This window comes from Ohtaekwangia koreensis, from assembly GCF_900167975.1.
Taxonomy (GTDB): Bacteria; Bacteroidota; Bacteroidia; order Cytophagales; family Cyclobacteriaceae; genus Ohtaekwangia; species Ohtaekwangia koreensis.
Window position 1 is genome coordinate 65172 of sequence record NZ_FUZU01000002.1, and the last position, 230686, is coordinate 295857.

The following is a 230686-nucleotide window of genomic DNA, read 5'->3' on the forward strand; positions in this document are numbered from 1 at the left end:
CTTCTTCATCTTCATCGAAAGGTACAATCGGAACTACCGGCCCAAACTGTTCTTCATAGTAAAGACGCATTTCCTTATTCACCGGATATACAACTGCCGGATAGAAAAATGAATTTAATGATTCACCACCATTTTCATTTACAACATTCGCACCGTGTTTCTTTGCGTCTGCTACAAGCTCTTGTAAATATTCAACTTTTCCAGGCTCTGGCACAGGCGTTAATCCAACACCACTGTCCCATGGCATCCCAGGTTTTAACTTCTTTACTTGTGTATTGAATTTCTCAATGAATGAATCGACAACAGCTTTGTGTACAAAAATAATTTTCAATGCAGTACAACGCTGACCATTGAAAGAAAGACTTCCTGTTATACATTCGGTAACAGCATTATCAATATCTGCATCCGGCAATACTATAGCAGGATTCTTTGCATCCAGTCCCAATATAGCTTTAAGACGATGAGGTTTAGGATGAAGCCTTTTCAAATCATTCGCTCCTTTATTTGTTCCTATAAAAGCGAAGACATCGATCTTTCCAGTTTCCATCAACGCACCAACTGTCTCCCTACCTTTTCCATAAATAATATTAATTACACCCGGAGGGAAGCTATCACGAAAGGCTTCTATCAATGGGCGAATGAGCAGTACACCAAATTTCGCAGGCTTAAAAACTACCGTGTTACCCATGATCAAAGCCGGAATTAATGTGGTAAACGTTTCATTCAACGGATAATTATAGGGGCCCATACAAAGCGACACACCCAATGGCACACGTCTGATCTGTGCCATGAAACCTTGCTCCTCAATCAGCTTTGCCGAATTACGATCAAGATCTTTATATGCCTTTATAGTATCCACTATATAGTCGCATGTACGGTCGAATTCTTTTTCAGAATCTTTGAGACTCTTACCGATTTCCCACATCAATAACTTAACTACCGTAGCGCGCTGTGCACGCATAGCCACGAGAAATTTTTCAACGTGCTCGATACGTTCCGTTACACTTAAGGTTGGCCACAATCCTTGTCCAAGATCGTAAGCCTTCACAGCAGCGTCAAGAGCTTCCAGTGCTTCCTTCGAGGTGAGCAATGGAGTGCTTCCAATTACTTTTTGTTTATAGGTGCCGCCTTCTTTGGTAAAGACAGGGCTGAGTACTGGATTAAGATTACCAGTCCATGTTTTCATTTCACCATTGACCAGGTACTCACGTTGTTCAATTGCTTCTGTGATTCTAAAAGCATCTGGAATGGCGCTTTCCTCTGGGAAAACATTCGCTAAAAGTTGACTCATTATACTTAAGGGTTGGTTTGTATTATACTTACTGCTGATGAAGTGCCGATACGACTTGCTCCTGCTTCAATCATGCTCATGGCATCGTTAAAAGTTTTTATACCACCCGATGCTTTAATGCCTACAGCGGGCGGCAGATTCTCTTTCATTAACGCTATATGTTTGGCATTGGCACCCGTAGGTGCAAAACCTGTTGATGTTTTAACAAAATCGGCACCTGCATCTGCACAGATCTTAGAAGCTTTTTTTATCTCTTCATCAGAAAGATACGCAGTCTCAATGATTACTTTCAAAAGTTTCTGATGATCATGTGAAAGCTTGCTACACTTGGCTACTTCGATCTTGGTCCACGGAAGATTCGTTTTAAAAGAAGTTACATTCCATACTACATCGATTTCATCTGCACCATTATCGATTGCACGTTTGATCTCGTCAAGCTTGGTCTCTGTCATATTATACCCTAACGGGAAACCAGCTACTGTTACCAATATAATTTTAGCGGTACCTATCTCACGCTTCGCGCGCTTTACCCAGAAGGGAGGAACACAAATGCCGAGGAAATTGAACTTCTTTGCTTCTTCAACGAGTTTGTCAATATCTCCAATTGTAAGAGTAGGACTCAGGTTTGTATGCTCGATATAGTTCGCAAGATTCATTACACGCAAGTACTTGTTTAAAAATATAAATCACAAGCTCAGTTCACTATACATTTATATACAGAGCAGGGTACTGTGCATGTATAGTACTTGATCTATATAAATATTGTCTCGTGTTTCACCAGATAGTTATTCACAATACGATCTTACCTATAGATCCAAAAATAAAACAGCCCGCGAAAATCGCAGGCTGTTCGTTGCTATAACTAGGAAGGTATAGCAAAAGTTCAATGGCGCATACCGCATACCTTACAATATTTCATTTTTCCGGGTGGGCGTTTCTTGGGCGGACGCTTATGACCAAAGTACATCGGATTGGTATACTGTGGCTTCATCAACATTCGCTCATTCCTTCGGATGGTCTTAACTCCTTCACGCATTCTTGCTTCGTACTCATCTTGTGATTCATACGTAGGTCCAGAAGACTTCTTTCTATTCTTACGCGATTTCTTCGGACCATAATCTTTCTTGGGATAATAAGGCTCGCCTGGCTCCAGGGTTGTTGGCGAATTTGACTGAGCTTCGGAAGCTGCTTTTTTCTTCTTCCTGGATGATTGCGCACATGTTGTTGCACACATGATCGCGATCAAGAATAGAGTAATTAGTATACGCATAAAGGATCTTTACAAAGATATAAACTGTAATCATTACCCAATCGTATTCCGCATCCGACTGAAGGTCTTTAAAGGCGATCAAACGAAATGCCTAACCGGTAAATTTTTAAGAGACAGTCTTCTACTCGACAAAAACAACTTTTAATTAACTTTAATTTACATAAATCAAATAACCCTATCTATATGAAGTCCTTCTTTTTACTCATTATGGGTCTTTTTTCCCTCGTAGCCAGGGCGTCTGATCCAACACCTCTTGAAATCGGAGCAACCGCCCCACCCTTTTCATTGCCGGCAACGGATGGCAAAACATACTCTTTAGAAAGTTTTGCGCAGTATAAAATTTTGGCAATCATATTCACCTGTAACCATTGTCCTACAGCGCAGGCGTATGAAGACCGCATCAAACAACTTGTGCAAGACTATACCAGTAAGGGCGTTGGTATAATTGCTATCTCACCAAACGATCCTCAAGCTGTACGACTGGATGAGCTGGGCTATACTGATCTAAGTGACACATTTGAAGAAATGAAGATCCGCGCAAAAGATAAGCAGTATAACTTCCCTTACTTATATGATGGCGAGACTTCTTCTGTCTCAATGAAATATGGACCGCAGGCTACACCTCATGTTTTTATTTTCGATACGAAGCGTACACTTCGCTATACCGGCCGTATTGATGATGGAGAAAAACCAGGCACTGCAAAAACACATGATACACGCAATGCACTGGACGCACTGCTTGCAGGTAAACCTGTAACGACAGAAAAAACAAAAACTTTTGGTTGCTCAATCAAGTGGCCATGCAAACGTGATTATGCGAACAAAGCATTTGAAGAATGGGCTAAAGAAAAAGTATCGATCGATGATCTTGAGATGGCTTCATTAAAACAGTTGCTGAAGAATGAAGGCGTAAACTATAAATTAATAAATGTATGGGCTACGTGGTGTGGTCCTTGTGTTACCGAGTTTCCAGAGTTTGTGAACATGAACAGGATGTATAGAAACAGGGAGTTTGAATTGGTAACGATCAGTCTCGATGATGTAAACAGGAAACCGAATGCCCTTAACTTCCTTACCAAGAAACAAGCTTCTACCAAGAACTATATATTCAAGGGAGATAAATATGCTTTCATGGAAGCGCTTGATAAAAAGTGGGAAGGTTCTTTACCCTATACATTGTTCATTGCACCAGGCGGTAAAATTATTTATGGCAAACAAGGATTGATTGACCCGCATGAACTAAAGAAAATTATTGTGGAGAATATCGGGAGGATATATTAATACCTATGCCATCAACACTGGCTTAGTATATATGATGACCAAGAAAATGATTCACCGATACCGATAAGTATAAATTAATACGCAGCGAGTATACTGTACAAGTGTTTAAGTATACATCTGAAAGATTGTATACTCATTAAGAACATCAGGCTTTTGCAGATCGCTGGCGATCTGCAAAAGCCTGATGTTCTTAAGCGCGGCCTGCTCAAATGTAAACCGACTCTCTCTTTAAACCCGCGCTATGCACCTCTCCACTTAACACCAATGAATTTCAGCAGACTAAAAAAATTATTTCTCAAATAAATCCGCCTGATCCTCCGAACGCTTCAGAAGGTTCGCATCGATTGTCTTGCTCGCTTTAGCTCCAAGCTTCTTTAGGTCTTCAACCCTTCGTACCAAGTTTCCACTTCCTACCGATAACTTCTTCATGGATTCTTCATAGAACTTTTTAGAAGAATCAAGATGACGGCCCAAGGTGATCAGGTCTTCAGAGAATCCTACAAACTTATCATACAGATCGCCAGCCTTGTTCGCTATATCCATTACGTGACGTGTCTGATATTCCTGCTTCCACGTATTTTTAATAAGCTGAAGCGATGGAATCAACAACGTAGGACTCACAAATACAATCCTTCTTTCGAGCGCTTCTTCATATAGCGTCTTCTCACTCTGGAGCGCCAATATATAGGCAGGCTCAATCGGTATAAACATAATTACAAAGTCGAGACTGCTATCGGTAATATTCTTCTGGTAATTTTTATCTCCCAGCAATTTCATATGCTGGCGAATAGAAGTGAGGTGACTCTTGAGGTGAATTACTTTCTCTTCTTCTGATTCTGAATTTACAAAGTTGTTATAAGCTGTAAGACTCACCTTCGAATCGATAATCACATGTTTACTTTCTGGCAAACGGATAATTACATCCGGACGAAGTCTGCCTTCCACAGTGGTGAACGATTCCTGAATGAAATATTCGCGATCTCTTTCGAGTCCCGATTTCTCAAGTATACTTTCCAGAATAAATTCACCCCACGCACCTTGCGTCTTCGTATCACCACGCAATGCACGCGTCAGGTTTTCTGCTTCACGCGTCATTTGTACGTTAAGCTTCTGAAGATTTTCAAGCTGCTCGCGTAAAGCGGAGTTGCGCGATATATTGTCCTTGTGCGTTTCTTCAACCTTCTTTTCAAACTCTATAATTCGTTCTCCCAAAGGTTTTAACAGATCATACAGATTGGATTTATTCTGATCTGTAAACTTTTTACTTTTCTCTTCGAAGATATCGTTCGCCAGATTTTTGAATTGCAACGTGAGCTTTTCATTCATAGCTTCAAGTTCCTTCCGCTGGTCCTGAAGTTTCTCTTGTAAATTCCTGTAGTCTGCTTCGGAAGCAGCCAGACTGTTATTCACCTCCAGTACTTTTTTTCGTTCTATCTCAAGATCATGTTTCAGTTCGCTTATCAAACCTTGCTGCACTTTATTTTTTTCCTGTTCCAGTACTATAGATGAAGTTGCAGATTGATTTTCAGCCGTAGATTTAAATTTCAAAACGAGCCATGCCGCTACTGCACCGACACCAACCCCTACCAATAAAAAAACAATTTCCATACGCTGTAAATATATTTTAACAATTAACGGTGGACAAATAGATTTCAAGCTTTAATAACAAATCATTTAAAAGTCCGCTCACCTTGATTTCTACGCATTAAAAATTGCTGGTTAATATGCTGTTTTAAATTCTTAAAAATCTTTGCAGGAGCTTTTAAGCATTATCGGGCGGACTAATTCTGATTGCGAACAACAAATTTTGAGGAAGATCTGTTCTTCACCCCTATAAAAACGAATTACACGTAACGAAATACCCCATGCTATACTCTAAATCCTGTAGGCTTTACGACCGCTATTTGATAGATTTGCAATAATACAAATTCTACATTTTATGATCGAAACAATTAACTCCAGCCAGCAGGCAATTCTATTGGAAGACAAGTATGGTGCACATAACTACCATCCGCTTCCCGTAGTGTTATGCAAAGGCGAAGGAGTGTTTGTTTGGGATGTAGAAGGGAAACGCTACTATGATTTTCTTTCGGCATATAGTGCCGTGAACCAGGGCCACTGCCATCCCCGTATTGTCAATGCACTAATCAATCAGGCAAAAGAACTCACGCTTACATCACGTGCTTTTTATAATGATAAGCTCGGCATTGCCGAGAAGTATATCTGCGAAACATTTGGCTATCAAAAAGCACTGTTCATGAACAGTGGCGCTGAAGCGAATGAGTCGGCTATTAAGCTTGCACGTAAGTGGGGATATACCTATAAAGGCATTCCGGATAACGAAGCTGTAATTATAGCCGTGAAGAAAAATTTTCATGGCCGCACTACTACCATTATTTCTGCGTCTACGGATGAAGATTCTCGCAAGGGCTTCGGCCCTTTTATGCCAGGATTTGAAATTATAGACTACGATAACATTGATGCGTTAACAAAAGCACTTGCTAATCCCAATGTATGTGCGCTCTGGATTGAGCCTATGCAAGGCGAAGCAGGCGTATTTGTTCCTGCTGATGGATACCTGAAAGCGGCAGAACAACTTTGTCGTAAGCATCATGTTTTACTCATGATGGACGAGATTCAAACTGGTATAGCACGCACCGGAAAAATGCTTGCTTCCGATTATGAAAATGTTCGTCCTGATCTTTTAATTCTGGGTAAAGCTCTCTCCGGTGGCACAATGCCTGTATCATGCGTGCTGGCGGATGATGAGATCATGCTCGTGATTAAGCCCGGTGAACATGGCTCTACATTCGGAGGCAATCCATTGGCAGCAGCGGTATGTATAGCGGCACTCGAAGTAATTAAAGATGAAAAACTGGCAGACAATGCCATGAAGCTCGGTATAGTATTTCGTGAGCGCATGCAAGCGTTGATGAAGAAGACGGATATGATTACGCTCGTACGTGGTAAAGGATTATTAAACGCTATTGTTATCAATGATTCTCCCAAGAGTGAAACTGCCTGGAATCTCTGCGTTGATTTTATGAACAACGGACTTCTGGCAAAGCCGACACATGGAAATATAATTCGCCTTGCACCACCTTTGGTAATTACGGAAGAACAAATTCACGAGTGCTGTGATATTATAGAGAAATGCATTCTGAATTTTAAGAAATAAACAAAGCTCTCATAAAAGTATAAAAGCAGTCCTTACGACTGCTTTTATACTTTATATACACCGATACTATATTCGCTATTCAATATATTATTTTAACTTCTGTCGCACCACCTCATATATAGCTACACCGGCTGCAACGGATACATTTAATGAACCTATCTTCCCTCGCATGGGGATCTTTGCAAGTTCATCGGCATCACGAATAAGAGCATCTGCAATGCCATCTTCTTCGGAACCCATGATCAATGCAATCGGACCAGAAAGATTTACTTCATATAAATTCTGACTCGCTTTCTCAGTACACGCTACAACGCGTATTCCATTATCACGCAACAACTGAAGCGTCTTCTTCAAATCTTTTTCGCGGCAAATAGGTAAATGATTCAAGGCTCCGGCAGAGGTCTTCATCGCATCGCTGGTGATTGGAGCATTGCCTTTTTCTGCAATAACAATTCCATCAAGACCAGCACATTCTGCTGTCCGTGCTATAGCCCCAAAATTCCGTACGTCAGTTATGCGATCCAGCAAAAGAAAAAATGGCTCGCGGCCTTCGCTATAGGCGCGATCGATCAAATTATCAAGCGATGCAAAAGATATTGAAGCCAGCAAACAGATCACACCCTGGTGATTCTTCGATGACATCCTCTTCAACTTCTCCATGGGCACAAAGGAAACGGGCACATTATTATTTCTTGCCGTCATAATGAGTTCCTTGATCAGGTCGTTACTCAACCCCGACTGGATCATTACCTTTTCAATTTCCTTCCCTGCTACAATTGCCTCCATCACCGCGCGGGTGCCATAGATCATATCTGATTTTTCCATCGTAAGATGTTAATATTAAAGTGTTTTCAGCTTGATGTGCACGCTTGACTACACGCTCAAACAATCGGCAAATTCCACATTCTATTCCAGTTTTGAAAAAATATTCAAGCTTCTCTTTCAACATTCGCTGATTATATTTGGCGTCTAATTTCATACTATGTCGATTAAGATCAGAAAGGAGGATGCTCTCAATTATCACATGCAAGGGCAGCCCGGTAAAATTGAAGTAGTTCCAACCAAAGTATTAAGCTCACAGCGCGATCTTGCATTAGCGTATTCTCCCGGAGTGGCAGAGCCGTGCAAAGAAATTGCTGCGAATAAAGAAGATGTTTATAAGTATACATCGAAAGGAAACCTGGTCGCTGTTATCTCGAATGGTACAGCGGTATTAGGATTAGGTGACATTGGACCTGAAGCTTCCAAACCTGTGATGGAAGGTAAAGGTGTTCTCTTTAAAAAATTTGCCGGCATTGATGTATTCGATATAGAGATCGATGAGAAAGATCCGGATGAACTCATCAAAATTATAAAATCACTGGAGCCTACATTCGGTGGTGTTAACCTCGAAGACATCAAAGCTCCGGAGTGTTTCAAGATTGAAACCGAGCTGCGTGAAAAAATGAATATCCCGATCATGCACGATGATCAGCATGGAACAGCGATTATATCGTGCGCTGCATTGCTGAATGCGTTGGAGATCGTGGAGAAGAAAATGGAGGATATAAAAATCGTTGTGAACGGTGCCGGAGCTGCTGCCGTAAGTTGCACGAAGCTATATATAGCGCTGGGCGCACGAAAAGAAAATATAATCATGTGCGATAGTAAAGGTGTACTGAATACTTCGCGCACGAACCTTGATGATATCAAGAAACAATTTGTATCGGATGTAAAAATCAACACACTGCAGGAAGCGATGAAGGGTGCCGATGTTTTCATTGGTCTCTCTGTAGCAGATGCCATTACTCCGGAAGACCTGAACAACATGGCGAAGGATCCGATTGTGTTTGCACTTTCGAACCCAAACCCTGAGATCGACTATAACCTTGCGCGCAAAACGAGGGAAGATGCAATCCTGGCAACAGGCCGTTCCGATCATCCTAACCAGGTAAACAATGTGTTGGGCTTCCCCTATATATTTCGTGGTGCACTGGATGTTCGTGCTACAGAAATTAATGAAGCTATGAAGCTGGCTGCTGTACATGCACTTGCTGATCTTGCAAAAGAACCCGTACCGGATATGGTTGTAAAAGCATACGGTACTGATAAAATCCAATTCGGCCGCGAGTATCTTATACCAAAGCCACTTGATCCGCGTCTTATCACAACGGTATCGCCAGCGGTGGCGAAAGCTGCTATGGATTCAGGTATAGCAAAATATCCGATCACCGATTGGGCTGCGTATCATCATCAACTACAGCAACGCATTGGTATAGATCAAAAACTTATGTCGCGGGTTATTGACCGCGCCAAGAAAAATCCGAAACGCGTTGTATTCGCGGAAGCGAATCATCATAAAATTCTAAAGGCAGCGCAGATTCTGAAAGACGAAGGGATTGCCAAGCCGATCTTGCTGGGTAACCGTGAAGAGATTCACAAACTGATTGAAGAATATAATCTTGACCTGCACGATTGCCCTATATATTATCCGCGTGAGGATGATGATATGGTGAACCGTTATGCCGAGGTACTATACAAGAAACGCCAGCGTAAAGGATTGACGTACCTGGATAGCGTACGCATGATGCGTGAACGAAATTACTTTGGTGCCATGATGGTAGAGTTCGGTGATGCTGATGCGCTTGTCAGCGGACTTACAAAAGATTATCCGAAGACTATACTTCCGTCTCTTCAAATCATCGGTACTGCCGAAGGCGTGAATCGTGTGGCCGGTATGTATATCATCGTCAATAAAAAAGGCACATTCTTCTTTGCCGATACCACTGTAAATGTTGACCCGAATGCACAAGAGCTTGCCGGTATCATTGAGCTTACCGCGCGTGGTGTAAAGTTCTTTGATATGGATCCACGCATCGCCGTATTGTCCTATTCAAACTTTGGTTCTTCACAGGGAGAAGTCCCGGAGAAGAGTCGTGAAGCCGTGCGTATAGCCAAAGCAAAAAATCCTTCCCTGGTAGTTGAGGGCGATATACAGGCGAACGTTGCATTGAACACGCAACTGCAACAAGAGACATTCCCATTCAGCGCTCTTGCGCAAGAAGGTGCGAATACATTGATCTTCCCGAACCTAGCTTCGGGAAATATAGCCTATAAATTACTGATGGAGCTCGGAGGCGCAGAAGCCATCGGCCCTATATTACTCGGCATGAAAAAACCAGTGCATGTACTTCAGCTCGGAAGTTCTATTCGCGAAATTGTGAATATGGCTGCTATAGCAGTGGTGGACGCACAACTACATGAACAAAATGATCACCTTTAAGGTGATCATTTTTGTTTCTACTCTTTAGGTTTTGAAGAACCAAAGAGGCCACCAAATTTTGTAAGCAAACCAATTACCGATCCGAGTACTGCTAACAATACATTGATGTTATCCAGTAAATGTTGTTGTGCCAGCACTATAAATGTAATCAGGCCAAACAGCAGGATCATTAACACGGTATGCATAATGCTCCACGAGCCTTTGTTGTTTAGCTCACGTTCCATGCGAAGCTCTTCTGCTTCATTCACAGTGGAGAGTATAAAACTGTTAAAGCTTCTGTTCATGATCTGAAGAGAATCTTCTGCTATAATTACTCCTTTCTGCAATAGCATACGAATAACTTTTGCGTTCCGCAGATTAACAAAGCGATCTTTGGCGAGATCAAACAATAAAAATTTCTCTGGATTAGAAAATGAATTCCACAGCGAATGATAATATGCCGTGGATACTTCTTCTACCTGCAGTACAAAATTCTCTTCCTTCTCATAGGTATCCGGTGACTCGTGTCTAAACAGAGGCGCAAGCCCGGGTAAGTATCGGCCATATTGCAATTCGCTTTGCACAATAGGATTTGTATGATCAACACCTTGTGTTTTAGCCAAAGGTTGATGCAGCACGACAAACCCACTGAGTACATTTTTCCATTTGCGCAAAGCATATCTATGCTCCGAACATTGCTTTTTAGCATCTTCGGAATCTTTAGTCACCAGTCGCTTTATAGCATCTTCATAAAAATCAATGATGGCTGCCGGTGATACCGCAGAAGAAATAATGATCTGTATGGGACAATCGATAATGGATGAAAGCAATTTTAACTTCTCGTCATTTATACCGGGTTGATTTATACCATGCTCAAAATGCTTTATAAGAATAACATTAAAAGATCTCTTCTCCGGCAAGCTGATGCTATTACGGAAATTGATTTCTTTAAAACCATCGCGGTTGGTTATGCTCACAGCATCTTTAAAGCTTTGAAGGATATCGTTCTTACCCGAATAAGGAAGTCCTACCAAAAAAATGCGTTGTGTATTCTCACGGATCGTCTTGTGAATAAGATCATCTTTCGAGATCTGGCGTTGTGCCTGGTATATCAGGTTATTGTCCAATACAATGCCTAACCCGAAAATAGTACGTATCGCAAAAAAAGAAACCTGTGCCACCAAAAATGCAGCGATCAGCAATACAATTACAAACAAAATGAAATATTCGCTGTGAACGCTGCTATAAGCAGCAGCTTGTGATATATAGCTTCGTTCTTCGCCATTACTTGTTTTAAATACCAGGTGTACACTGGATGAATCAGAATGATACCTCCAACTCCACTGATTGTCGTGTGAAGCCTCTGATACTATAGCACGCGATTTTTTTATAAGTCCTTCGAGTGGGGGCCATGCTATAAATTCAAGATCGCGAAGTTCTGTACTCTCTTTTATTATCTCACCAACACCAATTTTATCGTTTCGTTCTACCTCGCCAGTACTGGCCAGATAGTTCCCCCTCATTGCGAGCGTATCGATATCTTTCGGAAATACGCCCAGTCGTTCCAGTTCCTTTTCACGATGCAGTTCGTTTTGCGCGGCCTCCCATTGTATATACCGTTGCCATAGTGTACTCTCCTCCCGTAAAGCGATATTATAAAAAGATATAACCGGTAACACTGACGCGAGGATCAGCCATAAAAACACCATGCAATAATACAGATTATGATAATTTCTGATGACGAAAACATTTGCGTTCAACCTGTTAATAAATTTCGCCTGATAACCCACCGCAAGCAGGCTGATCAATACCGCCTGTATAATGATGGCTATATAAAATTGATCAATGACACGACAAAGTGACCAGTTTATCAATACAATGAATATAAAGCTTACCCATACAAAAGGATGAAGCAATACACCGCGTGTGCGCCAATGTGACTGATATTTAAAGATCGTCTCGCGTTCAAAAAGTATATACTGAAATACCAAAACATATAGGGGAACAACCATAAAACAAAATGCTATAACGGTAAGGCTTTTTATAAACAGGCTCCCGATCATTATCAGAATTAAAAACGCAAGAACCACAATGGATCGAATATACTTTTCGAGAGGCATGATCAATGGCCATGGTCCCATGAATTCAGGTTGCACTTCATTTTTCCGTGGGCGGAGCCAATTCAGAAAAAACCGAATGGTCTTGAGTTTTGAAGGTTGATAAACACACGCCAGGTGTATCAGCAATAAAATTCCATGCAGAATAAAATAGAAGAACAATATACCCACTGCGAAGGTCATCACCACAATCATCGGAGCAGTATAATATTCAAGATCCAAAGTTGTCACCAGGTATAGCGGCAAGTTATCGATAGGTTGTATATACAGGCGGTGTCGGCTGTTATTATAAAGAGCCTCTATGCATTGGGCAGCTCTTCCTGTAATCGCAGCCTGGACTTTGGCATTGTAATCAACCTCACTTAAAAAATTTTCCTGTGTATTTCTTTCCGTATCCGAATGAAACCATACTTCACCGGGCTCATCGATAATACTAAATGTATATCCCGGTGGCAACAAAGGATTCATGACGGAATGCAGACGCGTTGCCATGGCAAGGACTACAGCACCTGAAGCATCTCCCTCCAATGCTATACCTATACCTGCCTCTGGCGAGCCTGTGCTCCACGACCGAATAGATTGAAATGCAAATTCTTTTGGTGATCTTTTCCCTGCATCTGTACTATCCGGAAGAGTCCACAAATTCCTGGACAGTACATTCGAAAAGTATTTTCGATCCTGGAGGTTTAACAATCTCTCTTGCCTGTGAATCAAATGTGTGGCGACAATCATCTTCAAGTCGCCTTTGCTATCAAGCCACATTGTTTCATTGAAAAATCTATGCTCTTTAAAGCGTGCTGCAATCTTCAATGCATCAGCCTGTGCACTGTTTTCTTGTTCTACGGGATTAACCTGATAAATATTATCATAAATCAAAACGCCATTACCAGGAGGGCGTATTGTATTGCGACAGCTGTCCAATTGTGTATATATCGCATTCAACTCGGCTGTAAATCTGTTCTTAATATCCCCTGAGAGTTCTTCCAGATTTTTATCTACTGTATATTTAAAACCTATATATTGATTACCGGAGAGCAGTATCAACAATATAACTGCTGTACCTATAACGATGGAGAATCCGGTAAACCACACGTTGATAATGCGGAGTCTTTCTATCTCGTTCATCACTTTAAGTTTCAACAACGGCATGGCTAATGCAAGCACGAGCGCGATGAGAATCGAGAACGCCAACGTCCACGTATCCACACCGCGCGCTTCTTGTTCAAAATTTGATGTCTTCAGTACTCCGCATAATATCCAGTCTTCATTTTCCCGGAAGGTGATCCGATGAGAAAGCAGCTGATAGTCAACGCCTGAAAGCTTAATCTCCTTTAAAGGTATAGTACGAATTCCGCTGCTGTCCACAAATAGCTTGTTAAGGTCTTGCAGCTCAATCCTGCTTGCAAAAGTCTGATACGCTATATTTGAAAAACTACACGTATCACTGGCGCCCTTTTTGGAAAGACGAACGAGGAAGAAATCATCAAAGCGATGTTTAACAAGCGAACGCCGTATCAATTCAGAAGCTTCGACTCTGAATTTAACAGCATGCACTCCTTCGCTGACACCTTCTATATATTGCGCAGTGCAAAAGAATTTATCTCCGGATTTGAGAATTTTAATTTTCAGATTCGTGAGGCCGGGGTACCATATATATACACTATCATTCGCTTGATCAACAACCGTCTGTGTTACCTGGGAAATATTTTTGTCGTATACCTGTTTAACTTCGTGAATATTGTTACCAATGCGCTGTAGCGAGCGATAGTTCTTTGCCAGAATTTCTTCCTCTCGATGTTTTACATATACCAGCAGGTAATACGCAAGCAGTACACCAACCAACAGGAGTGTTACTAACGACACCCAAAATTTTTTATTGACTTCAGGCAGTCTCATCTGTACTCTATTTAAAAAATTACAACAACTTCAAAAGCCGGAAACATTATCCGGTTAGATCGGCAATCACCTTCCTGCAGGTGCAATTATAGTATAGCATCACCACTTCAAAAGTTACGTTTCAAAAATTCCATGGCATTGATATTCATTACCCGGCTTACAATCTCCTCCGGATCTGTTGTGTTGCCTACGCGAAGATTCTTACCGTTGCCTTGCATGAAATTATAGGCATGCTTCAGCAGGTAATCATCCATAAACTGAAGGTCTTCGTGTGTCCAATAACCATTCAGCGGATCAATTATGCCGTCATAGTCCGAACCGATGGCAGCAAGTCCCCAGGGAAATATACCAGCACCCGAAAGAACTTGTGCTATATGTTCCAGTTGGTTCCAAACCAGTTTAGATCGGTGAAACAGAATCTTTCTACGATCCGTATGTCCTTTCGCTTGTGCGAGCGCTTCCTTGTTGCCTACCCTGCGCTCATCCATTTGCAGTCCTAAAATGCCACCACTGCGCGCAATGCGAATGAGCTCGTCATCAAAGAAATTTATAGAACCAGGATTCATGCACGCACCTGTTGGGCGAACGGCTATAAAGTTATTATCGTATGATTTCAATCCATTGGCAGCACCATGACTTACCACTATAGGAATAGAATCGTTAGGAAATTCCTTCTCAATCCAATCATAATATTGCCTGCGCGATACCGGGCTCATGTGCTTAACGTCTAGCAGGATGCGCGCACCATTTGTTTTTGATAAAAGTGCTTTTGCTATATCAAAGCCAAGCGGTGTGAAGCCGGTGTCCAATTTATATCCCTGATCCAGTACACGCGCCATAATACCCGTAAGACTCCGCGCATGACCACAAAGTTCATTATAGAAATGATGTGCAAACGTGATGAAGAACGGAGGGAATTCCCAGTTGCTCTTCATAAAGTTAACGTTCTTTAAAACCTCGTTTTTATCGGCCGGTTTTTGTTCCGGAGTGAGACCACAATTAAATACATGGGCTCCTTCTATACTCATGATAACCGCGATGGTAGGTATAGCAGCATCCGCGGTTTGCAACACTTCCTCTAATTGTACATAGTTTCGTACTAATTTATAGCGAACCTTTTTTCCGTCAATCATTACGGTAGTATCGTGAAGCTGACGGTAAAATTTATACTCGTTCTGAAGATCCGTAAAGTAGTCGGGCATCTTCTGCAAAAAATCAATGCGCTCATCGCCCAAACCTGTCGCTATATTTAATATAGCATCGGAAACCTGTCCGCTGCCAAGTCTGTTTTTTACAAAACCTTTTTCGAGCGGATATAGCGATGCCGTAACAACCTTTACACTTCCGTAATGGGATGAAGAAAAATCTGCTTGTCTGAATTTGGTGAGACCCGTTACGTAATTCAGAAGTTTATCTTTTAAAGAAGGCTGATCATAATGCCAGATGCTGGTGGTGTCCGATGAGTCGGGGCTGTTCGCTCCTGTTCCACTGGGATTCTTAAAGCTTTGGCCGTATGGTTTCATAGCCGGGTGGCAGTGCAGATCAACAATAAAATTATTCATACAAAGGATGTTTGAGGTATAGGTAATTCTAAAAACGAAAGTATACTTTCACGATTCTTGCTGTAGTGATTTCGTGCATAGGTCTCCATGGCTTTTAACAGCTTTGCTTCTTTCACATCCAGACCGAGCACTTTGCCTGCATGGATCGCTTTCTTGATTTCATCGGGAGCATCGTCATGATTAAACTCCAGTTGAATGCGCAGATAGTTGTCGGGGTGAAGCACCTGCCGCACGTAATAATCGGAAGCCTGCACATTTGACTCAGTAAGCATATCCGGCAGATACTTGATCCACTTTAAGTTTCCCCAATCACCACTGCCAATATCCTGCGGATCTATATAGTTATTGTTCGAAGTGCCACAACCCAGCGACAATACTTTAATTTCATTGGGTCGTTTATTTAAACCACGAAAGCCATCGGCACGATATTCCAATTGAGGTCCGTGGTAGCAATTGAGAACAAACGCGACCGCAGCCATAGCGGGATGATTCAGCGCTACACCGCCATCAACATATTTCTTCTGATATATAGGGAAGTATGTAGGCCCGGCAGAGGTGCGCATGGCGAGATCAACGAGGCGTTCATTTTTATCGCGCTGAAAGCTTGAATTAAAAACCGCCGGCTTGAAATTTACACTTCTTCCATCGTCCTGCGGATTCAAATCGAATGATGTAACCATCAGAATTTTCTCGCGACTATATTTTTGTTGCAGCGCGTCATGTACCTGGCGCATGTCCACTGTACCGAATTCATGATCGAGAATTTTCTTCAGCCGGTCTTGCGTATAGTCTGCACCCAGATTCTTTCCAAAGCCATCACGAAAGTCATCCCATCCTGTATCGTAAAATATATCATCGGCTTCATCGCGGTATAATTCTACAACACGCTGTGTTGTTTTCTGGGCCGCGAGTGCAATGCAAATAATACCGCCGGTAGATGTACCCGCCATCATATCAAATATAGCGGCAGGATGCGTGCGTGTATCTTCAAAAATACACTGGAGGATTGTAGCCGGAATTATACCACGGGTACCACCACCATCTATACTCAGGATGAGGTATTGATCCATGTTATGTGTTTTCAGGTTTCGTTACCGACTCAGGTTTCTTTCCAACACTCCGAAGGTTTACCAGTTTGTTCAACATATCAAACCAGAATGGCGCACCCAACGATACGGCTAGTGCTGTAAATAAAATTCCAAGAATTTTTACTACCCATCCCCCAAAATTATGAACCGGCTTTGCTGATTGCCAGCCGAGTGGTAAAGCACTCGCGTCCAACTCGGATTTCAATGCCTTCAGTTGCTGCACATTTGTCTTTACCTGTTGTATAGCTTCGTCAGCGTTTTTCCAGGGATGCAAGGAATCTTGTTTAGCCTCCCGTGCTTTGTTTACCAATTCTATATAGGTGGAATCGTGCGTGATTGCTTCGGCACGGTCTGCCAGGCTCTGCCGGGCAGCTGGATTTTCATATAAGTACTTTGACAGATCTATAGAATCTACATTCAGTGCAAATGAAAGTATAATAGAAATTCGTAAGATCATGGCCTGTGCCTTTTTCTTATATGTGCCCGAAACACGTTCCATGGCCTGATCGAACCATGCTTCTATTTCTCTCCTCACTTTCGTTATTTCACCGGATGCTTCCGCTATAGATTGCAACAGCGTTCGTTTAAAATCTTCATCGAGTAAATCGGTTGCAGCAATCGCCTGACGCAGTGTATCTATAGTATACGGCTTATCCCCAAACTGTCGGTGGTGAATGATATCGAGTAATGCGCGCGAAAATTTATCTGAAGGTATATAGGCGGCCATACGTCCTTTTGCTGTTAAACCGTCAATGAGTTTATGCTTCAGGATGGCTTCCCCTATACCGCCTTTTTGAAAGGTATCTAAAAGCCATTGGTTTAATACCTTGGGGCGAAGTCGTACAAAACTGGAAATGATCTCCTGTATAGCGGAGCACGCCAGGCTTAGTAGAAAGTAAATGAATATTAATCCGATCACCAGATCGAGAATAGCAAAAGCAGACATACGTTTATTGGTTTAAAATTTCAAGCAGGTATATACGTGTAGCTTCGTCAAATATACCATCAACCCGCAAACCAAAGCGAGTACTTTGCAATGCTTTTACGGCAGCTTCGGTTTTTGTTCCGTAGTCTCCATCGGAAGTACCACAATCAAAGCCTGCAATTTTTAATGCATCTTGTAATATTTTTACAGCATTGCCCGTACTACTCATGCGAAGTATAGTGTCCGGCAAAATCATTGTTGATGAGGGAGCTAATCGCCTGAATCCCAATACATGATCTGTCGGGAAGGCTGTGATGGAAACCTGGTTGCCTTGATTTCCACCAAGAGAATATACTCTCTTCCCATCTTTCGAAAATCCAAAAAAGAAACCAACATGGCCTTTCCAAGAATCCGGTTTCTCACGCCAGAAAACAACTACATCACCAGGCTCAGGGCTATCAACCCGTTGTCCAGCAAACAGCCAGGAGCGGGCATCGGCCTTTCCGGTGCCGCGCAGGTTTACTTTTTTCGCGCACCAGTTTATAAAGATGCTACACCAGGGTGTTTCATCATCGTTGATCCAGTTAAAACCAGATTCGTGTGCATAGCGCACTATAGCAGCATTATCTTCAGCGCCCGGAATTTCTTTTTGACCGAGTTCTGCTATAGCTACTTTAATAAGATTATCCATTTGGAAAGACAGGAGTAGTATATATAGACAACGAATTCTAAAAACAGAATGCATCAGCGGTGGGCTGCAAAAGAAAGCAAGGTAACGATTGGTATTGCGATAGCAGAAAATGATATCACGTTCGTAAATGTGCAGGGGGATAATGCTGATAATGTTTCATGAGGCAGAGGGTTTATCAAAACAAACTAACAATTCAACGAGTATGGCTGGCTTCACTTACTCCACTGTATCGTAACACAAATCTTGAAGGAGTCAACAGAATGTATATCAATACTACGCAACATTTCGGTAGATATCAACAGCTTATGGAAAATTTAAAACCAAATAGACATATATCTGTTAACTTGCCAGGCAACCTTTTTTATATTTTAAAGATGATTAGAACATTTTTCTTTACTATACTCCTCACGTTTTCTTTCGCGGCTATGCATGCCCAATCTTTAAAAGTGATGTCGTACAATATTCGTCTCGACCATCCGGTGGATGGTGTTAATCAATGGCCTAAACGAAGTGATAAAGTATATGCACTCATCAAAAAGTATAGTCCTGATATTCTGGGAGTTCAAGAGGCATTACATCATCAACTGCAGGATCTTCTGAGCAATCTTCCGGAATATACCTTTGTAGGTGTTGGTCGTGACGATGGGAAAACGAAGGGAGAATATTCAGCGATCCTTTTTAAGAAAGAACGATTCGCTATAAAACAACAGAGTACATTTTGGCTTTCTGAAACCCCTGAAATTGCCGGGAGTAAAAGCTGGGATGCCGCCATTACGCGCGTTGCAAGCTGGGCTATACTTCACGACCTCTCTACCAAAAAAGATTTAGTAATTGTTAATACACATTTCGATCACATTGGTAAAGTGGCTCGTGAAAAAAGTGCTCTTCTCATAAAAGAAAAAATCAGTTCACTCCGAAAAAATCTTCCTGTTATTTTAACCGGTGATTTTAACAGCGAGCCTACGGATGCTTCTTACCAGGCTATGGCCGATGGCCAGGTTCTGAAATTACTGAACTCGCGACCACCCTCTGACACACAGGGTACATTCTGCAACTTTGCAGTAACGACCGAGCCTTGTAAAGTGATCGATTATATATTCTATACCGAAGGATTTATTCCGCAAAACTACCAGGTAATAACCGATCATGACGGCCACCATTATCCTTCTGATCACTTACCAGTGTGGTGCGAATTTTGGTGGAAGAAATAATGAGGTAATGCTTATTGCAAAAATCTCATTCCAAAAAAATGAGTCAACAACTGGAATGATTTTTTATATTACACGGATGCAGGAATAAAACCGTCCTGGTAAGTCAATACAACATTACTTCTACCGTTTTAATCCTTTTTTCTATCTTCCATTTCTCAATGTCTGCCATAAGGTTGTCCGTGCTGTTTGTAATGATCCTGGCCCTTCACGTGAAGGTGCTGGCGCAAACAGATTCAACCAAAAAAAGAATTCTCGACAACCGGCTCTCGAAGGAAGTGATGAAAACCATTTCACGGAAACCGAGTTCCGATTCTTCCATCAACGTAAAAAGTGAAGCTCCTTTTTTGCCCTATGAAGGGAAAATTATACGCCACATCGTTATAAATCATATTGGTTTCGAACGAACGATGTATGACTCTTCGCACAGGTTTAAAAGCGAGGTAACGCGAATTGCCAATACACTTCACTCTACTACACGCGAAAGTGTAATCCGTGATAACCTTTTCGTACGAGAGAACCGTCCGTTGAATCCCTATCGGGTTGCGGATAACGAACGCTATCTTCGTGATCTTGACTTTATACTGGACTCCAAAATTATAGTGCATCGTATAAAGGGATCGCCAGATTCTGTTGATCTTGAAATTGTGACGCGAGACGTATTCAGTTTAGGCGCCCGCGTATCTTCGGGAGGCATCAGCGATTACCGGATCGGCTTGTATGATGCTAATCTTTTTGGAATGGGCCAACGCGTGCAAGCCGGTGTTGGTTTTGAAACCGGACGTTCGCCGGTTGTCGGATTAGATCTTTTCTATAGGAAAACAAGTATAGGAGGTACGTTGATCAACGTCTCCGGTGGCTATACCCAACTTGACAATGCGCGAAGTCTGGGTGAAGAAAATGAATATGCATACTTCATTCGTCTTGAGCGTCCATTGGTATCTCCTTACTCGCGTCTTGCGGGCGGACTCGAAGTAAGTCGTAACTGGTCGCGAAATGTTTTTCAATATCCCGACAGTACCTTTAGAAAGTATCGCTATAATATAGAAGATGTGTGGGGCGGATATAACTTCAGCATTGGCAACATGGCAAAGAATCGCGACAGACACTTTGCAGCGATCCGGTATTACCGACAACATTATTCTCAGCAACCCTCGCAGCCCGGAGAAGAGTTTAACCCTATATATAATGACCAGAAATTTGTATTGGGTGAAATGACTTTCTATAATCGGAATTTCTATAAGACCCGGTATATATATGGCTTTGGGCGAACGGAAGACGTGCCCTATGGAAAAACGATAACGCTTACTACGGGCTGGTCTAAAGAACTGGGTGCAAAAAGGATGTACGCTGGTACTTCTTTCACACGAGGTTTTGTTAACAAGAACGGGGCCTTTACAACTATTGAAGGTGGCTTTGGTACATTCTTTACAAGCAAGAAAACTTCGGATACTTTTTATTATATAGGGGGGACACACTATAGCAAGCTATATGAATCGGGAAGGGTAAAAATCCGTCACCTTGTACAGGGCGGATATGCACAGGCCTATAATACAATTACGAGGGAACTGCTTACACTGAATGATGAACTCACTGGCTTTTCTCCAGACAGTTTATATGGAAAACAGCGTATATCACTCCGTGTAGAGACAACCGTATTTACAAAATGGAAACTTGCCGGTTTTCGCTTCGCTCCTTTTTTGTCTCTTGAAAATGCTTTTCTAAAAGATATCATTTCAAGTAAGTCACTGGGTGAGTTTTATTGGGGAACTACCAGTGGCGTTCGCATCCGGAATGAAAATCTTATTTTCGGCACGATCGAGCTACGTGCCTTTTATTTTCCCACAGCGGTGGATGGTGTAAGTCATCTCAGTTTTAAAATCACTACAAACGTCCGGTTAAAGTATAGCGGAAGGTTCGTCAATCCCCCTTCGTTTGTCAGGTATAACTGACACAGGGATCACTATATATACTTGATGTCCCTGGAAAAATTTACATCAGTAGAACAAATGCCAGACCCGCGAAATCACCTTTCTTAAAAGTAATATCATCGGTATAGTTATTATCACCATGGCCTTGCTGTGTTATATAGTGCAGGCTGAGTTTACAGTTTTTCTTATTCAGATACCAGTTCACGCCAACATCCAACATCCGATCTTCACCTGAAAACTGAGCACCTTGATCGCCTTCAAAATTTGTCACCATTACACACGGCTCCAGAAATATTTTGTCTTTGATAATCAGATTGTAGCCTGCACGTATATGGCCAGCCTTCATATTATAGGTCTGCGCTTCCGTGTGTCGCTCCATATACATCCATTCTCCATCTATATTCCATCTCCCATAGTTAAACAACACATCGAATCCACCAGCATAGTTTGAGGTAAATATATCTGTTTTGCCCTGTACCGAACTGTTCAGACCAACCGTAATACCTTTGCGTTTGCTATAGTAATTATTGGCATCGTAGTTAATAGCGTAATTTTTCTTCTCGGTGTCACCCACTGTAAAGGTTACTCTATCTACTACAAGTGGACTCCAGTATTTACCGGATGTCTCTGTAAATTCTTCAGAGGTTGTATTGTTGCTAAAAATACCAACGTTATAATCGATGGTAACGAGATGCTTGCTGGTAAGGCCTCCCAGATTTATACCTGTGGCCCGACCGTATCCTTTCCCGGTAATATGCTGGCGGATATAGGCCTGTGTTGGAGATTTATCAAAAGAGTTTACAAGCAAATCGCCAGTAACACATTCTCTGCTGATCTGCGGATGAAAATATCCTACGGTTAACGAAGCCATTTCATTCTTGCTGATGCGCCATGTTGCATACGCATCCAATATACCCAGCGTGCCGGTGTTGGTTGATCCGCGCACAGCGCTAAATCTGTCCTTTCCCATATTGTCATACTGAATCATCACTGCATAGCTAAGTTTTTTGTAAGGCTTCCCCTTGAAGCCTATACGTGCTCTGCGGATTAAAAAATTCAGGCGATCCTGCACAGACTCCATAGGTCCGTTATCCGTTAACTGATCTTTCTCACCCATGGTATAGGTGCTCCAGAATTGGAGGCTGGCAACAGGCTGTACATATTTAAAAAGACTATCGGTTTTGATCCAATAATTCTCCTGAGCCTGAAGACACATTGGAGCCAGTATAAAAAGCAGTATATATATTTTCTTCATTTCGGTCGCCGATTAAAATGCTTTACGCACGGATGCTGCTACATATGCATGCCGATTTTTTGCTTCTGGCACTAATGCCATTTCGTGTTTCAGCAATTCATTCTCACGTTCCAGTTCGATCTGGCGTCTGCGCATCTGCTCCTGCGTTGCCTGAAGTTCTTCCTGGTTCTGACGAAGTTCTTCTTCCTGTGCTTTAAGTTCTTCGGACATCTGCTGGCTTTGTGTCAGTAAACGTTTCGTGCGTTCATTAACCTGTACCGTTGAAATTGTGCTCGCTATACTTTCTGCTACTTTTTCTACAAACTGTATTTCGTGCTTCTGTAGTTTATTGAACGATGCCATTTCAATAACACCAAATACTTCATCATTGTGAATCAGCGGAACGATCAGGATTGTTTCCGGTAGTGCTTCACCCAAACCAGATGTAATGGTGATATAATTTTTAGGAATTGATGACAGATGTATAGTTGCTTTCTCCAATACAGATTGTCCTACAAGGCCATCGCCCAAACCAATTTTCCGGTTTATCATTTTCTTCCGGTCGTATGCGTATGTTGCCATTTGTTCCAAACACGTATCTTCCGGTTTGTCACCTTCCACCATTAGGAACAGCGCACCCTGATTTGCTTTTATATACTTAATAAGCATCTTTACTATATCATGACAAAGCTCAGTTGTGTCTGATGTATTTCTGCGCAATACATCACCGATATGTGCCATCCCTTCATTTGCCCAGTCACGGATATTTTTTTCATCCGTTGCCTTCTTGAGGTTGTTACGCATATCAAGCAACTCATTACCGAGTATATCGGATTCACTTAAAGGCTGGAAAGATTGTGTGAGATTGCCCTGTCCTATTTCCTTCGCGAAAGAGGTATAGGACCGTAAGCCATTTACAAGGAGGTTAAGTGACTCGGTCATCGCGCCTACTTCATCTCTACGTGTTGTGGTGGCCTCTTCAGTTTGCTCACCTCGTGCAAGCTGTTTCAGTTTTTCCTTGATGGTTATAATGGCTTGTGTAAGCCGGTTGCTGAAATAAAACGAAATAGACAGCCCGGTGATCAATACGAAAATTGTTATACCGACTATCACTAATACTACCTGTCCAATTTGTTTAGTAACTTCTTCCTGCTTTAACGCTACTAACTGATCAATCTGGTCTGTGTAAAATCCGGTAGAAATGATCCAACCTAATGGTGCAAATAACCTTGAGTATGATAACTTGTTTTCAACTTCTTCTGTACCAGGTTTCTTCATAGTATACTCTACATATCCTTCGCCTTTTGCATTACACAACTCCGCACGAAGCTGGTATATATTTTTACCGGTATATTTTTCTACGTTATACTTTGCGTCACTCAATGAAACACCGGCCAGGTTTTTCTTCTCAGCATGCATTAACATGGTAGGATATGGTACCTTATTGTCAGTCACCCAAAAGTATCCCTCACCTTTGTCGAACCTGATCTGCGAAAGCATTACCAGAGTTTTATTAAGTGTATTTTTTCTCAGAGCTTCTGATGACACAGTGGTGTCTTTTGATATGGCTGTAACGGAATCAGAAAGTTGTTTATAGTTTACTTCAACTATACCATATCCTATGTCGGTGATATGCTTTACGTATAGTTTCAGTTTATTCATCTCCTCCAAACGGTAAGATTCAATGTCCGCTGTAGCTTTCGACTTGATCTTATAAATCGCCACAGAGCTTATCAACACCGAGGGTATTAATAAGGAAAGGCTGATCAGTAGCGTGATTTGTTGTTTGAGTTTCATGATCAATGGGGTATAACGATACAAGGTTACTATTCGCAACGAAGTAATCTGATCATGAATGAGCAAGTGGCGACTGTTTTGAGTAAGTGGATCAGTATTTACTGTCCTAAAACAAAAAAAGCCTTTATAAAAAGGCTTTTCATACATGGCGGTACGTACACTTATTCGGAGCGCAATGAATTTACGGGATTAACGGTTGCAGCCCGTAATGATTTATATCCTACAGTAAGAATGGCTATAAGCAGTGTAATGCCAAATGTGAGCACGAAAACCTGGGGACCCACTTCGATTTTATAGGCAAACTCATCTAAAAACTTACCCATCAGGAACCAGCCGGCCGGGGCCGCTAGCATAAACCCGAGTAGAATGAGCTTCGCATATTCTTTGGAGAACATCATGACGATGCTTTCTACGGAAGCTCCCAACACTTTACGAACACCGATTTCTTTCGTCTTTTGATTGGCCATAAACGTTGCCAGTCCAAACAAGCCAAGGCATCCTATAAATATAGCCATGGAAGTAAATATACTCAGCAGTATAGACATGCGTTGTTCGCCTTCATAGAAATTGCGAATGTTCTCATCAAGGAATTCATATTCAAATAAATGTTCCGGATACGCTGCCTCCCATTTTGTTTTGAGCTGACTAATCACGCCTTGCGCCTGCTTCACGTTTACCTTTAGCGCCAGGTGTTCATATCCGCGAATGCGATTGAACAGTACCGTTGCTTCTATTGGAGAATGCAGTGACACGGTATGAAAATCTTTAACAACTCCTACCACGGGATATTCTTTACTCCACACACGAATAACTTTACCTACTATATCAGCTGCATTATCAAAGCCTGCAATATGTGCCAGCTTTTCATTTACTATAAACCCGGTTGCTGTATCAAGGTCTTGTACGTTCTGCCCGGTTAATAATTCGAGCTCAAATAATTTCAGGTAGTTACCATCAATTTGTTTTACCTGTGTTCCATGTGATTCATCACTTCCCTGTAACTTGAAGTTAGTACCCGATACATGACCCGAGGATGGAGGATCATTGGCAAGACTGGCCATTTCTACTCCCGGTATATTTTCCATCTCATCGCGTAACGTTCTCATCTTACTCCCGCCTTCCTCTATACCGGCTGGCTGTTCTTGCTCCGGTATAGGTACAATGAGTATACCGTCTTTTGCAAAGCCAAGATCTTTATCCTGGTAATAATTCATCTGGCTTACAATTACGATCGTACCAATGATGAGCAATTGCGATATAAAAAATTGCATCACTACCAGGCCTCTTCGTAACATATAGCCTGAAGAATTTTTATTGCTGATGAGATTCTTTAAAGCTTGTGCCGGTTTAAATCCTGACACAACAAATGCAGGATATAGGCCCGACATTAATGATACTATAACGGTAACGCAAATGATGAATAGCCAGAGGCTGGTGTCACTCGTAAAATTAAGTGCAAGCTCCATTTCCATAAACGGATTGATGAATGCCAACGCAAGTTGTGTTAACCCAAGCGAAAGCAGCATCGCGAGTGTTGTAACCAGCGTAGTCTCTCCTAAAAACTGGCCAACCAATTGCATCCTCGTACTTCCTAATGATTTACGAACACCTACTTCTTTCGAGCGCTTTATAGCTTCTGCTGTGGAAAGGTTTACGAAATTTATACATGCCGTAAGTATAAGTATCAATCCTATAATACTGAAAGCCGTTAATGAGGTACGCGAAACTGTGCTATAAGAATATGTATCGAATCGTTCATCGAAATGCATTTCTGTAAGTGGCTGCACCATGAATTCTGTTTTGTCAGGATCATCGGCTCCTAAATACTTCTTAGAAAAGGCAGGTAGTCTTTGCTCAATTTTGGCAATCTGTTCACGCTCCTTCAACAAGATATAGCATTGCTCACCACTCCATATACTTTTCCATCCGGCTTCTTCACGTTCTTTCTTTATGGTGCTATAGGACAGGAATAAATTAAAAGGGAAGTCGGTGTTAGGCGGAGCATTTTCCATCATGGCAGTAACGCGATACTCCTGATCATTGAATTTCAATACTTCACCTATAGCATCTTCCTTACCAAAATATTTTTTTGCCAGCTGCGTTGATATGATCGCTTCGTTTGGTTCATCTATACCCTTGATTGCATCTCCGGAAAGAATTGCACGATCGAAGATCTTAAAATAGCCAGGTTCTGTAAAAGCAATCTTATTTTCCTCCTGGAATTTTTTCAACTCTCCGTTTTTCTGTGGTATCGTTACGAGACTACTTGAACCCTCCGATATAAATACAACTTCTTCGGCTTCCGGAAAATCGGTGCGAAACGCCTCGGGCAAAACCGTTGGAACCCCGGCTTGATACTCGGTGCCATTATTTCCAACAGATTTGTTAACCACACGATAAATGCGATCACGCTTCGATTGAAATATATCATAACTGCTCATGTATGCTACCATGAGAAACAGCACGAGGCTACATGCAATGCCAAGGGTTAAACCCGACAGATTAATAATCGAAATACCTTTTGAACGGAGCAGGTTACGAAAGGCGGTTTTGAAATAATTTTTTAGCATAAGTGAAAAGATTCGGTCACCTCTATCGCAACATCATGCCACACTCGCGATCATTGAAAACACCTGTAATATTACGGTTTACGCAATTTTGCTTTGTTCAAATGTGTTCGGCTGCGTCCGGCTACGGACAAAAAAAGGGCAGCAGGAACCTTCCCAGCTTACCGGTAGTTTGAAAAGTATATTAACTTTGCTGCATGATCCAGAGCCTGATCGTTGGTTTTATTTTTCTCCTCGCGGTAGTTTACGTGGGCAGGCTGATCTATAAAAATTTTCAATCTAAATCAGTGTGTGAATCCGGATGTGGAAAATGTGGCGCAGTGGATTTCAATAAGATTGAAAAGCAACTTCGCGAAAAAGGACTTTAATCTAAGCCCACACTTTAGTTCCTTCCGTACAATTCTTACAGATTTCAATTTCACTTCTTGACCGAAGCAACGAAGCCCTGAACTGATTATACTCTTCTCCATTCCAGACTTCGCTGAATGATTTTTTGGTGAGATCTCCCAGCACGTAATGCGCGTCTTTGTCGAAGCAACATGGCACTACTTTGCCATCCCATGTGATCACACAACTGTGCCACATCTTCCAGCAATGATTGTCTAAACTATTCTTTATAGTATAGGAGCCGTCCTTCGTTTTGCGATAGCGCGAATATTGATCCTGCGTAGGAATAAGATCAGAACCATTTTCATAATCATAGATCTGTGCTGTCTTTAATACAACCTGATCAACGCCAATTTGCTCTGCCAGAGAATATACTTCAGGGATCTGATGTTCATTTGGTTTTACTACGAGAAATTGAAAGATAACGTGTGGCGTTTTCGATTTAAGTTTTTTCTTCCATGCCACTATATTTCGTGCGCCTTCCATTACTTTATCAAGACTGCCGCCTACGCGATACGATTGATAGGTGTCTTGTGTCGTGCCGTCAATAGAAATTATCAGGCGATCCAAACCTGACTCAACAGTAAGTCTGGCATTTTCATCTTTCAGGTAATGTGCGTTAGTAGAAGTGGCGGTATATATATTCTTGTTGGAAGCATACTGCACCATATCTAAAAATTGAGGATGCAGATAAGGTTCGCCTTGAAAATAAAACGTCAGGTAACTCAGGGTTGGCGCCAGCTGATCGATGACACGTTGAAATAAAGGTTGCTCCAGCATGCCCGTTGCACGTGTAAAAGATCGTAAACCACTGGGGCATTCCGGACATCGGAGGTTACACGATGTTGTCGGCTCAAACGAAATGCTGATGGGCAATCCTTTCATCGCAGGCATACCCGCGATGCGCGAGCGATGATAACTTGAAAAGATCTGTGCTGCATTCCAGGCGCGTTGTGCCGTTAACCCGGAAGCAAAATTCAACTGATCTTTCCACGCGCGCATCATGCTGCAAGATACTCGCGAAAAGTATCGGTTGGATTATCGTAATGTGGTTATCTTTCGAAATTCATTCGTACTTATGAAAAAACTTCTGTTTTTACTCTTTTGTATTTCCTTCGCGGGATATTCACAGCCCGTTAAGCTTTCGGAGGAGGCCACTATTTCGGTGATCACCTGTGGGCCGTGGCAGGGCGAATTGTACTCCGCGTTCGGGCACAGTGCTTTTCGCGTATACGATCCTGCACAGGATATAGATGATGCGTATAACTACGGTGTATTCAACTTCGACCAGCCTAATTTTTATTTGAATTTTACGCGAGGTTTTATGTACTACCAGTTGGGTGTATATGATTACAAGCGTTTCCGCGATGTATATATTTACCATAATCGCTATATCCACGAACAAGTACTAAATCTTACACAGACACAAAAACAAAAGATGTATGAGTTTCTGCAGTGGAACGCGCTTCCGGAAAACGAAAATTATCGCTACAATTATTTCTACGACAACTGTGCCACCAAAATGCCCGGAGTGCTACGCCTTACGTTTGGTGACAGCGTAGTATTTGACGGGTCGTATATCAAAACCGATTACAGCATTCGCGAGCTTACAGATTTATACCTGGAGAACCAACCTTGGGGCGACCTCGGTATAGATATAGGATTAGGATCGGAGATCGATAAGAAAGCAACTCCGTATGAGTATATGTTTTTGCCTGATTATGTTGAGTCGGGACTTGACCATGCCACTATAAAACAAAATGGAGTTTTTGTTCCGCTGGTAAAGGAAAAACGAATTGTGTATGAAGAACGCGCGGAGGATGCTCCAAAAGGATTACCGCATCCGCTCTATATTTTCAGTTTCATCGCACTGATAGCAGGTATACTTACTTACCGCGATTGGAAGAAGAAAAAACTATCTACCTGGTTTGATGCTATAATTTTTATTGTTACCGGCTTGGTTGGCGTGATGCTCTCATTTTTGTGGTTCGGAACAGATCACAACTCAGCCTATAACTATAATCTCTTATGGGCCTTGCCAACAAATCTTATTGTGCCGATTGCTTTTATCCGTCAGCCGGCATGGCTTAAGAAATATTTTCTGGTGGTGGCAGTCATTGCTGTGCTCACATTGCTCTTATGGCCTATGCTTCCGCAAAAACTAAATATAGCACTGGCACCAATCGTAATCACCATTGCCTTGCGTGGATTTATACAATATAAATTAAGGAAAGCTTCTTAGAATTCTGTTACACTAGTTTGCGATTCAGCGCCTGTAGTAACAAAATGAGCAGGAGGTGTCACTATAAAGCCTGAGACTTCATTAAAGCACTGCAGGTTGTTCATAGACCTGCAGTGCTCTTGATTATTCTGATACTATATATGTATCGGTCTGTTGGCGGTTGCTGCGAGGCAAGCTTCTTTCACCGCTTCCATATAGGTTGGATGGGCGTGTGACATACGTGCTACATCTTCAGCTGATGCGCGGAATTCCATAGCCGTTACTCCGGCGGCAATCATATCAGCCGCACGCGCTCCTATAATATGAATGCCTAATATTTCATCAGTCTGCTTATCGGCCAGAACTTTTACAAGTCCATCTGTATCCATGCTGGCACGTGCACGGCCTAAAGCTTTATACGGGAAGCTTCCTGTTTTATAGGCCCTCCCTGACTGCTTCAATTGTTCTTCAGTATAGCCAACGCTGGCGACCTCTGGCCATGTATATACCACACCGGGTATCAACAGATAATTAACATGTGGTTTTTGTCCGGCCATTTGCTCAGCTACATATACACCTTCTTCTTCCGCTTTGTGCGCCAGCATAGCTCCGCGTACCACATCGCCTATAGCGTAGACATTATCAACTTTAGTTTTCAGGTGATCGTCAACCGGGATCTGACCTTTAACCGTTTCAATTCCTATTTTATCAAGACCAAGCCCATCGGTATACGGTCTGCGTCCTATACTTACCAGACAATAATCACCTTTCAGTTCAAGGGCATTACCACCATTCTTAGGTTCCGCCTTTACCACAACTTCATTGCCTGTATTTTCAACAGCAGTAACTTTGTGCCCCAGAAAAATGTCCATGCCGAGCTTTTTAGCAACACGGGATAACTCTTTTCCCATAGTACCATCCATCGTTGGAATCAGGCTGTCCAAAAATTCTACCACCGTTACTTTCGCGCCAATGCGCGCGTATACCGAGCCAAGCTCCATACCAATTACACCGCCACCAATAACAATAAGATGTTTAGGAACTTCTTTCAGTTCAAGCGCTTCCGTGCTGGATATAATTCTTTTCTTGTCGAACGCAGCAAAAGGAAGTGGTGTTGGCTTAGAGCCTGTTGCTATAATTACTTTATCGGTGGTAATGGTAGTTTCCTTTCCATCCTTCCCAGTAACCTTAATTGTATTTTTATCCACGAATGATCCAACACCAGTATGAACATCGATCTTGTTCTTCTTCATTAAGAAGGCTATACCATCTACATTGGACTTCACAACATCACTTTTCCGCTTGATCATTTGCCCTATATTCACTTTAGGAGCAGGTATATCTATACCATGTTCAGCAAAGTGTTCCTTAGCATTGATGAAATGTTCAGAAGAATCCAATAGTGCTTTAGAAGGTATACATCCTACATTCAAACATGTTCCGCCTAACGTATCATATTTTTCCACGATAGCAGTTTTAAATCCAAGTTGGGCAGCGCGGATGGCTGCTACATATCCTCCAGGGCCGGAGCCGATAACAATGACGTTGTATTGCATAAATCAATATTTATAATTCTAAAAATTTATATACTAATCGAATGGAGATTCCTTCAGTTACGCGTCTGCTGTTAGGGATTCCATCTCTGTTCCCCCAGGCTTGTACATTTCCGACTCCGGGTACATAGTAAACAGGGAAATCTTTTTCGTCAGGATTGGTTACGATGTAATTAATCCTGACTTGGAAATTTACAGAAATTCTATCGGATATCGGAAGCCAGTAATTGGGCTGCAGTTCTACGATGAAAAGTTTGTTACGTTGAGTTCGTACTTCAACGAGATCGCCATAGTTATCGCCTTCAAATGTAATCGTTCCTTTCTCCGTGAAGTCAGAGTAAATAAGGCAGGCCTGCAAATTGAATTCATTAAACTTTTTCCTGCTTTTCAACAGGAACTTTCCTACACCTAAACGGTAATAGCGTCCTGTGTTAGCATAAGCAACATTCGAGTATAGTTCGTCTTTCCGGATGTCGTTGAATCCAACAGCGAGATCAATGATTGTATGATCTTTGGTTTTATAGAGCAGAGAAGGTTCAAACACAAAGCCTCTGTTGAACGTAAGCGGAAATGTTCTGAGAACATCAACCCCGAAATATAGCCTCCGCGAATCATACGTTTGAGCATGTGTGACTGATACCAGTACAAACAAGATACATGAAAACGTCAATGACCTTTTATTCATTAATATTAACATAAAGTTCTTGTGAGTAATCGAGAGTAGAAGACACAGAGGCTTGTGTAAACGTTGTTGGCTTTACGATTTCGAAATCATCAAAGTAAATTCTGAAACCGCAGCGAGCAGATTGCATTTCAACGGTACGGCTATAGTGAATCGTAAGCGTGTCATTTCTGACATCCGATTCAAAGATGACAATAGTAGAGTCATCCTTGATTGACAAAGGCACTCTGTATTGATAATCAGCAGGCTGATTTACCGGTTTCTCTTTGCCATGCAAGCCGTATACAGATCTGTAGTATTTTTCTGTGGAGAAGTATATAAATAGCGTTGGCTCGCTATCCAATTCGCACTCATCCACACATCCTGAATATGTAAAAAGACATGAAATAAAAATCACACTGAGGAGTCCTCTTGTTAATTTATACTTCATGTCTTTATAGAATGGTATATCTGTTAGTTTAAATTATATTATACTCCCAGGATCAATCTTCCCGGATCTTCGAGTAACTCTTTCACACGTACGAGGAAGCTTACGGATTCTCTTCCATCCACGATACGGTGATCGTACGAAAGTGCCAGGTACATGATCGGACGAACAACAACTTCACCATTCTTCACTACCGGGCGCTCAACGATGTTGTGCATACCTAATATAGCCGACTGCGGAGGATTGATGATTGGTGTTGAAAGCATCGAGCCAAATACACCTCCATTAGTAATAGAGAATGTACCACCAGTCATTTCTTCTATGGAAAGTTTACCATCACGTCCGCGTGTTGCCAACCGGATCACTTCGCTTTCAATTTGATTGAATGAAAGTGACTCTGCATTGCGAATAACCGGAACAACTAAACCGCGAGGTGTTGATACTGCTATAGATATATCACAATAATCGTGATATATCACTTCATCTTTATCGATCGAAGCGTTTACGGCTGGGAAATCTTTCAATGCAGTACATACTGCTTTTGTAAAGAACGACATGAAGCCGAGCCCTACACCGTATTTTTCTTTAAACTGATCTTTATACCTTGAGCGAAGCTCCATTACCGGCTTCATATCTACTTCGTTGAAGGTTGTGAGCATCGCTGTCTCATTCTTCACAGCCACGAGACGTTTCGCTATAGTCTTACGCAGCGAAGTCATTTTCTCTCTGCGCTCACCACGACCGCCACCTGTAGCAATTACCGGAGGAGTTGATGATGTCTGTGGTTTCGATTCAGTTTTCGCTGGCGCTGATTGTGCCTTCTGAGCATCATCTTTTGTTATTCTTCCACCAACACCAGAACCTTGCACCTGGTTAGAAGCAATCCCTTTTTCATCCAGGATTTTTGCAGCAGCAGGAGAAGGATGTCCGGCAGCATAGCTTTTATCAGCATCATTCGCTGAAGCCGTTGCCGCTGGTGCAGTTTCCTGTTTCGCAGGAGCTGATGCACCTTCTGCTATTTCTATTTTACAGATAAGTCCGCCAATCGGAAGTGTTTCTTTTTCTTTTGCTACGATGCGTAATATACCAGACGCTTCGGCGGGTAGCTCGAACGTTGCTTTATCAGATTCAACTTCTGCAATCACCTCATCAAGGTTAACGAAGTCGCCATCTTTTTTCAACCAAGTTGAAATTGTTACTTCGGTGATGGATTCACCTACAGCAGGAACTTTCATTTCCTTTACTCCACCCGTTGCTTTCGGTGCCGCTGGCGGAGCCGATGCAGCAGGTGCAGGTGTTGCTGCAGGCGCAGGAGTAGCAGCAGGTTTTGCAGCTGGAGCTGATACTTGTCCATTGGAGTCAATCTCTGCGATTACATCTCCGATAGGCACGGTATCACCTTGTTGTTTTACGATTTTTAGAACACCAGCACTTTGAGCAGTAAGCTCGAAAGTTGCTTTATCTGATTCAAGCTCTGCGATTACTTCATCGAGTTGAACCGTGTCTCCATCTTTCTTTAACCAGTTTGCAATAGTCACTTCCGAAATTGATTCGCCTACTGCGGGTACTTTTATCTGTAATGCCATTCGATTTTTAATGTTTTAGATTATAGGATTGATGATTTCAGATTTACATTTTTCAGATTGAGTAACAACCCTCATCTCAAAATCTCAACTCACTCTATCTGTTTATACTTCAAAAGCTTTATTCACAAGTTTCTCCTGCTCTACTTTATGAACCTTCAGGTATCCGGTTGCCGGTGAAGCACTGGCTTTACGTGATACGAACTCAAGATTATATTTCGGCATCATGCGGGCAATGTATGATTGCGCGCCCATGTTCGCCGGCTCTTCCTGCGCCCACACAAGTTTAGCATCTTTATACTTCTTGAGCACGGCTTTCAGTTGTTTTTCCGGGAACGGGTGAAGTTGCTCTAACCGAACTATAGCAGTGTCTTTCGTCTTTCTCTTTTGTTGTACCTCTACAAGGTCATAATAAATTTTACCACTGCAGAGTATAACACGATTAACATCTTTCGCTGATACATTCGAATCGTCAAGTACCTCCGAGAAGGATCCGCTTGTAAAATCTTTGATCGGAGATATCACAGCAGGATGACGTAACAATGATTTAGGTGAGAACACAATACAAGGCTTACGGAACTGCCATGCAACTTGTCTTCTCAACAAATGGAAGAAGTTAGCAGGCGTTGTAGGATTGGAGATTACCATATTATACTCCGCTGCTAATTGTAAGAATCTTTCAGGGCGACAGCTTGAGTGCTCAGGGCCTTGTCCTTCATAACCGTGTGGCAATAACATCACCAGGCCGTTCATACGCTGCCATTTCGATTCAGCACTTGAAAGGAACTGATCTATAATTACCTGCGCACCATTTACGAAATCACCAAATTGGGCTTCCCACAAAACCAACGCACTTGGCGATGACATCGCGTAGCCATACTCAAAACCAAGCACACCAAACTCTGATAATAAAGAGTTATATATATGGAACTTAGCCTGGCTCTTATCAAGATTATCTAGTCCGCAATAAGGTTCATTTGTATTTGCATCAAAAAAGTATGCATGGCGATGTGAGAATGTACCACGCTTCACATCCTGACCAGACATACGCACCGGAGTTTTCTCAAGCAGCATAGATCCGTATGCTAACAATTCTGCTTCAGCCCATCCCAATACTTTCTCTTCAAAGAAAGCGGTTGTCCTGTCCTTCAGTAATTTCTCAATTTGTTTCAGCGGCTTGAAACCTTCCGGTATAGTAGTAAGTGCTTTTCCTACTTTTTCAATAACGCTTTCTTTAATACCGGTGTCCGGTGACTTGTCAAAGTCTTCGGGTTTCGCCCAGTTCATTTGCTCCCACTCTTCTTCTATTTTTTGTGGTTTATAGGGAAGCGGCTTTTGTTTTACTTCGTTTAGTCTGTCCTGAAGTTGATTACGGAAGTTTTTATCCATCTCATCTGCCAGGGCTGCATCTACATCTGCACGTTCAATCAGTTTCTTAACGTAAATCTCACGTGGATTCTGATGCTTCGCGATAATGTTATACAGTTTCGGTTGCGTGAATTTTGGTTCATCGCTTTCATTGTGTCCGTGTCTTCTATAGCAAAGCAGGTCAATGAATATATCTTTTCCGAATTTAATGCGATACTCAACGGCCAGTTTAGAGGCGAAGTTTACAGCTTCCGCATCATCACCATTTACGTGCAATACCGGAGCATCCACAATCTTCGCTATATCTGTGCAATATATACTGGTACGTGCATCATCATAATCCGTAGTGAAACCAACCTGGTTGTTGATCACAAAGTGAATCGTTCCGCCGGTAGTATAACCAGGCAATCCAGACATTTGTACCACTTCGTATACTATACCTTGTCCGGCAACGGCAGCGTCTCCGTGAATCAGAATCGCCATCCCTTTTGACAATTCTCCTTTATACTCATCATCGATCTGACCACGGGTATATCCGAGTACCAACGGGTCAACCGCTTCAAGATGCGAAGGGTTTGGAGTAAGCTTTACATATACCTTCTTACCCGATGGTGTATTTATATGACTTGAATATCCTAAGTGATATTTCACATCACCATCTCCCATCGTAAGGTTTTCAGGGCTCACGTTTCCTTCGAACTCGGTGAAGATCTGCTCGTATGTTTTGCCAAGTATATTTGCCAGTACATTCAAGCGGCCACGATGCGCCATACCAATCACAACTTCTTTCACATCAAGCTCGGCGGCAACATTTATAATCGTGTTCAATGCCGGGATTGTGTTCTCTCCACCTTCGAGTGAGAAGCGTTTTTGTCCAAGGAATTTTGTGTGAAGAAAATTCTCAAATACCACAGCTTCATTAAGCTTGTTCAGAATTCTTTTCTTTTCTTCCTGAGCAGGATTATAAGTGTAGTATTCTTTTTCAATCTTCTGATATAGCCATGCACGAATATCATCGTTACGAATGAAGTTATGTTCAAAGCCGATCGGCCCTAAATAAACTGAATTCAGTTTTTCAATAATCTTGCGCAGTGTAGAGCGTTGCATTCCGATCTCTGCTGCTACATCAAATTCTATATCCAGATCGGCATCGGTCAGGCCGACACTTTTGTGATCGAGGTTCACATTGTGATTTCTTCTTTCACGAACCGGATTTGTTTTCGATTTCAAATGCCCGAAGGAGCGATATTGAAAAATAAGATTACGCACCTGCGTTTCTTTTATCGAAAGAGAATCCGTTACAGCAGGTGCTGTTGCCGAAGAACCATTTCCCTTATCGCCATAGCGCACTTGTGAAAAGTCGTAACCTTCAAAAAACTTTTGCCAGGTTGGGTCTACGGACGCTGGATCATTTTTATAATTTTGATAGAGCTGGTCGAGATAACCAACGTCTGCATTGGAGATGTATGAATATTTGTCCATGATTTTATAGAAAGTGAACAAATGTAGAGAAGCCGCTTATTATATAAAAACCGTTAAATCGCATAAACGATTATTTACCTTTGCATTCGTTAACATATAGGTAAAATAAAAAAGCACTTCACGGGAATGAAGTGCTTTTTAGTCCGCTCTGGATTAAAGCTATCAGGTGAGATGGGACTGTATCCTGTAAAGAATAAGCTTCGACTTAATGCATAGAAATGGGCTCTCTAGTTTCGCGCGGTTTATCGTCAAATTAAATGTTACGCCTTTTAATTGAGAGTCTTTATATCATACTTATGTGTAATAATAAATCAACGCGCCAAATTATCACATTTTACGAGACATAAATTCACATGAAAGCCGCGAGCGTGTATGTAATATTCACTCTAGTTTTACGCCATGGCATTGCATATTGGACGGGAAATTGAAATTAGATACAAAGAATCAGGTCTTAAGCTTTCAGAATTTGCTAAAAGGCTGAACACAAGTTCACGTAATGTTTATGATATCTTCGAACGAAGTGAGATTAAAACTGATCAGCTTGAAAGGATCAGTAAGATCTTAAATTTCAATTTCTTCTCCCTTTACCAGGCGTCAGGCGTTCAGGAAGCGCTTGTGCCGTATGTAACACGGAAAGAAAAAAATAATACAATATCTATCATGGTAGAGCTCGATGGCCAGGAAAGCACCCTTAATCAGTGGTTTCATAAATTGACACTCATTAATAAAGCCATGAATTAGTCCTTCTGACTATATTAAGAATGCGGCTGCGATTGCCAGGCCGAAAAATTCCCTTAACTTTGCGACCTTTAAAAATCGGACGAGTTCCACTATTTTAAAAACTAACAAGAAATGGTTAAAATCAGATTGGCCCGCAGAGGCCGCAAGAAACTGGCAATGTTCGATGTAGTCGTTGCTGACGCCAGAGCTCCACGTGATGGACGCTTCATTGAAAAAATCGGGACTTATAATCCCCTTACTAACCCTGCTACGATTGACTTGAAAGACGATCGTGCTTTTCATTGGGTTATGAATGGTGCACAACCTAGCGACACTGTTAAAGCCATGCTTTCTTACCGTGGTATCCTTATGAAAAAACACCTTCAAATCGGTGTTATCAAAGGTGCATTGACGCAAGAACAAGCAGATGCTAAACTGGAAGAATGGCTGAAAGGCAAAGACGCTAAGATCGAAGCTAAACGTGATAAATTATCACAAGCTAAACAAGCTGATCTTAAAGCTCGCAGAGAAGCTGAAACAAAAATTAAAGAAGCTCGCGCTGAAGCTATTCGTAAGAAAGCTGAAGTTGCTTCTGCTGTTGCATCAGCCCCGGCTGAAGCTGCTCCTGCTGAAGGTGAAGCTCCTGCTGCTGAAGAGCAAGCTTAGTCACTTTAGAAAATTGAAGAGTGTGCCGGTTCCGATCTCATCGGGACCGGCATATTTATTTTACGATTACACGAAATGAATATCGATTCCTGCTATAAAATCGGACTCGTTTTGAAACCACACGGACTGAAAGGAGAAGTAACGGTTTCCATCGATGCTGACTGTCCAAATGATTTTGCTACACTCGATGCTGTATTTCTTTCCAGCAATGAGCGACTCGTTCCTTACTTTATTCAACATGTATCCGTTCGAGGCTCCAAAGCATTTGTAAAGTTTGAAGATGTAGATTCTCCGGAAGGAGCCGAAGAAATTTCCAAGCAAGCCATTTATCTTCCGAAGACTGCGCGGCCAAAATCGACCCGCGGAGAGTTTTATGATGATGAAATTACAGGCTTCGAAGTTATTGATGAAACAGCAGGCACTTTAGGAAATGTTACCGAAGTGATGCAGGCCGGTGCTAACCGTTTACTGGTATTGATGCAAGGCGAAAAAGAAGTTCTGATACCGGTTAACAGTCCTTTTATACTGAGCATTAACAAATCAAAAAAACGAATTAGTGTAGATCTCCCGGAAGGATTTCTCGATATCTGATATTCTGAAGTATATACATATAACTCTAGCAATATGCACATCGATATCATTACCACATTGCCAAAACTTATAGAGAGTCCATTCTCTGACTCTATATTAAAGCGTGCGCAGGCAAAGGGCATTGTTACCGTGAATGTTATTGACCTTCGCCAATATGCTACGAATAAACATCGTACAACTGATGACTATGCCTTTGGTGGTGGTGCCGGTATGGTAATGATGATTGAACCCATCGATAACTGTATAGCCGATCTCAAAGCGAAGCGCGAGTATGACGATATTATATACATGAGTCCGGATGGGCAGCGTCTTACGCAATCTATAGCGAACGAACTGAGCCTGAAGAAAAATTTAATTCTGCTATGCGGTCACTACAAAGGCGTTGATGAACGCGTACGCGAACACCTGGTGACGCGTGAGATCAGCATTGGCGATTATGTTCTTTCCGGTGGTGAGCTGGCTGCAGCCGTTGTTGCAGACGCTGTAGTGCGATTAATTCCGGGAGTGTTATCAGATGAGACTTCTGCATTAAGTGATTCCTTTCAGGACGACCTGATTGCACCGCCAGTGTATACCCGTCCTGCTGAATACAAAGGATGGAAAGTCCCGGATGTTTTACTTTCGGGTCATGCAACAAAAATCGAAGAATGGAGGCATGAGCAATCTCTTGAACGAACAAAGCAGAGAAGACCTGAGCTACTCGACTGAGTATTTTTTCACAAATCGATTGAGCTTTTAAAAGTTTTTAAATCGGTAAATAACGCTGTCAAGGCATAAAAACCCGCAAAATTGTTCTCCTGAGAATTAATCGACTTAAATCTTTATGCTCCTCTCTGAATTTCTCAATTCTTTCCATACATTTGCAGTCCAATTTTCAAAACCATCGAGTTATGGCAGTAGACTTAATTAAACTAGTTGAGCAAGAATTTGCGAAAGTCCGTGAAACGCTTCCCAGCTTCAATCCTGGTGATACTATCAACGTTCACGTGAAAATAAAAGAAGGTAACAAAGAACGTGTACAGCAATTCCAGGGCACTGTAATTCAGCGCAGAGGAGCAGGTACAAACGGTGAAACCTTCACAGTGCGTAAAGTATCTAACGGTGTAGGTGTTGAGCGTATCTTCCCGATCGTGTCTCCTACTATCGATAAAATAGAAGTATTGAAGAGAGGTAAAGTTCGCAGAGCTAAACTTTACTACATGAAAGGCCGTCAAGGTAAGGCTGCCCGGATCAAAGAAAAACTTTAGGCGTTTATCGCTTCAAAAACATAGAGCCATTCTGAGTAATTCGGAATGGCTTTTTTTGTTTGTAGTTACATGTCAACTATACGGCACCAAGGTCCACACGGTGCATCCAAAGTATATACTCCATTTTCAAAATGAATGCATATAACACCATCGTGTTAAGGGTACAGACAAGAGAAAATACGGGCTAAAATTCAAAGTGTTTGTTGTGACCTATTCTCAATTCAAAATCTAATACGATTGCAAGCCGGTTAAAACAGCGAAATTCAAGTGGGTTAGCATACAATTAAATAATTAATAACTTTGTCCCCGCTCATTAAAAACCGTAACCAGACCAATAATTTAGAGATTATGGCAAAAAACATTGTAGAGCTCTTGGGCAAAGACGCAGATTACCTGCTGAAGCACCAGAGTAAAACTATTTCAAAAGATCGCCTTCACCTTCCGAATCCGAGTTTTGTTGACAACATCTTCGTTCAATCAAACCGTACACCGCAGGTTTTAAGAAGCCTTCAGCAATTATTCGGAACAGGCCGCCTGGCCAACACAGGGTTCCTGTCCATTCTTCCGATTGACCAAGGTATTGAACATAGCGCAGGTGCATCCTTTGCAAAGAATCCTGACTATTTTGATCCTGAAAATATCGTTAAGCTTGCCATCGAAGGCGGTTGCAACGCTGTGGCTACTACATATGGCGCTTTGGCCATGATGTCTAGAAAATATGCTCACCGTATTCCATTCATCGTAAAGATTAATCATAACGAATTGCTCACTTACCCGAACAAGGCTGACGAAATCATGTTCGGTTCTGTAGAGGAAGCATGGAACTTAGGTGCTGTTGCCGTTGGTGCAACTATATATTTCGGTTCTGACAATGCAACTCGCCAGATTCAGGAAGTTGCTGCTGCATTTGAAAAAGCGCATCAGCTTGGTATGGGTACTATCTTATGGTGCTATACACGTAACAACGCTTTCAAACAAGGTGGCATTGATTATCACGTATCGGCTGACTTAACAGGTCAGGCAAACCACTTGGGAGTAACAATCCAGGCGGACATCATCAAGCAAAAACTTGCTGAGAACAATGGTGGCTTCAAGGCATTGAACACTGGTGGAAGCAGCTATGGAAAACTGGATGAAAAAATATATTCAGAATTGACTTCTGAACACCCTATCGATCTTTGCCGTTACCAGGTAGCGAACTGCTATATGGGCCGCGCAGGTCTGATCAACTCCGGTGGAGAATCTAAAGGTACAAGCGACCTGGCAGATGCAGTACGCACAGCCGTTATCAATAAACGTGCTGGTGGTATGGGCTTGATCTCCGGAAGAAAAGCATTCCAACGTCCGTTGAAAGAAGGTATAGAAGTTCTGAATGTAATTCAGGATGTATACCTCGACAAGTCGATTGACGTAGCATAATTGATTTCCCAAACAAGCCGATGTATCTTTCCGATACATCGGCTTTATTTTTTACTAAAATTTTTAACACATGGCATGGTTCAAACGCAGTGATAAAGGTATAGTAACACCCACGGAGTCGAAACGTGAGGTGCCCGATGGACTTTGGTTTAAATCACCGGCTGGCAAGATTATTCACACGCGTGAATTGAAGAGCAATGCTTACGTGGTGCCTGAAGAAGATTATCATGTGCGTATTGGCTCTGAAGAATATTTTGAAGTGTTGTTCGATGAGAACAAGTTTACAGAGCTTGACGCTGATATGGAATCAGCGGATCCCCTGAAGTTCAAAGACACAAAAGCATATCCAAAGCGGATTAAAGAATCGCAGGAGAAGTCACAGCTTAAAGATGCTGTGCGTACTGCCTATGGAAAAATAAACGGACTTGATATTACCATCGCCTGCATGGATTTCACTTTCATCGGAGGCTCTATGGGTTCCGTTGTGGGTGAAAAAATTGCCCGTGCAATGGACCACAGTCTGAAAAACAAAATACCTTTCCTCATGATCTCCCGCTCGGGTGGTGCACGTATGATGGAGGCAGGATTATCGTTGATGCAGATGGCCAAGACTTCGGCCAAGATTGCATTGCTCGACAAAGCTAAAGTGCCCTATATCTCTTTGCTGACAGACCCTACAACGGGTGGTGTAACAGCATCGTATGCTATGTTGGGTGATTTCAATATTGCTGAACCAGGATCACTAATCGGTTTTGCCGGGCCACGCGTTATTCGCGAGACTATTGGTAAAGATTTACCGAAAGGATTTCAGAGTGCTGAGTTTGTACTGGAGCACGGCTTCCTCGATTTTATCATCGACCGCAGAAACCTGAAGAGCAGAATTGCTACGCTTCTGAAGATGCTTCAGAACTAAAACGCGAATCTTTCATAGAGTATATATTAAATCGTCTGGCAACAGACGATTTTTTTTGCCCCTATATATTCTTCAGGTCGTTCCCGCAGATTTTCGCAGACTAGCGCAGAGAAATACTATTGGTTTCTAATCTTGGGTATATCCGAGAAAATCCGTTGAGGTAATATTTGTGGGTCCCGTAGCATACGGTATTGCTTTTTTCAAGTTAACGGGTGAACTTAACGTATGCTGAAAAACTACCTGCGAATCGCCATACGAAGCCTCATCAAACAGAAGGTTTACACAATCATTAATGTATTGGGACTCTCCATCGGAGTTGCCAGTTGTATTCTGATTGTAATGTTCGTTACGAATGAATTTTCATACGATACATTTCATACCGATGCTGATCGCATTCACAAAGTAGTACTCGAACGGAAATACCCGAATCATCTTACCAACTATGCTATCATTCCACATTCTTATGCCGATGTAATGGTTCGCGACTTCCCCGAGATTGCCAGCACTATAAAAATGGGTGGCCCCATCAATCAGGTAATCGTGAATTATAAAGATGAACATGATGATGTAAAGCAATTTGAAGAAGACTTCATTATGGCTGCTGATTCAAACTTCTTTACGTTCTTCAGTATAAAAATTTTAAAAGGCGATCCACAGAAAGCGCTTGTTAACAAGAATGATATTGTAGTAACCGAAGAAACAGCACAGCGGTATTTTGGCAATGCAGATCCGCTTGGCAAAACGCTTCGGATGTTCAACCAGGATTTCCACGTAAGTGCTGTATCTGAAAATGTTCCTGCCAATTCACATTTCAAATTTGATTTTCTTGCCAAGTGGGACGATGAGTTTTTTGGTGGTGGTGTCCAGAATAATTTCACAACGTTTACAGCACATGTATATATAGCCTTAAAGCCAGGAGCTGATGCACAGGCATTGGAAAAGAAATTCCCAAAGATGGTGGATACATATGCTGCTGCACAGATCGAGCGTGACCTTGGCAAATCATGGGAAGACTATAAAAAAGAAGGCAATGGGTATCGCTACTTTCTACAACCGCTAACCTCTATACATCTTGATCCGCGTAATATAGAAGCAAAGATGCAGGCAGGCGGAAATATACACTATGTATACTTTCTGATTTCCGTAGCAGCGCTTATCCTCGTTATTGCCTGTATAAATTTTATGAACCTGGCAACAGCACGCTCAGCAGAACGCGCTCGTGAAGTAGGCGTACGCAAAACGATGGGGTCTTTGAAGAGTCAGTTGGTTTTTCAATTCCTGACAGAATCAATTGTATTGAGTTTGTTTGCAACCATACTGGCATTGGTTATCGCGCTCCTCGTACTTCCATCCTTCAACAATTTAGTCAATAAAGAGCTCGTACTGAACTTGACTGGTTTTCTTCCGCTTGCTTTAGTGGCTATAGCGATCGTGGTTGGTTTTTTAGCTGGAAGCTATCCTGCTTTTGCACTATCATCTTTCAACCCTGTTATTGTGATGAAAGGAAACTTTACCAGTAATGCAAAGGGTACATGGCTTCGTAACGGCTTGGTTATATTTCAATTTTTTATATCTATAGTATTGATTGTCGGCACTATAGTAGTAGGCCAGCAGATGGAGTATATGCAGAATAAATCGCTCGGCTACGACAAAGAACAGATCCTTATCATTGAGCGTGTGTTTGCACTGAATGACAAAGCAGAAACATTCGTTGAAGAAGTGAAGCGCATGGCGAATGTAGAGAAGGCCGCAGGGTCATTCGCATTGCTCGGCCGTCAAGGCGATTTCTTTGGCGCTCAATTCACCCCGGAAGGTTCATCCGAGATACTCACTACGAAAACTATGGGTATAGATGATTACTTTGCCGAGACGATCGGATTTGAGTTTGCTGAAGGACATGGTTTCTCGAAAGAAACAAACGACTCATTGTCTATCATCTTGAATGAAACGGCCGTGAAGACGCTGGATATACAAAACCCTATAGGAAAAAAATTAGCGCAGGTTCAACGCAGGCAAGATGGCAACGTTACAATACAGTATACAATCATTGGCGTGATCAAGGATTTTAATTTCCAATCACTTCGCGACCCCGTTACTCCACTCGCTATTCAAAATGCAGAAAGCTTTGGTGGTGGTGCAGCCTATGTATATGCGCGTGTAAAAGGCAAGAATGCAACGGCCGCCCTGGGCGCCATGGAAGCAACCTGGAAAACACTGGCACCGGATCAACCTTTTAAATATCAATTCTTGGATCAGAACCTGAACGCTCAATATGAATCCGAAAAAAGAGCAGGTAAAGTATTCGGTATATTTTCAGGACTGGCTATAGTTATAGCTTGTGTTGGTCTTTTTGGACTTGCAGCTTATACTGCCAATCTTCGCACAAAAGAAATCGGTATACGCAAAGTATTGGGTGCTTCCATAGGAAGTGTAATTATTCTTCTATCAAAAGACTTTACAAAGCTTATCGCTATTGCTTTCATACTAGCAACTCCTTTAGCATGGTATATAATGGATAACTGGCTACAGAACTTTGCGTATCGCATCGAGTTAGGCGTTGGTGTATTTCTGATTGCCGGTGGTATAGCATTGTTGATCTCGTGGATCACTGTGAGTTACCAATCCATCAAAGCAGCAATTGTCAATCCGGTGAAATCGCTAAAGAGTGAATGATCACGCAAGTGTAATAGTATCTACTACTTCCAATGCAGCGCGCTCCGCTGATTGAATGGCCCCACTGATCGTACCTGCCTCACCCACTATATCTGTAGCCTCACCTGCGAAAAATAATTTTTCGCTTACGGCTGCCGAAAGAGTAATACGATCTGCGTTGCTGCCACCGGGTTTAACATACGATACACCACCCTGGATATAGGGAACCTTCGACCAATCCATGATGGTATATAGTATAGTATCCTGAGCGTCTCTGCGGATGTTAGCGGTAGCTTGTCCGTTGTAAACAGCATCGAGTTCCGACAATATAACCGGCACCATATCTTTACCCAATGCAGAGAGCTCCTCTGCTTTTGGTCCCTGTATGGTTATGTCGAGTGTTTTTTGCAGAGGATCACGACCTATACCTGCATTAAAATATTCCGGTGCCTGTGTACCACCATATATATATGCACTGTTCATTCCCCAGAAATTCTTTTTGAATTCAAGGCGAAGGCGAATGCTGCCATCCATATCAAGACGGGATAGTGCTGTGGATTTATCGGATGGAAGTGCAGGTGTAAATGAAATCGCTGCCGATTTTAAGATTGAAACCGGAACGGCTATGATCAAACGATCAACTTCTGCTGTGAAAGCTTCAGCACCATTCTTCTCGCCTCCTATCGTAATTTTATCACCGGAATAATTAATAGTCTTTACAACGCTATTCATTTCTACATAGGGCAATACATTGCTATAGCGTGAAAGTAAAACATCTTCCATTGGATTAGCTTTCAGAATGAGCTGCTGTGAATTTCGTATCCGCAAGCTTATTCCCTCTGCAAGCGTTTTTATACCCAGTAATGTATTCGAAGTACCTGCTGTATTACCTATCCATGAATTGAGGATTGAAAACATACGCGCATTTATACCGGCACTTGCAATGGCCTGTTGCACCGAACCCGTAGAGGCATTCGAAGAAAGGTTCGTAACGAAATTTTTTGCTGCTATAAAATCAGCATCACCTGCTAATTCGGCTGCTGATTTTATAGTACCATCTACTATAAATATATCACTCCCCTGTGTATAGAATTCTATTACCGGAACATTCAGCTGACTAACTATTTTTCCCCATGCAGAATCAGAACCCCAAATAAACTGTGCGCCTAACTCCGCAGGAAACTCACTGATTGATTCGTTAGCCGGATCAAAAAGTAATGCATCATCCGGTTGAGTAATACGTTGTATAGTTCGCACCCTTCCACCAATTCGATCGGATGCTTCGAATACCCGAACCGGTATTCCTTTACTCCTCAAAACATCAGCGGCATGCAACCCTGCAGCGCCAGCGCCCACTATACCGATTACGCCATTGTAGGTGTTGCTCGGAGCGGGATCATCATCCTTGCATGAACTTAACCATGCCGGAAGTACCAGTCCAGCCGAAACTCCAAGTCCGATTTGCTGTAATGCTTTTCTTCTGTTCACCGGGAAATGTTATTTGTATTGGTAAAAAATTTCCGGGAAATATAAACGATTTTCGCATTATGAATGCTTTCGATCTGCCAGCCATCAAGAAAGTGGCGATAATCGGCCCGGAGTGCACGGGGAAATCCGATCTCTCTAAGTTTCTCGCCGAACATTACAACACCGTATGGAACCCTGAGTATGCGCGTGGCTATATAGATCATCTCGTGAGACCATACGAAGAATATGATCTTTTAACAATTGCACATGGCCAGCTTCGTCTCGAAGATGAATGGACGCGTGATGCAAATCGCGTTTTGATCTGCGATACAAACCTATACGTCATTAAAGTGTGGAGCGAATTTAAATACGGTAGTTGCCACAAGGAAATTCTACACCATATTGCTACACGAAAATACGATTTATACCTCCTTACTTATGTAGATTTACCCTGGCAGGAAGATCCGCAGCGTGAGCATCCGAATCAACGTGAAGAGCTCTATAATATTTATTTAAAGGAAATGAAAAATCAATCTGTGCCTTTTATTGAAATACGTGGCGACCGTGAACAGCGAAAACAACTTGCTGTAAACGCGATTGATACTATTTTAGCAACGGTATGAGCATTACTTCTCCCTATGCAGCTTTAAAGATCAGAGACTATCGATATTTTATTTCTGCTCGCTTTTGTATTACGCTCGCCATCCAGATACAAGCTGTTGTGGTGTCGTGGCAGGTATATGAAATAACTAAGGATCCATTATCCCTCGGACTTATTGGCCTGGCTGAAGCTATACCCTCCATTGGTGTATCTCTTTATGCAGGACACGTTGCAGATGTGGTACAACGCAAAAAAATCATCTTGCTATGTGTGGGCACACTGCTACTTTGTTCGCTATGCCTTCTTTTCTTTACACTGGAGCCGGGGCAATTTTTTATCAGCTATGGCGTGATTCCTATCTATACTATAATTTTCATCAGTGGTATAGCACGTGGATTTATCACACCCGCATTGTTTGCCTTCATGCCGCAGCTTGTGCCGCGCGAATTATATAGCAATGCCATTACATGGAACAGCACATTGTGGGAAACCGCTTCACTATCGGGACCGCCATTGGGTGGACTACTGTATGGATTCTTTGGGATCTCGGTTGCGTACACAACGGATGTGCTACTGGTACTTTCCGGGTTGTTGCTGGCGTTTGCCGTCTCCAACAAACCATTGCCCCCTTCAACATCAGACGAAGGAATGGTTGAGAAGATTAAAGAGGGTCTACGTTTTGTATATAATAACAAGATCGTATTAAGTGCAATCTCGCTTGATCTTTTCGCTGTACTCTTCGGTGGCGCAGTAGCACTGCTTCCTATTTTTGCTGATACTATATTACACGTAGGCAAAGTAGGACTCGGCTTTCTTCGCGCTGCACCTGGCGTGGGTGCATTGCTGATGGCGCTATATCTTGTACATCATCCAATCAAGAAAAATGCAGGGAAGTTATTATTCTATTGTGTAGGTGGCTTCGGTGTTTGTATGATTCTCTTCGGGCTCTCCACGAGTTTCTGGATTTCAATGTTTTTACTAATGATGAGTGGAGTATTCGATTGTGTGAGTGTAATTATACGCAGCACGCTATTGCAAACTTTAACACCTGAAAACATGAAGGGAAGAGTTTCCGCTGTGAATCATATCTTTATCGGCTCCTCCAATGAAATCGGCATGTTCGAATCTGGTGTCACGGCACGCTTGTTTGGTGTTGTGCGTTCGGTAATTATAGGGGGCTGTCTGACGCTGACTGTAGTAGGTGTTACCAGTTGGTTCTCAAAGTCCTTGCGCAGGTTACAACGTGTTGAATAAACCAAGTATATATGCCACAAATTTCAATCAATACTCCGGCACTTCTTTTTCCAGCCATTACGTTGTTGATGCTCGCCTATACCAATCGCTTTCTCGCCTTGGCAACATTGATTCGGAATCTCCATGCGAAATACAAAACCATTCATGAAGATCATGAAATCATTAAAGCACAAATCAGAAATCTGAGACTTCGGCTTATGCTCGTAAAGCACATGCAAGGTGCGGGCATCACCAGCTTTTTCTTTTGTGTGCTCAGCATGCTGTTCTTCTATCTGCAATATGAAGTGTGGGCGATTGCTATATTTGGAATGAGCCTGGTGTTCCTTCTCCTTTCACTTGCCCTTTCGCTGAATGAGATTTATATCAGCACCAAGGCACTGGAGATTGAATTGAAAGATATGGGTGAAGAGTAACGACAATACTATATAGCATCAGCATATATATTCCATAAAAAAGCCCGGCCATCACGTAGCCGGGCGAACCATTTAATCTAAATCAAATCGATCGTTTCGATTTGTGCTTTTTGGATGTGGTTGCCACACGATCCTGATAATCTTTCAAAAGCTGATTAAGCTTTCGCTGATACTTATGCTTGCGGACATCTATATGTATATTATCTAGCTTTATTTCATGCACAAGCAGATTAGCCTGATCATAAAAGCGCACAATAGAGTAACTCTTATCTTGTGCATTGGTTTCCACTACCCAATAGTGTGATTTTTCCGGCTGGCCAAACGCGTATACTGACACAAAGAGTATCGCGGTTAAGAGTGTTAAGATTCGTTTCATAAAGGGTCTTTTTTGTATGATGAACGGAATGAAAGTATATTATTTTCACAGACCCCACCGATGTATCCGGTTTGAAGACAAGCACAATAACATGCTCGATAAAAATGTTTCGTCTACGATTCTGTCACTTTCGTCTATAAACGGGTGTGTCGCTAAACTTTCATCGCCTGATCGAGTATGAGCATGTATATGGATAGTTTTTTCTCAAAGCTTGTACTCTCCAATGAAACGCACTACAGGTTAGGCAGGCACATACTGTTCTGGATGGTATGGTGGGTATTCCTGGGATTTATATATGGATTCTACTATTCAGAAGGAAAAACATACGAGATGTTTTCCATCTCCTATATAGAGTCATTGGTTTTCATGCCACAGCATATTTTTCTGAGCTATGCCATTATATACTACATCCTTCCCTCCTATATTTTCAAGGAAAAATACTGGATTGGCTTCCTGCTGGTACTGCTTTTAATTTTGATGACGGCTGCGCTATCACCGCTTATCAATTTCAATGTTATTCGCCCGCTGCGAGAGTCGTTGCATTATTCAGTAAAGAAGGTCACATTTTTTTATTCCTTCATGGGTGGTTTACGCGGATCGATGACCGTGGCGGGATTTGCTGTAGCCGTTAAATTGGTAAAGCATTGGTATCAGAATAAAATTGAAAATGAGCAATTGGAGAAAGAGCGACTGAGGGCAGAACTTGAAGTTTTGAAAGGACAGATTCATCCGCATTTCATGTTCAATACGCTTAACAGTATATATTCCATGGCGCTTAAGAAATCAGATGCCACACCCGAAGCTATACTGAAACTATCGCAATTGATGCGATATATACTTACTGAATGTACAAAGGTTACGGTTGCTCTCAACAAAGAAGTAGAAATTCTTCTGCATTATATTGAATTGGAGAAAAGCAGGTTTGGTGAACGTCTCGATATATCTGTAAACATCAAAGGTGATCTCGATTCAAACACGATAGCACCGCTTCTTCTGCTTCCCTTTGTCGAAAACAGTTTTAAGCATGGTGCCAATGAAATGATTGAACAAGCCTGGATCAGTCTGGATCTGCAGGTAAATGAAAGTACATTAAAATTCAAGCTTATCAATGGCAGATCGATTGACAACAACAATCCAAACTCGATTCATGTTGGATTACAAAACGCGAAAAAACGACTGCAATTATTATATCCTAATGCGTATGATCTACGTATTACAGAGGATGCGGAGACCTTTGTTGTGTCTCTGGTGATTTCACTCGACTCTATCAAATTGATTGAAGCATGACCCCGAAACTTCGCTGCCTGCTGGTGGATGATGAACCTCCGGCTCTCGACATTCTGCGAACCTATATAGATGCTACACCCATGCTTGAAATTGCAGGAGAGTGTCACCACGCCATGGCAGCATTTGAATTTATTCAGAAGAGCCAGGTCGATCTTATTTTTCTGGATATCAATATGCCGAAGCTTTCCGGAACGGATTTTCTCAGAGCTTTACCATCACCTCCGAAAGTAATCTTTACCACAGCGCATCGCGATTATGCGGTGGATGGATTTGAACTTGGTGCTGTCGATTATTTACTCAAGCCCTATTCACTCGATCGTTTTTTACGCGCTGTTCATCGTGCTATAAATCCGGAGCAAAAACAATCCACAGCTATAAAAGAAACATTAACTACCGAGAACGATCGCTTCCTATATGTACGTGCAGACCGTAAGATGGTAAAGATTATGGTAGATGAAATCCGCTACATTGAGAGCCTGAAAGATTACGTGCGCATTCTTTTACCCGACAGACAAGTAATCACCAAGCAAACTATAACGGCTATAGAAGAAATGTTACCTGAGCAGGACTTCATGCGAATCCATCGTTCATTTATAGTCTCTGTTAACAAGATCGACTCTTATAATCTAAATGCTGTCTTCATCGGCAAGACGGAACTTCCTGTCGGCCCGCTATATAAACATGAAATAGCAAAGAGATTAGGCACACATCATTAGCCCTATACATCTACTTCGCCAGCACTAACTCCTTCAAGCACTTAATCCATAGCGGATGATCATTCAAACTTTCTACAAGCTGAACTTTTTCGCCACCGTGCTCTTTGAAGATTTCCTGATACTCATCTCCGATTTCGATAATGGTTTCAAGACAGTCGGCCGTGAAGGCTGGTGAGAATACAAGAATTTTCTTCATTCCCTTTCGGCCGCACTCCCGTACTACTTCATCTGAAAACGGCTTGAGCCATTTCTGATCGAGGCGTGATTGAAAACATACTGTATATTTTTCTGTAGGAATATGAAGCTTCTCCGCCAACAGCCGTGTGGTTGCGTAGCATGTAGCCTTATAGCAATACTTGTTGTCGTCCGTTACTTCATGCTCACAATCGTGATTAGCACAAAGGTCGTTATCATATACTTTATCAACCTGACGTTCGGGCAAGCCATGATAAGAGAACAGCACATGATCATAATCATCTATACTATATTTCCTGCCACGCTCTGCAAATGCTTCTATGAATGTAGGATGATCATAGTATTGGCTGATCATTTTAATCTCCGGTATAACCCACCACTTTCTGATAACACGCATTACTTCATCTAACGCAGAGCCTGTAGAAGCCGATGCATATTGAGGAAACATGGGCAGCACAATGATGCGCTCGTAATTCTTTTTGCGCATCGCCTCCAGAACATTTGGTATCGAAGGATTCTTATAGCGCATCGCGAGGTATACATCAAACTCTTTGGTTAACTCTTGTTGTAGCAACACCTTTACCTGCTCGCTGTAGTATAGTAATGGCGAGCCCTTGTCCGTCCAGAGTTTCTGATAAATCTTGGCAGATTTAGGAGCACGGAACGGAACAATGATGAGGTTTACCAACATTTTACGCAACAGCCACGGTATGTCGATTACGCGTGGATCATTGAGGAATTGTGAAAGATATGAGCGCACATCGCTCACAGAGGGGCTATCGGGTGTGCCCAGATTAATGAGAAGAACTCCGGTTTTATTCATGTCTTAAAAACTTCGCGATGCAAGTAAGCGAATAACATTTTCCGACAAAAGAAGTTTATGCCTGCGGAGAAACTTCGCGTTTATTTTAAGATCGGAGAGCGTTTAAATGGCTTCGTTTCATCAAAAAGCTTTCGGTATGTAGCGTGACGTTTTGACATTTCACCGCCTACTTGTTCTACAACCAGAATCATCTTGGGATTGAAATCTCCAATCCAGTTCATCTCATAATGTTCGTAACGTGCGTTGGGCTGCAGCACATCGCGTGCATTGATAATCATGGCGCCATCCAAACCTTTGCCTTGATGTTCGGGTACCACTCCGAATAAAATACCAAAGGCTTTCTTGTTAGTTCGCATCAGCGTATGCCAGATGAATTTCAATTTTCCAATCCAGTCAAGTTTACCATTTACATATTTAAAGATCTGGTTGATCTCGGGTAACGATAAGAAAAATGAAACGGGCTCGCCTTTGTAAAATCCGAAGTATAAAAGCTTCTCATCCATGATAGGCTTCATTTGCTTTACCAGTAATTTGGCTTGTGCTATACTAAGTTCCGGATTCTCCGATCGGTTAGCCCATGCTCTATTATATACCGTCATTAAATATTCAGGCAACTTATCAAGTTCACTCTTTTGAAGGTGGCGGAAACTATAGTCAGGATCCTTTTTAGCAAGTATTGCTTTCTCGTGAAGACGTGGCGCCAGCGGGCCTTGTATAGAGCGCGCATAAGTAAACTGATAGAAGTATACCTGGAATCCGTACGCTTCAAAAAAATCTTTATAGTAAGGGAAATTGTAGTTGCACTGGTAGTTGGGTTCACGATCAAATCCTTCGATCAACAATCCCCACCAGCGATCGCGACTTCCAAAATTGATAGGCCCGTCCATCGCTTCCATACCGTTTGACTGAAGCCATGTCTTGCATTGATCGAAAAGTACAAATGCAGCTTCACGATCGTTGATGCATTCGAAGAAGCCCATTCCGCCTGTAGGCTGGTCGTTGCCCTTGTGAACTATCTTTTCATTTACAAAAGCGGCTACTCTCCCAATAGTTTCTCCTGAATCATTCTGAAGAATCCAGCGAATACATTTACCGTGTCTGAATGTTTTGTTTTTTTCGACATCGAAAACACTCTCTATATCTTTATCGAGTGGGCGAATCCAGTTGGGTTCGTTTTTATAAAGCTTTACAGGCAGCAGGATAAATTCCTGTATATGCCGGGGAGTCGTTACTTCAACAATTTTCATTACTGTTCGACAACTTGTGATTTGGATGCCGACACAAAGCTATTGATCCTGTTGGGAAGCACAATACTAAACCGCGTCCCCTGGTTTACTTTGCTGGCCACCGAAATCTGGCCACCTAGTTTCTCCACCGCATTTTTAACAATATATAGTCCTATGCCGGAGCCGTCAGACTGTTCCGTGGCGCGGTAAAACATTTCGAAAATTTTCGCCAGGTTATCCTCATCTATACCTATACCGTTATCCGCAAAACTCACTTCTGCACGGTAATTGTCTACCAGAATTTTTACGTTGATCTCCGGTGTAGAGACATCGAGCTGCCTATATTTTACAGCATTGGAAATAAGATTCCTGAAGATCTCTGAAATGCGCCACGGGTCGCTATAAAAAGCTTCGCCTTCTATTTTTACATGACGGACCATTTCCTTGGCACCTTCCAGGTAATTCAGGTCTTCGAATGTTCTGTCAATGATCTGTTCGAAATCCACTTTACTAGTGGTCACATCCATTTTCAGATTTTTCGAGTGGCTTAACACATCGCCAATGAAATGATCGAGGTGTTGAACTTTCTCGCCAATGATATCTATATAGTCCATTGGATTATCCGTGTTACCGGGCAGTCGCGCGAGATTCACCAAACCGAGTATAGAAGAAAGTGGTGCGCGAAGATCGTGCGAAACCTTATATACAAAGTTATCGAGTTCTGTATTTCTGATCTTTAATTCCTCCTCCACCTTTTTACGATCGGTAAAATCTACATATACACCATATATACCTATAGTCTGGTTATCCAGCATAACCGGCATACCATAGAGTATAACATTTACGAGCTTACCGTTTCTGTTCTTACGAATTGTTTCAATGCTTACAATGCGATTGGCGGTGATGAGGTTATTAAGATCTACACCTTCGTGGACAAGTTCTTCAGGAACTATAAAATCATTTATACTCTTGTCCTTGAGTTCGTCCAGCGAAAAGCCAAACATTTCTTCAAAGCCTTTATTTACCTGTTCTACTTTTCCCTGATCGTTCAGCAGCACAACGGCCATGGGTATATTTTGGAAGAGCTGCGCTAATAACGTTTCATTTTTCTTGATCCGTTCTTCCGTTTGCTTGCGTTCGGTTATATCACGGAAAATTACCTGTACGCAAGGCTCACCCTGAAATGTAAAAGGCGATGACATAGTCTCCACGTCAATTACCTTTCCATCCATGCGAACATATTTTTGTTCTACCATTGGAGCGAGCAAGCCGCCCTCTTTCATTCTGCGGGCAATGCGTTGATGATAATCCGGGTGAACAAAATTCAACACTTCGGTGCCGATGAGCTCATTCGTTTTCTTGTACGCGAGAATCTGGTAAGCCTGCGTGTTTGCAAAAACAAGTTTGCCTTGTTTATGTATAACTATTCCGATTGGCAATCTGTCAACCAGCGACAGGTAACGTTGTTCGGTTTCTTTCGCCAGCTCTTTACGTTCTGTTATATCTTGTATTACGCCACGTCTGATGATAATTCCATCAGGCCGTAGTTCATGATTCGATTTTACTTCCACCCAGATTATATTTTCCTTTACCTTCATTCGCCCTTCCCAATTCCAATCCCTTCCTTCCTGTATACTGAGCGCTGAAGTTTGCTGCTGCAACTCGCGGTCTTCCTCGAAAACAATATTATCCAATACAGACGCATCGGATAAGATCACCTCGGGTGTGATTCCTAAAATGCTTTCGCTGGATTCACTTACATACGTGAACCGTGGCTGGTCATCTGGATAGATTGTGTACTCGTAAATAACCGCTGGTAGGTGCCTGATAAGATCCTGCATATGTATTAGACTGGCAAAATCATTGATAAAGTAGTCACAGGCCTAAGGATGTTGGGTTCAAGCCTTGCAAGATAATTCTATAGACCTAACAAAACAATGCTCGTATATAGTTTGTCAAATTTTTATACCACCCTCAGCCTTTAAACCAAGCATTTTGTTTTGATTACGAAGTTTTTCCGAGAAGTATTGGGCTAAATTTACCCTGATCTATTTTTTGCTATGGCGAAACCTGTTAAGCAAGTGTTTAAAGCAATCCTTGAAAACCCGGAATTGGTCATTGATGCTGCGTTTGTTTCAATTCCTTTTGATGTGGAAAAAGTCTATGGTACCAAGGGAATGGTAAAAGTAAAAGCCTGGTTTGATGGCTTTCCGTATCGTGGTATTTTATCGAATATGGGCACAGGCTGCCATGTCATTCTTGTGCGAAAAGATGTTCGCGCTGCCATTGGGAAAAAAGTAGGGGACCACGTTCAGGTAGAAATCGAATTGGATACGGAAGAACGCGTTGTAGAAATTCCGCCTGCGCTTAAGAAAGAGCTTGCGAAAAATGCTGCCGCTAAAAAATTCTTTGATTCACTAAGCTATACCAACCGTAAAGAATATGCGCTTTGGATCAGCGATGCGAAAAAAGAAGAGACTCGTCTGAAGCGTCTTCAGGCAACTGTAGAAAAACTTCTAGCGGGCAAAAAGAATCCCAGCGAAAAATAATTATATACTGCCTTGAGGAATTCGCTATAGCGCAGTCATTTTTCTAAGCCAGTGACGAGCTTCTCGCATGGAATCGAAATATTGCACCGTCATAATTCTCGCCCCTGCCGTCATATCCCGAATGGTTAGCTGCGTAAACTTGCTGCTAGGCATAACGAGCGCCAGGTAACGAATACCGGCATTCTCCATCGCTGGCATAATGTGCATTCTGAAATGAAGTACATCTTCGTCCAACACAGGGCCAGCGGTACGGCTATCCGTCAGCATGTGCAGCTTGGGATAGTTCTTTATTTCCTGATACATCAGCTCCAGTCGTTTTTTCTGAACAAAATTATAGTGTTCACTGTAACGTGGAACTCCATTTAACGTAAGACGAATGCAGGGAATTGAATCATCCAATTCGATGGTAGCATATTCGTCTTGGTAAAAAGCTTTTACCATACATTCAGAACTACTAAGGGTCGGGGCAAATTCTACAAAGCTCATAAGCTGCTTTGGTTATGTAAGTTTAACGACAATTTACGAAGATGTAAAACTGCCGGTTACACCGATAACCATGAAGTTTACGGAGTGTAAACTAATATTTTACGTTATCTTTATTCAACTCATAAATAAATCCCGTCATGGCATTCGTTGAGATTGGCCCTAAAATCAAAGAGGTTTTTGACAACCGCCACATGAAGCTTACTGATTTTGCAGATGAGCTCGGAACTGTTCGCCAGAATGTTTATCGCATTTTCCGGAAACGCCACCTGGATACCGGATTACTTCTTAGAATCTCACAGGTACTTGATCACGATTTCTTTCAATATTATTCGAGCCAGCCGGAGGAGCACGCAGGGCAGAATAATTTGAAGCGTATGCTTGGCGAGACTGAATATCAAAAACAGCTTGAGCTATCGCGCAAAGAAATTGATTACCTCCGCAGGATTATTAAACTCATGGAAGATAAAACAGAGTTGATCCAGCAAATGGAACACAAACAATATTCCTGATTTAAATTCAGCCTAAGCGCCCCTATAGATAGACGCCTCTATATATACCATATACACTTGTGCTTACCTCATTTGAGGCGTTCAACGCGTGTAGCGAAATATTTTGTGTCACCACGCCATGGAAAGCGTGCATATCGTTTTACAAAGTATAGATTTACCCGCTCGCCACTCAAGGCAACGGTTTGTAATTCCTTCACCAAGTCTTTATCCCCTTTCTCTACCGAGAAATCAAAAGACTCCGCTATAGGGCTTGTGCCTTTCAACGCTCCGAATGTTTCAAGATTTATTTTCCCTTCGTAAGTCTTGAACATCACTCCTTTTTGGCTGATACGTAATACTTTGCCAGCTAACACACCATCTTCATATGTACCCCAGTATAAAAACGAAAAGGTAATCACACCTGCAATCAGCAGTACAATCAGAATAATACGAGTCACTTTTTTAGTTGTACGTTTAACTTTTTCACCAAATGTTTCCATAACTGCCAAGGAGTAGATTGATGGCTAAAGTTAACCCGTTCGCAGTTAATCATACCAGCATCTATATAATATTTATTTATACAATCAGCGTATCCTTTATATCGAATTGAAGCGCTGCATTATCTTTGTGGCTTATGTCTGAAAAATATCGTCTGGCTGTTTTTGCCTCTGGTAGCGGAACCAACGCGGAAGAAATCTTTAAGTATTTCAAAAATCATCCGTCCATTGAAGTTGTTCTTTTAGTCAGTAACAATCCACAAGCTTTTGTGCTGGAGCGTGCCCGGAATTATGGAATTTCTACCAAGACATTCGACAGACAACAGTTTCGTGAAAGCACCGTGGTACTTGAATGGCTGCAAGAGAAAAACGTAACGCACGTTGTACTGGCAGGTTTCCTTTGGCTGATACCAACGTACCTGGTACAGGCTTTCCCTCACAAGATCATTAATATACATCCAGCGCTCTTACCAAAGCACGGAGGCAAAGGTATGTATGGTATGAAAGTACATGAGGCTGTAAAGCTTGCGCGTGATTATGAGACCGGCATAACGATTCATGCTGTAGATGAAAAGTATGATGAAGGAGAAGTAATCTTCCAGGCATCGTGCCCCGTACATGCTGATGATACACCCGAGCAGATCGCTGATAAAGTTCACCAGCTGGAGTATAAACATTACCCTGCTGTGATTGAGCGTTGGATAACTGACTAGCTATACTTTCTTCTCTTCACGAATGATCCACTCGAAAGAAGCTGCACGAGGAAATTCATTGAAGATGGATTGAACGAATTCATCCGGAGTAACGAGTTTTCTTTTTTCAAGATCAAGCCACGCACCTTCTACCGTAACGTTTGCCGCCAGGGCGTTGTCGTGTTTCAGAAAATTATGGCGAAGGCTCCAGCGCGAAAAATCCTTCGAAGCCTTTATCAACTCTACATCCAGCGTAAGCTTATCATCGAGTGTTATCTCGCGTTTGAAAACGGCTTCTTCGCGAAATAGAATCGGACCTATCTTTAATGACTCCAGTTTTTGCGTAGTGATACCGTGTTCGGATAAGAAGATCATACGGGCCATGGCTCCGTAATCATAATATGCAGAATGACGAAGGTGACGGTTCTGATCAATATCAGCCCAACGAATCTGAATGGGAAGACTAAAAGTTGCCATATAATTTATTCTTGCTACAAGGTATATATTTATTCTTATCCAATCAGGCTCACCACGAAATACCACCCCATCACAAAGCATACGATCAGCTTGAGGAGTGTCCCGAAAAGAAAACCGACAAACGATCCGAAAGCTGCACGCAATGCCTGCGATGAGTTTGCATTGGCCATGATCTCCCCTATAAATGCACCTATAAACGGGCCTATTATTATTCCCCAGGGGCCAATAAATATACCCACGATTAATCCGAGTGTGCAGCCCCACATGCCATAGGTGCTTCCACCAAATTTCCTGGTGCCATAGAGCGGAATGATATAGTCGAGCAGCGTCACCACCACAGTAATGATGCCCCAGATGATGATGAATTTTGTAGTGAATGGTGCCGCTTCTTTAAGCTGTTGTAACAAGATGCCAATGAAGCACAACGGAGGGCCTGGCAGAAATGGCAAAACACAGCCCGCCAAACCTGCCAGCATAAAAATTATTCCAAGAACAATCCAGAGTATATCCATCGTGAACAAAAATTAATGAAATTTAAGTTGACAAATTATATCATGCTTCACATTTCGAATATTCATCACATCGCTATTATCTGCTCAGACTATGAAGTCTCTAAAAAATTCTACACCGAGGTTCTGGGCTTTCGCGTTATGGGTGAATATTATCGTGCTGAACGGAAATCCTATAAATTAGATTTAGCATTGGGCAACCGTTATGTGATCGAGCTCTTTTCTTTTCCGGATCCACCTCCACGAGTATCACAACCTGAAGCACGAGGACTCCGTCATCTTGCCTTTGAAGTAACCGATATAGAGGACTCGGTAAAAATGCTTACGTCATACGGAATTAAAACCGAGCCCATCCGTATTGACGAATTTACCGGCAAGCGATTTACTTTTTTTACTGACCCCGACAATCTCCCGCTTGAACTATACGAATCATAATTTATGATCAATCTCCATCAGTATACACATTATTTTCTACAGCTGTTTCCTTCGCTCCATGGTCTTCCTCCGTGGGATATAACAGCTTCTGCTTCTGTACATATACTCGACAAAATCAAAACACTATCGGAGGACTATATCATTCGTGACCATATTGCTATACATAAAGAGGCACGAATCGAAGAGCATGTGATTATTAAAGGTCCTGCTATTATTTCCGCCAAATGCTTTATCGGTGCTCATGCATACTTGCGTGGAGGTGTATATCTGGGAGAAGGTGTAAGTATAGGCCCCGGATGTGAGATCAAGACCAGCTTTATTATGCCGCGCGCATCTCTTGCTCATTTCAACTTTGCAGGCGATTCAATTATAGGTTCGCAGGTAAATATGGAGGCCGGCTCAGTAATCGCCAATCACTATAATGAAAGAACGGATAAAGAAATTAAGGTATTGGTGGATGGCAAAACATTTGAAACGGGTGCCACAAAATTTGGAGCCCTCGTTGGTGACGGCACAAAGATTGGAGCAAATGCGGTTTTATCACCCGGAACAATCTTGCCCCTTAATTCCATTGTGAAACGATTAGAACTTGTAGAACAAGTGAATTAACGAATTCATATTGTGTATTATAATGTTATTGACGATCTAACATCCCTTAAGCGCTAACGAAAAATGTTTTCAAACAGAAAGATCATTCTCATTATATCGTTGCTTGTAATGGTAATGATAACGGCTTATGTATTGGTAGTATATATACCTACACAGGTAGCACAACGAAGCTATGAAGGAGCCAAACAAATTGGACGCGATTTCAAAGAGGCCTTTCATTTTACTCCGGAAGTTACGGTCAACAATACCATCGTATTACAACAACAAGTGCCTATACTGGAGCTCGCCACGCTGTCACAAAAATTTCAGCATCAGTATATATGGAACAATACCTGGCTGAAAAGCACGAAGAAGATTACGATCCTGGGAACATTTGAAGCGAAGGCTGGCTTTGATCTCAATCAGAAGTTTGCAATAACGATTGGTGAAGATAATGCTACCATAACAATGCCTCATCCTAAACTACTATCTCTGGAGCCGATGGGTGATGTTAAATTCGAAGATGAAAACGGATGGTGGAACCCTATAAAGCCTCAGGATCGTTCGGATGCTATGAATGCTTTTACGAATGACGCCAAGCGCTATGCAGCGCAGGCTGAATTTGTAAAAGAAGCGCAGCAATCATTTGAGGCGAAAATAACGGAGATCATGAAGCTTCATGGAAAAACGGTTACGATACAATATACTGATCAGGAGAAGGTCTTGTTTCAATGATCCGTTGGCAACCGAAATGAGAAGTAGATCACCCGGGGCTATATATCAAAAAAAATCCCGCAGATTTCACAAATAGACACAGACCATGCATTGACGGGTTGCGCTACTGGAAAAGCTGCGGGAAAGTATATTTAAACTATACTACTTTTTTGCGGATCAGTTTTGCATAGGTTCTGCTCACGGGGAAGCTTTTACCATTTTGCATTTTTACTACCATGCCGCCATTGAAATGTTTTTCAATTTCTTTCAGGCTGTTGATATTGATGATTGTACTTCTGTGTACTCTGATAAAAATCTCAGGATTCAATATCTCTTCGAGTTTACCAATACCGGATGAGCTTACAAACTGATCATTCTTGGTTGTAAGTATAGTATAATCACCGGAAGCTTCCAGGTATACAATTTCATCTACGGGCAGGTTCAATAACTTTTCAGACTTCTGAACGAATATATGCGAGTCGTATGAAGTTTTGTTTTCTGTCTTAAGGTTACGCAGCAATTCGCCAACGTTGTTCTGCTCCATCTTCATACGCGCAATAGCACGCTCTACGGCAAGTTTGAAACGCTCCTGGTCCAGTGGTTTCAAAATATAGTCTACGGCGTTTTTCTCGAAAGCCTTTAGTGCATACTGGTCGTAGGCAGTGCAGAATATTACATAAGGATCATGTGTAATTTCATCGAGTACATCAAAGCCCGTCATACCTGGCATTTGTACATCGAGAAAAACAAGATCAGGTTTTTCCTTGTCAATTAACTCTACTGCATCTTTTCCTTTAGAGCACTCACCAATCACCTGGATGTTTGGCATTTGTTGTAGGTACTCCTGCAGAAGGTCGCGAGCTAATTTTTCATCATCGACAATAACGCAAGTTATGTTCATGTATAATTAAGTTTAATAAGTTACACTGCTTTGCTTTTCAATTCTTCAACGATCTCCTCATACGGGATGAAGAAGCTAACGGAATATCCCCACTCATTGGAGTGAATTCTTAATCCAGAGCCCGGTCCAAATATACTCTTCAGACGCTGGTCGGTATTTTTCATACCTACCCCGCTCGAACTTCCATCCATTACTTTTTTGGCTTTGGAGCCAAGTCCATCATCTTTTACCTCAAAAAAGATCATGTTGTTAAAACGCTTAACAGTAAGAATGATTGTTCCTCCGTCTTCTTTCGGGGCGATGCCATACTTCACGGAGTTCTCTACTAGCGGCTGAAGAATCATTGGAGGGATTTCAACATTCAGGCAAGAAAAATCAACTTGCTTTACAAATTTCAAACGATCACCGAAACGTACCTGCTGAATGCGAATATAGTTATCTATAAAATCAAGTTCCTGGATAAGTTTCACCATTTGATCGCCATGTGAATCCAATGCATAGCGAAATATATCGGACAGCTGCGTGATTACTTTACGTGCCTGCTCTTTGCTGGAACCGATGAGTGTGTTGATGGAATTTAATGTATTGAATAAGAAGTGAGGGTTTATCTGCGATTTCAATAACGAGATCTGCATCTCGCGATTCTTTAAAGTGAGCTCGCTTTTTTCCTGTTCCTGTTTTTGCAGTCCCTGAAAATAACCGATCACATAGTATACCCCAACAGTAATTATATACTGGTCATGGAAATGTAGTCCTTCCCATTTTAATAAGCCAACAATGTGAGCTTTCCAAAAATCCCAGCCTGCATATCCTTCTACATAATCTTCAAGATAATAGGACAGTGTGCCCATAATCAAGAAGTGAGTCATGGCACCAACAGCATGCCCAGCCACCTGAAAATATATTCTGAATCGAAATAGAAAGTTTGCGTAGAAGAAGATACCGATGATGAGGATACAAAGCACTTCGAATAGGTAAAGTGCATTCCAAAAGATATACGTGTTTGGATTTTCGAGCTTCCATTCTATAAAAGTGCCTACACCGTAATTAGCGGCAAACCAAAGGCATAGCAAGAGGTAGGCCTTCTTCCAGACACGAGGTATTTCTTCTATAGACTTCAAGACAGGCAAATTCATAATTAAAAATACATAATGAAATGCAAAACCGATCAGGATAGATTATTGGCGATAAATCTTCAATTTAAGGGAATATCCTACGCTGGGTTTGATACGAAATACATAATGTCCAATTTGAAGCCTATTTTCCAGCATAAATGCGATTTATCATTCTTTTTGTTCTGTTTATTGGCTTTTTTGAAATTCATGCGCAAAAAATAACGCTTTCAGGTAAAGTTATTGATAAAGCGACTGGAGAATCTCTGCCTTTCTCTTCCGTTGTTATTAAAGGGAAACCGATTGGGACAATCGCCAATCTTTCCGGTGAATTCGATTTCCATTTCCCCTCCGAATACAGAAACGACATCCTTGTGGTTAGCATGTTGGGCTACGAAAATTTTGAGGCCCCGGTTTGGTCTGTCATCAACAGCGGTCAGAAAACAATTGAGCTTAATAAATCGATCACCATGCTTGACGAAGTGGTGGTGACAGATTCACTTATAGCAGGTGGAGAAATACTTCGGGTAGCGCTTTCGAAAATAGAACAGAACTTTGCGATGGAGCCTTTTATGATGGATGGCTTTTATAGGGACATCAAAAAAGTGAGTGGCACTACTATAGCATTATTGGAAGCTGCTGTAAAGATCTTCGATGATAATTACGCAAAGCCAAGGAACCCTTCCAAACTGCGCGAACATGTTAAGCTTGTAGAGATACGCAAGAGCCTCGGGTATGAAAATAAATTTGCAGCATACTTCGATCAAAAAAATTTATTGGAGGATCTGCTCTTGCACAACAGTATACGGTATCATCATGATATAGCGGAAGATGTATTTGAAAATATACAGCGTGAAGATGACTCTTTCTACAACGATCATGAGATCTTTGTTCTATCGTATGAAAAAGATTTTAAGCTCAAGGTTTTCATTGACAAAGTAGACTATTCCATCATCCACGTTGATTTTGAGATCAGTTATACTGGTGACAATCTGGATACACGCAAGGATGTTGTGAATACATTCATTGGTTATAAGAAGAAGATCGACTTCCGTAGATATAATGGTAAAATGTATTTGAACTATATCACGGTTATCACACAGGAGAAATGGAATGATGTTAATACCAAAGCGCTAAAGTTTGATACCGAGCTTACGCAACACCTCCTCATCAACCAGGTATATGCGAATACTGCAGAACGCATTCGTTCCACAGAAAAGATGCGTAACTATGGGTTGCAGTATCAGGATTATCCATACAATAAAGAATTTTGGGCAAGCTATAATGTTATTAAAGAAACTGCATTGGATCGTAAGGTAATTGAAGATCTGGAACGCGAAGCGCCACTGGAAAAGCAATTCGAGGCAGAATAATAGTATATGATATAGATATACTGACCCTACTGTATAAAACAAAAAACCTTGAGGAGCACTCAAGGTTTTTTTATTAATTCTTATTTGATAGTTATTTCAATGTAGCCAATGTTTCTTTCAGACGCTTCATGGCCTCGCGCAGATCGCTTTCAGAAGCAGCATATGAAAGTCTTATACACGCCTCATCACCAAAAGCACCACCCGGCACTAATGACACGTGTGCTTTTTCTAACAGGAACAAACAAAGATCATCTCCATTTTTTATCGTTCTTGTCCCGTCCGATTTGCCATAAAATGCACTTACATCCGGGAAGAAATAAAATGCTCCTTCCGGATAGTTCGCTTTTATACCTGGTATTTCTTTCAGCAGATTATATACTATATCTCTGCGTTTACGATATTCTTCTACCATTTTCACCGTAGAGGTTACATCACCTGTAACCGCAGCCAATGCTGCGCGCTGTGCTATAGAACAGTTTGCAGAAGTGATTTGTCCTTGTACTTTATTACAGCCATCCGCAATCCACTTGGGAGCAGCTATATAGCCTACGCGCCAGCCCGTCATAGCAAAGCCCTTCGCGAAGCCATTTACAGTTATAGTGCGCTCAAACATTCCAGGGAAAGAAGCAATGCTAACCTGCTCTCCTGTAAAGTTGATATGCTCATAGATCTCATCAGCAATCACGAGAAGGTCAGGATGCTTCAACACTACATCTGCTATATCCTGAAGTTCTTTACGTGAAAACACCGAGCCTGTAGGATTACACGGTGAAGAAAAGATCACGGCTTTCGTCTTTGGAGTGATCGCTGCTTCAAGTTGTTTTGCAGTTACTTTAAAATCACTTTCAATACCACCTTTCACAATAACAGGAATTGCCTCCGTTAAACGTACGAGCGCATCGTAGCTTACCCAGTATGGAGAGAATACAATTACTTCGTCACCAGGATTAAGCAATGCCAGCATGGCGTTGGCTATAGATTGCTTCGCTCCGTTGGAGACGACTATATTTTCAGCTTTATAGGGTACGTTATTTTCTTTCTGATATTTCGCTGCCAGTGCCTCGCGCAAATCCTGATACCCTGCTACAGGAGGGTATGCAAAATACTTTCCATCATCAATCGCTTTCTTGGCTGCATCACAAATATGTTGAGGAGTTTTGAAATCAGGTTCGCCAAGGCTTAGCCCGATAACATCAATTCCTTTCATTTTAAACTCACGTGCCTTCGCGGCCATGGCGAGGGTTGCAGATTCTTCAATCGCGTTAATTCTGTTGGAAAGTGTGTTCATGGTTGTTTTATAAAAAGCGAGCAAAGAAAAGCATTCTCGCTTTAAGTTGGAAGGACTGATTCCAGATTTGAAAATTTCACATTTCAGACTCAACTATAGGAGCTGAATTTTAAAAATTGAAATCTATAGCAGGAGTTAATTGAAAAGAGTTCGGCCGGTAATGCTTCTGCCCAATGTGATTTCATCGGCATATTCAAGGTCTCCTCCAACCGGAACGCCACGCGCAATGACGCTTACTTTCACCGTGATCTCTCGGATTCGTTTATTTATATAGAAGGATGTTGTATCACCTTCCATCGTAGGGCTGAGCGCCAGGATTACTTCTTTGATTTCCGACTGACCGTCACTGACGCGATTTACCAACGATTCTATTTTCAAGTCAGCAGGACCTATACCATTCATGGGCGAGATCACTCCTCCCAATACATGATAGAGTCCGTTAAACTGTGCCGTATTCTCGATCGCCATTACATCTTTTACATCCTCTACAATGCAAACAATGCTGCGGTCACGTCTGTGACTTGAACAAATCGAGCATATCTCCGCGTCACAAATGGTATGGCATACTTTGCAAAACTTGATATTCGCGCGCAGGTTATTCAGTGCATCGGTTAATGCATATGTATTTTCATCCTTCGCTTTGATAAGATGCAGCACCAACCGCAATGCAGTTTTCTTTCCGATGCCGGGAAGTTTTGCAATTTGGTTGACAGCTTCTTCTACAAATTTCGAAGGATACTCCACAAGTTGGCGTTAGTGATTTTGAATTGATTGACGATCTTGATCGACTACAACACGACTACAGAATACGAGCATCGATGCCTGCTTCGCAGATCGCTTCGCGCAAAGGCTTCAGAAAATCGAATGTCCCATTTTTAACGGCACACTTTCCTTTATAGTGAATGAGAAGTGTGCACTGCTCAGCCTGTTCCGGAGTATGCTTGCACACCCGAATCAAAGTTTCGATCACATGATCAAATGTATTAACATCATCATTGAACACAACCAGATCCATCAGGTCGGTTGTTTCAACAGCCTCCAGCACATCTACATCTGTTAATATTTCTTCCTGATACGCGGGTTTCATAACTGCAAAAATACGTTGTGAAATTGACTCATTCAAGATGGATTTGGAATTGATCCGATTTCCTGATTTTTTGCGCTGCAAACTACACAATCATGACTCCAACACTGGTTGCTACCATAATGGTTATCTACTTCGGTGCATTGATTTTCATTTCGATAATCACCTCCCGGGGCGCTGATACCAATACTTTTTTTACCGGCAACAGACAATCGCCCTGGTATCTAGTGGCATTCGGCATGATTGGCTCATCATTATCAGGCGTCACTTTTATTTCAGTCCCGGGAAATGTAGGCAAGGTTGGGTTTGGTTATTTCCAGGTAGTGCTTGGTTATCTGGTCGGATACTGGCTGATTATCGGAATCCTGATGCCACTTTATTATCGCCTCAATCTTATTTCAATCTATACCTATCTTGAGCAACGCTTCAGTTTCTGGACCTATAAAACCGGAGCATTTTTCTTTCTTGTGTCTCGTACCATAGGTTCATCTCTTCGTTTGTTTCTGGCTGCCACGGTGCTTCAGTTATTTTTATTCGATGCATGGCACGTTCCATTCTTTGTTACGGTAGCAACTACTATAATTCTGATCTGGGTATATACTTTCAAAGGCGGTATAAAAACCATTGTATGGACGGACTCCTTCCAGACTATATTTTTGATTTCAGCAGTATGCATTGCAGTGTGGCAGATCACAAGTCAATTAGGAATGTCGTTCTCTGAAATGGTAAATGCTGTTAGCTCCAGCAAGTATTCTAAAATGTTTTACTTCGATGATGTAAACTCCACGCAATTTTTCTGGAAGCAATTTATAGGAGGAGCCTTCATTACGCTTACCATGACGGGCATGGACCAGGAGATTATGCAGAAAAATCTCACGTGTAAAAATCTTGGCGAAGCACAGAAGAACATGTTTTGGTTCAGCTTACTGCTTGTATTCGTGAACTTGCTGTTCATTACACTTGGCGCATTGCTATATATGTATAGTTCAACCAACGGCGTCGCGTTACCAGCAAGTTCGGATGAATTATTTCCACGTCTTGCTTTTAATGAACTCGGATTGGCAGTAGGGATTTTCTTTTTACTCGGCATCACCGCTTCGTCTTATGCAAGTGCCGATTCTGCTCTGGCAGGATTGACCACTTCGTTTTGCATCGACTTCTTAAATTTCAAAGACAAGAATGAAGACGTGAAGCGTAAACAAAAATTTATGGTACACCTGGGGTTCTCTCTATTGTTCCTCATTATCATTCTGGTATTTAAGGAGATCAATGAGCGGTCGGTCATTGATGCGGTGCTAAATATAGCAGGGTATACATATGGACCTCTGCTTGGCCTCTTTTCATTTGGATTATTTACCAAGCGACAAGTACGCGACAAGCTTGTTCCTATCGTATGCGTACTCTCCCCGGCAATCTCTTACCTCATCAGTCTCAATTCAGAAAAGCTATTTAATGGCTATAAATTCGGAATTGAAATTCTGGTGGCGAACGGAATTATTACTTTCATCGGGTTGTGGCTTATTTCGAGAAAAAGTACGGCAGAGGAAATAAAGGCGATCTAGTTCTATACTATATAAGAGATAGTGGAGATATAGCACTATAAAAAAAGGAAAAGGCTACCTCAATCCGAAGCAGCCTAGACCCGATTAAAACCAACCCCACTGTATCTTTACGTGATCATCTTAAAAAGATGTAATCACTTTTGTTTGCTTATATATTGAAACTCCTGCACATCGTCACCTTTTGTAAGGCGGATAACGTAAGTGCCTTGCTGCACACTTCCAAAGTCAATGATCATCTTACGCTTTTGCAGATTCTGCGAAGTCATGAGTTCACCATTAGCCTGAAAGACTTCAACTTTTGCTCCCTTAAATTTCTTTTGAGCTTTTATCACAAAGAGTTCTCTTTGTTTATAAACAGGTGCCGGTATAATGTCATCTGCTATTGCAGATGAAGTGATAAAGAGACAACCAGCAACAAGAACTTTGATAAGGGTTTTCATAAGTCGTTGTTTGAAACTCCTTATTGCTAACCCTGTGCCATCGGCATGAATACCTTAAAAACGGTTATTTAGAAGGTTTTTTATTACACCTTATCCAAGTTTGGGACGTTTTTTTCTCGGTTTGGCAACATCTAACGCTAATTCTGCCGAAGGATTCCAGAAAACATCGGCAAAGTGTACTATTTTATCGTTGACCACCGCTATCCCTTCTTTTTTTAGAAGTCGCTCCATTTTTTCAGGTGGCTTAAAATGATGTTTTCCGGAAAGCAAACCTTTACTGTTCACGACTCTGTGTGCAGGCACATCTTTCGGGCAGCCGTGCATTGCCCAGCCAACCATCCTCGCACTCGATTTCAATCCAAGATATTGGCCTATTGCACCATAACTTGTGACACGGCCGGGAGGAATGAGTCGCGCAACTTCAAATACATCGGTAAAGAAATTTTTATCAGTTTGCTTCTTTTTGGTACGTACCATACTGGAAAATTTTCATCTTATTAACTTTGCGCCTCCTTGGACAACTTGAACTAACTTAAACTTTTATCGTGAAGCACTTAAATATTTTCATTTTTTTGTTTTGTAGCTGCTTAACCACCCTAGCCCAAAACCATCATTTGGTTTTCCCTGACTCAGCTGGGTGGAATGTTTTGAATGAAAATCAAGAACTAGCTTTCCGGGTAAAGATCGCTCCTGAGATTCCTGCATTCTTTTCCATAGAAGGTGCTGAAGGACTAAATATGAATTTTGATACGCTCGGTAATTTCAGCTGGAAGCCATCGTATGATCTGGTTGACCGCGTAGCACAGACAAAAGATATTACCGTCATTTTTCAGGCGACCTTACGCGATGGTAAACGCGAACGAAAGCCAATAACTTTCACCATAAAGCATGTTAACCGCCCGCCGGTTGTAGAAGACTTGCCAGTATTTTATGTGAAGCAATCTAATCTCAATACGTACCAGATCGCCAACGACTATGTATATGATCCGGATGGCGACCCGATTGTAATTAAATCTATTCAGTCGCAGATGCCTGAAGGTTCAGGCTTATCTTCTCTTGGCCAGTTTACATGGACACCTTCACGAAGTCAGTTTTCATCTCTCAAGAATAATTCTTTGCAAGTAGAATTTATTGTTCAGGATCAACCCGACAAAGCTGAAACTAAAGGCAGGCTAAAAATTTCTCAGACACAACAGGATCTTCCTCCGGAGATATTGATCGTGCCTGGTGATTCTCTCTTCTCCATTAAAGAAGATGAGACTCTGAATCTTAAAATATATATATCCGATCCAAATGGTGATGACAACGTTCGTAGCGTTGGCTTTATTCCGAACGATAAGCGTGTGCCTTCAACAGGATTGAAAGAAAACACATTGTTGCAATCAGAATTTACCTGGACGCCCGGATATGAATTCGTTGATGATGCACAAAATTCTATTACCACAGAAATTGTATTCTTTGTTATTGATAAGTCCAACAACCGTACTCAACGCAAAGTCCGGATCAAAATAACGGATACCGAAAACCTTATTAAAAAAGACGGGCACCTGTACCAGAAGTATAGGAGCAATTTGGTCGATGCATTGATCCTCATTCAGCAATTGGATGCTAATCAGAAAAAATTAAATGCAGACTATAAGAAAGCGAAGAAGGGTAAGAAGAACCGTTCCATTGTGAATGCATCTCTCGGTGCTGTAACAGGCTTCACCCCTGCTGTTGTTGACAACTCAGATCAATCCAAAGTGGTGTCAGCGGTAGGTGGTACAACGGTGTTGACGTTGGGTACACTGGAAGCAACTGAAGTAGTAGGGCGTTCGAAGGAGAACATTCTGGAGAAGATTAAAATTGGCATTGACATCCGCAATAAGATACAATCTCTCGGTGACGAATTCGCCCGGAAGTATGCGCTGAAGTCTTCACGAAGGAACGCTGAATTCGATAAAGACATTGAAAAATTGCGGGCCAACCTGAATGATCAACGTATTGTGTTGCTGGAACTTGACGCTTATGCCAAGAATGCAGCCAAAATTGACGACAGAGAGATCAAAAAGGTATTTGTTGACTTCGCTGACGAACAGAAATAAAGAAAGTTTTCACTGGTATTTGCCGGTTTAAAGGAAAACTATACATTTGCACTCCTTAAATAAACCGGTACACAGAGGAGTGGTAGAGCGGTTTATTGCACCGGTCTTGAAAACCGGAGACTGTAACAGGTCCGGGGGTTCGAATCCCTCCTCCTCTGCTGAGTCACACTCATTGACTTAACAAAACCCCGAAATTCGTTCAATTTCGGGGTTTTTAATTTCCAGGAAACATTATTTTGAACATTATTGGTCACTATAAAGTGGCAAATTCGGTGCATCTGATGATTGCTTATGAAGTGCATCGAATCATCGAAATTCGCTTAAAACACAGTCCTCATAAATTTTAGTTCGAGTTACTTCAGAAATACCAGACTCTCTATTTCTGTCTAGCAGCTAAATCGAACGAGAAAACACGAGTACGTGGAATGTAAGCGGTTCCTATTTTACAAGTCGGAAGCACAATGCTAAGTTTGAATCTATCCTGGCCTTGTTAAGCGGTTGTATTTTTTTGCACTTCAGAAATATTCCAGGTTAAGAAAACGAATCAGATCAATAAAAATAGGAACTCGAAAGATTCTTATTACACTTGAATTGATGAATCCGTAATTCACGCAAGTGAAATCAAATGAAACCGATTGGATATGAGTGAAATTATTTTGACGACTAGAATTGAACTTGAACGTATCATTGCCAATTCGCTTCAAGGAACTGATCAATCAGGAAGGGCCCTACCAACAAGGGTGCTTCCTCAGTGGAGAAATTACTTTGCTGGTCGTCTATCAAACAAAGCTTTCCGAACTGGCTCAACAATCTGGTCTACTTTGTTTTTTCGAACGGGTATATCTAGGTACGCTCCTGCTGTATATTCGGTGGGGGTGATTCGCCTCAAATGCCTTCTAAACAACCTCTCGTCAATAGTCGCATTAGGATTTTGCTCGCGTAACTGTTTAATAAATTGCTGAAAGAACCAAATTGGAACACCATCTTCAGTCCAATCTTCGTAATAGAAATATTCTTCCGTTTCGATGAATCCCTTTACCACGCTGATACAAAAGCCGACACATGTCATATACTCCTCAACTCCGCTTTGAGAAAAATATCGTCCTTCTTTGTCGTAATAATCACCTGCAAAGAAGTATCCGTACGTTGGATTAGCATTTTGCTGGATCACTAAACAATGTGCATAAAAAGCAGAAACTTCCTCTTTGGAAACGAATTTCAATTTCTTAAAAATGAAAGCCCTGGTCACGTTGTCATTGAATTCTACATCACTACCTGTGTAATGGAATAGATTGTAGTTGCCTTGATAAGCGATCACCAATCCCGAATGGTGAGCAACGCCATCCTTGTCCACGTAGATGGCCACGCCAACGAAATCGGAATCAATTTCATGTGAGTCTGTTCGGAGAAGCTCACCATTTATTTCTTCGAGTGTAATTAACATCAAGTGTTAGACTAAAGCTCCAATTTTAGACTCAAGTTTTTCTTTTACCGATTGCCGCAACTGAGACACATCTTCCTGGTCTTTCAAGGATTTAGTAATTATCAAAATGGTCTTCAACGTACTAGCACTAAGTGAGTCATGATTGAAGAGTCGCATTAATTTTCGGAGATATCCGAAATTTTTGCTTTCTATGTACTCCCTAAATTTACCGTGTAACAATACTAAAGCATCAACCTCATCCTTTTTGTTAAAGTCCTTGATGAGTTCAGTGAAGAGATTGTAAATAGCTTCTTCAGTATAAAAATCGCAAAAGGTATACTTAATGGCACCGTTTGTTTTTTTCGTACGCCAAACAGATAGCATTACTGATTGGTAGAGAAATTTGTTGACCTTGATAGCCTCACTCTCACCACAACCCACAGTATACTTCTCTTCACTATTTCCGGCAATTATGTGGATGTTCGGAATCTTTCCACCCACTTCAATTAATTTTCCGGAAAGAAAAATCAGGTCGGTATCACTAGTAATTCTCTGTCTTGTCGCCTTTACTCTGAATTTTTTAGATGATTTAATCTTTTCAAGAACAGGAACCTTGGACGATCGGGTGTAAAAATTTGCTTCATACTCAAGACCATTTTCTTGAATCAAAGACTGAATCGATAACCAGTTTTCAACAAGATATTTGTTTGTTGATTTGTTCTGAGTTACCTCATCAAAGTCCTCATGAACTTTTTTGATTATGGCTTCCGAAGCTTCCGCAACCAAAGTAGCTGAACCTTTAAGAATTTGAATCTTTACATTCTGGTCGTTGGCCGAATCGGATAAAATATTCGTGAGAGATTGCATAAGGGTTACAAGAGATCTAGTAGCAACCATCGACATTGCTGCAAGATCAACATCCTTTCCTTTCGCGTCTTTGACTATTTTAAACTCTATCTTGTTTCCAGACATGATTCTGGGTTAAGGAAGTGAATAGGTTTTGGCATTTTTAAAATATCCGACTAGAATAAATTCCACGGATCCGCTTTGTACCGTTCCGGAATTTGATCCCTAACCGACTCCTTGAATCGATGAAGTGTCGAATACGAAACAAGTTCGTTGTGCGCAAGTAAACCCACAACTATGGATGGATGAATATCCTTCTCATCTGAGAACTCAATTACTTTTTCTTCTGTAATATAGTTTGTATCGTTTTCGAAGTGCTCTAAGATATCAGGCTGTAGCAGGACTTTTTCAGCATTCTCGTTAGCTTCCAACTCTTTCGCAGAGGTTGACTTCTTAGTAGTGTCATCTATAAAAATCGCTTCTCTCTCATCCTTAGTCAAGTGTAAAGTGATATGACTCAATTCGTGCGCAAGAGTGAACCAAAAATTGTCTACCCGATCATAACGACCTGTTAAGGCAACAACAGGGCCTTCAGCTGACAAGAAGGCAGCACCATCGAGATAGGTTTTTGAAAGATGGGAGAGAAACACAAATTTGACTCCGACTTGCACCAACTCATTCAGGAAGTTTTTTATACCTCCTTCTTTATTTGTGTATGAGTGAACATCAGTCATTAGTTCAGCTAATGCCTTTTTTTGAAATGGTTTTGCTTTAATTGTTTTTGAAAAATTTAAAGCCATTTGATGCCAGATCAGGGCGTTGTTTTGATTGAAAGTATTTTCGAATGCAGAAGAAGTTCGGTATTCAAGTCGTGTTCGATCTGTCTCCAAGAAAGATAGGTCTAGCTCTTTGCCCTTGGAAATATTCCAGAACCGTCTCAATTCTTTATCAAGGTCTTCGCCTTCCTTTATCCATCTCTTTTTAATCAGTTCATTTATTGGCATGTATTTGTATACATCAGCCTTCAATCTGACCTTATCATTATTCCCTGTATTGTTTTCGAGTTGAAATTTTGCACCCAATTCTATCCATTGAAGTGCTGTCAATTCAAAAACCTCTGCAAGTGACTTTGCAATGTCAAGTGAGATTGGCTTTTTGTCCTTAATTATTTCGTTTGTGTGCTTGAGGGAAATTGACAGAATGTAAGATAAGTCGTCTTGGGTCCAATCCTTTTCCTTCAATAAACATTTCAAAGCCTCACCAGGGCTCCGAAAATCCTTCGTGCTTACACTCATAGAGTTAGTTTACTGTCTGTAGCGATTTAAAGAACAAAATTTTAAACTTCTAATTATAAGGCAATTAGAATGACCAAAGCTAAAGCTTTACTGGAAGTACAAGACAAATATAACCTATTTGGTAACATTCTAAAATGATTTTTTGACGTGTATTTCAGAGATAACCCAATAGGTAAACAATTAAATTTATTTTATTACCTAATTGGTAATTACAGAATTTTACTTTTACTTTTGAGCACCTGATCGGTTTTGGCAGTCCAATTGACGCAAAAAAAAATCAGGCAGAGTGTCTACCTGATTTTGGTGTAGAAATCTCGGATTAATCGGTCCAAGAAGTTCTTTTGTGATTCGCACTGCAAAAGTACTTACTATTTCTAACCATTCCAAATAGACATTCTTGTTCTAGTATAGATTACAGTACTTAAAGTTAGTAAGCCCGATTAAAGTTCAAGTGCACACTTCCATGTAAAAAAGCGCAAGCTTCCCATCAGGAAGGTTGCTCTATACGATCCTGTATTGAGGATTGTGTAGAGAGAGGGTTATCATTTCTTATTACTTGAACTTTTAATTGGAAACAATAATGAATCAATTTAACAATGAGGATTTGGCCTCAAAAAAAACCAAAACTTTCAAAGCGTTAGTAGATGACGTTTTGGTAAAATTCGACCATCCTAAAGTAACTGGTAAGGAATTACTGACGGGAGCAGGGGTAAAAAACCTGGAATGTGTATCGCTGTTCCAAAAGCTCAAAGGCTGTGACTTTGAACGAATTAGTCTGGATGAAAAAGTTGATCTTTCTCATCCTAGTTTGGAGAAGTTCGTAGTCAAACCTCCTGACTCTTGGAACTACACTATTGATGAAGAGCCGGAAACCAGCACAGAGGCTAAGCTATCAGCAAATCAAATTTTAGCCAATGCCGGTATCACACCTGTTACCGACTATTACCTGGTAGAATTTGATAGCACTGGTAATGAAATAACCCATAAGGATACTCCAGATGCTCCGATTCAACTGAAATGCCCTGGATCAAAATTCGTGTCTGTATTTAAAGGCGAAACCCCTGTTTCGTAACATTAATATGGCACGGGCTGATTTTATCAATCAATTGAAAGCTCTTGGGTTTGAAACCCAAGAGCTTAGCAATAGTATCGTAGCGATCGAGTACCTTGTTCCCATCGGGAAAAACAAGGGAAAAACAGTGCGGCTTGGGTTTCAAGTACAGGACGACTTTCCCATGAATTGCCCCGCTGGTCTTCATTTCAATGCGGTAAACGCAGATAACTGGAAGGAGCCTCGTCAAAATGTAAGCGACAGCCCACTTGGATCCGGATGGAGATACTGGAGTAGGCGATTTCCAGACTGGAACCGAACGGATCGATCTGTAAGAACATTCCTTGCGCATGTGAGAAACATTCTAACCAGAATCGAATGAAGAGTTATAGTATGAATATGACTAGCGCCATCCATGATGCGCTAGTCAAACACTTAATTCGGCCGGATGGGCAAGAGGATCTATGTTTCGCTACTTATGTTCCAAGCACTGGCGCGATGCGAACTACTGGGATAATTACCGAGATAATTCTTCCTAATGAAGGTGACCGAAACGTACATTGGAATGTAGGCTTTATGCCAGAGTATTTTGAAAGGGCAATCCGTATTGCGCGAGGTAAAAAACAAGGCTTGGTGTTCTTACACTCGCACTTAACGTCTGGCTGGCAGGGAATGAGCAAAGACGATGTTGTTGCCGAAACTAGACTTGCCCCCGCTGCCTTCTCAACTACTTCATTTCCTCTCGTTGGACTAACGATGGGAACTGATGGTGCATGTAGTGCAAGATTCTGGATAAAGGATCCTCACGCAAAGAGATCATATCAAAGATTTTGGTGTGAGAATGTCAGGGTTATTGGCAAGAAGCTTTCAATAACCTTTAACGACCATCTTCTCAAACCTGCCTTCAACTCCGAACAACAGATGCGCACCATATCTGCATGGGGCCCAAAAATTCAAGAGGATCTCTCGAGGATAAAAATAGTAATAGCCGGACTCGGTAGTGTCGGGAGCATCATCGCGGAAATTTTGGCAAGAGCTGGTTTTTCAAATTTTATTTTGATTGACTTTGACTTAGTCGAACTGAAAAACCTAGATCGATGTAGCGGAATGTTCAAAGAAGATGTTGGACGATTCAAAGTTGACACCGTTCGAGATGCAATCTTGAAATGTGCTACCTCTCCAGATGTTAGAGTTAGAGTTGTGCCATTTAGTATTTGCGAGACGGAGGGATTTCACGCAGCCCTAGATGGCGATATAGTGTTCTCTTGTGTTGACCGGCCATGGCCAAGACAAGTGCTGAATTTTATTTCTTACGCGCACTTAGTCCCCATAATTGATGGTGGCATTTTAGTCAGAACTAACAGCAGCAATACTCGAATTATTGGAGCTGATTGGAAAGCACAGACGGTTGGTTACAAACGTGCCTGCCTGGAATGCTTGGGTCAATACAAAACGGAAAATGCCATCCTTGAGAGAAACGGGTTTCTGGACGATCCGAGTTATGTGTTAGGCCTTGTGGAGGATAAGGCCTATAAAGAAGCACACGAAAATGTTTTTCCATTCAGTTCAAACTTGGCTTCGCTTGAGGTGTTGCAGCTGCTAAGCTTATTCATCGCTCCCTCTGGGTTAGCAGATGTTGGTCAACAGATGTTCCACTTTACATTGGGTACGATGGATCAAGATAAAACAAAAGAGTGCTGCACTGGATGTTACTTTCAGTCAATTGTAGGCAAAGGTGATAGCACTGGAGTACAAGTATACGATCGACATTTAGTAGCAGAGAATGCGAGAGCAATTCAACTATCTACCTCTAAATGAGCCACACTTTCAACACACCAAAACAAAAAAGCTCTGAAGATCAGAGCTTTTTTCTACTTAAATAGCCGAGACGAGCAGACCCTTGAGGCAAACTCCTCTATGAAGCCTCAATAGACTCATATATACTTGCCAAATCTATTTCTTCGTAGGCACCAACAATTCCCTAATATCAACATCAAGTAATCTTGCTACTTCAACAAGAGTTTCCAACGGAGGTTGAACGTCATTTCGGCACCAACGAGATATAGTTGTAGTATTCATGCCGAGCTCTTCTGCTAACCATTTGTTTGTTCTTCTTTTTTCAACCAACACAACCTTGATGCGATTTATTTCCTTAAAAGCCATTCGTTTTTGTCCTAGCAGTGAATCGTTTCAATCAAATTTAGGATTTGATAATCAAACAGAAACGGCACTTAAAACGCATCATTAAAAGTTTTTAATGCACTTTATAATGCATACTATGCATTTTTAAATTATCATTGTGCACTTAAATACATCTGTTATGCAGGATAAAAATCTCATCATTTCTTTAATCAAAGATGATTTAACTAACAACAAACTTGTCAGCGGCCTTAGTAATCTTGGGCTCAGCGCAGGCGATTACCATTTACAACTAAGTGGAACAATCCTAACAATGATCGGCCTGGATACCGAGGATGATTCCATCCACGACCTATATTTCCAGCTAACCCAGCAAAGTGAATCGCTTGATCTTTCCAATATCAGCACCCGCGAGCAGCAGTTGGATGGCATGGCGCAGTCTATATATAGCGAGCTGTCACGAAGAAAAGCATTGAGCAACCAGGTTTAATAAGCATCAACAGTCATCATAAAAGAGCTATGCAGCTACCTTACCTATATCCCTGGCAGGCACAGAGTATGGATAAAGTATAAGTATCAAATCATTTCCAGTCGGTAAGCCGGGTATATTTGGAAGTAAACTTATATACCACATCTGCAGACATAAAGGCAACAGCAAAAGGCCCCGATAAATCGGGGCCTTTTTATTGGATAGGGTTTTTCACAATCGAGAGCGCAGCGATCTAGCGGCAACTCCCTACCTAAAGCTATTTCTTCTTCTTTTTAGAGAGTACCAGGTAGCCATCCGATGTTGTATCATCCTTATCACCTATTCTGAATTGTCCTCCCAGTGAGAGTTTTTTATCCGTGAGTTCGTCAATTATATATTCGTTAGACTCATCGCTTGTAAGGGTGAGTCTCATGGCTTGTCTGCCTTCAACCACAACGTGATCTAGCTTCCATTTAAAGTTTTGCTCAGCTTTGTTAGGACAATCTTTTGCTGTGCTGCCATACCACCACGTTCCCGTGTTATCAGCACGAAGTTCAATTTGTACATCTTTCTTGCACTTGTCGTCTGTCCATATCAGGAGATCGTATGAGGTAGCCCCGGCATTTCGGTATGCTTCAGCATCTACACGTCTCATCAAATCATAGTCATAGTAACCAACAATTCTGGCACGCTCTGCTTCTATGTCGATCTTGGCATCGCCCGGAAATAAATAACCAATCGGTGTAATAGATGTAAGGGGAGACATTACTATCCATCCATCAGTACCTCCACTGATCCACGCAATCCTGCGCTTCTTACCAAAGTATGTCTCCATGGTACGACTAATGGAAACGGTTAATTCAGTACCGTTGTTATCAACCTTATATTCTCTACTGCTCTTGTTTTTAGTAGCAACATCGGTAACACCCTTTATTTTATAGCGAATGATTTTACTGCCGAGATGAGTAATTATACTATCTTCCGATACGATTACTTCAGCCTGTTCATGAACGGGCTTGGAATAAAAATTATTACTATACTTCTTGTAATCAAACCAGCGATTGTCCTTAAAGGAAGTAGTAGACTGAGCGTTAGCTTGATTCAAAAAGAGAATGAAAAAAAGGAAGACAAGAATTGTATTGCGCATAATTGGTAAGGTTGATTTTTTTAGGAAGCTAATACTAAAATAGTGAGTCCTGCTGCTATAAAGGATAGAATGGATTATGCTACGGTATAATGATTTATAATGAGTCGAGAATACGTCATTCCATATATAGTTTAAACAATCCTTGACTCTGAATACAAATCATAAGCAGCTACTAATGATTCGCGACCGGTTGACGTTTTATAAATTTCGTACTCGCTGATTTCAGCGCGCTGCTCTGCATAAACAGGACGATAATTTGATTCGTATTCATCCCAAATTATAAGCATGTAACTATATCGTATTTTACTTGCCCTGCCATTTTCCATCCAAAGATTAAAAACCTCTTCGTCCAGTGATTTCGGAAAGCCTGATCCATCAAACATATAAAAGCTTATTATATAGTGGGAAATTTAGACAATAGCATTCATTTGGCAATGAATACACCTATGCGTTTAATCATCAAAAAAAGCTAACCTTTAAACAAACTTTGTTTGTATCCCATCACCAGGAAATCAACAAACGTGAGCCAGAAAACTACATGGCCTATCACGAACATAATATTTCCTTGCTCATCTGAAATCATGTTTAGAAAAATCAATGGGACGGGAGTATAAAACGTGAAGACGGTTAACAGCTTCAATATATCAAGATGATTCTTTGTTTTCTTTGCCAGGAAATGAGCCATATATACCAGTGGCAGAAGTAACCATGGCAGTACGAGTAGCTCATCGGCTCCCGCCAAATGCAAAATCTTGAATAGAACCCCAAGAATTAAAACAGCAATAACAGCTTTCGCCACTTTAAAGTAACGCGTATTTCGAAATGTTCCATTTAACAGCATCATAATAATACCCATCACTTCAGCTATCGTGAGAAATCTTTCAGCATAATCTCTATCAAAAACTGATACCGGCAATGATAGAAAACAACCAACCGCGAGCAGCAGCAGAATACTGATAACTGCAATCAAAAATTTATTCATAGGTAGACATTAGGAGTCGCGAAATATATCCCTTCGATGTTTAACTTAAAAGGATGATCGTATATGCGCACAAACATATCCATCTTTCACGTGTCGCAACACAAACTATATCTCAAAAGAATCAAGCGAACGCATCCAATATTGAATACAAAACGTAGTTGATTGAGAGTCTATATTAAAGCATGTCGGATGGCTTGAGAGTGTATTATTTACGCGAACACTTTATTTTGTCGCAATTCGCCCGCTTGAAAGTCGTTTTTCACCAACCTCGAGGTTGTATTCTTATACTATGTTTGCATTAACAAAACGAAACAAACTATCACTTAAACATTAATATTTATGGAAACAACAACCCGAAACGCGATCACTGTAGAAGCAACCGTTAAAGCCCCGGTAGAAAAAGTTTGGGAAATATGGTCCGAGCCGAAACATATCACGCAATGGTGTCAGGCATCTGACGACTGGCATGCTCCACACGCTGAAAATGATTTACAAACAAATGGAAAGTTCAAGACTACCATGGCTGCTAAAGATGGCAGCATGAGTTTCGACTTTGGTGGAGTATATACCAACGTTGAGCCCTATAAACTAATTGAATATGCCATGGAGGACGGTCGCAAAGTAAAGATCGCATTCGAGGCCAACGGTGCTGAAACAAAAGTGATAGAAACATTTGATCCTGAAGATACCAACCCAATCGAGATGCAACGGGGTGGCTGGCAGGCCATTCTTGATAACTTCAAGAAGTACGCAGAAGTAAATCTATAGTATATACCTCGGTGACTGCATTTACAAAGACACGTTATGGCAACGCTAAAAAAGAATCTTAGAGTTTGTAAAGCAGGACACACATACTATAAAAGCAGCGATTGCCCAACCTGTCCGGTTTGCGAACAAGAACGCAAACCGGCAGCAGGTTTTCTCTCTACAATCAGTGCACCCACGAGGCGAGCGCTAGAAGCTGCCGGTATTAAAACATTGCATCAACTTTCGCAATGGAGTGAGTCCGATATATTGAAGCTACATGGTGTAGGACCAAGCAGTATACCCAAATTACGCAAAGCGCTGTACGCTGAGAAACTCACCTTCTCCAAGAGCAAGTCAGACTGATTCATAAAACCATTGAGCGCTATATATAGTAGCGTCCTAAATTTCTTTTTCATACATCTTTAATCCGCTTGCGAGCCTGTTAATAGTTTTCGCGAGGCGATCAATTTTTGTTTCCTCCTTTTTGGCAGAATATATATACTCTACATAAAAATTACGCTCACTTTCTGAAAGTGTATTGAAGAACCTCCATGCAGCGGGTTCATCTTGCAGGCAGAGTATCATTTCTTCGGGTACCTCCAACGGTTCGTTGTCGGGGTATAGAATAATGTGTACATAATCGCCTACGTCTTTTTTTATTTTCTTACGGATCTCGGCTTTTACCGGCAAGAATAATTTGCCATTCCCCATCGGCATCAGGTGATACTTTCGGATTTCGTAACCATCAATGGTGCCCCTTACTTTTACCCAACCGAAGTGTGCTTTTTTATCCTGCGGTATTTCAGGTATGCGTGCAAAGGTCCAGCCGCCCTTCCCTTGAAATTTCTCCAGGATATATTTCTTATTAACAATAGGTTTCATGTAGAAGCATCTGTAGGATGAACGTATCTGTACTTCGCGAAAATACTATTTTAGGAATAAACCACCATTTCTCACCAACCGTAAAAAGTATAAGCAATCTATAGAAAGATATAAATATGCTACAGCCTTTTCATTTCAGTAGAAGTATATTTCATGAATTTTAGGCAGCAACGGTTAACATTAGTTCTTCTCAAAAAATACGCTGCCTAATCTTTAATAAGTCGCACATACGTGCCGTGTGCTTTATATAACCCACATCGCATTATAGTATTGTTGGCATGATGTATACCGCGTCCCCAAGCATCATTTGCCTGTTGATCGCGCTCGGTGGCACTGGCCATATAGGTAAATTCGTCAACACCCGAAAAGCCTCCTTCTTTACTTCGATACCCACCGAGCAGCGCACAGAATCCGCTGGTGGTATCACCACTGCATTTCAATCGCACACCAGCCTCTGCTATACCCACAAACTCCTCCAGCGCTATCCATTCATCGTTAGTCGGCACATGCCACCCTTCCGGACTAAACCCTCGCGCATCGTTGATGGCATACCAGTTATAGATACGTCCATATTTACCACCCATGCCTGCATCATTTTTATAATAGCACCACGCTGGCTTTCCTTCTCTGCCGGCTCGCTCCCATTCTTCAGCAGATTTTGCGTGCGGTATAGAGTCTCCATTGCTGAAGGTGGCGCCATCAAAATTATGAGCCATCCATACCTGGTTGCCTATTTTAACTTCTGCGATGGTATTGGCGTGAAGGGTATCATTTCCATTTGAGGAACCTCCACACGAAATGAATAACCATGAAACGAACAGTATTAAAACCGGCAGTATGATCAGCTGCCTATAATGATGCTGGTGATCGTTCTCGCTATAGCAGGACGGTTTGATGAGTTTCATAGGTTTACCCCAATAACGTAACAATCTAACCGGAGGATACAGCTTTATTTATTCAGTAAACACAATGAAGAAATTGTAATCCTTAGCATAGTATATAATACTGTTGCCTTTGATTATCAGGTTTTGATCTTTGAGCAACTGCCTGACTATATTCAATGATTTTACCTTAACAGTGAATCCAAAAATACCTTCCGTTCCGGGCGACTTGAAATTGCCGAGTATATCAGCTCCTTCACTACTACTCACCACGATTAATTCGCTTGACTCGGCTTTTAGTACCTGTGCCTGAATACCCAGATACGTGGACGCACCTTTATTGATAAAACCGAGCTTCGTAAAATTTGATATATACTTTGCAGGATCTTTTGAAATCCACCAAACCGATTTCAACGACAGCGATTGATTAGCATGCGTTGTATTTACTTCACGCTCTTTCCAATTCTTGTTCCTGTATTCAATGTAGAATAAATCGTTACCGGAAGGTTCAACACTTAGCCATATAGGGTTCGCGTTTGATTTGAATGGCACGGCACACTGTTGAAGCAATAGCATTACTGAGTCTGCGGATTTTACGGATAGCGCAAGGCTGGTTCCTCCCGCTCGGTGCTTGAGAAAGTTTGAGTAGTAGTTACCGATAGCGAATGAACTATCCAACGGTGTGATGAACTCCAGATATGTACCGTCTTGAAATTTTACGAAGAAGTTACTGATTCCTTCATGCGCTCTGCCGTTTTTCACCGTAAACTTCAGGCGGTCGGAAAATAAAGTCTTTGCTTCATTCAGATCACGCACAACTATAGGAACATGATCTATACCTATAACCAGCTTATGCAGATTCGCTTCTTCGCATAGCGGCTGCGACCAGGCTGCAAAGCCTGCGCTCAAGTATATAAATGCCATTACAATGCCCTTTATAGCCATGAGCCCAAGTACTGACAAAACTGCCGACTCACCAAAGAAACTTCTTATTTTTGAGCTGTTTTTCAAAAAGCAAGGTAAGAGCTAGGTATAGCGATCCTAAGGCCCTCCTTAACCCTTCCTATACCCCTTGCTTAATTCATGTTATAGTGGCAGGGGACGGAAGAAAATTGGTAGTATTACTATCAGCTTTCACGTAATCTAACGCCTAGCTTGGTTTTGGGAAACAAATTCAGTGCGCTCGGAAAGAATTTTAATACTCCCGGAAACAATTCATCAAATAGTGAAAGGCCTCAATTATATTTCCGCATCTCCTTGCATTAAAGATGAATGATTGAAGTAATAGCGTGTGCTAAAGTCTTAGGCGACTACAAGTTTACCGATGAAGAATTAGGAAAACATTTAATTACCATAAAAAGCTGTGCGATATCATTAAAAAATAAATATGGAGTTGTTGTCCGTTTTCAAAACTGAAAATCAACGAGAACTGTTAACCAGCCTATTGCCAGGAGCAATTGCAAGCTGGCCTTACACTTACTTGATTGTGCATTCTTTGCCGTATGATGTTCAATCAGCGCTAACTGAATGGACTATTATCCCCATAGTTCTCGGTTTCTTATTAGTCAGCTGGGGCACGGGCCTTTTCCTTACAGATGTTGCCTCTAACATTGAAGTCAGACTTGAAATGATTTTTTTAAAATTGAAGACAACACCCAAACAAGCAACGGCAGTTTCTCCTTTTTCTTTGAAGGATAATACTTTAGCAACATTCAGATTGTTATTTGGGTGGCTTTTAATATTATTCAATTGCTGGGAATTACTTCTGGGTAAATTCGTGAGGGATCGAATAAATGATAAATCAGTTGACCAGCTTAGCGAAGAGTTTTACGATCGATGGGCAAGATATTTAGCTATCTGTATTTCTACGAAAGAGCCGGTAATAGTAAAATATTACAGAGGTATATTAAACAGGTTTAGATTTGAACTAACGATAATAGCTGCGATATGTATAATGCTACTTGGACACCTCGCTATTTGTATCACCCATGAACAAACATCCAATATAGATTGGGGGAAGACAAGCCTTTATCTGGGTATACTAATTGTAATTCTCACTTTTCTTTTCATTGAAGCGTTTAAAGGAATCGAATTACTGCATGATCTGAGGCAAGAATTGATTGACACGTGTTCCGAAAAATCATGACTATATGCTCGGATCATATTTACGCTTAAAAAGGGTCAATAGAATTCTGCCATTCCCATTATGGTTTTTTTTAATTCTTCGCGTAGAAGAATTGGCCTTCGAATTTCAAGGCCATCACCATAGCTCAACAAAACTGATTTCAATTCATAATTCAAAATGAGGTTGAGATGGATTAACATGCTTCCGTCTTTAAAATATCTAACTACTTCTTGATTTAAGTGAATTGGTTTTGAAAGGACATAGGGCTTAGCATGCTTATATACTTTTATCTCAACCTTTTCAGGTATTGCATTTTCAGGTATAGAAACTCCAATCAAATTATTAAAATAATCGCTTGGATTAAAAAGAGTATTTTCGACATAGGATACACTTGATGGACGTATTCTCTTTATTCTATCGAGCGCGTAGATAGTAATTCTACTTGCATTTTCTTCCCTTCCTATCAAGAACCATCGATTCCTAAATTCTTTCAATAAATATGGATGTACATTTTTTTCGCTAGGTTGAGGGTGAGTGTAGGGCTGATAAGACAGTCTTAATACATTTTTACTCTTAATTGCTTCAAGAAGCTCATATATATACTCGCCTCCTTGTGAGGTTGTATGCCTCTCAAATTGAATATAAATCTGTTGATCATAGGTCTCAACATTTATTCGATTCTCAAGCTTTCGGGTAATATATTCTACATCCTGAGATAACGTAAAGTTATCCACTGCTTTTAAAATCTGAATTGCATTTTTTAGGCTAGCTAGATCATCCTCATCGATAGGGATATTTTTTAATGAAAATTTTCGGGTATAATAGTAAAAGTTATCACTCTTTTCGGGCCTATGTATAGGCGCATCTTTTTTGTCAATCAGATAGTTTAAGTCTCGCAACAAAGTCCTTTTACTAATGAAAGGCTGGCTATCTCCAAGCCGTTGATTAACTCTATCAAGCAACTCTTGAAACGTCCACTTTCTGGCATCTAGCAATTCATCAAGAATTTCAATTCTTAAATCTTGACTTTTTGTAACAGGCATATAGCAATAAGTTTATATGAATAGGTGACAATAGTTGTCATCAAGATGTATTAAGTTTGTATCCTATAAAAATCCTCTATAATCCTTTAAATTCTAACGAATTATACTATCTTGGCATAAAGTTTTCTTAGGGACCTATGCCATAGGGTTGATTGTCATCGACATGAAAATTCCAAGCAGTAGCCATCCGAGCATCCATAACGTGGATAAGATCGGTAATCTTATTATCTATCTCACGGATCAGATATGGAAGAATTACCATCAGCAATTATTTCTAACGAAACTCCTCAAACTTCTTTATATCATTGACGAGACGTCCGTAAAAGAGACTGGAGTTCCTATCACAGGTTTGAATTATAAAGTGTGGAAAATGGGACCGGTTGCATATAACATATATGTTGACTTAATGAAAAACAATTCTGAGCAACTTTCATTTTATGCAGAAGCTAAAAAATGCGAGAACAAAAATGATCGGGAGGTAGCACTGATTAAATCCGTCAATAAATTTGATGATTCTGAGTTCTCTGACTACGAAATTGAGTTAATAGATAAGATCATCAGGGACTATGGTAGCCTAACGAGTGAAACGCTGATTAACCATCTACATAAAGAGGGAACATTGTGGGACAAAATCGTCAAGGAAAAGAACTTAGAAGAGTTATTTGAAACTAAGCAGACATCCTCCTACATCATTGATTTATCCGACCTTATTGCTAACGATCCAATTAAACTTGAAAATTTTAAAAACGCACAGGAATCCTTAAACCTTTAGCCAATAGTGTTTTCTCCTCCTAACATCATTTTAATTAGAAATTTTGACTTTGAACGAAATGGCACGCAACCAAAAGATAAATTTATGGTTGTCATTTTACGAATAGGTACAGATGCAATCGTTGCGCCATTGACAACTTCCAAAGACTATATTCCGGACGAACATAAAGGCCAGAGGTGTGTTATTCACCACCCGAGCAAATTGCATTGCTATTGTATACCTAAATCCCTAGTGGTGGGTAAGAATGGGTTTGCATTTTCAAAAGACACCTATATTCAAGTACAAGCTAATTTAACAAAGCGCACTATATCTCACCTAAAGTTCAGATATGAAGATACAGGTGCAGCTAGCCTCCAAGACCAATTAACCGACACCGAATATAGCGATCTTCTTTACTGTATATATAAAAGTAAATTCGTTCCACGCGGTATCAGAAAAGACCTTGCACCAATCATAGAAAAATTAGAAAAGGCTCGTTCTACTAACTAATATCGATCTTCTTCCTAAATCTCTAATCAGTGACAATAGATGTCACTGACCATTTCTACATTCACATTATCAAAGCAAAACATGAGCGTTTCGAAGTCGCGAAGTTGAAGTCTTTGATCTTATTTGATTTTTCAAAACAAAAAAAACAAAAAAATGAACTACCCTAAATTTCAGCTGTTAAGGAGCAGCAACAGTCAGTACTACTTCGTGTTACGCTCAAAAGGAAATGGAGAAGTGATTCTAAAAGCCAGTGAAACCTATACCACTAAGCAAAATTGCAACAGCGCCATTGATTCTGTAAGGATAAATGCACCATACGACTCGCGTTATACTAAAAAGGATAGTCTTTCAAATTATACTTTTAACTTGAAAGCGGCCAATGGGCAGATTCTTAGCAACAGTGAAAGCTATACATCTTCATCTGCCAGAGACAACGGCATAGAGGCAGTAAAACGTGACGCTCCGGGTGCTCCTGTAGAAGATCTCACATAGAGACCTTAGTCTGCCGAAGGTCAAATGGCAGGATTTGTATCACTTAAATTTTGTATGATGAATGTTTCAGCTCGAAAAGATCAGGTAACTGTGTGTAAAGGCAATACCTGTCTTACAGTTGTCGGAGAACTTGCAAAAGCATTAGCTTTTGTTGCAGTCATTGGCGTTACCGTATGGACTGTAAATGAAATTACAAAAGTTTTCAAGTAGTCCTAGAGCCTGGTATTTCCCAGGCTTTTTTTCTTATAACACTCATGTATATATTCTCAATCTCTGGTTAATTATACCATGCAGTTAAAGTACGTTAACGTGTGACCAGAGCATCAACAAAAGTTTCTAACTCACTACGTAGTGTATTTTTAGGTATCGAAGTATAGCTTAATCTTTCTTCAACTCTTGCCGACTTTTCAGTTCGGCCACAAGTTCCAGATACACCCTTAGAGCGAGTTTCATTACAGTTTCTTCATTAGGTTGGAAGTACGTGCTATACTTTTCAAGTAAAGCGAAATAGAAATCATAGGTTGCATTCTCTTCATCATCAAAACCTATATAGGTTAGCAGAAGCGAACTGAAGTCTGAATGATAGAAAGAATCATCAAGGCCAATCTCACGCAGGCCGTTAAAAAATCTATAGCTTTTAAGCTCTTGTTTGAGGAGTTGAAGAATGAGTTCTTTTTGAGAAGGCAGTTCTGATGGGCAACATTTAGTCGTCATAAAATATTTTTAGATGCTTTGCTGTCATAAATATAACATCCATAAGCATATAAATAACAACAAATGATATTAATAATACTTTAATGACAATAATATGCGCTTAAAACACATTTAAAGCACTAATTTTCAAACACTTAGTTTTGTTCGAAACGTTTAAGAAACTATGAGCAAAACAGCAAGTCCTGAATATAACCGGCTCAAGGTCGTACTGGCAGAAAAGAAAAAGACCAATAAAGAACTTGCAGATTATTTGAATGTACAGCCGGGCACCGTTTCACGATGGTGCACAAATGATAGCCAGCCAAGTATTGCTACACTATTTGAAATTGCCAAATACCTAGATATAAAAGTATCTTCGCTGTTGGTTGAACAATAGAGAATTGAAGCGTTGGAATTTATCACACCCTTCACATATATGTATAGTATAAAAATTACTGTCATTAAACACAGATGTAATTACTACTATGCCTGATTCTCCTGATCGTTATGAGCAACATTCATACCTCCCCAGCGGGTACTGGACTGGCTTTTACGTTTATTACCATAGCCAAGAGCGACATGAAATGCTGCTGATGCTTGACTTTATAAACGGTAACATCTCAGGCAACGGACATGATGACGTTGGTGCTTTCACGTTCGAAGGTCGTTATGATCTTACATCGATGACGTGTCGTTTTATGAAACACTATAGCACACATCAAATCGATTATCATGGACAGATCGATGAAAATGGTATATGGGGAAAGTGGTATTACGTTTACTATCCTGGCATGGGCATTGATGAAGCTGCATTCAATAAACTCATGTCTGAATTCAGACAGCAGTTCGCTGGAGGCTTTCACATCTGGCCACGCAATAAAGAATTCTCTGCCCACGAAATGGCCATCAGAAAATTGAAGGAAGAAGAAGTAGTGAAACTGGTGGAGTGATTGATATTATGAGCAACGTAATAAGTCTTGAATATACTTAGCTCAAGGTCGTACTAATCAGAAAAGACAGCTTGAACAGTAAAGATTTTCCTCAAAGAACTTAAATTCGTTACGTAAACTATACAGTTCTATTAGCTCCATTTCCGCACAAAATATTTCGATTTCGGACACAATATATATTTGCTCATTTAATTCCACCCGAAAAAAAGCGTTTCGCTTTGGATCACGCTTTGCAGGTATATGCGTGATCGTATTAACTCTTCACGTATGCTCAGAAATTATTTCAAGGTCGCATTTCGGAATCTCGTAAGAAGCAAAGGCTTTACATTTATCAACGTGTCAGGACTTGCTGTAGGAATGGCTACAGCGATTATAATTTTTGTATGGATACACCACGAAGTAAGCTTCGATACTTTTCATGTGAATCAACCGAATATATACCAGGCATGGAATAGAGGCCGGATGAACGACAAGATCGAATGCTGGCCCTATACACCAAAAGTTCTTGGTCCAACACTCAAAGCAGAATATGAAGAGGTGGCCGAGGTAGCGCGAACTTTTAGTCGATGGTTTGTTACTATTGTAGACGATCGTAAAGTATCAACAAAGGCACTTATAGCAGATCCATCTTTTCTGAAAATATTTACCTTTCCCTTGCTGGAAGGTAATGCCAGCACAGCACTCAACGATAGCTATTCCATTGTGGTAACAGAGAAAATGGCGCTCAAAATGTTTGACGACATTCATGCACTGGGTAAAGAAATCAAAATCGACAATGAGCTATACCGTGTAACCGGTGTTATGAAAGACCTGCCTCCCAATACCGATTTCGATTTCGAGTATATATTATCCTCGGAGTACATGAAGCGCACAAACGATGATGACATAAACTGGGCAAACAATGGTATATTTACCTATGTTCAACTCAACGATGGACATTCTTTCGCATCGGTAAGTGAAAAGATCAAAGACGTTATCATTCGTCACAGCGAAGGGCTTGTTAAGGAGGAGATTATACTTCACCCGATCAGTCGCTGGCATTTATACTCACGGTTCGAAAACGGAAAATCTGTAGGAGGACGAATAGAAACGGTGCAACTATTCGCCATTATCGGAGGATTCGTTTTACTGGTAGCCTGCATAAACTTCATGAACTTAAGCACTGCGCGCAGTGAAAAACGCGCAAAAGAGGTTGGTGTACGCAAAGTTGCCGGTGCCGACAAAGCATTACTGGTAGGACAGTTTCTAATCGAGTCAATTTTACTGTCCGGTATATCTGCAGGTATAGCCGTTGTGTTAGTACAGTTAATGTTACCGTATTTCAGTACACTCGTTGGCCAAACCATTTCTGTACCCTTTACACACCTATATTTCTGGATAGCGCTGATTGCTTTCACGATTATCACCGGTATCATTGCAGGCAGTTACCCGGCATTCTTCCTTTCATCATTCAAACCAGTTACGGTGTTAAAGGGTACATTCAAGAAGAGTTCTTCGCGCATCAACCCAAGAAAGATACTGGTGGTTACGCAATTCACATTTGCTATCGTACTTATTATAGCTACCATGGTAGTGGTACAACAGATACGCTATACGCAAACACGCGATCGTGGCTATAATGCAAAGGCACTGGTATACCATTGGATGACGGGCGCTCTGTATGAAAATTATATACCTTTAAAAAATGAACTCATCAACTCGGGTATAGCTTCAAGTGTAACGAAAACGCTTTCACCCATGAGCATGATTATGAGTGACACCTGGGATCTGCAATGGCAAGGTAAAAATCCGGAAGACAAAACTGACTTTGGCCGAATGTCGGCAGATGAAGGACTAGTAGAAACAGCATCGCTCCGATTGATACAAGGTCGCGATATGGATCTTCAGAAATATCCTACTGATTCAACAGCGATGCTCATTAACGAAGCAGCAGCAAAAGCATTTGGATTCAAAGACCCGATTGGTCAGACTATAAAAGAAACGGATGGCACCGAATATCACATCATAGGTGTAGTGAAAGATTTTATTACCGGCTCTCCCTATCAAACTATAAAGCCCTTGGTTATTGAAGGTGTGAAAGGAAGCGGCTTCAACGTTATTCACATTAAACTGAAAGAAGGTATATATCCACAGAAAGCCATCGCGGGTATACAAGCACTCTTTCAAAAGTATAATCCGGAATATCCGTTCGAATTTCATTTTTCTGATGACGACTACGCACAAAAGTTTGAAGATACCGAACGAACAGCATCACTTACCTCTGTATTCACTATACTAACAATCTTCATTTCATGTCTTGGACTATTCGGACTCGCCAGCTATATGGCTGAAGTAAGAGTAAAAGAAATAGGCATACGAAAAGTTTTAGGTGCATCGGTAATCCGCATCACTGCGTTACTGTCTAAAGACTTTGCAACACTGGTGTTCATCGCTATACTTATTGGCACACCCATCGCGTGGTATGCTATGGATCAATGGCTGCAAGGCTATACATACCGAACAAACATAGACTGGTGGATATTTATACTCGCAGGAGCGCTATGCAGTACACTCGCACTGGTTACGGTAGGCTACCAATCTATTAAAGCAGCATTGGAGAATCCGGTGAAGAGTCTACGGAATGAATAACTAAATAGAGCAATGACTCTATTTCATTAAATGCACGTATCCTGAAATAGGTCTATCGGTGCATTCATTTCGTATAGTATAAAAATAAGTACCGAACGAGAGATCCTGGCCATTCCATGTGTTATCATAACGCTCTGAATAGTATACTCTCTCACCCCATCGATTTACAACTTTAAGACTTGAACCTTTCAACGATTTATCTACAACAAAATAATCGTTGTAGCCATCATCATTCGCAGTTAGAACATTAGGAATAAATATACTTTCCATATATACCGGGAGAGCATGAAGAATATCACTCTGTGTTTTTCCGCATACATTTTGCACCTCAACATGATAGTAACCAGAATCTCCGGAAGCTAGTTCTACAATGTGTACACCCTCGTTCATCAACGCATTGTCTTTATACCATGCTATATCATCATAATCTCCTTCGTACAACAATTGCCGGTCGCACTTACTTTTTGCTATCAGAGGCTTCTCTGGCGCGCGTAAAACTTTTATGCTTAACTGTTTTGATACAGAAGTAAAGCATCTGTTGAATACAGTAACGGATACTTCACCGGCTTCAGCGCGATCCGTTAAGTTCAATGTGAGTGTATTTGCAACTGACGATTGAACGCTAAAACCTACAGGATATGACCAAGTATAGGAAACATTGGATTGCTCAGGTTGCGCTACAAATATTACTGATTCTGTTTGTATACAGAATTCAGCATTACCAGCTATTTCTGTAGGAACAAGGGGCGGTTGCACCAGTTCAACTATAAGAGGTTGCGAGGTCGAGTTTTTACATAAACCTTTAGACACGGCCTGTATCGTTACAGCATGTATACCCTTTGGAAAATCAACGGTAATTACAGAGTTGTCTGGCTGTAGCTTTTTCACATTACCCGACGGTGAAATAATCCAATCATAACTATTGGCATTTGTAGCAGATGCCATGTATTGAACGTTGCTTTGCCCTGCACAAAGTTCAGAGGGCCCTGTAATAATGGGTGCTGACGGCTCAGGGCTTACTACTACTGTCAACGTTTCAGACAATTGGCTTTCTCCACATCCGTTTTCTGCTTTAACCTGTATAGTCGCTGTGGCATTGGGTAATAATGCTATAACATTAACTTGATTTGCAGCCTGCGCTATAGTGTTTACATTGGATGACAGAGTCCATATATATTTATCAACACCTTCGTTTTGTGACGTAGTATAGATTGATGATACCCCAGCACAGATTAATGCGGGGCCCGTGGGCCGTTCTGGTTGCTCAGGCTTACGTGCCATTTTCAGACTTGCAGAGAACTCTGTACGTGGATAACATTCAAAGTAGGGAACAACTGTAAACGAGGTATTTTCTTTGTACTCATTTATTTTCACTGCTATCGATGGCAGTGTTGTAACAAAAGAACCGGACGTTGACTCTATGCCTTCAGGAAAATACCAGGTAAAACTTGTCGCAAGGTCGGCTCCCTTCGCCTCAAACTCTACAACATTATCAACGCATATAGCCTTAAGATTGCTAATTGCAATATCAGGCAGCTTACCGCTCTTAATAAGAAACGCAGTATACCAACTACCACCTTTCATATCAAAGCAGCCGACTGTAAAATCCGCGTAAAAGTTACTAGTTATATAGAATTCGTTTTTTGAATTAAAAACAGCATGAGCTCTGTAGCTCGGATAAGACTCTGGATTGAGAAACATGTAACGTTTGAAATTTCCGGTTGCGTCTGTTGTAAGTATAAACGATTGTTTTGTAACACTTGAGGATACATAATCATCGTCATAAGCAAACCGTTTGCCTGAGGACCCACAAATATTAAGTTCATTAGTATTCGGATTTATATTGAGACTCCCCGGTAGCATGTCATCACTATACATCGTCTTTGCCCACAAAAAACTTCCTTCAGAACTAATTTTAGTAAGAAACCCGGTACGATCGTCAATATCGTTCTGGGCCTTCAATGTTATCGTGCCTAGTCTAGCAGCACCGTTAAAATACCCCAGCATAAAAATATCACCCATCTGGTCGATTTGAACTTCAACACCACGAGCATCATCCAGTGCATGTTCAGTCGGATCGACTTGATTGGACCATATATAGCTGCCATCACTCTTCAGTTTGTATATAAAAGCACTATAAAAAAAGGGTGCTTGCAGTGTTTCACCCGCAAAATTGATCCTTCCGGTAAAGTCTCCAATAATTATAATGTTATTGCTTGCGTCCGTTCTAATATGTTCTATTGAAGGTTGCACACAACAACCCATATATATCATTGGCTCCGACCACATAAGAATTCCATTGGAATCATATGCTGCTACCAAGAGGTTGTCCATATCGACAAAGCCCCCTACAATTATATTATTAAACCTATCACTTGTAATGGCATGACCAGCCGAGTTTTGATTACCGTACTGCCTTACCCAAATAAGATCACCAGCTAAATTTAGCTTAGCAATAAAAGCACTCCCATTATTCGGATCCAGAGTCGGATCTAAAAATGCCGATCCCTTCGAAAAAACTCCTGTTATTAAAACATTGTTATCACTATCTATAGCCATGTCACTACCGGAGTCCCAGCCATCGCCTCCAATTTGTTTTATCCAAAGAATATTGCCTTCAGGATTATACTTGATTAATAACAAGTCTTCTGTTCCTGCAGACTCAAATTGAACACCTTCGAATTTCACCCGACCTTGTAAAACATAAAGAACATAAAGGTTTTCATCAGCATCCAATTCCATCTCAATAGTAAAGACACCTTCATCATAAGCAACATCTTCTGACTGATGCGCCCACATTATTTCCTGGGCTAATACAGATACAACATTCACTAACAGAAACAGAAGTAATGCAGGTAAACTATAACTATACATGTGTGGCTCGGTAGGATAAGGCAAATATAATTACTCATGGTTCCTCTTCAAAAAGAACTTTTCCTCTCGATGTCACTTGTATGTTTAATCAAGACTGTGTAGCAGCCAAATCCATACCCCATTGTAAGTCATCTCCGATTACAACCGGGAAATGCATAAGCAGCGCGTTGAAAGATATAGATCCGTCAGGAAGCATGTTTGTACTTTTACACCCATAATTATGCTACAATAAAATTACACCAAAATGAAACTAGGAGTAAACATCGTAAACCAAAACACGCTTCCTAAATACGCCTCGTATTTAACGGGAAAAGCCGTTGGGTTTTATCCTGGGTATATGTATAGATAAACATCACACTGCTGATACATACAAGCCCCGGGTAAACCAATCCGGGGCTTTTTATTTTCCCCGATAGTCAAAAGTATATATCGTCCGGTGAAAACATTGGAGTGGCGCTGCCATGTCTTTTCTGAACGTATATATAATACGCTATATCTAATACAATTATTAACACTCTTATTAAATAAACTAATGAAAGAATACCACAAGATTCAGACTGTATTTTTGCGCAGTCCTGAAACCAATTTTAAACAACTGATGGAAGGCCACTGGGCATTACCGGAATTTGAAACACTGAAGGACATTCCGTGGACCTGGACCGAAAAGATTGACGGTACCAACATCCGCATTATGTGGAATCGTAGTGAGGTGCGCTTCGGCGGTAAAACTGATGATGCACATATACCAACCTTTCTGCTAAATGTACTGCAACAGAAATTACCGCAGAGACTATGAAACAAATCTTTACTGATGCAACTGAAGTATGTATGTACGGTGAAGGTTACGGTAACAAAATCCAGAAGGAGGATAATCGCTACATCGCTCACCGTACAGACTTTATTTTGTTCGATGTAAAAGTAGGTAACTTCTGGCTGTCTCGCGAAAATGTAGAAGACATTGCGAACAAATTAAAAATAGATATCGTACCAATTATCGGTACCGGTACATTACTGGAAGCAGTTGAGTTTGTAAAGAAAGGTTAAACCTCTACCATGGCACAGGATAAAAAGCACATCGCAGAAGGTCTCATCATGAAGCCTAAAGTAGATTTGTTTAATCGTCATGGCCAGCGAATTATAGCTAAAATCAAATTCCGTGATTTCAAGCGGTAGATTGTTTTACATATTTTATCACTAGCGGGGGATTAATTCCTCCGCTAAGTATTATAATAAAATCGTATTAAGGGCGATACAAAATCTAGATCTTTATCAACATCGCTATAACGATGTTTCATTTTAGTAATTCATTTAGCGATCGTTAACAAAACATACTAAAACCGTTAGCTTGTATTTAGTACATGCGCATATGAATTTATTTCATATAATCACTCAGTCTACCGGCAAAAGACGAATAAAATAAATAATTAATTAACCATTGAAATCTATATTTGTTACAGTTGCCTACAGCAACTCCATATGAACTCACCCCTGCCTGACCCTCAACAATTTATTTCCGACAAACGAAGGAAGTATGAAATCACTGCTGTATTTCTGGTGGGCATCGGCAAAATCATCTTCATGGATTTACTCCAATGGCGACTTCCATTTATAGCTATTGTCATTATTGGATGGACTATATATGTAGTCAGGCAAAGCAGAAGAGTAAAAGGAATACTTCATTATTGGGGCTTTCGCCTGGACACTTCAAAGAAGTAGCTCTCAAAATTCTACCCTTTGGTACTATTTCTGTTATCACATTCTTTGTTGTTGGCTACAAGCTTGATACTATCAACCTGAGCTGGCATATAATTCCAATCTTAATTCTCTATCCTATTTGGGGCATCATTCAACAATTTCTTGTTATAGGTTTAGTGGCAGGAAATCTGCAGCACTTAAAAGCAAAGCGGCCAAATACCTTTATAACTATTACAGTAACGGCTATACTTTTTGGCTTAATGCATTATCCTGATTACTGGTTGATGGCCGGCACATTTATCCTCGCTTTACTGTACGGCTATATATATCAACGTTCCCGAAATGTATATGTACTGGGATTGTTCCACGGATGGCTCGGTGCATTATTTTATTACACAGTGGTGGGTCGCGATCCATTTGTTGAGGTCTTTGGAAGATTATTTTTATGATCAAATTCAATTGTCTCGGGATTAATCTCAAGGCATGGTATAGGGAATGCTAGTGAAACAGCAAATTTTCAATACCAGTAGGTTATAAATCTAACGCTGCGGGCACATATGCTCTTGTAGTAGTTTTCTCAGATAAACTTTCGGAGATAAGGACGCTGTAATGAAACAATATTACCACCTACCCACAACGCTTCCCATTGATGTGTACAGATATATACTGCAATTAGCGACACATTATTACAAGCACTTGAATTTTTATTTTTATTACTGTCAAAAGCGGCCTTAAATTGTAGATTTGCGGCGTCTTGTCTATATGAAATCAGTATTTACTTTGTTGGCAGCTATATTCGTTGCCCTTTCAGGCAATTGTCAGTGTATGAACGGCTTTGAAAAGCTGTATCCAGAGCGCTCCGTAGACTATTCACTTGATTTTGGGAAGTCAGTCTCGATGTACGACAACTACCTCGCAGTGGGTGTTCCTGACAGCGACACGGTAGGTCGTCAATCAGGTATAGTTTACATCTACGAGAAATCAAATGATACGTGGGTAAAGATTGCATCAATGATTGCATCTCAGCCTGTTGTCAATCTTCGGTTGGGGATAAGTGTTAAGCTCTCGAAAAATTATCTTCTAGTTTCAGCGGAAGCAAATGGCGGTCAAGTTCTGCTTTATAAGAAGCCAGCATCAGGATGGGCGTCCGCAACAGAGTTCAGTACTCTCTCAGTACCCGGAACTGCATCTTTTGGTACCGCCTATTTTCACCCCGTTGACATTTCGGTTGATGAAAATACTATTGTAGTGGCGGATGCCTTGAAAGCCCATAATTTTAATCCTACAACTATCGCGGGTAGTCTCTTTGTTTTTCATAAAGACCCCGGTATATCCTGGAGTAATGCTATATCGCCATTGGAAATAAAAGCTACATACAATGTTTCAGACTTCGGAAGGACCGGGGTATATATTTCAGGAAACAGAATTATTACAGGTACACCCTTTACGCCTTCGGCCCACGGCAATATATTCATATATAACGACCCTTCAGGAAGTTTTTCAAACTTCACTCTGGAGGCACTGCTATCTCCATCTACAAACTATAGTGCTTGGGTGGATAATCTTGTGGTGCTGGAAGATGGAATCATGTGGTCAGCGTCCGGAGGTGGTCAGCTGCAACTGATGTATTTCGAAAAACCTGTCAGTGGAAATTGGGGAAATGCGACACCAACCTATATACTTGATCCGGACGGCCAAACATTGATTCCAAATGCAAGCTCACTCCGTCTTGCTACAAATGGTACTGATCTATACGCAGCCAGTAAGAATGTATTCGGAAGTACAACTTTGACATGGTTGAAAAAAGGAGCTACTGGCTGGGCCGCTCCAACCTGGCAAACAATCGATACGAGATCATCCACGGTTAGCCGATACGGGCTCGTAATTGCTGCAAATCAGCATACGGATGTCGTTGCCGGATATATACCTAATCCGAACAAGACTTCCGTATCGAACGCGATCGCCACGTATTCAAAAACATCATCTGATAAATGGGTATCGTCATCATTATATACCATACCAACGAGTACGCGTAATCATGCTTTTGGCAGTCGGATGACACTACAAGGTGATTTTGTATTTGTAAGCGCTATTCGCGACAATACTTTGAAAGCCGAAGCTGGCAAAGTATATATTTATAAAAAAAACGGCTTGCAATGGAACCAAGTGTCAACAATTATACCTAACCCAACCACCTACTCAAATGTAAATTTTGGAAGCGCTTTGGCTGCCAGTGAAAAATTCATTGCTATTGGCGCAAACAACTGGGGTGCGATAGGTCGGGTCTTCATTTATAAACGGGATCAAGACGATTGGAATAGTCCACAGTTTTTTCAGGAAATCGTAATTCCTAATCCACAGAATACAGTTATTGCCTCGGGGGACAATGTAGCGATGAGTGACCGGTGGTTGTTGATTCCGTATGGCGATCAATCCCCATCACTTGATACAAGAGTGGCGATCTATGAATATGATGGTAACTCCTGGATATACCGGCAATCAGTGTCAACGGGATATTTTAACTTGTTTTCAAAATTCACAACGGTTGGAGTTGCCATTGAGGGGGATACCTTCGTTGCTGGTGGACAGGTTTTTCAATTAGAAGCTAACAGCACATGGATAAACACGGCAAAGCTATCTCCTACTGATCCTGAGAACCTCCGATTTTCTTATCCAACCTTTGTGTTGGTTCAAAATGGATCAGACTTCGGACAGACCGTAGCTATTAAAAACAACACAATTTACATTGGAGCCCCACGCAAGGATTTTGAAGGGACATGGGATGTAGGCGCAGTATATGTATATAAATCAGGCGGTTCTTGGTCGAGCAGAACAGAATCCGTTAAGCTTCTTCCCGATATAAAACAACAAAGTGGATTCTTTGGTGCATCTGTATTTCCATCAGAAAGCTCTGTAATGGTAGGAGTACCTGTTGCAGAATTCTTCGCCAGCGCAGATCTTAATAACAATAAGCCCACAAATATACCAGGCAAGGCGATATTGTTTGAAGCAGCCGATGAATGGTGGTCATCCGCTTATCTTTCCAAAGTCTTTAAAGGAGAAATGAGTGTACGGGATAATTTTGGTATTCAGGTTGCAATGAATGAGCAAAATATATTTATCGCTTCGTCATTGGAAGATATATCAACCGGCCGAACCGCAGGAACGGTATATATTACCGATATACCACTTGCGATGAAGCCAGCGCCTCAACTTTGTAACGAGTCGGGTAGTACAATAACACTCACCGCGAAGCCATCAGGTGGTACATGGACAGGAAAAGGAATTATAGATGCTGCACTTGGTATATTTGATCCATCTATAGCAGGAACGGGATCACACGAGATTACCTACACACCCACGGGTTGCTTGTCGAGTGGAAAGATTAGCGTAAAGGTGAACGCTAAACCTCCAGCTATCATTACCGTTGATAAAGAATATTGGGTATGCCAGGAAGCCGACATTTCCATTCCATTAAAAGTAAAAGAAATAACAGACAGTGACTATCAATGGTTTTTCCGAGAAAACGATAGCCAATCTTTTATATACCTCGGCGAAGCCAGCCTTACAATGGATGCGTCCCAACGTGGTGAGTACATGGCAAAAGTCTACAATCAAGCATGCGAAACATTTTCAGAAATAATTACAATCCACAATGAATCGATCGATGTTCTCGCTAATCCGCTTGGAGAGGTTTGTGGTACTCCTCCTGAAGGGTTAGACCTTACGGCTTCACCAACCGGCGGTACATGGTCTGGCTCCGGCGTAGTAAACAACCGATTCGTCATGAATCATCTTGCTAATGGAGGCTATACTCTGTATTATAGTTATACATCTGCTCGTGGTTGCTATTATCAGAACCAAACGACCGTAAAAGTTGCCCGGCTCTCTACTCCCGTGATCAATCGTACCGGAAATTTATGCGAGCAGGGATCCGTAAAACTTTCAATTGACACTACTCCGCTTGCAGGCACTATCTATTCGTGGAGTAAACAAGAAGACAATGGAGGTGATTATTTAGAACAAGGAACGGGGAATTCATTAGAAACTTCATCACCAGGAAACTATATGGTTTCACTTAAGAAAGACTTTTGCGAGGTTGCCTCACTCGCTATTAGTATAAAAGATAATTTCTCGATGGCACTGGTCCCTGAAAACGTAAAGTCAGAAGTTTGCCATGAAAATGATTTTTCCTTCAGCGTTCCTTCCGATCCACGAGCGACATACGAATGGCTATATTCAGCCGACAATGAGCAGCCTGAAACACTTTCTGAATTGACTAACAGCATTCACCCAACAAAATCAGGGTACTACTCTGCAGTTATAAAGAAGGGAGCCTGTTCGTATACAACTTCTCCAAAGTACATCTATATACATTCAAAAGACTCTGTATTTGTTCCAAATGTATTTACGCCGAATGGTGACGGGAAAAACGATTCGTTTCAGATCACAGTACTAAGTAAAGATGACGACCAAACGGATAACGACAACGAGGACAAAGCCAGCTATACTATCTTTAACCGATATGGAAGGTCGGTTTTTTCAGCGCCAAATAACCAGGTTTGGAATGGCAACGAACTAAATACAGGAATTTACTATTGGTCCGGGGTGTACCATACCTGTAGCGGTGTGCCGGTCAAAATAAAGGGTTGGGTGCATTTAGTAAAGTGATGATCATACTTTATCAATTTCCCCGGAAAGATTATTCGTGTATGCTTCCGCTATATTTACAGTCTCTACGTACCGCAGAAGTGCCTTATTTATAGCCACTGTCATTTTTGAAATAGACATAGTTCAAAGCAGAAGAGTAAAAAAAATGCTTCTAAGAAGCGATCAAAATTGTGTCCGGCATTATTTCAATTATATCCTTTGCCTCGGAATTTAATCCCGAGGCAAGGGATATAATGTGGATGAAGCTCATTATGAAAGTCCTCCTATCAGAAGCACAACACATCAGGCTAAAAAAAAACACAAACATGAATTGCCTCGGGATTAATCCCGAGGCAATTTATAGTTTAGCCTTTTGGCATTTTTGCCATGTCCATGTAGAGAACATTCCAGCGATGGCCATCGAGGTCGCTAAAGCCCATGCCATACATCCATCCCTGATTGTCACCAGGACCATTATATACTATGCCTCCGGCATCTTTTACTTTCTTTGCAATTTCGTCTACTTCTTCGCGACTCTCTGCATCGAACGAGATCAGCACTTCGCTTGATTGCTTTGTATTCGTGATTTCGTGGTTCGTAAAACTTTTAAAAACAGGTTCTTCAAAAAGCATCACCACTACATTCTTGGTTCCAATTAGCAAGCATGCCGATATATCGGGGTTGGGAGCATTGGGGTTGAGCGGAAATCCAAGCTTTGTAAAAAACTCTTTTGACTTCGCTACATTTTTTACCGGAAGATTGATCCACAATTCTTTAGTCATTTCGTTAAGATTTAAGGGTTGAATAATATATACTATATTGCGAATCGTTGTTACTTTACCAGTAAGGCATCAAGTCTTTCGAAACCTTCCCTTACACCGCGCTCCATACCAGACTGCACCATACCATCGCGTGCTGCCACCGTTCTGAACACAGATTGCATCGTGACACGTGTGCGATTGCCAGGGAGCACTTCGAACAATGCTGTATCCAGACTTACATGGCCGCGCTCAGGCAATCCTTCAAATTCAAAAGTCTGTATAGCTCGCTCCGGTGCAGACACTTCATGTACTACACCATTAAACGCATACTCGTTGCCCTTCTCGTCAGCATGTATATATCTATAGGAACCACCCGTTCGCATATCGTATTTTTCGATGCGCATTTTCATGTTCTTCGGACCCAGCCACTGTACCACTAGGTCGGGTTCTATAAAAGCTTTGAACACCATCTCGCGTGGCGCATCAAATTCGCGGTACATATAAATGTCTTGTTTGCCTGGCTCGGCAACAACCTTGAGTTGGTTTTTTGTTGTCATCGTTTTTTGTGTTTTTTAGTTGATTGCATTTTTACTAATAGTGTATCCAGCTTATCGAATCGATGTTCCCATTGTTTACGAAAAGGCTCCAGCCAGTCGGCAACCTCTGCTAACTTCTTAACCTGTATTTCGCAGTACCTTTCTCTACCTTGATCTTTAATGATAATCAAACCGCACTCCGTAAGTATTTTAATGTGCTGCGAGATAGCCGGTCTGCTTACATCAAATTGCTCTGCTATTGTATTCAGGTTTAGCGACTTCTTTGAAATCAGATTCAAAATGTCCCTGCGCGTAGGATCTGCTATAGCCTGAAATACATCTCTTCTTGCCTGTAGTGCCATATATGTAAGTATTTGCTTACTAATATACGCGTAAGTAAACGCTTACGCAATAGTCACTACGTTTTTCTTAACATTCCGATGGCAGAATGTTCTGTTTCGTGATCTACAATACAAACATACAGTAAGAAATTTACCTGAAGGTGGGGCTAAAACGACATTATAAAAGGCTGATTGCGACAAAAAATGCTCACCGCTACATAATGCGTACTTTTGCAAGCTATATACCTCAATATATAGCTGACTTTAAAATCATAAACTATAGTATCATTACTCTATAACAATTTTATACTTATCGAGTAAGCCGGCAACTCCTGCCAAAGAGAACTTTGCTTTCTTCATTTTGTTTAATTCAGGTTCGAGTGAATAATTATAGGCAGTCCTGAAATCAGCACCTTCCAATATTGTATTTTCAAATGCTGCACTAAGCAAATCGCAATTATGGAAATTTACGTTGGTTAAATCTGCCTCTCTGAACTCCACTTCCTGAAGTTTACATTCTTTGAATGTAGTGCCCTTTATTTTTAGCTTATAAAAAGAGGAAAAATTCAAAACGCATCCTTCAAAGGAAAATGACAGCAGCATTTTACTGCACTCATCAAAGCGTAATCCTAAATGTTTGCAGTTCTTAAATTTTGCATCTCTAAACGAAGTATTCCTCAACTTAGCCATGCTGAAGTCACAACTCTCAAACTTACATTGTGAGAAGATTATTTCAGCGAGTTCAGACCCTCCGAAATTACAGTTTCGAAACGTGCAATTCTCATATTCTCCTTTAGTGAGTGGCGTCTCTGTATAATTTACTCCTTCAAAATGTTCGTCTTCGGTATAGGGATTAATCATGGAATATATAGTTTGGGCTGTGCCTTAAAATAAATAAAGCTCCAAATATAGATCTGTAACCGTTTGCAACGAACACCTTGAAACAAACTATTCGCAACCGCATTTTACCTTGGAACGACACCGCTACAGGAGTCTATTATAGATCTGTTTCTGAGCACACTAAATTTTTTAGATTTTAAATAAAATGCGTTTATCTTCAAACCTTTAAAGATTTCTTAACCATTTACTAATACCCGAACCCAATAGTTTAATGAATATTAAGAGCCGTCTTATCGTAATGAACTTTCTACAGTTCTTTGTCTGGGGATCATGGCTGATTTCCATGGGTGGCTACATGATTGTTACTCTGAAATTTACAGGCGGTCAAGTCGGCAGCATTTACGCCACCATGGGGCTTGCGTCTTTATTTATGCCATCCTTGATTGGTATTGTGGCCGACCGTTGGATAAACGCTGAGCGTCTCCTGGGTATTTGCCATCTTATTGGCGCGATGTCTTTGTTATATGCAGCACAGGTCAGCGATTACAGCACGATGTATTTCACAATGCTGGTGAACTCCATGTTCTATATGCCTACCATAGCATTGAATAATTCTGTGTCGTATGCCGTTTTACAAAAAGACGGAATTGATGTTGTCAAGTTTTTCCCACCCATTCGCGTGTGGGGTACGGTTGGATTTGTTTTCGCAATGTGGGTAATCGATCTCGGTCGTTGGTCGCTAAGCCCTATACAACTTTATGTAAGCGCGGCTTCCGGTATATTACTCGGATGCTATGCCTTTACACTACCGGCCTGTACACCGGCAAAAGTAAAAAGAGATGGATCGTTCTTGTCATATCTTGGACTGGATGCCTTTGTATTGTTTAAAAAACCGCGCACAGCCGTGTTTTTTATTTTCGCTATGTTTCTGGGAGCCGCACTACAAATTACGAATACATTTGGTGAAGCTTTTATTCACGACTTCACGGGTCAATATCCAGACTCCTTTGCTGTAAAACATCCGAGTATATTAATGTCTATATCTCAGATCTCCGAGACGTTGTTCATTCTTACCATACCTTTTTTCCTGCAGCGATTCGGAATTAAGAAAGTAATGCTGATGAGTATTTTTGCATGGGTATTGCGCTTTGGATTATTTGGATTCGGAAATCCTGGAGACGGATTTATTCTTTTAGTACTCTCGATGATTATCTATGGAATGGCGTTTGACTTCTTTAATATATCGGGCTCGCTGTTCGTCAAGAACGAAGCCGACAACTCAATTTTGTCTAGTGCCCAAGGATTATTCATGCTCATGACGAATGGTGTTGGCGCATTTCTGGGAGGAGTGATCAGTGGTTGGGTTGTCGATTATTTCACTGTGGATGGTATACGCGACTGGCAAAGTATCTGGCTCGCTTTTGCAGGATATACTTTGATCCTTGGAATTGTTTTTCCGTTCGTTTTTAAATACAAACACAATCCTTCATCAGAAATTACAGGCAGCCCAGGCGTTGCGTGAGATATCCGATATAAGAGAGTGACTCCTATAGGGAGAAATGCAAACTCCCGCAGAAAGCGCAGATTGACGCAGATTTTTTTAAATACAATCACGTATTTAGTCTGCGTTAACCTGTGAAATCTGCGGGAGATTTATTTTCAAGCTTTCTGCGTAAAATATTATTTTAGCGCCTTCAAACCGACTTATACCCTCGCATGTACGAAGCGCTACGAAAATATATCAACCATTATACTTCCTCTGAAATCCCGGATGCAGACTTTGATCTCGTATCAAAAGCATTTATACCAAAGCATTTTATTAAAAGGCAGTTCCTTTTACAAGAGGGCGACATCTGTAAGTATGGTGCTTTTATAGTGAAAGGTGCCATGCGCCAGTACTCGCTCGTGAACGGAGTTGAGAACATTGTATACTTTGGCATCGAGAATTGGTGGATGGTAGATCGCGAAAGCTATATCATGCTTACGCCGTCACAGTATAACATTGATGCTATAGAAGATTGTGATGTACTGCTGGTGACATATGAGAAAATGCAACCCCTGATTGAGTCCGTGCCGTTGATTGCTAAAATGATAAACCAAATGGACCAGCGTCATTCTATCGCGATGCAAAAGCGTATTCACAATGCGATTAGCTTAACAGCAGAGGATCGTTTCTTAGATCTCATGAAAAGCAATCCTGCGTTCCTCCAGCGGTTTCCGCAAAATATGATCGCCTCTTATCTCGGCATCACACCAGAGTCGCTGAGCCGGATCAGAAAGAAACTTGCCACGAAGTAAACAACTATGTTTAACTCATACCTATCTCACACGGTATAGCAATATTATACGCGGGCGTTATCGTATATATATAACCCGACATACCAGACTACCAAGCTTTCGAGTACGCTTATAGCGAACATTTCCTATCAAATGTCAAGTGTCGTTCTTATCATTTGATATTTAGCAGCCGCTTCTTTTCATAGATGTTTGCATCATGAAAACAGCACAACAACGATCCATAAAAGGAAGCTACAGTGGCATGAATTCAAAAGTTGGGGAACTTTTAGTGAACCGTTTACTTCCCGGTTTAAACGTCCATGCTATCGGTCCGTATGTATTTCTCGATCACCTTTATCCTACAGCACAAAAAGCTAAAAAGCCAGAGAGTCCCTCAGGCAAGTTCGCACATCCGCATCGTGGTATTGCTACGTTTACCTATATATTCAGTGGCTCGCTAGAGCATTATGACAGTCATGGAGGGCATGGTATAGTAGAAGCTGGTGGAGCTCAGTGGATGAAAGCGGGAAACGGTGTTGTACATGACGAACACAACAGCCCGGAGTTCCAGCGCACAGGTGGAATTTTACATGCTTTGCAATTTTGGATCAACCTGCCTGCGGTACATAAAGCTGAGGAACCAGATTACCTGGCCGTACAAGCGAATGATATTCCTGAAATAGAATTACCGGAGCATGCGGGTACCCTCCGCGTTGTAATCGGCAGCCTCGGCGATCGGCAATCGCCTGTTAAGACCTATAGCAAACAGTATCTATACCATATCATTTTACAACCGAAGTCAAAGTTCACGCTGACGATTCCTTTAAAGCAAGAGACCGCGGCTTTTATACCAGTAGGTGAAGTAAATGTTAACGGACAAGATTTTGGGAAAAGTGAATTGGTAACATTTCACCTGGAAGATGGCGAGATAGAATTAGTCAACAGAGGTATATCTCCGGCAGACATCATTCTGTTTGGAGGTGAACAATATGCCGAGCCTATAGTAGCAGAAGGACCTTTCGTAATGAATTCACGAACTGAAATAGCCCAAGCGTATAACGACTTTTTCGCTGGCAAATATGGCACGATCACATATAAGTCAATAGAATAACAGCTCAGTAAAGGGATAAAAGATCTATGGCTATAGCTATAACACTTATCAAAGGTCAATGGTCTTTCTTACCCTTTATCATTTAAAAGCAATTTCACATCCTGCACCTTTGAATCATTAAACAAACACAAACTATATCTTTTATGAAAAATACAATTTGGAACATCGATCCAGCACATTCTGAAATTCAATTTAAAGTAAAGCATCTTGTTATCAGTACTGTTACCGGAAGCTTTACTCAATTTACAGGAGCAGCAGAGGCTACAGAAGATTTTGATGATGCAAAGATCTCATTCGAAGCGGACATTAATTCCCTCTCCACAAACAATGAGCAACGTGATGGTCACCTGAAGGGCTCAGATTTTTTTGACGCAGAGAAATTCCCGAAAATCAAATTCTCCTCTGTGAACTTTAGTAAGAATGGAAATGACGACTTTGAACTGGAAGGTGATCTCACTATAAAAGGCGCTACACGCAGGTTAAAACTTTCGGTAACACATAACGGTATAGCAAAAGATCCGTGGGATAATGTGAAGGCCGGTTTTGAGTTATCAGGGAAAATCAGTCGCAAAGATTTTGGTCTTACGTGGAACACGTTAACTGAAACCGGTGGTGCTGTAGTGGGTGATGAAGTAAAACTTATCGCCAGCGTTCAACTTGTAAAACAGTAATCTTCAAACTATAAATATACTTTTGTGAAAATTGGAATTATAGGTGCCGGTAATATTGGTAAAGCCTTTGCCCGCCACGCTGCCCAGGCAGGATATACCGTTGTGATCAGTAACAGTCGTGGTCCGGAAAGCCTTGCAGATATAGTACAGGAAATCGGTCACGGCATACAGGCCGTAACAACGGATGAAGCTATACAAGCCGATGTGATCTTTCTCGCGGTTAACTGGAAGCAGGTGCCCGAGGTGGTGAGCAATGTTAATCAATGGAATGGCAAGATTGTAATCGATCCTACCAATGCCATTGCTTTTCCACAATTCAAGCCGCTAGACTTAGGGAATAAAACATCGAGTGAAATTATAGCTGAACTTATTCCGGGTGCACGTGTTGTAAAAGCGTTCAACACCTTACCTGCCGCGCTATTGGCTGCAGACCCAAATGACAGCAACGGGAAACGTGTTGTATTTATATCCGGGAACGATGCTGAAGCGAAAAATATAGTAAAGGAAATTGCTAACCGTATCGGATTCGCAGATATAGATCTTGGTGATCTTTCGCAAGGAGGAAAAATCCAGCAGTTTGGCGGGCCGCTGCCCGCACTTAATCTTATCAAGCTGGAATCTAAATACTAAAAAAAATAAGCTATACATTAATCACCAGTGTAATCGTACGATGCGAATTCCACTGGTGATTACTGATGTAATAGTATATTATTTTTTCTTTTCACGTAGCAACACAAGTTGCCCAAGGTGATAACTCAGGTGAGTTGTTCTGCTGATCAGCACATTCAATTTATTTCGGTGCGGCTCATTTACAAAGGCCTCTGCAGATACTGCTTCATGACGGGTAAGCCACGCATCCAAATCCAGTTGATTGAAATTTTGCAGGAGCAATGCATTTACATCGTTCCAATATTTCTTCAGTTCTGATACTGGTGGCATCTCAAACCCTGATTTATCAGGACTTGTAATAAAAACTTGTTCCAATTGAGGATACAGTTTTTTACCAAATCCAAGTAACGGTAGTATAGCATCGTTAACTGCCGCCAAATGACCAAGTATATATATACCAGTATTCTTTCCGGGCGCTATTTCTTTTAAAAGCGCTTCCTCCGGGATAATTTCAAGAAGATCATTAATTCTGTTGACTTGTAATGTCCATGCTTTAATAAAAGTGCTCACCAGTAAGTCCTGGCCTGATACGGTTTGATCGGTGGATGTCATAATGTTTTGGGTTTAAAAAGTGTGAGGTTCTACACTCGTCCTTCTACAAAGAATCGGAAGGCATAGTTCCTTGCCAACGCATTTTAATTTTCGGTTTGCACATCTATTACAACCTCAAGTGCAGTACGCGCACACAACGCTGGTCACAGCTATTGATTGGACGGATCCAGTTTTAAACCCATCACGAGTATATCATCAGTCTGGTCGTGGGTTCCTTTCCACTCGTCCATTGTTCTTTGCAGAATATTCATCTGCTCCTTCATTGGTAAGTGATGGATCTCCAGCAAGAGTTTGTTCAATCGCTTCGATAAAAATTTCCCATTGTCTTTGCCTCCAAACTGATCTTTATAACCATCTGAAAACAAATATACCAAGGTAGGCTTGTCAATTGTGATGGCGTGTTTTTTGAAAAGGAATTCATGTTTATTTTTCACGCCACCGATAGAATGAACATCACCCTTTACCTGGAATAATCTGTTATCCTGAATATATACCAATGGATTTTTAGCTCCGGAAAATTCAAGAATTCTTTCACGCTGCCTATAGATGCATAACGCCACATCCATACCATCGTTGTTTCCGGATATATCCTGGCGTAGCGCAGTGCGAATCTCCTGATCGAGAGAATCCAATATCCGGTTGGTTTCAGTGATACCGCGGTTCACTAAACCATTCAACGCATTGATACCGATCATAGACATAAATGCACCAGGGACTCCGTGACCTGTGCAATCCACGGCAGCAAATGCTATATCACCATGATGCTCTCCATTTTTAATATCGGATAACCAATAAAAATCTCCGCTTACAGTATCGCGTGGCTGGAAAAGTATAAATGAGTTATCAAATATACCGGGATGCTGATCAATCTTCGGAAGCATCGCCTCCTGGATTCGCTTGGCGTAATTTATACTGCTCTTGATATTTTTATTCTGCTGATCAATCTTTTCATTCGTCTTGATCTTCTTACGATAGTTAATGACCAATACCGTGATGAGTGCCAGCGACAACAAGCTCCCGCCAATGATAGAGTTACGCACAAGTGCTTCCTTCTCAATTCGAGTTTCTTGTTCTTTAATACGCACGTCAGCCAACTCCTTATCTTTTTGCAAAAGATCAATGGCCATCTGACGATTCTTACTGATCGCTTCAACTTCTTTCAGCGAATCTTCTGTGACCCGAAGCGAATTTTCAATAAGGCGTAGCGAGTCATTCGTCTGCTGAAGTATTTTGGTTTGCTCGGTCAACTTTGATTGTGTTGCCCGTTTTTCAATTCCCGCTTTCGCGATGTGTTGCTGCAACTCTTTTACTTCACGCTTCTTTAACTCTTCGCTCTGTTGTGCCTTTACCAACAAATTATACTGTGCTTTATACTCTGCAGATTTTCTTGCATTTCCATCTTTGCTATAATATTCTGCCAACAGCTGATAACACTTTTGCTGTAACTCTGTATCACCTTGCGATATTGCCAGTGACAATGCTTCGTCTGCAAACTCAATGGATTTTTTATACTTCCCGGCAAGGCTATAGCTCGATGCCAGGTTCATATACTCCTCTTTTACCAGGGTACCATCCTTCAGTTGTTGCGCTGTACCTAAAGCGTTCTGAAAGTTTTCCTGTGCTTTCGAGTATTTTTTTATTTCCACATTTAGCATCCCCAGCTGATGGGAAGCTGTATATAGCAACGACAGGTCGCCTGATTTTTTAATATATACCTGTGCTTGATTTAGCTGATCGATTGCTTTGTTAGTCTCTTTTGATTCATGATACGATTTCGCGATCGCGATAGCATATTGAGATGCTTTCTTATAGTCTTTACTCTTTACTGCCTGACTATAAAGCTTAAGGTCATCAGACAAATTTGTTTGCGATTGACTGTTTGCCTGACCGAGAATGCCAAAAAAAAGAAGGATGCTAAGTGAAACACACTTAGCATTTACAAACAGGGAATTATTTCCCCGCCCGTGAAATAGATTATAGCCTGACATATAGACAAGCAATTTTGCGAACTTCCTTTGACTATATGCTGCGCAACGGTTTAAAAAACTTACACGGGCAAGATGGAAAGCAAGCATCAGACAATTAAAACTGACAAAGAGTGCTTTACAGTTCTTTTTAAGAAGAGGATCATTCGAAAAGCGAAGATCGCGATGCATAGCGGTAGGCGGTTGTTACTTTGTTCAGACGATTGGGCCGGCCATTTTTACTATCCGATTCGATGAAAGTCCAAAGCGGAGCCAATGGTTACTATAAAAGTATATTACTTTTGTGCATCTGTAAAATTTTAAGGTGATATATAATTTACAAACCCTATGATTGCAACGCTTGTCCATGTCTATGTAAAACCAGAATTTGTAGAAGCTTTCATTGAGGCTACCCGTGTGAATCATGAAAACTCGATACAGGAGCCCGGTAACCTTCGTTTCGATATCCTCCAGGACGCACAAGACACGGGAAAATTTATACTATATGAAGCGTATGCATCGGAGCAAGATGCCATTGCACACAAAGAAACCTCTCACTATTTCACTTGGAGAGACACTGTAGGTCCATGGATGGCTCAGCCACGTGAAGGTATAAAACACGCACTGCTATTTCCAACAGCGAAAAAGTAATTCATGATCACTGCTTTTAACTTTGCGACAACACCACAGCTACATTTCGGAGTTGGTAAAATTTCCGTGTTGCCCTCCTCCATCAAAGCATTTGGTTCCAGAGTGCTCCTGGTCACAGGTGCACATTCTTTCACATCATCACCTTATAGTCGCAGTCTTTTAGATCAGGTACAATCTCTTGCCATTGCCGTTGAACAATACATAATTGAAAAAGAACCTACACCTGCCATGATCGACAGTGCTGTACAAAAATTTTCAATGTTCTCTCCGGATGTTATTGTGGCGATTGGTGGCGGTAGTGTACTGGATGCTGGCAAAGCTATAGCAGCGATGCTTCCATTGAATGAATCGGTAAAAGATTACCTGGAGGGTGTGGGCACAAAGTCTGCGCACCCGGGTATAAAGATTCCATTTATTGCAGTTCCTACCACTGCAGGGACAGGAAGTGAAGCGACTAAAAATGCGGTGCTATCGGAGACCGGTGAAAACGGTTATAAGAAATCGCTTCGGCATAACAACTTTGTCCCCAACGTTGCCATTGTTGACCCTTCTTTAACGCTGAGCTGTTCGCCCGCTATAACTGCTGCGAGTGGTATGGATGCCTTTACTCAACTTCTCGAATCCTATCTTTCTACAACGGCAAATCCTCTAACGGATGCATTAGCATATAGGGGATTACAACATATTGCAAATTCTCTTTTGGTTGCATACAACGAAGGCTCTGATATACTTGCGCGTGCAGACATGGCGTTGGCTTCCTATATCTCCGGTGTCACATTGGCGAATGCCGGGCTCGGATTAGTACATGGCTTTGCTTCTTCAATTGGAGGATATTTTGAAATACCACATGGTACGATTTGTAGTTCATTGATGTTCGCAGCAAATAAAATAACGGTGCGTAAACTACGTGTAGGGAATAATGGAAATGAAGCACTGTTGAAGTACGCAGCAATAGGAAAAGTCTTTTCGAAAGCTGAAGGCAAATCGGATGATTACTATACCGATGCACTTCTGGAGTTGATTGAAACGTGGGCACACGAAATGAGTATACCGAGTCTTTCTAAAAGTGGAGTTGATCCCGCTTATTTCGAAAAAATCGTAAAGGCTACGGATAATAAAAATAACCCGGTAGCTCTTGATCGGGGCGAAATGTTTGAAGTACTCGAAATGGCAAGCTGAGTATATATAACGGCATTATATATCTTCCTGATACAAACGGCAGATTTCAGATATTCTATTCTCTAATCTCCTGAAGCTGTGAACGAATCTATATACTTTCCTTCCTGCACTAGGAAGGCCACTATCTCAGTGTTAAAACTTTTAATCGATGTTATTGAAACTTAATTGCTGTGCGGATTGTAGTTTTTATAACTGTGAGTAATTGATTGGAGCCCTTCATAACACAATGAATTCAAGGGTTTCCGCCTTTTTAAATACAGGAATGCAGCCATAAAAACTATGAAACAGATTTCGCAATCTTTTTGCAAATAATTCGGTATATTGCTAGTCATTTCTGTTTTGAGAAAAAGATAGCCCCCGCTACTCCATTCCCGACTCACAAAGATTTTTGTTACAATCATTTAAAATTGCCTATGGCCAGACCTCAAGAAACATTCAACAAGAAAGAACTAGAAAAAAAGAGACTTCAGAAAAGGAAGGAAAAAGAGCAACGCAAAGAAGATCGGAAGGCTAACGCCAAAGAAGGGAGTAGCCTGGAAGACATGATGGCTTACGTAGATGAAAATGGTAACATCACTTCTACTCCACCGGATCCTACCAAAAAGAGAGCTACGATTAAAACAGAAGATGTTGTTATCGGCTCACGTAATAATGAAGGCGCTGCATCTGTAAGCACCCGAAAAGGGAAGGTTACATTTTTCAACAGTGCTAAAGGCTTCGGCTTTATCAGAGATTCAGAAACCAAAGAAAGTATATTCGTTCGTAGCAATGGTCTCGCCACGGCTATCAAGGAAAATGATACAGTAACATTTGAAACTGAGCGCGGACTTAAAGGTCTTAATGCTATAAAAGTAAAAGTGATCCGGTAGCAAAGGATCGCTTTTCTCTTTCAGAATATGATACAAAAAAAATAACCATCTTCATCAGGTGGTTATTTTTTTAACGTGTTGAGCAACTATAATTAGTCGATAAGTCTTACGTTCACCGCATTCAGGCCTTTCTTGCCTCTCTCAACTTCATATTCAACTTGATCTTTCTCGCGTATTTCATCGATAAGTCCTGAAGAATGTACGAAGATATCTTCGTTTGAGTCGGTTGGTTTAATGAATCCAAAACCTTTGGCTTCATTAAAGAATTTTACTGTTCCTTGCATTGTTAATTTTTTAAAAAAGATAAAATAATTGCAGTAAGCATTTAGCTCTAAATAATTACCAGTAACTATCCTATTAATTTTTGTCTCGTAGACGAGACGAAGAAATAATGAATTAATTATGAAATTAAAAGATGGGATTAATAAAAAGCTATTCGATAATTACTTGTTCCCCTAAAACTTAAATACTTGTCAAATGTAGCGCTTAATATATATATATCCTAGTGAAAGTGAAAAAGCTTTTGATTATATTAAAAACCATCAGATTCTAACTCAGAGGTTACAACTGAAGTTTTGCTTCCACCAAAAGCTGAAGTTTGAACTTGGGTAATCCGCTGCAATCTTATAGCCAAGATATGTAACAGCTTCTTCAAGGGTAGCACCCTGCAAAGGGAAACGCTTCTCTTCCTTGTTTACTATATAGTAATAACCACCTTCTGAAAATAGAGTGACCTTAATATTAAGGTCACTGCTATATATATGTTGAAGTACTTCACCAACATAGCTTCTATCAATAATGCGTTGTGTCATGTGTTGTTACCCACCGTAAAGATTCGAAATTCGTATTCGTTTTAACTGGTAACGAACTTTACCCCTGACTACTAATGCAAATGACTACGCTGCTGCCAGTTTAGTAACACAAAGCGTAAACTGCTTCGAAAGTGTAAATTCATATCTGCCTGCATCCATCAACTCATTAGCTTTTTTTGATAATGATAATACATACAACAGATCCTGAGCTGTTACTGAATCCTTAATATTATTTATTGCCCTTCCTTGATATGCCTGCAGTGTAAAGGTATAACCCTTTTTCTCCTTAGGATTCAAAGACTTGAACTCATGTCCATACAATTTATATTCCTGCGGGCCTTCTTCAGAGGCGATCATAAGCTGAAGTATAGCCGGACGGTATTTACTCCAAAGTGATACATATACCTGGCTTGAGATTGAACTGAAGAATTTAGGATCCATTTTTTATTATGTGTTAAAACTTATTGCGGTTTAAGGAGGTTTGCTTGTTAGCCGAGGTAAGACTTCAAAGACTTACTTCTGGAAGTGTGACGAAGTCTGCGTGTTGCTTTTTCTTTAATCTGGCGCACACGTTCACGTGTAAGGTTGAACTTATCACCGATCTCCTCCAAAGTCATTGGATGATTTCCATTTAATCCAAAGTAATCTGAAATCACTTCCGATTCTCTTTGAGTTAACGTTGCGAGTGCACGCGACACTTCACGCTTCAACGAGTCCATTATCAATGCAGAATCCGGAGTTTCTTCGCTGCTGCTTTCAAGCACATCGAGTAAACTGTTTTCTTCACCGTTCACAAAAGGAGCATCAACAGAAACATGTCTGCCTGATACACGCATTGTGTTCTCAACTTCTTCAACTGTTACCTGCATTACCTCCGCTAGTTCTTCTGCAGAAGGCTCGCGTTGAAACTTTTGTTCCAACTCTGAAAATGTTCTTGATATCTTATTTAAAGAACCTACACGGTTCAAAGGCAAACGAACAACACGAGATTGTTCTGCCAAAGCCTGCAGTATAGATTGACGAATCCACCACACAGCATATGAAATAAATTTAAATCCGCGGGTTTCATCAAAGCGCATTGCCGCTTTTATTAGACCTACGTTTCCTTCGTTGATCAGATCACCAAGTGTTAAACCATTATTCTGATACTGCTTCGCCACCGATACAACAAATCGAAGGTTGGCTTTCGTAAGCTTCTCTAATGCTATCTGGTCACCATTTCTGATCCTTTTAGCCAGTTCAACTTCCATCTCCGCAGTGATCAGATCTACTTTACCAATTTCTTGTAAGTATTTATCCAGGGACTGACTCTCCCGGTTTGTAATCTGCTTAACGATCTTTAATTGCCTCATTGAAATGAATTTTGATTAAGTACTATAATACGTAAACTAGCTTACGAAGCATAAGGTTCAAACTGGCTTAACGCCCAACTGTTTCAATAGTTTGGCATGCCCGTATAAGGCGCCAACAAACGTACGCGCACTTTTATAAGGCAAGCCGAATTCGAGTGCAGTTTCTTTAACGATACCTGCTATTTTTCTATAGTGAACATGGCAAATATTGGGAAATAAATGGTGTTCAATCTGATAATTCAGACCTCCAACATACCACGAGAACCAACGGCTTTTATTTCCGAAGTTAGTGGTAGTGAGTAGTTGGTGTACCGCCCAATTATTTTCAAGTGTATTTGTTTCATCCGGCAACGGGAATTCTGTTCCTTCAATTACATGTGCCGGTTGAAAAATAATTGCAAGGATGAACCCGGCAATGTAGTGCATTATCACAATACCAAGTACAATCTGCCACCACACCAACGATGTAAATACAACTGGAATAACAAATATATAGCCTATATATAGAAGTTTTGATCCGATCAGGATAACCCATTCGCGGCCTATATGCATGTTGTTCTTTTTAGCAAGGCCATTCCGGTCATATTTAACTATACGTGTGAAGTCTTTAATTGACAACCACACGAGCGTCATAAGGCCGTACAAAAACCAGGCATATATAAACTGATATTGATGTATCTTTTTCCAATTTGAATGAGGTGTTAATCGCAATACACCTCTCGGGCTTACATCTTCATCTTCTTCGTGAACATTGGTATAGGAATGATGAAGAACGTTGTGCTGCATTTTCCAGTTAAAAGCATTTGCACCGATAAGGTTCATTGAATAACCGATAAGTGTATTCAACCATTTCTTTTTTGAATAAGCACCATGATTTGCATCGTGCATAACAGATAATCCTATTCCTGCGAGACCCAAACTCATGATCACAACAAGCAGTATCAGCCAGGCTGTGCCCGTTACTCCTCCACCTACAATGATACCGTAGGGTACAAAGTACAGCGCAAACATGAAAATTGTTTTGATAACCATTTCTGAGTTTGCATGCCGGGTTATTCCTTCTACTTTGAAATAGTCATTTACCCTTTTATTTAATGTGACAGAAAAATCGCGACTTGTGGATGCAAACTGTATGGTTTTCTGATTCGTCATTGACTAAATGCTAGTGTTTAATAGCGGATTTCAGCGCCAGGTAGATTAAATAAATAATAGAACCGAGACTTGTGTCTCTTTTCAATTGATAAAATCGAGTAGGAGGGATATTCTTTCAGAGAAAATGGCCTTCAGCAGGATTCAAGGAATTGAAACGCAAAGATACAAATTTTTGCTGAATAACCGTTCGATGGTCGCTGGAAGTGGCAGGAAGATCTTTGCAAGGTTTAAGGGGAAAGAGTAAACTTCTGTAGACAAATTCACTTATAGCTCGCAAAAAATCGTCTTCATCGCAGAGTCACCCTTTTTATAATTGGGGCCTGGCTTGGTAAAAAATTCATTCAACAACTTTAAATCTTCGATTTTAGACACATCAAACAACGGCTCTGGCTGTGTGCCACCTGAAAGCTGATACGCGCGCAGTAACTCGGTGTTTTTGGTACCAAGCCCATAGCATTGTGGTTCTATATGACGCAACTTTCCATTATAAACAAATTGCATCCGTTGCTTATTCCTGATCGCGTGTATAATGTGTAAATTCATGAAATACCAAATATAGCCGATTCAGATGCGATGTTCATTATTAAAATATAGTGAATCGAAAAGATAAGCGTTGGTATAACGTATAACATATGAAAAGAAAAACCATCTAAAAACAAAAACAGGAGTTCGCGTTAACGCAAACTCCTGTGTATACATTGCCACATATATATTAGTTACGATCCCAGAATGCAGGTGGTTCAATTCCCAGAGAGCGCAAGTATACATATCCTTGGCCACGGTGGTGGATCTCATTGTCAATCCAATAAAATACGGTAAAGAATATAGTGCCTTCATACAGACCGAAAGCGCGGTCTACATCCTGAAAACGATGTGGTGGAATTTGAGGCCACAGCTCGTTGATCTTTTCTGTGGTTTCATCCCAAAGCTTGAGCACTTCCGCTTTTGTACCAGGAGCGCGCCTTGAAAAGAGTTCATTTGTTTCTTCACCACTTATCCATTTACCAGTAATCACCCCTTCCAGACCAGGTACAGCCATAACAATCATCTCCATTACCAGCTCCGAAAAAGGACGCATGCCACCAATAGAATACGTAAAAAATTTATCTTCAGGATACGCCTCAATTGCTCTGCGTGTAATCCGACGGTGGCCCTGCCAGTGTTCCAACAATTGTTCTGGAGTGATCACTAGTCCAACATTTTCCTTGGTTTCAATCAAATCGTTTTTCATATACTTTGGGTTTAATGTTTTCATTAATGATGTAAAGAAACCCATGCGAAGTGACAGCCTTATGTCAGGAAGTATTTTTAATGCAAAGTTTTTTTTGAAGACTTACGTTATTGACCTTGATGAAAGCCTAATCTATAGATATAAATAATTTCAGGCTTCATTAACCATTGAAACAACGAGAGCCCTACTTATTACTTTGCAGCACTTTGAATTAAACGAATACAAGCTTCTTGGGCTCTGCGAGTTTGTTATCGCCACCACCAACATCACTCATTCAAAAAAGCCGACATCTCCCGAACGGCTAGATCAAGCTCCTTCGCACTGTTTGTCAACTTCTCTAAGAAACGATCACTGTCATTGTCTGGATGTCCGGTCTCATCGACTTCCAACTTCATTAGATGTACAAGCCCAAGAATGCGTGCCAACGGTCCTCTTACTTTATGTGAATTAAAGAATGCATACTCCAGGAGCTTTTTATTCTGAAGTTCAATCTCTTCCTTCTGTGCAAATAACTCTTCTGATTTTTTACGAATATCTGCTTCCTTTTCAGATAATTCCTGCAGCATTTTATACAACATTTGCCGCTGCGCAATCAGCTGACCGTTTAATCGTTCAAGCTCGGTATTTCGATGTGATTCGGTCTCCAGCTTTAACCGAAATTCATCTATATCGCCCCCATCCCTGTCCTTAAGTTCCCTTGTATTCACGCTCTTATACTTTACTCTAAACTCATCTATAAAAAAATTGCAAAGCTTATCTCAGGCATGGCTACTGAGAGCAATCGAGCTTCATAAATATCACATAAAGCCGTCAGGTCTCTGTTCAGCAAACATTGCCAGAGATAGGATAGAGTAGGAACAAATATAAATCTGTGAATAAAAAAATGTTGTCGGGTTTATTGCGTATCCGGTGTATCAATAATTCCCTACTGAGACCTACGTAATTATACCGAGATTTTTCTTTGCGTTAAGAAATGTAATTATCCAGTCAACCATTTCGGCTGATGCAGTTGTAGAAAGAACGGCTTGCTCCTCTTTTATTATATACTCTGAATAAAAGTCAGGATCAGCATTGGGAGCGTTGGGAGCATATACTGGTACACATTGGAGTAAATGATATTGATCATCACGTACATCAAAGACGATAACGTGATTCAAGTCATCATCCACATGATCAGAACAGAACAGCATAATTGGAAAATCGAAAAGCTGAGCGTTCATGAGTTCGGGGAATAAGTTCGCATCAAAAAATTCATACTTCAGAATTTTACTTTCCAATTTTGATTGCGCTAAAAGTTTTTGAACTTCCTTCAATCTTAGAAGCATTACTTCGTATGGAATATCATCAGGAAAGAATTTTTCAAGTGGCATCCACTGCTGTGACTTTAGTTGCAGAAATTGAATTGCAGATTTACCGATCGACAATTTATAGTCAAAGGCTGCATAACCGGGAACAAAATAGCCAGGGTAGAAGTATTGCATCGACAATCCTTTACAATACTCCATCTTCAAATAGATAAGAAATTTGCCCAGGCTATATTTACCATAGTCATGATCGTATACTGCGGCTATACCTGCTGAGCTGTCTGCACCCACATCAAAAAAACCAATGGCAATTAATTTATTGCCATCATACACGGCAGCCTCATACGTGTTGTATATATTAACCGGTGAAAAATCTGCTAGCAGTAATTGACCGAGCGTGCCCATTGGCTCAAATGGCAAATGCTTTTTATACTGGCTATAGAGCTCTTCTTTCTCCGGAGTAATTATCGCGGGTCTTATTTCAGTTCTAAAGCCTGCATTTCTCTTGAATAGTTTATCGCGGGTTTTGTCTTGAGAGAACTCATGAAGTTTTACCCGAAGCCATATAGCGCTGTAAAACTCATTCTTGAAATGAACAAAATTCGTAGTGAATATATTCTGCCTCATTCTGAACCAACCTCGTTCGAGGTAAGCATCCAACTCATGGGGCGCTAACCGTACAGGACAGCGGACCTGCGCCAACATACCTCTCTCCTTCAAATTCATAATTAACAACTATCGGATCGTGTCACCAGTGATTTCTTCTGCGAAAGAAAAGGAATTCCTTTAAATATAAAAGTATACGGCAACCAATATAGATCGGAGCCGACTGGCAAGGATGGTGAACGCAAGTTTTTCATGAAATTCCCGTATTGTTTATTACAGATGTTATGCTTAAAAATTCCAGCCCATCGAATGAACAATACGTCACTACTTCCTTTGGTGAACCGGAAACAACTTTCACACATCTCGATATCCTGGATATATATAGAGCGCGGCATAAGGCCACCGCTTTTCAATTTTTCAGTTACTTTATCTACATCTTCCGCTTTATCTGGTTGACTGGCTAAGCAATATTTTGCCATCTTTACTTCATGCACGAATCCCTACTAGCACATTTCAGGAGGTATATCTCTATCAATGATCATGAAGAAAAAATCATCTGCAAGCATGTTACACACCGTGTTGTAAACAACAAAGAATATATTTTGAAAGAAGGGCAGATTTGCCATGCAAATTATTTCATTGTTAAAGGATGTTTCCGCATGTATTTATCTACAAACACAGGCACTGAACAAATCATCCAATTTGGTATTGACAATTGGTGGATTACAGATTATACAAGCCTGGAGATGCAAAAGCCTTCCATCTATACTATACAGGCTGTGGAGGATTCAGAGATCCTTGTAATCGATAAAAGAATTCAGGAGGAACTGTTCTCAGCCATTCCGAAATTAGAACGATACTTCAGAATTATTTTGCAGCGCATTCACTCCGCCTACCTGATGAGAATTCATTATATATATAATATGTCAGGGGAAGAACGATACAATCACTTCAATGGCATGTTCCCTGAATTCGTGCAACGTGTGCCCCAGTATATGCTTGCCTCTTACCTTGGCTTTACGCCCGAATTCTTAAGCAAGATCAGGGCTCGAAAAAGCTAACCAGATTTTTCCGTTCTTGAACAAGATTAAGTTTTTTGTTCAGTCGGCATCCCTCCTTTGCATAAACAAAAAAATATCTGTTTATGGGAAAGAGAACAAAAATGAATGTAACTGTACCCGAAGGTTACGGAGTGATGATTGCCTTTGAAAAGTACCTGGCTTCCACCGAGCTTTCAACAACGCACAAGGACCTGATTAAAATCCGCGCTTCACAGTTAAATGGTTGTTCATACTGTGTTGATTTGCACGCGAAGGATGCTCGAAAGGCGGGTGAACGCGAACAACGCATTTATGCATTGACTTGCTGGAGAGATACACCATTCTTTTCGGATGAAGAGGAGGCAATTCTGGCGCTTACTGAAGAGGTGACCTTGATACATCAACGTGTGTCTGATGCTACCTATGACCATGCTGTTAAGACGCTTGGGGAGAAATATACAGCCCAGGTAATCATGGCTATTATTGCGATCAATGGCTGGAACAGAATTGGAATTGCTACGAACATGGAACCATCACTGAACTAATATACTATAGAACAAAGTTCATATGCCAAAATCCAGGCGAGGAGTATCGTATATATATCCTCCCCTGGATATTTACATTAATTAGATGCTGTCTTTTTATCCTTGGTCACAATGGAGGCCAGGATCATTCCATCCGGCATTTCCTTCGAAGAATAGTACAGATTTACCTTAGCTTTTCCTTTGGAAAGCATGAGTATATCTTTTACACTACAATGCATGCCTGTGTCTGTACCACTCACATCGGTGTATTTCCATTCCTTCAATAGCTGGTCGTTACCATCCTTAATCGAAATGTTTCTTGCTGTTCCTATTTTTCCACAATGATTATAGTATATAGCTAATTCATCGTTGGCCACACTTTCATCAAGTGATAAAGAGGGGACGCTTGCCTGCCGGGAAACATATTGCTGCAGTATCAGTTTATCATTCAAATAAACTTTGTAGCTATCAGCACCTGTATCTCCGGAGAACGAAAACAGAATTGCACTGGCAGCAATCCACATGAGCAGTTTTACTGCACGAAGTTTACTGATCGTTGGTTTCATAAAATTAAATTTAGGTGTGTAAGAAATTTGTCTGTATGACTATTACACGGTAAAGAAAGGCAGCCGGATCAGTCCAAAATAATTTGCTTGATCATCGGAATGTTTTACTTGATGATATGCCGATCGTATGCCAACGTATGCAAAACATCCTTGTTCTGAAGATATTCAGAACGTTGCTTTTGAGAATTTAATTTTTCAATATTCGCGCATGCAACCGACATTATACGATCAAATCGGAGAAGAGAATTTACGCACGTTGGTCGATCGTTTTTATGATCTTGTTTTTGAGAATGAGCAGATCTCTCATTTGTTCAAAAATGACAAGAATGAGATCAAGGAAAAACAACGTTTATTCCTGATACAATTTCTTGGCGGCCCTGACCTATATTCTGAAAAGTATGGACATCCGAGATTACGCGCGCGCCACATGCCCCATGTTATAACACAGGACGATGCCGTAGCCTGGCTCTCGTGTATGTCCGCGGCTATAACGAGTCTCACAATTGAGGAATCCATTAAGGATGAAATATTTAAGCGACTTGTCCCTACCGCGATGTTTATGGTGAATCGCCAGGAATACTGAAACGCTCACCATTTTTCATGAAAAAATCACCATACTTTAGCTTTCGGAATTCAGGATTTTTGAGGCAATCACAGAATAATTGCAATGGAAGTCGAGATGATAGAAAACCCGATTGTAAGAGCCGCTATCGTAGCGATGAAAAATCGTAAGCGCGATGCTTGGATTGAACTATTTGCTGAGAACGTAACGTTTACCGATGACGGGCATGAGAGAAGTTTTAAAGAATGGTCGCACGGCGAGCTCTTCAATACTTCACTCCCGTATCTTTCATCTATTGACACAGTGGAAGACAATGGACTTACCATTTACGGTAAATTTCATTCTTCACGGTGGGGCGACTTCAAAACGTTTTTGTCGTTTCAGATTGACAACCATAAAATTACCAGGCTCGAGGTTGGCCCGGTAAATTTCAAGCAGGTATATTTATAGTATAGATTAAATCTCGTCCACATAAAATTTAACATTATGTATCAAGGCAGAAGCGAAGAGATCTTTGAAAATTACCTCCGTATAATCAGTGAGCATTTACAGGACGTGATACAAGGGAAACTGGACACGATGTATGAACTTCAGGAAATAGCTGAAAGATTATTCATACACCCCACACACTTGAGTAACGTTATCAAAAAACTGACCGGAAAACATCCCTGCTATTTTTACGAACAAAAGATTCTGGATATAGCAAAAACTCTCCTCAATGACAGCAAGCATTCCATTGCTGATGTCGCGCACATCCTGACGTACGATCCTTCAAATTTCACAAAGTGGTTTAAATCTTACGCAGGAATAAGCCCGTCACAATATCGGAAGCAGTTGCAGCAAAAATTCACGGAGACTTCGAGTCTCGCAGCATAGTCATAGAATTGCATCTATAGGCAAGTGATCGCCTATATATCTTCCATAATGAATGTTGGCAAGTTTCCCATCTTCACCAATTACAAATTCACTGGGAATGGTTGATGCATGGCCGTCCTGTTTCATCGGCTTCTTAAACAGTCTTTTCCCTTGTGTTACCTTCGATACTATACCATTGAACAGACTTCGTAAGGCCTTTCCTAAAGATTGTTCTATATAATAAGCTTGATAGAGCGCGTTCTCCGGGTCTGCTATAAAATGAAAAGGATAATCATTCCTGCCCAGGTATTCCTTCATTTTCTCTGTTGATGATTCATATACCATCAATACTGTAATATTATTCTTTTTGAAATGTTCTGCTTGTTTCAATAATGTGTGCATGCGCAGATTACAAACCGGACACCCGGCATTTCTTTCGAAGGCAAGATATACTTTCTTCCCGCGCAGGTTTTTCAGGTTGATACTTGCACCATACACATCGGTGGTAGAAAAATCAGGCGCTTGCTGATACAGAGATAGCTTCATGTGATTAAATGTTTTTGAATACTGGTTTTATACCTGCACCGAAGTCAGCAGCATCGTTCTATATACATAGAAGATATTGTCTGATCTTCATGTCGCTGGAGTATACTTTAATACCAGAGATTCGTATTCAATCACCCATGGTCAATGAATATTTTTCGTGCCTGTTCCAGGCATTTATACTTTTGATTATCGAAGGTGTGCGTATTGCTATAGCCCATCTCTTCCATGAGCTTTTCGCGGGTGGCCCCGCGCAAGAATGTCTTCGTAAGAAAAATTACACAGTGCCGCGAAATCCTGCTGAACACGCGCTTAATAACATTATGCTTTACCCTGTTCTCTTCTTTTTGTTCCCACTCTGCAAGCGTCAAATCTTCCAGTTCATAATCGGGTTCAAGTGATGTTACGCGTTTAGCGGCGCGTAGTCGTTTAAGCCAAAGATTTGAAGCGACTGCTATAATATAGGTCTTGATGGAGGAGGTGAGCACAAAATCTTTTTTCGGCACTTTGTCAAGAAGTACGATAATGGTCTCCTGAAAGATATCTTCTGCATCCGCAGTTGTACCACTGTTTCGTTTTATGAAGCGTTCAATCGCAGGATAATAGAATGTATATAACAGATCGTATGCTGCATTATTACGCTGCTTAAGATTGGACAGTACTTTACTTTCGTCCATAGAACTCCTTTTTTAAGAGTAATACCCGTTTGTGACTTTCAATCACCCATCAAGGTAAAATTTATTTTCGACTCGCTTAAATTAAAACGGACATGTCCGCTAGCCAATAGCTGCGCGGATAGACAGACATTTATGAATTTTTCAGTTGTTCTGCTCACAAAACTAAATCCACAAAACCTAACGCAATGAAAATTAATGGGATAGAAAATTGATCAACAAACACACGCCCGGCAGAGAAAAAAATTTTCTAAGATGATAAACGATTTCAGGGTGTCAGGCGTTTTACCACCGATAGCGATCGTTATCGGTATCGGGCCAGGCTTCATAAGGTATTTGAACAGGCGTCCGGTGCTTATGTATAACTAAAAGAAAGGAGGTACCATGTCTAGTCCCAAGCACATTTTATCAATTAATCGTACACTAAAATTTTTCACAGGTGTGAAGAATTGAGGAGTTGGTAACCTCGTGAAATTTTAGTTACAGGTAAAATTTGAATGAGGATTCTATAATATCCGGCACGCTGTGCCGGATATTTTTTTGTCTATATCTGCCGCCACGCAGCGTGTTATATTTTATTACAGCCGGCACGAGAAGTATTTCTAACTTTGCAGCCTACCTCGTGTATTGAATGATCGAAACAATCATCACGGCTATCTTAGCATTCGCTTCCACCAATGTAGATGACTTGTTCATTCTAATGATCTTGTTTACGCTCACATCCGATACATTTCGAAAGAAAAATATACTTGCCGGTCAGTACCTGGGCATTATAACGCTTGTTGTCATCAGCTTGATTGGCTCACTCATCGGTATCATTATACCAACAGTATATATTGGTTTTTTAGGATTCTTCCCCATTTATCTGGGAATCATGAAGCTGATTACTTTTTTCAAAAGAAAAGATGAAAATGAGCAGGAAGAAGTATTGGAAATCCCGCAAAGGAATAAAAGCATTTTATCATCGCTGGTTGGAGCTTCAACACTGAGCGCTGCTTCTATTACAATTGCGAATGGTGCCGATAACATTGGAATCTATATACCACTGTTCGTCAACCTATCGATTATAGACCTGGTGATAACCATCGGAATTTTCATGCTGTTGGTTTTTATTTGGGTGAAGGCTGCCGAATACCTGGCGCGCCACCCTGCATTAAAAGAAACACTGGCAAAGTATAATCACATTCTCTTTCCAATTATACTGATCGGATTGGGAATCTATATACTCGTGGAGAGCAAATCCTACAGCCTTGTTTTATAAATACAACCACAAGGTAAAGTACCCCGTAGTTGTATTGTTCTGTATGAGTGGGTATATACCGAAAATCAAATGATCAGTTTTGCAGTGCCACCATCTACGCGCAGTGCTGTTCCGTTGGTAGCAGACGAAACGGGACTCGCTACATATGCCACCAGGTTGGCCACTTCTTCTACCGAAGCGAAGCGTTGCAGTAATGAAGTAGGACGTGCTGTCTTGAAAAAATTCTTCTCAGCTTCCTCTGCAGATATATTCTGAGACGCTGCAAGTTGTTTTACAAATTCCTCAACACCTTCTGATTTTGTTGGCCCAGGCAATACAGAGTTCACGGTAACGCTAGTACCTTTTGTAAGTTCAGCTAAACCTCGACTGATCGACAACTGTGCCGTTTTTGTCATACCGTAGTGAATCATTTCTTCCGGTATATTAATAGCAGACTCACTGGAAATAAAAATGATTCTGCCCCAGTTCTTTGCTTTCATTTTCGAAAAGAAATGTCGCGACAAGCGAACGCCACTCAGCACATTTATTTCATAAAAACGAAGCCAGTCTTCATCGGTGATTTCTTCGAATGGTTTTGGCTCGAATATTCCTGCATTATTTACCAGTATATCTATATCCGGCAATTTACTCAGCAACGTCTTCACGTCTTCAGCTTTCGAAAAATCAGCCGCCACACCGGACACTTTTCCTGATGGAACAAGTTGCTTTAATTCTCTTACAGCTGCATCTATACGCGGCTGCGTACGGCCGTTAATGATGACGGTTGCACCTTCTGCCAGCAAGCGCTGCGCTATAGCAAACCCTATACCTTGTGTTGAGCCGCTTACGAAAGCAGTCTTATCTGTTAATTGTAAATCCATAGTTTTTTATTTTTTTAAAAGATTATCAACCGCCAACGTGTTGTGCTGAATGAACGAAAGCAGCACAGCAAAAAAAGCAGCGTGAAATAATTGAGATGTAAGTGCTTCCCAGTTTTCAATCAAGGTAGTACCCAGAATAAGTGCGATCATCATTACACCACCTGCAATCAACGATACGCGAGTGAACAAACCAATCAACAGTAGAAGTCCTATAGCAAACTCGGCTATAGGTAATGCATAACTGAAAGGTATCACCAGTGCAGATGGCAATATTGATTTCTCGAAGCAGCTTACCATCCACTGGCTAAAGCCGTTTAGTTTAGGAAGGCGTACAAGGCCATGCCCGAACATACTCGCAGCAATGGCTAACCGTAACAAAAGAAAAGCGGTTGGGTTCATATATAGTTCGTGTTATAGTATATAGTTGTATTCATTTTAATGAATGTGAGCCTGGGCAGTTAATATGTTAAAGTGTCACGACAACTTTTCCTTTAACCCTTCCGGTTTCCTGCAGTAAATGTGCTTTGCCCATATCGTGAAAGGGGAATGTCTGATGTATATGTGAACGGATAATTTTCCTGTCCAGAAAATCAGCTATCCTTTTCATGTCCTCTCCATTGGATTGTACTAAAAAGAAATAACCATTAATTCCGTTTTGCTTGGCTTTCTCTGCAAGCGCTTCAGGTAAACCACCGGGTATACTTATAATCGTGCCACCGCGCTTCACAACGGAGATGCTACTGTCAAAAACATCTGCACCGATGGCATCGAGCACAAAATCCACATCTTGTACGGCATCTTGTAAACGCTGCGACTGGTAATCAATATGCTGGTCTGCACCGAGTCTCGAAACAAATTCCTTGTTCGCTGCCGAAGATGTACAGATTACGTAAGCACCTAAATGTTTTGCAAGCTGCACCGCATAATGACCTACCCCACCAGACGCTGCATGGATTAATACTTTATTACCAGGCTGAATGTTTGCCTTCGTCACCAACGCCTGCCAGGCTGTAAGCGCTGCCAGTGTTGCTGCCGCAGCTTCTTCATGCGAAATACCCGAAGGCTTCAAAGCTATATGTGCCGCGGGTGCTGCTATATATTCGGCATATGCTTTACCATGCCCGGGAAAATTCACCATTCCAAAAACTTCATCTCCTTTTTTAAAGGGTGAAACATTTTTTCCGGTCTCGGTGATCACTCCGGAGATATCCCAACCTAAAATCAACGGATTGAGTTCCTTGAATCTTCCATACATTCCTTTACCGGCACGGGTTTTAACATCTACAGGATTTATACTGATAGCTTTCACTTGTATTAAAACATCGTCATCGCCTACAACGGGAATCGCCAACTCTGTTTCAATAAGGTTTTCGACTCCACCGGGTTCTTTTAAAATAATTGCTTTCATGCTTCATTGTTTTGCGATACAAAAATCGAATACCCTGATTCTTAAAACTTGTAAAATCATGGGAATGTCTTGTACATTTACGGGATATGGAAATCAAGAACTTGTTTGAACCATTCGAGATTGAATACCTTGAAATGAAGGAATGCCCGGTAACTGCGCACAAACATAATTTCTTTGAGCTGGTATATATACTGGAAGGAACCGGCATGCAATGCATCAATAAAAACAAACTCCCATATGCATCTGAGAAGCTATTCCTGCTCATGCCGCAGGATTGTCATTCCTTTGAAGTGAAAACCGTTACCAAGTTCTTCTTCATTCGTTTCAATGATATATACCTCAAAACACAAAGCAAAGAATGGATCCAAAAACTGGAATTCATTTTTCAGAATAACACACACCTTCCCGGTTGTATTGTAAAGAATAAAACCGATAAGCCTCTTGTAAAAGCGATGGTCGAGGCGTTGATCCGTGAGCACATCAACAAACAACACTATCACCTGGAAGTAGTGAAGCAGATTGTAAATACACTGATCACAATCGTTGCACGAAATATATCGATGAACATTCCCCTGAAGGAAAGTGTAAAGACCAACGCATCGCTGGAGATCATCAACTACATTCACCAGAATATATATTCCTCCGAGCACCTGAAAGCCGAAAGCATTGCGCAGCGATTTAACATTTCACCAACCTATATAAGCGAATACTTTAAAAAACTAACGGGCGAAAGTCTGCAGCAGTATATAATAGACTATAAGTTGAAACTGATTGAAACGCGCCTCCAATACAGCGATCTGCGCATGAACGAAATTGCTTACGAGTTGGGCTTTACTGATGAGAGTCACCTGACGAAGACCTTCAAGAAATATAAAGGAGTAAGTCCTTCGGAGTTCCGGAAACATTTTAACAACAAGATGAAAGTAGCCGTAGCATGAGAACCGTTTCGAAAATATACCCGGCAGAGTCAAATCCTATAGGCAACCTGATAACGTACCGCGCGCTACCGACACGGTCGATTGATTATGTGGACCCGTTTCTGTTTCTTAATCATCATGGCCCCCAGATATACCCAAAGAATAATACGGGCTTACCCTTCGGCCCCCATCCACATCGTGGCATGGAAACCGTTACATTTATTCTCGATGGCGACATCTCGCATAAAGACAGTGGCGGTCATGAAAGTATCATTCATGCGGGAGGTGTACAATGGATGACGGCCGGCAGCGGGCTTATTCATGCAGAAGTATCTTCCGATGACTTTAAGAAGAACGGTGGTAAGCTTGAGATCCTTCAACTCTGGATAAATTTACCAGCGCGGTCAAAAATGACAACGCCGTTTTACAAGGGCTTTGAGAAAAATGATATACCAAGTATCACGCTTGATGACGGTAAAGTGAACGTTAATCTTATAGCAGGAAGCTGGAACTACAAAAAAGCTGCTTTTGAATCTGGCATCGGAGTACATTTAAATACTATATATTTTCAGCCAGGCGGCCGAATAACCATTCCGGTCGCCCAGGCTCACAACATTTTCTTTTATGTTATTCGCGGTGTGTTGCACGTAACCAATACAGATATACCTGCACTAAACCTGGCAACATTCAATCATGATGGCAACGAAGTAACCATAACAGCAAAAGAGGAAAGTATCTTACTCTTTGGCCATGCGCAACCGCTCCAGGAACCCGTTGTTGCACAAGGTCCTTTTGTTATGAATACCGAACAGGAGATCAAAGAAGCCTACCGGGATTATCAGCTTGGAAAATTTGGATCGTGGGATCATTAATGGTATACAGAATGATCCAATCCCTTTCTCTATAATATATACTATGCAGTGGATTACCCGTGAACGCCCGAAGATTGACCGTATAGCCTGTCCGTGGTTGATCAAAAGATTTATTGATCCGGAAGCAACGTTCATTTATGTTCCATTCAACCTGGTGAAAATAAAGGCTGCAGAACTCAACGCTATACCTTTTGATATACCGGATGTGGAGTTCACACATTATGGCGATGAATGTACCTTTGATTACTTCATACGAAAGTATGAGCTGAAAGACGATGCTCTTAAAACGCTTGCCGTCATTGTACGCGGAGCGGATACAGATCGTCATGATCTTGCGAGCCAATCATCCGGACTTTGGGCTATCGCTGCAGGGTTGTCCTATAACATCACAGACGACCAGGCGTTGCTGCAACAAGGAATGATTATCTATGACGCGCTCTATGCCTGGGCGAAACATCTGCAACACGAAAAGCACACTCAGAATCCTATCGAGAATTTACTGTTGGATGTATATCAGCGGTTCATTAAACAAAAATCGGAATCAAAGAAGATTCCTTCGTGGGCGAAAGAGTTAAAGGAAATTATACAAGACCAGATTGACACGAATCTGAGTTTAAGCTTGAAAGAGATTTCACAAAGTCTTAACGTACACCCGACATATCTTTCAAGAGAGTTTGCAAAATATTTTGACGACCTTTCTTTTGGAGACTATATCCGGAAGTTACGAATCGAAAAAGCTATTCATCTTCTCGAAGATCCCAAGTATTCACTGGGAGAGATCGCATACCTGACGGGATTTTCCGATCAAAGTCACTTGAATCGGATTTTTAAAAAACACTTTGGGAAAAATCCATCTGATTACAGAAAAAGTCTATCGAAAAAGTAAAACGGATACAAATAGTAAATTTCGTTCTATCGGGCTTTATAAAAACTGTATAGCATTGCTATCAGATTTTTAAAGTATGTGCATTTACAACCGGTATATCTTTGCTGTTACCCTGTTCTTCCTGGTGACACTTTCGTGTTTTTCACAAACTGTAGAAAAACATGTCCATTCACGCGAACAACTATGGTTTGGTTATTTCAATCAAACGCGGCTCAGTAATAAGTTTGGAATTTGGCTGGACGTTCATTACAGGCAAACCGATAATTTTGTCGATCGCCCTTTTCAATTTATGTTCCGGCCGGCCGTAACATATTTCATTAAAGACAATCTACGGTTTAATGTCGGCTATGCGCTTGTTGAACACTTCCCTGCCAAAGGATTGGAAACAACGCGTCCTGAACACCGCGCGTGGCAACAGATCTGGTGGAATCAAAAGTATAGCGGACTTACTACATTGCAGTGGCTAAGACTCGAAGAGAGGTTCAACCGGAAAATTGCAAACGATGTTTTGCTGGATGACTATAACTTCAATTATAGGCTGCGCTATAATATGTCGTTCTTTATTCCACTCAAAGGAAAAGAGATCGTGGCGCACACACCGTTTGTTGCTGTTATGAACGAAGTGTTTCTTAATTTCGGAGGGAAGATCGTCTACAATACATTTGATCAGAATCGATTCTTTGCCGGATTTGGATATCAATTTTCAAAACATTTGAACAGCCAGTTAGGATACATGAATATATACCAGCAGGAGGCTACCGGAAATAACTATATGGTGACGCATGCCATCCGGCTTTTCTTCTTTCACACACTTGATCTGCGAAAAGCAAAAGAATAATTACGACAGAATATAGCTACACAATGTCATCAGAAAAATATACTCTAAAGAACCTTATACTTTACTTTTTAAAGCTAGGTACATGGGGCTTCGGTGGGCCGGTAGCGCTTGTAGGGTATATGCATCGCGATCTGGTCGAAAACAAAAAATGGATCACTGAAGAAGACTATAAAGAAGGGCTTGCCCTTGCGCAGCTTGCACCAGGACCTCTCGCGGCACAACTTGCAATTTATATAGGGTACGTACATCACCGCATCCTGGGTGCAACACTCGCGGGTATAGCGTTCGTTATTCCTTCATTTTTAATGGTACTCGGCATAGGCTATGCCTATACTTTATTGGGCGGTCTCCCATGGATGCAAGCTATATTTTACGGAGTAGGCGCATCGGTTATTGGCATCATTACTCTATCAAGTTACAAGCTTACGCTGAAAAGCATTGGGAAAGACTATTTGTTATGGGCCATATTCATAATGCTTGCTGTCACAACGTTCGTCACTGAAGAAGAAAATATAGTCTTGATCCTGGCAGCTGGTATATTGGTTTGGTTTGTGAAGGCGCCACCTAATTTCGCCAAGGCCCCGACATTGTTCACACTTCCAATATTAGTGCAAGCAGCGCCCGCTATATCTCAATCAACAAAATTATACCAGATCGCCTGGTTCTTTACCAAAGCCGGTGCGTTTGTATTTGGTAGCGGACTGGCTATTGTTCCATTCCTGTATGGTGGTGTGGTAAAAGAATATCAGTGGTTGAATGAACAACAATTTGTAGATGCCGTGGCAGTCGCGATGATTACACCAGGACCCGTTGTAATCACTGTAGGTTTCATTGGATATTTAGTGGCCGGAGTTCCCGGAGCATGTGTAGCAGCGCTTGCTACATTTCTGCCCTGTTACTTATTTACCATACTTCCTGCTCCCTATTTTAAAAAGTATGGAAAACATCCCGCTATAAAAGCCGCGGTTGATGGTGTTACCGCAGCTGCCATTGGAGCGATCGCTGGCGCTGTATTAGTATTGGGAAAAAGAACACTCACAGATATACCATCCGTTGTGATTATGCTATGCACGGTTGTTATTTTGTTTAAATTTAAAAAAATACAAGAGCCGCTTATCATTGCAGCGGCCGCTTGCATAGGTGTGATCTTAAAAACAATTTTGATATGAACCGAAAAGACTTTATAAAGAATTCCGTCATCCTCAGTGGTGCAACGTTACTGCCTCCGAACAACGCATTTACCGCTGGACTGCAACAAAGTGGCATGGATAAACTTACTGATGAGAATGGAAACTTTGCTTTACAACCATTGCCGTATGCAGAAAATTTTCTAGAGCCAAACATGGACCAGGAAACGGTTCATCTACATTATACTTTTCATCATGGTGATGCTGTGAAAGCTGCGAATAAAGATATGCAGATGATTCAAAAAGCACTGGATGAAAATAGTATAGAGACTGTTGATTACTGGACAAAGAAATTATCCTATCATCTTTCATCGCATATTCTTCACACCATTTTCTGGACGAACCTTTCAAATAAGAAAAGCGACCCGAAGGGAGCGTTACTCAAACAGATTGAAAAAGATTTCGGGAGCTACGATAAATTCAAAATGCTGATTGCAAAAACATCCAAAGGTGTTGATGGAAACGGCTGGGGAATTCTTGGCTACCATCCAGCCACACGAAAGTTAACCGTCATGCAATGTGAGAATCATGAAAAGCTCACACAATGGGGAGTGATACCGGTGCTGGTTATCGATGTTTGGGAGCACTCATATTATTTAAAGTATCGTAACAGACGCGCGGAGTTTGTAGATAACCTGTTCAGTGTTTTGAACTGGGAGAATGTAGCCGCTCGTTTTGAACTGGCTCAAAAAATTGGTTAGTAGTATACCCAAACCGGGTATACTTATTATAATTATATATGGACTAACATATATACCAATACCTTATAAATCCGGTATAAAAAATTCAAATTGATTACTCCCAAAATGTTTTTATACCCCGTTTATGTGATTAAAGTAAAGCTATAGCATTAGGTAATTATCATCGTTCAACTCATTTTTATTCATGTAAAAACAACTTTCATGTCGTTGGACGGAAATAAACGTAAGGTTATCTGAAACACGTTTTCAAAGTATATATACCTGTAAACTATTTGGTATATTGTTCAGTAACCAAAACCGTTTACGTTATGAAGAAAAATTTACTGCTCCTGGCAGTCATGATCATGACTGCTACACTGGGTTTTACCCAAAATCGTCCAAACTACTGGACTAAGTCTGTAGAACCTCCGATTGAAAATCAATTAGCGCAAGGTCGTTCCAAGCCTTCTGCCTATCAGATATTCGACCTGGATCTTTCCGGATTCCAAAAAGAAATAAGTAAAGCGCCTGTCCGGGGACTCCCCTCTACAAATGCCGAGCTTATTATCAGCTTTCCCGACCCTGATGGAAACATCGGCCGCTTCCGTGTAACCGAAGCTTCGGTTCTGCATCCTGATCTGGCAGCAAAGTACCCGGGTATAAAATCATATGCTGGCCAAGGCATTGATGACCCTACGGCTACTATACGCTTCAGCGTTTCTAACCAGCAGGGGTTCCATGGTATGGTATTCTCCAGCAAGAGTCACACATACTATATAGATCCATTCTCAACCGACAAGAAAAGTTATTCAATCTATAACCGTGAAAATTTATCAGCGCACGACATGGATTTCGAATGTCTTACCGATGGAGCATCGCGGCCAGCGGAAGGATCACGAAGTGCAGCGAACGCCCGCACCAACGACAAGAAGCTACGGAAATACAGGCTTGCGCTTTCGTGTACAGCAGAGTATGGAAATCTCTTTGCGGGCTCATCCGGTACGGACGCACAAAAAAAAGCCAATATTCTCGCGCAGATGAACGTAACCATGACACGCGTGAATGGTGTATATGAACATGATCTCGCCGTTACCATGGAGATCGTTCCTAACAATGATCTTATTATATACTATGGAAGTACATCTGCAGATCCATGGGCAAGTGAGTGGAATACAAAAACACAACAAGTAATAGACGCTGCTATAGGAAATGCCAATTACGACATCGGTCATAATTTCAATACTACTGGCGGAGGAAATGCCGGATGTATAGGTTGCGTATGTACTACCGGCAGCAAAGGCAGTGGCTATACAGGCCGGTCTAATCCTACCGGAGATGCTTTTGATATAGATTATGTAGCGCATGAAATGGGACACCAGTTCGGAGGCTATCATACACAAAGCAATTCTTCCTGCAGAAGCGGAAGCGGAACTACGGAAGTAGAACCTGGCAGCGGAAGTACTATCATGGGATATGCAGGTATATGTGCTGCCAATGTTCAGAGCAACAGCGATGCCTATTTTCATTACGTAAACATTCGTGATATTTCTGCTAACGTTCAGAGTGGCGCAAGCTCAGGTTGTGCGCAGGTTGTTAATCTTGTAAACAATCCTCCGACTGCCAATGCTGGTGCAGACTATATTATACCAAAGTCGACAGCGTTTGTTTTAAAAGGGCAAGGATCTGATCCGGATGGTGATGCACTGACCTATACATGGGAACAGAACGATGCGGGAAATCCAAATTCAAACTCGGCTCCTACCTCTACACGAACCGTTGGCCCAATGTTTCGGTCTCGTGTAGGTACATCTTCACCGAACCGTTACTTCCCACAAATCAGCGATGTAGTTGCTAACAATCTGACACCTACCTGGGAAGTTATACCATCCGTAGCACGTACGTTGAATTTCGCATTGACCGTACGCGATAACAAAGCAGGAGGTGGACAAACATCAGACGATCTGATGGTGGTAACGGTAAATGGCACTGCAGGTCCCTTTGTAGTTACGGCACCGAATACGGCCATTACGTGGAGCGTTGGATCGAGCCAAACGGTAACATGGAATGTAGCGAGTACAAGTGCATCGCCTATAAATTGTGCGAATGTAAATATACTCTTATCTACCGATGGCGGATTTACATACCCTATAACACTGTTGGCAAATACTCCGAATGACGGAACACAGGCTATCACGGTTCCAAATAACGCAACCACTACAGCACGCGTTAAAGTGGAAGCTGCAGGAAATATATTCTATGATATATCGAATGTAAATTTTACTATATCTACCGGTACCGCTACGTGTACAGCAACGGTGCCTACGGGATTGGCAGCATCTGCAATCACTACCACCGGGGCAACACTTGCGTGGACTAGTGTAGCGAATGCTACATACGATGTTCAATACCGCGCTACCGGAACTACCACGTGGACAACGGTTGCTGTAAGCAGTGCATCGACCTCCTTAACCGGACTAACAGCCGGCACTCAATATGAAGCGCAAGTAAGAAGTAAATGTACCAGCACTACCTCTGCATATAGTGCATCGGTAAACTTTACTACATCTACTACATCTGTAACGTATTGCGCTTCCAAAGGCAATAATATTACCGATGAATATATAGGTCGTGTACAACTGGGTACAATCAATAATAGTACAGGGGCAAATGCCGGATACGGAAACTTCACTGCGATCTCGACAAACCTTACAGTTGGTGCTTCCAATACCATTACGGTAACACCGACCTGGACCAGCACCATCTACAGTGAAGGATATGCTGCATGGATTGACTATAATAAAGATGGAGACTTTGCAGATACCGGTGAGCTTATCTGGTCACGTACAGCTACCACGACCACACCGGTGAGTGGTACATTTACAGTGCCCGCTGCTGCTTCTTTAGGAACCACACGCCTGCGTGTATCCATGAAGTACAACGGTGTACCTACTTCTTGCGAAACGTTCACATATGGTGAAGTGGAAGACTATAGTGTAAATATTACTACGGGAAGCGCATCAAAAACTGAGCGTGGTGAAGTTACGGCTTGGTCAAACACAGGAAGAGTAGTGTATCCAAATCCTGTAAAAGATTACCTTATACTAAAACTGGCAGAAGGCACTTCCGTTCAATCGCTGAAAGTATCAACGTTAAATGGTGCCACGCTTCAGGCTACCGAAAAGTATGAGGAGCAGCTTAATGTTTCCGGACTTCCATCCGGTATGTATATACTTTCTATCAAGACCGATAAAGGATTGATCCGCGAGAAATTCGTTAAGGAGTAACTATACTTTTTTAGCACAGTTATACTTTATTTAAGGCCTCCTGGTCTGCTGGCAGTTATAGTTTAAAAAGCCATAACTGTTGAAAGGCCGGGAGGCTTTTTATTTCTGGTACTTTGTTTGATATATTGAACCCATGATACGCATGATCCATATTCTTATTCTCTGTAGCCTGATGCTGGGGTGTCTGAGTGTACGCTCCCAGATTCCTGACGCCATTCGCAAAATTGAGTATACCACACTTACACGTGGTTATCAGAAACATGTTGTTATATCACCGGATAGTATTACTACAAAAGTAGAGGGTCGGGGAGAAGATCAATCACACAAACGCGCGCTTACAAAAGGAGAATGGAGCATGCTGATCGATTGTCTCAGAAATATAAAACTCGCGGAGATACCCGATTTGAAATCACCCTCTATGAAAAGAGCATACGATGGTGCACTTCACTCCACGTTAACACTTACTACCAAAGACGAAAAAGTGTTATCGCACTCTTTCGATAATGAAGACGCAAATGAAAAATTACTACCGTTGATGAAGGGCGTTAAGAAGCTTGAAGGGGACGGCGATAAAGAGTAGATTTTTTTACCAGTAAAATAGATTCGAGTTGTGCTGTGCGCCAAAGCTTGAGTGTACCAATTAAGATTCTCTATGGCGCATTAAAGACTATCACTCGTCAGCCAGTGATAGCCTTTAATGTTTTAGAGAAATTCAAAAAGCAAGAAAGATAAAGAGACGCGCTAGAGCGCATGCCTATTCAACATATATCTTTACTACTTTGTCTTTATACTTTTCATATATACCTTTTGCTGCATCTATAGAGTTACCGACAGGTTCCGATTGATATTCGTTGTTTAATGTGTTCACCCATTTCCACTCCCATTCTTTTATTCTCTCTTCAAATGCGACAAGGTCTGCTTTCTTTCCTTGCTTCATGCTTTGAGATGTATATTCGAAGAATTGTTCCCAGCGGGGTTTATAAAATCCTTTCAGCAACCCTGACCACTGACGATTTGAATACTCATGAAGCTCGCTATTCTTATCGCCCCATAGCGTTACCTGATCGCGCGCATTAAATTCATATATATTCTTTTCTTCCAGGGTAATGCCCCAACGCTGTGCATCGGTTACCCACTTACCAAAAAGGAATTCCTGGCGTGTAGCAAGTAAGGCATCCATATCATCAATAAGCTCAAGGAATTCTATACTATATTTCTGAAATGCGACTTTATCTTTTTTCTGATACGCAAGCGCTATCTTTTGCTGTAAGGGTGAAGCATAGTTTGCCAGCACTTGTCGGGTTACATCGATCAGGTCATATTGAAAGGCTCTACTATTACTAAACGAATCTGCAACATGGATAAATAACTCCCAACCCTTAACCAACTCGCGTGAATCATAATCAAGTTTAGTCAACACCCGGTGACCTTTTACATCGAACGTTGGCCGCGCTACAATAATGGATTCAGGTCCACCTTCACCGAGTCCTCCATTATATACTGTATTTTTTAAATAGTCCCATGCTTTTACAACGGATGGGTTATCGGCACCGTAACGTCTGTGAGCATAACCCTTAAGCCAGACATCTACATTAATTGGTGTATCCTGCCATACATTTTCCAACATCAACTCAAACAGCGCAGGGTTTTGTTCATTGCCTTCCGGGGTTAATCCTATACCTGTTAGTTTCCCTGACTTGGGATCATGCAATGCCGCAGACGGATCTTCCGCTACATTTGACATCCTGCCAAACATACTTACGTTGCCTCCAAAATTTTGAAGCATATTCCAGATCCATGGTTTGCCATAGTATGCATCATTGGTTTTCCACACCGGGTGACTTTCGCTATATAGATCCAAAACGATCATGTGATCATCAGGCACTGCTGCAAACAATGCCTGCATTTGCACAGGCTTCCAAAAATCTGAATTATAGTGGAACATCCACCCTTGCATTACCCAAACAGCTTTCGGATCGGTGTTCGCCATCGAGCGAAACACTTTACCACTGATCTTACTCAAAAATGTAGAATCATTTGTTGGCGGAACATTTTCATTAAAGGTATCTGCAGAGTAAAAATGATCAGTGCCATACTCTTTTGTTTGCGTTTCCAGGAAGAGTGCACCTATTTTTTCGAATAATGAATCTTCAGCGTCCAGTATATATACATCGTTGAAGCCAGCGCCCCAATTCGTCTTCTTTACTTTCGCATTTGGGAACTTCTCTATAAATGAAGGAGGCACGTGTCCTGTAAATGCGGGTAAAACAGTTGTCATGCCGAATGACCTTTCCTGCGCCAATATTTTTTTCTGTAGGTCTTTATGTGTGTCCATCCAATGTTGTGGCAACGGCCCGCCCCAGCCATCTATATTTCCCATCCACAACCAGGAAAAATACGCGGGACCGCTGAAGAAAGCATCCAACGCTTTATCCGTAAAACCGAGTGTATGGTATACATCGCGCCAAATCGCTTCTTCGCCTGTAAGCGCAAGGGGCATATTTATACCATTCAGTGCCATCCAGTCAATCTCCTGCTGCCAGCGTTCCCAGTCCCACCAAGCCATAGTATAGTTGAACGTACAGTAATTCAGATAATAGCGATATTTATAGGGAGACGTTTTACGAATCTTGCTCTCTACCACGGGTAGAGTTTCCGTGAGGTGAGCTTGCATATTATTCCAGGATATATCCTGGTGACAATAATACTTCAGGTAATAATTAAGTGCGGAAGCAACGGATATACCATTATTACCTCGGAGGACGATCTTATCATCTTTACTTTCCAGTTCAAAGACATCCTTTCCATTGTCCTGTTGGATGTACTCAATCGTGAAGGCATCCGCTTTGTCATTTACAATTCGTTTGACAAGCGCGGTCGCAGCGTCATCTTCTTTCTGTTCTTTTTTTTCAGGAGTACATCCGGCAAGCAAGGCAAGGCAAACACCGGTATACAAAATCGATTTGAAGGTATTCATGGAGCGAAAGCGGGTTAGTATTCTTCTTCAGGTGTTACTACAGGTAAGTGATGCTTTACCACTACATGAAGCTATAAATTATGCCACTATAATGACGTAAGTTAAAAAAAGAAAAGGCGAAGAGAATCTCCTCGCCTTTTACGAAATATACTTGATTACTAAATCTTGTGTTTGATCTGGGACACCAGCGTCTGGAAGACTTGATTCTCGCGAATGTTCGGATTCCAGGCGAGTCCTAATTCGATCAGATCCAAGGTCTCGGTAATAGTCGCTCCTTCCTTGTCTTTTTCACGCGCCAGAATGAACGCGGTATCAGATATAGCCAGGGAGTTTTCTACATCGTGACTAATGATCACCAAAGTATTCAATTCATGGAGAGTCGAAATGCCCAACAACAACTCCATTACGCGATCGATCATCAAGGCATCAAGTCCCGAGAAGGGTTCATCCAACAAAATAAACCGATTGCCCGTGAGCACTTGTTGTATGATACTGGCTCGTTGACGTTGTCCTCCGGAAAGCTGCATCGGGTATTTTTTAAGATGCTCCGCGAGGTCGAACTTCTCGGCGTATTCATTTATCAATGCATCCTTCTCTTTATCATTTTGCGTATTGCTTGAGTGCTTCATAGCGAGACGCAAATTATCATGCACGGTACGGTGATTGAAGAGTATATAGTTTTGTGCTACGATACCAACTTCACCTGCTACTACAGGGTGTTGATCTAACCCGACCTTTACGGTGCCTGAGCCCGGTTGTATAAGACCCGCGAGGATTTTAAACAATTGTGTTTTACCTATACCACTCCGACCGATCAGTGATATAACTTGTCCCTGATTTACATCCGGCCGAACTATATTGTGGATACGAAAATTTATATCCCGCAAAATCTGTTTATCGTACGACAGGCTTACCCCCTGCACTTCGATCAGTAATTCATTCTTCGAATACTTCATTTTCGCACGTGAATTTTGGTATAGGGGAAAAGCCAGAAGCGCATATTCTTCAATAAGAAATCGAAAAATATACCAATCGCAAAAATGATCACCAGTATAGCAAACACAGTACTAAGATCTATATACTTGTTAGACTTGATCAGCATGGTACCCAAACCTCCTTCAGACATACTGAGTCCTTCCACCATAGTAATCATCATCCAGGCAATGGCAAAATTCTGACGCATTACTTCAAATACCTGATCGAGTCGTCCGATGATAACAACTTCAAGCAAAGCCTGCCAGTTGTTCATGCGAAGTGTTTTACAAAGCTCATACTCTTGCACGTTTATCGATTCTATAATCGACAACAGTGATGTAACAAAGAATGGAACTATACCAAAGATCAGCAAGCTGAGCTTCAGTTGATGACCATCCTGAGTTATTAGTGTAAACAGAAAGATCAAGCCGGTTAAAGTAAGGTATCTGCACTTCACTATAAATCTTGCGAGTGGTGAAAATACCGGGATCAACGAAAGATAACTTACGACCAGTGCGATTACAATTGAAATGCCCATGCCTGTTAACGTAAGGCCAAGGCTGCTGAAAAAATTATCAATAAAATACTCTGTCGTAATTATTGATACCACTGACTTCATTATTCTTAGTGGCGTTGGTATTAGTCCGTTGCCACCAAAAATCTCCCAAAATAAAAGGGCGGCAATCGCTTGAGTAACGATCAACATTACCAGCGTGCGCCCTTTTATATGGGTCAATGGATTAAAGATGTTTTTTATTTCCTCCATTGACTTTTTTGAATTACTCTCCTAATACAATTTGTACACGTCTGTTTTGTGCTCGGCCCACAGCCGTAGCGTTGTTACCGATTGGTTCAGCCGGGCCAAATCCTTTTGATTCGATACGATCTATTACCAAACCTTTACTTACCAGGTAACTCTTTACAGAGTTCGCTCTGTCTTCAGAAAGCTTTTGGTTCGCCGCAGCGTTACCAGTATTGTCCGTGTGTCCATATACACCTACTTTCAAACCTTCGGCTACAACAGAGCTTTGCAGAATCTCATCCAGTAATTTATAGGACTCTGGCTTGATGATGGCGCTACCGGTTTCAAACTGAATCTGATATGATTTCGAAGAAACCTTGCTGGTGATCTCATTTGAGTATGTAACCTGTAAAGCTTTACCTTCCATCAGCTCACTGTGATTTACAATCACGGATTGCAAGAAAGATTTATCTACCACTTGTGCGTATGGAGGGTACGTTGCCATATACTCCGGATACATTTTAGACAAGATGTCTCCAAATGTATTGTACACGATTTTATAGCGGTCGATACCATCTTTACCCAAGCCGAATGTATTCGCAGCATCCTGCAGGTTAAAGGCCATTGATCCACCCAACGCTACATCAAGTCCTTGCATATCTTTCTCTGTTACACCGTTGTAGTACTTCAACCAGTACTCACCGCTTTGTTCATTATATACTTTCGCAGAGATCTTGGCAGCAAACGCTTTTGCTTCATTGAATGATCGTACCTGGTCACCCGCCTGGCTCAAAGCCATGATCAGGTTTTCGATATCTGTTCTGTGATCGTATGCAAACTTTTTAATCGTGATCGTGATGTTCGGCATCTGCGAAGCATACTGCTTTGTGTTAGCAATGGTGATCAAACCACCTTTTTGTTTCGCGATGTTTACATCACCAGGTGTCCATGTAGCAACACCGTCTACCCCTACCGTTGCTTCTTCACTTCCCTTCTTACCATCTTTCACAATCTTTCTGCTTTCCTTGTAACCGGTGATATACTTGTTACCGGCATCCAGGAAATCGTTCGCAGCAATGATGTTGATCGCATCCTTATCATATGTAGTTTCATCCGGGTTCACGCGCAGGTTATTATCACCAGCCCACTTTAACAAGATGTTCATATCACCATCACGCAACACACAGGCTACTGTTTTTCCGATAGCCGACTTCGGATCTTTCTTCCAGTCTGGAGGACCCATCAGCTGATCTTCACCATATGATTTACCCATGGCATAGAAAGCAATTGGCTGATACTCCGGCCCAAGAGGTTCAAGTTCTTTACTTAAACCAGCGAAGAATGCAGGCATACCATCTCCCATGAAGGAAGCAAATACAGCAGGCGTCTCCGGATTGTTCTTATAGTCTTGTGCAAATTTTACAATATCTGCTATAGATTTAAAGCAATCATCCTGACGCACTATATCTACCTGCAGTTTTGATTTATCAAACAGTGAACCCTTTGTAGTCAGTGCTCCACCGTTCGCATACATCAATGGGAACTGTGAATTCCACGCCATTACTTTCCAGATAATGTGCGTACCTCCGTTGACAGATTCCTGATCAGAAGGTAAAGGAAATACACTTGCATTACCCACGAGCGAAGCTTCCGGTGCATCCGGTAATGCTACGCGCCCGATCTCTTGCGATACTTTTGCTTCTTGTGGTCTTTTATCCCACCACAATACTTTTCCGGCGAAGATTGCACCCAGTACGAGTATAATCATCAATACCTTTCCGGAGGTTTTTACTTTAATAGCCATATATATTTTACAGGTTTAATAGATTAGTTTCAAAAAACATTATTTCAAAAGGTCGCCAAAATCACCAGTTAAAGGAGTTGCTACCCGGGTGTTTGAACCAGTAGTAAGCTTGAACTCATTCTCCGGATTGAAAGTCTCCAGCATGCGCAAGCCTTCCTTCTCATAGGTAGCGTTGTCAAGGTCTATAGAGCGCATAAAATCTGACGAGTAACTGATCGCCTTTTTCATGTTGGCCAATTTGCTCGCTATATCTTCCTTCAGATACTCCATAGATTGCTCTACCATTAATTTCTTCTCAGGGTCACCCTTGAATATTTTAAGGGCGGACGTAAGCGCTCTGTTGCCTGAAGTAACGGATCTATATAGATCACGCTTCAGTTCCAATTCATTCTTCGCATCTTCAATCAGGTATGCACTGTTTTTATGAATACGTGTCAGGTAGTCACCAATCCGGAATAAATTATCGCGTATCGGTGTAAGCTGTTTGATATACTCATTCAATCTTCCGATCTGACGTGTAGCGTTGCCTAACTCCGGCAGCATGTTTTTTTCTTTAGCTGTTTGCGCCTTCGTCATCAACTTGGTGATCTCACTTTCTTTTTCTTTTATTTTCAGATCGATCTTTTCTTTCTGTCCATCAACTTCGACAGATTGTTTATATAGTTTCTCACGCTCTTCCTGCATGTCGTTGATGTAGTCTTCAGCAATGATGAAAGGATCCAGCTCGATCACTATACCGACCAGTTTCTTCATGAGGATCTCATAAAAGTAAAAGAGACTCAATCTGAATTTCCGGTGTGTAACAACATATAGAAATATACCCAGGCAGGCTAGTGCTACACCGAAGTTGAATGTATTCCATACAATCTTCGTAAGGATTGGAAATACATAGTATCCGATCAATCCCGCTATACCTAAAGCAGCCAATGTACCGAACTTTCCACCGGGTCTGTTCCAGTATGATTTCAATTGCTGAGCATCTGTAGGGAAAATCTGTGTTTCCATAGTTTGTTATAAGGTTGTCTGTATTTTAGATATATCGTCTGTTATCTTCTTCATCATGGCTTCGCAGGCCATGTTATAGCCTTGCTTGTTGCTGATAAGTTTACCTTCCTCTTCGGCAATGGTAGTCTTCAGTTTACCCATGGCAACTTGTGCATCGGTGATTTCTTTCGTCAGTTTTTGAATCATTTCAGAATGCTTTACAATGGAGTCTTCCAGTAATTGCAATTCCTTTTTCTTATGACCGATTTCTTTTTCACCTTTCTCACGTGCTACTTTCTCAAATTGTATTTTATCCTGATTGATAAGCTCTTTGTATTTGTTAGCAGAGTCGATCAGTTTATCTTTTGTCAATCCTTGAATTGCCAGCGATGCATAGGTTGCTGAAAGACGGGCTTTCTCATCCTTGATATGCGCCTCAAGTGTCTCCGCCATTTTCCAGAACTCATAGTAATCTGGGCCTGGTAGATTAGCCTGGTCAAACATCTTCTCGAAGTGCTTTTCGAACTTATCAAAATCTTCGTCATTCAATGTCGTCCTTGCAGGTGCTGAAACCCGAGTTGGTTCATGAGATGACGAAGGTGATTTTGCAGGGGCAGACTTGTCCGGGTCCTCTTCAAATTCTACGAAGAGGCCCATAGCTTTTTTAAAAATACCAGCCATAGGTTATATGTGTTTTAGATTAGGTTTCGAAGGATAAAAATTTTCCACAATAGGGTCAGCTTTCAAAGATAAATAGAAAGCAACAAAGGCCGTACATCTTTAGGGTTAAGCCTACGATTAAATGTTAGTCCGAGAAGAATAAGTCCAGCCTTTATGAATTAGAAATTGGCAGGGGGATCACTGATCATGGTGCAGATATGCTTGAAATTGTGATGATAAACGAGAGAGTTTTAGAATGGATGCAGGGTTACATACAAATATTTATTTTTTCAAAATCTTGCAGATTGTTTAGAAAATAATATCAGAATCCTGTGGATTTAGTGTCTAATGCTTTTGCAGTCAACTCATTAAAATAACAAACAGGGTTGAAACGTGTGTGCGTCTCTCAACCATTATTTCGGGGAATATATAGTATCGCTAAAATAAAGGCCCTATATCTGTCAACTTCAGGATTTACTTACACTGCGCGTTATCACTGCAAATGAGTCTTTCAACATGTGAAATACTTTTGAAAGCGATTCCGTTAGTGCTTCTATTGTAATGGGCTTTTCAATGAAATCCGTGGCACCATGATGAAGTGCATCTTTCAGGTATTGAGGATGCACCGTGGTTGAATACATAACGATCGGCACCTGGCTGATCCGATCTATTTTTCGCAGTTCCTGTAAACATTGCTGTCCATTCATGCGCGGCATATTCAAATCAATGAAGATACAATGCGGAAGAAACGATGTGTCGTTTTGAATTCGTGTGATGGCTTCAACTCCGTCATTGGCAAACTCGAGCCGAGTGGATGCCTTCACGCCTTGTAATGCCAAACTAAAAATTTCCTGGTCATCCGCATCGTCATCCACCAGGAAGAAACAAATCGTATTCTCCATACTCCTTTTAATGTTTTCCGGAATCCATTTGTAAACACTACACACAAATTAAAATTCATGCATGTTTAAACAATCAAGAAAAACAGTTAACGTGTGAAAAGATAACAATTCCGTATACATCCCAAGTGGTCACTGATTTAATATTCTATTATTTTTATTCATCCGGTATATTTACAGCATAAATAGCAACATCTTATTTGCGGAATGATATAGTAGCGGGTGGAAATAAATCAAACGTTATCTGTACGCACCTCGAAAAACAGTTTGACTATATTTCAATGTCCGCATAAAAAACATGGCTTTTAATCTTCTCATAATTTTTCTCGGCTTATGTCTGCTCACATTTATAGCCATTGGTTTAGTGTTTTACCTGGGTATGGTCGCAAACCGCAAAGACTCTATAATATCACCCATTAAGTCAACAACCTTCCAACGGGCGCAAGCATCACGGCCCGCACCGAGGATCGAACAAAAAAGCGCGATCGCAGCAGGACTATATCATGTTTTACCTGTACAGGATGAAGGCACTACATATACTGTGATGGCAGAGAGAACTCGGAACCCGGAGAAAGAGACACAATTTGTCATCGCCCTGGATGCTTCCAATGTTGAGGTTTGGAAAACTCCTTTTTACTCACGAGAGTATGTGCCCCACCTTGAGACGGATGTTCAGTCGGTATATGTAGTCTATCTTTATATTAACAACGACCACCTCTGTATAAAACTTGAAAACGGAGCAATCAGTAAAATCAACAAGAGAAATGGCGAACTACTGACGTCTCTGTAATTTTCAAAAAAAGACATGCCTATATGGAAAATGACCTGCCGTTGCATCATACGGTAATAAATCTATTTCCATGAAGAAATCAATTACGCTCTCTGTCCCAAAGCCTTGCAATGAGCGGTGGGAGAATTTTACGCCTACAACCCGTGGCGGCTTTTGTAAAGGATGTCAAAAAGAAGTGATTGACTTTACCGCCTGGAGTGATGATGCTCTTCAAAAGTATATATTTAAACAGGGCCGCATTCCGTGCGGACGTTTCAATCCTTCGCAACTGAAAGTATATACTGCCGATGAACCACGTTATGCAGTTTACACCTGGCTCCCCGTTTCTATGCTCTCTGCGATGTTGTTAGTCTCACCTGCGGTTGCTGCGCAAAGCCAGGAACCTACCGCGCATGTCAACGATAGTGTTAGTAATAGTAATTCCAGGCATACCAGATCATTGCGAAAGGATAAAGCTCGCGTCACTATTAAAGGTGTTGTGCATGATCAGTATGCCAACGAACCACTGCCTGGTGTATCAATATATATTAAAGGATCTACCACTGGAACAGTCACTAACGATCATGGTGAATTTAGCCTCACATTTCCGCACTTAAGGAACGACACCTTGATAGCATCATTCATTGGTTATGAAACGCAGGAACTTCCTCTCAACAGTGTTGCCATCCGCGATAGCATTATGTTCAATCTGCAAATGGATGTTACTGTACTCGGCGGACCCGAGCTATACTTCACTAACCGATGGACACCCAGATCGATATGGTGGAAGATCAAAAATCTTTTCAGGTAACATGAATTATACAGACCAGCAATCTATACTTGATCTACCAATGGGGATAGATTGTTGATTAGTTTTGAAGCACGTACGTTTACCAGTATCAGACATTTTGTATCTAGCAGCTTAAATACTAATCTAACCTTAATATACCTGTATGGTCAAGCACTTGTGTGTTGTTTTCCTATTTGTTATTCACGCGTTGGCGGTTCATGCGCAATCAAAAGTTACCGTTGGCAAGCCGTATGCAGTTATTGATGCCGAGAGTAAATATTACTTTACGAACAACGGTGAAATTCTCACTGTAAAAATTCATAAGCGAGCGATCACGCTTCAAAAGATGAATGCCGTTAATCTTTCATTTCAAAAAATAAAGCTGTATGACGATTTCCCGAAAGATTTTCAATTGGAAAAAATAACGGAGTTTAAAGACCGGTATTATTTCTTTTACTCCTTATGGGAAAACGAGGAAGAACAACTTTTCTGCAGAGAGATTGATTTTGCTTCGTGCTCTTTTAAAGGTCCTGGTAAAAAAGTAATCACTGTAAAAGAAGAAATCTCCGGCTCACTTGTAAGGGCTGGTATGTGGCGGATGGCACTTTCTGATAAGTTTGATTTCTTCTTCTCATACGATTCTACTTCACTGGTAATTCAATATCGTTTAAAACCTGAAAAACGAAATGACAGCAAGAATTACGATGTGATCGGTATGCACGTTTTTGATAAAAACTTAAAAGAGAAGTGGAGTAATCGGATAAAAATGCCATACACTGAAAAGAAAATGGACAATCTTGATTATTCAGTGGACTCCAAAGGGAATGTATATATCGTAACACGTGTGTTCAACGATAATACCACCGATGAAAAGAAACGTGGTGACGATGATGCCAACTATCATTTGGAAATTCTGAAAGTAGCTACTTCGAGCGGAGCAATTACTACTACCAAAGTAGATGTAGCGGATAAATTCGTGCAAACCATATGGCTATACGAAAGTGCTCAAGGCCATATGATCTGCGCGGGTTTTTACAATACAGGTAAGAACATGGATAATGTTGATGGCGTGATTCTTTTTAAGTTCAGCCCTGACGGAAAATTGTTTGATTTGAATTCATACGAAATCCCGGTGGAAATATTAAACCAGTATGCCAGCGGAAAAACAAAACGCAAGAACGATCGTAAAGATGATGACGACAAGGCTGAATTCGAAAACCTGGATCTGCAACATGTGGAAGTACAAAAAGATGGAAGTATAGTATTGGTGAGTGAGCAAAAGTATATCAGAACACACACAACCTATACCAACGGAAGAAGCAACACATACTATACCTATCATTGCAATGATATATTCATCACCAAAATCAACGCTTCCGGCAAGCTTGCGTGGATGAAGAAACTGCCGAAGCGACAGGAAGGTGGTGCCGGATTTGGAGGCATGTCATATTGCTATTTCATCAGCGATAAAAATCATTATATGATATTCCTCGACAATGAGAAGAATATGGATTTACCTCTTACAGAAGTGCCGGCTCGCCATGTAGATGGTGCAGGTGGATTTTTGACAGCCTATAAAATAAACGATGCCAGTGGAGCCGTAGAGAAAGTGTCTTTACTAAATACACGTGATGTTAATGGCATTGAAGTGTTTCAGTTTGCACCCCATCGCATCATGGCTACAGATGTAAACACCCTTGTATTTGAAGCCTATAAGAAAAAGAAGGAAGATATATTGGTAAAAATCGTTCTGGAAGATTAATGAACTTATTATAGTCCTCGGGATCCTTACCGAGGACTATATACTATATCCCGATAGGCATCCTTCGCTATACGGCCTTGATCATCTTAAAGGGAAATAAAAGTATAGCACCTATAAGCTTGAATACGATCTCCAGGCTAAAGCCCAGTATTCTGAATGGAAGCAGGATGAGCCAAACGATGGGTAACACAAATATCATTACCAGCGCCAGGGGCCAGCACAATACAAACAAGATGCACCAGAGTAAGATCGCGAGTATTGTCTTCATACTTCATTTTGATTTGGAATTGCTTTATCAAATCACTCACCAATTTAATTTTAGCTGATTTTCAAGGAGTTCGGGCACTAAAGATCCGATTATTATTCGATTTTGTACAGCCGAGTGAACGATCGCGTACAGATCGATCCTAAAATCTTCTCCTTTTTTGATTGTCGGTTAAACCTTTCATTGGCTATGATGTCAAAGGAGAAAATCGATGAGATCATGAAAAAAGCAACATTTCTTTCCTTCCTTATATTAACCCTTGGTGTATTACTGGGTACTTCAGATACTGTGGAGGCACAAAGACGCGAACGTGTTCACAGGAGACATCACCGACATGCCGTGCGCGTTCATGTGCGTGTAACACGAAGAGCACATATTCGTTACGCGCATCATCCGCGTTGGGGAGCCGTTGTAGTTGCTGCACCTCGTAACGCTGTTGTTATCCGCCATGCGGCAACGCCTTATTATTTTAATGATGGTATATATTACGTACAACGCAACACAGGATTCGTAGTGGTGCGTCCTGCGCCTGGCATTCGCATCCGTGTTTTACCTGTTGGATATAGAACTGTTGTTGTCCGTAGTCATCGCCCATACTATTATTACTATGGAACCTTCTATACAAAAGTCAACAATAGCGATGAGTATGAAGTTACCGCTGCTCCAGAAGGCGCTATAGTAGATGCTCTACCGGATGGATATGAAGTGAAAACTATAAAGGATCAGGAGTACTATGTGCTGGACGATGTATACTATGCGGAAGTTGAAGCAGAAGAAATGGAAGATGGCGTAGGGTATCAAGTTGTACGTTTATAGTACTGTTAAGCGTTATCGGTTTTACGAATCGATAACGCTTATCGTTTTACGTTGCACTTATCCATTTACAAATATTAATATATAATGATCAAGCCCAGAATTTCCACCAGGGCTTTTTCTTTTGTGCTGCCTGCTCTTCTGTTTGAACAGCTGCTGCTGTCTGCGGTGGCTTTGGCTTGTGCTTTATGATATGCTTAAATCCGTGTGTCTCTAAAATTTTATTGGTTCGCTCTACAAATGGTTTACCTTTTATAGGGTCGACCATGGCTACAAAACTTGCATATCCTTTTATGGAGGCCAGCAGATTTGGTGAGTTCTTCCAATGTTTACCTTCCAGTGTGCCGTCCTTTTCAATTTGAAAGAGTAAAGCTCTGAAACGATCAAGCTCTTTGGCGTTCACTGCTGGCTTATCATTTACAATTACTCCGGTAACTTCTTTTCGTGCCCCTTTGCGCAGCACTCGAAATTTATCAGGATGAATAGTAAGGTTTTCTTCCTTGATAATTCTTTTGATGAAGCCTAGTAATGTTTTCGTGTTGTTCACGTTTTCCCCCGAAGCAGAGAAGGTAAGGTCATCTGCATAACGGGTATAGGCAAAGTTTAATTTCGAAGCTATACCTTTTAACCGGGCATCAAGCTTACGACAAATTATATTGGTTATAGCCGGGCTGGTTGGAGCTCCTTGTGGAAGAAATCTGTCAATGCCCGCTGCATAGTATATTTCACCATCAAGCTCAATCTGGTCGCATTCTGATTCTGTAGAGATCAATCCGAATATAGTAGACAGTTGTTCGGAGTAACCAAGCGATCTATAGAGACCTTTTACACGCTGGTAGCTGATTGTAGGAAAAAAATCTTTCAGATCTATATTGATAACAACTTCTGCTTTTACATGAGGCAATGCATTAGTAACGATAGACCGCTTCATCACAAAGCCGTGTGCATGGTCATCTATCGATACTTTGTTGAGTATATTCTCGAGAATCCAGTGCTGCGCTTTTTTAAGGCGCGGCATCGGTGTTGAGATCAATCTCTTCCCCCCGGTTTTTTTAGGTATATAAAAGCGTTTATAGTGATTGATTTTACTAACGGTACGGTTATACGCCAGAAAGCGAAGTTCACCAACGGTTATACCCATCGCGTTCGCAAGTTCATCCGCCATGTGCATCTCCGGCAACTGATATGTTGCCAGTTTAGTTAGGTCACTTGCTTTATTGTTTAATCCCTTCGATACATCTTCACCGAGGTATATAATATCTTTCTCCTTACGCTCTTTCCATTGTGCTGCCTTTGCTTCACGTTTTTGCTTCCGGAGTTTTTTATTCTCTTCACGCTTCAGACGTGATTGCTCCAGGCGTGCCTTGCGAATTTCTTTGAGCGCCTCTTCCTTGTTTTTGTATTTGCGTTGCTGATCCAGCAGCACGTGAAGTTCCTGTGTAAGTATAGATTCTTTGGTGATGAGAATTTCAGGCAGCGAAGGAATGCCATCATCTTTTTTCCAGAAGCCGAGGCGCTTCATCTCTTCCAATATAACAGAATCACGTGTGGAAGCTTTAATCCTGTCGTAGAGTTGCTGACGGGTAACTTGCGAGTTGTCTGCCATAGGTTAGAAAAAATGGTAGCGGAGGATACCTTCGTCATGCTGAGGACTGGATCGGTCAACTCAAGCGAGACGCTACCAGTACGTTATTTCAATTCCCGGAATTCGCACCGGAAATGACGTACTGGTAGCAGGATCGCACAGTTAAGAACGGGCCAGTGGCGCGTTAGTAAGCTGTGTACAGGGACGGTGATACACCGCCCGGATTGCAAGGTTTTTATACCCTTCCGCTACCGTGTTAAAACTAATTTTATAATTATACTTTGCAAAATTTTATTACTCCTTTTCTCGTAATGCTATTCGTAAAGCAAGCATGTGCTCGCACGGACCTTGCATCAATTTATTCTGCTGGTAAAAATTACAGGTACATTTCCCACTTATCGCCCGCTCATCTGTGTCAATCAACAACTCGGGTTGATACGTTTTGTCTTTATCTTTTACCGTTCCACTCAATGCCTTCTTTCCTTCGCGGTTGATATATATACTTGCCGTTACATTCTTCGTCAACACAAAACGAGTTGCAGCTTCTTCGCGCGGGTTGGCAAAACGCAGCTCTTCCATTGGAAGCGACTCGCGGGATAATTCACGAATTCGGTAAGAGTTATTATTAATATCATAAATCACTCTGCCAACTTGTGTAAAAGCAGAAAGAGCACCCAACACAATTTTCTTGTCAAGGTTCAGCCGGACCGCAAGACTCTCCGGTTTTTCAACCCAGTTTTCCCGTAGACCGGTATATACCTTTTGCATCGTCATGCTGTCCACCTCGATGCGCGGTGCCAGGAGATCGAAATTACCAAGTCGCGACCAGTCATTTACGGTCCAGCCAGACAACCCCAATGTAAAATTAAGATCACCCAGGTCCGCTATATAAAACGATGGAAGCCCTGAACCCAGTAGTACCACTTTAAAGTGATTCGCTACCGGGATAAGTCTTTCGAGTAATAGTAATCTTCGCCTTCCCCACACACGTACCTCTCTGGCCTCAGTACCTTCATATATAGTGCGCCCGCATTTCACTTCGTAGTTCCACGGTTCAAAAATCAGCTTTACTGGTTCACCCGGTTTCAAAACCCAACGCAAAGATCGCGGCCCTTCTTTCTCCTTATACCTTCGCAGCATAAAGCAAATATTATATACATCCATGGGATGTAGATTGAAAGATGTAGCGGGTATAGTCATCGCCGAGCTCACTTGCAGAAACCCTCGCACCCAACTTGCCGGCACATCAATCTTTACTTCTTTATAGCTTTCTTCTCGAGTCGTTTGTACCTCGAAGCCGGAAGGATCGATAGCAAAGTGCGTCTCTTTGTATTCACGGATCTTCTGAAATTCATTATATAGATCTGAAGAGTAGTCAATATTGGTTGTGCCGCACTTGAACTCATTTACTTTATTAAATACATTATAGTTACAGCCAACTTTTCCATATGAAGATTCATCCTGGCTAAAGCATTCAAAAAACAATTCATCCGGATGCACGGTGATCACCGGGTCCAACACGATCCACTGATCACGGTTAGCATGATATAGATAGTCGAAATATTTACGCTTCGCTTTATGAAACGGCCCGCTGATTTCTTCCTTCTGCCTGCGTATAGTTTCAAGTTCCGTGCGTACTGCTTTCAGCTTCTGTTCCACTTCAACCGAGCCACGCATATATTCCGCCAGCCATATATCTTCCTGCTGCTTCGCCCACTCTTTATAATCTGATTTATCCTTTGGCTTAAATCTAAAATCCGACACAACGATATCATGCAATGCAGAAATGGCTTCGCGAAAAGGTATATGTTTATTCAGGTATCCTGAAAAGTAAGTAGGATCTCGGTATACATCAGGCGCAAAGCTCATGTTGGTAGCATGTGCATTGCCTGTAACAGCTGTATCGCCTTTAAATTTATAGTTAAACTCCATACTACTTACTCTTTAACATAGTCTGAATACTGTTTCAAAACGAGTGGCGATTGAATGGCTGGATACCGGGTGCGAATATCACGAAGTGCAGCTATACATTCCGCTCTTTCGGTAATGGCAACGGAGACTGATACTCTCGTAAAAATATCAGATGCTATTTTAGCTGTCTCTTCATTCTTAAGTGACTCCTTCCTGAGAAAATCCATTACTCTGATCTTCGCGACTCTGCCTTTGTTCACCTGCGAAAGAAGCGTAATGAAATATGATTTCAGTTCCTGTATGATCTCGTAATTATCCGCTGCGTATTTCTCAAGATAAGCGGTTGTAAACAACTGCACTTTTGTATTGGGATGCTGACTTAATTTCAACAGATACTCCATTCCATTTTCTGCCTGAAAAAACTTTGTGATCATCTCGCGGCCGAAATCCTGAACATCTTCCCGTACGGTATCACACAGTGCTATCAGCAGGTCAGTTGTCCAATCGGAAGAAGAGAATGTATTCCGGAAGTAATCAAAAGCGAAAATGCGTGTATCATCCCAATACGAATCCGTTATACGCAATGCTTCCTCTTTATCAGCCTTAACGCGCTCCGGATATTTCTTGAATATATTCCAGGTATATACGCGTACTTCCTGAAGTGGATTGCTTCCAAGCTTCACCAGTTCAGATATAGTCAACTCTTCCTCCTTGATATTTTTCCTCAATAATATCAATCCCATTTGCTGCGCAGCCTTGAACTTCGACTGAAGAAGAAGTAATGATCTTTCTTTTGGAATAATGGATAAACTTTCACTCAACTCATTGGCGAGTAAATGCAAAAGATCATCGTGCAATCCTTCGTATGATTCCTTCATGAGAAAGGCCGGCACAAAAAGATCAACCAGCTCAGTGCCAAAGGAAGGGTATGCTTTTGTAAGCTTGAAGATCAAAGGCTTCACTGCATTTCTAACGTCAGGCAATGATGAGAGACAAAAGCTCACGAGTATCTCTTTCTTCGCGAGTAAAGCATTTTCGGGAAACCGGCCTAACAACGCAATGCCTATACCGCGTGAATGTATATTATTGGATTGCAATAATATTTGCAGAAAATCTTCCGGTAGGTTCTCCGCATTTACTTCATGCATCATCAGAATCTTTCCGGCCAGTGTATGAATTTCTTCCGCCTGATGACGGAACAGATCTTTGACTATATCCAGACTAATGTTTCGCAGGTTTCCTGAGAAGGAAATTACCAATGTATCGGAGAGCTGTGATACGAGACGTTTGTCTTCGTCTGTCTCTATATCCATGGTAACGAGGTGAGAAATTGTTTTCGCTATAATAATTTCGGCTTGCTCCCTGGTGAAGGTGACCGTTGTTAAAAATCCGCGCAGCCATGCATGGGCATCGGATTTTTTCATCTTCAAAAGATCCGTAACAAATTCCGTGTCCGATAATAATGTAGCCTTCTGTTCTACGATCCACTGCTCTGCCTGCGCTCGTGCTTCAGCCAGACTATTATCGAGCATCGCCTTCAATAACAACTTGTCGGGTATATTTCGATCATACTTCTTTCGTGCCAACGCCAGGCCTAGCTGTTGAGTCTGCACAAAAGCAGACTGCAAAAAATTCAGTACATGCGACATGTCAACCTGGTTTTCAAAACCAGGGTTCGCCTGAAATACCTTTATAGCAAATTCATGTACGCGAAGCGATTTACTAAACGACAACAATTGAATAATCTCGTCCGGAGCCTTGTCCCATAAGTGCGGGAAAGCTTCTTCCCGTGTTGAAGGTGCAGCATCACCCGGGATATAGGGTGCTACACATACCCATGCTGTTTCTTTCTGAATATACCTTGGACTATTCTTATACAGTATTGTACTAAACGACTGAAAGTTGCTATAGCTATCAAAATGTATAACACGTTCCTGCCGGATGTTGCGTCTGGTTTCGGTGTTATACTGATACGAGATATCGGATACGTGGTAGGGAGGTGTGAGGTCTTTTGTATCATCAAACGCCAGCAGTATAGCAGAGGCCATCTCTGTATAGGATGATTCATTTGCCTCTCCATAGTGACGAAGGAAGCGAAGAACACGCTTTGTCAGGTAACCTTTCGTTTTGTTGGAGAAGGCCATGTTCTTCTTATGGTCGGGCCCCATCCACGGATTGGATCTATAGCCTGCCGGTTTCTTCTCAACATTCTTGGCGATTACACCATAGGTTGAATAATCTTCCAGCATTTCTGCTGTCTTGAAAATATGGCGTATATACTTGAAATAATTTATCGTCAACGGTATATCTTCCAGCACCTTCATGAACACAGCATGTAGTGCGGGGTCTTGTCGCGAGAGCTGGTATATACCGATCAGATATTCGTTCGAAGCCGTCTTTAATTCGAACAGGAATTCACGCAACTGCTTCTCAATGAGTTTATAATTCCTTTCACCTATACTTTTTTGAAATGGGAGCGGTAACGTCTGAATAATGGCTTGATTCAGTACTTCCTTGTCTTTGCCTTCGGAGAATTTAAGCAGTACTTCCTGCAGCAATTGCTTTGTATGAGGTTGCAGCGGTTTCGACTGCAGGTCTTGTAAAAAAGGAAGTGCATTATCGGTTCCACATCTTCCGATAGACCAGATGACAGAGTATATATTGAAAGGATCTGAAGAATCAGTAAGTTTAATACTATAGGGAATCGCTTCTGTGATCTTTAGATCGCCCGCCCGCCAGATAACTCTCGACAACGGCCAGGCTTCCGGTTCTTCTCCGGCCACAGCCGTTTTCAGAATCTTAATGATTGCCTTTTTACGTTTATCGGTTCCGGGCTTTACCTTCGATTCTGTCGAGGTGATGACCTGCGCTTCTCCGGCAGCTACATATCCTTTTTTGCGCTTCTCTTGTTCGAGTGCATCAAACACCTTCTCAGCTTCCTGAAGCCCTACCGGGAAAATGGTTTTAGTACCATCCTTTAAGGCAGCTCCCCGTCTTCCATAACGAAAGTTTACTATATACCCTTCGCCTGCTTCACAAAGATCAATTTCATATACCTTATCAGAAGAACCTTCCTGAAAAAACAGCTTGACTTGCTTTACTAGTTTCAACGGATAAAAAGGTTTGGGTTGAGCGCTTTATTTCAATTCTACTTACGAACTGAAATATATAGTAATCGCTCAAATTTTTATAACCGCAGATCATTTTTTTATGAATTCGCACAAATCAATAGCTTTTTGCCAACCCTGAGCTTATTACTCGCCCCACAGGTGATAGACAGACATTTCTTCCCCATCAGCACCGATTACTATATAACCATTATTTTCCGTGTCGCGTGCATTGCCGGGTTCAACGGCTATCCACCCGGTTTTAAATCTATAGAGGTGAACGTCTGAAGTTATCCAACGGGGAAATGTAGATGTCTGCATATCCTCATCTGAAAAATCCGCATACGTAAAAGGAAAAGTCGGTCCATTCAAATCCCATTTTATTAAGTCGTTCACGGAAAAAAAATACTGTCTGTAATCTGCCAACCGTTTTCAGCTGCAAAATCGATTACTTCAGCTGGCCTGAAAGTATATTTAAAATCCGCACGCCAATATAACGCTCGATGTCCGCCCCAAGGACCTTGATCATTCTCGCTTTCAATAAGATATTCTTCCTTATAGTCTACCCAAAAACCAGCGGGTGTGACTTTACTACAGGAAAATAATAGTATACCCGCAACCAAGATAATCAAGCTACTATATCTCCCTGAAATCATACTACATACCTTCATTGTAATACTTTAACTTGACATCTGCTGTCGCTAAGCACTATATAAATATTATCAGTTACAAGTATACTTCGAAGTAAATAAATACTACTGTTTCAAATATCCTAAAGGCGGGCCAACTCTTTCAAAGCCATGCTTTTTCCTATACTCATTGCGTTCGGCCTCAGACATTTTCTCCAATACACCTTCACTTGTGGCTTTGAAAAATTCTTCCATTTTACCGGCAGGTTGAAAGATCATTAAGAGCTTCGCCTCGCCTTCGCTTATCTTGGCAAAAGTATGCGGCACCATGCGTGGACCGAAAACACTATCGCCAGGTTTGGCGTGATATGTTTCTTCACCAATCTTAATCTGAAACTCTCCCTGAAGGACATACCACCACTCGTCCTGATCATAATGAAAATGAAAGGATGGTCCTCCTTTTTTCACGCGTGTTGACTCGAATACATATAGGTCACCGTTAGAATCGGAAGGAGAGATCTTGGTAAAAAAAGTATCGCCTTCAAATAAACTCGTGCTTTTGTCATTTCTATCTTTACCAGCATCAACTTTAAATCCTTTATCTGTCCGAAAAGGATTCATACGTTTGGCTTGTGTAACGACAGGTGTAATCAGTACAGTAGCAAGTGCTGCTGCATGACGCAGAAAGGAGGTTCTTTTCATGGGTATTAATTTATAGTTTGAGGATCAATGTATATCGTATATAACCAAAGCGACATTACGAGACAGCACTTCATAAGAAATATATTCTGATCATCGTGAAATAGTATCGATAATCAAAGTACTATGAAACGTGTCTTGACTTTGTAATTTAGTAATACATGTGAATAAAAAACCGCTTACTACCCAAATGGGTAATGGGCATGCTTGCGCCATTGTGACGTCTGATGCAATGGTGTGGACTTGAATCACCTGGCAGAGTTTTTATAGGTCCTATGCATTACCAACTTAAAAAACAAAATGGAAAACCTTGAGTATAACATTCAGATTACAGCCGACAAGAAGAAAGTATGGAGTATCATGTTGGAACCTGATACTTATAAGGAATGGGCGGGAGTAAGCTGGCCGGGATCGGACTACGAAGGCGCTTGGGACAAAGGGGAAAGCATTAAGTTTGTTTCACCCGGCCAAGGTGGTACGCTAGCCCAAATAACAGAATATAGACCGCACGACTTTGTATTGGCAGAACACATTGGTATCATCAATGCAGATGGCTCAGAGGATAGAGACAGTGATGCAGCCAAAGGTTGGATCGGGACAACTGAAAGCTACACTTTCACAACGCAGAACGGGAAAACGGATTTGAAAGTAAACATCAAGTGTCCTCCCGAATGGGTAAGTATGTTTGACGAGGGCTGGCCGAAAGCTCTTGACAAATTGAAGGAAATGTGTGAAGGGTAAAATTTTGATTTACACATCTACACTTTATCACCTGCTTATCGCTATACTAACGCCTTTACGCAGTGTATTATGAATCTCTGCAACGTGGTCGGTATGCGCGATCAATTCATCAATCACGGCAGTGGGAGCATCTGAAGTAACATTGACTTTATACTGAAAGTTAAAGCCGGGTTCTCCTTCTGCTCCAAACTCTGCGCTACATATAACTTCGACTCCTGCTATAGCTATATTTCTCTTGTTTGCCTCACGATACAGATCGTTACAAAAGCAAGTGGCTAATGCAAGCAACAGGAGTTCGCCTCCATTTACGGACGAACCATAACCTGTTGCCTTGACGGGAATTTGAACCTGCTGAGAGATATCATTGGTTGCAACAACCGCTTCATGTTTATTAAAATTATTCTTTATTGTAGCTGAAATTTTCATAACGCTAAAGGCCTAAAAAAAGTCCAGTCGAATATATAGTTACAACCGACAGAAATACCGAACGCTTTTTGGACAATGAGATGCGGATTGTCGGCCCGGGGCTGAAAATCGAGTGGTGCTATATTTAACCGCTTTATGGAGCTCACCAGATATACCTAATCGTTACCTGATTTAGCACCGGGTAATCTTCCTTTAATCCACTTGATCTGTCCATTGTGATTAGACTCATGTTCACAGACGTGAAACCACTTGCAGTAATTATTCGTCGGTCCCCATGGCCAAGCTTCATCAACACTGAAGAGCCACTTGTCATCCCGTTTTTTAAATTCTTTTATAGTGTTCTCCCGCACTTCTTTTAAAGTATTCAAATAGTAATCAAGGTTGTTGCCTTTTATTTTTTCTCTTGCTTCATCGCCAAGTCTCATAGCAACATCAAATCGTTTCTTGTCCGGCTCACTCCAATCGCCCCACTTTCTACCTTCGAAAGTATGGATCTGGTAGAAGCGTTCGGTAGCTGCAAGGTGAAGTAACATCGACCCTATAGAATTCGATTTCTCATCATGTATATAGTCCAATTGTTCCGGAGTCATCTTATCGACCGGATATAGTATAGTACTTCTCATCCAACTCATCATGGAAAGTAATGTCCCTATATGAGGCGAGAGTCCCTGACGTGGACCAATAATGTTTTCACGCTCATCAACCATGAAAGATGTATTGGTGTCTAACGCTGATACAGAGGTTAATCCAAGGGTACTTGATGTGAAAATCGCAGATGATTTAATGAAATCTCTGCGATCAAGTTGGTTTAAGCTTTTCATGGGATAGTCGTTTGGTGGGTTTTATTGTAAGTAAATATAGCAACCACGCATGATATAGTCGACATGAGTTATAGAACTTTACAAGGCTTCTACAGAGAAGACCTATAGCCCATTGATTGCTATACATCCTTCTTCATTAAGTACTCATACCAAATACTTCCGACACATTAAATGGGTCGCTCCTATACTATAAACCCCTGATTCTTAAAAGAATGCCTCACTAATACGCGTTGGCACAACTTTTTTAAGATGCTACCGCTGGATTTATACTTATTACTATCTTTATGAAAAAAACTTTTAAAACGATTCTTGTGGTGATCATCCTGATGATGACTCCGATGATCGGTTCATATACCAAAGAGGCCGGCATCAAACATACTATACGCATTACCAAGGAATATACCGCTGTTCTTGAAACATTAACGATCTATAATCCCGTTAAACGCCAATGTGACAATACACCCCTGGTCACAGCAAGCAACGCCAGAATTGACGTTACAAAATTGAAAAAACAGGAGATCCGCTGGCTGGCGCTGTCGCGGAATTTACTGAAGCGTTGGAATGGCAATTTCCACTATGGAGATACGGTTAAGCTCTCTTCCGGTGATCCAAGCATCGATGGTGTGTGGATAATTCAGGACAATCTTAACAAACGCTACAAGAACTGTGGCGATCTTCTATTTGATAGCAATGTGCGCAAGCTCGGCAAGTGGAAGAATGTGAAAATCTCGAAAGTGATTTCAACTTCGGTGCTGCATCCTATAGGGCTACCCATTGAATAATTTGAAAAGCTTTTCAAGTTATTCTATATATCGAGCACCTATGGCTGCATGTCATTGATTACTACAGGCAGTAATAATACTTTGGTGTCTGCATCAGCGGTGTTAATTGTAACCGACTGCTACACAAGCTGGGGAAGCGCTTTCGATGCTGTGTAATACTTTCCTTCGTTTCATGATGTTCTCTTTCTGTAGCGACAGGTATAGAAATTTATTCGGAAGATGTATGATCCGCGCTGCGGAATTATACAACAACTTAACTATAAATCATCATGGAAACCACTGTTTTAAAAAGCACAGAACGTAAAGAAGGTAAAGTAGCGAAGGCTATCGAACAACAAACATCAAAGGTACCATCCGATACATTTCTTTGGGCTTCGCTTGGCGCAATGGCTGCGTCACTTACATTAAAGACCTTCAAGAAAGATCACCTTGCTTTATTTGTAGGGCAATGGGCGGCTCCTTTTCTTCTCTTGGGAATCTATAATAAAATTGTAAAGGTAGAGGGGCATGACAAAGAATCCTAAGGGCAATTAAACTCCGGTATATCAGTATATCGGAGTTTTTTTTATCTATACCCTATAGCTTCCAATAATTACAACTTATAATCCTGTCCACCATGTCGATGGCGGAGCGATAGCATCCAGTTTAACAGGTTCTCCTATCTTAGGCGTTGTCATTTTAACATGAAGCTTATCAGCATGTTTTAATGCACGCTCAATAGGTTCCCGCCACGGGTGAAGCGCTAATTTGAATTTGCTCCAATGTACGGGCATAAATACTGTAGCACGTAAATCTATACTTGCCTGCACAGATTCTTCTGGCATCATGTGAATATAGGGCCACTGTTCATCATACTGTCCACACTCCAGCATAGCGACATCAAAAGGCCCATACATTTCACCTATCTTTTTAAACGAATCATCGTAACCCGAATCGCCTCCTATAAATAAACTATAGTCGCCAGCTTTCAACACATAAGATGCCCATAGTGTTTTATTATTGACAAGACCTCTTCCTGAGAAATGCCGCGCTGGCGTTGCAATCAACTCAATGCCGGGGATGGCTATAGCCGCGTGATCCCACCAGTCCAATTCTTGAATCCGCTCTTGTGAAATCCCCCAATGAATCAAGTGCGATCCTACGCCAAGCGGTGCACAGAACACCTTCGCTTGGTCTTTCAACTTTACAATTGTACTATAGTCAAGATGATCGTAATGATCATGTGTAATAATAACCAGGTCTATTTCCGGAAAGTCATCCGGAGTATATAGCATGGTACCTATAAAACTTTTAGAGCCTACATATTGTACAGGTGAAGGCCGTTCACTGAAAACGGGATCGACTAGTATATTTTTACCGTGAATTGAAATAAAGTAAGAAGAATGTCCGAACCATATAATTACCGGTTCGCTTGGAGATAATGTTTTCAAGTTTGTTTTAACGTGCGGCAAGGCAATAAGGGGCTCGCGATCTATACCTTTACTAAAGAAGAAATCCTTCATCACGCTAATGTATGAAGCGTCTTCCGACAGCATAGGAGTTTCGTGCAGGTTTTGAAAACGCCCGTTCTTGTAGTGCGAGGATGCTTTTATTTTTTCGAGATGTTCTCCCGCTGGAGCCTTACCAAAAGATCTTTGTTGCATAAATAAAAAAATAATTGCGGCTAACAGCACTGCGACAATCGCCAGTGTCTTCAAAAGCCTCCAAATTGTTTTCATGTACACCTGTAGTCGGTGACAGTAAAAAATTATTGTAAAACCTGCGATAAAAGATTAGCATAACTGTAGCGATTACATAAGCATCGTATTCGCAATACTCAATTCAGGGCTCCTTGTATCCGCTTTAAATTCTCAATAGTAGCTATAACACGTTGCTCCTCCTTTTTGGTAGTTCGCTTGCGCACTACGAACCAACCGAAAATTACCCATGCGCCATAGCCGATAAATATACTTACCCGCTGCGCAATGGTATAGGTTTGAAGTGCTTCCAAAAAGAATAATACCATGAACAGGTTAAACGATACAAAATATACCGGACCGCTCACGGCAAGCATTCTTCTTCGTAACTCGAAATAATTTTCCCAGGCGTGAATGTGTACGGTTGGCTCCTGCAAGGGCTCGATCTTTAAAAGCTTTCTGCCTGCATATAACTCTACGATTCCCTGCAACAAGCATAGCATCCCCAATCCAGCCACAGAAATAAAAGAGAGCGTAGACGCAATACCAAATCCATCGCTAAAAAGAAAATAGAGAACGACTATGCCTGTTATCGCTAACACAGTACCGCGAAAAAACATAGCCTGCATTAATTTATCCTTCGCTGTTTTATTTTCTTCCTTCAGTGATTCTATCGCTGGAATTACCACAGCAGGTTCTTGCTTATTCCAGAGTGATTGTAATTTTTCAAAGTCTGCCATAGTTATTTATTTTCAATTGCAGAATATATAGTTGCCAGCTGTTGTTTGATGCGGTAGATCTTTACCCGCAGTGTTCCTTCGCGAATTCCTATCGCTTGTGCAATTTGATCATAGGGGAGCTCCTGTAAAACCATACTGATAATAAGACGATCTGCCTCTTCCAGTTGTTGTATAGCTTCATAGAGTAACTGTATAGCACGTTCTTCGCCCGCGCTGTTCTCATCCATTTTCTCCTCCACTGAATGATCTTCCAGTGATACCGTTTTACTTTTTTTATCCTGACGGATATACCCCAGGCATGTATTCACCGCGATGCGATAGATCCAGGTGCCGATCTGTGAGTCGCCCCGAAATTTATCTTTGTTTTTCCATACACTGATAAAAGTATCCTGAAGTAAATCCTTGGCTATATCTGCATCGTTGCAATAGCTCATACACAGATAGTATATATTTTTGGAATAGGTGCTGTACAAAGCCGCAAACTCTTTATCAGCGTTTAGCAATTCACTCACTGATGACAGATCACTTTTGTAAAAACATCGTTACTTCTTTTATGAACCACTGCGATTCATCCCAGTGCATAAAGTCTTTGGCTGTCTCCGTTAACTTCACAGTGTGATCCGGTAATGTTGTATAAAATTTTTCATGCATCTGGTAGCCCTCTTCAGTTGTCATCTTTTTCATCGTTCTGCCAAAATACCATGTTCCGAAACATAAAACCGGAATTTTTATTTCAGGCAGCAAATTTCTCAAGTCGGTAGACATCTGATCAGCAAGCACTGTTGCTATAGTCTTTCGATCGGATTGCGCATTCCAGTCTGCATAAAGTTTTGCTCGCACGGTGTCGTGTGTAATCATATTCTTTCCCATCTGGTACATCATTCCCTGAAAAGCATTGTCGGGCGAGCTCATGTATGCATTCTTCATGTTGCCTGCAAATGTATTTGCCTGCTCTTGAGTAATGTTCGCGTTCAAGACCTGTGCAAGAAAAGGATATGTATCCATAACAATCAATCGCTTGATCAATGCTGGTTGCGCAGCAAGCTGAAGTCCTATAAATCCACCATAGTTCATGCCTACTACGGTAACATTCTTTAGTTTTTTAGTGACGATATAGTTACGGATGGATTCTTTATACTGTTGGGTATAATTGCTATCCAGAGGTTGAAGTCCGGCAAAACCTGCCAGATAAAACACATGGCATTCGTTGGTCTTGGACATTTCTTTAACGGCATCATTCCACATGTCACCTGAACAACCGATGTGTGGTATAAACAGAACCGGATTTCCCTTACCGGTTACCTTCACCTGAAAAACGTTTTTCTCGGCACATGCTACACCTGCTGTTAAAAGGATACAGAGTAATAAAAAGCTTGTAAAATTCTTCATATTATTAAATTTTGCCGTTAGATACCAGTGTCCTTGAATTGTTACAGAAACCAAAAAGTTTTTTTTACTGTGAACTCGTCCGTATGAAATTCGCCACAAAAATTATTATCAGTTGCCTTCTTGCAATGGTTGTGTGCACCTCTATATACCTGAACGCAGCGCTATATTATAAGCCGGAGATCAAAACGGAGGAACAGGACACGATCAACTATGATTTGCTTCTTCAACTACGTTATTTAAAAGGAGCTATTGCCTCCGGTGAGGCGGAAGCGATGCAAAAGCTTTATCCAGAAGGATATATATTTATGCATGCCCTCACTGCATTAGCCTGGCATGACTTCGCACGGCAATGTGATCCTTCATTAGCACTATATGAAGAGGCGCATACTGAGATCTCAAAATCCTGCAGCGCGATAACTGACGATTTGGCAAAATCAACCTTCGATCCATATCTGCAACTTCCATACGGAGCGTTTTATACGGGCTGGAGTAATTTTCTATTGGGCAAGAAATTGGGTCTAGAATCCATGAGTAAAAGAAATATAGAAGAAGTCAATTTATTTAAACAGCAGTGTGAGTCTATTGCGCATGCTCTTGATTCAAGCGTCTCTCCTTACCTTGAATCGTATTACAAGGCAGCATGGCCAGCCGATATGCTTATGTGTATTGCATCACTTGGGCTTCACGATCAATTATATACTCCACGCTATACAGCTACCATAGAAACCTGGCTTAAAAAAGTAAAGACTAATCTTGATGTAAACGGGTTGATCCCGCATGCAGCAGATGCTGTTACTGGCAAACCAAATGAAGATGCACGTGGATCATCACAAAGTCTTATGCTGGTCTTTCTTTACGAAATCGATCCTGACTTTGCACGCCAACAATTCGAACTATATAAGAGATGTTTTTTGGGATCATGTCTTGGTTTGCCGGGTATACGTGAGTATTGCAACGGTACGGCTGGATCAGGAGATATTGATTCCGGCCCTGTGATCTTTGGTATGGGCGCCGCTGCCACGTTGGTTGGCATGCGCACAATGGCTACTTACCATGATCACTCCAATGCGAATGCATTGGAGTGTGGCATTGAAGCGTTTGGTATCCCCATAAAGAATGATCACGAAAAGAAGTATATCTTCGGCACCTTACCAATAGCCGATGCATTCATTGCCTGGGCACATGCAGGCTTACCACGAAAGACGAATGTCGAGAATGATGTTTCCTGGAGAAATTATTTCCACATATATAGCATCCTAATTGTAACCGTTGCCATGCTCTTATTAATCATAGTATGGAGCTATAAAAAGTCATTCAAAAAATCGAACGAGCGATCGAACCTGTCATAAAAAAATGATTCTTCCTTAAATCAAACCTGCTAACTTGCAAGCGATGTAAACATTGTAGCATAATGATTCTTACTAAACTTTTCAGCGACTTCTTTAACAGTGAACGTTCCTCCGGGGTTGTCCTGATCTGTTGCACAATATTCTCATTGGTGGTAACGAATATATTTCCTCCCTATCTGGAATTCTGGCACATAGAATTTGCAGGGCATCACATAACGCATTGGATCAATGATGGATTGATGACTATATTTTTTCTGTTGATCGGACTGGAGCTTGAGCGTGAAGTATATATAGGCGAGCTCTCGGACATCAAGAGTGCTTTGCTTCCGGCACTGGCTGCGCTGGGGGGAATGGTATTGCCTGCATCCATTTATTTTCTTGTAAATATGAATGGAGGCAATCTGCGCGGTGTTGGAATTCCGATGGCAACAGATATCGCTTTTGCTTTGGGGGTGCTTTCACTGCTAGGGAAACGAGTACCAACCTCTCTGAAAATTTTTCTAACTGCACTTGCCGTAATCGATGATCTGGGAGCCATCCTTGTTATCGCTATATTTTATACCAGTACCCTCAGTTGGTTAAACCTTGGTATAGCGTTCGGAATTTTACTTCTGTTGTTTGCCTTTAATCGATTGAAGATCCATTCACCATGGCCATACCTGATCGGTGGCGTTGTAATGTGGTACTTTATGCTACACTCCGGAGTGCACGCTACTATTACCGGAGTGCTGGTGGCTTTCGCTATACCTTTCGGAAAAGGAACAGAACATACGCTCTCGTATAGGCTGCAACACTTCCTTCACAAGCCTGTAGCATTTTTTATACTTCCGCTTTTTGCCCTGGCGAATACCAGCATTCCTATCAGTAGTGATTTTTACTATGCGTTGGGAGGAGCCGTCAGTCTTGGTATTATAGGAGGATTGTTGATTGGAAAGCCAGTGGGAATTGTACTGTTCAGCTACGCAACCGTGAAGTTAAAATTGAGCAGCCTGTCTCCAGATATTTCCTGGAAACATATTATAGGTGCCGGAATTTTAGGAGGCATCGGTTTTACAATGTCGATCTTTATAAGCTTGCTTGCCTTTGATAGTGAAGTGTTCATCGATCAGGCGAAGATCGCAATCATGTTGGTCTCTACTGTTAGTGGTGTTACTGGATTCCTGTATCTCAAATCTGTGCTGAAGGAAAGCTAATAGGCTATATTTGCTGACAAGATATATAGTTACCACAGCCTTGACACAACAATGGCATGCATGCGTATACACAAGGATATTGCTTTACACGACCACTTCCCATTTACCACGTTCGTCCTTTGAATAGGACAAGCCATTACTCATAACGTGTACTTGTTTTCCCGCATTATCCGTATAGTTCTTCTGTTCATATACACGAATTCCGCCATTCTCGTTTGTCAGAAAAGCAATTAGTGCATTCATGGTTGGCGACACATCGTGCAGCCACAGATCATCATTTTCACGAACAAAGGCCTGACTCATTGTATTGAAAGTTAAAGTATAAATTGATAAAAAATGGTGCCTGCAAAAGCACTATTCGAGTTCTTTTAACAAGCCTTGTAAATCCAGTGGGCGAGTATACATTTCGATTGTGCCATCATGTTTCAAGGGCCACTCCTCCTTTGGGCGATCCCAATATAATTCAATACCGTTGTTATCCGGATCGTTTAAATATAGCGCTTGTGAAACACCGTGATCGGAGGCTCCTGTAAAAGGATACGCGGCTTTGTGCAGCCGGTCAAAAATAACAGCAAGATCTTTCCGTGTCGGATAGAGTATAGCAACATGGAACAGTCCTACACCATGTTGTAGAGCGGGAGGAGCATCTTTACTATACCACGTGTTTAAACCTATATGGTGATGATAACCACCTGCCGAAACAAAGGCAGCCTGCGTTCCGTACCGCGTGACGAGTTCAAACCCAAGTAGTCCGCAATAAAACTCTATAGCGCGATCAAGATCAGACACCTTCAAATGAACGTGACCAATGCGTGTATTCGATGGTACTGTGTAAGGCTCCATATTTTATGAATATATAGTGTTAAGAAAACTCTGCTTTGGCAATACTCCCGGTGAATAAATAAATTAATTTATTATCAGTCATCCAGAACGAAATAAACAATGACAGCAACGATTTACCAATTTATGGAATACTCGTACATTCGAACAAATCAAACTAAATCATGAAAGCCTATATTATTGTTGAAGTAAACGTAACGGATCCGGTATTATATGAAGACTATAAGAAGTTAACACCGGCATCGCTCGTACCATTCGAAGGAAAATTTATTGTGCGTGGTGGTGTTACTGAAACACTGGAGGGAGATTGGAAACCCGGACGCTTTGTAGTACTTGAATTCCCATCAGTAGAAAAAGCAAAAGCGTGGTGGTCGTCTGACACCTACGCTCCTGCTAAAGCCTTACGGCAATCGGCCTCACATACCCAGATGATTCTGGCGGAAGGCTTGGAATGATATTGTTAGTTTACCTTGATCAGCTCTACTTCAAAAATCAATGCAGCGTATGGCGGAATTTGTCCACCGGCACCACGTTCGCCATAGCCGAGCTCTTGTGGTATAAATACTTGCCACTTGTCTCCTTCATGCATTAACTGAAGTGCTTCTGTCCAACCGGGTATAACTTCACTTACACCGAACGTTACAGGCTCGCCACGTTCTACAGAACTGTCGAATACAGTGCCGTCTACCAACTTGCCAATGTAATGTACTGTAACATTGTCTGTAGCTTTCGGTGCTTTACCTTTTCCTGCTGTAATAACTTTATACTGCAAGCCGCTTGCTGTGCTGATCACGCCTTCTTTTGTTTTATTTTCTTTCAGGAAGATCTGACTACCTTCTCTCAGCTTGGCATTTTTCTTCGCGGCAGCCTGCTGCATATACTGTTGCACGATCGTCATTGCTTCCTGCTGTTCGATCTTTAATGTTTTATTCTGGTATACATCACGAATGGCAATCGTCAGTGCTTCAACATCGAGTGAATCTCCACCTTGCGTTTTCAAATTAGATGCTACAAGTACTCCCAAACCATAACTTGCTTTCTTTACGGTATCGGTTAATACTATATCCTTGGGTTTCTTCAGTTGTTCAATTTCAGCTTTCAGCTTTGTTACTTCTGCCTGCAACTCTTTCTTCGATTGTGCAAAAAGTGGCAAGGCAATGATCATGGAAAAACAAAAAACAAATAATTTCATTATATATAGTTAAACGTTAAAAATTCAGAATTACAAAAGAGATATATACCTATATCAGTTTACCGATAAGGTCATCGACACTAATGCCTTCGGCCTCTGCCTTGAAATTGCGTACAATGCGATGACGCAATACAGGCTTGGCTATAGCTTGTACATCTTCAATATCAGGAGAGTATTTACCATTGAGCAATGCGTTGCATTTTGCTCCGAGCACCAGGTATTGTGAAGCACGCGGACCTGCACCCCACTCAAGGTAATCTTTCGATACAGAAGAACTTCCGGCAACTCCCGGACGGGTTTTATTAGCCAGGTTTACCGCGTACTCAATTACATTATCCGGCACCGGCACTCTGCGCACCAGATGCTGGAAGTATGTGATCTCCTCCGCATTTAATATTTTATTTACGGTCTTTACTTCGTCTGACGTTGTGTTCTTAACGACAGTCACTTCATCCTGTATAGATGGATATGTGAGAAGTATATTAAACATGAAACGATCGAGCTGAGCTTCCGGAAGCGGATATGTACCTTCTTGCTCAATCGGATTTTGTGTTGCCAATACGAAGAACGGCCTTGGAAGATCGTACCGTTGTCCTGCGATCGTCACAGAATATTCCTGCATAGACTCCAGCAGCGCTGCCTGTGTTTTCGGAGGCGTCCGGTTGATTTCATCTGCCAATACTATATTCGCGAACACAGGGCCCTTCACGAATTTGAAGTTACGCTCTTTATCCATCGTCTCAGCGCCCACTATATCAGAAGGCATTAAGTCTGGCGTAAACTGAATACGCTTGAATTGAAGATCGAGGGAAGTAGCGATGGTTTGCACCAACAATGTTTTAGCCAACCCAGGAACGCCTACCAGCAAGGAGTGTCCTTGACAGAAAACTCCAGTGAGTACCTGGCGGACGACCTCTTCTTGTCCAATAACGATTTTAGAGATTTCGGTTCTCAGATTCTTGTAAGCAATAGCCATTGCGTTGGCTGCTTCAACATCGGATGCAAATTTTGTCATTGGTTCTCGTCTAAAATTCCACAATTATCATAAGTCGGATCAATACTTATAAAAACATCTTTCCGGGCTTTATCGAACCACTTCTGAAGGATCTTATCTTTTTTCTCGTTTAAGGTAGCAGCTTGTATACGCGACCAATCATTTTCCAAAGAAGCCTGGTGTGGTGCGAACCTTGATTTATAGTATAGAATACGCACGGCATTCTTTCCATCATCCGTACGATAAGTGATTGGTTTAGACACATCGCCAACCTGCATCGAATCCAGTTTAAAGAACACTACAGGATCCAGCTCGTCAACCATTAATCTTGTGCCGCCATCGCCATCACTAAAAAATCCACCGTTGCCTTTTGTCTCTACATCATCCGAGTATTCTTTCGCTGCATTTTGAAACCGTATACTATCCGATACTATTCTGCTGCGAAGGCTATCAAGATAGCGTGTTGCTTTTTTAATATCGTTGGCAGACGGCTTTGGTGAAATAAGTATATGGCGTGAGTGGTATTCATTTCCTCTTCGTTCAATCAACTGCATGATGTGAAAACCAAATTGTGATTTGAACGGCATCGATATTTCATTCGGCTTTAATTTGAATGCCATCGCTTCGTACTCGGGTACCATCCGTCCGCGACCTGACCAACCCATATCGCCTGCATTGGACGTGACGCTGGGGTCATCCGAATGCTTCTTCGCGAGCGTTGCAAAATCTTCTCCCGATAAAATCCTGTTGCGTATACCTGTTAACTCTGCACGTGTTAAATTCTCCTGCTCTTCACTAACGGTAGCGATCTTTACAATCTGTGCTACCTCCACCGATGCAGAAAAATAGGGCAAACTATCTTTCGGAATTTTACTGTAAAAACGTTTTACTTCTGCCGGAGTAACACCTATACCTTTTGTTATTTCTTCCTGCATTTTACGCACTACAAGTTGTTCACGTTCCTGATCGCGAATCTCCAAGCGAATCTGCTCCAATGTTTTTCCGTAGCGTTCTTCGAGTTCGTCAGGTGATACGCCCGCTTGCGCGATAATCATATCCATCTTACGTTGTGTATACTGATCTACATCTGCATCCGCTACTACCACGGAATCTATTTCCGCTTTCGCCATCATCAGTTTATTACGGATGAGAAGCGCGAGATACTGGCAGCGCACCTGTGGGGAGGCAGAACCTCCGTTCGTCAGGTAATCCTGGTAAGCACGCTCGAGATCAGATTTCAATACGATATAGTTATCAACTTTCGAGATGATCTTATCCACTACGAAGCCTTTGTTCTCAGGTTCCGCTGTCTCTTGCGCCCATGCCGATGGAATAATTATTCCAAGCGCCAACACGAGCATTATATGTTTTACTATACTCTTCATATCATTTAAAAATCTCAAATTCTTTTTGGTCTGCACCATTGTTATATACTTCGTCTTCCAGCTTGTCTGCAAGCTCCACTTTGCGTTTGTTGAGAATAATATTCCGGATGTCATCCTTTACAAACTCCAGGGGCGATACGTTGTCCGAAATGCGGTACTGATCTACCTTTAAAAAGTAAAGATAGCCATCATCGGAAGTTTCGTAATAGGGGTTTGATTTTAAAAACTGAATTTTATTCGGGATTTCCACCAAAGGCGAATTCCTTACAAGATCATCAAAAATCATCCAGCTTGAGTCGGAGATATGATATGCTGATGAAAAGCTCAGGCAATACGATTTAAGCTCTTTCTCATCTTTTTCACGCTTTGAGAAAATGAGCTCTTTGATCCTCGCTGTTCGCGGAGCATTCTTGGGAACCTTAATAAAAGTAGCTTGTACAATGTTCTGCTTCAGCAGAAAGTTATCGATGTTCCCTTTGTAATATTTTTCAACCTCCGCATTGGATATGATCGTGTCCAAATGCTGCTTAACGTAGTAGTTCTGATACTCGTACGCAATAATGCTATAGCGATAATCCAGGATCTTGCGTTCAACATCGGCTTCATTGATATCAATTTTTCGGGTCGCTTCCTGAATGAGTAGCTGTTTACGAATCCAGCTATTTATATATGCCTCCACGCGTGTTGTGCTATCGCGTTTGGTTGTGCCCGGAGCAATGATGCCTTCGAGTTCGTCTTTATAAAGATACGTATTGTCAACCCGGGCAATAGGCTGACGGTCTTCATCACTTCCGGATGAATCCTTCTTCATTTTTATGAAATCACATCCGGCAAGCGTTAGTCCTGTCAAGACAAACAAAACGAATAAATTCCTTTTAGTATATACATGAAAAGGGTTAAACGAATTTCGCTTACTCGGTAGATTACTTTTGCTGAAGGTTTTGAAATACGTATTGCTTCCCTTTTTCATTCACTTTCACAGAATATTTCTTCTTTAATTGCTGAACCCAGTTCTTCTCCAGGTATGTTTGATAATCGGAGATAACCGCTGGTCTTGCTTCCTCAAACGACATCGGACCGGGAGGAAGTATATCCTTAAGCCACGCAAGGTAATACATTCCGTTATTTTCCGTTGAATGAACGCCTGCTGTCCACGGAACCTTCCGCAGGATTGTTTTTTCTTCTTTTTTATAAAAGCCTGTCTCAGTCTTAAGCTTGTTTTGTGCTACAAATTCCTGAATTGCCTTTTCGTCACCCGCTTCCAAAATTGGTTTAAGCTTCGCCACAAAATTATTAGAGGCTGTAAAATAAAAGGATGCCTTGGCACGCTCACCTGCCTGGTAATCATTCACATGGGCATCATAGTATTTGTGCTGTCCTACAGAATCATCTGATGCTTTATTCCAGACTTCTTTTTCCATGATCTCAAACAACAGAATACCTTCGTAGTATTCCTGAAGGAGATATGTATAATCGGGGTTCTCACGCATAATTTTTTCTTCCTGCAGCGTTAGGATGCTCGCATCAACAAAATGGTTGTAGAGTTCTTCCAAATACTTTGCAGGAAGTTGAGACGTAGGTTTTTGATTTTTTTGCGCGTAGTCGAGGAAGTCCTTTACTGAATAATTTTTTCCGGTGAGCGAGAACAGGATTTCTTTATTTGCTTTCGGATATGCAGGTGCTTTCCACTTCCCGGTTTGAATACTTGTATCGGCTAAAGCCAGCACTTTTGTTTTAGCAGCAGGTTGTTCTGTAAACTGAAAATCCTTTCGGAGTTTCAAGGTGAGTGCTTGCTTAGACACTTGTGTGCGCTCATCGCGGTTAACTCGGCTCTTCAGCGATGCATTTAATTCTTCAAATGGTGCGAGCGGAATTTTACGCTCAAGTTTCATGATGTGCCAGCCATATTGCGTTTGAAACGGATCAGATATTTCTCCGGGTTTATTCAATGAAAACGCAATACGCTCGAACTCTGGTATACTTGCCATGGCTCCTACTCCGAACTGCTTGAGTTTACCTCCGCTATCTTTTGATCCGGGGTCTTCCGAGTACTGCCTGCAAAGTTCATCCCATTTTACACCGGCTTGCAATTCATCATATATATCAAAGATGGTATTCTTTACTTTTTCGTTGTCTTTGCCATCCCCGGTCCGAAGCATGATGTGTGAGATTTCTACTTCACCTCGCGCAGGTCTGCGGTCCGTTACATATATAATGTGATAACCAAATCGTGATCGTATCGGCATGGAGACCTCACCAACCTTTGTACTATATGCTGCCGACTCAAACGGATATACCATCTGCATCGCAGTGAAATAACCGAGGTTACCCTGGTTGGTTCTTGCCGATGGATCTTCAGAAAACTCTGATGCTATCATTCCAAAGTCTTCACCTTTTTTAATTTTATTTCGAAGATCAATGATTTTATTGTAAGCCTTTAAAGTGTCTTCCGGTGAAGCATCGGGTTTAACATTGATCAAAATATGTGAAGCTCTCACCTCTTCCTTCATGCGGTTATAAGTAAGCCGCACCAGGCTGTCGGTTAGTTTCGTATCCGGGAGGTACGGCTTCCGAAGTTCATCTTTATACTGGCTATATTCTTTGATGAAGGCTTGTGTGGTATCAAGACCTCTCGCTTTTGCTTCTTCAACTTTTAGTTTGAAGTTTATAAACAGATCCAGGTATTCCTGAATTTTTTCATTGGTAAAATCTTCTGATTTATTCTGGTGATTCTTTTTATACAGGTATATAAACTCGTTAGTGGTTACAGTTTTTTTATTCACTGTAAAAAGAGTCTGCGATTTGGGGGCTTTTTGTTTTTTGCCTTGCGCAAAACTGAATGTAATCATTGCGCTGCCGAGCAGCATCAGGATTGCAAATCGTCTCATAGGTTTAGGGAGAATTTATTGATAGTGAACGGATTTTATCAGGCGACAAACATTTCGCCCGCTTCGGTTTTGATATTCGACTTTGTCCATGATGGATTTCACTAACCGAATTCCAAGGCCGCCTTTACGCTTTTGATGAACGATATTATCAATGGCCGGTTCGTGAAATTGATTGATGTCAAAGACTGTTCCATCATCTACAATTTCAAAAACAACGGGATTATTTTTATCTACCAGAATATGTAATTCAAACAAGTCATCCGGATTACAATGATGTGCATGGATCATAAGGTTTGAGCACATCTCATCGATGGCCAGCACGATCTCGCTGATCTGCAAGTCAGCCACACCATGATTCTTCAATGATGTACGGATAAAATCCCGCACACCTTTCAGATTCTCGATGCTACATCCAACTTTATACGTATAGTTCATGCGACCATTTGCTTTGCCTCTACCTTATCTTTTCCAATCTGGAGCAGCTCATTCAACCCGAGAATACTAAATGTATTCGCTACTCTTTCGCTCATGCCATAGAGTACCATACGAATGTCCCGATCTTTAAACTCTTCGATATAGGACATAAATACTCCCAATCCGGCAGATGAAATATATTCGAGCGCTCCGCAGTCCACAAGGATCTTAGTAAATCCTTCTCCCACACTTTTGGCAATTGCCAAATCAAGCTCTATGGAAGAGCTGGCGTCAATTTCACCAATGAGGGCAATGACGTCTGCACCATCTTCCTGCATTCTCTTGATGTGGATCATAGGGATTTAACGTTTTTTAGTTTTTTATGTTCTCTTCGTTTTATCTCGGCTTCCCTCAGGCAGTCCGTTGTCAATTCTTATTCTTTAATGCCTCACGTTCCCTATCACTTGAACTTGACGATCATAGTCGTATAGTCATCATTGATATTTTCAGTTCCCGTGAATTCGTACAGTTTTTTGATCAGGTGATCCTGGATTTCTTTCGGTCCAAGAGTCCTTACTTCGTTTACCACGCTTTCCAAACGTTCATACCCGAACTCGTCACCTTTCGGATCTTTCGCTTCGGTAATGCCATCGGTATATAGCACCATAACATCGCCTGATTTATATTCAAATTCATTTGCCTGGATGAAGTTCTTATAGCTTTTATTTCGAACCATTCCCAGGGCTATACCTTTATCTTTAAAATATAACGCCTGTTCTTTTCCTGCACAGAAATATAGCACGGGACAATGTCCTGCGCGGGCATATCGGATCTTCTTTGTCTGGGTGTTGATAACAAAGTATATCGCTGAGATAAAGGAACCGCGTTCCAAACAATACACCAGCGCCTGGTTAGAGCGAACCATGAATGTATCGGGTTCTATATCTTCCTGCGCAAGGCTGTGAAAAATTCCTTTCATCTGCGACATATGGAAAGCCGCAGTAGTTCCTTTTCCTGAAACGTCTGCAATGATGAGTGATACGAGATGATCGTTGATGCGAATGGTATCGTAATAATCGCCTCCTACTTCATCAGCAGATTCCGAGAAAGCTTCAATTTCGAAATCATTATCTTTTTCAAGAACATCGGGGAGCAGGCTTTTTTGCACCATCTTGGCGATCTTGAGCTCTTCCTTGTAACGTTCATTTTGCAGCGCCTCCTCCATTAACCGAAAATTCTCAATAGAAATTCCCGCCTGGTTGGCAAACGTTGAAACGATTTTGGTCATTTCCTTATTGAAGCCTTCGGGTAATTCTTTCAACAACGCGAGTGTCCCTATATTTTCACCCTTTACAAAAATCGGGAACGCCAGGATGGATCGGAATCGTGAACCTTTCAGCGAAGCCAAATGCTTCGACATGTTTTTGGTCTTGTCACTGCTTTGCTCCAGTATACCTTTTACGTTATGCGTTTTAAGATGCGAAATAATGTCATGCGCTTCTTTGTCGGTAATCTTATAGGTAAACAGTTTATAGTTGAGTTGCTTGCTATTCACTTCAAGCCACGCAGCATCCGCGAATACTGTACTGACGGATGTCTCCAGTAAAATATTGTAAACGCTCTCTTCGTTCTGCTCTGTCTGTATAGATTGACTGATCCGTTGGAAATTCACAACCTCTTCCAGCTTTTGCTCAAACACTGATGTTGTCGGCAGGTTGAACAGAATAACAAGGAAGGAAAATGTACTATAGATGGTGACGAAAACAATTAGCGAAAGCACGAAAATGTGATGCCTGTAATCGGTGAAATGCGGTACTGTATTCGCGATACTTTCCGATAGCGAGCTGTTTGTGTAAAAGAGATACAGCAGATAAAAAATCGTAAGCAGCAATAACAATAAGCTCGTCCACTTCTGGCGAAAGTTCAGATATGCTACCCACTTCATATTCCCAGACAATACGAGTCCGGCCATAACGAATACACTGAGAAGCGTAACGTATAACCACTCCGTCATCGGAATGTCAAACGTGTTGTATAGCAGAGAGAATAATAAGCCTACTTCAAAAAATGCCCACAGGCGTAAAAGCCATTTTGACTTTTGATATAGTATAAGTCGCTTCCAGGCCGTGAATGCCATCAGCAGGAAGCCGATCATCAACGCGAGGTTGATCAGGTAAATCAGATCTTTAAAAACAACATTGGTGGTAAGTCGGGTGCTGCCCATCAAAAATTCAAGCAATCGCAACGAAAGTGATATTACCGTAAACACCAACCCCGTTGCAAACACGCGCCACAGAAGATCCACAAAGTTTAATACTTCATCGCGCTCAATCTTCAGTTTGAAATAATAAAAAACGGAGAGGATATATAAGTTCAGAATAACACCAGGAAGCCACGTGGGCAGCTCTTGTTTAATATTGGCGTTGGATGAGCTGAAAACAATGGAAATATCCGTAAACAGCAAGGCCAGCCAGGTGATAACACCTACCAGAAAGAGTAATCGGGTAATGGCCTTGGTACGCATTGAGGATAAAAAAAGCCAATCAAGCGATGATTGGCTCCGCAATTATAGGAATAAATCGGTAAGATTTATTCAATTACAGTCTTCTGAATAAGTCTTCCTTGAGGCTCTGGGCTTTATTTTTTTCCGACTCGGAAAAAAGTCCGGCCATTTCCGGTTATGGAATTTAAAGAAGAGACAAGGTTTCCATATGCTCTCTTGAAAGTGCTTTAAGAACTAACTTCCGAAACCTTGTTTCCAAAAAAGTTTATTTACGGCTGTAGTTTGGAGCTTCCCGGGTGATGCTTACATCGTGCGGATGGCTTTCTGTAACTCCGGCAGACGTTATCTTAACGAACTTGGCCTGCTTAAGCTTTTCAATATTCTTTGCTCCACAATATCCCATCCCGGCTTTTAATCCTCCTACCAGTTGATATAGCACTTCCGATACCAATCCTTTGAATGGCACCCTTCCGGAGATTCCTTCCGGAACGAGTTTTTTAATATCATCTTCTACATCCTGGAAGTAACGGTCTTTCGAGCCATCTTCCATTGCTTCCAGTGAACCCATGCCGCGATAGCTCTTGAATTTTCTTCCTTCATAAATGATCACTTCTCCAGGAGCTTCTTCTGTTCCTGCGAGGAGAGAACCAATCATGATACTATCCGCTCCGGCAGCTATAGCTTTCACCAGGTCACCTGAGAAACGTATACCACCATCGGCAATAATTTTCATTCCGGAACCCTTCGCTGCTTTCGCTGCTTCATATACAGCGCTGAGCTGTGGCAAGCCTACACCGGCAACTACCCGCGTTGTACAGATACTGCCGGGGCCAACGCCAACTTTAACAGCACTGGCACCAATTTTAGCAAGTGCTTTTGCTGCTTCGCCTGTCGCTATATTTCCTACGATGAGATCGAGTTCAGGATATTTTTTCTTAACACGTTTCGCTGCATCCATCACACCTTTCGAATGCCCGTGTGCAGTATCAATACTGATTACATCTACACCTGCAATTCGCAGTGCCTCGATACGATCGAGTATATCTGGTGTCACCCCAACAGCTGCCCCTACACGCAATCTTCCGAACTGATCATTACATGCATTCGGCTTATTCTTTTTCTTTTGAATGTCTTTGAAAGTGATAAGCCCGGTAAGCTTTCCTTTTTTATTGACGATCGGAAGTTTTTCGATTTTATACTTCTTCAGCGTTCCTTCTGCCTGATCGAGTGTTATACCTTCTGAAGCAGTGATCAGATTATCTTTCGTCATGATCTTTTCAACCGCTGCATCCATGTCTTTTTGAAAACGCAGATCACGATTTGTGATGATACCCACAAGTTTACCACCTTGATCAACTACGGGAATACCACCAATGCGATACTCACGCATAATCTTTTCAGCTTCGCGCACAGTGGCATGAATTTCCAAAGTAATCGGATCAAGTATCAGTCCGCTTTGTGAGCGTTTTACTTTACGCACCTGTTCAGCCTGTTGTTCGATCTTCATGTTTTTATGAATGAATCCAAGGCCGCCCTCCAGTGCCATGCTAATGGCAAGTTCAGCTTCCGTTACCGTATCCATAGCAGCCGAAACAATTGGAATGTTAAGCTGAATGTTGCTGGTTAGGAAGCTTGTTGTAGATGTTTCGCGTGGAAGGACTTCAGAATACGCAGGAACAAGAAGCACATCATCGTATGTGAGCGCTTCAAAGAGAAATTTAGAATTATCGAGCGGCATAGCAAATAATATTACGATTCATTATTTGCCGGGCAAAGATATACTTAAATTATATAAATCACTAATAAGATATTAAACTGGCTGATATTTATTCCCTTTATCCATTCTAAGCGACATTTATTCTTATTAATCCAGGTGCTGATTTATTTTTGAGTGGTAAACCAATTTTTTATGAGAAGAATATTCTTTACCCTTTTTTTTAATTTTTTAATCATCGTTGCTTTTGCTCAGGTACAAACAGGTAAGGCGTCGTTCTATGCAGATAAGTTTGATGGTGTTACTACTGCCAGTGGAGAAAAATACCGTCACAACAAATTTACCGGAGCTCATAAATCTCTTCCCTTCGGGACGAAAGTTCGCGTTACAAACCTTGCCAATGATAAATCTGTAGAAGTAAGAATCAACGACAGGGGCCCTTGGGTAGAAGGCCGCATCATTGATTTATCAAAGGCCGCTGCAGAAGAACTTGGCTTCGTGAATAAAGGTGTTGCCGATGTAAAGATTGAAATTGTTGATGCTGGCGATGGCAAGACCAGCGATCCGGGGAGACCGATTGAACATGTAATGGTTGAAGAAAAAGAATTTTATGAATTCGAGATCACGCGTCTTAATCCTAAAGGATACGGTGTACAGATCGGCACATACCAGGAATTAGTAAACCTGATGCGTTTATCAGACAACCTGAAGAACTCGTACAAAAAGCAAGTTACCATTCAGGTAAAGGTTATTAACGGCATCAAGTATTACGGAATTATTTTGGGAAAATTCTCTTCACGTTCCAAGGCTGAAGAATTTCGTGAAGAGTTGAAGATGAAGTTTCCGGATGCGTTTATTGTAGAGTATAACAGACTTTGATTTCCCTTTTTATATTCCTGCCAATCTCTAGCGACTAACTCGACAAGTTCTTTTTGGCCAGAAATAAGTTTTCCTTTGCATACCCTATAGTTTGTAATTCCACCAACACAAACTATAGGGATGTTTCATGGAGATTATCGGATATATCGCATCAATTTGCATTGGGTTGATCTTGGGATTGCTGGGAGGAGGAGGTTCCATTCTATCGATCCCGATCCTGGTATATATTTTTCAGATCGATGCCGTAACGGCCTCTGCCTATTCACTCTTCATTGTAGGAGTAACCAGTTTGGTCGGTGCTGTTCCAAAGTATAAAGAACATTTAGTGAACATCCGTACCGGATTACTGTTCGGCATACCTTCCATCATAAGTATATTTATTACCCGCAAGTGGATCGTTCCCGCTATACCAGATGTTATCTACCAATCATCTTCCATGGTGATCAGCAAGCGGGTTTTATTGCTGGGTATATTTGCGATCCTGATGATCCTGGCATCTGCTTCCATGATCCAGAATAAAAAAGAGATTACGCATGACGAAGACCGGTTCAGAACTTTTCTTGTTTTAATAGAAGGTATACTCATTGGCTTCCTTACAGGATTAGTTGGTGCTGGTGGAGGCTTCCTGATTATACCCGCATTGATACTGCTCACAGGCCTCCCGTTCAAAACCGCAGTAGGCACTTCGTTGTTTATTATTGCCATCAATTCACTGATGGGCTTCCTGGGCGATGTTTTAAACTATACCATGGACTGGTTGTTTCTTTTATCGATCACATCGTTAGCCATCATCGGTATACTTATAGGCAACAAACTTTCCGGAGCTATATCTTCGACAAAACTACGCAAAGCCTTTGGATGGTTTGTGTTGGTGATGGGCTGCTGGATTTTAATACGGGAAGTGCTTCTTTAATTTCTATTCGCACTTCAGCGTATCTACCGGGTTAGCTCTTGCCGCTCGTATAGTCTGTGAAAAAATTGTGGCAAGTCCAAGCAAGAACATTAGCGACAAGCTTATTACAATCTCAAGTATACCAACGGGAACATGATAATATTGCATCCGTACAAATACCTGGTCGAAGAACAGGTATGCCAGAGGTATAGCAATCAGGGCCGCAATACTCATCAACTTCATAAAATCTTTTGACAGAATAACGATTATACTTGTTGTAGAAGCTCCCATTACTTTTCGGATACCAACTTCCTTCACTCTGTTCTCCACGGTAAATACAACCATACCCAATAATCCAAGGCAGGAAATAGTAATTGCCAGTAACCCGAGGAAGCCGCACATCTTTACCATTACAAAATAAAAAGCGTAAGTCGCCTTAATCTCATCATCAAAAAATTGTGCAGTAAATTTGTCTTCACCGGCAATCATCTTCCAGGCCGATTCCATTTCCGTGATGGAAGTAAATACATCGGTAGTGACCATTTTAATATTGGCGTATTGAAAGCGACTTGAATCGTAGCGAAAGAAAAAGCTTTTTATAGGATACCGAAGTGGCATATAGTGAAAGTTCTTCACTACTCCGCTCACGGTTATTTCATCACCACCTGGTAAAACATACGACTGACCGATTGCATGTGCCGGATCCTTAATGCCAAATGTTTTCAGGAATTCTTCATTCACAATCGCATGCTTTTTATTCTGTGCTATATCTTCTGTAAAGTTGTTACCTGCCAACAGCGACAGATTCAGATTTGAGATATACCTCTCATCAACAAACATCTGGTATACTTCCGTAGAATCCGTTACATGCAGATCTTTCAGCCATATACTTTCAGAAGCTCCGGTGCCTGCAATATGCGAAGACATTGATATAGATTGTACCGACACAAGTTTTGCAAATTCATTCCTCAAAATTTGCGGATTGGCACTTTGCAATTCAACATCAAGGATGTTCTCCTGATCAAAACCAAAATCATGATTTAATGAATGTCGGTATTGATTTAATACGACAACAACGCCCATGATGAATCCAAGTGACAGTGCAAACTGTGACACAATTAAAACTTTTCGAAAGCTTATCCCCGAAAAGCCTTTACTAACAGGTTTTGTTTTCAATGCTTGTATAGGTGTGAGTCTTGCGAAATAAAGTGCAGGAATAATACCTGCAACCAGTCCCACGAAAAGAGCAAAGAGTATAAAATAAGCGATGGTATAAAAATCCGTGGAGAGATCCATACCAACACGATCTGCCAACATTGATAAAAATTCTGATCGCACCAATGTAAATATATAGTATGCAAAGACCAGTGCAATCATCGCAATGATTACAGTCTCCATGATAAATTGCAAAAAGATCTGATCACGTTGTCCGCCCATAACTTTGCGCAGACCAATTTCCTTCATACGCTTCAGCGCACGCGATATTGAAATGTTAGCATAGTTGAAACAAGCTGGTAACAATATCAGGATCGTAAGAAAAATAAAGATACTTAGCGAAGCATAATCCCACGCAGGTCCGATGGAGTAACGGAGATCGCGTCCGGGCGCTATATCATTCAAGGCTTGCAGCTCAAATGTGGCTCTTAAATTTTTCTCTTTCGCGTATATAGGTGCAGAAACTTTGTTCAGATATGCTTCGATAGCTTCCGTATTATGGTGCGCAGGAAGAAGCAGGTATATATAGGACTTCCTGAAATCAACCCAAGAATCAGTGCTTTGTGTCGAGTTGGCTTGTGAAGATTGAAGCAAGGTCTGGTACGAGGCGAGCACTTCAAATTGCATGTGAGAATTCTTCGGAACGTTCTTCAGAATACCGGTGATTTCGAAATCCTTTTCGTCCATTGTAATTACTTTTCCGATGGGGTCTTCAGCGTTAAACATTTTAACTCCTGCTGCCTCCGTTATTATCATACTGTTCGGTTTGGAAAGCACCGTTGCGATATTTCCCTTCAGAAGTGGAAATGTAAATACTTGCAGGAAGTTGCTATCTACATAATATCCCTCCAGCGGTATTTCTTTATCCTTATAGGATGCCTCTGCTGTTAGGGTTGAGTTTATCCGTACCACCTCATCTATACCTGTATATTCATCTCGTAATTTCTGAGCAACGGCAACAGGAGCAGTGGCAAGTGGATCGGTGCGCTGTTTATCCGTTACAACGGAAATGACGCGATACATTCTGTCCTTGTTAACATGAAATGTATCGTATCGCCAGAGAAAAGACATGAACGCTATCAACAACAGGCTTATGGACATGCCTACGGCCAGGCCGAGTACATTAACAATGGTGAAGAACCGATGCTTCGACAGGCTTCGTATACCAATGAGAAAGTAATTTTTTAACATAGCGGGATGGAAAGAAGTGAATGCGTAATGATGATGTGCAGCCTTTTGCTTTCGTTTTTTTACAGCGTACGAAAACAACAGTGAGGCTACACGCTGCCAGTATTTTAATTTAGCACGCCTTACAGACATATACTCTAAATCATGATTGAACAGTTCTTCAAGATCTCCATGAAGATCTTCCATCGATGTTGTGTCGCAGTACCAGGTAAAGATCCGATCTGCCAATCGCGGTGGTTTTATGGAGTGCTTCATTTTGTCAACGAAAGTGTTGCCTTTGATAGCTTCCACAGTTCATCACGCAAAGCCTTCATATTATGAAGTTCAATCTTGCCCTGATGCGTCACTTCAAAATACCGCTTGCGCCTTCCGCCCCGTTCTTGTGTAGGTTCCCCAAGCCACGATTTTAGATATCCTTTTTCCTCCAGGCGTGTAATCGTAGAATGAAGCGCTCCTATACTAATGCTTCGATCTGCTCTTTTCTCAATGGATTCCTTAATGGCTACACCATAGGCATCTTCAGCAAGGCTAGCTATCGTAAGCAGTACCAGTTCCTCAAATTCTCCAATAAATCCTTTCATGAAAATATGTTCTACAGTACTTATACTGCAAACATGCCTAATATGTTTCTATTTTTAAGATTAAATAGAAACATATTTTCTCAGTGCTTGAGAGTAGTACCTCTGATGTCTATAAAGACAAAACGAAATTTTTGATTTTCAACAGAAAAATATACTCTTCAAATGAGACTCCAACGCAGGGTCGATAAATTTGAATCTGTTCAGTGTGTGTTCGTAAAACATATCAACACCGCTTCCGAAGTGCATAATTACTTCCACCGGAACCGTAGTATAGCCCAAGCGTTTGGCGGCAACAATGCGGTGATTGCCGTCGGTGAGCAAGGCGGTATTTTTTATAACTGTTAACTCTAAAGGAGTAAGGCCGTGCTTCTGCACATAGGCCGTTACTTCATCGACACCATGCCGCTGTATAAAAGGTACATGTGGTGCTGGGGTTTCATCACGTTTAAATTCGCGGTAACCCCAAAGAACATCAATAGAAATTTCAGTTTCCCTTTTGTAGATCATATGGTTTGCCCTCCTGTCAACTTCTCAGGAGTGATAAATCAAACCCTATACCTCTGCTCAAAAAATCGTTTTAAAGACGATAGAGAGTATATATCAAAAAATATTATCTCAACTTAATCACATATATCTCATATTGGGAGATGAACCTGACCTTTTTACCCTATAGCTGTAAGGGTATCTTCTTTAGCAAGGGAATCTAAATTGCTAGGCAACCTGACGTGGTCTGCTCGTGATTGTGCCGATTGTCTAAGTGCGTCACGTGTACTGTTAGAATTCAGAAACGAAAGAATGCTTTTAAACTTCGATGCTTACTCTGCACTGAGCCTGAAGGAAGGGAAATCTTTACCGAAACAACAACGTAATATTTACGATCAATGTAAACCGTTCTTTATACACGAATCTGTTTTGCATGATATGTCAATTTTACCGATCAACACAAAGGCATGAGAATTATTAGTAACATAACGTACTATGGTTATATTTGCAACATCGTTGGATGCCACGGTTTAGTGTATTAACAATGAATAAATGTAAATATTGATATTCCGTTGTTTTGATTCGCATTTCTTAGCCCAAGAAAAAGGGGAGGTTAAACAGCCTTCCCTTTTTACTTTTAAGAGAATGCTTAACAACTAAATCCTCTACGGATTGCCTCGTTAACTTCAGCAGCAGATCGTGATAACATAAACATCTTGACTTTACTGGTAGCAGTATTGAAAATAATTTTTCGTCCATAACTACCTCCTGTGTGTTGGGCGATTATCTGTATACCGGTTTGTTGAAGCAAAGTGTTGGCTACTTCTACATTTCGTTTCCCAACCGAAAACAACGGATGATCATTTGACCACGAGTTGCATCCTCCAAAAACTTTCGCTTCAATATTCTCAACATGCGCACCTCGATTGAGCATCGATCGGATCAACATTGCAATGGAAGAATAACCAAGATCAGCATCTCCTTTCGGACTGTCCTTTGAGCCTGGTAACAGATAGTGATTCATTCCTGCCATTTGGCGTTGTTTATCCCACAAGCAAACGGAAACACAAGAACCCAACACAGTATATATTTCAGTCTGTGCCGTGGTGATCAGAAATTGCCCGTTGGTTATAAAGTAACGCTTAAGCGATGCCATAAGGAACCTGATATATAGTTGGGTTGATTTGCTTTAGCGGAACATTCATATTCATGATCGATTCACTATGACCCAGGAACAAAATACCCCCCGGCCTTAAACTGGCTGTGAGTTTCCGGATTACTTTCTCCTGCACCACTTTATCAAAATATATCAGAACGTTTCGGCAGAAAATTATATCCTGAGATACTGCATTGTAGCTCTGATCCATAAGATTAATGCGTTGATATGTAATTTTATTTCTCAAAGCAGGTTTAATACGAACCAGATTACTTGAACGATCTTTACTTCTAAGAAAATAATCGCGTTTCCACTCCGGTGGGATTGCACTGATTTTATCGAGTGTATATATACCATGATGTGCTGACTGAATTACTCGCAGAGATATATCACTGGCCATAACCGAGTAATTAAAAAACGGATTGGTCTTCTTGAACTCCTCCAATACCATCATAATGGTATAGGGCTCTTCGCCTGTGGAACAGGCTGCCGACCATACTTTAAGGGTTCGCGATCCATATGTGCGAAAGTATTCCGGTAAAAATGAGTCCGATAAAAACTTAAAGTGCAGGGGCTCGCGCAGAAAATCGGTTTTATTAGTTGTAATGAGATCTATTACATTCAATAGCTCACTATGTTTTCCTTCCTTACTAAAAACAAGATCCAATAATTCCCTATATGTACTTAAGCCTAACGATTTCACTTTTTTATTCAGGCGACTTTCCAACATGGACCGTTTCGCGGGAGGCAATTTAATACCGTAGACGGTTGTAACATATTGACTAAGCCTTTCAAAGCTCTCATCGTCCATGCGAAGGATTGAAATAGGATCTGAAGTTTCCATCGGTCGCTTGATATATATTTAGTGCTTGTATTGACTTGGCGCGCCCGGGTACATTACTGCATAGCCAACGGCTCTATAAAATTTAGATCCTGCATATACTATAACTGCAGGATCCGAACTCTGTATTTAAAATTCTGTGAATTCACTATCTAAGGGACCATTATCAAGTTTAAGGTCGAATCCCTTATGATTACCCGAGAAAGCATGCTGAACATCTTTTTCGGAATATTTCTGTTTGTCTTTCGTAATCTTTCCGGTTGATCGCGCGCTGGTTTTAGCATCGATTTTAAAATAACTGATTGCGGCCTTTAATTCTTCTGCCTGCGTGTTGAGCTCTTCTGCATTTGAAGACATCTCCTCTGCTGCAGATGCATTTCCCTGTGTAACTTGTGACAACTGTTGAATGGCCTTATTTACCTGGCTTGCGCCTTGATTTTGTTCAAGACTTGAAGCAGCAATTTCCTGCACAAGCTCAGCAGTTTTATTTATATCCGGCAAGGTATTGATCAGTAGCTCTTTTGATTCCTTTGCTTGTCTAACGGTTTGTGCTGAAATCTCATTAATCTCCGCGGCAGCACGCTGACTCCGCTCGGCAAGCTTGCGCACTTCCGCTGCAACTACAGCAAAGCCCTTACCATGTTCTCCGGCACGTGCAGCTTCAACAGCTGCATTAAGTGCAAGCAAATCTGTTTTAGAAGCTATCTCTTCTATGATTATAATTTTATCTGCAATGGTTGTGATAGCCTCCACGGCTTGTGATACAGATTGACTTCCTGCCTGAATATCTTTTAAAGCTTTGTTTGCAATCTTCTCTGTCTCACGCGAGTTATCGGTATTTTGAAGAATGTTAGCAGCCATTTGCTCCATTGAAGAAGATACCTCTTCTGCGGCACTCGCCTGCTCTTGTGCTCCTTGTGACATCTGTTGTGATGCTGACGCCACTTGTTGACTGGCCGCGGTTACATTATCTGCTCCATTATATATAGTGACCGCTATATCTCGCAGATTGTTTACCATTTGTTCGAGTGCTTCGTCCAATTCACCGCCATGACTTTTCTGAGCACTAAAATCAATCATCAGGTCACCTTTGGAAACTCGCTTTGCTACATCCACGGAATTCCGAAGCTTCACGATCATAAACTGTAGCTCCTTCAGCATCAATCCTATTTCGTCTTCTATTGTAATTTTAACATCGGCAGAGAAATCTCCGGCAGATAATTTCTTCACCGCCAGTGTAGCAATATTTAGTGATGATGAAATTCCTCGCAATAACCATACAGCCATCATTACACTGATCAGAACCGCCAACAGGATAATCATGCACATAATTACTACTGAATTATAGTATAGATCACTGGTTTCCAGTCTATCGTTTTCCATCTTTGCGTTTATAATGCCCAGGTAGCTATCAATTACAGCGGCTAACTCTGAACCTGTTGAATCACCTTTATCATTAGACATCGTCATTGCTCTGGCGTTGGTAGCATTACCCGCGAGGCTCATAACTTCTTTGTGGACGGTATAGAAGTTTGATGATTGACGTTGATACTTATCGAGAAGTAATGACACATCACCGGTTGCACCTCTGCTAAGGCGCGTAATAGAGATCTCCAGTTCGTTTTCTATACTGGAAGCTTCGGCGATAATGCTCTCTCGTAACCGCGCATTCGATGACAGGATCAAAGCTTTCTCCTCGCTATAAAGTTTTAAGAAGAGTTCCTTAATCCGAGAGGCTAAAAGTAATTGATCCTTAGTGCCGCTATTGTTAATATATATAATCAGCTCCTCTAACGTAGCACTGGCTTTCAAAAACTCGGTGTAGCTATCATTGAAAGAACTTGCCTTTGCTATATTTTCACTATTTATAGTTGCTAATTTTACTATTTCGGCATTGGTCTTGAAAAAATCATCCAGCTTAATTTCCATTTGTGATATGATCGGAGTCAATTCGCCAGAGCTTATTGATTTCAGAATATCAAATTCACTCCGGGCTTTGGTTACACTCGCATCGATTGACCTCGACAATTCGTTAATTTCCTGATCGGTCTCGGCAATAATAACTTTTTTCTGATCCCTCATTATTACCATTATCATCTGCCTGACGCGTGTAATGGATGCCTGTTGTTTAACAGTGCCATCCATAATCATATTGATGCGGTTATTCATATTGCCGATCCGTAAAAAGGCAACAGCAAAGATTATGATCATCAACGTCACCAGCATTGCGAATGCAAGTACGAGTTTGTTTCGGATTGTCATTTTGTTTAACATATAGTATATATTTTATTCATAGGCCTATTAAAATTCATTTACAATGCTTATATCAGCAGTCGAGAACACCTTGTTTATATCAATGATCATCGTGATATCCCCTTGATTATTAACAATGCCCGTAACCGGTGTTGAGTGTCTATAGCTATCAATATCTGCAGGCTTTTGTATCTGTTGCATATTAATCTCTACCACCTCTCTGGCAACATCTACAATCGCACCGATCTGTATAGTTTTTTCATCCGCTTCTGCAATTTCCAAAATCAATATTCTGTTTTTACTGGTTCTTTCACCAGCCGGCAAGCCAAGCTTGAGACGCGTGTCCAACAAGGGAAGTACCCTGCCACGCAGATTAATTATACCCAGCATATAGTCTGGTGTATTGGGAACTTTAGTGATTTGATTCAACTCAACAACTTCCTGCACGTTGTCTACATGAACAGCAAATTTTTCATCGCCCAGAAGAAATGTGAGGTAAGCGCCAGACACGGAGGCTGTTTCCATATATATACTTAGTTTACAAAAATCGATTCTTTAAAAAGTCGTTGAGGGTCCAACACCAACGCCATTGTTCCATCGCCCAGGATCGTACCACCTGAAATAAAATCAACCTGCTGATAATGCTCACCCAGTGGTTTTAACACAGCCTGTATTTTCCCTTGGATACTATCTACCGCTATACCCTTCGTTACCCCATTAAATCCAACCGAGATAATGTCGGTTGTTTTAGGAGGAATGGCTGTACTATAAAATTTTTTACGAAGAGAAAATACCGGGAGCAATTCTTCATTTACAAGTACATCTACACATACATGGTTCTCGCGGTCCAATGAAGTATAGGGTATCCGATCAATACGTTCTATAACATTGAGCGGTATTACATAATGGGTAGTATCTACCAAAACGAGTAGTCCATCAATAATAGAGCGCGACAGAGGAAGCTTAATATGGAAAGATGTGCCTTTGCCTTCGGTGCTTGATATTAAGATGCTCCCGCGAAGTTCGGTTATTCGCTGATTCACTACGTCCATTCCTACACCTCGACCCGACACATCTGATATAACTTCGGCTGTCGATAAGCTTGAGCAAAAAATCAGATTAAAAATTTCCTGTTCTGTCAGTTCATCATCAGGCTTGATCACACCTCGCTCAGTGGCTTTCTGTAATACTTTCCGGGTATCTATACCTTTACCATCGTCACTTACAACCAGGTTGATAAAAGTGTTGGACCGATAAGCTTTTAATTTTATTGTTCCATATTCCGGTTTCCCCGCAAGACTTCTTTCTTCCGGAGTTTCTACACCATGATCTATAGCATTACGAATAAGATGCATGATGGGGGCTGTCATCATTTCGATCACATCTTTATCCATTTCCGTTTCAGTTCCTTTGGATAAAAAATTGATTTTTTTTCCTTGCTGCTTTGAAAGGTCGCGAACGAGACGTTTGAATTTTGTTACGAGTGCTTCTATAGGCACAAGACCTATTTCGAGAGAAGTATCGCGCAGATGGTTGGTCACCGTTTCCATGCGCTCTGTAATTTCATCTAACGCAGCGATACGATCACGCTGTGCAATATTCAGAAGCTGTGCTTGTAAAATGATCAGCTCACTGATCCAATTGATAAGGTCATCAATTTTATGTTTACTGACTTTGATAACAGTATCGTCCTGCGTCTTACTTTTTCTTTGAATGCCGGCATCCTCCACAACTGTGTTTTGCTTTCGTGCGGAAGTACTTTTTTCGGAAAGCCAGGATGCACATATTTTTAATTCCTCCGGATTTCGTGCGCTACCTTGGTGGTAATCATCCACTGCCTTTTTGAACTCCACTTCCTGCAGCAAATTTCCGTCTGCCAGCTGCTCAAGCAAAATTTCACATTCGTGCTCAACAAATATAAAGTAGCTTTCAATTTCACTTCGTGGAATCGACGTTGCAATTACAACGCTCCAATCAGTAATATACCCTTCATCGTCTTTATACTGGTGTGTTTTAATAGTTCCTAACGCTTCAAGATCCTTTACGATGAAAATGAGCGGATGATTTTCTTGTTCAGAAATTCCTATCGTAGGTTTTACCTGTAATAGATAAGTGGCCAGACTATTTTTGTTATAACCTGTTGACAGACCTATTGCAGTAGCAGCAGCATATTCAACGTCTTTTAAAAACTGGGACGCCAGTGCTAGATGTATATCAAGATTATCAGATTGCGTTGTGTCACCTTTATTCTTCTTCCCAAGTAAATCGCGAACCCTATCAAAGGCTTGCAGCGTAAGGCTTATCAGATTATCAGATACCGGCAAGTGGCCTTGTCTTACTTTATCAAATAACGTTTCCAGTAAGTGTGCAAGCCGACTTATATTTTCAAAACCAAACATACTGGCTGCGCCTTTGATGGTATGCATGGTTCTGAATACTTGTTCGAGTGGTGCAATAGCCAACGGGTTAGACTCAAGTTGCAGAAGGCCCTCGTCCAACTCATTCAACAGATCAAGCGTGTCTTCTATAAAACGCTTTTGATTATTGTCCATTTACAATGGCGTTTTCAATCAACGCAAAAAAGGTATCTGCTTTGTACGGTTTCTTTACCCAGGCAGCAAGACCGGCCTTTTGCGCCTCACGCATTTTTTCAGGATCACGCTCTGTTGTTAGAAAAATGACGGGAATTTTTGATGTTCCTGTCTGCCCCTTTATTTTATTTAAAAGTTCAAGACCAGTACATTCCGGCATATTATAGTCAGAAAGGACCAGATCAACTGAAATTGTCTCGTTGTTAAGTACCCCAAATGCCTCATTACCATTCGATGTTGCAATCGTTGCATAGCCAGCTCGCTCCAGCGTATCGCATAGAAAATTTCTGATGCTAGTGAAGTCTTCAACAACAAGTATTGTTTTTTTCATTGTAGATGAGGTCATGTGCCTCGTTTTTATAAAGCAAGTTTACCAGTTGTTCACCAGTCCCCTATTCAGGACTATTATAGAATGATGGTTAGTTTAATTACTTAAGTGCATGTCCGTATTTTTACTTATACAATTGCGGTTACACTGAAGCGAGCCTTAAAAAGGAGATGGATACATTGATCTCTAACACAATTTTCTGATGTATATCAGATCAATTGCTATGATTTGAAATATCAATATACCCCATCTTCTGCACCAAGATGACGTTCATAGCTAACTTTTTACTTGCCAGCGCATCCGAATAACAAACCTGCCATACATATATAGTTCAACTTTCGCGGATATACCGCGAAAGGCTACAGCATGTAAAAATTTTTATTGCACAAGCGCAGAGTCCAAAAAATAACATCAAAAATTCTCAAAATATTTAGGCATGACTCTATTCGAAGATCACACACCCACAATTGACTTTAACTTAGAACCACATTTTTCATTTAACTTTCCAACTAGGCGTCTTTACAGAAAACAAGATGAAATAACATGACCGAGGAAAATGAGATTAGCTATTACCCAAGTATTAAACAAAGCTGGGGGATTGTAGGAATATCCTTACTTATTATGGCATTGTTTAGTTTCATCTACTTGGTACTAAATCAGTATATAGATAAATCGATTTCTTTTTTTATATACTATATTTTATCAATGGGCATAATTTTTTGGATTGCTCACAAGAAAAAAGAAAGAGTAACCGGTGCTAGTATATACAATTTCAATTCAAGTTCTTTTAAAAATGTAATACTGGTTTCCGTTGCAGTAATTTCAATTCAAATAGGGATAACCACTCCGCTTGTAAGCATGATACCGATGCCTGATTCTTTTGAAAAAATATTCCTTGAAGTAAGCAAGCGAACTGATATTTTCTCATTTATTACGATCGCCATCGCTGCACCTATATTTGAGGAACTGATTTTCAGAGGTGTTATTCTGGATGGGCTGTTGAAAAGATATTCTCCTTTTCAATCTATTTTTATTTCCAGTGTACTCTTCGGTGTAATGCATTTAAATCCCTGGCAATTTATTACTGCTCTTGTTATTGGAATGTTTTCAGGATGGGCGTATTATAATACCAGGAGCTTGACCTTATCTATTCTGATTCATTTTGTAAATAATTTAGCTGCCTTTAGTTCTAGATATTTTCTGGACACCGAAGCTTTACTAGATCAATCATTAACAAAATTATATGGCGGCCTCTTAAGTCTTATTGTATTTATTTCCGGAGGAATAATTGTTACCGTGATCTGTTTATACTTTCTAAGGCTAGAATTTAAGAAAGCACAAATTAATTAAAGCAAGCCTCATAGTGATTGAATGAGATTTCAGTCTTTTAGATAAAGCACAAAAAAATGCGATCATGATTTGATTCGCATTTTTTTTGCCGGAGTCGTGAACCAAACCTGTGATCCATTTCACTAATTCGGCAAAACATTAAAATGAAAAAAGCGACCAGTTACCTGGTCGCTCTTCTCTTTGTAGCGGGGACAAGACTCGAACTTGTGACCTTTGGGTTATGAGCCCAACGAGCTACCAACTGCTCCACCCCGCGATGTGGTGCGATTTGATTATTTGTTGTCTTTCCTCAAATCGTTTGCAAAAGTAGGCCGCTCACATTTAAAAAACAAGTTACCTTTGTAAAATCATTTATGGTATCATCATCTTTTAAAGCTGGTTTTGTAAGTATTGTTGGTAAACCCAATGTAGGCAAGTCATCTCTGATGAATAAGCTCATGGGAGAAAACCTCTCTATCATTTCCGCTAAAGCACAAACTACGCGCCATCGCATCATGGGAATTTTGAATGGCGAAGATTTTCAGATAGTTTATTCTGACACTCCCGGAATTCTCGAACCAAAGTATTCTTTGCATGACGCCATGATGAGTTATGTAAAAGTGTCGTTGGAAGATGCGGACGCAATTCTACTCGTTGTTTCTCTGGAAGACACGTATGAAGAAGAATTGTTCGAACGCTTTAAAAAATTAGGAACACCCATTCTTTTAGTGATCAACAAAATTGATTTAGCGAAGGGAACACAGGTAAATGACAAAATCGCTTACTGGAAAAACGCTATTTCCAATATTCGTGAAATCGTGACGGTGTCTGCAAAAACCGGGGAACAAGTGGATACACTCCTTCCTAAGCTCTTATCGCTCATGCCGGAGCATCCTCCGTTTTTTCCGCAGGATGAATACACTGACAGGACAGAGCGTTTTTTTGCATCTGAAATTATACGTGAAAAAATATTTCTGAATTACGAGCAGGAGATACCCTATAGTACAGAGGTTTCTATCAACTCATTTAAAGAAGAACCTGATATCATACGGATCAGTGCTGTGATCTATGTTGAGCGCAATTCACAAAAAGGAATTGTGATTGGCAAAGCAGGAAGTTCTTTAAAGAAAGTTGGGATGGAGGCACGAAAGGATATGGAATCCTTCTTTGCTAAAAAAGTATTTCTTGAAACGCACGTGAAAGTGGCTGATAACTGGAGAAAAGAAAAATTCAAACTCAGACAATTCGGATACCTCGAATAAGCGTACAGGTTTAAACTATACGTGAGGATAAATTGTAAATCTAAAAATCGACAATCGTAAATCGAAATGGCAAACATTGTAGCAATAGTAGGAAGACCTAATGTTGGGAAGTCAACTTTTTTTAATCGTCTGATAGAAAAACGTCAGGCTATTATGGATAATGAACCGGGCGTTACACGCGACCGTCACTATGGATATGCAGAGTGGTGCGGAAGTTATTTTACCGTGATTGATACCGGTGGTTATGCAACCGGCTCTGAAGATAAATTTGAATCGGAGATACGCAAACAAGTTAAGCTTGCTATCGATGAAGCATCTGCTGTAATTTTTATGGTGGATTGTCGCGATGGACTTACGGGTTTTGATAAAGACTTCGCGAATGTTTTAAGAACTTCGAAGAAGCCAATCTTTGTAGCCGCCAACAAGGCAGATACACCTGATAAAACAATGCTCGCGAATGAATTTTATGAGCTTGGTCTTGAAGGCGAAATATACCCTATATCTGCTGAGAATGGTAGCGGCACGGGTGAACTCCTCGATGATTTGATTAAGCTCTTTCCTTCGGAAGGTGTTGAAGATCCGGATGCCGGCATTCCGCGTATAGCCATCGTTGGAAGACCAAATGTAGGGAAGTCATCTTTACTCAATGCATTACTTGGAACAGATCGCAGCATCGTAACGGATGAAGCTGGTACAACACGGGATGCTATACACTCATACTATAAAATGTATGGCAAGAACTTTATACTTATAGATACTGCCGGAGTTCGTAAGAAAGGCAAAGTAAAAGATGATATCGAATTCTATTCTGTACTCCGTTCGTTACGCGCGCTTGAAGAGTGCGATGTATGTATAGTAGTGATCGATGCCGAGCGCGGAATGGAATCGCAGGATGTTAATTTGATCAGTCTCGCGCAACGTCAGGGCAAGGGTATGGTGATCATGGTGAACAAATGGGACCTGATTGAAAAGGATTCCAAAACCTCCGATAAGTTTAAGAAGGATATACAGGAGAAACTGGCTCCGATTGATTATATCCCCATTATGTTCGTATCAGTACTAAACAAACAGCGTATTTTTCAGGTAATGGAAAAAGCTGTAGAAGTATTCGATAACAAGGATAAAAAGATACCGACATCCAAGCTTAACGATATACTTTTAAAGGAAATTGAGCACTATCCACCGCCATCTATAAAAGGCAAGTTGATTAACATAAAGTATATAACGCAGGTAAATGCGCGGTTTCCATCGTTTGCATTCTTTAGTAATCTGCCACAGTATATTTCAGAGTCCTATCAGCGCTTCCTTGAAAATAAAATTCGTGAACACTTTGACTTTGAGGGGGTGCCAGTACGGTTGATCTTCCGCAAAAAATAGATTTTAAAAACAATTTTTATTACCCGTTTGATTTCCTGTGATATAATCGTACTATATTTGCGGTAAATTTTTTAAAACCTGTAAACTATGAAAAAAACTATCGCATTGTTAGCTGTTTGTGGCTTCGCTTTGACTTTCGTTGCTTGTGGCAAGAAAGCAGAACCTGCTGCTGAAACTGTAGATTCTACTACTGTTGAAACACCAGCTCCTGTAGAAGCTGACACAACTGCTGCAGATACTACTGCAACTGATACAACAGCTGCTCACTAGTCAATCTGAAAAGATTTGATTCTTAGGAAGGCTTTAGATATACTAAAGCCTTTTTTGTTTTTATATGAAGTCTGAAAAGGTTCTCGATATACTCCAGGCACATATCCCTACCCCAGCCGTTGGCTATTGCTTCGACTTATGGAAGGCAAGTCCGTTTGACCTGAAACTTACCAAAAGCAGGCAGACAAAGGTTGGCGACTTCACCAGTAAAAGGACGAAGAGCCATCCGCGTATTACACTCAATCACGATCTCAATCCGTACTTGTTCCTCACAACCTATATCCATGAGGTTGCTCATCTTAAGGTATATCTCCAATATGGGGCTCGTGTAGACCCTCATGGTGAGCAATGGAAGACAACATTTACAGATTTGATGCTTCCTTTACTCTGGGAAAGTGTTTTTCCTGAGGAAATATTACATGAGCTGCGTAGGCACATGGTAAATCCAAAGGCAAGTTCATTCGCGGATGCTACACTGACTCAGGCCTTCCGCAAATTTGACAAGAATGCCCATCAGTTCGCGGTGCTTTCGGAAATTCCGGAAGGGAGCATTTTTAAACTTCAGGGGCGATATTTTAGAAAAGGCAAATTGAGAAGAACACGTGTATTATGCCGTGAGCTCAATTCGAAGCGTGATTACCTCGTTCCCGCTGAGGCGCAGGTGAGCGATGTTCAGTTCAGTCTTCTTTGAACAAGCTGACTCACCAATTCATAAAATACAGATGGCTTTAAAGTACGCCAGTTATCTACCTGCAGCGTTCCTCCCATATTTATATACTGATCGAGGTGATATTTATGAAGCTCACGTTGTACAAATTCAGGAAAGTTAACAGCAGCAATCCATCCGTCTTCAACTTCTTCAAACCATTCTTCATAATAGCTATCATCGGAGCCATGGAAGTTCATGATGTTTTCACCCATAAGAATAAATTTATTGATCCCTTCCTTTATCATAAGTTCCAACACATTTCTCTTCAGCGTCATGATGTCGTTGTTAAGCGTATCATTCCACTCACCAATGAGTTCAATTATAGTATATCCCATATCGTAATCGACATACAGGATTTTCAGATATAGTGTCTCCGATCCAAAATTATCCCAAGCCGGATCTATATAGTATCCGTAGATCGTTTCAGAATAAACATCGTGATTATATTCTTTGCCGTAAAAAGGAGAGCGGTCGTCTGCGGCCGAATCATAATACTTTTGCCAATTATAGTATGGTTCTATTTCGTGCACAGTTCAAAAATTTGTGTTCAACTGCTATAGTATCAAACCAAGTTAATCAAGGTCTATATAAAATCACGAACAGTTTTTTCTGTACTGAAAAAAAAACTGTACCGTACCCAATAAAAATAAAGCAGATTATTATTTACGAAACGCTTCAACGGCTTTGCGGACGGAGCCATGTTGTTTCAATAATTGCGCAGCCTCAGCTTCAGCAATTTTAAGTTCATCCATGATCATACGGGTTCCACGGTCTACCAGCTTGTTATTGGTAAGCTGCATATCAACCATCTTATTTCCCTTTACGTGCCCAAGCTTGATCATCACAGCAGTGGACACCATGTTCAATACTAATTTTTGCGCAGTACCTGATTTCATGCGTGTACTGCCGGTAACGAACTCCGACCCTACAACTACTTCTATAGGGTAATCAGATTGCCTGGCAATTTCGGTATCCTTATTACATACTATACAAGCAGTAACCACACCGTTGGCACGTGCATCTTTCAAACCTCCTATAACATACGGCGTTCTTCCTGATGCTGCTATACCTACCAATACATCTTGCTGGTTGATCAAGTGTTCTTCAAGATCTTTCCAGGCTTGCGTTGCATCATCCTCCGCATACTCCACAGCTTTCCGTATAGCTTTATCGCCACCGGCAATTAAACCAATTACTTTACCTTGTGGCAATCCATAAGTTGGTGGAATCTCAGAAGCATCTACAACGCCCAGTCTTCCACTCGTACCAGCACCAATATAAAACAGCCGGCCGCCACCTTGCATCTTTTCAACAATGATATTTACCAGGGCTTCAATCTGCGGAATTACTTTTTCTACTGCGAGTGGAACACTCTTATCTTCTTTATTGATATTGATCAACAGTTCCTGCACGCTCATCTTTTCGAGATGATCGTAATATGAAGATGATTCCGTTGTAGCCACTTAGTTTGAATCTTTCTGATGATAGAGGGTAAGGCCAGCTATAGGGCCTTCCAGAATATTTTTTACAGTGATGCCTTTATCATTTGCAACCTGACGCAAAACATCGCTAAAGTAAAATGCTATAGAACCTGTGAAATGTACTTTCAGGTTCTGATAGTTATCATACTTCATAACGTTATTCTCATAGAACTCTTCGAAGCTGCTATAGATCAGATTATAGCAATACGGATCTTTCAAATGTTGAAAGATAAAACGGGTAAAGCTTGCCAGAAAAGCACTCGGCCGTTCCTGCTGGTATATCTTTTCAAGAAACTCTTCACGTGAAAGTGGAAAGCGCTCTTTGAATTGCTTGGCAACAGACTCCGGCATTTTATCGCGGAGATAGTCTACTAAAAATTTCTTACCAATGTTAGCACCCGATCCTTCATCGGCAAGAATCCAACCGAGGTTCGCTACGTTGTCTGTAATTTTCTTTCCGTCATACAAACATGAATTAGAACCTGTACCCATGATACATGCTATACCTGGTTCATGACCACACAACGCGCGGGCAGCTGCCAACAGATCCCACCCGATTTCTATTTGTGCTTCCGGAAAAAATTCAAGGAAAGCGCTTTTTATAGTCAATTGATTTTTAACAGAAGATACACCGGCACCGTAGAAGAATATCTTGTTTACCTGATCATGAATCTGCGGCAACAGAATTTCCTGAACGTTCTTTTTTAAATCTTCAATAGGCTGATAGTATGGATTAAATCCCGGAGCACTGGCTTGGCCAATTGTTCCATCTTTCTGAATGAGTCTCCAATCTGTCTTGGAACCTCCGCTGTCTGCAATAAGAATCATCTTGTGTGCCGCTTGTTATTCGCGAATTTAACTGTTTCTAAACGGTTATTACAATTTCAATGGCGGCAAAACTAAGATAGTAAACAACAACTTAAAACAACTTCGGAAAGTGTGTCCGTGTGTCGGAGTAATTTTTTAATTCTTTTAATTCACGAGCCTTCCGATTACCGTAAATTTATCGAAAACCTTCTCTGTGTGAGGTGCATCTTTCAATTCATCTGTAAGATCTTGTCCTGCCCAATGTTCATAATGTTTACCATCACGCCATAATCTTGATTTGGTAACATCGTAGATACGCCCAAGGTATGCCACCCATATTTCAGGTTTATCCTGGCCATTGCGTAAAGCAAGCTGCGACCGGGTATAGCTGGGAAGTTCTTCTTCGCTCACTTTCCGGAAGTTAATTTACTATAGTCTTTCAACACAGTCGTGAGAAATTTTTCGAATGTCATATCCGTTTGTATCCCGAGTTTTGTTTTTACTTTCTCCGTTAGCAACATCACAGGACGAAGGTTGTCGTGCTTGCGATATACTTCCAGCGCTTGCTGTATCAATTCAACATCACGATCCGATAGCATTACTACCGAAGGGAACTGTGGTTCGTAATCATCGTCTGTCAACGTAAAAACTTCCTGGGCCGTTACTGCTTCCTGCGGAACAAGCTTTACCACCGTTGTACCTGCTGCTATATCTCCCAGGCGTTGCCCTTTACCATTCATGGCGATGGTAATGATCGCGATCATTCCTTGCATAATTTGTACTTCGATGATACGAAGCAACCAGCGCATCAGAAAATTACCAACCGTGGCGGGTGTACCATCAACCCGGACTACCTTGATTTTCATCTGACGCTTTCCCGGACTTTGACCGCTCATAAAAATTTCAAACAGAACATGATATAGTGTATACGGAATAGCCAACATCGAAATTACAACCGCAGGAGAATTCACATCCAGCTTGTTCATGATATAGGACGCCAATATGATGTAGGCTATAACGATTACGGAATCAATTAACATTGCCAACATCCGATCGCCCAGACTAGCCACCGGGTATTGTATAAAAACATTTTGCGTGGTGCGTACACTTACTGTTTGCATCAGGATTAAAATTCAATAACTTTTCAGACCTAAAGATATACAAATCAATTCTTGCCTATGCGTTCCTTTACTCTAACTGTATTAATTGTTTTAACTATTGCCGCCTGTAGTAAAAAAAGTGAATATAGCAGCCTGTCTGACGAGCAACTTCACAAGGTTGCTGACTCGCTCGCACAAGCTTTTATTATTACCGATGGTCACGTGGACTTACCGTTCCGTCTCAAAGTAAAAAACTTCAGACTCGACCGTGAATACCTCGGTATACCTGTTGAAACAAAAGAAGGTGACTTCGACTATATACGTGCCCGGAAGGGCGGCCTCGATGCGCCATTCATGTCAATTTATATTCCGTCCAAGTACCAGCTAAAAGAAGATAACGGGAAACAGTTAGCAGATTCATTAATCAACATGATTCGCTTTATCGCGGATTCTATCCCTGACAAGTTTGCGTTTGCCGGAACGCCTGATGAAATTATAGCAAATTCTAAAGCCGGCAAAATTTCTCTGCCGATGGGAATGGAGAACGGAGCTCCTGTAGGGAATGACCTCGCCAATGTTAAGTATTTCTACGACCGTGGTATACGCTATATTACTCTGACACATGGTAAGGATAACCAGATCTGTGATTCTTCTTACGACACACTGAATACATGGGATGGTCTGAGCCCTTTCGGGGAAAAAGTTGTAGCCGAAATGAATCGTGTCGGCATCATGGTAGATATATCCCACGTATCGGATAGTACATTTTATGATGTAATGAAAATCACCAAGGCTCCCTGTATAGCTTCCCATTCGTCTTGCCGGTATTTCACACCAGGCTTCCAGCGGAATATGAGTGATGATATGATCAAGGCACTTGCAAAAAACGGTGGCGTAATTCAAATTAACTTTGGCGCATCTTTCCTGGACTCTGTAGCCCGACAAAATGATGCGCTTCGTGATTCACTTGAAAAAATTCTCCAGGAGAAAAAATTAACCTCTGCAGATGAAGCTGCGCAGCCGATCATCGATCAGTTTGCCAAAGAACATAAATCATTATTCTCGGATGTAGAGCGGGTGGCCGATCACATTGACCATGTTGTAAAACTGGCAGGCGTTGATCACGTGGGCATTGGCTCGGATTACGATGGTGTTGGTGATAGCTTGCCGGTAGGATTAAAAGATGTATCGCAATACCCGAACCTGATCTATGTTCTTTTAAAACGCGGCTACTCCCCTGCAGACATTGAAAAAATTTGCAGTGGAAATGTGTTCCGCGTATGGAATCAGGTGATTACCATAGCGGGGCAATAAAAAATATTGTGCATTTTTACAGCTCCTTGATCAGGTATATATTAAACTACAGATCGGGAAGCTGTTAACTTTAACTTTGTGAGAGAAGCTGCATTTGTAAAACGGAATCAGACGCGGTGGCAGGACTTTGAGCGAACGCTTACCACTTCTCAGAAAATCAATCCTGATACTCTGGCAGAAATTTTCATTCAGATCACCGACGATCTCTCTTTTGCACGTACGCAATACCCGGATAGCAGAGTTACACAATACCTTAACAACCTCGCCTCCAAAATTCACCTGGAGATTTATAAGAACAAGCGAGAAGACAAAAACCGCTTCATTACGTTTTGGACAACCGAGATACCGCTCGTAATGTTCGAAGCGCGCAAACAGCTTTTATACTCTTTCATCATCTTCATCATCGCAGGAACGATGGGCATCGTATCAACCCTATATGATGATACTTTTGTACGCCTCATCCTTGGCGATGGTTATGTAAACATGACGCTGGAGAATATCCACAAGGGAACACCTACCGCTATATATGAAGGAGATAGTGAAGCCAGTATGTTCTTCCGCATCACGTTCAACAACATCAGGGTGTCTTTCAATACGTTTGTGTTAGGTGCTATATCTTCGTTACTAACAGGCTTCTTTCTTTTTTACAACGGACTGATGGTTGGCACGTTCTTAACATTCTTTTATACCGAAGGACAACTTGCACAAAGCGCTCCAGTAGTCATGCTTCATGGAACGATCGAACTTTCGTCCATCGTCATTGCAGGAGCTGCAGGTTTTCTAATGGGAAACAGCATCCTGTTTCCGGGAACATATTCCCGACTGGAATCATTTAAACGTGGAGCCTTGAAAGGACTAAAGATTATCGTAGGATTGTTACCGTTCTTTATTCTTGCCGGATTTATAGAGTCGTATATAACACGATATGCTTTTATGCATTGGAGTATAAAAACGGCCATCATCGGTATATCCGCCATTCTTATGATTTATTATTTTGTTATATATCCGCATCGCGTAGCAAAGCATGGAAAACACCAACACAATTGAATTTCAAAAAGCGCGTGACTTCAGTCAGAAGATGAGCGCTACATTTGATTTTATCAGGCAAAACTTCAAACCTTTTGCCAAGAGCATGCTTTTCATTGCCGGTCCTCCGGTAATTCTCAGCAGTATATTTATAAGCGACATCTTCAATCGCTTCATGGGTATGAGTATGGCCACCACACAAGGCAGAACGGGTGGCAATGTGGAAGATATACAGAGTTACTTTACGTCTTCTACCTTCTGGCTGCAACTGGCCGGTATACTCATCTTTGCCTGGATCGGAGGCGTAATAACGATCGCTACAACCTATGGCTATATGCGGCTGTATAGCAATAAGCGAAGCACAAACATTGAGGTGAGTGAAGTGTGGGCACAGGTACGTGAAACTTTCTGGATGCACTTCGGCACACTGACGCTATACTTTGTTGTGATGTTCGTCTTGTTTCTCATCATGTTTATACCCCTGGGGGTTATCATCGGTTTATCCAGTGCAGCGGGTCCTTTTGTTGCTATTTTCGGTGTGCTGGCATTTTACGCAGTGGCCGGTTTGTTCAGCATAAACCTCTCTATGATCTTTATCATTCGTGAAAATGAAAGAATCGGTTTCTTCAACGGACTGGCTCGTCTTTCATTTCTCATCAAAAACAAAATGTGGAGTACATTTGGTATTGGCGTGATCACGATACTTATTCAGTCCACAGTTTCCTTCTTATTCTTCATACCGTGGTATATAAGTTTCATCCTTTCCATGCTACATTCTGTTGAAGGCGGCGCGTATGAAGAACCTACCGGTGTTATGGCCATTGTCAATTCGGTATTTCTCGTGCTATACTTTGTTAGTAATACGTTGCTATATGCTTTGCCATTGATAGCACTGGCGTTTCAATACTATAATCTGGTGGAGTTAAAAGAATCAACCGGACTTCTCAACAACATTGAGTCTTTCGGACAAAGCACTACGCAACCACAAAGTGATGAGCATTACTAGGCTGCTCTTCGTATTCGTTCTTCTTTCTATTACTACTGTCTCTTTCGGGCAGGATCAGGAGCCTGTTACTCCACCGCAGGAAATTGTTGATTCCTTATTTTCAGAAAATGAAGCAAAGGATGAGCAAACGGAAATCATACCACAGCCAGATAGCTCGACTATAGAAGTACGTGCTATAGATCAGAGCAAGCTAAACGAAATGCGCGTAGATCCTGCGATGGACTACGGCCAGGACAGTCCCGCGATTATAAGTTTATGGGATCGCATCAAGATGTGGTTATTCAATGCCTTTCGTTGGTTATTTTCTATAGGCAGTTCAACCAACTGGGGAAATATAGTGGTGGGCCTTGTTATTATACTGATCCTCACTTATGTTATCATGCGGTTGTTAAAGATTGATGCGCTAAAGATGTTTTACGGACGTGCCGATAAAGTTACCATCAATCACAGCGTCATCGAAGAGAATATACATGAGATGGATTTTGAAAAACTGATCCAGGAAGCACTTACACGCAAAGAATATCGTCTGGCCATCCGCTTGCTTTTTCTGCACGGGTTAAAATTACTCGCAGATAAACATCACATTACCTGGGAGCCCGGTAAAACCAATCACGATTACCTCAACGAACTAACTTCAAAAGAACTGAAGACCGGTTTCAACGAGCTCAACTTTTACTTTGAATACGCGTGGTATGGAAACTTCGTTATCACCGATGATCTCTATAATCGGGTAACGGATATTTTTAATAACTGGAAAATCAGCATCCGTTGAAGAAGGACTGGAAATATATACTCTACATTGCCGCAGCGATCGTCATATACATCGCGTTCTCCCTCATGGCACCCCGTCAGCTCGACTGGCGGATCACGTTTCATCGTGATCATAAGATTCCCTTCGGCGGTTATGCTTTGAGCGAGTTGATCCACGATGTGTTTCCGGGAAAAAAGATCCATAAAAACAACTATACTATATATGAATTATACGATACTATTCAGCGTCCGGTAAACTTTATCAGTATATCAACAGATTTTAGTCCTGCCGGTGATGACGCAAAAGCATTGCTAAAAAACGTAGCCGCTGGTGGTCACGCATTTATTTCGGCACATAATTTTTATGGAACTCTTTCGGATACACTAAGCATCGAAACCATTGATTATTACTTTGAGGATGAGCATCGTCATTTCCTGAGTGAAAAAGACGACTCATCCAGACTTCAATTTACAAACGCGCTCCTTCCTGATAAAGGTGTATACCTATATCCACGCAAAAACATTCATAGAAGCTTTACTATACATTCTGATTCGCTGAAAATAAAAACAGTAGCGGAGAATGATGTCTCATTACCCGTTACAATCATTGTTCCTTGGGGCAAAGGGAAATTCATTCTCAATTGTACACCCATGGCCTTTACAAATGCATATTTACTGCCAGGCGAAAATCATCGGTTTGCGGCAACCTCGCTTTCATATTTACCAGTGCAAGATGTAATCTGGACTGAGTACTACCAGCTTGGTCGAATGGAAGCAGCAACTCCACTGCGATTCATATTAACCAATGAACCACTACGCTGGGCATACTTTATCACCATTATATCTCTGATCATCTTTATGGTCTTTGAAGCCAAACGCAAGCAGCGCATTATCCCTGTGATAAAGCCCCTCGGCAACACAACGCTGGAGTTTGTAAAAACAATCGGCAATCTATACTATCAACAAGGCGAGCATAAAGCCATCGCTGAAAAGAAAATCAACTACCTGTTCGATCAGATCAGGACACGTTACTGGATCAATACAAACAAGCTTGACGAAGACTTTACAGTATCCCTGGCAAAGAAGTCTGGTAAGTCCCAAGAAGATGTGCGTGCGATGGTTATGTCTATAAAGAATATTCAATCACAGCCTTCAATTGCTATGGAGGCGCTTATCGATTTGAATGACAGAATAGAGAAGTTCAATAAAACGCATACAGCGTAAAAAGATAGAAAGTATATGGAAGATAAAGTTTTTGAAAACCGGGTTGATCTCAGCGCATTGAATGAGAGTATACTCAAGATCCGCACGGAGATTGCGAAAGTAGTGGTGGGTCAGGAGCACATGGTAGATCTTTTGATCACAGCTATACTTGCCGATGGACACGTTCTGATAGAAGGTGTGCCCGGTGTTGCCAAAACGCTTACGGCTAAATTACTTTCCAGAATCATATCGGTTCAATTCTCACGCATCCAGTTCACACCCGATTTGATGCCCTCCGATGTTCTGGGAACTTCTTCTTTCAACATGAAGAAATCGGAATTTGAATTCAAGCCGGGTCCTATATTTTCAAATATAGTATTGATCGATGAGATCAACCGTGCCCCTGCAAAGACACAGGCAGCTCTCTTTGAAGTAATGGAAGAGCGGCAAGTAACGATCGATGGAACTACGTATCCGTTCGCGCCACCCTATATGGTGGTTGCCACTCAAAATCCAATTGAGCATGAAGGAACATATCGGTTACCGGAAGCGCAACTCGATCGTTTTCTTTTCAAGATCAGTGTAACCTATCCCGCATTCGAACAAGAAATTGCCATCATCACAGGGCACCATGAGCGCAAAGGTGCACAGGCATTAAGTGAAGTAAACGCAGTGCTTACCGCTGAACAGATCAAGAATTTTCGTCACGCTGTTCAACAAGTATATCTGGAAGCTAAACTTATACACTATATAGCGCAGATCATCCATGAAACCCGAAACAACCCAGCTCTTTTCCTGGGCGCTTCACCTCGCGCATCAGTGGCGATTCTCAATGGTGCGAAAGCTTACGCTGCCGTTAATGGTCGCGACTTTGTTACTCCGGAAGACATCAAGTTTGTAGCGTTACCTGTATTGCGCCACCGGATCATTCTTTCTCCTGACAAGGAAATGGAAGGCGTTACTGCGGATGAAGTTGTAAAACAGATCATAGATAAAATTGAGGTTCCACGGTAGTGAAGATTATCCGGGCACTATATTTAAATAACAGGTTGTTCCTCGCGATAGGAGTAGTGGTAATTGCTTTCATCACCTGTTTCATTGTGGACGCACCTGTGCTGATCCCCAAAATACTTTTCCTGGTATTGCTGGCTATTGTATTTACAGATATAGTTTTACTCTTCCGGGTAAGGCGTGGTGTACAAGGGTATAGATATACTCCGGAGAAGCTCTCCAATGGTGACGAGAATGAGATCAGAATACATATTGAAAATTTTTATCCATTTCGCGCTTCTTTAAATATCATCGATGAAATTCCACATCAATTCCAAAGGCGTGATTTAAACTTCAGGCTTAAGATTGCTTCCGGTGAAAAGAAAATAATACGCTATCATTTACGGCCCGTGAAGCGTGGTGAGTATTCATTCGGCTCGGTTAATATTTTCGTAACAACGCCTGTCGGTTTTCTTTCGCGCAGATTTAAATTCTCTGCCGATGCGCTCGTGCCTGTATATCCATCCTTTATACAAATGCGCAAGTATGAATTGATGGCCATCTCCAATAAGCTAATAGAGGCCGGTATAAAAAAGATCAGACGAATTGGTCATAACCAGGAGTTTGAACTGATCAAAGAATATGTTAGCGGAGATGATATCCGCACCATTAACTGGAAAGCTACTGCGCGGAGATCACACCTGATGGTAAATCATTTTCAGGATGAGCGTTCGCAGCAGGTATACTGTCTCATTGATAAAGGCAGGGTGATGCAAATGCCATTCAATGGTATGAGCCTGCTTGACTATGCTATTAATGCAAGTCTTGTTATATCAAATATAGCCATCAAGAAATCCGATAAGGCAGGCTTGATTACCTTTCAGGACAAGATTGGTGTTATGTTGCAGGCGAGGAAACAAAACAACCAGGTAGCGCAAATCCTGGAAGTTCTATATAATCAAAAGACGGCTTATCGGGAATCAGATTTTTCGGCACTCCATCATCAGATCCGCAAAAAAATCAGTCAACGAAGTTTATTGTTGTTGTTTACAAATTTTGAATCCATTTACGGCCTTCATCGCCAGTTGCCTTATCTTAAAAATTTGGCCACACAGCATTTACTGGTTGTAATCTTTTTTGAAAACACCGAAATGAAATCTATGTTAAATAATCCGGCCCGTGATTTACATGGAATTTACAACAAGGCTGTAGCCGAAAAATTCAGCTACGACAAAAAGCTTATCGTAAAAGAACTCACGCGACATGGAATACAGGCCATGCTTACAGCTCCTGAGCACTTAACCATAAATACAATCAATAAATACCTTGAGTTGAAAGCACGGGGAATGGTTTAGGGCAACACTAAATTGCTTCAAAATTCAAACAGGACAATCACCATCCCAAAGACTGCTAAAATTCCCGGACTATATTGGTTACTTGACACCTCTTCGCAGACTTAATATTCATTAATTTTGATTTCTTAATTCCATTAAATATGCGAATCATCCTGGCGTGTCTTCTTGCAGTCATTGGTGTAACAAATATCGTTGAAGCACAGCAAAGCGCAGTCGCAAAGTTTACCCTTCCTAAAAATACTACTTCCCACGATTACCAGGCAGGCAAGGTGATGGTTAAGATCAAGAAGGAATATAAAGCACTCTTTCTGGAAGACAATAAAGCAACGGCGCGTTCTGCTTCTTTGCTTGGTGCCAAGCGTATACATTCATTAGCTCCGCGGGGCACCATTAAAAATCCGAAAGCAAGAGCACAAGCATTTAAACCTGTAATTGACATTGCCCAATACTTTGAAATATACTTTGATCCTTCACAACCTGTCGAAGACTATATCAATACGCTTTATGCCAGTGGATATATAGAACTGGCTGAGCCGGTATATACTATGCACATGCAATATACTCCCAACGACCCTGCTTTCACATCACAATATTATCTCTCCAAGATCAAGGCCACAGAAGCCTGGGATATAACACAAGGCGATGAAAGTATAGTCATTGGCATTATTGATTCCGGTGTTGACATTGATCATCCGGATATAGCCAGTCAACTTTACGTGAATCAGGCAGAAGCCAATGGCACTGACGGAGTGGATGATGATGACAACGGCTTCATCGATGATATTAACGGTTGGGATTTTTCAGGTGCCGACACACTGAATGCGTTAAACCCAAATTACGGAGGTGATAACAACCCTGCTATATTTAAAAGCGGTGCGGGCTTTACACATGGCACACAGGTTGGAGGTTGCGCAAGTGCCGCCGTAGATAACGGTATAGGAATGGCTGGTGTAGGCTTCAAGACAAAATTACTCTTTACAAAGCATTATGCAGACAACCAGAGAACCAGCGATCGAAACTATAGCTCTGATCTTTACCTCGGCATAAAGTATGCTGCAGAAAATGGAGCGCGCATCATCAATTGTTCATGGGGAGGTGACGTACGAAGTCAGATTTCACAAGACATCATTACCCACGTTACCATGGACCTTGGATGCCTTGTAGTAGCAGCAGCTGGTAACAGCAATGTTATCACGCCGCTATATCCTGCTTCTTACGATTACGTATTATCAGTTGCTGCCTCCGATCAGAATGATAATCGCGCAAGCTTTACAAACTATGGGCCAACGGTAGATATCAGTGCCCCAGGTGTAAGTATATATACTACATCTTTTGACAACAATTATTCAGCACCCGGAGGAACATCCCTATCGTCTCCGATTGTAGCAGGTGCTGCGGCATTGGTTTGGGCCAATCATCCGGAATATACTTCATTAGAACTTGCAGAGCAGTTGCGTGTGTCGGCCGATGCAAGTCTATACGATCAAAACCCTGGCTATATTAATCAATTAGGAAAAGGCAGACTAGATGTGTTGCAGGCGCTTACGCTGAAGTCGCCATCAATTCGTGCATCAAATTACCGGCTGTTAAATAAAGACGGACTTGATGCGGCTCCGGGCGAGGATGCTTCTTTACTTTTCGATTTCAAGAATTTCCTGGCTACGTCTTCTTCCGGATTGGAGATCTCTATCTCGAGTACATCTCCTAGCATTACTATTACCGAAAGTAAAATCAATCCGGGATCTATAGCTTCCGGAGCAACTATCAATAATATATCTACACCTTTTAAACTAACGCTTGCCTCAAGCATTGCACTAAACAGTAAAGTAGAATTACTAATTACATATACCGATGGTGCTTATCGTGACTATCAGATCTTCACGTTCGTGCCAAACCCTTCTTATCGGGATATTGATGACAACAGAATCACTACTACGATTTCATCTTCCGGGAGACTGGCCTACGAGGACACACAAAATTCTCAGATGGGCAGTGGCTTCTTTTTCAATGGTAAATCTTTAGTATATGAAATGGGAGTTATCATGGGGAATTCATCGCCAACAATTCTCAACACTGTACGAAATGGCAGCGGAGGATTCGATCAGGATTTTGTAAGCGTGCAGCGAATGGAAGAAATTATACCGGGTGAGCGTTCACTCTCGGAAATATTCGGTGCATTCTCCAATTCCGCAACAGCGGAAGAACAGAAAGTAAAAGTATCGTATCGCACACTTGTATGGCAAAATGAACCATACGACAGGTTCGTAATCGTAGAGTATAAAATTAAGAATACACAGGCTGCAGCACTTACTGATTTTTACTTTGGACTATTCGCTGATTGGGACATCAGTCTGAATGGCACACAAGATGCTGCCTTATGGGATGCACCAACAAAGCTCGGATATGTATACCCAAAGGTATCAACCGAATTACCACAGGCCGGCATCCAACTCTTGACAACGAAAGCAAATTACTATGCGATTGACAATGATCCTTCGATAGCAGGGGGTTTATCTTTCGGTATATATGATGGCTACACGGATACTGAGAAGTTTAAGAGTATATCTACTACGCGTAGTCAGGCAGGCGTTAAAATAGGGGGTAATGATGTTAGCCAGGTAGTATCGGCAGGGCCTTTCAACATTAATGCTGGTGACGAAATAACTGTTGCCTTTGCACTGCACGCAGCAGAGAATTTTGATAACCTTCTTGCCTCCGCTCAATATGCTGATTCAGTTTACAATTATACATTAAAGGCTTCTCTGCCATCCATCGATACGGTCGAAGCCTGCTACAAAGCCAACACAACCTTAAAGGCGACTGGCGCCACAAAATATAAATGGTATAAAGATTTTACGGGAGGTGAACCTATAGCGACTGGCTCACAACTTACTATACCGGCTGTTACCACCGACACTACGCTCTATGTATCAAATGCAACCAACACGTATGAAAGTCTCCGCGTACCCGCACACATTGTAGTACAGGCGCAACCGGGTATACTTACTTCACGGTCGACTGTATTATGCGATGGTGACTCTGTTACACTTTCTGTAGAGGAAGCAAGCGAGTACGCCTGGAACAACGGAGAGATTACCCAATCAATAAAGGTGAAAGAAGCAGGCACCTATAGCGTGATGATCAAATATGAAGATGCCAACCTGAACTGCGTATCAACGTCAAGTGAAGTTGTAGTGAGCATTCTTCCCCGACCAATGGCGTTATTTACCATCACCATGGCTTCAGGCGATTTTGTTATAGGCGAGTCCATTCAATTTACAGATAAGAGCTCTGATGCTGATGCCTGGTTTTGGGACTTTGACGATGGATCGAGCAGTATAGAACAAAGCCCTGAATATGCTTATGCCGCGAGTGATACATATCATACATCGCTCACGGTTACTGGTGCTAATGGGTGCCAGGACACCTATATTAAAGATATATCTGTTATTACCGGTGTAGAGCAGAATTTAAGTCGATTCGTAACGGTATACCCTATACCAACCATTCAAAATGAAGTAACAATATCCATTGAAGGCTTAAAAGCTAAAAATATCGGGTTGTCAATTCTTACAACAGAAGGCACTCCGGTATATGATGCTTCTTTTGAAAATATAGATCAGGCTTTCTCACACACTATAAATACGTCCAGGTATTCTTCAGGCCTATACTTCCTTGCAACCCGAATTGATGGGCGCCTGGTGGTGAAAAAATTCTCAATCATAAAATAGCAGACACAAAAAAAATCCACACTTCAAAGTGTGGATTTTCAGTATGTATAGTGATTAGCTTTCGAGCAATCCTCCCAGCAACGAACCGGATTCTTTAGTATTATTTCTGCCATACGGAGCCAGAGCTTGTACAAGCTTACGGATCGGCATAGATTGAAGCCATACTTTACCAGTACCTTGCAAGGTTGCCAGAAATATACCTTCACCACCAAATACCATCGAACGCAAACCTCCGGAAGCCTGTACATCAAAATGTACTTGTGGCTCAAACGCGACTACACAACCTGTGTCCACGCGAAGTGTCTCATTGTTAAGCGTGCGCTCAATCACAGTTCCTCCAGCATGCACAAACGCTTTTCCGTTGCCATGCAGTTTCTGAAGAATAAATCCTTCGCCACCCACAAGTCCTGAACCTAACTTACGGTTAAAGGTAATAGCTACTTTTGTTCCAAAGGCTGCACATAAAAATCCATCCTTCTGAACAATCAATTCATTCCCCGGACTTTGAGAAAGATCTACCGGAATTACAGTGCCTGGATACGGAGCGGAGAATGCTACTTTCGCTTTTCTGCTTCCGCGATTTGTAAAGTGCGTCATGAAAAGAGACTCGCCTGTAAGAATGCGAGAGCCTGCAGATAAAAGCTTATCAAATAAACCTTGGTTAGGATTTGCACCATCACCCATTTTTGCTTCGAAGGTTATACCATCTTCCATGAAAAGCATAGCACCTGCTTCGGCAATAACCGTTTCATTGGGATCTAATTCTATTTCAACGATCTGGATACTTTCGCCTTTGATCTGATAGTCAATTTCGTGTGATGAAGTCATGAGGTTGTTATTTTTTATAGTACTTAAATACGGGATACTCTACCAACTTGTTGTTTATACCAGCATTACTTAACGCGGCATCAAAGAAATTCCACGTCACCAAACCATCATCTGACTGAGGTTCAAGCATGTAAAAAATCAAATTCACCAATGGTTGATCTAATGGAACAATATAATCACCCTTCTTAAATTTTCGCGTAGCTCCTATAAATTTACCTTCCGCCTTTGCCATAAAGTGGCCTTCAAATTTTCGCTCAGACTTACTCAGCTTCTCAACACTATATACTTCGCCCGAAAATGACTGCGCTTTATCGAGTTGCTTCACTTGAATCCCTAACTTTTTCAAATGGTCTGCTATATTTTTAAACGTAGCAGGAATAATATAGCCTTCTGGAACTATACTCTCAACAACAGATTCAAATTGTCCGAAATAATTGACTTCATCAACACTGATAATATTACCGGTGCGAAGCCACGTGGCTGTACCGTCTGCTTTTTTTGAGCCTACATAATCATAGGTTATAAAATTCTTCAGTTTTTCTTTCGATACCATTTTAAAGCGCACACCTTTCTTTACTTTACCGGCTTGCTCTTTTACTGTACGGATCGCATCCTCCTGTGCCTTGGCAGTGATTTGAGAAATTTCAGCAGCATGCGCATGTGTGTGCTCCAGTATTTCTGCCACAAATGCGCGCGTAGAGTTAATGCGTTGATAGAAACGTTCATGCGCAAAAGCTTCGCTGAGAATGGCGATTCTGTTTCGTAAGCTAAATTGATTGATCAGGTAGCGTGGATGGTGGTTATAGGTATAGAAATTTTTTACCGGCCATCCCTCTTCAACGCTATAGTCTCCATAAGGACCGAGACGCAATCCATGCTTTTCATACACTTTTTTTGTAATGGCAGGGAGCATCACATTATTGGTATAGTCATACGTGGAATACTCTCCTGCATAATGATAACTTGGCGCCCATGTCAGGGAGTATGCATGCCACGTTCCATTTGTGGTGTGAAGATCGACAAACACATGAGGGTCCCATGCATTTATAATGTTAGCAAATAAACCTTGAGTTTCGATGGCTTCCTGTTTTATACCGTCACGATTCAGATCGAGTCCCTGGCTATTCTCACGAATACCAACTTCCATTGGGCTATCTTCCTGCGAGGGCCGTCTCCCCTTTTCCATTTTATCATTACTGTCTGTGTTATATATAGGAGCAAAGAGAAGGACCTGATTATCGAGCAGATAGTTTTTATCACCAAGCAGTATATCGCGCATCAGCATCATCAGCGTTTCTTTTCCCTCTACTTCCCCTGCATGTATATTTCCCTGGATATATACGATGAGCTTCTTGGATTGCCGTGCTTCTGCTGCTGAGTGTATACCTGCCCTTGAAAGTATAGCTACTGGTATATCTTTCCCCTCCTGACTTTTGCCCATGGATATAACCTTTACTTCTTTGCTCAGCCGTTGTATAGCCTGTAGATAATTCATGACTTCTTTATGTGTTGAAGTCTTTTCGAAGTTTGTTTTTTCCGGGGTAATGATCAGTTCTTCTGGCCAGGTATGCTGTGCTGAAAGAATAGTCGGGAGTAGTGAAAGGATGAGTATAAAAAGTTTCTTCATATTGATTATTGACCTTTACAATATTAAAAACTTGTGGGTACTGAAGAAACGTTTTGTGACGGGTGGAGAAATAAATCTCTTGCAGAGTATAACTGCTATAAATACAAACTCCCGCAGAATGCGCAGATTGACGCAGATTTTTTAACTACAGCCTTGTATTTCGTCTGCGATAATCTGTGAGGTCTGCAGGAGATGTATTCCAGTATCAGCGAGGAACTCCTATAGGTATAAAATGCTAACTCCCGCAGAGTACGCAGATTGACGCAGATTTTTTAACTACAGCCTTGTATTTCGTCTGCGGTATCTGTGAGGTCTGCGGGGAATGTATTCCGGTATCAGAGAATAACTCCTATCGATATAAATGCAAAATAGCGCAGAGTACGCAGATTGACGCAGATTTTTTAAATACAACCATGCATTTCGTCTGCCATAATCTGTGAGGTCTGCGGGAAATATATTCCGGTATCAGAGAGAACTACTATAGATATAAATGCAAACTCCCGCAGAGTGCGCAGATTGACGCAGATTTTTTAAATACAATTTTGTATTTCGTCTGCGTTAATCTGTGAAGTCTGCGGGAGATATATCCTCAGCTCTTGCAAGAAAGAAGTATACAGAGAAGCTATTGCTTTTTGTTTTTCTTCTTTCCTTTTTTCATATCATCGTAGTCATCGCGTTCCGCTAACTTTTTATCGTCAACATTTTTATCGAGGAAGTCGTTGATCTTCTCGATGTTCATGCTCGACTTAATTTCTCCGAACTGATCGATGGTTATATCGAGGCCTTGAAGCTCTTTGTGAACACGTGGCTTCGGTGTGTTGGCAGGTTTCTTTTCTTTCTTTGACATAATGTGAAAGTTTATTGGTTCCCTGCATCTGGCTTTACGCGACTAGATGTTTCATTCCCGTAGCGCGCGAAGCCTGTAGCCAGCAAACCTGTAGCATATACTACGCAACCTTCACCTTGATGGTTTGGAGTGCGTATTCAATTCTCCTGATAACTTCGTCCTTCCCGATAATTTCCATGATCATCATCAGATCAGGTCCTGCACCTGCACCTGTTATAGATACGCGCAATGCCTGCAGGATTTTACCAGTACCGATTCCCAATGTAGCAGTAACCTGTTCGAGCGTAGACTTCGCTGCAACAGCATCTATCGATGGCATTGCTGCAACGGCATCCTTATACGCTGAGAGAACTTTTACAGCATCATCATTCCATTTTTTGTTTACTACATTTTCATCGAATGTTACCGGTGCGTGGAAAAAGAATTTTCCTTGCTCCCAGAAATCTTTGGGAAATGTAGCTCGCTCTTTCATAACGGCAGCAATCTTCGCGGCCTTCTCTTTCGAGCAATCTATACCTTCATCCTTCAATGACTCCAGCAGATACTCTGCCAATACTTCGTCAGACTTGGCACGTAAATATTGCTGGTTGAACCACTGTGCTTTATGAATGTCAAATTTTGTTCCCGCCTTACCGATACGTTCTACTGAGAAAGTTTTGATGAGTTCTTCCATCGAAAAGATTTCCTGTGTAGTACCGGGATTCCATCCTAAAAATGCAAGGAAGTTGATCAAGGCTTCGGGTAAATAACCGGATTCTTTATAACCAGTCGCTACTTCACCACTCTCAGGGTCTTTCCACGTAAGTGGGAATATTGGAAAGCCTAATTGGTCGGCATCACGCTTACTAAGTTTACCGTTACCGTCGGGCTTCAGCAACAACGGCAAATGTGCGAACTGAGGCATTGCATCTTCCCATCCCAGGTATTTATATAGCAACACGTGAAGTGGAGCAGAAGGAAGCCACTCTTCACCACGTATCACATGCGAGATCTTCATCAGGTAATCATCTACTACATTGGCAAGGTGATAGGTAGGCATGCCATCGCTTTTCATTAACACCTTGTCGTCAATTTGTGATGAGTGTACCATTACCCATCCGCGGATCATGTCGTTCAAACGGATCTCTTCTTTACGCGGAACTTTCAAGCGAATTACATAAGGCACTTTTGTCTCGAGTAATTCCTTTACTTCATCTTCTGGTAAAGTTGTAGAGTTACGCATCTGTGCACGCGTAATGCTATTATACTGAGGAGAAGGAACGCCAGCAAGTTTCAATCGCTCACGCATCGCTTCCAATTCCTGTTCTGTATCAAATGCATAGTATGCATGGCCAGCATCAATCAATTGCTTGGCATATTGCATATACATAGGCTTACGCTCAGACTGGCGATACGGTGCATGCGGTCCGCCAACACCAACACCTTCATCGATTTTGATGCCTACCCAGGCCAATGCTTTCTGTATATATTCTTCTGCTCCGGGCACGAAGCGATTCTGATCGGTATCTTCTACACGAAGGATCATTGTACCATTATGCTGACGTGCCAGCAAATAGTTATATAGTGCTGTTCTTACTCCACCGATATGCAATGCGCCCGTGGGACTTGGCGCAAATCGTACGCGTACTTCTCTCATCTCTCGAAATCAAAATTTGGACTGCAAAGGTAAGAAAGGAGGGGTGATTTACGAGGCGCGGAGCGTGAATTTACAGGCTACGGAAAACGAAGTTTGTGCAAATACTTCGCATTCCGTAGCGGATTCTTATTTTATTGCTATGCAGGAAATTTCAACATTAACATCTTTCGGCAGTCTGCTTACTTCTACCGTTTCACGTGCAGGCGGATTTGTTTTAAAGTACTCGCCATAAATGGCATTCACTTTCGGAAAGTTATTCATGTCTTTCAAAAAGATTGAGCTCTTCACCACATTCGAAAAATCGAATCCCGCTGCTTGCAATATTTTTTCAAGGTTTATCATAACCTGACGTGTTTCCGATTCAATGTCGGTTGTGATAATATTTCCGGAACTTCTTTCGATGGCAACCTGTCCGCTCACAAAAAGCATATTACCGGACTGGATTGCCTGGCTGTAGGGACCAATCGGTTCAGGAGCCTGATCAGAATAAACAACTGATTTTGACATGTTTTCTTTAGATTAAAATTTAATTTAGGGTTTGTCAAAAATAGCATCCGGCAACGGATTTACTTTCAGCACATGAATATTTTAATCATTGGTGAGCAAGAACACTATCGCGAAAGCCTTTTGAAGTTTGGTGATAGCCACCAGTATTCATTTGTTAGTGAACACCGTGACGCTGAAAAATTTTTAGAGAGCCATGATCTCGTGCTTGACTTTATAATTGATGAAGAGCCTCAGAGGTTTGAGATCTATATTAACAACGAGACAACCGTATTCTTAAACACATGCAAGATCAGTTTAGGTGAACTCGCTTTCATGACAGGCGATAATCTGCAAAGCAAAATTTTTGGATTCAACGGATTGCCTACATTTATTAACCGGTCTATTCTGGAAGTAAGTCTTTGGAAACCTGAAGATGAAGTAGTCCTGAAAAAAATCTGTGATGATCTGAAAACAGAATTCCTGGTGGTAGAAGATCGTGTGGGATTAGTTACACCGCGTGTGATCTGCATGATCATTAATGAAGCATACTATACCACCATGGAGGGAACTGCTACGCGTGAAGACATCGACATGGCCATGAAGCTTGGTACTAATTATCCGTATGGTCCTTTTGAATGGTGCAAGCGGATTGGCATCAAGCATGTTTACGAATTGCTGGAGGCGCTTTATGAAGACACTAAAGACGAGCGCTATAAAATCTGTCCGTTGTTGAAGAAAGAGTATCTGCGTCAGTAAAAATCCTTCATTTTTTTACATTAGATTTTGGGCTATCATTCTTTGGCTTTTCCATCCCGTAAACGTTTTCGAAAAGAAAATTTGCAATATATTTTACCTGTCTACCCGTCAAAGCAGTATTTGATAACTTTGTCGGGTTTCTAAATTTATACCATGGCGAGCGAGTTCAATAAGACTGTTTCTACCCGGTACCACATGTACAACAGTCTTTTTCTTAACCTTCCGTATTCGGGTATTTATCGTACCGGTACGTTGTTGCCCCTGTTACAGCAAGCCTGCGAAACAGGGTATGAAAAAGGAAGGGATCCACGGATGATCATCCGTAAGTTCTTTAGCGACTTTACACCACAGGCATCACGCGAAGAACAATTCGATTTGCTTTTCAACTTCATACAATATGTAGAGCGCCAGGTTGTATTGTTCGATTCAATTGAAGATGCTGCCTTTGATGAGATCAACAACCTCAACGGTAAGGGTACTGTTTCTGCGTTGCTGTTGCGCGCGAACTCCGAAGGCCTGGAAGAAGAATTGAAAAAGAAGCTGGAAGATTTTAGTGTAAGAATTGTGTTAACAGCGCACCCTACACAATTTTATCCAGGCAGCGTTTTGGCGATTATCAATGATCTTGAACAAACCATTCGCGAAAATAAATTAGATGATATAAATCTGTTGCTTCGCCAGTTAGGGAAGACAGCTTTCATAAATAAAGAAAAACCTTCACCGTTCGATGAAGCGGTAAGCTTGTGCTGGTTTCTTGAAAATGTTTTCTACCCGGTAATACCAGAGATCATTCAAAAGTTAATGTCTGGTTTGAATATCAAACTGGAAGAATGGAATAATTTCGACTTGATCAAGATAGGTTTCTGGCCGGGTGGTGATCGTGACGGTAATCCGTTTGTAACACACGAGATCACACTTAAAGTTGCACAGCGTCTTCAGGAAACATTGTTAAAATGTTATCATCGTGATCTTCGCTTTTTGAAACGCAGACTTACTTTCAAAGGAGTTGATCACATTATCAGTCGCGCAGAAACCAAAGTATACCCGATCGCATTCGGTGGCTACGGCGAGATATACCATCACCCTGATGAATTGTTGAATGATCTTTTTGAAGCGCGTGATGTGCTCATTAATGATCACCGCGGACTTTTCCTGGATGTTCTCGATGCGTTTATTCTGAAAGTAAAAATATTCGGATTCTACTTTGCAAGCATGGATATCCGACAGGATAGTCGTAAACATGCTTACGCGTGGGAAGCTTGTATCGAGAAACTTCAGAGCAAGAATAAAAAATTAAAGAACTTCGATAAGCTCACCGAGCAAGAGAAGATAGATACACTACTGTCACTCAACTTCAAACCAGCTTCTTTAAAATTCGAAGATTCGTTTGTTACGGAGCTGATCGAGAGTATAGATGTAATCGGACAAATTCAGGAACAAAATGGAGTTGAAGGTTGCCAACGGTATGTAATCAGTAATTGTCAATCAGCGCTCGATGTTATTCGTGTGTTTCAATTGGCCAACCTGATCCTGGGCAAAGAGGAAGATCTCAAGCTGGATATAGTTCCGTTATTTGAAACGATTGAAGATCTGGCGAACTCGTCTTCTGTTATAAAAGCACTATATAATATTCCGGCATACCGCGAGCATCTTAAACGCAGAGGCAACAAGCAGATCATTATGCTTGGCTTCTCGGATGGTACAAAAGACGGTGGCTATCTCCGTGCAAACTGGTCTATATTTCAGGCGAAGGAAAATCTAACACGCATCACGCGTGAAGAAGGATTTACAGCGGTGTTCTTCGATGGACGTGGTGGCCCTCCGGCACGTGGCGGTGGAAACACGCACGACTTTTATGCATCATTAGGAGATACGATTGAAGACAAAGAAGTACAGATCACGATACAAGGTCAAACCATCAGTTCTAATTTTGGCAAACCTGTTTCATGCGGCTATAATCTTGAACAACTTCTATCGGCTGGTATAGAGAATTCTGTTTTCAAGAATATAGATACATTTGAAGCCAATGAGAAAGCGTTGATGGATATGCTGGCCGAAGAAGGTCATAAAGCATATCTGGACTTGAAGCAACATCCTAAGTTTGTTCCTTACCTCGAAAAGATAACACCGCTTGCATTCTTTGGCGACACCAACATTGGTTCGCGCCCGGTAAAGCGTAGTTCAGGAAGTTTGAAATTCGAAGACCTTCGTGCTATACCTTTTGTAGGATCATGGGCACAAATGAAACAGAACATTCCCGGATTTTACGGAGTAGGTACTGCTATACGCGAATTAAAAAGACAGGGCAAGCTTCGCGAGTTGAAAGCATTATTCAAGCAATCATTATTCTTCCGCACCTTGTTAAGCAACAGTATGATGTCGCTTACTAAATGTTACTATCCCGCGACAGCGTATCTCTCAAAAGACAAAGAGTTTGGTGAGTTCTGGAAGAAGATGTATGCTGAATTCAAACTGTCACGCGAAATGATCCTGGAAGTATCCGGATTATCTGAGTTGATGGAGAGCACACCGGTAAACCGCGACTCTGTAAAACTGCGCGAGCGCATTGTGCTTCCGCTAATCACCATTCAACAATTTGCCCTACAGCAATTGCGCGATCCTGACGATAAGGACAAAGACAAAGCGTTTGAGAAGCAATATCGCAAGCTGGTAATGCGATGTATGTTTGGCATTATCAATGCCGCGCGCAACTCTGCATAATATAGTATAAGTAGAGCGGGAGCCAGACATTCGTTTGGCTCCCGTTTTTTATCTATATACTTTAAAGACTTGTAACATTAGCTTATAGAGTATATATCATGACAAAACCCTGTTCATTGCCGGTTCGTTATTTTTAAGGAATACTTTGAAAGTAGTACCCACATTCACTTCACTTTCCACCTCGATCTTTCCGCCCAACGCTACTACTTGTGCTTTCACAAGATATAGCCCCATTCCCTTACCTTCTACATGCGTATGAAAGCGCTTATACAAATTAAACATATTCTTTTTGTGAAGATCGAGATCAATCCCCAATCCGTTATCGCGAATAGTAAGACATATATAACCATCCGTTACACCGGTCTTCACATGAATGGAAAGTCTCCGGTTAACATCACGATATTTAATAGCATTATGAATCAAATTGATCAGTATACTATCCAGGTAAGGCTTCGCGGTATGGATTACATTCGCCTCTGAAAAATCATCAATAATTTCTGCACGAGTCTCCGTGATCTCATGCTCCAGGTTCTCCTTTATAATAGCGAGCTCCTCTTCGAAGTTCAGCTTTCCAACAACATACGTTTTATTCTTTCTGATTTCCAGAACCGTACTTACATCCTTCACAACGGTATCCAACTCCTCCGTTGTAAATATTAGTTTATCAACGATCAGTTTTACTTCAGTAGGATCCTGGCGTATAAGTTCCAGAACTTTACCAAGGCCTAATATGCGAGCAACAGGCGCGCGTAGGTTATGCGCTGTAATAAAAGCGAACTGCTCAAGTTGCTGATTATACTCTACCAGTTCATGCGTTCTTTCTTTTATCTCAAGATCTAAGCTTCTGTTATGCAGAAGGATCTCTTTATTTTGTTGTTCTATAGTTTTCCATGCGTCTTCAAGTCTTTGATTTTGCTCTGCCAGCAGATCACGCTGGGTAGCAATTTCTTCCTGCCTTTGTGTGAGCTCTTCATTCTGTAATGACAGGTCTTCATTTTGAGCTTTGATCTCTTCTTCACGCAACACCAATTCTTCATTTGCACTTTGAAGCTCCTTTGTTTTTTCAAGCACTGTGTGCTCGAGCTTTCTATTCTGTTCCTTTATAGTTCGTACACGAATTTTATAATAGCCAACACCTATTCCTGCTAATACAAGTATAGTCACGATTCTAAACCACCACGTCCTCCACCAGGGAGGTATAATATGTATGACAATAGAAGCACTTTGTTCATTCCATACACCATCTGTATTGGAGGCCTTCACTCTAAAGATATAGTTGCCCGGATCGAGATTTGTATACGTAGCCGTTCGGCTTGAACCTACATAGTTCCAGTTCTTGTCGAAGTTTTCCATTTTGTAAGCATATTGGATCTTCTCAGGAAGGGTATAGTTTAGTGCAGCAAACTCAAAGGTGAATACCGATTGATCATACCGCAAAGTAATAGCATCTGTTTGGCTGATAGACAGTTTTAAGACAGCATCTTCATCCGTTGTATTTATTTCTACCGGTTTATTAAATAGTTCGAACTTTGTAATGCTTATAACGGGGTGTTGTGAACTCGATTTTATTTGCTCGGGATGAAACAGCGTTACTCCTTCTGTGCCGGCAAAAGCCATTAAACCTAAGGGCTTATCATACAAGAACGAGCATGAATTAAATTGGCCATTCTGCAGACCGTCTGATGCATCGTAGTTATAGAATTTCTTCTCCTTCTTATCCCATTTTGTTATACCGGTATTTGAGCTAATCCAAATGTTGCCTATAGCGTCCTGCTGAATAGCAAATATAGTACTGCTGAACAAACCATCTTTCTCTCCAATCTGATGCAGTTTATGCTGAGCAGAATCATAGATTAATAAACCAGCGCCTTCTGTACCAATCCACATTCTTCCGCGCTTATCAAAGTGCAGCGCATAGATCATGTTACCGGAAAGGTCATTTTTACTTTCGGGGTCGTTAAAGTATTGGGTGAAAGTTTTTTTTTCAGGGTCGAAATAATTTACGCCACCTTTTGAACAACCCAGCCATAACCCTCCTTGTTTGTCTTCAACAATGGCCCGTATATCGCCACTGCTTATCGTGCTGTTTGCTATAGTATATTTGGTAAACGTTCCCGTGTTTTGATCGAGAAGATTCAGTCCGCCCCAATTCGTACCAACCCAGAGATTATGCTTTGAGTCCTCAAAAATTACGCGCACATCATTACGACCCAAGCTTTTCGGATCGTTAGGATCATGCTTATAGTTTGTGAAGCTGTCTGTCTTCTTATTATAGCGGAACAACCCTTGTGAATATGTACCGAACCAAAGTGTATTCGTATGATCACGAAACGCACATAATATAGCGCGGTCGGTCAGACTTCCTTTTTTCCCATCCACATCGTAATGCTTCAGAAGCGTCCCGTTACTACTATACTTGTACAGCCCGTTACCATCCGATCCAAGCCAAAGGTTCTTCTCCTCATCACTACACATGCCCCAGAAGCGTGTATACATTCGATCGGATTTCTCTGACAACTTTACTTCGATCCGCATAAATTTTTCTTTTACACCACTGATCATCTGTGCACCTTCACCATTGGTAGCAAGCCATATATTCTTGTCACGATCTTCATAAATGGAATGAATGGTGAGCTTATACACACCGTATTCATCACTGCCAGTAACAGGCTCTACTTTGAAATTTACAGGTGAAGTATCATTAGGGTTACTGAGCGAGATCTTGTGCAAGCCTTTATCTTCCACACCAATCCATAAATTGCCGTGGCTGTCTTCTTGAAGTGACCGGATAACATTACCCTTTAAAGCACTATTTTCTGTATTTAAAAGCTGAAATGTCTGTTGTTTTCTATTGAAGAAAACCAACCCATCGATAGTACCGATCCATACATTACCAAAGTGATCAGGACGTATACACCTGACGTTGTGCAGAGCAGACATAGTGTCGTGTCGCAAGCTTTTTACTTTCTGTGATACTATACCATCTTTCGTTTTGAATATATCCAAACCTCCATCCAACGAACCTACCCAGAGCAAGCCTTCGATATCTTCATATATAGATACAACTCGTACACTCGACAATCCTGGTAAGTTGTACTGTGAATATTGAATCAGTTTGGATTTCTTTTTATCAATGTATGTAAAGCCCGCTGCCCAGGAGGACACCCATAAATTCCCAGTTGGGCTTTCTGAAATATAGGACACGTCATTTCCTACAAGTGAATTTTTATTTTTAGGATCATGCTGATAATGAATAAAGCGTTCGGTTTTGGAATCAAATCGATTTACTCCTTTCCGTGTAGCCGCCCATATTATACCTTCTCGGTCAGTAAAAATTGAAAACACATAATTATGTGACAGGCTTAAGGAATCATCAGGGTCATTTTTAAATATTTTAAATATATACCCGTCAAAGCGCGCTATACCATCCTCAGCAGCAAACCACATAAAGCCTTGTTTGTCTTGAGTGATGCTGTTGATCACTTTCAGTGGCAAGCCGTTGCGTGTAGTGTACTTTACTATTTTACTTTCAGGTTCTTTCTGAACGAAAGAACACAGCAATACCACTACAATAACACAAAAAAGTGATTTCATGCAGTTTGCATATATGGTAGTTATAGCCTGCGTCTGTTCAGCTCTTGATAGGATCTTAATGCGCATTGATATATGCTTGAATTTCGGGGACGCTAAATTCCTTCCGTTCCAAAAGATGTTTTAAAATATTTTAGTATACTATATTGACGTCTCAACAAAGATATTCACGTTAGAAACCTTATTATCATTCGGATCTTCTTAAGATTACAACGCCCCATGACTGGGCAAATCAACGTATTCTGCCACCGCGTTGTTATTATCGTAAAGAAAGTGAATTTATCGCATTATAATGGAAATGAAAAACTTCATTGTCTAATTCGAACAATGAATGTTGGACAATAAATAGTTAAAACGATGTTATGACGATTTTTTGCAGCTGAATACCACCAGAGCGACCGTTAGCAGCATTGCAGGAAAAATTTCGAATCGTTTTGAGAGGTTGTTTGACTATAGCTGTAATTATAGCTATAGTCAATATATTCATGTAAGCTAACGTATTTGTAAGGGATATGCCGGCCTTCAAACAAAAATTGCCATCCCCTGGTGTCAGTAGCTTCTTACGTAGATTGAAACATCTTTCATCAACAGTTTTCCGAAGGCGAAGGAAAGCCCTTTGTCAACAAAAGACCTATCGGGCTGACTTAAGAGGAACGATGTTGCTGTTGGTACACTTAATCCCCACGAGCCCGAGGACTGCAACACACCGGGATTAATCAATACTACATGACTGCTGCCGGAGGTACTGGTATAAACAGCGACCACAGCTTTCTTTGCATTGGCATGCTCTTGTGCCTGCGTTAATGTTTTTTGATCATAACTCGGCCCCAGAAGCTTCCATTGATTGCTGCTCTTTAAAAAGCTTGCTATTTCACCAGCTACCATATACCTGCCTGTTTTTTGAGAGTAGAAATCATTTATTCTATAAACGATATGAAGCGACTCTCCTAAAAATTTACTGCAGCCACGGCTGTTATTTAATGTATCCTGACAACCTAAAAAGGTCTTCATTGCGTTCGTCAAGTCTTGCTTCCAATTTGCATTTAAGCTTTGACTTTGTGCTGCACAAGACAGAGTTATCAACATAACTATGGCAAGAGCAGATTTGATAAAGCTTGTGTTTACGTTCGTAAAGTATCTTTTCATAAATTATTTTTTGGCCGAATATATACAACGGGTTGCGCGGAGCTGGCGTTAAAAAATTGAAAGTGTTATACGTGTAAGGATTTGCAATGAACGCAAGATGATGTTGCAAATCTGTTCCTTTAAGAATATAGATATACCTATAAATGAGTGATGAAAATGATGTCTACATTCTGAATAAAGACTTGAGACACATACTCCAGACTGGCCATGACGCTTGCAAAGTGGCACAAAGAGGCAAAATGAAATAAACCTGTACTTTCCAGCGTACGTTGAGCGGTATACTATATGATTAGAGATCAGGAAGTAATATTTTAAAGATTAGCCGGAGTATTCCGGGACTAATCTTTATTCTGCATATACAACATTAGCATGCACATTGAATCTTTAACCCTTGCGCGGCATTAGCTCCTTCCGTGGCATAGCCATCCAGTTTCCACCAGGCGATTCCTCCTATTAATTCCTTTACCTTAAAACCCAGCTGACTCATTTTAAGCGCACCCTTTGTAGAGGCGTTGCAACCTATACCATCGCAGTAGGTTACATACAAAAAATCTTTATCAAGGTCTCGTGTGCTATCTTCTGTCATCGTCCGATGAGGAATATTTATTGCACCCGGAATATGCTCAGCCTCATAGCCGAAAGCTTTACGTGCATCTACAGGAATTATTTTTTGACCATTACTGATCAATTCAAACAAGTCCGAAGAGTCAATCTCGAATTCAAGCTTGTCGTGATAATGTTTAGTCTGTGCATTCATACGTGATTTATTTAGTGTCAAACTAAACGCATACGAATCACTATATGAAATCAAATATTTCATGATAAGCATCGATTTTATTCATATAGTGTGATGCGGAAACTATTTTAAATTTACAGTATGGAGATACGGCATTTAAAACTTGTGAAGGCTATCGTAGAGGAAGGCAGCATTACAAAAGCGATTGACAAATTACACCTTACGCAATCCGCATTAAGCCATCAGTTGAAGGAGGCAGAGTATCAATTGGGGACCAAGATCTTTTTAAGAGTCAATAAAAAAATGATACTCACAAAAGCAGGTGAAAAACTATATGAAACTGCGAATGAGATTTTAGAAAAGCTTCATGATACGGAGCAGCAAATTAAAAAACTGGTATATGGTGAGACTGGAGAGATAAGGCTGAGCACCGAATGTTATTCAAGCTATCATTGGCTTCCTTCGGTGATGAAACAATTTCAGTTGACTTACCCGAATGTCGATTTGAAAATTGTAATGGAAGCAACACATTATCCGCTTCAAAAATTATTGGAGGGTACATTAGATGTAGCGATCACCAGTGACCCGATTAAAGATGATAAAATTAAATACCTGGAATTATTTCAAGATGAAATGCTCGTTGCTGTTTCTGAGAATCATGCGTGGGCTACTAAGAAATTTGTAGTGGCAGAGGATTTTTCTTCCGAACACCTTTTGATTCACTCACTGCCTTTGGAGACTGTTACTGTACATCAATTTGTGCTTGCACCTGCAGGTGTATCTCCCAAAAAAATCACACCGCTTCCATTAACAGAGGCGTCTATTGAGATGGTAAAGGCTGGTATGGGAATCATGGTCATGGCGAAATGGGCATTGCAACCATACCTCAAACATCAGCCAATAAAAGCTGTAAAGATTGGTAGATCGGGACTGAAGCGTAAACACTATGTAGCGATCATGACGGACCGAAAATATCCCGAGTATTTTAATCACTTCATTGAATTTCTGCAGACAGAAATCAACCTTCAGTGGACTATATAACTAAATGATATAGCACAAAAAAAGGGACGGTGATGAACCGTCCCTTTTAATTATATACTTAGCGTATTACTCTTTTTTCTCTTTCGAAGAAGCTTTCGCTTTCTTGACCTTGATGGTAAGCACATCGCTCTTTCCATCGTAGTCGGCAAGAATGATTCCGCCTTCTTCTACTTCGCCTTTCAGAATTTCTTCTGCTACAGGGTCTTCGAGGTATTTCTGAATCGCCCGGTTCAAAGGACGTGCTCCGAATTGATGATCATATCCTTTCTCTGCGAGGAAATCCTTAGCCTTATCAGTAAGCTCCACATTGTAGCCTATCTGAATGATGCGATCGAATAACTTACCCAGCGTAATGTCGATGATCTTGTGGATATGTTCGCGTTGCAGAGAGTTGAACACAATGACATCGTCCAAACGATTCAGGAATTCAGGAGAGAAAGCACGCTTCAACGCATTTTGAATGGTAAGCTTCATGTGCTCTTCTTCGGTTTCGCGCTTTGCAGCAGTAGCGAAACCTATACCTGTTCCGAAATCTTTCAGATCACGAACCCCTATATTAGAAGTCATGATGATGATTGTATTTCTGAAATCAACTCTGCGACCAAGTCCGTCTGTTAATATACCATCGTCAAGCACCTGAAGAAGTATATTGAATACATCCGGGTGAGCTTTCTCGATTTCATCTAACAATACGACAGAGTATGGCTTGCGTCTTACCTTTTCAGTAAGCTGTCCACCTTCTTCGTAACCAACGTATCCTGGAGGCGCACCCACAAGACGAGATACCGAGAATTTCTCCATATACTCACTCATGTCAATGCGCACAAGTGAATCTTCTTTATCAAAAAGATACGTAGCGAGTACTTTTGCCAATTCTGTTTTACCAACACCAGTAGGACCCAGGAAGATAAAAGAACCAATCGGTTTCTTAGGATCTTTCAAGCCTACACGTGTACGTTGTATAGCTTTCACCAGCTTACGGATCGCTTCTTCCTGACCGATAACTTTTCCGCTTAGTTCTTCGCCCATATTCAGAAGCTTGTTGCTTTCTTTCTGTGCGATACGTTTTGTCGGAATGCCTGTCATCATTGCGATAACATCGGCTACGTTATCTTCATTAACTGTATACTTTTCAGTACGTGTTTTTTCTTCCCACTTCGCTTTCGCGATGTCGAGTTGTTCGATCAGTTTCTTTTCACGATCACGCAGTTGTGCTGCTTCTTCGTACTTCTGACTTTTTACAACGCGATTTTTTTCTTTCTTAACATCTTCTATAGCCTCTTCGAATTTCACGATGTCTTCAGGCACATGGATGTTGTTGATGTGAACACGTGCACCGGCTTCATCCAAAACATCAATCGCTTTGTCTGGAAGATAACGGTCGCTTATATAGCGATCAGAAAGTCTCACGCACGCATCGATAGCTTCTTTGGTATAGATCACATGGTGGTGATCTTCATACTTCTCTTTAATGTTATCGAGGATCTGGATTGTTTCTTCTGGTGTAGTAGAATCTACCATTACCATCTGGAACCTGCGCGCGAGCGCTCCGTCTTTCTCTATATATTGACGGTACTCATCTAATGTAGTGGCTCCAATGCATTGGATTTCTCCGCGGGCAAGAGCCGGTTTAAACATGTTGGAAGCATCGAGTGAGCCGGAAGCTCCACCTGCACCAACAATAGTATGAAGCTCATCGATGAAGAGAATTACATCTGGAGATTTTTCCAGTTCATTCATCACAGCCTTCATACGCTCTTCAAATTGTCCGCGGTATTTTGTGCCGGCAACCAATGATGCGAGATCTAACGTCACAACACGTTTACCAAACAACACGCGAGATACTTTCTTTTGAATGATACGCAGAGCAAGTCCTTCCGCGATAGCAGTTTTACCCACACCTGGTTCACCAATAAGAATCGGGTTGTTCTTCTTTCTTCTTGAAAGAATCTGAGCAACACGTTCAATTTCTTTTTCACGACCAACGATAGGATCGAGTTTATTGTCCTCAGCCAGACGTGTTAAGTCGCGGCCGAAGTTATCCAGCACAGGTGTGCGGGATTTTTCAGTTCCCTTCTTCTCTTTGCCGGCTGCACCACCTTGTGCGCCACCGCCAAAAATTTTAGATGAATCATCATCCGGATCGTCCGTATCCTGTGACGCCATCGGACCTTCGTTTTGGTATTCCAGCATTTCTTTTACGGTCTCGTAGTTTACGTCAAACTTATTTAAAATTTGCGTCCCAAGATTATCATGGTCACGCAGTATCGAGAGCAACAAATGTTCAGTGCCTATAAGTTGAGCCTTGAAAATTTTTGCTTCAAGATATGTGATCTTCAGAACTTTTTCAGAAGCTTTTGTCAATGGTATATTCGCCAGGTTTTTAATCTGATGCGTTGCTGTTCCTTTGGATATCTTTTCGATCTCGTTTCGTAATTCATCCATTGGTACACCCAACTTTTTCAGCACCCCTACTGCTACACCTTCGCCTTCGCGGATCATTCCGAGAATAAGATGTTCAGTGCCAATATAGTCATGTCCCAGCCGAAGAGCTTCTTCGCGACTGAGTGATATAACTTCTTTAACGCGGTTGGAAAATTTAGCTTCCATAAGAGAAAATCAAAAATGATTAGTGTAAATGTAAAGTTTTTTGTCAGTTCAATACTATCGTAAGCCTGAAGATTTAATACTGCGTAAGAAACACGCTCAAATTAACATTTGTTCATTTTTCTACTGCGGAAGCCCGGATAATCTTCGAAGCAACGGGCCCTTCACAAAAGATCAGGTCTATGAGACTCATGTTACTTACAAACGTGTTGCCAAACACTTGAGTATATTCTGATGGATTATAAAACTTTGCCAAAAGCTCTGTTTTTTTAGGGTTTATCAAAGATCGAAGGTCCATTGTAGTGGAAGGGTATTCTTTCTCATACGACAAACTTTCGCTGACAACTACATTCCACTTGAGCCATGCAAGACACATTGACAGCAATTGAATGTTCAGGTCATATAAGAATTCATATTTTTTGAAAAGTACTTTTTCAAGATCATCTACATAATGTTCAAAGAACGGAGCTTTTCCATACGCTGATTGTATGGTGCGCCAATGATTTGTTAACCATTTCTGTGTGTAATCAATTCGTATATCAGTGATAAAATTTTTACCATGCTTACCTGTTAAGGGCACCGTGAGTTGCTCCACTCCATGGGATGTATTGATGTGACAACGGTTACGATATGTTTGTTTCATGAAGTGCTCATGTCGCTCAATTATAACTTCTGTAGAGGACGACAACGCAGAAAAAAAAGCAATGGATGGAAGATAGTGTGACTCAATTAAAACTTTCACGTATTTATATTAAGGATCAAATTTATCAGTAACACAGAATTTCTATATATAAGTCTGGCTGATCATAAAAAACATTCTGCTTTATCATCGTTAGCCTTTTAGTCTCCTGTATGCAAAGTTGTTGGCGAAGGTCACGCGCTGGTCACCGTGTCCAAATAATAATGTATCGCTTATCCTGTTGAGAATACTCCTCAATCAATTATGCCATCCTTGAAAAATTTCAACACGGGCACAACGGACTGGTGCTCATCCAACGGTATGGGTGGAGCATCAGAGGTACTTTCAAAAAGATAACGCACAATGCAATCATCAAACTACTAAAACAGAATGTGTTCTCGGAATAAAGAAAAATTATAAAGCGATTTACTTCCCCTAGAAGATCTCGAGATATGCAACAATGAAGGGTGCCGAAATCAGCAGACCATCAAAACGATCGAGAAAACCTCCATGTCCT

221 protein-coding genes, 2 tRNA genes and 1 pseudogene (2 of these 224 only partly in view) are annotated in these 230686 nt (G+C 41.3%); 98 read left to right on the top strand and 126 right to left on the bottom strand.

Annotation, left to right across the window (positions count from 1 at the left end; translation table 11 throughout):
* The 3 genes from B5Y40_RS13065 to B5Y40_RS13075 all read right to left on the bottom strand — a co-directional run.
* Positions 1–1291, bottom strand: partial view of an NADP-dependent glyceraldehyde-3-phosphate dehydrogenase gene (locus B5Y40_RS13065; RefSeq protein WP_079687247.1) — the 5' portion only. The gene continues 329 nt to the left of window position 1, outside the view; 1291 of the gene's 1620 nt are visible here — the first part of the coding sequence; the start codon lies at positions 1289–1291; its stop codon lies beyond the left edge, outside the window.
* 5 nt (positions 1292–1296) lie between these two features.
* On the bottom strand, positions 1297–1947 hold the full coding sequence (deoC, locus tag B5Y40_RS13070) for a deoxyribose-phosphate aldolase (protein ID WP_079687248.1): 651 nt from the start codon (positions 1945–1947) through the stop codon (positions 1297–1299).
* Between the two features lie 227 nt (positions 1948–2174).
* The gene (locus B5Y40_RS13075; RefSeq protein WP_143785759.1) at positions 2175–2561 is read right to left on the bottom strand and encodes a hypothetical protein; all 387 of its coding nucleotides are present in this window, start codon (positions 2559–2561) and stop codon (positions 2175–2177) included.
* A gap of 183 nt (positions 2562–2744) precedes the next feature.
* On the opposite strand from B5Y40_RS13075, the gene B5Y40_RS13080 reads away from it, so the two are divergent.
* Entirely contained in the window at positions 2745–3842 is a 1098-nt protein-coding gene (locus B5Y40_RS13080) for a redoxin domain-containing protein (RefSeq protein WP_079687250.1), read from the top strand.
* Positions 3843–4130: 288 nt separating this feature from the next.
* On the opposite strand, the gene B5Y40_RS13085 is transcribed toward B5Y40_RS13080, so the two are convergent.
* Entirely contained in the window at positions 4131–5450 is a 1320-nt protein-coding gene (locus tag B5Y40_RS13085; protein WP_079687251.1) for a DNA recombination protein RmuC, read from the bottom strand.
* 331 nt (positions 5451–5781) lie between these two features.
* Between B5Y40_RS13085 and rocD the strand changes: the two genes are divergently transcribed.
* Positions 5782–7020 carry an ornithine--oxo-acid transaminase gene (gene rocD / locus B5Y40_RS13090; protein ID WP_079687252.1) on the top strand — a complete coding sequence of 413 codons (1239 nt, stop codon included), beginning with the start codon at positions 5782–5784 and terminating at the stop codon, positions 7018–7020.
* 87 nt (positions 7021–7107) lie between these two features.
* On the opposite strand, the gene rlmB is transcribed toward rocD, so the two are convergent.
* Positions 7108–7845: a 23S rRNA (guanosine(2251)-2'-O)-methyltransferase RlmB gene (gene rlmB / locus B5Y40_RS13095; RefSeq protein ID WP_079687253.1), complete on the bottom strand. Its 738-nt coding sequence runs from the start codon at positions 7843–7845 to the stop codon at positions 7108–7110.
* Positions 7846–8002: 157 nt separating this feature from the next.
* Between rlmB and B5Y40_RS13100 the strand changes: the two genes are divergently transcribed.
* Complete coding sequence (locus tag B5Y40_RS13100) at positions 8003–10282, top strand: NADP-dependent malic enzyme (RefSeq protein ID WP_079687254.1); 2280 nt, start codon at positions 8003–8005, stop codon at positions 10280–10282.
* A 17-nt stretch (positions 10283–10299) separates the two neighbouring features.
* Here the strand turns inward: B5Y40_RS13100 and B5Y40_RS13105 are convergent, their stop codons facing one another.
* The 5 genes from B5Y40_RS13105 to B5Y40_RS13125 form a co-directional block, all read right to left on the bottom strand.
* On the bottom strand, positions 10300–14274 hold the full coding sequence (locus B5Y40_RS13105; RefSeq protein WP_079687255.1) for a PDC sensor domain-containing protein: 3975 nt from the start codon (positions 14272–14274) through the stop codon (positions 10300–10302).
* Positions 14275–14381: 107 nt separating this feature from the next.
* Positions 14382–15836: a hypothetical protein gene (locus B5Y40_RS13110; protein ID WP_079687256.1), complete on the bottom strand. Its 1455-nt coding sequence runs from the start codon at positions 15834–15836 to the stop codon at positions 14382–14384.
* Complete coding sequence (locus tag B5Y40_RS13115; protein WP_079687257.1) at positions 15833–16906, bottom strand: patatin-like phospholipase family protein; 1074 nt, start codon at positions 16904–16906, stop codon at positions 15833–15835. Before B5Y40_RS13115 ends, B5Y40_RS13110 begins: the two co-directional genes overlap by 4 nt.
* A 1-nt stretch (position 16907) precedes the next feature.
* Entirely contained in the window at positions 16908–17870 is a 963-nt protein-coding gene (locus B5Y40_RS13120) for a hypothetical protein (protein WP_079687258.1), read from the bottom strand.
* Positions 17871–17874: 4 nt separating this feature from the next.
* Complete coding sequence (locus B5Y40_RS13125) at positions 17875–18540, bottom strand: C40 family peptidase (protein ID WP_079687259.1); 666 nt, start codon at positions 18538–18540, stop codon at positions 17875–17877.
* Positions 18541–18914: 374 nt separating this feature from the next.
* On the opposite strand from B5Y40_RS13125, the gene B5Y40_RS13130 reads away from it, so the two are divergent.
* Positions 18915–19751 carry an endonuclease/exonuclease/phosphatase family protein gene (locus tag B5Y40_RS13130; RefSeq protein WP_159453697.1) on the top strand — a complete coding sequence of 279 codons (837 nt, stop codon included), beginning with the start codon at positions 18915–18917 and terminating at the stop codon, positions 19749–19751.
* A gap of 158 nt (positions 19752–19909) precedes the next feature.
* Positions 19910–21700 (top strand): BamA/TamA family outer membrane protein, encoded by a 1791-nt coding sequence (locus B5Y40_RS13135; RefSeq protein WP_079687261.1) that lies wholly within the window; start codon positions 19910–19912, stop codon positions 21698–21700.
* A gap of 40 nt (positions 21701–21740) precedes the next feature.
* Here B5Y40_RS13135 and B5Y40_RS13140 read toward each other — a convergent pair whose 3' ends face one another.
* The 3 genes from B5Y40_RS13140 to B5Y40_RS13150 form a co-directional block, all read right to left on the bottom strand.
* Complete coding sequence (locus B5Y40_RS13140) at positions 21741–22934, bottom strand: porin (RefSeq protein ID WP_079687262.1); 1194 nt, start codon at positions 22932–22934, stop codon at positions 21741–21743.
* A 12-nt stretch (positions 22935–22946) separates the two neighbouring features.
* Positions 22947–24710, bottom strand: coding sequence for a cache domain-containing protein (locus B5Y40_RS13145; RefSeq protein ID WP_159453698.1), 1764 nt, complete (start codon positions 24708–24710; stop codon positions 22947–22949).
* 161 nt (positions 24711–24871) lie between these two features.
* Positions 24872–27280: an ABC transporter permease gene (locus B5Y40_RS13150; RefSeq protein ID WP_079687264.1), complete on the bottom strand. Its 2409-nt coding sequence runs from the start codon at positions 27278–27280 to the stop codon at positions 24872–24874.
* Between the two features lie 194 nt (positions 27281–27474).
* On the opposite strand from B5Y40_RS13150, the gene B5Y40_RS29365 reads away from it, so the two are divergent.
* Positions 27475–27645: a FeoB-associated Cys-rich membrane protein gene (locus B5Y40_RS29365; RefSeq protein ID WP_143785760.1), complete on the top strand. Its 171-nt coding sequence runs from the start codon at positions 27475–27477 to the stop codon at positions 27643–27645.
* 1 nt (position 27646) lies between these two features.
* On the opposite strand, the gene B5Y40_RS13155 is transcribed toward B5Y40_RS29365, so the two are convergent.
* Positions 27647–28669, bottom strand: coding sequence for an SPASM domain-containing protein (locus B5Y40_RS13155; RefSeq protein WP_079687265.1), 1023 nt, complete (start codon positions 28667–28669; stop codon positions 27647–27649).
* A gap of 73 nt (positions 28670–28742) precedes the next feature.
* On the opposite strand from B5Y40_RS13155, the gene B5Y40_RS13160 reads away from it, so the two are divergent.
* Positions 28743–29906: a lipoprotein N-acyltransferase Lnb domain-containing protein gene (locus tag B5Y40_RS13160; RefSeq protein WP_079688428.1), complete on the top strand. Its 1164-nt coding sequence runs from the start codon at positions 28743–28745 to the stop codon at positions 29904–29906.
* A 134-nt stretch (positions 29907–30040) separates the two neighbouring features.
* On the opposite strand, the gene lpdA is transcribed toward B5Y40_RS13160, so the two are convergent.
* From lpdA to B5Y40_RS13185, 5 genes are all read right to left on the bottom strand, one after another.
* Positions 30041–31441, bottom strand: coding sequence for a dihydrolipoyl dehydrogenase (gene lpdA / locus B5Y40_RS13165; RefSeq protein ID WP_079687266.1), 1401 nt, complete (start codon positions 31439–31441; stop codon positions 30041–30043).
* Between the two features lie 10 nt (positions 31442–31451).
* Positions 31452–32123, bottom strand: coding sequence for a hypothetical protein (locus B5Y40_RS13170; RefSeq protein ID WP_079687267.1), 672 nt, complete (start codon positions 32121–32123; stop codon positions 31452–31454).
* Positions 32116–32550 (bottom strand): DUF6452 family protein, encoded by a 435-nt coding sequence (locus B5Y40_RS13175; protein WP_079687268.1) that lies wholly within the window; start codon positions 32548–32550, stop codon positions 32116–32118. Before B5Y40_RS13175 ends, B5Y40_RS13170 begins: the two co-directional genes overlap by 8 nt.
* A gap of 38 nt (positions 32551–32588) precedes the next feature.
* Positions 32589–34133, bottom strand: coding sequence for a 2-oxoglutarate dehydrogenase complex dihydrolipoyllysine-residue succinyltransferase (gene odhB / locus B5Y40_RS13180; protein WP_079687269.1), 1545 nt, complete (start codon positions 34131–34133; stop codon positions 32589–32591).
* 102 nt (positions 34134–34235) lie between these two features.
* Positions 34236–36980: a 2-oxoglutarate dehydrogenase E1 component gene (locus B5Y40_RS13185; RefSeq protein WP_079687270.1), complete on the bottom strand. Its 2745-nt coding sequence runs from the start codon at positions 36978–36980 to the stop codon at positions 34236–34238.
* A 399-nt stretch (positions 36981–37379) separates the two neighbouring features.
* On the opposite strand from B5Y40_RS13185, the gene B5Y40_RS29775 reads away from it, so the two are divergent.
* The 8 genes from B5Y40_RS29775 to B5Y40_RS13225 all read left to right on the top strand — a co-directional run bounded on the left by B5Y40_RS29775 (position 37380) and on the right by B5Y40_RS13225 (position 45209).
* A complete protein-coding gene (locus B5Y40_RS29775; protein ID WP_185145729.1) occupies positions 37380–37721 on the top strand; it encodes a helix-turn-helix transcriptional regulator in 342 nt (113 codons plus the stop codon).
* A 111-nt stretch (positions 37722–37832) separates the two neighbouring features.
* On the top strand, positions 37833–38366 hold the full coding sequence (locus tag B5Y40_RS13195) for a 30S ribosomal protein S16 (protein ID WP_079687271.1): 534 nt from the start codon (positions 37833–37835) through the stop codon (positions 38364–38366).
* 75 nt (positions 38367–38441) lie between these two features.
* Complete coding sequence (gene rimM, locus B5Y40_RS13200) at positions 38442–38957, top strand: ribosome maturation factor RimM (RefSeq protein WP_079687272.1); 516 nt, start codon at positions 38442–38444, stop codon at positions 38955–38957.
* A 33-nt stretch (positions 38958–38990) separates the two neighbouring features.
* Positions 38991–39665: a tRNA (guanosine(37)-N1)-methyltransferase TrmD gene (gene trmD / locus B5Y40_RS13205; RefSeq protein ID WP_079687273.1), complete on the top strand. Its 675-nt coding sequence runs from the start codon at positions 38991–38993 to the stop codon at positions 39663–39665.
* A 182-nt stretch (positions 39666–39847) separates the two neighbouring features.
* Positions 39848–40204, top strand: a complete 357-nt coding sequence (gene rplS, locus B5Y40_RS13210) for a 50S ribosomal protein L19 (protein ID WP_079687274.1) — start codon at positions 39848–39850, stop codon at positions 40202–40204.
* A gap of 348 nt (positions 40205–40552) precedes the next feature.
* A complete protein-coding gene (locus tag B5Y40_RS13215; protein WP_079687275.1) occupies positions 40553–41623 on the top strand; it encodes a class I fructose-bisphosphate aldolase in 1071 nt (356 codons plus the stop codon).
* A 70-nt stretch (positions 41624–41693) separates the two neighbouring features.
* Positions 41694–42536: an acetyl-CoA carboxylase, carboxyltransferase subunit beta gene (accD, locus tag B5Y40_RS13220; protein WP_079687276.1), complete on the top strand. Its 843-nt coding sequence runs from the start codon at positions 41694–41696 to the stop codon at positions 42534–42536.
* A gap of 225 nt (positions 42537–42761) precedes the next feature.
* The gene (locus B5Y40_RS13225; RefSeq protein ID WP_079687277.1) at positions 42762–45209 is read left to right on the top strand and encodes an ABC transporter permease; all 2448 of its coding nucleotides are present in this window, start codon (positions 42762–42764) and stop codon (positions 45207–45209) included.
* On the opposite strand, the gene B5Y40_RS13230 is transcribed toward B5Y40_RS13225, so the two are convergent.
* Positions 45210–46676 carry a flavin monoamine oxidase family protein gene (locus tag B5Y40_RS13230; RefSeq protein WP_079687278.1) on the bottom strand — a complete coding sequence of 489 codons (1467 nt, stop codon included), beginning with the start codon at positions 46674–46676 and terminating at the stop codon, positions 45210–45212.
* Positions 46677–46735: 59 nt separating this feature from the next.
* Between B5Y40_RS13230 and B5Y40_RS13235 the strand changes: the two genes are divergently transcribed.
* From B5Y40_RS13235 to B5Y40_RS13245, 3 genes are read left to right on the top strand one after another with little or no spacing between them, the layout of a single operon-like run.
* Positions 46736–47278: an AAA family ATPase gene (locus tag B5Y40_RS13235; RefSeq protein WP_221408949.1), complete on the top strand. Its 543-nt coding sequence runs from the start codon at positions 46736–46738 to the stop codon at positions 47276–47278.
* Positions 47275–48510, top strand: coding sequence for an MFS transporter (locus tag B5Y40_RS13240; RefSeq protein WP_079687279.1), 1236 nt, complete (start codon positions 47275–47277; stop codon positions 48508–48510). Before B5Y40_RS13235 ends, B5Y40_RS13240 begins: the two co-directional genes overlap by 4 nt.
* An 11-nt stretch (positions 48511–48521) precedes the next feature.
* Complete coding sequence (locus tag B5Y40_RS13245; RefSeq protein WP_079687280.1) at positions 48522–48923, top strand: DUF2721 domain-containing protein; 402 nt, start codon at positions 48522–48524, stop codon at positions 48921–48923.
* Positions 48924–49005: 82 nt separating this feature from the next.
* On the opposite strand, the gene B5Y40_RS13250 is transcribed toward B5Y40_RS13245, so the two are convergent.
* A complete protein-coding gene (locus B5Y40_RS13250) occupies positions 49006–49299 on the bottom strand; it encodes a hypothetical protein (protein WP_079687281.1) in 294 nt (97 codons plus the stop codon).
* Between the two features lie 189 nt (positions 49300–49488).
* Here B5Y40_RS13250 and B5Y40_RS13255 point away from each other — a divergent pair, with 189 nt between their 5' ends.
* Both B5Y40_RS13255 and B5Y40_RS13260 read left to right on the top strand, forming a co-directional pair.
* Entirely contained in the window at positions 49489–50586 is a 1098-nt protein-coding gene (locus B5Y40_RS13255) for a sensor histidine kinase (RefSeq protein WP_159453699.1), read from the top strand.
* Entirely contained in the window at positions 50583–51302 is a 720-nt protein-coding gene (locus B5Y40_RS13260) for a LytR/AlgR family response regulator transcription factor (protein WP_079687283.1), read from the top strand. The genes B5Y40_RS13255 and B5Y40_RS13260 overlap by 4 nt, the downstream gene beginning before the upstream one ends.
* Before the next feature lie 10 nt (positions 51303–51312).
* On the opposite strand, the gene hemH is transcribed toward B5Y40_RS13260, so the two are convergent.
* The 3 genes from hemH to B5Y40_RS13275 form a co-directional block, all read right to left on the bottom strand.
* Entirely contained in the window at positions 51313–52320 is a 1008-nt protein-coding gene (gene hemH, locus B5Y40_RS13265; protein ID WP_079687284.1) for a ferrochelatase, read from the bottom strand.
* Positions 52321–52400: 80 nt separating this feature from the next.
* Positions 52401–53567 (bottom strand): hypothetical protein, encoded by a 1167-nt coding sequence (locus tag B5Y40_RS13270; RefSeq protein WP_079687285.1) that lies wholly within the window; start codon positions 53565–53567, stop codon positions 52401–52403.
* Positions 53567–55387 carry a PAS domain-containing sensor histidine kinase gene (locus B5Y40_RS13275; RefSeq protein WP_079687286.1) on the bottom strand — a complete coding sequence of 607 codons (1821 nt, stop codon included), beginning with the start codon at positions 55385–55387 and terminating at the stop codon, positions 53567–53569. Before B5Y40_RS13275 ends, B5Y40_RS13270 begins: the two co-directional genes overlap by 1 nt.
* A gap of 219 nt (positions 55388–55606) precedes the next feature.
* Here B5Y40_RS13275 and B5Y40_RS13280 point away from each other — a divergent pair, with 219 nt between their 5' ends.
* Positions 55607–56095: a YdeI/OmpD-associated family protein gene (locus B5Y40_RS13280; protein ID WP_079687287.1), complete on the top strand. Its 489-nt coding sequence runs from the start codon at positions 55607–55609 to the stop codon at positions 56093–56095.
* Between the two features lie 24 nt (positions 56096–56119).
* Here the strand turns inward: B5Y40_RS13280 and B5Y40_RS13285 are convergent, their stop codons facing one another.
* On the bottom strand, positions 56120–56581 hold the full coding sequence (locus tag B5Y40_RS13285; protein WP_143785761.1) for a hypothetical protein: 462 nt from the start codon (positions 56579–56581) through the stop codon (positions 56120–56122).
* Between the two features lie 137 nt (positions 56582–56718).
* Between B5Y40_RS13285 and B5Y40_RS29780 the strand changes: the two genes are divergently transcribed.
* On the top strand, positions 56719–57090 hold the full coding sequence (locus B5Y40_RS29780) for a helix-turn-helix domain-containing protein (protein ID WP_079687289.1): 372 nt from the start codon (positions 56719–56721) through the stop codon (positions 57088–57090).
* A gap of 68 nt (positions 57091–57158) precedes the next feature.
* On the opposite strand, the gene B5Y40_RS13295 is transcribed toward B5Y40_RS29780, so the two are convergent.
* A complete protein-coding gene (locus tag B5Y40_RS13295) occupies positions 57159–57569 on the bottom strand; it encodes a hypothetical protein (RefSeq protein ID WP_079687290.1) in 411 nt (136 codons plus the stop codon).
* Positions 57570–57703: 134 nt separating this feature from the next.
* On the opposite strand from B5Y40_RS13295, the gene purN reads away from it, so the two are divergent.
* Entirely contained in the window at positions 57704–58279 is a 576-nt protein-coding gene (gene purN / locus B5Y40_RS13300; RefSeq protein WP_079687291.1) for a phosphoribosylglycinamide formyltransferase, read from the top strand.
* Here the strand turns inward: purN and B5Y40_RS13305 are convergent, their stop codons facing one another.
* Both B5Y40_RS13305 and B5Y40_RS13310 read right to left on the bottom strand, forming a co-directional pair.
* On the bottom strand, positions 58280–58735 hold the full coding sequence (locus B5Y40_RS13305) for an acyl-CoA thioesterase (RefSeq protein WP_143785762.1): 456 nt from the start codon (positions 58733–58735) through the stop codon (positions 58280–58282).
* 35 nt (positions 58736–58770) lie between these two features.
* The gene (locus tag B5Y40_RS13310) at positions 58771–59247 is read right to left on the bottom strand and encodes a DUF456 domain-containing protein (RefSeq protein ID WP_079687293.1); all 477 of its coding nucleotides are present in this window, start codon (positions 59245–59247) and stop codon (positions 58771–58773) included.
* A gap of 42 nt (positions 59248–59289) precedes the next feature.
* On the opposite strand from B5Y40_RS13310, the gene gloA2 reads away from it, so the two are divergent.
* The 3 genes from gloA2 to B5Y40_RS13325 all read left to right on the top strand — a co-directional run bounded on the left by gloA2 (position 59290) and on the right by B5Y40_RS13325 (position 61002).
* Positions 59290–59679: an SMU1112c/YaeR family gloxylase I-like metalloprotein gene (gene gloA2, locus B5Y40_RS13315; RefSeq protein ID WP_079687294.1), complete on the top strand. Its 390-nt coding sequence runs from the start codon at positions 59290–59292 to the stop codon at positions 59677–59679.
* A gap of 3 nt (positions 59680–59682) precedes the next feature.
* Positions 59683–60288, top strand: a complete 606-nt coding sequence (locus B5Y40_RS13320) for an LbetaH domain-containing protein (protein WP_079687295.1) — start codon at positions 59683–59685, stop codon at positions 60286–60288.
* Positions 60289–60351: 63 nt separating this feature from the next.
* Entirely contained in the window at positions 60352–61002 is a 651-nt protein-coding gene (locus tag B5Y40_RS13325) for a DUF4230 domain-containing protein (RefSeq protein WP_079687296.1), read from the top strand.
* A gap of 136 nt (positions 61003–61138) precedes the next feature.
* Here the strand turns inward: B5Y40_RS13325 and B5Y40_RS13330 are convergent, their stop codons facing one another.
* On the bottom strand, positions 61139–61882 hold the full coding sequence (locus B5Y40_RS13330; RefSeq protein WP_079687297.1) for a LytR/AlgR family response regulator transcription factor: 744 nt from the start codon (positions 61880–61882) through the stop codon (positions 61139–61141).
* 20 nt (positions 61883–61902) lie between these two features.
* Positions 61903–63018, bottom strand: a complete 1116-nt coding sequence (locus B5Y40_RS13335; RefSeq protein WP_079687298.1) for a sensor histidine kinase — start codon at positions 63016–63018, stop codon at positions 61903–61905.
* A gap of 137 nt (positions 63019–63155) precedes the next feature.
* Between B5Y40_RS13335 and B5Y40_RS13340 the strand changes: the two genes are divergently transcribed.
* Entirely contained in the window at positions 63156–64367 is a 1212-nt protein-coding gene (locus B5Y40_RS13340; protein WP_079687299.1) for a carboxypeptidase-like regulatory domain-containing protein, read from the top strand.
* Between the two features lie 91 nt (positions 64368–64458).
* Here B5Y40_RS13340 and B5Y40_RS13345 read toward each other — a convergent pair whose 3' ends face one another.
* From B5Y40_RS13345 to B5Y40_RS13355, 3 genes are all read right to left on the bottom strand, one after another.
* The gene (locus tag B5Y40_RS13345) at positions 64459–65655 is read right to left on the bottom strand and encodes a pyridoxal phosphate-dependent aminotransferase (RefSeq protein ID WP_079687300.1); all 1197 of its coding nucleotides are present in this window, start codon (positions 65653–65655) and stop codon (positions 64459–64461) included.
* A 135-nt stretch (positions 65656–65790) separates the two neighbouring features.
* Positions 65791–66399 (bottom strand): recombination mediator RecR, encoded by a 609-nt coding sequence (gene recR, locus B5Y40_RS13350; RefSeq protein WP_079687301.1) that lies wholly within the window; start codon positions 66397–66399, stop codon positions 65791–65793.
* Positions 66400–66454: 55 nt separating this feature from the next.
* Complete coding sequence (locus tag B5Y40_RS13355) at positions 66455–66742, bottom strand: ATP-dependent Clp protease adaptor ClpS (RefSeq protein ID WP_079687302.1); 288 nt, start codon at positions 66740–66742, stop codon at positions 66455–66457.
* Between the two features lie 92 nt (positions 66743–66834).
* On the opposite strand from B5Y40_RS13355, the gene B5Y40_RS13360 reads away from it, so the two are divergent.
* Positions 66835–68301 (top strand): sodium:solute symporter, encoded by a 1467-nt coding sequence (locus B5Y40_RS13360; protein ID WP_079687303.1) that lies wholly within the window; start codon positions 66835–66837, stop codon positions 68299–68301.
* 134 nt (positions 68302–68435) lie between these two features.
* Here the strand turns inward: B5Y40_RS13360 and B5Y40_RS13365 are convergent, their stop codons facing one another.
* Complete coding sequence (locus tag B5Y40_RS13365) at positions 68436–68741, bottom strand: T9SS type A sorting domain-containing protein (protein WP_079687304.1); 306 nt, start codon at positions 68739–68741, stop codon at positions 68436–68438.
* Positions 68742–68831: 90 nt separating this feature from the next.
* The gene (locus tag B5Y40_RS13370) at positions 68832–69218 is read right to left on the bottom strand and encodes an MGMT family protein (protein ID WP_079687305.1); all 387 of its coding nucleotides are present in this window, start codon (positions 69216–69218) and stop codon (positions 68832–68834) included.
* Positions 69219–69388: 170 nt separating this feature from the next.
* On the opposite strand from B5Y40_RS13370, the gene B5Y40_RS13375 reads away from it, so the two are divergent.
* A complete protein-coding gene (locus B5Y40_RS13375; protein ID WP_143785763.1) occupies positions 69389–70825 on the top strand; it encodes a hypothetical protein in 1437 nt (478 codons plus the stop codon).
* Between the two features lie 73 nt (positions 70826–70898).
* Positions 70899–70983 (top strand) — tRNA-Ser (locus B5Y40_RS13380).
* A gap of 602 nt (positions 70984–71585) precedes the next feature.
* Here B5Y40_RS13380 and B5Y40_RS13385 read toward each other — a convergent pair.
* The 3 genes from B5Y40_RS13385 to B5Y40_RS13395 are packed head-to-tail and all read right to left on the bottom strand — an operon-like array spanning position 71586 to position 74389.
* Complete coding sequence (locus B5Y40_RS13385) at positions 71586–72269, bottom strand: hypothetical protein (protein ID WP_079687307.1); 684 nt, start codon at positions 72267–72269, stop codon at positions 71586–71588.
* Between the two features lie 6 nt (positions 72270–72275).
* Positions 72276–73220 (bottom strand): hypothetical protein, encoded by a 945-nt coding sequence (locus B5Y40_RS13390; protein ID WP_079687308.1) that lies wholly within the window; start codon positions 73218–73220, stop codon positions 72276–72278.
* Positions 73221–73270: 50 nt separating this feature from the next.
* Positions 73271–74389, bottom strand: coding sequence for an XRE family transcriptional regulator (locus tag B5Y40_RS13395; protein WP_079687309.1), 1119 nt, complete (start codon positions 74387–74389; stop codon positions 73271–73273).
* Between the two features lie 580 nt (positions 74390–74969).
* Between B5Y40_RS13395 and B5Y40_RS13400 the strand changes: the two genes are divergently transcribed.
* The 3 genes from B5Y40_RS13400 to B5Y40_RS13410 are packed head-to-tail and all read left to right on the top strand — an operon-like array spanning position 74970 to position 77258.
* Positions 74970–75461, top strand: coding sequence for a multiubiquitin domain-containing protein (locus B5Y40_RS13400; protein WP_079687310.1), 492 nt, complete (start codon positions 74970–74972; stop codon positions 75459–75461).
* Positions 75462–75468: 7 nt separating this feature from the next.
* Positions 75469–75822 (top strand): hypothetical protein, encoded by a 354-nt coding sequence (locus tag B5Y40_RS13405; RefSeq protein ID WP_079687311.1) that lies wholly within the window; start codon positions 75469–75471, stop codon positions 75820–75822.
* Positions 75819–77258, top strand: coding sequence for a ThiF family adenylyltransferase (locus tag B5Y40_RS13410; protein WP_079687312.1), 1440 nt, complete (start codon positions 75819–75821; stop codon positions 77256–77258). The genes B5Y40_RS13405 and B5Y40_RS13410 overlap by 4 nt, the downstream gene beginning before the upstream one ends.
* Before the next feature lie 135 nt (positions 77259–77393).
* Here the strand turns inward: B5Y40_RS13410 and B5Y40_RS13415 are convergent, their stop codons facing one another.
* Positions 77394–77603, bottom strand: a complete 210-nt coding sequence (locus B5Y40_RS13415) for a helix-turn-helix transcriptional regulator (RefSeq protein WP_079687313.1) — start codon at positions 77601–77603, stop codon at positions 77394–77396.
* 157 nt (positions 77604–77760) lie between these two features.
* Here B5Y40_RS13415 and B5Y40_RS13420 point away from each other — a divergent pair, with 157 nt between their 5' ends.
* Entirely contained in the window at positions 77761–78069 is a 309-nt protein-coding gene (locus tag B5Y40_RS13420; RefSeq protein WP_079687314.1) for a hypothetical protein, read from the top strand.
* Between the two features lie 256 nt (positions 78070–78325).
* On the opposite strand, the gene B5Y40_RS13425 is transcribed toward B5Y40_RS13420, so the two are convergent.
* The 3 genes from B5Y40_RS13425 to B5Y40_RS13435 form a co-directional block, all read right to left on the bottom strand.
* Positions 78326–79195 carry a DUF5004 domain-containing protein gene (locus B5Y40_RS13425; protein ID WP_079687315.1) on the bottom strand — a complete coding sequence of 290 codons (870 nt, stop codon included), beginning with the start codon at positions 79193–79195 and terminating at the stop codon, positions 78326–78328.
* A 131-nt stretch (positions 79196–79326) separates the two neighbouring features.
* Positions 79327–79578 carry a hypothetical protein gene (locus B5Y40_RS13430; RefSeq protein WP_079687316.1) on the bottom strand — a complete coding sequence of 84 codons (252 nt, stop codon included), beginning with the start codon at positions 79576–79578 and terminating at the stop codon, positions 79327–79329.
* Positions 79579–79664: 86 nt separating this feature from the next.
* Complete coding sequence (locus B5Y40_RS13435) at positions 79665–80177, bottom strand: hypothetical protein (protein ID WP_079687317.1); 513 nt, start codon at positions 80175–80177, stop codon at positions 79665–79667.
* Between the two features lie 339 nt (positions 80178–80516).
* Between B5Y40_RS13435 and B5Y40_RS13440 the strand changes: the two genes are divergently transcribed.
* Positions 80517–80945 carry an SRPBCC family protein gene (locus B5Y40_RS13440; RefSeq protein ID WP_079687318.1) on the top strand — a complete coding sequence of 143 codons (429 nt, stop codon included), beginning with the start codon at positions 80517–80519 and terminating at the stop codon, positions 80943–80945.
* A gap of 36 nt (positions 80946–80981) precedes the next feature.
* Positions 80982–81287, top strand: coding sequence for an RNA polymerase alpha subunit C-terminal domain-containing protein (locus tag B5Y40_RS13445; RefSeq protein ID WP_079687319.1), 306 nt, complete (start codon positions 80982–80984; stop codon positions 81285–81287).
* A gap of 36 nt (positions 81288–81323) precedes the next feature.
* On the opposite strand, the gene B5Y40_RS13450 is transcribed toward B5Y40_RS13445, so the two are convergent.
* From B5Y40_RS13450 to B5Y40_RS13460, 3 genes are all read right to left on the bottom strand, one after another.
* Entirely contained in the window at positions 81324–81806 is a 483-nt protein-coding gene (locus B5Y40_RS13450) for a YdeI/OmpD-associated family protein (protein WP_079687320.1), read from the bottom strand.
* Between the two features lie 206 nt (positions 81807–82012).
* Positions 82013–82711, bottom strand: a complete 699-nt coding sequence (locus tag B5Y40_RS13455) for a fibrobacter succinogenes major paralogous domain-containing protein (RefSeq protein WP_079687321.1) — start codon at positions 82709–82711, stop codon at positions 82013–82015.
* Positions 82712–82759: 48 nt separating this feature from the next.
* On the bottom strand, positions 82760–83698 hold the full coding sequence (locus B5Y40_RS13460; protein ID WP_143785764.1) for a VOC family protein: 939 nt from the start codon (positions 83696–83698) through the stop codon (positions 82760–82762).
* 376 nt (positions 83699–84074) lie between these two features.
* On the opposite strand from B5Y40_RS13460, the gene B5Y40_RS13465 reads away from it, so the two are divergent.
* Positions 84075–84833: a hypothetical protein gene (locus B5Y40_RS13465; RefSeq protein ID WP_079687323.1), complete on the top strand. Its 759-nt coding sequence runs from the start codon at positions 84075–84077 to the stop codon at positions 84831–84833.
* Between the two features lie 35 nt (positions 84834–84868).
* On the opposite strand, the gene B5Y40_RS13470 is transcribed toward B5Y40_RS13465, so the two are convergent.
* Complete coding sequence (locus B5Y40_RS13470; protein ID WP_079687324.1) at positions 84869–85855, bottom strand: helix-turn-helix transcriptional regulator; 987 nt, start codon at positions 85853–85855, stop codon at positions 84869–84871.
* Positions 85856–86018: 163 nt separating this feature from the next.
* Between B5Y40_RS13470 and B5Y40_RS13475 the strand changes: the two genes are divergently transcribed.
* The 4 genes from B5Y40_RS13475 (at position 86019) to B5Y40_RS29655 (ending at position 87818) form a co-directional block, all read left to right on the top strand.
* A complete protein-coding gene (locus B5Y40_RS13475) occupies positions 86019–86627 on the top strand; it encodes a Panacea domain-containing protein (RefSeq protein ID WP_079687325.1) in 609 nt (202 codons plus the stop codon).
* Positions 86628–86633: 6 nt separating this feature from the next.
* Positions 86634–87116 carry a hypothetical protein gene (locus B5Y40_RS13480; protein WP_143785765.1) on the top strand — a complete coding sequence of 161 codons (483 nt, stop codon included), beginning with the start codon at positions 86634–86636 and terminating at the stop codon, positions 87114–87116.
* Positions 87117–87269: 153 nt separating this feature from the next.
* Positions 87270–87608, top strand: a complete 339-nt coding sequence (locus tag B5Y40_RS13485) for a YegP family protein (protein ID WP_079688430.1) — start codon at positions 87270–87272, stop codon at positions 87606–87608.
* Between the two features lie 54 nt (positions 87609–87662).
* The gene (locus B5Y40_RS29655) at positions 87663–87818 is read left to right on the top strand and encodes a hypothetical protein (protein ID WP_159453700.1); all 156 of its coding nucleotides are present in this window, start codon (positions 87663–87665) and stop codon (positions 87816–87818) included.
* Between the two features lie 168 nt (positions 87819–87986).
* Here the strand turns inward: B5Y40_RS29655 and B5Y40_RS13490 are convergent, their stop codons facing one another.
* Positions 87987–88322 (bottom strand): hypothetical protein, encoded by a 336-nt coding sequence (locus tag B5Y40_RS13490; RefSeq protein ID WP_079687327.1) that lies wholly within the window; start codon positions 88320–88322, stop codon positions 87987–87989.
* A gap of 163 nt (positions 88323–88485) precedes the next feature.
* On the opposite strand from B5Y40_RS13490, the gene B5Y40_RS13495 reads away from it, so the two are divergent.
* The 3 genes from B5Y40_RS13495 to B5Y40_RS13505 all read left to right on the top strand — a co-directional run bounded on the left by B5Y40_RS13495 (position 88486) and on the right by B5Y40_RS13505 (position 91879).
* A complete protein-coding gene (locus B5Y40_RS13495; RefSeq protein ID WP_079687328.1) occupies positions 88486–88698 on the top strand; it encodes a helix-turn-helix transcriptional regulator in 213 nt (70 codons plus the stop codon).
* An 88-nt stretch (positions 88699–88786) separates the two neighbouring features.
* Positions 88787–89251, top strand: coding sequence for a hypothetical protein (locus B5Y40_RS13500; protein WP_143785766.1), 465 nt, complete (start codon positions 88787–88789; stop codon positions 89249–89251).
* A 267-nt stretch (positions 89252–89518) separates the two neighbouring features.
* On the top strand, positions 89519–91879 hold the full coding sequence (locus tag B5Y40_RS13505) for an ABC transporter permease (protein WP_079688431.1): 2361 nt from the start codon (positions 89519–89521) through the stop codon (positions 91877–91879).
* Positions 91880–91897: 18 nt separating this feature from the next.
* On the opposite strand, the gene B5Y40_RS13510 is transcribed toward B5Y40_RS13505, so the two are convergent.
* Positions 91898–94753, bottom strand: a complete 2856-nt coding sequence (locus B5Y40_RS13510) for a T9SS type B sorting domain-containing protein (RefSeq protein WP_079687330.1) — start codon at positions 94751–94753, stop codon at positions 91898–91900.
* Positions 94754–95285: 532 nt separating this feature from the next.
* Here B5Y40_RS13510 and B5Y40_RS13515 point away from each other — a divergent pair.
* The 4 genes from B5Y40_RS13515 (at position 95286) to B5Y40_RS13530 (ending at position 101119) form a co-directional block, all read left to right on the top strand.
* The gene (locus B5Y40_RS13515) at positions 95286–95549 is read left to right on the top strand and encodes a hypothetical protein (protein WP_079687331.1); all 264 of its coding nucleotides are present in this window, start codon (positions 95286–95288) and stop codon (positions 95547–95549) included.
* The gene (locus tag B5Y40_RS29375) at positions 95546–95797 is read left to right on the top strand and encodes an RNA ligase family protein (protein WP_143785767.1); all 252 of its coding nucleotides are present in this window, start codon (positions 95546–95548) and stop codon (positions 95795–95797) included. The genes B5Y40_RS13515 and B5Y40_RS29375 overlap by 4 nt, the downstream gene beginning before the upstream one ends.
* Positions 95798–96345: 548 nt before the next feature.
* Entirely contained in the window at positions 96346–96897 is a 552-nt protein-coding gene (locus B5Y40_RS13525) for a CPBP family intramembrane glutamic endopeptidase (RefSeq protein WP_079687332.1), read from the top strand.
* A gap of 376 nt (positions 96898–97273) precedes the next feature.
* Positions 97274–101119, top strand: a complete 3846-nt coding sequence (locus B5Y40_RS13530; protein ID WP_159453701.1) for a T9SS type B sorting domain-containing protein — start codon at positions 97274–97276, stop codon at positions 101117–101119.
* 344 nt (positions 101120–101463) lie between these two features.
* On the opposite strand, the gene B5Y40_RS13535 is transcribed toward B5Y40_RS13530, so the two are convergent.
* From B5Y40_RS13535 to B5Y40_RS13550, 4 genes are all read right to left on the bottom strand, one after another.
* A complete protein-coding gene (locus B5Y40_RS13535) occupies positions 101464–101880 on the bottom strand; it encodes a VOC family protein (RefSeq protein ID WP_079687334.1) in 417 nt (138 codons plus the stop codon).
* 50 nt (positions 101881–101930) lie between these two features.
* Positions 101931–102416 carry an SRPBCC family protein gene (locus B5Y40_RS13540; RefSeq protein ID WP_079687335.1) on the bottom strand — a complete coding sequence of 162 codons (486 nt, stop codon included), beginning with the start codon at positions 102414–102416 and terminating at the stop codon, positions 101931–101933.
* The gene (locus B5Y40_RS13545; protein ID WP_079687336.1) at positions 102413–102757 is read right to left on the bottom strand and encodes an ArsR/SmtB family transcription factor; all 345 of its coding nucleotides are present in this window, start codon (positions 102755–102757) and stop codon (positions 102413–102415) included. Before B5Y40_RS13545 ends, B5Y40_RS13540 begins: the two co-directional genes overlap by 4 nt.
* Positions 102758–103024: 267 nt before the next feature.
* On the bottom strand, positions 103025–103597 hold the full coding sequence (locus B5Y40_RS13550) for a pentapeptide repeat-containing protein (RefSeq protein WP_079687337.1): 573 nt from the start codon (positions 103595–103597) through the stop codon (positions 103025–103027).
* Positions 103598–103847: 250 nt separating this feature from the next.
* Between B5Y40_RS13550 and B5Y40_RS13555 the strand changes: the two genes are divergently transcribed.
* From B5Y40_RS13555 to B5Y40_RS13575, 5 genes and pseudogenes are all read left to right on the top strand, one after another.
* On the top strand, positions 103848–105098 hold the full coding sequence (locus tag B5Y40_RS13555) for a nucleoside permease (RefSeq protein ID WP_079687338.1): 1251 nt from the start codon (positions 103848–103850) through the stop codon (positions 105096–105098).
* 194 nt (positions 105099–105292) lie between these two features.
* Entirely contained in the window at positions 105293–105874 is a 582-nt protein-coding gene (locus B5Y40_RS13560; protein WP_079687339.1) for a Crp/Fnr family transcriptional regulator, read from the top strand.
* Positions 105875–106070: 196 nt separating this feature from the next.
* Positions 106071–106964, top strand: a complete 894-nt coding sequence (locus B5Y40_RS13565; RefSeq protein ID WP_079687340.1) for a pirin family protein — start codon at positions 106071–106073, stop codon at positions 106962–106964.
* Positions 106965–107107: 143 nt separating this feature from the next.
* Complete coding sequence (locus B5Y40_RS13570; RefSeq protein ID WP_079687341.1) at positions 107108–107635, top strand: YceI family protein; 528 nt, start codon at positions 107108–107110, stop codon at positions 107633–107635.
* 18 nt (positions 107636–107653) lie between these two features.
* A pseudogene (locus B5Y40_RS13575) lies at positions 107654–108265 on the top strand (NADPH-dependent F420 reductase); the annotation flags it as partial.
* A 78-nt stretch (positions 108266–108343) separates the two neighbouring features.
* Here B5Y40_RS13575 and B5Y40_RS13580 read toward each other — a convergent pair.
* Positions 108344–108856, bottom strand: coding sequence for a DinB family protein (locus tag B5Y40_RS13580; RefSeq protein WP_079687343.1), 513 nt, complete (start codon positions 108854–108856; stop codon positions 108344–108346).
* Positions 108857–109005: 149 nt separating this feature from the next.
* Positions 109006–110715: a SpoIIE family protein phosphatase gene (locus tag B5Y40_RS13585; RefSeq protein ID WP_159453702.1), complete on the bottom strand. Its 1710-nt coding sequence runs from the start codon at positions 110713–110715 to the stop codon at positions 109006–109008.
* A 453-nt stretch (positions 110716–111168) separates the two neighbouring features.
* Here B5Y40_RS13585 and B5Y40_RS13590 point away from each other — a divergent pair, with 453 nt between their 5' ends.
* From B5Y40_RS13590 to B5Y40_RS13600, 3 genes are all read left to right on the top strand, one after another.
* Positions 111169–111471 (top strand): antibiotic biosynthesis monooxygenase, encoded by a 303-nt coding sequence (locus B5Y40_RS13590; protein ID WP_079687345.1) that lies wholly within the window; start codon positions 111169–111171, stop codon positions 111469–111471.
* 3 nt (positions 111472–111474) lie between these two features.
* Entirely contained in the window at positions 111475–112650 is a 1176-nt protein-coding gene (locus B5Y40_RS13595) for an iron-containing alcohol dehydrogenase (protein ID WP_079687346.1), read from the top strand.
* Between the two features lie 413 nt (positions 112651–113063).
* A complete protein-coding gene (locus tag B5Y40_RS13600; protein ID WP_079687347.1) occupies positions 113064–113519 on the top strand; it encodes a cold-shock protein in 456 nt (151 codons plus the stop codon).
* A 92-nt stretch (positions 113520–113611) separates the two neighbouring features.
* On the opposite strand, the gene B5Y40_RS13605 is transcribed toward B5Y40_RS13600, so the two are convergent.
* The 10 genes from B5Y40_RS13605 to B5Y40_RS13650 all read right to left on the bottom strand — a co-directional run bounded on the left by B5Y40_RS13605 (position 113612) and on the right by B5Y40_RS13650 (position 120455).
* Positions 113612–113803, bottom strand: a complete 192-nt coding sequence (locus B5Y40_RS13605; protein WP_079687348.1) for a cold-shock protein — start codon at positions 113801–113803, stop codon at positions 113612–113614.
* 270 nt (positions 113804–114073) lie between these two features.
* Entirely contained in the window at positions 114074–114331 is a 258-nt protein-coding gene (locus B5Y40_RS13610) for a hypothetical protein (RefSeq protein ID WP_079687349.1), read from the bottom strand.
* An 84-nt stretch (positions 114332–114415) separates the two neighbouring features.
* Positions 114416–114772, bottom strand: coding sequence for a hypothetical protein (locus B5Y40_RS13615; protein WP_079687350.1), 357 nt, complete (start codon positions 114770–114772; stop codon positions 114416–114418).
* Positions 114773–114819: 47 nt separating this feature from the next.
* Positions 114820–115683 carry a sigma-70 family RNA polymerase sigma factor gene (locus B5Y40_RS13620; RefSeq protein ID WP_079687351.1) on the bottom strand — a complete coding sequence of 288 codons (864 nt, stop codon included), beginning with the start codon at positions 115681–115683 and terminating at the stop codon, positions 114820–114822.
* A 57-nt stretch (positions 115684–115740) separates the two neighbouring features.
* Entirely contained in the window at positions 115741–116835 is a 1095-nt protein-coding gene (locus B5Y40_RS13625; protein ID WP_079687352.1) for a fatty acid desaturase family protein, read from the bottom strand.
* 264 nt (positions 116836–117099) lie between these two features.
* Positions 117100–117378 carry a WYL domain-containing protein gene (locus B5Y40_RS13630; RefSeq protein ID WP_143785768.1) on the bottom strand — a complete coding sequence of 93 codons (279 nt, stop codon included), beginning with the start codon at positions 117376–117378 and terminating at the stop codon, positions 117100–117102.
* Between the two features lie 169 nt (positions 117379–117547).
* Positions 117548–118066, bottom strand: a complete 519-nt coding sequence (locus B5Y40_RS13635) for a DinB family protein (RefSeq protein WP_079688432.1) — start codon at positions 118064–118066, stop codon at positions 117548–117550.
* Between the two features lie 266 nt (positions 118067–118332).
* Positions 118333–118773, bottom strand: coding sequence for a hypothetical protein (locus B5Y40_RS13640; protein ID WP_079687354.1), 441 nt, complete (start codon positions 118771–118773; stop codon positions 118333–118335).
* A 228-nt stretch (positions 118774–119001) separates the two neighbouring features.
* Positions 119002–120096, bottom strand: coding sequence for a hypothetical protein (locus tag B5Y40_RS13645; RefSeq protein ID WP_079687355.1), 1095 nt, complete (start codon positions 120094–120096; stop codon positions 119002–119004).
* Between the two features lie 2 nt (positions 120097–120098).
* The gene (locus B5Y40_RS13650; RefSeq protein WP_143785769.1) at positions 120099–120455 is read right to left on the bottom strand and encodes a hypothetical protein; all 357 of its coding nucleotides are present in this window, start codon (positions 120453–120455) and stop codon (positions 120099–120101) included.
* Between the two features lie 9 nt (positions 120456–120464).
* On the opposite strand from B5Y40_RS13650, the gene B5Y40_RS13655 reads away from it, so the two are divergent.
* Together B5Y40_RS13655 and B5Y40_RS13660 are read left to right on the top strand one after the other, a co-directional pair.
* Positions 120465–121037, top strand: coding sequence for a Crp/Fnr family transcriptional regulator (locus tag B5Y40_RS13655; RefSeq protein WP_079687357.1), 573 nt, complete (start codon positions 120465–120467; stop codon positions 121035–121037).
* Between the two features lie 83 nt (positions 121038–121120).
* Positions 121121–121561, top strand: a complete 441-nt coding sequence (locus B5Y40_RS13660) for a carboxymuconolactone decarboxylase family protein (RefSeq protein ID WP_079687358.1) — start codon at positions 121121–121123, stop codon at positions 121559–121561.
* Between the two features lie 77 nt (positions 121562–121638).
* On the opposite strand, the gene B5Y40_RS13665 is transcribed toward B5Y40_RS13660, so the two are convergent.
* Positions 121639–122106, bottom strand: a complete 468-nt coding sequence (locus B5Y40_RS13665; protein ID WP_079687359.1) for a hypothetical protein — start codon at positions 122104–122106, stop codon at positions 121639–121641.
* Between the two features lie 208 nt (positions 122107–122314).
* On the opposite strand from B5Y40_RS13665, the gene B5Y40_RS13670 reads away from it, so the two are divergent.
* The 3 genes from B5Y40_RS13670 to B5Y40_RS13680 all read left to right on the top strand — a co-directional run bounded on the left by B5Y40_RS13670 (position 122315) and on the right by B5Y40_RS13680 (position 123544).
* Positions 122315–122689 (top strand): globin domain-containing protein, encoded by a 375-nt coding sequence (locus B5Y40_RS13670; protein ID WP_079688433.1) that lies wholly within the window; start codon positions 122315–122317, stop codon positions 122687–122689.
* 84 nt (positions 122690–122773) lie between these two features.
* On the top strand, positions 122774–123118 hold the full coding sequence (locus B5Y40_RS13675) for a hypothetical protein (RefSeq protein ID WP_079687360.1): 345 nt from the start codon (positions 122774–122776) through the stop codon (positions 123116–123118).
* A 36-nt stretch (positions 123119–123154) separates the two neighbouring features.
* Complete coding sequence (locus B5Y40_RS13680) at positions 123155–123544, top strand: helix-turn-helix domain-containing protein (RefSeq protein WP_079687361.1); 390 nt, start codon at positions 123155–123157, stop codon at positions 123542–123544.
* Here the strand turns inward: B5Y40_RS13680 and B5Y40_RS13685 are convergent, their stop codons facing one another.
* Both B5Y40_RS13685 and B5Y40_RS13690 read right to left on the bottom strand, forming a co-directional pair.
* Entirely contained in the window at positions 123545–124069 is a 525-nt protein-coding gene (locus B5Y40_RS13685; RefSeq protein WP_079687362.1) for a peroxiredoxin-like family protein, read from the bottom strand.
* 131 nt (positions 124070–124200) lie between these two features.
* On the bottom strand, positions 124201–124743 hold the full coding sequence (locus B5Y40_RS13690) for an RNA polymerase sigma factor (RefSeq protein ID WP_079687363.1): 543 nt from the start codon (positions 124741–124743) through the stop codon (positions 124201–124203).
* Between the two features lie 628 nt (positions 124744–125371).
* Here B5Y40_RS13690 and B5Y40_RS13695 point away from each other — a divergent pair.
* Positions 125372–126001 carry a cadmium resistance transporter gene (locus B5Y40_RS13695; protein ID WP_079687364.1) on the top strand — a complete coding sequence of 210 codons (630 nt, stop codon included), beginning with the start codon at positions 125372–125374 and terminating at the stop codon, positions 125999–126001.
* Between the two features lie 65 nt (positions 126002–126066).
* Here the strand turns inward: B5Y40_RS13695 and B5Y40_RS13700 are convergent, their stop codons facing one another.
* The 3 genes from B5Y40_RS13700 to B5Y40_RS13710 all read right to left on the bottom strand — a co-directional run bounded on the left by B5Y40_RS13700 (position 126067) and on the right by B5Y40_RS13710 (position 128269).
* Positions 126067–126861 carry an SDR family NAD(P)-dependent oxidoreductase gene (locus tag B5Y40_RS13700; protein WP_079687365.1) on the bottom strand — a complete coding sequence of 265 codons (795 nt, stop codon included), beginning with the start codon at positions 126859–126861 and terminating at the stop codon, positions 126067–126069.
* Between the two features lie 6 nt (positions 126862–126867).
* Positions 126868–127260, bottom strand: a complete 393-nt coding sequence (locus B5Y40_RS13705) for a DoxX family membrane protein (RefSeq protein ID WP_079687366.1) — start codon at positions 127258–127260, stop codon at positions 126868–126870.
* Positions 127261–127327: 67 nt separating this feature from the next.
* Positions 127328–128269: an NADP-dependent oxidoreductase gene (locus B5Y40_RS13710; protein ID WP_079687367.1), complete on the bottom strand. Its 942-nt coding sequence runs from the start codon at positions 128267–128269 to the stop codon at positions 127328–127330.
* An 86-nt stretch (positions 128270–128355) separates the two neighbouring features.
* Here B5Y40_RS13710 and B5Y40_RS13715 point away from each other — a divergent pair, with 86 nt between their 5' ends.
* The 8 genes from B5Y40_RS13715 to B5Y40_RS13750 all read left to right on the top strand — a co-directional run bounded on the left by B5Y40_RS13715 (position 128356) and on the right by B5Y40_RS13750 (position 137513).
* The gene (locus B5Y40_RS13715; protein ID WP_079687368.1) at positions 128356–129207 is read left to right on the top strand and encodes an AraC family transcriptional regulator; all 852 of its coding nucleotides are present in this window, start codon (positions 128356–128358) and stop codon (positions 129205–129207) included.
* Positions 129204–130058, top strand: a complete 855-nt coding sequence (locus B5Y40_RS13720) for a pirin family protein (protein ID WP_079687369.1) — start codon at positions 129204–129206, stop codon at positions 130056–130058. The genes B5Y40_RS13715 and B5Y40_RS13720 overlap by 4 nt, the downstream gene beginning before the upstream one ends.
* Positions 130059–130101: 43 nt before the next feature.
* Positions 130102–130944, top strand: coding sequence for a chromate resistance protein ChrB domain-containing protein (locus B5Y40_RS13725; RefSeq protein ID WP_079687370.1), 843 nt, complete (start codon positions 130102–130104; stop codon positions 130942–130944).
* A 76-nt stretch (positions 130945–131020) separates the two neighbouring features.
* A complete protein-coding gene (locus B5Y40_RS13730) occupies positions 131021–131782 on the top strand; it encodes a DUF2490 domain-containing protein (protein WP_079687371.1) in 762 nt (253 codons plus the stop codon).
* 23 nt (positions 131783–131805) lie between these two features.
* Entirely contained in the window at positions 131806–132951 is a 1146-nt protein-coding gene (locus B5Y40_RS13735) for a chromate transporter (protein ID WP_079687372.1), read from the top strand.
* Positions 132948–133670: a superoxide dismutase gene (locus B5Y40_RS13740; protein WP_079687373.1), complete on the top strand. Its 723-nt coding sequence runs from the start codon at positions 132948–132950 to the stop codon at positions 133668–133670. Before B5Y40_RS13735 ends, B5Y40_RS13740 begins: the two co-directional genes overlap by 4 nt.
* A gap of 308 nt (positions 133671–133978) precedes the next feature.
* Positions 133979–136933 carry a reprolysin-like metallopeptidase gene (locus B5Y40_RS13745; protein ID WP_079687374.1) on the top strand — a complete coding sequence of 985 codons (2955 nt, stop codon included), beginning with the start codon at positions 133979–133981 and terminating at the stop codon, positions 136931–136933.
* Between the two features lie 142 nt (positions 136934–137075).
* Positions 137076–137513 (top strand): hypothetical protein, encoded by a 438-nt coding sequence (locus B5Y40_RS13750; protein WP_143785770.1) that lies wholly within the window; start codon positions 137076–137078, stop codon positions 137511–137513.
* Positions 137514–137687: 174 nt separating this feature from the next.
* Here the strand turns inward: B5Y40_RS13750 and B5Y40_RS13755 are convergent, their stop codons facing one another.
* The 7 genes from B5Y40_RS13755 to B5Y40_RS13785 form a co-directional block, all read right to left on the bottom strand.
* Positions 137688–139910 carry an alpha-N-acetylglucosaminidase gene (locus B5Y40_RS13755; protein ID WP_079687376.1) on the bottom strand — a complete coding sequence of 741 codons (2223 nt, stop codon included), beginning with the start codon at positions 139908–139910 and terminating at the stop codon, positions 137688–137690.
* Between the two features lie 158 nt (positions 139911–140068).
* Positions 140069–140866: an ATP-binding cassette domain-containing protein gene (locus B5Y40_RS13760; protein ID WP_079687377.1), complete on the bottom strand. Its 798-nt coding sequence runs from the start codon at positions 140864–140866 to the stop codon at positions 140069–140071.
* Positions 140863–141651 carry an ABC transporter permease gene (locus tag B5Y40_RS13765; protein ID WP_079687378.1) on the bottom strand — a complete coding sequence of 263 codons (789 nt, stop codon included), beginning with the start codon at positions 141649–141651 and terminating at the stop codon, positions 140863–140865. Before B5Y40_RS13765 ends, B5Y40_RS13760 begins: the two co-directional genes overlap by 4 nt.
* A gap of 13 nt (positions 141652–141664) precedes the next feature.
* Positions 141665–143431, bottom strand: a complete 1767-nt coding sequence (locus tag B5Y40_RS13770) for an OmpA family protein (protein WP_079687379.1) — start codon at positions 143429–143431, stop codon at positions 141665–141667.
* Between the two features lie 39 nt (positions 143432–143470).
* Positions 143471–144436 (bottom strand): hypothetical protein, encoded by a 966-nt coding sequence (locus tag B5Y40_RS13775; protein WP_079687380.1) that lies wholly within the window; start codon positions 144434–144436, stop codon positions 143471–143473.
* A 6-nt stretch (positions 144437–144442) separates the two neighbouring features.
* Positions 144443–145096 carry a hypothetical protein gene (locus B5Y40_RS13780; protein WP_079687381.1) on the bottom strand — a complete coding sequence of 218 codons (654 nt, stop codon included), beginning with the start codon at positions 145094–145096 and terminating at the stop codon, positions 144443–144445.
* Between the two features lie 446 nt (positions 145097–145542).
* A complete protein-coding gene (locus B5Y40_RS13785) occupies positions 145543–145977 on the bottom strand; it encodes a response regulator (protein ID WP_079687382.1) in 435 nt (144 codons plus the stop codon).
* Positions 145978–146272: 295 nt separating this feature from the next.
* On the opposite strand from B5Y40_RS13785, the gene B5Y40_RS13790 reads away from it, so the two are divergent.
* From B5Y40_RS13790 to B5Y40_RS13800, 3 genes are all read left to right on the top strand, one after another.
* The gene (locus tag B5Y40_RS13790) at positions 146273–146764 is read left to right on the top strand and encodes a hypothetical protein (protein ID WP_079687383.1); all 492 of its coding nucleotides are present in this window, start codon (positions 146273–146275) and stop codon (positions 146762–146764) included.
* Positions 146765–146834: 70 nt separating this feature from the next.
* Positions 146835–147554, top strand: coding sequence for a carboxypeptidase-like regulatory domain-containing protein (locus B5Y40_RS29940; protein ID WP_079687384.1), 720 nt, complete (start codon positions 146835–146837; stop codon positions 147552–147554).
* A gap of 142 nt (positions 147555–147696) precedes the next feature.
* Entirely contained in the window at positions 147697–149295 is a 1599-nt protein-coding gene (locus tag B5Y40_RS13800) for a hypothetical protein (RefSeq protein WP_143785771.1), read from the top strand.
* A 67-nt stretch (positions 149296–149362) separates the two neighbouring features.
* On the opposite strand, the gene B5Y40_RS13805 is transcribed toward B5Y40_RS13800, so the two are convergent.
* Positions 149363–149563, bottom strand: a complete 201-nt coding sequence (locus B5Y40_RS13805; protein WP_245840543.1) for a hypothetical protein — start codon at positions 149561–149563, stop codon at positions 149363–149365.
* Positions 149564–149749: 186 nt separating this feature from the next.
* Here B5Y40_RS13805 and B5Y40_RS13810 point away from each other — a divergent pair, with 186 nt between their 5' ends.
* Complete coding sequence (locus tag B5Y40_RS13810; protein WP_143785772.1) at positions 149750–150376, top strand: DUF6515 family protein; 627 nt, start codon at positions 149750–149752, stop codon at positions 150374–150376.
* An 88-nt stretch (positions 150377–150464) separates the two neighbouring features.
* On the opposite strand, the gene B5Y40_RS13815 is transcribed toward B5Y40_RS13810, so the two are convergent.
* From B5Y40_RS13815 to B5Y40_RS13840, 5 genes are all read right to left on the bottom strand, one after another.
* Positions 150465–151979 (bottom strand): reverse transcriptase domain-containing protein, encoded by a 1515-nt coding sequence (locus tag B5Y40_RS13815; RefSeq protein ID WP_079687387.1) that lies wholly within the window; start codon positions 151977–151979, stop codon positions 150465–150467.
* A 273-nt stretch (positions 151980–152252) separates the two neighbouring features.
* Positions 152253–153890 carry a hypothetical protein gene (locus B5Y40_RS13820; protein WP_079687388.1) on the bottom strand — a complete coding sequence of 546 codons (1638 nt, stop codon included), beginning with the start codon at positions 153888–153890 and terminating at the stop codon, positions 152253–152255.
* Between the two features lie 5 nt (positions 153891–153895).
* Positions 153896–156979: a WGR domain-containing protein gene (locus B5Y40_RS13825; RefSeq protein ID WP_079687389.1), complete on the bottom strand. Its 3084-nt coding sequence runs from the start codon at positions 156977–156979 to the stop codon at positions 153896–153898.
* 144 nt (positions 156980–157123) lie between these two features.
* Positions 157124–157372 carry a hypothetical protein gene (locus B5Y40_RS13830; protein WP_079687390.1) on the bottom strand — a complete coding sequence of 83 codons (249 nt, stop codon included), beginning with the start codon at positions 157370–157372 and terminating at the stop codon, positions 157124–157126.
* A gap of 359 nt (positions 157373–157731) precedes the next feature.
* Complete coding sequence (locus tag B5Y40_RS13840) at positions 157732–158307, bottom strand: cupin domain-containing protein (RefSeq protein ID WP_079687392.1); 576 nt, start codon at positions 158305–158307, stop codon at positions 157732–157734.
* 297 nt (positions 158308–158604) lie between these two features.
* On the opposite strand from B5Y40_RS13840, the gene B5Y40_RS13845 reads away from it, so the two are divergent.
* On the top strand, positions 158605–159045 hold the full coding sequence (locus B5Y40_RS13845) for an SRPBCC domain-containing protein (RefSeq protein ID WP_079687393.1): 441 nt from the start codon (positions 158605–158607) through the stop codon (positions 159043–159045).
* A 27-nt stretch (positions 159046–159072) separates the two neighbouring features.
* Here B5Y40_RS13845 and B5Y40_RS13850 read toward each other — a convergent pair whose 3' ends face one another.
* On the bottom strand, positions 159073–159471 hold the full coding sequence (locus B5Y40_RS13850) for an OsmC family protein (protein ID WP_079687394.1): 399 nt from the start codon (positions 159469–159471) through the stop codon (positions 159073–159075).
* A 155-nt stretch (positions 159472–159626) separates the two neighbouring features.
* Entirely contained in the window at positions 159627–160292 is a 666-nt protein-coding gene (locus tag B5Y40_RS13855; protein WP_079687395.1) for a DinB family protein, read from the bottom strand.
* A gap of 284 nt (positions 160293–160576) precedes the next feature.
* Here B5Y40_RS13855 and B5Y40_RS13860 point away from each other — a divergent pair, with 284 nt between their 5' ends.
* Together B5Y40_RS13860 and B5Y40_RS13865 are read left to right on the top strand one after the other, a co-directional pair.
* A complete protein-coding gene (locus tag B5Y40_RS13860; RefSeq protein ID WP_079687396.1) occupies positions 160577–161074 on the top strand; it encodes an RlpA-like double-psi beta-barrel domain-containing protein in 498 nt (165 codons plus the stop codon).
* A gap of 269 nt (positions 161075–161343) precedes the next feature.
* Positions 161344–161598 (top strand): hypothetical protein, encoded by a 255-nt coding sequence (locus B5Y40_RS13865; RefSeq protein ID WP_079687397.1) that lies wholly within the window; start codon positions 161344–161346, stop codon positions 161596–161598.
* 75 nt (positions 161599–161673) lie between these two features.
* Here B5Y40_RS13865 and B5Y40_RS13870 read toward each other — a convergent pair whose 3' ends face one another.
* From B5Y40_RS13870 to B5Y40_RS13885, 4 genes are all read right to left on the bottom strand, one after another.
* Entirely contained in the window at positions 161674–162717 is a 1044-nt protein-coding gene (locus B5Y40_RS13870) for an MBL fold metallo-hydrolase (RefSeq protein WP_245840545.1), read from the bottom strand.
* 173 nt (positions 162718–162890) lie between these two features.
* Entirely contained in the window at positions 162891–163490 is a 600-nt protein-coding gene (locus tag B5Y40_RS13875; protein WP_079687399.1) for a hypothetical protein, read from the bottom strand.
* Positions 163491–163492: 2 nt separating this feature from the next.
* The gene (locus B5Y40_RS13880; protein WP_221408950.1) at positions 163493–164002 is read right to left on the bottom strand and encodes an RNA polymerase sigma factor; all 510 of its coding nucleotides are present in this window, start codon (positions 164000–164002) and stop codon (positions 163493–163495) included.
* A 10-nt stretch (positions 164003–164012) separates the two neighbouring features.
* Positions 164013–164879 carry an alpha/beta fold hydrolase gene (locus B5Y40_RS13885; protein ID WP_079687400.1) on the bottom strand — a complete coding sequence of 289 codons (867 nt, stop codon included), beginning with the start codon at positions 164877–164879 and terminating at the stop codon, positions 164013–164015.
* 83 nt (positions 164880–164962) lie between these two features.
* On the opposite strand from B5Y40_RS13885, the gene B5Y40_RS13890 reads away from it, so the two are divergent.
* Both B5Y40_RS13890 and nhaA read left to right on the top strand, forming a co-directional pair.
* Positions 164963–166228 (top strand): hypothetical protein, encoded by a 1266-nt coding sequence (locus B5Y40_RS13890; RefSeq protein ID WP_079687401.1) that lies wholly within the window; start codon positions 164963–164965, stop codon positions 166226–166228.
* A 62-nt stretch (positions 166229–166290) separates the two neighbouring features.
* Positions 166291–167421: a Na+/H+ antiporter NhaA gene (nhaA, locus tag B5Y40_RS13895; RefSeq protein WP_079687402.1), complete on the top strand. Its 1131-nt coding sequence runs from the start codon at positions 166291–166293 to the stop codon at positions 167419–167421.
* A gap of 84 nt (positions 167422–167505) precedes the next feature.
* Here the strand turns inward: nhaA and B5Y40_RS13900 are convergent, their stop codons facing one another.
* Entirely contained in the window at positions 167506–167724 is a 219-nt protein-coding gene (locus B5Y40_RS13900; protein ID WP_079687403.1) for a hypothetical protein, read from the bottom strand.
* Between the two features lie 51 nt (positions 167725–167775).
* On the bottom strand, positions 167776–168264 hold the full coding sequence (locus B5Y40_RS13905; protein ID WP_079687404.1) for a VOC family protein: 489 nt from the start codon (positions 168262–168264) through the stop codon (positions 167776–167778).
* Between the two features lie 161 nt (positions 168265–168425).
* Between B5Y40_RS13905 and B5Y40_RS13910 the strand changes: the two genes are divergently transcribed.
* Positions 168426–168716 (top strand): DUF1330 domain-containing protein, encoded by a 291-nt coding sequence (locus B5Y40_RS13910; RefSeq protein WP_079687405.1) that lies wholly within the window; start codon positions 168426–168428, stop codon positions 168714–168716.
* Positions 168717–168721: 5 nt separating this feature from the next.
* Here the strand turns inward: B5Y40_RS13910 and B5Y40_RS13915 are convergent, their stop codons facing one another.
* The 9 genes from B5Y40_RS13915 to guaB all read right to left on the bottom strand — a co-directional run bounded on the left by B5Y40_RS13915 (position 168722) and on the right by guaB (position 179375).
* Positions 168722–169453, bottom strand: a complete 732-nt coding sequence (locus B5Y40_RS13915) for a BamJ family beta-barrel-assembly machinery protein (protein ID WP_079687406.1) — start codon at positions 169451–169453, stop codon at positions 168722–168724.
* A gap of 49 nt (positions 169454–169502) precedes the next feature.
* Positions 169503–170468 (bottom strand): AAA family ATPase, encoded by a 966-nt coding sequence (locus B5Y40_RS13920; RefSeq protein WP_079687407.1) that lies wholly within the window; start codon positions 170466–170468, stop codon positions 169503–169505.
* Positions 170465–171832: a peptidylprolyl isomerase gene (locus B5Y40_RS13925; protein WP_079687408.1), complete on the bottom strand. Its 1368-nt coding sequence runs from the start codon at positions 171830–171832 to the stop codon at positions 170465–170467. The genes B5Y40_RS13920 and B5Y40_RS13925 overlap by 4 nt, the downstream gene beginning before the upstream one ends.
* 1 nt (position 171833) lies before the next feature.
* The gene (locus B5Y40_RS13930) at positions 171834–172643 is read right to left on the bottom strand and encodes a hypothetical protein (protein WP_079688436.1); all 810 of its coding nucleotides are present in this window, start codon (positions 172641–172643) and stop codon (positions 171834–171836) included.
* 112 nt (positions 172644–172755) lie between these two features.
* Entirely contained in the window at positions 172756–174720 is a 1965-nt protein-coding gene (locus B5Y40_RS13935; protein WP_079687409.1) for a peptidylprolyl isomerase, read from the bottom strand.
* Positions 174721–174735: 15 nt separating this feature from the next.
* Positions 174736–175155, bottom strand: coding sequence for an ATP-binding protein (locus B5Y40_RS13940; protein WP_079687410.1), 420 nt, complete (start codon positions 175153–175155; stop codon positions 174736–174738).
* Positions 175152–175490: an STAS domain-containing protein gene (locus B5Y40_RS13945; RefSeq protein ID WP_079687411.1), complete on the bottom strand. Its 339-nt coding sequence runs from the start codon at positions 175488–175490 to the stop codon at positions 175152–175154. The genes B5Y40_RS13940 and B5Y40_RS13945 overlap by 4 nt, the downstream gene beginning before the upstream one ends.
* Positions 175491–175594: 104 nt before the next feature.
* Positions 175595–177658 (bottom strand): GAF domain-containing SpoIIE family protein phosphatase, encoded by a 2064-nt coding sequence (locus tag B5Y40_RS13950; RefSeq protein WP_079687412.1) that lies wholly within the window; start codon positions 177656–177658, stop codon positions 175595–175597.
* A gap of 244 nt (positions 177659–177902) precedes the next feature.
* Positions 177903–179375: an IMP dehydrogenase gene (gene guaB / locus B5Y40_RS13955; protein ID WP_079687413.1), complete on the bottom strand. Its 1473-nt coding sequence runs from the start codon at positions 179373–179375 to the stop codon at positions 177903–177905.
* 171 nt (positions 179376–179546) lie between these two features.
* Between guaB and B5Y40_RS13960 the strand changes: the two genes are divergently transcribed.
* A complete protein-coding gene (locus tag B5Y40_RS13960) occupies positions 179547–180230 on the top strand; it encodes a septal ring lytic transglycosylase RlpA family protein (protein ID WP_079687414.1) in 684 nt (227 codons plus the stop codon).
* 127 nt (positions 180231–180357) lie between these two features.
* A complete protein-coding gene (locus tag B5Y40_RS13965; protein ID WP_079687415.1) occupies positions 180358–181143 on the top strand; it encodes a sulfite exporter TauE/SafE family protein in 786 nt (261 codons plus the stop codon).
* Positions 181144–181146: 3 nt separating this feature from the next.
* On the opposite strand, the gene B5Y40_RS13970 is transcribed toward B5Y40_RS13965, so the two are convergent.
* From B5Y40_RS13970 to B5Y40_RS14010, 9 genes are all read right to left on the bottom strand, one after another.
* The gene (locus B5Y40_RS13970) at positions 181147–183780 is read right to left on the bottom strand and encodes an ABC transporter permease (protein ID WP_143785773.1); all 2634 of its coding nucleotides are present in this window, start codon (positions 183778–183780) and stop codon (positions 181147–181149) included.
* Positions 183777–184106 carry a PadR family transcriptional regulator gene (locus B5Y40_RS13975; protein ID WP_079687417.1) on the bottom strand — a complete coding sequence of 110 codons (330 nt, stop codon included), beginning with the start codon at positions 184104–184106 and terminating at the stop codon, positions 183777–183779. The genes B5Y40_RS13970 and B5Y40_RS13975 overlap by 4 nt, the downstream gene beginning before the upstream one ends.
* 138 nt (positions 184107–184244) lie before the next feature.
* Positions 184245–184613 carry a ParB N-terminal domain-containing protein gene (locus B5Y40_RS13980; protein ID WP_079687418.1) on the bottom strand — a complete coding sequence of 123 codons (369 nt, stop codon included), beginning with the start codon at positions 184611–184613 and terminating at the stop codon, positions 184245–184247.
* 625 nt (positions 184614–185238) lie between these two features.
* Positions 185239–185745: a chemotaxis protein CheD gene (locus B5Y40_RS13985; RefSeq protein WP_079687419.1), complete on the bottom strand. Its 507-nt coding sequence runs from the start codon at positions 185743–185745 to the stop codon at positions 185239–185241.
* Entirely contained in the window at positions 185732–186589 is an 858-nt protein-coding gene (locus B5Y40_RS13990; protein ID WP_079687420.1) for a CheR family methyltransferase, read from the bottom strand. The genes B5Y40_RS13985 and B5Y40_RS13990 overlap by 14 nt, the downstream gene beginning before the upstream one ends.
* A 126-nt stretch (positions 186590–186715) precedes the next feature.
* Positions 186716–188848, bottom strand: a complete 2133-nt coding sequence (locus B5Y40_RS13995) for a HAMP domain-containing methyl-accepting chemotaxis protein (protein ID WP_159453703.1) — start codon at positions 188846–188848, stop codon at positions 186716–186718.
* Positions 188849–188887: 39 nt separating this feature from the next.
* Positions 188888–189364, bottom strand: coding sequence for a chemotaxis protein CheW (locus B5Y40_RS14000; protein WP_079687422.1), 477 nt, complete (start codon positions 189362–189364; stop codon positions 188888–188890).
* An 8-nt stretch (positions 189365–189372) separates the two neighbouring features.
* Positions 189373–191391: a chemotaxis protein CheA gene (locus B5Y40_RS14005; protein ID WP_079687423.1), complete on the bottom strand. Its 2019-nt coding sequence runs from the start codon at positions 191389–191391 to the stop codon at positions 189373–189375.
* On the bottom strand, positions 191381–191761 hold the full coding sequence (locus B5Y40_RS14010; protein ID WP_159453704.1) for a response regulator: 381 nt from the start codon (positions 191759–191761) through the stop codon (positions 191381–191383). The genes B5Y40_RS14005 and B5Y40_RS14010 overlap by 11 nt, the downstream gene beginning before the upstream one ends.
* 540 nt (positions 191762–192301) lie before the next feature.
* On the opposite strand from B5Y40_RS14010, the gene B5Y40_RS14015 reads away from it, so the two are divergent.
* Positions 192302–193108 (top strand): CPBP family intramembrane glutamic endopeptidase, encoded by an 807-nt coding sequence (locus B5Y40_RS14015; RefSeq protein WP_079687425.1) that lies wholly within the window; start codon positions 192302–192304, stop codon positions 193106–193108.
* 183 nt (positions 193109–193291) lie between these two features.
* On the opposite strand, the gene B5Y40_RS14020 is transcribed toward B5Y40_RS14015, so the two are convergent.
* A tRNA-Met gene (locus B5Y40_RS14020) sits at positions 193292–193364 on the bottom strand.
* A gap of 97 nt (positions 193365–193461) precedes the next feature.
* Here B5Y40_RS14020 and era point away from each other — a divergent pair.
* From era to B5Y40_RS14040, 4 genes are all read left to right on the top strand, one after another.
* Positions 193462–194349 (top strand): GTPase Era, encoded by an 888-nt coding sequence (gene era / locus B5Y40_RS14025; RefSeq protein WP_079687426.1) that lies wholly within the window; start codon positions 193462–193464, stop codon positions 194347–194349.
* 66 nt (positions 194350–194415) lie between these two features.
* The gene (der, locus tag B5Y40_RS14030; RefSeq protein WP_079687427.1) at positions 194416–195726 is read left to right on the top strand and encodes a ribosome biogenesis GTPase Der; all 1311 of its coding nucleotides are present in this window, start codon (positions 194416–194418) and stop codon (positions 195724–195726) included.
* An 87-nt stretch (positions 195727–195813) separates the two neighbouring features.
* Positions 195814–195996, top strand: a complete 183-nt coding sequence (locus B5Y40_RS14035) for a hypothetical protein (RefSeq protein WP_079687428.1) — start codon at positions 195814–195816, stop codon at positions 195994–195996.
* A gap of 64 nt (positions 195997–196060) precedes the next feature.
* Positions 196061–196687: a SprT-like domain-containing protein gene (locus tag B5Y40_RS14040; protein ID WP_079687429.1), complete on the top strand. Its 627-nt coding sequence runs from the start codon at positions 196061–196063 to the stop codon at positions 196685–196687.
* On the opposite strand, the gene B5Y40_RS14045 is transcribed toward B5Y40_RS14040, so the two are convergent.
* The 5 genes from B5Y40_RS14045 to B5Y40_RS14065 form a co-directional block, all read right to left on the bottom strand.
* On the bottom strand, positions 196669–197235 hold the full coding sequence (locus tag B5Y40_RS14045) for a hypothetical protein (protein WP_079687430.1): 567 nt from the start codon (positions 197233–197235) through the stop codon (positions 196669–196671). The genes B5Y40_RS14040 and B5Y40_RS14045 overlap by 19 nt on opposite strands.
* Positions 197236–197364: 129 nt before the next feature.
* A complete protein-coding gene (gene murQ, locus B5Y40_RS14050; protein WP_079687431.1) occupies positions 197365–198168 on the bottom strand; it encodes an N-acetylmuramic acid 6-phosphate etherase in 804 nt (267 codons plus the stop codon).
* On the bottom strand, positions 198169–199014 hold the full coding sequence (locus B5Y40_RS14055; protein WP_079687432.1) for an N-acetylglucosamine kinase: 846 nt from the start codon (positions 199012–199014) through the stop codon (positions 198169–198171). It abuts the gene before it with no gap.
* Between the two features lie 144 nt (positions 199015–199158).
* On the bottom strand, positions 199159–199404 hold the full coding sequence (locus B5Y40_RS14060; protein ID WP_079687433.1) for a cytochrome b5 domain-containing protein: 246 nt from the start codon (positions 199402–199404) through the stop codon (positions 199159–199161).
* Positions 199401–200114: an RDD family protein gene (locus B5Y40_RS14065; RefSeq protein ID WP_079687434.1), complete on the bottom strand. Its 714-nt coding sequence runs from the start codon at positions 200112–200114 to the stop codon at positions 199401–199403. Before B5Y40_RS14065 ends, B5Y40_RS14060 begins: the two co-directional genes overlap by 4 nt.
* Before the next feature lie 57 nt (positions 200115–200171).
* On the opposite strand from B5Y40_RS14065, the gene B5Y40_RS14070 reads away from it, so the two are divergent.
* The 8 genes from B5Y40_RS14070 to B5Y40_RS14105 all read left to right on the top strand — a co-directional run bounded on the left by B5Y40_RS14070 (position 200172) and on the right by B5Y40_RS14105 (position 211468).
* Positions 200172–201407: a dipeptidase gene (locus tag B5Y40_RS14070; RefSeq protein ID WP_079687435.1), complete on the top strand. Its 1236-nt coding sequence runs from the start codon at positions 200172–200174 to the stop codon at positions 201405–201407.
* 78 nt (positions 201408–201485) lie between these two features.
* A complete protein-coding gene (locus tag B5Y40_RS14075; RefSeq protein WP_079687436.1) occupies positions 201486–202454 on the top strand; it encodes a stage II sporulation protein M in 969 nt (322 codons plus the stop codon).
* Entirely contained in the window at positions 202432–203439 is a 1008-nt protein-coding gene (locus B5Y40_RS14080) for a hypothetical protein (protein WP_079687437.1), read from the top strand. The genes B5Y40_RS14075 and B5Y40_RS14080 overlap by 23 nt, the downstream gene beginning before the upstream one ends.
* Positions 203426–204211 (top strand): DUF4129 domain-containing protein, encoded by a 786-nt coding sequence (locus B5Y40_RS14085; protein ID WP_079687438.1) that lies wholly within the window; start codon positions 203426–203428, stop codon positions 204209–204211. Before B5Y40_RS14080 ends, B5Y40_RS14085 begins: the two co-directional genes overlap by 14 nt.
* The gene (locus tag B5Y40_RS14090; RefSeq protein ID WP_079687439.1) at positions 204208–205413 is read left to right on the top strand and encodes a DUF4350 domain-containing protein; all 1206 of its coding nucleotides are present in this window, start codon (positions 204208–204210) and stop codon (positions 205411–205413) included. The genes B5Y40_RS14085 and B5Y40_RS14090 overlap by 4 nt, the downstream gene beginning before the upstream one ends.
* A gap of 15 nt (positions 205414–205428) precedes the next feature.
* A complete protein-coding gene (locus tag B5Y40_RS14095; RefSeq protein WP_079687440.1) occupies positions 205429–206406 on the top strand; it encodes an AAA family ATPase in 978 nt (325 codons plus the stop codon).
* Positions 206406–207737: a DUF58 domain-containing protein gene (locus tag B5Y40_RS14100; RefSeq protein WP_079687441.1), complete on the top strand. Its 1332-nt coding sequence runs from the start codon at positions 206406–206408 to the stop codon at positions 207735–207737. The genes B5Y40_RS14095 and B5Y40_RS14100 overlap by 1 nt, the downstream gene beginning before the upstream one ends.
* A gap of 140 nt (positions 207738–207877) precedes the next feature.
* Positions 207878–211468 (top strand): S8 family serine peptidase, encoded by a 3591-nt coding sequence (locus tag B5Y40_RS14105; RefSeq protein WP_079687442.1) that lies wholly within the window; start codon positions 207878–207880, stop codon positions 211466–211468.
* A gap of 54 nt (positions 211469–211522) precedes the next feature.
* Here the strand turns inward: B5Y40_RS14105 and B5Y40_RS14110 are convergent, their stop codons facing one another.
* The 5 genes from B5Y40_RS14110 to B5Y40_RS14130 form a co-directional block, all read right to left on the bottom strand.
* A complete protein-coding gene (locus tag B5Y40_RS14110) occupies positions 211523–212296 on the bottom strand; it encodes a TIGR00266 family protein (RefSeq protein WP_079687443.1) in 774 nt (257 codons plus the stop codon).
* Between the two features lie 7 nt (positions 212297–212303).
* On the bottom strand, positions 212304–213923 hold the full coding sequence (locus tag B5Y40_RS14115; protein ID WP_079687444.1) for a M14 family metallopeptidase: 1620 nt from the start codon (positions 213921–213923) through the stop codon (positions 212304–212306).
* A 622-nt stretch (positions 213924–214545) separates the two neighbouring features.
* Complete coding sequence (locus B5Y40_RS14120) at positions 214546–214770, bottom strand: hypothetical protein (RefSeq protein WP_079687445.1); 225 nt, start codon at positions 214768–214770, stop codon at positions 214546–214548.
* A 100-nt stretch (positions 214771–214870) separates the two neighbouring features.
* Entirely contained in the window at positions 214871–216406 is a 1536-nt protein-coding gene (gltX, locus tag B5Y40_RS14125) for a glutamate--tRNA ligase (protein ID WP_079687446.1), read from the bottom strand.
* A gap of 126 nt (positions 216407–216532) precedes the next feature.
* Complete coding sequence (locus tag B5Y40_RS14130; RefSeq protein ID WP_079687447.1) at positions 216533–216913, bottom strand: RidA family protein; 381 nt, start codon at positions 216911–216913, stop codon at positions 216533–216535.
* A gap of 72 nt (positions 216914–216985) precedes the next feature.
* Here B5Y40_RS14130 and B5Y40_RS14135 point away from each other — a divergent pair, with 72 nt between their 5' ends.
* Together B5Y40_RS14135 and B5Y40_RS14140 are read left to right on the top strand one after the other, a co-directional pair.
* Positions 216986–217648: a 3-hydroxyacyl-CoA dehydrogenase family protein gene (locus B5Y40_RS14135; protein ID WP_079687448.1), complete on the top strand. Its 663-nt coding sequence runs from the start codon at positions 216986–216988 to the stop codon at positions 217646–217648.
* Between the two features lie 153 nt (positions 217649–217801).
* A complete protein-coding gene (locus B5Y40_RS14140) occupies positions 217802–220369 on the top strand; it encodes a phosphoenolpyruvate carboxylase (protein WP_079687449.1) in 2568 nt (855 codons plus the stop codon).
* A 96-nt stretch (positions 220370–220465) separates the two neighbouring features.
* Here B5Y40_RS14140 and B5Y40_RS14145 read toward each other — a convergent pair whose 3' ends face one another.
* The 3 genes from B5Y40_RS14145 to B5Y40_RS14155 all read right to left on the bottom strand — a co-directional run bounded on the left by B5Y40_RS14145 (position 220466) and on the right by B5Y40_RS14155 (position 225926).
* The gene (locus tag B5Y40_RS14145) at positions 220466–223963 is read right to left on the bottom strand and encodes a sensor histidine kinase (RefSeq protein ID WP_159453705.1); all 3498 of its coding nucleotides are present in this window, start codon (positions 223961–223963) and stop codon (positions 220466–220468) included.
* Between the two features lie 546 nt (positions 223964–224509).
* Complete coding sequence (locus B5Y40_RS14150; RefSeq protein WP_143785774.1) at positions 224510–224971, bottom strand: hypothetical protein; 462 nt, start codon at positions 224969–224971, stop codon at positions 224510–224512.
* Positions 224972–225470: 499 nt separating this feature from the next.
* Complete coding sequence (locus tag B5Y40_RS14155; RefSeq protein WP_245840549.1) at positions 225471–225926, bottom strand: rhodanese-like domain-containing protein; 456 nt, start codon at positions 225924–225926, stop codon at positions 225471–225473.
* A gap of 57 nt (positions 225927–225983) precedes the next feature.
* On the opposite strand from B5Y40_RS14155, the gene B5Y40_RS14160 reads away from it, so the two are divergent.
* Complete coding sequence (locus B5Y40_RS14160) at positions 225984–226883, top strand: LysR family transcriptional regulator (RefSeq protein WP_079687452.1); 900 nt, start codon at positions 225984–225986, stop codon at positions 226881–226883.
* Between the two features lie 66 nt (positions 226884–226949).
* On the opposite strand, the gene B5Y40_RS14165 is transcribed toward B5Y40_RS14160, so the two are convergent.
* The 3 genes from B5Y40_RS14165 to B5Y40_RS14175 all read right to left on the bottom strand — a co-directional run.
* On the bottom strand, positions 226950–229493 hold the full coding sequence (locus B5Y40_RS14165; RefSeq protein WP_079687453.1) for an ATP-dependent Clp protease ATP-binding subunit: 2544 nt from the start codon (positions 229491–229493) through the stop codon (positions 226950–226952).
* A gap of 112 nt (positions 229494–229605) precedes the next feature.
* Positions 229606–230232 (bottom strand): WbqC family protein, encoded by a 627-nt coding sequence (locus B5Y40_RS14170; RefSeq protein ID WP_079687454.1) that lies wholly within the window; start codon positions 230230–230232, stop codon positions 229606–229608.
* 372 nt (positions 230233–230604) lie between these two features.
* On the bottom strand, positions 230605–230686 hold the 3' portion of the coding sequence (locus tag B5Y40_RS14175) for a phosphatidate cytidylyltransferase (protein ID WP_079687455.1). Its footprint extends 746 nt past the window's final position; only the last 82 of its 828 coding nucleotides appear in the window; its start codon lies off the right edge, out of view — the gene reads right to left on this strand; it ends in the stop codon at positions 230605–230607.

Coding starts and splice junctions, on each gene's coding strand:
- deoC (WP_079687248.1), bottom strand. CDS start 1,947: ATGAATCTTGCGAACTATATCGAGCATACAAACCTGAGTCCTACTCTT.
- B5Y40_RS13075 (WP_143785759.1), bottom strand. CDS start 2,561: ATGCGTATACTAATTACTCTATTCTTGATCGCGATCATGTGTGCAACA.
- B5Y40_RS13080 (WP_079687250.1), top strand. CDS start 2,745: ATGAAGTCCTTCTTTTTACTCATTATGGGTCTTTTTTCCCTCGTAGCC.
- B5Y40_RS13085 (WP_079687251.1), bottom strand. CDS start 5,450: ATGGAAATTGTTTTTTTATTGGTAGGGGTTGGTGTCGGTGCAGTAGCG.
- rocD (WP_079687252.1), top strand. CDS start 5,782: ATGATCGAAACAATTAACTCCAGCCAGCAGGCAATTCTATTGGAAGAC.
- rlmB (WP_079687253.1), bottom strand. CDS start 7,845: ATGGAAAAATCAGATATGATCTATGGCACCCGCGCGGTGATGGAGGCA.
- B5Y40_RS13100 (WP_079687254.1), top strand. CDS start 8,003: ATGTCGATTAAGATCAGAAAGGAGGATGCTCTCAATTATCACATGCAA.
- B5Y40_RS13105 (WP_079687255.1), bottom strand. CDS start 14,274: ATGAGACTGCCTGAAGTCAATAAAAAATTTTGGGTGTCGTTAGTAACA.
- B5Y40_RS13110 (WP_079687256.1), bottom strand. CDS start 15,836: ATGAATAATTTTATTGTTGATCTGCACTGCCACCCGGCTATGAAACCA.
- B5Y40_RS13115 (WP_079687257.1), bottom strand. CDS start 16,906: ATGGATCAATACCTCATCCTGAGTATAGATGGTGGTGGTACCCGTGGT.
- B5Y40_RS13120 (WP_079687258.1), bottom strand. CDS start 17,870: ATGTCTGCTTTTGCTATTCTCGATCTGGTGATCGGATTAATATTCATT.
- B5Y40_RS13125 (WP_079687259.1), bottom strand. CDS start 18,540: ATGGATAATCTTATTAAAGTAGCTATAGCAGAACTCGGTCAAAAAGAA.
- B5Y40_RS13130 (WP_159453697.1), top strand. CDS start 18,915: ATGATTAGAACATTTTTCTTTACTATACTCCTCACGTTTTCTTTCGCG.
- B5Y40_RS13135 (WP_079687261.1), top strand. CDS start 19,910: ATGTCTGCCATAAGGTTGTCCGTGCTGTTTGTAATGATCCTGGCCCTT.
- B5Y40_RS13140 (WP_079687262.1), bottom strand. CDS start 22,934: ATGAAGAAAATATATATACTGCTTTTTATACTGGCTCCAATGTGTCTT.
- B5Y40_RS13145 (WP_159453698.1), bottom strand. CDS start 24,710: ATGAAACTCAAACAACAAATCACGCTACTGATCAGCCTTTCCTTATTA.
- B5Y40_RS13150 (WP_079687264.1), bottom strand. CDS start 27,280: ATGCTAAAAAATTATTTCAAAACCGCCTTTCGTAACCTGCTCCGTTCA.
- B5Y40_RS29365 (WP_143785760.1), top strand. CDS start 27,475: ATGATCCAGAGCCTGATCGTTGGTTTTATTTTTCTCCTCGCGGTAGTT.
- B5Y40_RS13155 (WP_079687265.1), bottom strand. CDS start 28,669: ATGATGCGCGCGTGGAAAGATCAGTTGAATTTTGCTTCCGGGTTAACG.
- B5Y40_RS13160 (WP_079688428.1), top strand. CDS start 28,743: ATGAAAAAACTTCTGTTTTTACTCTTTTGTATTTCCTTCGCGGGATAT.
- lpdA (WP_079687266.1), bottom strand. CDS start 31,441: ATGCAATACAACGTCATTGTTATCGGCTCCGGCCCTGGAGGATATGTA.
- B5Y40_RS13170 (WP_079687267.1), bottom strand. CDS start 32,123: ATGAATAAAAGGTCATTGACGTTTTCATGTATCTTGTTTGTACTGGTA.
- B5Y40_RS13175 (WP_079687268.1), bottom strand. CDS start 32,550: ATGAAGTATAAATTAACAAGAGGACTCCTCAGTGTGATTTTTATTTCA.
- odhB (WP_079687269.1), bottom strand. CDS start 34,133: ATGGCATTACAGATAAAAGTACCCGCAGTAGGCGAATCAATTTCGGAA.
- B5Y40_RS13185 (WP_079687270.1), bottom strand. CDS start 36,980: ATGGACAAATATTCATACATCTCCAATGCAGACGTTGGTTATCTCGAC.
- B5Y40_RS29775 (WP_185145729.1), top strand. CDS start 37,380: ATGGCATTGCATATTGGACGGGAAATTGAAATTAGATACAAAGAATCA.
- B5Y40_RS13195 (WP_079687271.1), top strand. CDS start 37,833: ATGGTTAAAATCAGATTGGCCCGCAGAGGCCGCAAGAAACTGGCAATG.
- rimM (WP_079687272.1), top strand. CDS start 38,442: ATGAATATCGATTCCTGCTATAAAATCGGACTCGTTTTGAAACCACAC.
- trmD (WP_079687273.1), top strand. CDS start 38,991: ATGCACATCGATATCATTACCACATTGCCAAAACTTATAGAGAGTCCA.
- rplS (WP_079687274.1), top strand. CDS start 39,848: ATGGCAGTAGACTTAATTAAACTAGTTGAGCAAGAATTTGCGAAAGTC.
- B5Y40_RS13215 (WP_079687275.1), top strand. CDS start 40,553: ATGGCAAAAAACATTGTAGAGCTCTTGGGCAAAGACGCAGATTACCTG.
- accD (WP_079687276.1), top strand. CDS start 41,694: ATGGCATGGTTCAAACGCAGTGATAAAGGTATAGTAACACCCACGGAG.
- B5Y40_RS13225 (WP_079687277.1), top strand. CDS start 42,762: ATGCTGAAAAACTACCTGCGAATCGCCATACGAAGCCTCATCAAACAG.
- B5Y40_RS13235 (WP_221408949.1), top strand. CDS start 46,736: ATGAATGCTTTCGATCTGCCAGCCATCAAGAAAGTGGCGATAATCGGC.
- B5Y40_RS13240 (WP_079687279.1), top strand. CDS start 47,275: ATGAGCATTACTTCTCCCTATGCAGCTTTAAAGATCAGAGACTATCGA.
- B5Y40_RS13245 (WP_079687280.1), top strand. CDS start 48,522: ATGCCACAAATTTCAATCAATACTCCGGCACTTCTTTTTCCAGCCATT.
- B5Y40_RS13250 (WP_079687281.1), bottom strand. CDS start 49,299: ATGAAACGAATCTTAACACTCTTAACCGCGATACTCTTTGTGTCAGTA.
- B5Y40_RS13255 (WP_159453699.1), top strand. CDS start 49,489: ATGGATAGTTTTTTCTCAAAGCTTGTACTCTCCAATGAAACGCACTAC.
- B5Y40_RS13260 (WP_079687283.1), top strand. CDS start 50,583: ATGACCCCGAAACTTCGCTGCCTGCTGGTGGATGATGAACCTCCGGCT.
- hemH (WP_079687284.1), bottom strand. CDS start 52,320: ATGAATAAAACCGGAGTTCTTCTCATTAATCTGGGCACACCCGATAGC.
- B5Y40_RS13270 (WP_079687285.1), bottom strand. CDS start 53,567: ATGAAAATTGTTGAAGTAACGACTCCCCGGCATATACAGGAATTTATC.
- B5Y40_RS13275 (WP_079687286.1), bottom strand. CDS start 55,387: ATGCAGGATCTTATCAGGCACCTACCAGCGGTTATTTACGAGTACACA.
- B5Y40_RS13280 (WP_079687287.1), top strand. CDS start 55,607: ATGGCGAAACCTGTTAAGCAAGTGTTTAAAGCAATCCTTGAAAACCCG.
- B5Y40_RS13285 (WP_143785761.1), bottom strand. CDS start 56,581: ATGAGCTTTGTAGAATTTGCCCCGACCCTTAGTAGTTCTGAATGTATG.
- B5Y40_RS29780 (WP_079687289.1), top strand. CDS start 56,719: ATGGCATTCGTTGAGATTGGCCCTAAAATCAAAGAGGTTTTTGACAAC.
- B5Y40_RS13295 (WP_079687290.1), bottom strand. CDS start 57,569: ATGGAAACATTTGGTGAAAAAGTTAAACGTACAACTAAAAAAGTGACT.
- purN (WP_079687291.1), top strand. CDS start 57,704: ATGTCTGAAAAATATCGTCTGGCTGTTTTTGCCTCTGGTAGCGGAACC.
- B5Y40_RS13305 (WP_143785762.1), bottom strand. CDS start 58,735: ATGGCAACTTTTAGTCTTCCCATTCAGATTCGTTGGGCTGATATTGAT.
- B5Y40_RS13310 (WP_079687293.1), bottom strand. CDS start 59,247: ATGGATATACTCTGGATTGTTCTTGGAATAATTTTTATGCTGGCAGGT.
- gloA2 (WP_079687294.1), top strand. CDS start 59,290: ATGCTTCACATTTCGAATATTCATCACATCGCTATTATCTGCTCAGAC.
- B5Y40_RS13320 (WP_079687295.1), top strand. CDS start 59,683: ATGATCAATCTCCATCAGTATACACATTATTTTCTACAGCTGTTTCCT.
- B5Y40_RS13325 (WP_079687296.1), top strand. CDS start 60,352: ATGTTTTCAAACAGAAAGATCATTCTCATTATATCGTTGCTTGTAATG.
- B5Y40_RS13330 (WP_079687297.1), bottom strand. CDS start 61,882: ATGAACATAACTTGCGTTATTGTCGATGATGAAAAATTAGCTCGCGAC.
- B5Y40_RS13335 (WP_079687298.1), bottom strand. CDS start 63,018: ATGAATTTGCCTGTCTTGAAGTCTATAGAAGAAATACCTCGTGTCTGG.
- B5Y40_RS13340 (WP_079687299.1), top strand. CDS start 63,156: ATGCGATTTATCATTCTTTTTGTTCTGTTTATTGGCTTTTTTGAAATT.
- B5Y40_RS13345 (WP_079687300.1), bottom strand. CDS start 65,655: ATGAACACACTTTCCAACAGAATTAACGCGATTGAAGAATCTGCAACC.
- B5Y40_RS13355 (WP_079687302.1), bottom strand. CDS start 66,742: ATGAAACCCGCGTATCAGGAAGAAATATTAACAGATGTAGATGTGCTG.
- B5Y40_RS13360 (WP_079687303.1), top strand. CDS start 66,835: ATGACTCCAACACTGGTTGCTACCATAATGGTTATCTACTTCGGTGCA.
- B5Y40_RS13365 (WP_079687304.1), bottom strand. CDS start 68,741: ATGAAAACCCTTATCAAAGTTCTTGTTGCTGGTTGTCTCTTTATCACT.
- B5Y40_RS13370 (WP_079687305.1), bottom strand. CDS start 69,218: ATGGTACGTACCAAAAAGAAGCAAACTGATAAAAATTTCTTTACCGAT.
- B5Y40_RS13385 (WP_079687307.1), bottom strand. CDS start 72,269: ATGTTAATTACACTCGAAGAAATAAATGGTGAGCTTCTCCGAACAGAC.
- B5Y40_RS13390 (WP_079687308.1), bottom strand. CDS start 73,220: ATGTCTGGAAACAAGATAGAGTTTAAAATAGTCAAAGACGCGAAAGGA.
- B5Y40_RS13395 (WP_079687309.1), bottom strand. CDS start 74,389: ATGAGTGTAAGCACGAAGGATTTTCGGAGCCCTGGTGAGGCTTTGAAA.
- B5Y40_RS13400 (WP_079687310.1), top strand. CDS start 74,970: ATGAATCAATTTAACAATGAGGATTTGGCCTCAAAAAAAACCAAAACT.
- B5Y40_RS13405 (WP_079687311.1), top strand. CDS start 75,469: ATGGCACGGGCTGATTTTATCAATCAATTGAAAGCTCTTGGGTTTGAA.
- B5Y40_RS13410 (WP_079687312.1), top strand. CDS start 75,819: ATGAAGAGTTATAGTATGAATATGACTAGCGCCATCCATGATGCGCTA.
- B5Y40_RS13415 (WP_079687313.1), bottom strand. CDS start 77,603: ATGGCTTTTAAGGAAATAAATCGCATCAAGGTTGTGTTGGTTGAAAAA.
- B5Y40_RS13420 (WP_079687314.1), top strand. CDS start 77,761: ATGCAGGATAAAAATCTCATCATTTCTTTAATCAAAGATGATTTAACT.
- B5Y40_RS13425 (WP_079687315.1), bottom strand. CDS start 79,195: ATGCGCAATACAATTCTTGTCTTCCTTTTTTTCATTCTCTTTTTGAAT.
- B5Y40_RS13430 (WP_079687316.1), bottom strand. CDS start 79,578: ATGTTTGATGGATCAGGCTTTCCGAAATCACTGGACGAAGAGGTTTTT.
- B5Y40_RS13435 (WP_079687317.1), bottom strand. CDS start 80,177: ATGAATAAATTTTTGATTGCAGTTATCAGTATTCTGCTGCTGCTCGCG.
- B5Y40_RS13440 (WP_079687318.1), top strand. CDS start 80,517: ATGGAAACAACAACCCGAAACGCGATCACTGTAGAAGCAACCGTTAAA.
- B5Y40_RS13445 (WP_079687319.1), top strand. CDS start 80,982: ATGGCAACGCTAAAAAAGAATCTTAGAGTTTGTAAAGCAGGACACACA.
- B5Y40_RS13450 (WP_079687320.1), bottom strand. CDS start 81,806: ATGAAACCTATTGTTAATAAGAAATATATCCTGGAGAAATTTCAAGGG.
- B5Y40_RS13455 (WP_079687321.1), bottom strand. CDS start 82,711: ATGAAACTCATCAAACCGTCCTGCTATAGCGAGAACGATCACCAGCAT.
- B5Y40_RS13465 (WP_079687323.1), top strand. CDS start 84,075: ATGGAGTTGTTGTCCGTTTTCAAAACTGAAAATCAACGAGAACTGTTA.
- B5Y40_RS13470 (WP_079687324.1), bottom strand. CDS start 85,855: ATGCCTGTTACAAAAAGTCAAGATTTAAGAATTGAAATTCTTGATGAA.
- B5Y40_RS13475 (WP_079687325.1), top strand. CDS start 86,019: ATGAAAATTCCAAGCAGTAGCCATCCGAGCATCCATAACGTGGATAAG.
- B5Y40_RS13485 (WP_079688430.1), top strand. CDS start 87,270: ATGAACTACCCTAAATTTCAGCTGTTAAGGAGCAGCAACAGTCAGTAC.
- B5Y40_RS29655 (WP_159453700.1), top strand. CDS start 87,663: ATGATGAATGTTTCAGCTCGAAAAGATCAGGTAACTGTGTGTAAAGGC.
- B5Y40_RS13490 (WP_079687327.1), bottom strand. CDS start 88,322: ATGACGACTAAATGTTGCCCATCAGAACTGCCTTCTCAAAAAGAACTC.
- B5Y40_RS13495 (WP_079687328.1), top strand. CDS start 88,486: ATGAGCAAAACAGCAAGTCCTGAATATAACCGGCTCAAGGTCGTACTG.
- B5Y40_RS13500 (WP_143785766.1), top strand. CDS start 88,787: ATGCCTGATTCTCCTGATCGTTATGAGCAACATTCATACCTCCCCAGC.
- B5Y40_RS13505 (WP_079688431.1), top strand. CDS start 89,519: ATGCTCAGAAATTATTTCAAGGTCGCATTTCGGAATCTCGTAAGAAGC.
- B5Y40_RS13510 (WP_079687330.1), bottom strand. CDS start 94,753: ATGTATAGTTATAGTTTACCTGCATTACTTCTGTTTCTGTTAGTGAAT.
- B5Y40_RS13515 (WP_079687331.1), top strand. CDS start 95,286: ATGAAAGAATACCACAAGATTCAGACTGTATTTTTGCGCAGTCCTGAA.
- B5Y40_RS29375 (WP_143785767.1), top strand. CDS start 95,546: ATGAAACAAATCTTTACTGATGCAACTGAAGTATGTATGTACGGTGAA.
- B5Y40_RS13525 (WP_079687332.1), top strand. CDS start 96,346: ATGGCGACTTCCATTTATAGCTATTGTCATTATTGGATGGACTATATA.
- B5Y40_RS13530 (WP_159453701.1), top strand. CDS start 97,274: ATGAACGGCTTTGAAAAGCTGTATCCAGAGCGCTCCGTAGACTATTCA.
- B5Y40_RS13535 (WP_079687334.1), bottom strand. CDS start 101,880: ATGACTAAAGAATTGTGGATCAATCTTCCGGTAAAAAATGTAGCGAAG.
- B5Y40_RS13540 (WP_079687335.1), bottom strand. CDS start 102,416: ATGACAACAAAAAACCAACTCAAGGTTGTTGCCGAGCCAGGCAAACAA.
- B5Y40_RS13545 (WP_079687336.1), bottom strand. CDS start 102,757: ATGGCACTACAGGCAAGAAGAGATGTATTTCAGGCTATAGCAGATCCT.
- B5Y40_RS13550 (WP_079687337.1), bottom strand. CDS start 103,597: ATGATTAATCCCTATACCGAAGACGAACATTTTGAAGGAGTAAATTAT.
- B5Y40_RS13555 (WP_079687338.1), top strand. CDS start 103,848: ATGAATATTAAGAGCCGTCTTATCGTAATGAACTTTCTACAGTTCTTT.
- B5Y40_RS13560 (WP_079687339.1), top strand. CDS start 105,293: ATGTACGAAGCGCTACGAAAATATATCAACCATTATACTTCCTCTGAA.
- B5Y40_RS13565 (WP_079687340.1), top strand. CDS start 106,071: ATGAAAACAGCACAACAACGATCCATAAAAGGAAGCTACAGTGGCATG.
- B5Y40_RS13570 (WP_079687341.1), top strand. CDS start 107,108: ATGAAAAATACAATTTGGAACATCGATCCAGCACATTCTGAAATTCAA.
- B5Y40_RS13580 (WP_079687343.1), bottom strand. CDS start 108,856: ATGACATCCACCGATCAAACCGTATCAGGCCAGGACTTACTGGTGAGC.
- B5Y40_RS13590 (WP_079687345.1), top strand. CDS start 111,169: ATGATTGCAACGCTTGTCCATGTCTATGTAAAACCAGAATTTGTAGAA.
- B5Y40_RS13595 (WP_079687346.1), top strand. CDS start 111,475: ATGATCACTGCTTTTAACTTTGCGACAACACCACAGCTACATTTCGGA.
- B5Y40_RS13600 (WP_079687347.1), top strand. CDS start 113,064: ATGGCCAGACCTCAAGAAACATTCAACAAGAAAGAACTAGAAAAAAAG.
- B5Y40_RS13605 (WP_079687348.1), bottom strand. CDS start 113,803: ATGCAAGGAACAGTAAAATTCTTTAATGAAGCCAAAGGTTTTGGATTC.
- B5Y40_RS13610 (WP_079687349.1), bottom strand. CDS start 114,331: ATGACACAACGCATTATTGATAGAAGCTATGTTGGTGAAGTACTTCAA.
- B5Y40_RS13615 (WP_079687350.1), bottom strand. CDS start 114,772: ATGGATCCTAAATTCTTCAGTTCAATCTCAAGCCAGGTATATGTATCA.
- B5Y40_RS13620 (WP_079687351.1), bottom strand. CDS start 115,683: ATGAGGCAATTAAAGATCGTTAAGCAGATTACAAACCGGGAGAGTCAG.
- B5Y40_RS13625 (WP_079687352.1), bottom strand. CDS start 116,835: ATGACGAATCAGAAAACCATACAGTTTGCATCCACAAGTCGCGATTTT.
- B5Y40_RS13630 (WP_143785768.1), bottom strand. CDS start 117,378: ATGAATTTACACATTATACACGCGATCAGGAATAAGCAACGGATGCAA.
- B5Y40_RS13635 (WP_079688432.1), bottom strand. CDS start 118,066: ATGAAAAACGATTTGATTGAAACCAAGGAAAATGTTGGACTAGTGATC.
- B5Y40_RS13645 (WP_079687355.1), bottom strand. CDS start 120,096: ATGAATTTGAAGGAGAGAGGTATGTTGGCGCAGGTCCGCTGTCCTGTA.
- B5Y40_RS13650 (WP_143785769.1), bottom strand. CDS start 120,455: ATGGCAAAATATTGCTTAGCCAGTCAACCAGATAAAGCGGAAGATGTA.
- B5Y40_RS13655 (WP_079687357.1), top strand. CDS start 120,465: ATGCACGAATCCCTACTAGCACATTTCAGGAGGTATATCTCTATCAAT.
- B5Y40_RS13660 (WP_079687358.1), top strand. CDS start 121,121: ATGGGAAAGAGAACAAAAATGAATGTAACTGTACCCGAAGGTTACGGA.
- B5Y40_RS13665 (WP_079687359.1), bottom strand. CDS start 122,106: ATGAAACCAACGATCAGTAAACTTCGTGCAGTAAAACTGCTCATGTGG.
- B5Y40_RS13670 (WP_079688433.1), top strand. CDS start 122,315: ATGCAACCGACATTATACGATCAAATCGGAGAAGAGAATTTACGCACG.
- B5Y40_RS13675 (WP_079687360.1), top strand. CDS start 122,774: ATGGAAGTCGAGATGATAGAAAACCCGATTGTAAGAGCCGCTATCGTA.
- B5Y40_RS13680 (WP_079687361.1), top strand. CDS start 123,155: ATGTATCAAGGCAGAAGCGAAGAGATCTTTGAAAATTACCTCCGTATA.
- B5Y40_RS13685 (WP_079687362.1), bottom strand. CDS start 124,069: ATGAAGCTATCTCTGTATCAGCAAGCGCCTGATTTTTCTACCACCGAT.
- B5Y40_RS13690 (WP_079687363.1), bottom strand. CDS start 124,743: ATGGACGAAAGTAAAGTACTGTCCAATCTTAAGCAGCGTAATAATGCA.
- B5Y40_RS13695 (WP_079687364.1), top strand. CDS start 125,372: ATGATCGAAACAATCATCACGGCTATCTTAGCATTCGCTTCCACCAAT.
- B5Y40_RS13700 (WP_079687365.1), bottom strand. CDS start 126,861: ATGGATTTACAATTAACAGATAAGACTGCTTTCGTAAGCGGCTCAACA.
- B5Y40_RS13705 (WP_079687366.1), bottom strand. CDS start 127,260: ATGAACCCAACCGCTTTTCTTTTGTTACGGTTAGCCATTGCTGCGAGT.
- B5Y40_RS13710 (WP_079687367.1), bottom strand. CDS start 128,269: ATGAAAGCAATTATTTTAAAAGAACCCGGTGGAGTCGAAAACCTTATT.
- B5Y40_RS13715 (WP_079687368.1), top strand. CDS start 128,356: ATGGAAATCAAGAACTTGTTTGAACCATTCGAGATTGAATACCTTGAA.
- B5Y40_RS13720 (WP_079687369.1), top strand. CDS start 129,204: ATGAGAACCGTTTCGAAAATATACCCGGCAGAGTCAAATCCTATAGGC.
- B5Y40_RS13725 (WP_079687370.1), top strand. CDS start 130,102: ATGCAGTGGATTACCCGTGAACGCCCGAAGATTGACCGTATAGCCTGT.
- B5Y40_RS13730 (WP_079687371.1), top strand. CDS start 131,021: ATGTGCATTTACAACCGGTATATCTTTGCTGTTACCCTGTTCTTCCTG.
- B5Y40_RS13735 (WP_079687372.1), top strand. CDS start 131,806: ATGTCATCAGAAAAATATACTCTAAAGAACCTTATACTTTACTTTTTA.
- B5Y40_RS13740 (WP_079687373.1), top strand. CDS start 132,948: ATGAACCGAAAAGACTTTATAAAGAATTCCGTCATCCTCAGTGGTGCA.
- B5Y40_RS13745 (WP_079687374.1), top strand. CDS start 133,979: ATGAAGAAAAATTTACTGCTCCTGGCAGTCATGATCATGACTGCTACA.
- B5Y40_RS13750 (WP_143785770.1), top strand. CDS start 137,076: ATGATCCATATTCTTATTCTCTGTAGCCTGATGCTGGGGTGTCTGAGT.
- B5Y40_RS13755 (WP_079687376.1), bottom strand. CDS start 139,910: ATGAATACCTTCAAATCGATTTTGTATACCGGTGTTTGCCTTGCCTTG.
- B5Y40_RS13760 (WP_079687377.1), bottom strand. CDS start 140,866: ATGAAGTATTCGAAGAATGAATTACTGATCGAAGTGCAGGGGGTAAGC.
- B5Y40_RS13765 (WP_079687378.1), bottom strand. CDS start 141,651: ATGGAGGAAATAAAAAACATCTTTAATCCATTGACCCATATAAAAGGG.
- B5Y40_RS13770 (WP_079687379.1), bottom strand. CDS start 143,431: ATGGCTATTAAAGTAAAAACCTCCGGAAAGGTATTGATGATTATACTC.
- B5Y40_RS13775 (WP_079687380.1), bottom strand. CDS start 144,436: ATGGAAACACAGATTTTCCCTACAGATGCTCAGCAATTGAAATCATAC.
- B5Y40_RS13780 (WP_079687381.1), bottom strand. CDS start 145,096: ATGGCTGGTATTTTTAAAAAAGCTATGGGCCTCTTCGTAGAATTTGAA.
- B5Y40_RS13785 (WP_079687382.1), bottom strand. CDS start 145,977: ATGGAGAATACGATTTGTTTCTTCCTGGTGGATGACGATGCGGATGAC.
- B5Y40_RS13790 (WP_079687383.1), top strand. CDS start 146,273: ATGGCTTTTAATCTTCTCATAATTTTTCTCGGCTTATGTCTGCTCACA.
- B5Y40_RS29940 (WP_079687384.1), top strand. CDS start 146,835: ATGAAGAAATCAATTACGCTCTCTGTCCCAAAGCCTTGCAATGAGCGG.
- B5Y40_RS13800 (WP_143785771.1), top strand. CDS start 147,697: ATGGTCAAGCACTTGTGTGTTGTTTTCCTATTTGTTATTCACGCGTTG.
- B5Y40_RS13805 (WP_245840543.1), bottom strand. CDS start 149,563: ATGAAGACAATACTCGCGATCTTACTCTGGTGCATCTTGTTTGTATTG.
- B5Y40_RS13810 (WP_143785772.1), top strand. CDS start 149,750: ATGATGTCAAAGGAGAAAATCGATGAGATCATGAAAAAAGCAACATTT.
- B5Y40_RS13815 (WP_079687387.1), bottom strand. CDS start 151,979: ATGGCAGACAACTCGCAAGTTACCCGTCAGCAACTCTACGACAGGATT.
- B5Y40_RS13820 (WP_079687388.1), bottom strand. CDS start 153,890: ATGGAGTTTAACTATAAATTTAAAGGCGATACAGCTGTTACAGGCAAT.
- B5Y40_RS13840 (WP_079687392.1), bottom strand. CDS start 158,307: ATGAAAAGAACCTCCTTTCTGCGTCATGCAGCAGCACTTGCTACTGTA.
- B5Y40_RS13845 (WP_079687393.1), top strand. CDS start 158,605: ATGGAAAACCTTGAGTATAACATTCAGATTACAGCCGACAAGAAGAAA.
- B5Y40_RS13850 (WP_079687394.1), bottom strand. CDS start 159,471: ATGAAAATTTCAGCTACAATAAAGAATAATTTTAATAAACATGAAGCG.
- B5Y40_RS13855 (WP_079687395.1), bottom strand. CDS start 160,292: ATGAAAAGCTTAAACCAACTTGATCGCAGAGATTTCATTAAATCATCT.
- B5Y40_RS13860 (WP_079687396.1), top strand. CDS start 160,577: ATGAAAAAAACTTTTAAAACGATTCTTGTGGTGATCATCCTGATGATG.
- B5Y40_RS13865 (WP_079687397.1), top strand. CDS start 161,344: ATGGAAACCACTGTTTTAAAAAGCACAGAACGTAAAGAAGGTAAAGTA.
- B5Y40_RS13870 (WP_245840545.1), bottom strand. CDS start 162,717: ATGCAACAAAGATCTTTTGGTAAGGCTCCAGCGGGAGAACATCTCGAA.
- B5Y40_RS13875 (WP_079687399.1), bottom strand. CDS start 163,490: ATGGCAGACTTTGAAAAATTACAATCACTCTGGAATAAGCAAGAACCT.
- B5Y40_RS13885 (WP_079687400.1), bottom strand. CDS start 164,879: ATGAAGAATTTTACAAGCTTTTTATTACTCTGTATCCTTTTAACAGCA.
- B5Y40_RS13890 (WP_079687401.1), top strand. CDS start 164,963: ATGAAATTCGCCACAAAAATTATTATCAGTTGCCTTCTTGCAATGGTT.
- nhaA (WP_079687402.1), top strand. CDS start 166,291: ATGATTCTTACTAAACTTTTCAGCGACTTCTTTAACAGTGAACGTTCC.
- B5Y40_RS13900 (WP_079687403.1), bottom strand. CDS start 167,724: ATGAGTCAGGCCTTTGTTCGTGAAAATGATGATCTGTGGCTGCACGAT.
- B5Y40_RS13905 (WP_079687404.1), bottom strand. CDS start 168,264: ATGGAGCCTTACACAGTACCATCGAATACACGCATTGGTCACGTTCAT.
- B5Y40_RS13910 (WP_079687405.1), top strand. CDS start 168,426: ATGAAAGCCTATATTATTGTTGAAGTAAACGTAACGGATCCGGTATTA.
- B5Y40_RS13915 (WP_079687406.1), bottom strand. CDS start 169,453: ATGAAATTATTTGTTTTTTGTTTTTCCATGATCATTGCCTTGCCACTT.
- B5Y40_RS13920 (WP_079687407.1), bottom strand. CDS start 170,468: ATGACAAAATTTGCATCCGATGTTGAAGCAGCCAACGCAATGGCTATT.
- B5Y40_RS13925 (WP_079687408.1), bottom strand. CDS start 171,832: ATGAAGAGTATAGTAAAACATATAATGCTCGTGTTGGCGCTTGGAATA.
- B5Y40_RS13930 (WP_079688436.1), bottom strand. CDS start 172,643: ATGAAGAAGGATTCATCCGGAAGTGATGAAGACCGTCAGCCTATTGCC.
- B5Y40_RS13935 (WP_079687409.1), bottom strand. CDS start 174,720: ATGAGACGATTTGCAATCCTGATGCTGCTCGGCAGCGCAATGATTACA.
- B5Y40_RS13940 (WP_079687410.1), bottom strand. CDS start 175,155: ATGAACTATACGTATAAAGTTGGATGTAGCATCGAGAATCTGAAAGGT.
- B5Y40_RS13945 (WP_079687411.1), bottom strand. CDS start 175,490: ATGATCCACATCAAGAGAATGCAGGAAGATGGTGCAGACGTCATTGCC.
- B5Y40_RS13950 (WP_079687412.1), bottom strand. CDS start 177,658: ATGCGTACCAAGGCCATTACCCGATTACTCTTTCTGGTAGGTGTTATC.
- guaB (WP_079687413.1), bottom strand. CDS start 179,375: ATGCCGCTCGATAATTCTAAATTTCTCTTTGAAGCGCTCACATACGAT.
- B5Y40_RS13960 (WP_079687414.1), top strand. CDS start 179,547: ATGAGAAGAATATTCTTTACCCTTTTTTTTAATTTTTTAATCATCGTT.
- B5Y40_RS13965 (WP_079687415.1), top strand. CDS start 180,358: ATGGAGATTATCGGATATATCGCATCAATTTGCATTGGGTTGATCTTG.
- B5Y40_RS13970 (WP_143785773.1), bottom strand. CDS start 183,780: ATGAAGCACTCCATAAAACCACCGCGATTGGCAGATCGGATCTTTACC.
- B5Y40_RS13975 (WP_079687417.1), bottom strand. CDS start 184,106: ATGAAAGGATTTATTGGAGAATTTGAGGAACTGGTACTGCTTACGATA.
- B5Y40_RS13980 (WP_079687418.1), bottom strand. CDS start 184,613: ATGATCTACAAAAGGGAAACTGAAATTTCTATTGATGTTCTTTGGGGT.
- B5Y40_RS13985 (WP_079687419.1), bottom strand. CDS start 185,745: ATGGCATCGCTTAAGCGTTACTTTATAACCAACGGGCAATTTCTGATC.
- B5Y40_RS13990 (WP_079687420.1), bottom strand. CDS start 186,589: ATGGAAACTTCAGATCCTATTTCAATCCTTCGCATGGACGATGAGAGC.
- B5Y40_RS13995 (WP_159453703.1), bottom strand. CDS start 188,848: ATGACAATCCGAAACAAACTCGTACTTGCATTCGCAATGCTGGTGACG.
- B5Y40_RS14000 (WP_079687422.1), bottom strand. CDS start 189,364: ATGGAAACAGCCTCCGTGTCTGGCGCTTACCTCACATTTCTTCTGGGC.
- B5Y40_RS14005 (WP_079687423.1), bottom strand. CDS start 191,391: ATGGACAATAATCAAAAGCGTTTTATAGAAGACACGCTTGATCTGTTG.
- B5Y40_RS14010 (WP_159453704.1), bottom strand. CDS start 191,761: ATGAAAAAAACAATACTTGTTGTTGAAGACTTCACTAGCATCAGAAAT.
- B5Y40_RS14015 (WP_079687425.1), top strand. CDS start 192,302: ATGACCGAGGAAAATGAGATTAGCTATTACCCAAGTATTAAACAAAGC.
- era (WP_079687426.1), top strand. CDS start 193,462: ATGGTATCATCATCTTTTAAAGCTGGTTTTGTAAGTATTGTTGGTAAA.
- der (WP_079687427.1), top strand. CDS start 194,416: ATGGCAAACATTGTAGCAATAGTAGGAAGACCTAATGTTGGGAAGTCA.
- B5Y40_RS14035 (WP_079687428.1), top strand. CDS start 195,814: ATGAAAAAAACTATCGCATTGTTAGCTGTTTGTGGCTTCGCTTTGACT.
- B5Y40_RS14040 (WP_079687429.1), top strand. CDS start 196,061: ATGAAGTCTGAAAAGGTTCTCGATATACTCCAGGCACATATCCCTACC.
- B5Y40_RS14055 (WP_079687432.1), bottom strand. CDS start 199,014: ATGATTCTTATTGCAGACAGCGGAGGTTCCAAGACAGATTGGAGACTC.
- B5Y40_RS14065 (WP_079687434.1), bottom strand. CDS start 200,114: ATGCAAACAGTAAGTGTACGCACCACGCAAAATGTTTTTATACAATAC.
- B5Y40_RS14070 (WP_079687435.1), top strand. CDS start 200,172: ATGCGTTCCTTTACTCTAACTGTATTAATTGTTTTAACTATTGCCGCC.
- B5Y40_RS14080 (WP_079687437.1), top strand. CDS start 202,432: ATGGAAAACACCAACACAATTGAATTTCAAAAAGCGCGTGACTTCAGT.
- B5Y40_RS14085 (WP_079687438.1), top strand. CDS start 203,426: ATGAGCATTACTAGGCTGCTCTTCGTATTCGTTCTTCTTTCTATTACT.
- B5Y40_RS14095 (WP_079687440.1), top strand. CDS start 205,429: ATGGAAGATAAAGTTTTTGAAAACCGGGTTGATCTCAGCGCATTGAAT.
- B5Y40_RS14105 (WP_079687442.1), top strand. CDS start 207,878: ATGCGAATCATCCTGGCGTGTCTTCTTGCAGTCATTGGTGTAACAAAT.
- B5Y40_RS14110 (WP_079687443.1), bottom strand. CDS start 212,296: ATGACTTCATCACACGAAATTGACTATCAGATCAAAGGCGAAAGTATC.
- B5Y40_RS14115 (WP_079687444.1), bottom strand. CDS start 213,923: ATGAAGAAACTTTTTATACTCATCCTTTCACTACTCCCGACTATTCTT.
- B5Y40_RS14120 (WP_079687445.1), bottom strand. CDS start 214,770: ATGTCAAAGAAAGAAAAGAAACCTGCCAACACACCGAAGCCACGTGTT.
- gltX (WP_079687446.1), bottom strand. CDS start 216,406: ATGAGAGAAGTACGCGTACGATTTGCGCCAAGTCCCACGGGCGCATTG.
- B5Y40_RS14130 (WP_079687447.1), bottom strand. CDS start 216,913: ATGTCAAAATCAGTTGTTTATTCTGATCAGGCTCCTGAACCGATTGGT.
- B5Y40_RS14135 (WP_079687448.1), top strand. CDS start 216,986: ATGAATATTTTAATCATTGGTGAGCAAGAACACTATCGCGAAAGCCTT.
- B5Y40_RS14140 (WP_079687449.1), top strand. CDS start 217,802: ATGGCGAGCGAGTTCAATAAGACTGTTTCTACCCGGTACCACATGTAC.
- B5Y40_RS14145 (WP_159453705.1), bottom strand. CDS start 223,963: ATGAAATCACTTTTTTGTGTTATTGTAGTGGTATTGCTGTGTTCTTTC.
- B5Y40_RS14150 (WP_143785774.1), bottom strand. CDS start 224,971: ATGAAGACCTTTTTAGGTTGTCAGGATACATTAAATAACAGCCGTGGC.
- B5Y40_RS14155 (WP_245840549.1), bottom strand. CDS start 225,926: ATGAAATATTTGATTTCATATAGTGATTCGTATGCGTTTAGTTTGACA.
- B5Y40_RS14160 (WP_079687452.1), top strand. CDS start 225,984: ATGGAGATACGGCATTTAAAACTTGTGAAGGCTATCGTAGAGGAAGGC.
- B5Y40_RS14165 (WP_079687453.1), bottom strand. CDS start 229,493: ATGGAAGCTAAATTTTCCAACCGCGTTAAAGAAGTTATATCACTCAGT.